214 protein-coding genes, 4 tRNA genes and 1 pseudogene are annotated in these 227,425 nt (G+C 65.8%); 89 read left to right on the plus strand and 130 right to left on the minus strand.

Translation table 11 applies throughout. From position 1 onward, the window contains the following. Positions 1-128: 128 nt before the first annotated feature. Positions 129-1,565, plus strand: coding sequence for a GH1 family beta-glucosidase (locus tag ABRP28_RS09390; protein WP_350002074.1), 1,437 nt, complete (start codon positions 129-131; stop codon positions 1,563-1,565). Between the two features lie 22 nt (positions 1,566-1,587). Here ABRP28_RS09390 and ABRP28_RS09395 read toward each other — a convergent pair whose 3' ends face one another. The 8 genes from ABRP28_RS09395 to ABRP28_RS09430 form a co-directional block, all read right to left on the minus strand. Further along, the gene (locus tag ABRP28_RS09395) at positions 1,588-1,713 is read right to left on the minus strand and encodes a hypothetical protein (RefSeq protein ID WP_350002075.1); all 126 of its coding nucleotides are present in this window, start codon (positions 1,711-1,713) and stop codon (positions 1,588-1,590) included. Positions 1,714-1,814: 101 nt separating this feature from the next. After that, the gene (tuf, locus tag ABRP28_RS09400) at positions 1,815-3,005 is read right to left on the minus strand and encodes an elongation factor Tu (RefSeq protein WP_056334246.1); all 1,191 of its coding nucleotides are present in this window, start codon (positions 3,003-3,005) and stop codon (positions 1,815-1,817) included. A gap of 264 nt (positions 3,006-3,269) precedes the next feature. Continuing rightward, a complete protein-coding gene (fusA, locus tag ABRP28_RS09405) occupies positions 3,270-5,384 on the minus strand; it encodes an elongation factor G (RefSeq protein WP_102975114.1) in 2,115 nt (704 codons plus the stop codon). Between the two features lie 68 nt (positions 5,385-5,452). Next, a complete protein-coding gene (gene rpsG / locus ABRP28_RS09410) occupies positions 5,453-5,923 on the minus strand; it encodes a 30S ribosomal protein S7 (protein WP_026531948.1) in 471 nt (156 codons plus the stop codon). Between the two features lies 1 nt (position 5,924). Then, a complete protein-coding gene (gene rpsL, locus ABRP28_RS09415; protein ID WP_009358312.1) occupies positions 5,925-6,299 on the minus strand; it encodes a 30S ribosomal protein S12 in 375 nt (124 codons plus the stop codon). Positions 6,300-6,755: 456 nt separating this feature from the next. Next, positions 6,756-10,655: a DNA-directed RNA polymerase subunit beta' gene (locus ABRP28_RS09420; protein WP_174176741.1), complete on the minus strand. Its 3,900-nt coding sequence runs from the start codon at positions 10,653-10,655 to the stop codon at positions 6,756-6,758. Positions 10,656-10,769: 114 nt separating this feature from the next. Further along, positions 10,770-14,279, minus strand: coding sequence for a DNA-directed RNA polymerase subunit beta (gene rpoB / locus ABRP28_RS09425; protein ID WP_231454775.1), 3,510 nt, complete (start codon positions 14,277-14,279; stop codon positions 10,770-10,772). A 336-nt stretch (positions 14,280-14,615) separates the two neighbouring features. Next, positions 14,616-15,089, minus strand: coding sequence for a hypothetical protein (locus ABRP28_RS09430; protein ID WP_350002078.1), 474 nt, complete (start codon positions 15,087-15,089; stop codon positions 14,616-14,618). A 269-nt stretch (positions 15,090-15,358) separates the two neighbouring features. On the opposite strand from ABRP28_RS09430, the gene ABRP28_RS09435 reads away from it, so the two are divergent. Then, on the plus strand, positions 15,359-16,558 hold the full coding sequence (locus ABRP28_RS09435) for an acetyl-CoA C-acetyltransferase (protein WP_350002144.1): 1,200 nt from the start codon (positions 15,359-15,361) through the stop codon (positions 16,556-16,558). Continuing rightward, positions 16,558-17,055, plus strand: a complete 498-nt coding sequence (locus tag ABRP28_RS09440) for a YbaK/EbsC family protein (RefSeq protein WP_350002079.1) — start codon at positions 16,558-16,560, stop codon at positions 17,053-17,055. Before ABRP28_RS09435 ends, ABRP28_RS09440 begins: the two co-directional genes overlap by 1 nt. A 133-nt stretch (positions 17,056-17,188) precedes the next feature. Here the strand turns inward: ABRP28_RS09440 and rplL are convergent, their stop codons facing one another. The 9 genes from rplL to ABRP28_RS09485 form a co-directional block, all read right to left on the minus strand. Then, a complete protein-coding gene (gene rplL, locus ABRP28_RS09445) occupies positions 17,189-17,563 on the minus strand; it encodes a 50S ribosomal protein L7/L12 (RefSeq protein WP_066277893.1) in 375 nt (124 codons plus the stop codon). A gap of 75 nt (positions 17,564-17,638) precedes the next feature. Beyond that, positions 17,639-18,229: a 50S ribosomal protein L10 gene (rplJ, locus tag ABRP28_RS09450; protein ID WP_350002081.1), complete on the minus strand. Its 591-nt coding sequence runs from the start codon at positions 18,227-18,229 to the stop codon at positions 17,639-17,641. 296 nt (positions 18,230-18,525) lie between these two features. Next, entirely contained in the window at positions 18,526-19,644 is a 1,119-nt protein-coding gene (locus ABRP28_RS09455) for a GNAT family N-acetyltransferase (RefSeq protein ID WP_231454779.1), read from the minus strand. A 7-nt stretch (positions 19,645-19,651) separates the two neighbouring features. Continuing rightward, positions 19,652-20,791, minus strand: coding sequence for a GNAT family N-acetyltransferase (locus tag ABRP28_RS09460; RefSeq protein ID WP_350002083.1), 1,140 nt, complete (start codon positions 20,789-20,791; stop codon positions 19,652-19,654). Positions 20,792-20,918: 127 nt separating this feature from the next. Next, complete coding sequence (rplA, locus tag ABRP28_RS09465; protein ID WP_163161877.1) at positions 20,919-21,626, minus strand: 50S ribosomal protein L1; 708 nt, start codon at positions 21,624-21,626, stop codon at positions 20,919-20,921. Positions 21,627-21,808: 182 nt separating this feature from the next. Next, complete coding sequence (gene rplK / locus ABRP28_RS09470; protein WP_003803853.1) at positions 21,809-22,240, minus strand: 50S ribosomal protein L11; 432 nt, start codon at positions 22,238-22,240, stop codon at positions 21,809-21,811. A gap of 128 nt (positions 22,241-22,368) precedes the next feature. Then, positions 22,369-23,172 carry a transcription termination/antitermination protein NusG gene (gene nusG / locus ABRP28_RS09475; protein WP_231454782.1) on the minus strand — a complete coding sequence of 268 codons (804 nt, stop codon included), beginning with the start codon at positions 23,170-23,172 and terminating at the stop codon, positions 22,369-22,371. 113 nt (positions 23,173-23,285) lie between these two features. Beyond that, positions 23,286-23,570 carry a preprotein translocase subunit SecE gene (gene secE, locus ABRP28_RS09480; protein WP_231454783.1) on the minus strand — a complete coding sequence of 95 codons (285 nt, stop codon included), beginning with the start codon at positions 23,568-23,570 and terminating at the stop codon, positions 23,286-23,288. An 81-nt stretch (positions 23,571-23,651) separates the two neighbouring features. Continuing rightward, a tRNA-Trp gene (locus tag ABRP28_RS09485) sits at positions 23,652-23,724 on the minus strand. A gap of 278 nt (positions 23,725-24,002) precedes the next feature. Here ABRP28_RS09485 and ABRP28_RS09490 point away from each other — a divergent pair. Continuing rightward, a complete protein-coding gene (locus tag ABRP28_RS09490) occupies positions 24,003-25,220 on the plus strand; it encodes a pyridoxal phosphate-dependent aminotransferase (RefSeq protein ID WP_350002084.1) in 1,218 nt (405 codons plus the stop codon). Positions 25,221-25,430: 210 nt separating this feature from the next. Here the strand turns inward: ABRP28_RS09490 and ABRP28_RS09495 are convergent, their stop codons facing one another. Then, on the minus strand, positions 25,431-26,114 hold the full coding sequence (locus ABRP28_RS09495) for a response regulator transcription factor (protein ID WP_350002085.1): 684 nt from the start codon (positions 26,112-26,114) through the stop codon (positions 25,431-25,433). Next, positions 26,111-27,547, minus strand: a complete 1,437-nt coding sequence (locus ABRP28_RS09500) for a PspC domain-containing protein (protein ID WP_350002088.1) — start codon at positions 27,545-27,547, stop codon at positions 26,111-26,113. Before ABRP28_RS09500 ends, ABRP28_RS09495 begins: the two co-directional genes overlap by 4 nt. 124 nt (positions 27,548-27,671) lie before the next feature. Between ABRP28_RS09500 and ABRP28_RS09505 the strand changes: the two genes are divergently transcribed. The 5 genes from ABRP28_RS09505 (at position 27,672) to ABRP28_RS09525 (ending at position 31,839) form a co-directional block, all read left to right on the plus strand. After that, complete coding sequence (locus tag ABRP28_RS09505) at positions 27,672-29,324, plus strand: PspC domain-containing protein (RefSeq protein ID WP_350002089.1); 1,653 nt, start codon at positions 27,672-27,674, stop codon at positions 29,322-29,324. 1 nt (position 29,325) lies between these two features. After that, positions 29,326-29,610 carry a hypothetical protein gene (locus ABRP28_RS09510; protein WP_350002091.1) on the plus strand — a complete coding sequence of 95 codons (285 nt, stop codon included), beginning with the start codon at positions 29,326-29,328 and terminating at the stop codon, positions 29,608-29,610. 3 nt (positions 29,611-29,613) lie between these two features. Further along, entirely contained in the window at positions 29,614-29,871 is a 258-nt protein-coding gene (locus ABRP28_RS09515) for a PspC domain-containing protein (protein ID WP_231454789.1), read from the plus strand. A gap of 150 nt (positions 29,872-30,021) precedes the next feature. After that, a complete protein-coding gene (locus tag ABRP28_RS09520) occupies positions 30,022-31,047 on the plus strand; it encodes an ATP-dependent 6-phosphofructokinase (protein ID WP_231454790.1) in 1,026 nt (341 codons plus the stop codon). A 75-nt stretch (positions 31,048-31,122) separates the two neighbouring features. Next, positions 31,123-31,839 carry a GNAT family N-acetyltransferase gene (locus ABRP28_RS09525; RefSeq protein WP_350002093.1) on the plus strand — a complete coding sequence of 239 codons (717 nt, stop codon included), beginning with the start codon at positions 31,123-31,125 and terminating at the stop codon, positions 31,837-31,839. On the opposite strand, the gene ABRP28_RS09530 is transcribed toward ABRP28_RS09525, so the two are convergent. The 5 genes from ABRP28_RS09530 to ABRP28_RS09550 all read right to left on the minus strand — a co-directional run bounded on the left by ABRP28_RS09530 (position 31,801) and on the right by ABRP28_RS09550 (position 36,512). Continuing rightward, positions 31,801-33,318, minus strand: a complete 1,518-nt coding sequence (locus ABRP28_RS09530; protein WP_350002095.1) for a DHA2 family efflux MFS transporter permease subunit — start codon at positions 33,316-33,318, stop codon at positions 31,801-31,803. The genes ABRP28_RS09525 and ABRP28_RS09530 overlap by 39 nt on opposite strands. Positions 33,319-33,377: 59 nt before the next feature. Then, positions 33,378-33,782 carry an ankyrin repeat domain-containing protein gene (locus ABRP28_RS09535; RefSeq protein ID WP_350002096.1) on the minus strand — a complete coding sequence of 135 codons (405 nt, stop codon included), beginning with the start codon at positions 33,780-33,782 and terminating at the stop codon, positions 33,378-33,380. Further along, the gene (locus ABRP28_RS09540; RefSeq protein WP_350002098.1) at positions 33,779-34,864 is read right to left on the minus strand and encodes a glycine cleavage T C-terminal barrel domain-containing protein; all 1,086 of its coding nucleotides are present in this window, start codon (positions 34,862-34,864) and stop codon (positions 33,779-33,781) included. Before ABRP28_RS09540 ends, ABRP28_RS09535 begins: the two co-directional genes overlap by 4 nt. Before the next feature lie 98 nt (positions 34,865-34,962). Then, the gene (locus ABRP28_RS09545; protein WP_104998656.1) at positions 34,963-35,571 is read right to left on the minus strand and encodes an FABP family protein; all 609 of its coding nucleotides are present in this window, start codon (positions 35,569-35,571) and stop codon (positions 34,963-34,965) included. Positions 35,572-35,744: 173 nt separating this feature from the next. Then, complete coding sequence (locus ABRP28_RS09550; protein WP_350002100.1) at positions 35,745-36,512, minus strand: permease; 768 nt, start codon at positions 36,510-36,512, stop codon at positions 35,745-35,747. Between the two features lie 338 nt (positions 36,513-36,850). Between ABRP28_RS09550 and ABRP28_RS09555 the strand changes: the two genes are divergently transcribed. From ABRP28_RS09555 to asd, 15 genes are all read left to right on the plus strand, one after another. After that, positions 36,851-37,549 carry a response regulator transcription factor gene (locus ABRP28_RS09555; RefSeq protein ID WP_066277942.1) on the plus strand — a complete coding sequence of 233 codons (699 nt, stop codon included), beginning with the start codon at positions 36,851-36,853 and terminating at the stop codon, positions 37,547-37,549. Between the two features lie 33 nt (positions 37,550-37,582). Then, on the plus strand, positions 37,583-38,554 hold the full coding sequence (gene mshD, locus ABRP28_RS09560; protein ID WP_350002102.1) for a mycothiol synthase: 972 nt from the start codon (positions 37,583-37,585) through the stop codon (positions 38,552-38,554). Between the two features lie 130 nt (positions 38,555-38,684). Further along, positions 38,685-40,934 carry an RNA degradosome polyphosphate kinase gene (locus tag ABRP28_RS09565; protein WP_231457588.1) on the plus strand — a complete coding sequence of 750 codons (2,250 nt, stop codon included), beginning with the start codon at positions 38,685-38,687 and terminating at the stop codon, positions 40,932-40,934. An 11-nt stretch (positions 40,935-40,945) separates the two neighbouring features. Next, a complete protein-coding gene (locus tag ABRP28_RS09570) occupies positions 40,946-41,914 on the plus strand; it encodes an NUDIX hydrolase (RefSeq protein ID WP_231457589.1) in 969 nt (322 codons plus the stop codon). Between the two features lie 81 nt (positions 41,915-41,995). Then, positions 41,996-43,627, plus strand: coding sequence for a hypothetical protein (locus tag ABRP28_RS09575; protein WP_374152963.1), 1,632 nt, complete (start codon positions 41,996-41,998; stop codon positions 43,625-43,627). Further along, positions 43,624-44,025: a GntR family transcriptional regulator gene (locus ABRP28_RS09580; RefSeq protein WP_350002106.1), complete on the plus strand. Its 402-nt coding sequence runs from the start codon at positions 43,624-43,626 to the stop codon at positions 44,023-44,025. The genes ABRP28_RS09575 and ABRP28_RS09580 overlap by 4 nt, the downstream gene beginning before the upstream one ends. Before the next feature lie 40 nt (positions 44,026-44,065). Then, a complete protein-coding gene (locus ABRP28_RS09585) occupies positions 44,066-44,869 on the plus strand; it encodes a thymidylate synthase (protein WP_350002108.1) in 804 nt (267 codons plus the stop codon). Continuing rightward, positions 44,866-45,450 carry a dihydrofolate reductase gene (locus tag ABRP28_RS09590; protein ID WP_350002109.1) on the plus strand — a complete coding sequence of 195 codons (585 nt, stop codon included), beginning with the start codon at positions 44,866-44,868 and terminating at the stop codon, positions 45,448-45,450. Before ABRP28_RS09585 ends, ABRP28_RS09590 begins: the two co-directional genes overlap by 4 nt. 4 nt (positions 45,451-45,454) lie before the next feature. Then, a complete protein-coding gene (locus tag ABRP28_RS09595) occupies positions 45,455-45,673 on the plus strand; it encodes an NF038396 family protein (protein WP_350002111.1) in 219 nt (72 codons plus the stop codon). Between the two features lie 116 nt (positions 45,674-45,789). Next, a complete protein-coding gene (locus ABRP28_RS09600) occupies positions 45,790-46,788 on the plus strand; it encodes a WXG100 family type VII secretion target (protein WP_350002112.1) in 999 nt (332 codons plus the stop codon). 23 nt (positions 46,789-46,811) lie between these two features. Further along, positions 46,812-47,450 carry a hypothetical protein gene (locus ABRP28_RS09605; protein WP_350002113.1) on the plus strand — a complete coding sequence of 213 codons (639 nt, stop codon included), beginning with the start codon at positions 46,812-46,814 and terminating at the stop codon, positions 47,448-47,450. A gap of 2 nt (positions 47,451-47,452) precedes the next feature. Further along, on the plus strand, positions 47,453-47,869 hold the full coding sequence (locus ABRP28_RS09610; protein WP_350002115.1) for a hypothetical protein: 417 nt from the start codon (positions 47,453-47,455) through the stop codon (positions 47,867-47,869). 99 nt (positions 47,870-47,968) lie between these two features. Beyond that, on the plus strand, positions 47,969-48,451 hold the full coding sequence (locus tag ABRP28_RS09615) for a hypothetical protein (RefSeq protein ID WP_350002117.1): 483 nt from the start codon (positions 47,969-47,971) through the stop codon (positions 48,449-48,451). Positions 48,452-48,912: 461 nt separating this feature from the next. Beyond that, positions 48,913-49,314 (plus strand): hypothetical protein, encoded by a 402-nt coding sequence (locus ABRP28_RS09620; RefSeq protein ID WP_350002120.1) that lies wholly within the window; start codon positions 48,913-48,915, stop codon positions 49,312-49,314. Positions 49,315-49,410: 96 nt separating this feature from the next. Beyond that, positions 49,411-50,553 (plus strand): aspartate-semialdehyde dehydrogenase, encoded by a 1,143-nt coding sequence (gene asd, locus ABRP28_RS09625; RefSeq protein WP_350002121.1) that lies wholly within the window; start codon positions 49,411-49,413, stop codon positions 50,551-50,553. A gap of 188 nt (positions 50,554-50,741) precedes the next feature. On the opposite strand, the gene ABRP28_RS09630 is transcribed toward asd, so the two are convergent. From ABRP28_RS09630 to ABRP28_RS09640, 3 genes are all read right to left on the minus strand, one after another. Continuing rightward, positions 50,742-51,542: an IS3 family transposase gene (locus ABRP28_RS09630; protein ID WP_374152861.1), complete on the minus strand. Its 801-nt coding sequence runs from the start codon at positions 51,540-51,542 to the stop codon at positions 50,742-50,744. 50 nt (positions 51,543-51,592) lie between these two features. Beyond that, positions 51,593-51,916 carry a helix-turn-helix domain-containing protein gene (locus ABRP28_RS09635; protein WP_374152860.1) on the minus strand — a complete coding sequence of 108 codons (324 nt, stop codon included), beginning with the start codon at positions 51,914-51,916 and terminating at the stop codon, positions 51,593-51,595. Positions 51,917-52,189: 273 nt separating this feature from the next. Beyond that, positions 52,190-53,299 carry a winged helix DNA-binding domain-containing protein gene (locus tag ABRP28_RS09640; protein WP_350006121.1) on the minus strand — a complete coding sequence of 370 codons (1,110 nt, stop codon included), beginning with the start codon at positions 53,297-53,299 and terminating at the stop codon, positions 52,190-52,192. Positions 53,300-53,354: 55 nt separating this feature from the next. Here ABRP28_RS09640 and ABRP28_RS09645 point away from each other — a divergent pair, with 55 nt between their 5' ends. Continuing rightward, positions 53,355-53,849: a hypothetical protein gene (locus ABRP28_RS09645; protein WP_350006119.1), complete on the plus strand. Its 495-nt coding sequence runs from the start codon at positions 53,355-53,357 to the stop codon at positions 53,847-53,849. Here ABRP28_RS09645 and ABRP28_RS09650 read toward each other — a convergent pair. Further along, complete coding sequence (locus ABRP28_RS09650; RefSeq protein ID WP_350006117.1) at positions 53,830-54,897, minus strand: UDP-N-acetylmuramate dehydrogenase; 1,068 nt, start codon at positions 54,895-54,897, stop codon at positions 53,830-53,832. The genes ABRP28_RS09645 and ABRP28_RS09650 overlap by 20 nt on opposite strands. 197 nt (positions 54,898-55,094) lie before the next feature. On the opposite strand from ABRP28_RS09650, the gene ABRP28_RS09655 reads away from it, so the two are divergent. Continuing rightward, positions 55,095-56,081 (plus strand): hypothetical protein, encoded by a 987-nt coding sequence (locus ABRP28_RS09655; protein WP_350006115.1) that lies wholly within the window; start codon positions 55,095-55,097, stop codon positions 56,079-56,081. A 95-nt stretch (positions 56,082-56,176) separates the two neighbouring features. On the opposite strand, the gene ABRP28_RS09660 is transcribed toward ABRP28_RS09655, so the two are convergent. Together ABRP28_RS09660 and ABRP28_RS09665 are read right to left on the minus strand one after the other, a co-directional pair. After that, the gene (locus ABRP28_RS09660; protein ID WP_350006113.1) at positions 56,177-56,614 is read right to left on the minus strand and encodes a MaoC family dehydratase; all 438 of its coding nucleotides are present in this window, start codon (positions 56,612-56,614) and stop codon (positions 56,177-56,179) included. Between the two features lie 2 nt (positions 56,615-56,616). Then, entirely contained in the window at positions 56,617-57,078 is a 462-nt protein-coding gene (locus tag ABRP28_RS09665; protein ID WP_350006111.1) for a MaoC family dehydratase N-terminal domain-containing protein, read from the minus strand. Positions 57,079-57,212: 134 nt separating this feature from the next. Between ABRP28_RS09665 and ABRP28_RS09670 the strand changes: the two genes are divergently transcribed. Both ABRP28_RS09670 and ABRP28_RS09675 read left to right on the plus strand, forming a co-directional pair. After that, positions 57,213-57,593, plus strand: a complete 381-nt coding sequence (locus ABRP28_RS09670; protein WP_350006109.1) for a metalloregulator ArsR/SmtB family transcription factor — start codon at positions 57,213-57,215, stop codon at positions 57,591-57,593. After that, the gene (locus ABRP28_RS09675) at positions 57,590-59,263 is read left to right on the plus strand and encodes a SulP family inorganic anion transporter (RefSeq protein ID WP_350006107.1); all 1,674 of its coding nucleotides are present in this window, start codon (positions 57,590-57,592) and stop codon (positions 59,261-59,263) included. The genes ABRP28_RS09670 and ABRP28_RS09675 overlap by 4 nt, the downstream gene beginning before the upstream one ends. Here ABRP28_RS09675 and ABRP28_RS09680 read toward each other — a convergent pair. The 9 genes from ABRP28_RS09680 to ABRP28_RS09720 all read right to left on the minus strand — a co-directional run bounded on the left by ABRP28_RS09680 (position 59,251) and on the right by ABRP28_RS09720 (position 69,174). After that, the gene (locus ABRP28_RS09680) at positions 59,251-59,475 is read right to left on the minus strand and encodes a DUF3188 domain-containing protein (RefSeq protein ID WP_174176805.1); all 225 of its coding nucleotides are present in this window, start codon (positions 59,473-59,475) and stop codon (positions 59,251-59,253) included. The two genes, ABRP28_RS09675 and ABRP28_RS09680, sit on opposite strands and share 13 nt — an antisense overlap. 57 nt (positions 59,476-59,532) lie before the next feature. Continuing rightward, positions 59,533-60,459: a DUF2797 domain-containing protein gene (locus ABRP28_RS09685; protein ID WP_350006125.1), complete on the minus strand. Its 927-nt coding sequence runs from the start codon at positions 60,457-60,459 to the stop codon at positions 59,533-59,535. 42 nt (positions 60,460-60,501) lie between these two features. After that, a complete protein-coding gene (locus tag ABRP28_RS09690; RefSeq protein ID WP_066278004.1) occupies positions 60,502-61,365 on the minus strand; it encodes a CoA ester lyase in 864 nt (287 codons plus the stop codon). A 166-nt stretch (positions 61,366-61,531) separates the two neighbouring features. Further along, on the minus strand, positions 61,532-62,473 hold the full coding sequence (locus ABRP28_RS09695; RefSeq protein ID WP_350006105.1) for an aldo/keto reductase: 942 nt from the start codon (positions 62,471-62,473) through the stop codon (positions 61,532-61,534). A 34-nt stretch (positions 62,474-62,507) separates the two neighbouring features. Next, entirely contained in the window at positions 62,508-64,220 is a 1,713-nt protein-coding gene (locus ABRP28_RS09700) for a glycoside hydrolase family 13 protein (RefSeq protein ID WP_350006103.1), read from the minus strand. A gap of 100 nt (positions 64,221-64,320) precedes the next feature. Then, positions 64,321-66,000: a glycoside hydrolase family 13 protein gene (locus tag ABRP28_RS09705; RefSeq protein WP_374152972.1), complete on the minus strand. Its 1,680-nt coding sequence runs from the start codon at positions 65,998-66,000 to the stop codon at positions 64,321-64,323. Between the two features lie 56 nt (positions 66,001-66,056). Beyond that, complete coding sequence (locus ABRP28_RS09710; RefSeq protein WP_350006099.1) at positions 66,057-66,968, minus strand: carbohydrate ABC transporter permease; 912 nt, start codon at positions 66,966-66,968, stop codon at positions 66,057-66,059. Then, positions 66,968-67,879, minus strand: a complete 912-nt coding sequence (locus ABRP28_RS09715) for a sugar ABC transporter permease (protein WP_350006097.1) — start codon at positions 67,877-67,879, stop codon at positions 66,968-66,970. Before ABRP28_RS09715 ends, ABRP28_RS09710 begins: the two co-directional genes overlap by 1 nt. A gap of 23 nt (positions 67,880-67,902) precedes the next feature. Then, a complete protein-coding gene (locus ABRP28_RS09720; protein ID WP_350006095.1) occupies positions 67,903-69,174 on the minus strand; it encodes an extracellular solute-binding protein in 1,272 nt (423 codons plus the stop codon). Between the two features lie 226 nt (positions 69,175-69,400). Between ABRP28_RS09720 and ABRP28_RS09725 the strand changes: the two genes are divergently transcribed. Further along, positions 69,401-70,627, plus strand: coding sequence for an ROK family protein (locus ABRP28_RS09725; RefSeq protein WP_350006093.1), 1,227 nt, complete (start codon positions 69,401-69,403; stop codon positions 70,625-70,627). A gap of 12 nt (positions 70,628-70,639) precedes the next feature. On the opposite strand, the gene ABRP28_RS09730 is transcribed toward ABRP28_RS09725, so the two are convergent. From ABRP28_RS09730 to ABRP28_RS09765, 8 genes are all read right to left on the minus strand, one after another. Next, the gene (locus ABRP28_RS09730; protein ID WP_350006091.1) at positions 70,640-71,296 is read right to left on the minus strand and encodes an SDR family oxidoreductase; all 657 of its coding nucleotides are present in this window, start codon (positions 71,294-71,296) and stop codon (positions 70,640-70,642) included. A gap of 63 nt (positions 71,297-71,359) precedes the next feature. Beyond that, a complete protein-coding gene (locus ABRP28_RS09735; protein ID WP_350006089.1) occupies positions 71,360-71,917 on the minus strand; it encodes a dihydrofolate reductase family protein in 558 nt (185 codons plus the stop codon). 29 nt (positions 71,918-71,946) lie between these two features. Next, on the minus strand, positions 71,947-73,269 hold the full coding sequence (locus tag ABRP28_RS09740) for a YjiH family protein (RefSeq protein WP_374152964.1): 1,323 nt from the start codon (positions 73,267-73,269) through the stop codon (positions 71,947-71,949). A 235-nt stretch (positions 73,270-73,504) separates the two neighbouring features. Then, positions 73,505-73,581, minus strand: a tRNA-Met gene (locus ABRP28_RS09745). Between the two features lie 61 nt (positions 73,582-73,642). Further along, a tRNA-Thr gene (locus ABRP28_RS09750) sits at positions 73,643-73,714 on the minus strand. A 284-nt stretch (positions 73,715-73,998) separates the two neighbouring features. Then, positions 73,999-75,183, minus strand: a complete 1,185-nt coding sequence (locus tag ABRP28_RS09755) for an IS30 family transposase (RefSeq protein WP_374152828.1) — start codon at positions 75,181-75,183, stop codon at positions 73,999-74,001. Between the two features lie 235 nt (positions 75,184-75,418). After that, positions 75,419-77,551: a DEAD/DEAH box helicase gene (locus ABRP28_RS09760; RefSeq protein ID WP_350005935.1), complete on the minus strand. Its 2,133-nt coding sequence runs from the start codon at positions 77,549-77,551 to the stop codon at positions 75,419-75,421. Positions 77,552-77,955: 404 nt separating this feature from the next. Next, positions 77,956-78,612 (minus strand): MOSC domain-containing protein, encoded by a 657-nt coding sequence (locus ABRP28_RS09765; protein WP_350005933.1) that lies wholly within the window; start codon positions 78,610-78,612, stop codon positions 77,956-77,958. Between the two features lie 180 nt (positions 78,613-78,792). Here ABRP28_RS09765 and ABRP28_RS09770 point away from each other — a divergent pair, with 180 nt between their 5' ends. Genes ABRP28_RS09770 through ABRP28_RS09785 form a run of 4 tightly spaced genes read left to right on the plus strand, consistent with a single transcriptional unit; the run spans position 78,793 to position 83,403 of the window. Then, positions 78,793-79,422: a Tat pathway signal protein gene (locus ABRP28_RS09770; RefSeq protein ID WP_350005931.1), complete on the plus strand. Its 630-nt coding sequence runs from the start codon at positions 78,793-78,795 to the stop codon at positions 79,420-79,422. A 2-nt stretch (positions 79,423-79,424) separates the two neighbouring features. Next, positions 79,425-80,636: a glutathionylspermidine synthase family protein gene (locus ABRP28_RS09775; protein ID WP_350005929.1), complete on the plus strand. Its 1,212-nt coding sequence runs from the start codon at positions 79,425-79,427 to the stop codon at positions 80,634-80,636. A gap of 13 nt (positions 80,637-80,649) precedes the next feature. Next, positions 80,650-82,188 (plus strand): APC family permease, encoded by a 1,539-nt coding sequence (locus ABRP28_RS09780; RefSeq protein WP_350005927.1) that lies wholly within the window; start codon positions 80,650-80,652, stop codon positions 82,186-82,188. 9 nt (positions 82,189-82,197) lie between these two features. Continuing rightward, positions 82,198-83,403: an acyl-CoA dehydrogenase family protein gene (locus ABRP28_RS09785; protein WP_350005925.1), complete on the plus strand. Its 1,206-nt coding sequence runs from the start codon at positions 82,198-82,200 to the stop codon at positions 83,401-83,403. 99 nt (positions 83,404-83,502) lie between these two features. Here the strand turns inward: ABRP28_RS09785 and ABRP28_RS09790 are convergent, their stop codons facing one another. Continuing rightward, the gene (locus ABRP28_RS09790) at positions 83,503-84,270 is read right to left on the minus strand and encodes an SDR family oxidoreductase (RefSeq protein ID WP_350005923.1); all 768 of its coding nucleotides are present in this window, start codon (positions 84,268-84,270) and stop codon (positions 83,503-83,505) included. Positions 84,271-84,322: 52 nt separating this feature from the next. Further along, positions 84,323-84,934 (minus strand): TetR/AcrR family transcriptional regulator, encoded by a 612-nt coding sequence (locus tag ABRP28_RS09795; RefSeq protein ID WP_231455141.1) that lies wholly within the window; start codon positions 84,932-84,934, stop codon positions 84,323-84,325. 146 nt (positions 84,935-85,080) lie between these two features. On the opposite strand from ABRP28_RS09795, the gene ABRP28_RS09800 reads away from it, so the two are divergent. The 3 genes from ABRP28_RS09800 to ABRP28_RS09810 are packed head-to-tail and all read left to right on the plus strand — an operon-like array spanning position 85,081 to position 88,297. Beyond that, positions 85,081-86,421: an extracellular solute-binding protein gene (locus ABRP28_RS09800; protein ID WP_350005921.1), complete on the plus strand. Its 1,341-nt coding sequence runs from the start codon at positions 85,081-85,083 to the stop codon at positions 86,419-86,421. Further along, the gene (locus ABRP28_RS09805) at positions 86,418-87,383 is read left to right on the plus strand and encodes a sugar ABC transporter permease (RefSeq protein ID WP_350005919.1); all 966 of its coding nucleotides are present in this window, start codon (positions 86,418-86,420) and stop codon (positions 87,381-87,383) included. The genes ABRP28_RS09800 and ABRP28_RS09805 overlap by 4 nt, the downstream gene beginning before the upstream one ends. Continuing rightward, on the plus strand, positions 87,380-88,297 hold the full coding sequence (locus ABRP28_RS09810; RefSeq protein WP_350005917.1) for a carbohydrate ABC transporter permease: 918 nt from the start codon (positions 87,380-87,382) through the stop codon (positions 88,295-88,297). Before ABRP28_RS09805 ends, ABRP28_RS09810 begins: the two co-directional genes overlap by 4 nt. Positions 88,298-88,382: 85 nt before the next feature. On the opposite strand, the gene ABRP28_RS09815 is transcribed toward ABRP28_RS09810, so the two are convergent. From ABRP28_RS09815 to ABRP28_RS09825, 3 genes are all read right to left on the minus strand, one after another. Next, positions 88,383-89,546 (minus strand): cystathionine gamma-synthase, encoded by a 1,164-nt coding sequence (locus ABRP28_RS09815; RefSeq protein ID WP_350005915.1) that lies wholly within the window; start codon positions 89,544-89,546, stop codon positions 88,383-88,385. A 42-nt stretch (positions 89,547-89,588) separates the two neighbouring features. Next, the gene (locus tag ABRP28_RS09820) at positions 89,589-90,974 is read right to left on the minus strand and encodes a cystathionine beta-synthase (RefSeq protein WP_231455136.1); all 1,386 of its coding nucleotides are present in this window, start codon (positions 90,972-90,974) and stop codon (positions 89,589-89,591) included. Between the two features lie 140 nt (positions 90,975-91,114). Continuing rightward, a complete protein-coding gene (locus ABRP28_RS09825) occupies positions 91,115-91,522 on the minus strand; it encodes a VOC family protein (RefSeq protein ID WP_350005913.1) in 408 nt (135 codons plus the stop codon). A gap of 242 nt (positions 91,523-91,764) precedes the next feature. On the opposite strand from ABRP28_RS09825, the gene ABRP28_RS09830 reads away from it, so the two are divergent. The 3 genes from ABRP28_RS09830 to ABRP28_RS09840 all read left to right on the plus strand — a co-directional run bounded on the left by ABRP28_RS09830 (position 91,765) and on the right by ABRP28_RS09840 (position 94,654). Further along, on the plus strand, positions 91,765-92,748 hold the full coding sequence (locus ABRP28_RS09830) for a 3-methyladenine DNA glycosylase (RefSeq protein ID WP_350005911.1): 984 nt from the start codon (positions 91,765-91,767) through the stop codon (positions 92,746-92,748). A gap of 128 nt (positions 92,749-92,876) precedes the next feature. Then, complete coding sequence (locus ABRP28_RS09835; RefSeq protein ID WP_350005909.1) at positions 92,877-93,845, plus strand: ATP-binding cassette domain-containing protein; 969 nt, start codon at positions 92,877-92,879, stop codon at positions 93,843-93,845. After that, the gene (locus ABRP28_RS09840) at positions 93,845-94,654 is read left to right on the plus strand and encodes an ABC transporter permease (protein ID WP_350005907.1); all 810 of its coding nucleotides are present in this window, start codon (positions 93,845-93,847) and stop codon (positions 94,652-94,654) included. Before ABRP28_RS09835 ends, ABRP28_RS09840 begins: the two co-directional genes overlap by 1 nt. A 15-nt stretch (positions 94,655-94,669) precedes the next feature. Here the strand turns inward: ABRP28_RS09840 and ABRP28_RS09845 are convergent, their stop codons facing one another. Next, the gene (locus tag ABRP28_RS09845; protein ID WP_350005905.1) at positions 94,670-96,361 is read right to left on the minus strand and encodes an AMP-binding protein; all 1,692 of its coding nucleotides are present in this window, start codon (positions 96,359-96,361) and stop codon (positions 94,670-94,672) included. Between the two features lie 104 nt (positions 96,362-96,465). Between ABRP28_RS09845 and ABRP28_RS09850 the strand changes: the two genes are divergently transcribed. Beyond that, the gene (locus ABRP28_RS09850) at positions 96,466-96,744 is read left to right on the plus strand and encodes an antibiotic biosynthesis monooxygenase (RefSeq protein WP_350005903.1); all 279 of its coding nucleotides are present in this window, start codon (positions 96,466-96,468) and stop codon (positions 96,742-96,744) included. An 81-nt stretch (positions 96,745-96,825) separates the two neighbouring features. Here ABRP28_RS09850 and ABRP28_RS09855 read toward each other — a convergent pair whose 3' ends face one another. After that, on the minus strand, positions 96,826-97,251 hold the full coding sequence (locus ABRP28_RS09855) for a co-chaperone YbbN (RefSeq protein ID WP_231455129.1): 426 nt from the start codon (positions 97,249-97,251) through the stop codon (positions 96,826-96,828). 157 nt (positions 97,252-97,408) lie between these two features. Here ABRP28_RS09855 and ABRP28_RS09860 point away from each other — a divergent pair, with 157 nt between their 5' ends. Together ABRP28_RS09860 and ABRP28_RS09865 are read left to right on the plus strand one after the other, a co-directional pair. After that, a complete protein-coding gene (locus tag ABRP28_RS09860) occupies positions 97,409-98,332 on the plus strand; it encodes an ABC transporter ATP-binding protein (RefSeq protein WP_350005901.1) in 924 nt (307 codons plus the stop codon). After that, positions 98,329-99,126: an ABC transporter permease subunit gene (locus ABRP28_RS09865; RefSeq protein WP_350005899.1), complete on the plus strand. Its 798-nt coding sequence runs from the start codon at positions 98,329-98,331 to the stop codon at positions 99,124-99,126. Before ABRP28_RS09860 ends, ABRP28_RS09865 begins: the two co-directional genes overlap by 4 nt. A 4-nt stretch (positions 99,127-99,130) precedes the next feature. Here ABRP28_RS09865 and ABRP28_RS09870 read toward each other — a convergent pair whose 3' ends face one another. Continuing rightward, positions 99,131-99,676 (minus strand): acyl-CoA thioesterase, encoded by a 546-nt coding sequence (locus ABRP28_RS09870; protein WP_231455126.1) that lies wholly within the window; start codon positions 99,674-99,676, stop codon positions 99,131-99,133. 60 nt (positions 99,677-99,736) lie between these two features. Here ABRP28_RS09870 and ABRP28_RS09875 point away from each other — a divergent pair, with 60 nt between their 5' ends. Together ABRP28_RS09875 and ABRP28_RS09880 are read left to right on the plus strand one after the other, a co-directional pair. Continuing rightward, complete coding sequence (locus ABRP28_RS09875; RefSeq protein WP_350005897.1) at positions 99,737-100,468, plus strand: potassium channel family protein; 732 nt, start codon at positions 99,737-99,739, stop codon at positions 100,466-100,468. Positions 100,469-100,852: 384 nt separating this feature from the next. Beyond that, positions 100,853-101,878 carry a LysM peptidoglycan-binding domain-containing protein gene (locus ABRP28_RS09880; protein ID WP_350005895.1) on the plus strand — a complete coding sequence of 342 codons (1,026 nt, stop codon included), beginning with the start codon at positions 100,853-100,855 and terminating at the stop codon, positions 101,876-101,878. A 184-nt stretch (positions 101,879-102,062) separates the two neighbouring features. Here ABRP28_RS09880 and ABRP28_RS09885 read toward each other — a convergent pair whose 3' ends face one another. The 3 genes from ABRP28_RS09885 to ABRP28_RS09895 all read right to left on the minus strand — a co-directional run bounded on the left by ABRP28_RS09885 (position 102,063) and on the right by ABRP28_RS09895 (position 103,285). Further along, positions 102,063-102,494, minus strand: coding sequence for a CBS domain-containing protein (locus ABRP28_RS09885; RefSeq protein WP_350005893.1), 432 nt, complete (start codon positions 102,492-102,494; stop codon positions 102,063-102,065). 286 nt (positions 102,495-102,780) lie between these two features. Continuing rightward, positions 102,781-102,862, minus strand: a tRNA-Tyr gene (locus tag ABRP28_RS09890). Positions 102,863-103,030: 168 nt separating this feature from the next. After that, on the minus strand, positions 103,031-103,285 hold the full coding sequence (locus ABRP28_RS09895) for a hypothetical protein (RefSeq protein WP_350005891.1): 255 nt from the start codon (positions 103,283-103,285) through the stop codon (positions 103,031-103,033). Between the two features lie 186 nt (positions 103,286-103,471). Between ABRP28_RS09895 and ABRP28_RS09900 the strand changes: the two genes are divergently transcribed. After that, on the plus strand, positions 103,472-103,963 hold the full coding sequence (locus ABRP28_RS09900; protein ID WP_050054209.1) for a YajQ family cyclic di-GMP-binding protein: 492 nt from the start codon (positions 103,472-103,474) through the stop codon (positions 103,961-103,963). A gap of 124 nt (positions 103,964-104,087) precedes the next feature. Here the strand turns inward: ABRP28_RS09900 and htpX are convergent, their stop codons facing one another. Together htpX and ABRP28_RS09910 are read right to left on the minus strand one after the other, a co-directional pair. Then, positions 104,088-104,957, minus strand: coding sequence for a zinc metalloprotease HtpX (gene htpX, locus ABRP28_RS09905; RefSeq protein ID WP_350005889.1), 870 nt, complete (start codon positions 104,955-104,957; stop codon positions 104,088-104,090). A gap of 32 nt (positions 104,958-104,989) precedes the next feature. Next, the gene (locus ABRP28_RS09910; protein ID WP_350005887.1) at positions 104,990-106,261 is read right to left on the minus strand and encodes an MFS transporter; all 1,272 of its coding nucleotides are present in this window, start codon (positions 106,259-106,261) and stop codon (positions 104,990-104,992) included. Positions 106,262-106,356: 95 nt separating this feature from the next. Here ABRP28_RS09910 and ABRP28_RS09915 point away from each other — a divergent pair, with 95 nt between their 5' ends. The 3 genes and pseudogenes from ABRP28_RS09915 to ABRP28_RS09925 all read left to right on the plus strand — a co-directional run bounded on the left by ABRP28_RS09915 (position 106,357) and on the right by ABRP28_RS09925 (position 109,194). Next, positions 106,357-106,842, plus strand: coding sequence for a Fur family transcriptional regulator (locus ABRP28_RS09915; protein WP_350005885.1), 486 nt, complete (start codon positions 106,357-106,359; stop codon positions 106,840-106,842). Between the two features lie 16 nt (positions 106,843-106,858). After that, positions 106,859-108,355 (plus strand): catalase, encoded by a 1,497-nt coding sequence (locus ABRP28_RS09920; RefSeq protein WP_350005882.1) that lies wholly within the window; start codon positions 106,859-106,861, stop codon positions 108,353-108,355. A gap of 204 nt (positions 108,356-108,559) precedes the next feature. Then, a pseudogene (locus tag ABRP28_RS09925) lies at positions 108,560-109,194 on the plus strand (DUF2461 domain-containing protein). Here the strand turns inward: ABRP28_RS09925 and ABRP28_RS09930 are convergent. The 13 genes from ABRP28_RS09930 to ABRP28_RS09990 all read right to left on the minus strand — a co-directional run bounded on the left by ABRP28_RS09930 (position 109,172) and on the right by ABRP28_RS09990 (position 123,738). Then, positions 109,172-110,035 (minus strand): ABC transporter ATP-binding protein, encoded by an 864-nt coding sequence (locus tag ABRP28_RS09930; RefSeq protein WP_350005880.1) that lies wholly within the window; start codon positions 110,033-110,035, stop codon positions 109,172-109,174. The pseudogene ABRP28_RS09925 and the gene ABRP28_RS09930 overlap by 23 nt on opposite strands. Then, a complete protein-coding gene (locus ABRP28_RS09935; RefSeq protein ID WP_350005878.1) occupies positions 110,025-110,798 on the minus strand; it encodes an ABC transporter permease in 774 nt (257 codons plus the stop codon). Before ABRP28_RS09935 ends, ABRP28_RS09930 begins: the two co-directional genes overlap by 11 nt. Next, a complete protein-coding gene (locus ABRP28_RS09940; RefSeq protein ID WP_350005876.1) occupies positions 110,795-111,637 on the minus strand; it encodes an ABC transporter permease in 843 nt (280 codons plus the stop codon). The genes ABRP28_RS09935 and ABRP28_RS09940 overlap by 4 nt, the downstream gene beginning before the upstream one ends. Next, positions 111,634-112,620, minus strand: a complete 987-nt coding sequence (locus ABRP28_RS09945) for an ABC transporter substrate-binding protein (RefSeq protein ID WP_350005874.1) — start codon at positions 112,618-112,620, stop codon at positions 111,634-111,636. Before ABRP28_RS09945 ends, ABRP28_RS09940 begins: the two co-directional genes overlap by 4 nt. A 220-nt stretch (positions 112,621-112,840) precedes the next feature. Next, on the minus strand, positions 112,841-113,446 hold the full coding sequence (locus ABRP28_RS09950) for a TetR/AcrR family transcriptional regulator (RefSeq protein ID WP_231455112.1): 606 nt from the start codon (positions 113,444-113,446) through the stop codon (positions 112,841-112,843). Positions 113,447-113,534: 88 nt separating this feature from the next. Next, positions 113,535-115,082: an amino acid permease gene (locus tag ABRP28_RS09955; RefSeq protein WP_350005872.1), complete on the minus strand. Its 1,548-nt coding sequence runs from the start codon at positions 115,080-115,082 to the stop codon at positions 113,535-113,537. A gap of 173 nt (positions 115,083-115,255) precedes the next feature. Next, positions 115,256-115,663 carry a DUF779 domain-containing protein gene (locus tag ABRP28_RS09960; RefSeq protein ID WP_350005870.1) on the minus strand — a complete coding sequence of 136 codons (408 nt, stop codon included), beginning with the start codon at positions 115,661-115,663 and terminating at the stop codon, positions 115,256-115,258. Beyond that, positions 115,663-116,685: an alcohol dehydrogenase AdhP gene (gene adhP, locus ABRP28_RS09965; protein ID WP_350005868.1), complete on the minus strand. Its 1,023-nt coding sequence runs from the start codon at positions 116,683-116,685 to the stop codon at positions 115,663-115,665. Before adhP ends, ABRP28_RS09960 begins: the two co-directional genes overlap by 1 nt. A 41-nt stretch (positions 116,686-116,726) precedes the next feature. Next, a complete protein-coding gene (locus ABRP28_RS09970) occupies positions 116,727-118,250 on the minus strand; it encodes an aldehyde dehydrogenase family protein (protein ID WP_350005866.1) in 1,524 nt (507 codons plus the stop codon). A gap of 150 nt (positions 118,251-118,400) precedes the next feature. Then, positions 118,401-119,756 (minus strand): GAF domain-containing protein, encoded by a 1,356-nt coding sequence (locus ABRP28_RS09975; RefSeq protein ID WP_350005864.1) that lies wholly within the window; start codon positions 119,754-119,756, stop codon positions 118,401-118,403. Between the two features lie 173 nt (positions 119,757-119,929). Further along, positions 119,930-121,114, minus strand: a complete 1,185-nt coding sequence (locus tag ABRP28_RS09980; RefSeq protein ID WP_374152828.1) for an IS30 family transposase — start codon at positions 121,112-121,114, stop codon at positions 119,930-119,932. A gap of 105 nt (positions 121,115-121,219) precedes the next feature. Beyond that, the gene (locus ABRP28_RS09985) at positions 121,220-122,662 is read right to left on the minus strand and encodes an FAD-dependent oxidoreductase (protein WP_350004539.1); all 1,443 of its coding nucleotides are present in this window, start codon (positions 122,660-122,662) and stop codon (positions 121,220-121,222) included. 77 nt (positions 122,663-122,739) lie between these two features. Further along, positions 122,740-123,738: a DNA topoisomerase IB gene (locus ABRP28_RS09990; RefSeq protein ID WP_350004531.1), complete on the minus strand. Its 999-nt coding sequence runs from the start codon at positions 123,736-123,738 to the stop codon at positions 122,740-122,742. Positions 123,739-123,843: 105 nt separating this feature from the next. Here ABRP28_RS09990 and rarD point away from each other — a divergent pair, with 105 nt between their 5' ends. Both rarD and ABRP28_RS10000 read left to right on the plus strand, forming a co-directional pair. Then, positions 123,844-124,875 (plus strand): EamA family transporter RarD, encoded by a 1,032-nt coding sequence (gene rarD / locus ABRP28_RS09995; RefSeq protein WP_350004529.1) that lies wholly within the window; start codon positions 123,844-123,846, stop codon positions 124,873-124,875. Next, positions 124,872-126,011: a phytase gene (locus ABRP28_RS10000; protein ID WP_350004527.1), complete on the plus strand. Its 1,140-nt coding sequence runs from the start codon at positions 124,872-124,874 to the stop codon at positions 126,009-126,011. The genes rarD and ABRP28_RS10000 overlap by 4 nt, the downstream gene beginning before the upstream one ends. Before the next feature lie 84 nt (positions 126,012-126,095). Here the strand turns inward: ABRP28_RS10000 and gabT are convergent, their stop codons facing one another. After that, positions 126,096-127,466: a 4-aminobutyrate--2-oxoglutarate transaminase gene (gabT, locus tag ABRP28_RS10005; RefSeq protein WP_350004525.1), complete on the minus strand. Its 1,371-nt coding sequence runs from the start codon at positions 127,464-127,466 to the stop codon at positions 126,096-126,098. Positions 127,467-127,508: 42 nt separating this feature from the next. Next, positions 127,509-128,939, minus strand: coding sequence for a gamma-aminobutyraldehyde dehydrogenase (locus ABRP28_RS10010; RefSeq protein WP_350004524.1), 1,431 nt, complete (start codon positions 128,937-128,939; stop codon positions 127,509-127,511). 168 nt (positions 128,940-129,107) lie between these two features. Here ABRP28_RS10010 and ABRP28_RS10015 point away from each other — a divergent pair, with 168 nt between their 5' ends. Next, on the plus strand, positions 129,108-130,544 hold the full coding sequence (locus tag ABRP28_RS10015; RefSeq protein ID WP_350004522.1) for a PucR family transcriptional regulator ligand-binding domain-containing protein: 1,437 nt from the start codon (positions 129,108-129,110) through the stop codon (positions 130,542-130,544). Between the two features lie 25 nt (positions 130,545-130,569). On the opposite strand, the gene ABRP28_RS10020 is transcribed toward ABRP28_RS10015, so the two are convergent. Then, entirely contained in the window at positions 130,570-132,252 is a 1,683-nt protein-coding gene (locus ABRP28_RS10020; RefSeq protein ID WP_350004520.1) for a CYTH and CHAD domain-containing protein, read from the minus strand. A gap of 145 nt (positions 132,253-132,397) precedes the next feature. On the opposite strand from ABRP28_RS10020, the gene ABRP28_RS10025 reads away from it, so the two are divergent. The 3 genes from ABRP28_RS10025 (at position 132,398) to ABRP28_RS10035 (ending at position 135,739) form a co-directional block, all read left to right on the plus strand. Then, positions 132,398-133,675: an MFS transporter gene (locus ABRP28_RS10025; protein WP_350004519.1), complete on the plus strand. Its 1,278-nt coding sequence runs from the start codon at positions 132,398-132,400 to the stop codon at positions 133,673-133,675. Positions 133,676-133,680: 5 nt separating this feature from the next. Further along, a complete protein-coding gene (locus ABRP28_RS10030; protein WP_350004517.1) occupies positions 133,681-134,361 on the plus strand; it encodes a FadR/GntR family transcriptional regulator in 681 nt (226 codons plus the stop codon). A 118-nt stretch (positions 134,362-134,479) separates the two neighbouring features. Next, the gene (locus tag ABRP28_RS10035; protein WP_350004515.1) at positions 134,480-135,739 is read left to right on the plus strand and encodes an AI-2E family transporter; all 1,260 of its coding nucleotides are present in this window, start codon (positions 134,480-134,482) and stop codon (positions 135,737-135,739) included. 168 nt (positions 135,740-135,907) lie between these two features. Here ABRP28_RS10035 and ABRP28_RS10040 read toward each other — a convergent pair whose 3' ends face one another. Beyond that, a complete protein-coding gene (locus tag ABRP28_RS10040) occupies positions 135,908-136,444 on the minus strand; it encodes a hypothetical protein (RefSeq protein ID WP_231456266.1) in 537 nt (178 codons plus the stop codon). Positions 136,445-136,597: 153 nt separating this feature from the next. Between ABRP28_RS10040 and ABRP28_RS10045 the strand changes: the two genes are divergently transcribed. The 3 genes from ABRP28_RS10045 to ABRP28_RS10055 are packed head-to-tail and all read left to right on the plus strand — an operon-like array spanning position 136,598 to position 138,973. After that, positions 136,598-136,888, plus strand: a complete 291-nt coding sequence (locus ABRP28_RS10045; RefSeq protein ID WP_174180091.1) for a hypothetical protein — start codon at positions 136,598-136,600, stop codon at positions 136,886-136,888. 3 nt (positions 136,889-136,891) lie between these two features. Then, the gene (locus ABRP28_RS10050; RefSeq protein ID WP_350004512.1) at positions 136,892-137,719 is read left to right on the plus strand and encodes a DUF1206 domain-containing protein; all 828 of its coding nucleotides are present in this window, start codon (positions 136,892-136,894) and stop codon (positions 137,717-137,719) included. 30 nt (positions 137,720-137,749) lie between these two features. After that, the gene (locus tag ABRP28_RS10055) at positions 137,750-138,973 is read left to right on the plus strand and encodes an SRPBCC family protein (protein WP_350004511.1); all 1,224 of its coding nucleotides are present in this window, start codon (positions 137,750-137,752) and stop codon (positions 138,971-138,973) included. A gap of 81 nt (positions 138,974-139,054) precedes the next feature. Here ABRP28_RS10055 and ABRP28_RS10060 read toward each other — a convergent pair whose 3' ends face one another. The 7 genes from ABRP28_RS10060 to ABRP28_RS10090 form a co-directional block, all read right to left on the minus strand. Then, on the minus strand, positions 139,055-140,521 hold the full coding sequence (locus ABRP28_RS10060; RefSeq protein WP_350004509.1) for an FAD-dependent oxidoreductase: 1,467 nt from the start codon (positions 140,519-140,521) through the stop codon (positions 139,055-139,057). 32 nt (positions 140,522-140,553) lie between these two features. Further along, complete coding sequence (gene cobA / locus ABRP28_RS10065; RefSeq protein WP_350004508.1) at positions 140,554-141,825, minus strand: uroporphyrinogen-III C-methyltransferase; 1,272 nt, start codon at positions 141,823-141,825, stop codon at positions 140,554-140,556. Positions 141,826-141,899: 74 nt separating this feature from the next. Continuing rightward, positions 141,900-142,376, minus strand: coding sequence for an SRPBCC family protein (locus ABRP28_RS10070; RefSeq protein WP_350004506.1), 477 nt, complete (start codon positions 142,374-142,376; stop codon positions 141,900-141,902). Positions 142,377-142,574: 198 nt separating this feature from the next. Next, complete coding sequence (locus ABRP28_RS10075) at positions 142,575-143,516, minus strand: ABC transporter permease (protein WP_350004504.1); 942 nt, start codon at positions 143,514-143,516, stop codon at positions 142,575-142,577. Then, positions 143,506-144,231, minus strand: coding sequence for an ABC transporter ATP-binding protein (locus ABRP28_RS10080; protein WP_066278184.1), 726 nt, complete (start codon positions 144,229-144,231; stop codon positions 143,506-143,508). The genes ABRP28_RS10075 and ABRP28_RS10080 overlap by 11 nt, the downstream gene beginning before the upstream one ends. Before the next feature lie 27 nt (positions 144,232-144,258). Next, positions 144,259-145,383: an ABC transporter substrate-binding protein gene (locus tag ABRP28_RS10085; protein ID WP_350004537.1), complete on the minus strand. Its 1,125-nt coding sequence runs from the start codon at positions 145,381-145,383 to the stop codon at positions 144,259-144,261. A 206-nt stretch (positions 145,384-145,589) separates the two neighbouring features. Then, on the minus strand, positions 145,590-146,756 hold the full coding sequence (locus ABRP28_RS10090; protein WP_350004502.1) for an RtcB family protein: 1,167 nt from the start codon (positions 146,754-146,756) through the stop codon (positions 145,590-145,592). Positions 146,757-146,839: 83 nt separating this feature from the next. Between ABRP28_RS10090 and ABRP28_RS10095 the strand changes: the two genes are divergently transcribed. Beyond that, complete coding sequence (locus tag ABRP28_RS10095) at positions 146,840-147,271, plus strand: SRPBCC family protein (protein WP_350004500.1); 432 nt, start codon at positions 146,840-146,842, stop codon at positions 147,269-147,271. A 27-nt stretch (positions 147,272-147,298) separates the two neighbouring features. On the opposite strand, the gene ABRP28_RS10100 is transcribed toward ABRP28_RS10095, so the two are convergent. The 6 genes from ABRP28_RS10100 to ABRP28_RS10125 form a co-directional block, all read right to left on the minus strand. After that, on the minus strand, positions 147,299-148,081 hold the full coding sequence (locus ABRP28_RS10100) for a hypothetical protein (protein WP_350004498.1): 783 nt from the start codon (positions 148,079-148,081) through the stop codon (positions 147,299-147,301). 233 nt (positions 148,082-148,314) lie between these two features. Further along, positions 148,315-149,724: a GTP-binding protein gene (locus ABRP28_RS10105; protein ID WP_350004496.1), complete on the minus strand. Its 1,410-nt coding sequence runs from the start codon at positions 149,722-149,724 to the stop codon at positions 148,315-148,317. After that, the gene (gene cysD, locus ABRP28_RS10110) at positions 149,724-150,671 is read right to left on the minus strand and encodes a sulfate adenylyltransferase subunit CysD (protein WP_350004494.1); all 948 of its coding nucleotides are present in this window, start codon (positions 150,669-150,671) and stop codon (positions 149,724-149,726) included. Before cysD ends, ABRP28_RS10105 begins: the two co-directional genes overlap by 1 nt. Continuing rightward, a complete protein-coding gene (locus ABRP28_RS10115; RefSeq protein WP_374152973.1) occupies positions 150,668-151,426 on the minus strand; it encodes a phosphoadenylyl-sulfate reductase in 759 nt (252 codons plus the stop codon). The genes cysD and ABRP28_RS10115 overlap by 4 nt, the downstream gene beginning before the upstream one ends. Positions 151,427-151,452: 26 nt before the next feature. Further along, a complete protein-coding gene (locus ABRP28_RS10120; RefSeq protein WP_350004492.1) occupies positions 151,453-153,198 on the minus strand; it encodes a nitrite/sulfite reductase in 1,746 nt (581 codons plus the stop codon). Positions 153,199-153,252: 54 nt separating this feature from the next. After that, on the minus strand, positions 153,253-154,122 hold the full coding sequence (locus ABRP28_RS10125) for a CbiX/SirB N-terminal domain-containing protein (protein ID WP_350004491.1): 870 nt from the start codon (positions 154,120-154,122) through the stop codon (positions 153,253-153,255). A gap of 61 nt (positions 154,123-154,183) precedes the next feature. Between ABRP28_RS10125 and ABRP28_RS10130 the strand changes: the two genes are divergently transcribed. Together ABRP28_RS10130 and ABRP28_RS10135 are read left to right on the plus strand one after the other, a co-directional pair. Beyond that, positions 154,184-154,840 (plus strand): trimeric intracellular cation channel family protein, encoded by a 657-nt coding sequence (locus ABRP28_RS10130; protein WP_350004489.1) that lies wholly within the window; start codon positions 154,184-154,186, stop codon positions 154,838-154,840. A gap of 62 nt (positions 154,841-154,902) precedes the next feature. After that, positions 154,903-155,328, plus strand: a complete 426-nt coding sequence (locus ABRP28_RS10135) for a hypothetical protein (RefSeq protein WP_350004487.1) — start codon at positions 154,903-154,905, stop codon at positions 155,326-155,328. A gap of 140 nt (positions 155,329-155,468) precedes the next feature. On the opposite strand, the gene ABRP28_RS10140 is transcribed toward ABRP28_RS10135, so the two are convergent. From ABRP28_RS10140 to ABRP28_RS10155, 4 genes are all read right to left on the minus strand, one after another. Continuing rightward, a complete protein-coding gene (locus tag ABRP28_RS10140; protein ID WP_374152829.1) occupies positions 155,469-155,888 on the minus strand; it encodes an endonuclease domain-containing protein in 420 nt (139 codons plus the stop codon). An 817-nt stretch (positions 155,889-156,705) separates the two neighbouring features. Further along, the gene (locus tag ABRP28_RS10145; protein ID WP_350004483.1) at positions 156,706-157,806 is read right to left on the minus strand and encodes a polyprenyl synthetase family protein; all 1,101 of its coding nucleotides are present in this window, start codon (positions 157,804-157,806) and stop codon (positions 156,706-156,708) included. Continuing rightward, the gene (locus ABRP28_RS10150; RefSeq protein ID WP_350004481.1) at positions 157,803-159,134 is read right to left on the minus strand and encodes a geranylgeranyl reductase family protein; all 1,332 of its coding nucleotides are present in this window, start codon (positions 159,132-159,134) and stop codon (positions 157,803-157,805) included. The genes ABRP28_RS10145 and ABRP28_RS10150 overlap by 4 nt, the downstream gene beginning before the upstream one ends. A gap of 3 nt (positions 159,135-159,137) precedes the next feature. Beyond that, on the minus strand, positions 159,138-159,914 hold the full coding sequence (locus tag ABRP28_RS10155; RefSeq protein WP_350004479.1) for a demethylmenaquinone methyltransferase: 777 nt from the start codon (positions 159,912-159,914) through the stop codon (positions 159,138-159,140). A 114-nt stretch (positions 159,915-160,028) separates the two neighbouring features. On the opposite strand from ABRP28_RS10155, the gene ABRP28_RS10160 reads away from it, so the two are divergent. The 5 genes from ABRP28_RS10160 (at position 160,029) to ABRP28_RS10180 (ending at position 165,730) form a co-directional block, all read left to right on the plus strand. Next, entirely contained in the window at positions 160,029-161,432 is a 1,404-nt protein-coding gene (locus ABRP28_RS10160; RefSeq protein ID WP_350004477.1) for an isochorismate synthase, read from the plus strand. Positions 161,433-161,657: 225 nt separating this feature from the next. Further along, entirely contained in the window at positions 161,658-162,458 is an 801-nt protein-coding gene (locus ABRP28_RS10165) for an ABC transporter substrate-binding protein (protein WP_350004472.1), read from the plus strand. 150 nt (positions 162,459-162,608) lie between these two features. After that, complete coding sequence (locus ABRP28_RS10170; RefSeq protein WP_104184452.1) at positions 162,609-163,400, plus strand: amino acid ABC transporter permease; 792 nt, start codon at positions 162,609-162,611, stop codon at positions 163,398-163,400. 12 nt (positions 163,401-163,412) lie between these two features. Continuing rightward, a complete protein-coding gene (locus ABRP28_RS10175; RefSeq protein ID WP_350004467.1) occupies positions 163,413-164,213 on the plus strand; it encodes an amino acid ABC transporter ATP-binding protein in 801 nt (266 codons plus the stop codon). 287 nt (positions 164,214-164,500) lie between these two features. After that, complete coding sequence (locus ABRP28_RS10180; protein ID WP_350004465.1) at positions 164,501-165,730, plus strand: aminotransferase class I/II-fold pyridoxal phosphate-dependent enzyme; 1,230 nt, start codon at positions 164,501-164,503, stop codon at positions 165,728-165,730. 60 nt (positions 165,731-165,790) lie between these two features. Here the strand turns inward: ABRP28_RS10180 and ABRP28_RS10185 are convergent, their stop codons facing one another. Then, positions 165,791-166,330: a YceI family protein gene (locus tag ABRP28_RS10185; RefSeq protein ID WP_350004463.1), complete on the minus strand. Its 540-nt coding sequence runs from the start codon at positions 166,328-166,330 to the stop codon at positions 165,791-165,793. Between the two features lie 125 nt (positions 166,331-166,455). On the opposite strand from ABRP28_RS10185, the gene ABRP28_RS10190 reads away from it, so the two are divergent. Then, positions 166,456-166,920: a MarR family transcriptional regulator gene (locus ABRP28_RS10190; protein ID WP_350004461.1), complete on the plus strand. Its 465-nt coding sequence runs from the start codon at positions 166,456-166,458 to the stop codon at positions 166,918-166,920. On the opposite strand, the gene menD is transcribed toward ABRP28_RS10190, so the two are convergent. The 3 genes from menD to ABRP28_RS10205 all read right to left on the minus strand — a co-directional run bounded on the left by menD (position 166,917) and on the right by ABRP28_RS10205 (position 172,246). After that, the gene (gene menD / locus ABRP28_RS10195) at positions 166,917-168,719 is read right to left on the minus strand and encodes a 2-succinyl-5-enolpyruvyl-6-hydroxy-3-cyclohexene-1-carboxylic-acid synthase (protein ID WP_374152830.1); all 1,803 of its coding nucleotides are present in this window, start codon (positions 168,717-168,719) and stop codon (positions 166,917-166,919) included. The genes ABRP28_RS10190 and menD overlap by 4 nt on opposite strands. Positions 168,720-168,927: 208 nt before the next feature. Beyond that, the gene (locus ABRP28_RS10200) at positions 168,928-171,003 is read right to left on the minus strand and encodes a PhoX family phosphatase (protein WP_350004459.1); all 2,076 of its coding nucleotides are present in this window, start codon (positions 171,001-171,003) and stop codon (positions 168,928-168,930) included. Positions 171,004-171,235: 232 nt separating this feature from the next. After that, a complete protein-coding gene (locus ABRP28_RS10205) occupies positions 171,236-172,246 on the minus strand; it encodes an o-succinylbenzoate synthase (protein ID WP_350004457.1) in 1,011 nt (336 codons plus the stop codon). Positions 172,247-172,321: 75 nt separating this feature from the next. Between ABRP28_RS10205 and ABRP28_RS10210 the strand changes: the two genes are divergently transcribed. Then, positions 172,322-173,227 carry a phosphatase PAP2 family protein gene (locus ABRP28_RS10210; RefSeq protein ID WP_350004455.1) on the plus strand — a complete coding sequence of 302 codons (906 nt, stop codon included), beginning with the start codon at positions 172,322-172,324 and terminating at the stop codon, positions 173,225-173,227. Positions 173,228-173,628: 401 nt separating this feature from the next. On the opposite strand, the gene ABRP28_RS10215 is transcribed toward ABRP28_RS10210, so the two are convergent. Together ABRP28_RS10215 and ABRP28_RS10220 are read right to left on the minus strand one after the other, a co-directional pair. Next, the gene (locus ABRP28_RS10215) at positions 173,629-174,321 is read right to left on the minus strand and encodes a class I SAM-dependent methyltransferase (protein WP_350004454.1); all 693 of its coding nucleotides are present in this window, start codon (positions 174,319-174,321) and stop codon (positions 173,629-173,631) included. A 5-nt stretch (positions 174,322-174,326) separates the two neighbouring features. Beyond that, positions 174,327-174,752: a DUF302 domain-containing protein gene (locus tag ABRP28_RS10220; RefSeq protein WP_350004452.1), complete on the minus strand. Its 426-nt coding sequence runs from the start codon at positions 174,750-174,752 to the stop codon at positions 174,327-174,329. 183 nt (positions 174,753-174,935) lie between these two features. Here ABRP28_RS10220 and ABRP28_RS10225 point away from each other — a divergent pair, with 183 nt between their 5' ends. The 3 genes from ABRP28_RS10225 (at position 174,936) to ABRP28_RS10235 (ending at position 177,569) form a co-directional block, all read left to right on the plus strand. After that, positions 174,936-175,391: a hypothetical protein gene (locus ABRP28_RS10225; RefSeq protein ID WP_350004450.1), complete on the plus strand. Its 456-nt coding sequence runs from the start codon at positions 174,936-174,938 to the stop codon at positions 175,389-175,391. A gap of 177 nt (positions 175,392-175,568) precedes the next feature. Then, positions 175,569-176,048, plus strand: a complete 480-nt coding sequence (locus ABRP28_RS10230) for a hypothetical protein (protein WP_350004448.1) — start codon at positions 175,569-175,571, stop codon at positions 176,046-176,048. Positions 176,049-176,150: 102 nt separating this feature from the next. Continuing rightward, positions 176,151-177,569: a fibronectin type III domain-containing protein gene (locus ABRP28_RS10235; RefSeq protein ID WP_350004446.1), complete on the plus strand. Its 1,419-nt coding sequence runs from the start codon at positions 176,151-176,153 to the stop codon at positions 177,567-177,569. Here ABRP28_RS10235 and ABRP28_RS10240 read toward each other — a convergent pair. Beyond that, positions 177,566-178,468, minus strand: a complete 903-nt coding sequence (locus tag ABRP28_RS10240) for an LssY C-terminal domain-containing protein (protein WP_350004445.1) — start codon at positions 178,466-178,468, stop codon at positions 177,566-177,568. The genes ABRP28_RS10235 and ABRP28_RS10240 overlap by 4 nt on opposite strands. Before the next feature lie 99 nt (positions 178,469-178,567). Continuing rightward, on the minus strand, positions 178,568-179,227 hold the full coding sequence (locus tag ABRP28_RS10245; RefSeq protein ID WP_350004443.1) for a TetR family transcriptional regulator: 660 nt from the start codon (positions 179,225-179,227) through the stop codon (positions 178,568-178,570). A 101-nt stretch (positions 179,228-179,328) separates the two neighbouring features. Here ABRP28_RS10245 and ABRP28_RS10250 point away from each other — a divergent pair, with 101 nt between their 5' ends. After that, positions 179,329-180,465 carry an NAD(P)-binding domain-containing protein gene (locus ABRP28_RS10250; RefSeq protein ID WP_350004442.1) on the plus strand — a complete coding sequence of 379 codons (1,137 nt, stop codon included), beginning with the start codon at positions 179,329-179,331 and terminating at the stop codon, positions 180,463-180,465. Positions 180,466-180,481: 16 nt separating this feature from the next. On the opposite strand, the gene ABRP28_RS10255 is transcribed toward ABRP28_RS10250, so the two are convergent. Continuing rightward, positions 180,482-181,186, minus strand: coding sequence for an alpha/beta hydrolase (locus tag ABRP28_RS10255; RefSeq protein ID WP_350004440.1), 705 nt, complete (start codon positions 181,184-181,186; stop codon positions 180,482-180,484). Positions 181,187-181,203: 17 nt separating this feature from the next. Beyond that, positions 181,204-182,421, minus strand: a complete 1,218-nt coding sequence (locus tag ABRP28_RS10260) for an MFS transporter (RefSeq protein ID WP_350004439.1) — start codon at positions 182,419-182,421, stop codon at positions 181,204-181,206. Positions 182,422-182,652: 231 nt separating this feature from the next. On the opposite strand from ABRP28_RS10260, the gene ABRP28_RS10265 reads away from it, so the two are divergent. Together ABRP28_RS10265 and ABRP28_RS10270 are read left to right on the plus strand one after the other, a co-directional pair. Continuing rightward, positions 182,653-182,997 carry a hypothetical protein gene (locus ABRP28_RS10265; protein ID WP_350004437.1) on the plus strand — a complete coding sequence of 115 codons (345 nt, stop codon included), beginning with the start codon at positions 182,653-182,655 and terminating at the stop codon, positions 182,995-182,997. A gap of 271 nt (positions 182,998-183,268) precedes the next feature. Then, positions 183,269-183,598 (plus strand): hypothetical protein, encoded by a 330-nt coding sequence (locus ABRP28_RS10270; protein WP_350004435.1) that lies wholly within the window; start codon positions 183,269-183,271, stop codon positions 183,596-183,598. 568 nt (positions 183,599-184,166) lie between these two features. Here the strand turns inward: ABRP28_RS10270 and ABRP28_RS10275 are convergent. From ABRP28_RS10275 to ABRP28_RS10285, 3 genes are read right to left on the minus strand one after another with little or no spacing between them, the layout of a single operon-like run. Further along, positions 184,167-184,487: a DUF2975 domain-containing protein gene (locus tag ABRP28_RS10275; RefSeq protein WP_374152974.1), complete on the minus strand. Its 321-nt coding sequence runs from the start codon at positions 184,485-184,487 to the stop codon at positions 184,167-184,169. Positions 184,488-184,545: 58 nt separating this feature from the next. After that, positions 184,546-185,736 carry a HipA domain-containing protein gene (locus ABRP28_RS10280; RefSeq protein WP_350004434.1) on the minus strand — a complete coding sequence of 397 codons (1,191 nt, stop codon included), beginning with the start codon at positions 185,734-185,736 and terminating at the stop codon, positions 184,546-184,548. Further along, a complete protein-coding gene (locus ABRP28_RS10285; protein ID WP_374152831.1) occupies positions 185,729-185,935 on the minus strand; it encodes a helix-turn-helix transcriptional regulator in 207 nt (68 codons plus the stop codon). Before ABRP28_RS10285 ends, ABRP28_RS10280 begins: the two co-directional genes overlap by 8 nt. A gap of 579 nt (positions 185,936-186,514) precedes the next feature. Between ABRP28_RS10285 and ABRP28_RS10290 the strand changes: the two genes are divergently transcribed. Beyond that, complete coding sequence (locus ABRP28_RS10290; protein ID WP_350004432.1) at positions 186,515-187,282, plus strand: NAD(P)H-binding protein; 768 nt, start codon at positions 186,515-186,517, stop codon at positions 187,280-187,282. 43 nt (positions 187,283-187,325) lie between these two features. Further along, positions 187,326-188,990, plus strand: a complete 1,665-nt coding sequence (locus ABRP28_RS10295) for an ATP-binding protein (RefSeq protein WP_350004430.1) — start codon at positions 187,326-187,328, stop codon at positions 188,988-188,990. 92 nt (positions 188,991-189,082) lie between these two features. Here the strand turns inward: ABRP28_RS10295 and ABRP28_RS10300 are convergent, their stop codons facing one another. Then, complete coding sequence (locus ABRP28_RS10300; RefSeq protein ID WP_350004429.1) at positions 189,083-189,328, minus strand: hypothetical protein; 246 nt, start codon at positions 189,326-189,328, stop codon at positions 189,083-189,085. Between the two features lie 306 nt (positions 189,329-189,634). Here ABRP28_RS10300 and ABRP28_RS10305 point away from each other — a divergent pair, with 306 nt between their 5' ends. The 3 genes from ABRP28_RS10305 (at position 189,635) to ABRP28_RS10315 (ending at position 192,065) form a co-directional block, all read left to right on the plus strand. Beyond that, on the plus strand, positions 189,635-190,891 hold the full coding sequence (locus ABRP28_RS10305) for a glycoside hydrolase family 26 protein (protein WP_374152975.1): 1,257 nt from the start codon (positions 189,635-189,637) through the stop codon (positions 190,889-190,891). A 136-nt stretch (positions 190,892-191,027) separates the two neighbouring features. Further along, the gene (locus tag ABRP28_RS10310; protein ID WP_350004426.1) at positions 191,028-191,783 is read left to right on the plus strand and encodes an ANTAR domain-containing protein; all 756 of its coding nucleotides are present in this window, start codon (positions 191,028-191,030) and stop codon (positions 191,781-191,783) included. Between the two features lie 87 nt (positions 191,784-191,870). Then, complete coding sequence (locus ABRP28_RS10315) at positions 191,871-192,065, plus strand: hypothetical protein (protein ID WP_350004424.1); 195 nt, start codon at positions 191,871-191,873, stop codon at positions 192,063-192,065. A gap of 64 nt (positions 192,066-192,129) precedes the next feature. On the opposite strand, the gene ABRP28_RS10320 is transcribed toward ABRP28_RS10315, so the two are convergent. Then, the gene (locus tag ABRP28_RS10320) at positions 192,130-193,590 is read right to left on the minus strand and encodes a S8 family peptidase (protein WP_350004422.1); all 1,461 of its coding nucleotides are present in this window, start codon (positions 193,588-193,590) and stop codon (positions 192,130-192,132) included. A 323-nt stretch (positions 193,591-193,913) separates the two neighbouring features. Here ABRP28_RS10320 and ABRP28_RS10325 point away from each other — a divergent pair, with 323 nt between their 5' ends. From ABRP28_RS10325 to ABRP28_RS10340, 4 genes are all read left to right on the plus strand, one after another. Further along, on the plus strand, positions 193,914-194,090 hold the full coding sequence (locus ABRP28_RS10325; protein WP_350004420.1) for a hypothetical protein: 177 nt from the start codon (positions 193,914-193,916) through the stop codon (positions 194,088-194,090). Then, positions 194,090-194,974: a F510_1955 family glycosylhydrolase gene (locus ABRP28_RS10330; RefSeq protein ID WP_350004419.1), complete on the plus strand. Its 885-nt coding sequence runs from the start codon at positions 194,090-194,092 to the stop codon at positions 194,972-194,974. The genes ABRP28_RS10325 and ABRP28_RS10330 overlap by 1 nt, the downstream gene beginning before the upstream one ends. A gap of 370 nt (positions 194,975-195,344) precedes the next feature. Further along, complete coding sequence (locus ABRP28_RS10335) at positions 195,345-196,901, plus strand: bifunctional diguanylate cyclase/phosphodiesterase (protein WP_350004418.1); 1,557 nt, start codon at positions 195,345-195,347, stop codon at positions 196,899-196,901. Between the two features lie 99 nt (positions 196,902-197,000). Beyond that, a complete protein-coding gene (locus ABRP28_RS10340) occupies positions 197,001-197,741 on the plus strand; it encodes a TetR/AcrR family transcriptional regulator C-terminal domain-containing protein (RefSeq protein ID WP_350004417.1) in 741 nt (246 codons plus the stop codon). Between the two features lie 180 nt (positions 197,742-197,921). Here the strand turns inward: ABRP28_RS10340 and ABRP28_RS10345 are convergent, their stop codons facing one another. From ABRP28_RS10345 to ABRP28_RS10375, 7 genes are all read right to left on the minus strand, one after another. Next, positions 197,922-199,148, minus strand: a complete 1,227-nt coding sequence (locus ABRP28_RS10345) for an acyltransferase (RefSeq protein WP_350004415.1) — start codon at positions 199,146-199,148, stop codon at positions 197,922-197,924. Positions 199,149-199,264: 116 nt separating this feature from the next. Beyond that, entirely contained in the window at positions 199,265-199,702 is a 438-nt protein-coding gene (locus tag ABRP28_RS10350) for a peptidase inhibitor family I36 protein (RefSeq protein ID WP_350004413.1), read from the minus strand. Between the two features lie 155 nt (positions 199,703-199,857). Beyond that, positions 199,858-200,457: an ANTAR domain-containing protein gene (locus ABRP28_RS10355; protein ID WP_350004412.1), complete on the minus strand. Its 600-nt coding sequence runs from the start codon at positions 200,455-200,457 to the stop codon at positions 199,858-199,860. Between the two features lie 102 nt (positions 200,458-200,559). Continuing rightward, positions 200,560-200,907: a hypothetical protein gene (locus ABRP28_RS10360; protein WP_350004410.1), complete on the minus strand. Its 348-nt coding sequence runs from the start codon at positions 200,905-200,907 to the stop codon at positions 200,560-200,562. A gap of 131 nt (positions 200,908-201,038) precedes the next feature. Then, entirely contained in the window at positions 201,039-201,971 is a 933-nt protein-coding gene (locus ABRP28_RS10365; RefSeq protein WP_350004408.1) for a lipid kinase, read from the minus strand. A gap of 128 nt (positions 201,972-202,099) precedes the next feature. Next, positions 202,100-203,209, minus strand: a complete 1,110-nt coding sequence (locus ABRP28_RS10370; RefSeq protein WP_350004406.1) for an alkaline phosphatase family protein — start codon at positions 203,207-203,209, stop codon at positions 202,100-202,102. A gap of 101 nt (positions 203,210-203,310) precedes the next feature. After that, a complete protein-coding gene (locus ABRP28_RS10375; RefSeq protein ID WP_191034820.1) occupies positions 203,311-203,448 on the minus strand; it encodes a hypothetical protein in 138 nt (45 codons plus the stop codon). A 140-nt stretch (positions 203,449-203,588) separates the two neighbouring features. Here ABRP28_RS10375 and ABRP28_RS10380 point away from each other — a divergent pair, with 140 nt between their 5' ends. The 3 genes from ABRP28_RS10380 (at position 203,589) to ABRP28_RS10390 (ending at position 204,795) form a co-directional block, all read left to right on the plus strand. Then, complete coding sequence (locus ABRP28_RS10380; protein ID WP_350004404.1) at positions 203,589-204,059, plus strand: GAF domain-containing protein; 471 nt, start codon at positions 203,589-203,591, stop codon at positions 204,057-204,059. Beyond that, the gene (locus ABRP28_RS10385; protein ID WP_350004402.1) at positions 204,052-204,327 is read left to right on the plus strand and encodes an ANTAR domain-containing protein; all 276 of its coding nucleotides are present in this window, start codon (positions 204,052-204,054) and stop codon (positions 204,325-204,327) included. Before ABRP28_RS10380 ends, ABRP28_RS10385 begins: the two co-directional genes overlap by 8 nt. A 135-nt stretch (positions 204,328-204,462) precedes the next feature. Beyond that, entirely contained in the window at positions 204,463-204,795 is a 333-nt protein-coding gene (locus tag ABRP28_RS10390) for a three-helix bundle dimerization domain-containing protein (RefSeq protein WP_350004400.1), read from the plus strand. On the opposite strand, the gene ABRP28_RS10395 is transcribed toward ABRP28_RS10390, so the two are convergent. Further along, entirely contained in the window at positions 204,761-205,576 is an 816-nt protein-coding gene (locus ABRP28_RS10395; protein ID WP_350004398.1) for an MBL fold metallo-hydrolase, read from the minus strand. The two genes, ABRP28_RS10390 and ABRP28_RS10395, sit on opposite strands and share 35 nt — an antisense overlap. A gap of 170 nt (positions 205,577-205,746) precedes the next feature. On the opposite strand from ABRP28_RS10395, the gene ABRP28_RS10400 reads away from it, so the two are divergent. The 4 genes from ABRP28_RS10400 (at position 205,747) to ABRP28_RS10415 (ending at position 208,821) form a co-directional block, all read left to right on the plus strand. Further along, positions 205,747-206,244 (plus strand): DUF2975 domain-containing protein, encoded by a 498-nt coding sequence (locus ABRP28_RS10400; RefSeq protein WP_350004396.1) that lies wholly within the window; start codon positions 205,747-205,749, stop codon positions 206,242-206,244. Continuing rightward, complete coding sequence (locus ABRP28_RS10405; protein ID WP_350004395.1) at positions 206,244-206,480, plus strand: helix-turn-helix transcriptional regulator; 237 nt, start codon at positions 206,244-206,246, stop codon at positions 206,478-206,480. Before ABRP28_RS10400 ends, ABRP28_RS10405 begins: the two co-directional genes overlap by 1 nt. After that, positions 206,477-206,671 carry a hypothetical protein gene (locus ABRP28_RS10410; protein ID WP_350004393.1) on the plus strand — a complete coding sequence of 65 codons (195 nt, stop codon included), beginning with the start codon at positions 206,477-206,479 and terminating at the stop codon, positions 206,669-206,671. The genes ABRP28_RS10405 and ABRP28_RS10410 overlap by 4 nt, the downstream gene beginning before the upstream one ends. A gap of 161 nt (positions 206,672-206,832) precedes the next feature. Beyond that, positions 206,833-208,821 (plus strand): hypothetical protein, encoded by a 1,989-nt coding sequence (locus ABRP28_RS10415; protein WP_350004391.1) that lies wholly within the window; start codon positions 206,833-206,835, stop codon positions 208,819-208,821. A gap of 413 nt (positions 208,822-209,234) precedes the next feature. Here the strand turns inward: ABRP28_RS10415 and ABRP28_RS10420 are convergent, their stop codons facing one another. The 13 genes from ABRP28_RS10420 to ABRP28_RS10480 all read right to left on the minus strand — a co-directional run bounded on the left by ABRP28_RS10420 (position 209,235) and on the right by ABRP28_RS10480 (position 227,392). Continuing rightward, entirely contained in the window at positions 209,235-209,711 is a 477-nt protein-coding gene (locus ABRP28_RS10420; protein ID WP_350004390.1) for a GtrA family protein, read from the minus strand. After that, positions 209,708-211,372 (minus strand): glycosyltransferase family 39 protein, encoded by a 1,665-nt coding sequence (locus ABRP28_RS10425; RefSeq protein WP_350004389.1) that lies wholly within the window; start codon positions 211,370-211,372, stop codon positions 209,708-209,710. Before ABRP28_RS10425 ends, ABRP28_RS10420 begins: the two co-directional genes overlap by 4 nt. Then, complete coding sequence (locus ABRP28_RS10430; protein ID WP_350004388.1) at positions 211,369-212,649, minus strand: glycosyltransferase family 2 protein; 1,281 nt, start codon at positions 212,647-212,649, stop codon at positions 211,369-211,371. The genes ABRP28_RS10425 and ABRP28_RS10430 overlap by 4 nt, the downstream gene beginning before the upstream one ends. 129 nt (positions 212,650-212,778) lie before the next feature. Further along, complete coding sequence (locus ABRP28_RS10435; RefSeq protein WP_374152832.1) at positions 212,779-213,393, minus strand: hypothetical protein; 615 nt, start codon at positions 213,391-213,393, stop codon at positions 212,779-212,781. 59 nt (positions 213,394-213,452) lie between these two features. Further along, a complete protein-coding gene (locus ABRP28_RS10440; RefSeq protein ID WP_350004386.1) occupies positions 213,453-215,960 on the minus strand; it encodes a kelch motif-containing protein in 2,508 nt (835 codons plus the stop codon). A gap of 887 nt (positions 215,961-216,847) precedes the next feature. Then, positions 216,848-218,413 carry a dihydrolipoamide acetyltransferase family protein gene (locus ABRP28_RS10445; protein WP_350004385.1) on the minus strand — a complete coding sequence of 522 codons (1,566 nt, stop codon included), beginning with the start codon at positions 218,411-218,413 and terminating at the stop codon, positions 216,848-216,850. Positions 218,414-218,415: 2 nt separating this feature from the next. Next, on the minus strand, positions 218,416-219,528 hold the full coding sequence (locus ABRP28_RS10450) for an alpha-ketoacid dehydrogenase subunit beta (RefSeq protein WP_350004384.1): 1,113 nt from the start codon (positions 219,526-219,528) through the stop codon (positions 218,416-218,418). Continuing rightward, complete coding sequence (locus tag ABRP28_RS10455) at positions 219,525-220,757, minus strand: thiamine pyrophosphate-dependent dehydrogenase E1 component subunit alpha (protein WP_350004383.1); 1,233 nt, start codon at positions 220,755-220,757, stop codon at positions 219,525-219,527. Before ABRP28_RS10455 ends, ABRP28_RS10450 begins: the two co-directional genes overlap by 4 nt. 278 nt (positions 220,758-221,035) lie before the next feature. Then, positions 221,036-221,968 (minus strand): NlpC/P60 family protein, encoded by a 933-nt coding sequence (locus tag ABRP28_RS10460; RefSeq protein WP_350004382.1) that lies wholly within the window; start codon positions 221,966-221,968, stop codon positions 221,036-221,038. A gap of 55 nt (positions 221,969-222,023) precedes the next feature. Next, complete coding sequence (locus ABRP28_RS10465; protein ID WP_374152833.1) at positions 222,024-224,171, minus strand: CapA family protein; 2,148 nt, start codon at positions 224,169-224,171, stop codon at positions 222,024-222,026. Then, positions 224,168-225,184: a poly-gamma-glutamate biosynthesis protein PgsC/CapC gene (locus tag ABRP28_RS10470; protein ID WP_350004380.1), complete on the minus strand. Its 1,017-nt coding sequence runs from the start codon at positions 225,182-225,184 to the stop codon at positions 224,168-224,170. The genes ABRP28_RS10465 and ABRP28_RS10470 overlap by 4 nt, the downstream gene beginning before the upstream one ends. Beyond that, the gene (gene pgsB, locus ABRP28_RS10475) at positions 225,177-226,511 is read right to left on the minus strand and encodes a poly-gamma-glutamate synthase PgsB (protein WP_350004379.1); all 1,335 of its coding nucleotides are present in this window, start codon (positions 226,509-226,511) and stop codon (positions 225,177-225,179) included. The genes ABRP28_RS10470 and pgsB overlap by 8 nt, the downstream gene beginning before the upstream one ends. Further along, the gene (locus tag ABRP28_RS10480) at positions 226,511-227,392 is read right to left on the minus strand and encodes a hypothetical protein (protein ID WP_350004378.1); all 882 of its coding nucleotides are present in this window, start codon (positions 227,390-227,392) and stop codon (positions 226,511-226,513) included. Before ABRP28_RS10480 ends, pgsB begins: the two co-directional genes overlap by 1 nt. Positions 227,393-227,425 lie beyond the last annotated feature (33 nt).

The following is a 227,425-nucleotide window of genomic DNA, read 5'->3' on the forward strand; positions in this document are numbered from 1 at the left end:
CGCTTGAACAACTCATCTAGTATGCCGGAATTTAGCGACAGAAGCGAATCGGTACCTCCGGCACTCCCCTGCACGCGGTCCTGCCTGGCCCCATTGCCCCGGGTGATTTCCGAATGGATGATAGGGGGATGACTTTGGAGAGCACCGATTCGGCGACCGAACTGGCGGGCCGCATGCCGCCGTCGTTCACTCTGGGGGTCGCGGCCGCGGCCTTCCAGATCGAGGGAGCACTGGCCGACGGCGGGCGCGGACCGTCAGGGTGGGACGCCTTCGCCGAGAAGCCCGGCACCATCATGGATGGCCACTCCCCCGCCGTCGCGTGCGACCACTACAACAGGCTGCCGGAGGACGTCGCGCTGCTCCGGGAGCTCGGCGTGGACTCCTACCGCTTTTCGCTGTCCTGGCCTCGGATCCAACCCGACGGGCGTGGGGCTTTCAACAAGGAGGGCCTCGATTTCTACGACCGGCTGCTGGAACAGCTGCTTGCCGCCGGGGTTTCTCCCATGGCCACTCTGTACCACTGGGACACGCCGCTGCCGCTGGAACACCGCGGCGGCTGGCTGAACCGGGAGACAGCCGAGCGCTTCGGCGACTACGCCAGCGCCGCAGGCGAGCGTTTTGGGGACCGTGTTGCCCAGTGGGTTACGCTCAACGAACCGGTCTCGGTAACCCTGAACGGGTACGCCCTCGGCGTCCACGCCCCGGGCCATGCGCTGATGTTCGATGCGCTTCCGTCCATCCATCACCAGCTGCTGGCTCATGGCCTTGGCGCGCAGGCCCTGCGCGCCGCCGGCGTCGCCGGGGGCATCGGCGTAACCAACCTGCATGCCCCAGTCCGGCCGGCAAGCCGAAAGCTCGGCGACCGGCTGGTGGCGCACCTCTACGATCTGCTCATGAACAGGATCTATGCAGATCCTGTTCTGCTGGGCCGCTATCCTGCCCTTCCGCTGTACGCCCGGCCGTGGCTCCGGTCCATCGGTAAAATTTCCGACGCCGACCTTCGCACCATCCACCAGCCCTTGGATTTCTACGGTCTCAACTACTACTTCCCGGTGAAGGTTGCCCTGGGGCGCGGCACAGCGTCAATTCCGGCGGACGTACATAAGGCCGTCGCGAGGCTGCCTTTCCACGAGGTGGGTTATCCGGAATACAGCAGCACCGGGTTCGGCTGGCCTGTGGCTCCGGATCACTTGGGGGTCCTCCTGAAGGAACTCCAGGACCGCTACGGCCAGGCCCTGCCCCCGGTCTACATCACCGAGGGAGGCGCCAGCTTCCCGGAACCGGACACGGTTTCCGGAACTTTGGCCGACGAGGAAAGGGTGAAATACCTGGCGACGCATCTGGGAGCTGCCCTCGATGCAACTGCCCCTTGCGGGATCGCAGAAGGTGTGGACCTGCGCGGATACTACGTGTGGACGCTGATGGACAACTTCGAATGGGCCGCCGGGTACTCCCAACGATTCGGATTAATCCATGTCGACTTCAAGACGCAGGAGAGAACCCCGAAAGAGTCCTTCTACTGGTACCAGTCCCTCAGCCGCGCGCGGAAAGCCCGCAACGCATAGCTCCGGTCCTGCGAGGCGCGAGCTACAGGTTCTTGTTTGCCCGGTTGATCCGCTTGGCGCGGTCGATCTCGTGGCGGAAGTGCTTCTTGGCCCAGAACACCCCTGCGACGACGGCAACTGCGATGATCAGGAAAATAAGCCAGCCCATGATGAGCTCCTTTCGGTCAAGCAACAGTATCAGGGACGGGTTAACCAAAAAGAACAGCCCCGCTGCAGTAGCAGCGGGGCTGTTCTTCAGTTCAACAAGAATTACTTGATGATCTTGGTAACGCGTCCTGAACCAACGGTGCGGCCGCCTTCGCGGATTGCGAAGCCGAGGCCCTCTTCCATTGCGATCGGCTGGATGAGCGCAACGGTCATCTCAGTGTTGTCGCCAGGCATAACCATTTCCGTGCCCTCGGGCAGGGTGATAACGCCGGTTACGTCCGTGGTACGGAAGTAGAACTGCGGGCGATAGTTGGAGTAGAACGGGTTGTGACGTCCGCCTTCGTCCTTGGAGAGGATGTAGACGTTGGCTTCGAAGTCGGTGTGCGGGGTGATGGATCCCGGCTTGACGACAACCTGGCCACGCTCGACATCGTCGCGCTTCAGACCGCGGAGCAGGAGGCCACAGTTCTCGCCGGCCCATGCTTCGTCGAGCTGCTTGTGGAACATCTCGATACCGGTAACCGTGGTCTTCTGGACCGGGCGGATGCCGACGATCTCGACCTCGGAGTTGATGGCGAGGGTGCCACGCTCGGCGCGGCCCGTAACAACGGTGCCACGGCCGGTGATGGTGAAGACGTCCTCGATGGGCATGAGGAACGGCTTGTCGCGATCACGTACGGGGTCCGGAACGGACTCGTCGACTGCGGCCATCAGGTCCTCAACGGACTTGACCCACTCGGGGTCGCCTTCCAGGGCCTTGAGGCCGGAAACGCGAACCACGGGTGCTTCGTCACCATCGAAGCCCTGCGAGCTCAGGAGCTCACGAACTTCCATTTCAACGAGGTCCAGCAGTTCCTCATCGTCAACCATGTCGGCCTTGTTCAGTGCGACCAGCAGGTAGGGAACACCAACCTGGCGGGCGAGCAGGACGTGCTCGCGGGTCTGTGCCATGGGGCCGTCAGTAGCGGCGACCACGAGGATAGCGCCGTCCATCTGGGCAGCACCGGTGATCATGTTCTTGATGTAGTCAGCGTGACCCGGGGCGTCTACGTGTGCGTAGTGGCGCTTTTCGGTCTGGTACTCCACGTGGGAGATGTTGATGGTAATGCCACGCTGACGCTCTTCGGGAGCAGAGTCGATCGACGCGAAGTCGCGCTTCTCGTTGAGATCCGGGTACTTGTCGTACAGCACCTTGGAAATGGCGGCCGTCAGCGTCGTCTTACCGTGGTCAACGTGACCGATGGTGCCGATGTTGACGTGCGGCTTAGTCCGCTCGAACTTTGCCTTTGCCACAGGTTCCTCCTAGAACGTTTTCAAATGACATACCCTTCAGCCGCGCTTGTCGCGGCGGAAACTCAGGTAAGTCTACTTGGGGGGCTTTGGATTGGTGAAATTGCAGATTCAGGAACTAATACTAGTCCCTCGAGCCTGTTCGTGCAGATGGCCGGAACCGGCTTGGCCGGATGGCTCCGGCCGGGACCCGGCCACCTGCACCGGCTGCGCTTGCCGGAATCGGAAAGCACACCCGAGGTTGTTCGCTGCGAACAGTCCGGAAGACTATTCGCCGCGGGTCTTCTGGATGATCTCGTCGGCAACTGCCTTCGGGACCTCGGCGTAGCTGTTGAACGTCATGGAGTACACAGCCCGGCCCTGGGTCTTCGAGCGCAGGTCACCGATGTAGCCGAACATGCCGGACAGCGGAACGTGCGCACGGATGACCTTGACGCCCTGTGCATCTTCCATGGACTGCATCTGGCCACGGCGGGAGTTGAGGTCACCGATAACTTCACCCATGTATTCCTCAGGGGTGCGGACCTCAACATCCATCAGCGGTTCGAGCAGGACCGGGTTTGCCTTGCGTGCAGCTTCCTTGAAAGCCATACGGCCGGCGATCTTGAAGGCCATTTCCGAGGAGTCAACATCGTGGTAGGCGCCGTCAACCAGCGTCGCCTTGATGCCGACAACCGGGTAACCGGCCAGGACGCCGTCGTTCAGTGCATCCTGGATACCCGCGTCAACCGACGGGATGTACTCGCGGGGAACGCGGCCACCAGTGACCTTGTTCTCGAACTCGTACAGCTCGCCCTCGGCAGTGTCCAGCGGCTCGATCGCGATCTGGATCTTTGCGAACTGGCCCGAACCACCGGTCTGCTTCTTGTGCGTGTAGTCGTGGCGTTCGACGGCGCGCTTGATGGTTTCGCGGTAGGCAACCTGGGGCTTGCCCACGTTTGCCTCGACCTTGAATTCGCGGCGCATGCGGTCCACCAGGATGTCCAGGTGGAGCTCGCCCATGCCGGCGATGATGGTCTGGCCGGTGTCTTCGTTGAGGGACACCTGGAAGGTGGGATCCTCAGCGGAGAGCTTCTGGATGGCCGTGGAGAGCTTCTCCTGGTCACCCTTGGTGTTCGGCTCGATGGCAACCGAGATCACGGGCTCCGGGAAGCTCATGGACTCGAGGACGATCTGGTTGGCGGAGTCGCACAGGGTGTCGCCCGTGGTGGTGTCCTTCAGACCGATGGCTGCGTAGATGTGGCCGGCGGTAGCGCCTTCAACAGGCATTTCCTTGTTGGCGTGCATCTGGAACAGCTTGCCGATGCGCTCCTTCTTGCCCTTGGTGGAGTTGACCACCTGGGCGCCTGCTTCCACGTGACCGGAGTACACGCGGATGAAGGTGAGCTGGCCGAAGAAGGGGTGCGCGGCAATCTTGAAGGCCAGTGCGGAGAACGGCTCTTCGGAAGAAGGCTTGCGGGTCAGTTCCTTCTCTTCGTCGCGAGGATCGTGGCCGACCATCGGGGGGACGTCGAGGGGGTTCGGCAGGTAGTCGACGACTGCATCGAGCATCGGCTGAACGCCACGGTTCTTGAACGCGGAGCCGCAGAAGATCGGGTAGAGCTCGGAGTTGATCGTCATCTTGCGGATGCCGGCCTTGAGCTCGTCGATCGAGATCTCTTCACCCTCGAGGTACTTCTCCATGAGTTCCTCGGAGGACTCGGCGACGGTCTCAACGAGGTTCGCGCGGTACTCCTCGGCCTTTTCCTGGAGGTCAGCCGGGATCTCGCGGATCTCGTACTTCGCACCCATGGTCACGTCGCCCTTGGCGTCGCCGGGCCACACGAGTGCACGCATGTAGAGCAGGTCCACAACGCCGATGAAGTCGTTCTCGGCGCCGATGGGGAGCTGCATGACCAGCGGCTTGGCACCGAGGCGGCTGATGATGGTGTCTACGGTGAAGTAGAAGTCAGCGCCCAGCTTGTCCATCTTGTTGACGAAGCAGATGCGGGGAACGTTGTACTTGTCAGCCTGGCGCCAAACGGTCTCGGACTGCGGCTCAACGCCTTCCTTGCCATCGAAGACGGCAACGGCACCGTCGAGGACGCGCAGGGAGCGCTCAACCTCAACGGTGAAGTCAACGTGGCCAGGGGTGTCGATGATGTTGATCTGGTTGTTTTCCCAGAAGCAGGTCACGGCGGCAGACGTGATGGTGATGCCGCGTTCCTTTTCCTGTTCCATCCAGTCAGTGGTCGAAGCGCCGTCGTGCGTTTCGCCGATCTTGTGGTTCACACCCGTGTAGAACAGGATGCGCTCGGTGGTGGTGGTCTTGCCGGCATCAATGTGGGCCATGATGCCGATGTTGCGGACCTTACTAAGGTCGGTAAGCACGTCCTGTGCCACGGGGTCTCCTTTTGGGATTGACTACGCGTTCGCCGCCGGCTCGGTTGAGCCGGCGGCGCCCGGGAGTATTACCAGCGGTAGTGTGCGAAGGCCTTGTTGGACTCGGCCATCTTGTGGGTGTCTTCGCGACGCTTCACAGCGGCACCGAGACCGTTGGATGCATCCAGGATTTCGTTCTGGAGGCGCTCGGTCATCGTCTTTTCGCGGCGGGCCTTGGAGTAGCCAACCAGCCAGCGCAGTGCGAGGGCGGTGGAGCGGCCCGGCTTGACCTCAACCGGAACCTGGTAGGTGGCGCCACCGACGCGGCGTGAGCGGACCTCAAGGGAAGGCTTGACGTTGTCCATGGCCTTCTTGAGGGCTGCGACGGGGTCGCCGCCGGACTTGGCGCGGGCGCCTTCGAGGGCACCGTAAACAATGCGCTCTGCCGTGGACTTCTTGCCGTCAACGAGCACCTTGTTGATGAGCTGGGTGACCAGCGGGGAGCCGTAAACGGGATCTAGTACGAGCGGCCGCTTGGGGGCCGGACCCTTGCGAGGCATATTACTTCTTCTCCATCTTTGCGCCGTAGCGGCTGCGTGCCTGCTTACGGTTCTTGACACCCTGGGTATCGAGGGCGCCACGGACGATCTTGTAGCGGACACCCGGAAGGTCCTTCACACGACCACCGCGGACGAGCACAATGGAGTGCTCCTGCAGGTTGTGGCCAACACCGGGGATGTAGGCGGTTACTTCCACGCCGCCGTTGAGGCGTACACGCGCCACCTTACGCAGAGCCGAGTTCGGCTTCTTCGGGGTGGTGGTGTAGACGCGGGTGCAAACACCGCGGCGCATGGGGCTGCCCTTAAGCGCGGGAGCCTTGGTCTTTGAGACCTTAGGCGTGCGGCCCTTGCGGACCAGCTGGTTAATCGTAGGCACTCTCGTGTTCTCCGTTTTATCCGGAGTGGCCGCTTCCGGCCACTCTCCTTTGCGTTGCCCCGCCGCCTGGGCCTCGAAGAAGATCTCCAAGGCGGCGAAGGCGAAGCCTTAATAGTCGGATCGCATACGCAGGGAATGACCTGACTCGCGTCTTCAACGGTCCCTAGGCATGCAAAAATGTGGCATACGTTGCACAAGAACCCTGCAAACCGGAAACGTCGCTCTGGTTCAAGCCCTAAGGCTGGAACCGGCGCACTCATCCACTGCCACAATAACAATTGGTAACAAGTCTAGCATGGACGGCCCCTGCCCCTTAATCGGAGCCGCACTCCCCATCGATTGCTCCGTAACTGTCGTTTTGACAGCCCTAAACGACAGTTACGGAGCAGCCGATGGTTAAGCAGGGATGGTCCCCCACCTTGCGGTGAAGGACCATCCCGTGGCTAAGACTGCCTGTTACCGGAAGTCGTTGCCCAGGTCGTAGTCATCCAGCGGGATGGCGTGGAACTCAGGAGCTCCGTCCCCACCCAGGGTGTCGTACGAGAAGTCACTGAATGCGCTGGGGCCGGTGAACAGGTTGGCCTTTGCTTCCTCAGTGGGCTCGACGGTGACCTCGGTGTAGCGCGGGAGGCCCGTGCCGGCCGGGATCAGCTTACCGATGATGACGTTCTCCTTGAGGCCGAGCAGCGGGTCGCTCTTGCCTTCCATGGCCGCCTGCGTCAGGACGCGGGTGGTCTCCTGGAAGGAAGCCGCGGACAGCCAGGACTCGGTGGCCAGCGACGCCTTGGTGATGCCCATGAGCTCAGGACGTCCGGAAGCCGGAGTCTTGCCCTCGGACACAACACGGCGGTTGGCGTCCTCGAAGCGGCTGCGCTCGGCGAGCTCGCCGGGCAGCAGGTCCGATTCGCCGGACTCGATGACCGTGACGCGGCGCAGCATCTGGCGGACGATAACCTCGACGTGCTTGTCGTGGATACCGATGCCCTGGCTGCGGTACACGCCCTGGACTTCGTCCACCAGGAACTTCTGTGCCGCACGCGGACCCATGATGCGCAGGACCTGCTTGGGATCCACCGGTCCGTTGATCAGCTTCTGGCCGACGGTGACGTGGTCGCCATCCTCGATCAGCAGGCGTGAACGGCGCAGGACCGGGTAGGCGATCTCTTCGGTTCCGTCATCGGGGGTGATGACCAGGCGCATCTGGCGCTCGGACTCTTCGATGGTGATGCGGCCGGCTGCTTCAGCAATCGGTGCGACACCCTTCGGAGTACGGGCTTCGAAGAGCTCCTGGATACGGGGCAGACCCTGGGTGATGTCGTCGCCGCCGCTGGCGGAAACAGCACCACCGGTGTGGAACGTACGCATGGTCAGCTGGGTACCGGGCTCACCGATGGACTGTGCGGCGATAATGCCCACGGCTTCGCCGATGTCCACGGTCTTGCCGGTGGCCAGCGAGCGGCCGTAGCAGAGTGCACAGGTGCCGACGCTGGACTCACAGGTGAGTACGGAGCGGACCTTGACCTCGGTGATGCCTGCCTTGAACAGCTCGTCGATGACCACGTCACCGCAGTCGGTGCCGGCGGCTGCGAGGACCTTGCCCTCGGAGTCCACGACGTCAACGGCGAGCGTACGTGCGTAGGCACTGTTCTCGACGTTCTCGTCCAGGACCAGCTCACCGTTGGAATCGGCGACGGCGATGGGCGTGACCAGGCCACGCTCGGTGCCGCAGTCCTCTTCGCGGACGATGACATCCTGGGAGACGTCCACCAGGCGGCGGGTCAGGTAACCCGAGTTGGCGGTACGCAGAGCGGTGTCAGCAAGACCCTTACGGGCACCGTGCGTGGCGATGAAGTATTCCAGAACCGACAGGCCCTCACGGTAGGAGGACTTGATGGGACGGGGAATAATTTCACCCTTCGGGTTGGCCACCAGGCCACGGATACCCGCGATCTGGCGGACCTGCATCCAGTTACCACGTGCACCGGAGGACACCATGCGGTTGATGGTGTTCATCGGAGACAGGCTGTCGCGCATTGCCTGGGCGATCTCGTTGGTTGCCTTGTTCCAGATCTCGATCAGTTCCTGGCGACGCTCGTCGTCGTCGATCAGGCCCTTGTCGTACTGGCCCTGGATCTTGGCGGCCCGCTCCTCGTACCCGGCAAGGATCTCCGGCTTGGCAGCCGGAACCTCGATGTCGGAGATGGCGACGGTGACGCCTGAACGGGTGGCCCAGTAGAAACCGGCATCCTTCAGGTTGTCCAGCGTTGCCGCGGTGACGACCTTCGGGTAGCGCTCGGCGAGGTCGTTGACGATGCGGGACAGTTCACCCTTGTCGGCAACAGCTTCAACCCAGGGGTAGTCCTCGGGCAGGGTCTCGTTGAAGAGGACCTGGCCCAGGGAGGTCTGGACGAGCGCGGGCTGACCCTGCTCCCAGCCTTCCGGAGCTTCCCAGCCGGCGTACGGCACGAAGCCTTCGAGGCGGATCTTGACCTGCGAGTTCAGGTGCAGCTCGCGGGCGTCGAACGCCATGATGGCTTCCGAAACCGAACCGAAGATGCGGCCTTCGCCAGCTGAACCCTTGCGCTTGGTGGTCAGGTGGTAGAGGCCGATGATCATATCCTGCGAGGGCAGGGTGACCGGACGTCCGTCAGAGGGCTTCAGGATGTTGTTCGAGGACAGCATCAGGATGCGGGCCTCAGCCTGGGCTTCGGGGCTCAGCGGCAGGTGGACTGCCATCTGGTCGCCGTCGAAGTCAGCGTTGAAGGCGCCACAAACCAGCGGGTGCAGCTGGATGGCCTTGCCTTCAACAAGCTGCGGCTCGAACGCCTGGATGCCCAGGCGGTGCAGGGTAGGTGCACGGTTGAGCAGCACCGGGTGTTCGGTGATGATCTCTTCCAGCACGTCCCAGACCTGCGGACGGTAACGCTCAACCATGCGCTTGGCCGACTTGATGTTCTGGGCGTGGTTGAGGTCAACCAGGCGCTTCATCACGAACGGCTTGAAGAGCTCCAGCGCCATCTGCTTGGGCAGGCCGCACTGGTGCAGCTTCAGCTGCGGGCCGACGACGATGACCGAACGGCCGGAGTAGTCGACGCGCTTGCCGAGGAGGTTCTGGCGGAAACGGCCCTGCTTGCCCTTGAGCATGTCGCTCAGGGACTTCAGCGGACGGTTGCCCGGTCCGGTGACCGGACGGCCGCGGCGGCCGTTGTCGAAGAGGCTGTCAACAGCTTCCTGAAGCATGCGCTTCTCGTTGTTGACGATGATCTCCGGAGCACCCAGGTCAAGCAGGCGCTTGAGGCGGTTGTTGCGGTTGATCACACGGCGGTACAGGTCGTTGAGGTCGGAGGTCGCGAAGCGGCCACCGTCCAGCTGGACCATGGGGCGCAGTTCCGGCGGGATCACCGGGACGGCGTCGAGGACCATGCCAAGCGGGCTGTTGTTGGTGGTGAGGAACGCGTTGACCACCTTCAGTCGCTTGAGGGCACGGGTCTTGCGCTGGCCCTTGCCGTTGGCGATGATGTCGCGCAGCAGGTCCGACTCGGCCTGCATGTCGAAGCTTTCAAGACGCTTCTTGATGGCCTCGGCACCCATGGAGCCTTCGAAGTACATGCCGTAACGGTCGCGCAGCTCGCGGTACAGGCCTTCGTCACCTTCGAGGTCAGCGACCTTGAGGTTCTTGAAGCGGTCCCAGACCTGCTCGAGGCGCTCGATGTCGGCGTCGGCACGCTTGCGCACGTTGGCCATCTGGCGGTCGGCGGAGTCGCGTGCCTTCTTCTTGTCGGCAGCCTTCGCGCCTTCACCCTCAAGGCGGGCAATTTCGCCCTCAAGGTCGCGGGCGATCGCAGCGATGTCGGAGTCGCGGTTGTCGATCAGCTGCTTCTTCTCGATGTCGTGCTCAACCTGCAGGTTGGGCAGTTCCTCGTGGCGGGCAGCTTCATCGACGCTGGTGATCATGTAGGCAGCGAAGTAGATGACCTTCTCGAGGTCCTTCGGTGCCAGGTCAAGGAGGTAGCCCAGGCGGGAGGGAACACCCTTGAAGTACCAGATGTGGGTAACGGGAGCGGCAAGCTCGATGTGTCCCATGCGTTCGCGGCGGACCTTTGCGCGGGTGACTTCAACGCCACAACGCTCACAGATGATGCCCTTGAAGCGCACGCGCTTGTACTTGCCGCAGTAGCATTCCCAGTCCCGGGACGGGCCGAAGATCTTCTCGCAGAAGAGGCCGTCCTTCTCGGGCTTGAGCGTGCGGTAGTTGATGGTTTCCGGCTTCTTAACCTCGCCGTAAGACCAGCCGCGGATGTCTTCCGCGGTGGCGAGGCCGATCTGCATGAGGCCGAAGGAGGATTCGCTGGACATATGGTCCCTGTTCTCTCTTGTTCTCTAAATTCTGAAGTCTTGGGTGCGGGATGAGGGAGGGAGCGTACCGGAATAAGACAGCGCGGGTGGCGCATTTCCCGGTACGCCCACCTGCTAGACCTCTTCTACGGAACTGGGCTCTGCACGGGACAGATCGATACCCAGTTCCTCCGCAGCCGTGAAGACTGCGTCATCAGAGTCACGCATTTCAATTGTGGTTCCGTCCGTGGAAAGAACTTCCACGTTCAGGCACAGCGACTGCATTTCCTTGATCAAGACCTTGAAGGACTCGGGAACACCCGGCTCCGGGATGTTCTCGCCCTTGACGATGGCTTCGTAAACCTTCACGCGGCCATGGATGTCATCAGACTTGATGGTGAGGAGTTCCTGGAGCGTGTAGGCGGCGCCGTAAGCTTCGAGCGCCCACACTTCCATTTCACCGAAGCGCTGGCCACCGAACTGTGCCTTACCACCCAGCGGCTGCTGCGTGATCATGGAGTACGGGCCGGTGGAGCGCGCGTGGATCTTGTCGTCCACCAGGTGGTGGAGCTTCAGGATGTACATGTAGCCGACCGAGATCGGATCCGGGAACGGCTCGCCGGAGCGGCCGTCAAACAGGCGGGTCTTGCCGGAGGAGTTGATCAGGCGTTCGCCGTCGCGGGTCACGTTGGTGGAGTCCAGCAGGCCCGTGATTTCCTCTTCGCGGGCGCCATCGAACACCGGCGTTGCAACAGTGGTCTGGCCACTTTCGCGCGGCAGGTTCGGCAGCTGCTTGACCCACTCCGGCTCGCCTTCGATCTTCCAGCCGGTCTTGGCAACCCAGCCGAGGTGCGTTTCGAGCACCTGGCCCACGTTCATACGGCCCGGGACACCCAGCGGGTTCAGGACGATATCAACGGGGGTGCCGTCGGCAAGGAAGGGCATGTCCTCAACGGGGAGGATCTTCGAGATAACACCCTTGTTGCCGTGGCGTCCGGCGAGCTTGTCACCGTCGGTGATCTTGCGCTTGGCAGCGACGTAGACGCGGACCAGCTGGTTGACGCCCGGGGGCAGCTCGTCGTCGTTGTCGCGGTCGAAGACGCGCACGCCGATGACGGTGCCGGACTCGCCGTGGGGAACCTTCAGGGAGGTGTCGCGCACTTCGCGGGACTTCTCACCGAAGATGGCGCGCAGCAGGCGCTCTTCCGGGGTCAGCTCGGTTTCACCCTTCGGGGTGACCTTTCCGACCAGGATGTCCCCTGCTTCAACCTCGGCACCGATGTGGATGATGCCGCGCTCGTCCAGGCCCGCTAGGACTTCCTCGGACACGTTGGGGATGTCACGGGTGATTTCCTCGGCACCAAGCTTGGTGTCGCGGGCATCGATCTCGTGCTCCTCGATGTGGATGGAGGAAAGAACGTCCTCGGCAACAATGCGCTGCGAGAGGATGATGGCGTCCTCGAAGTTGTGGCCTTCCCATGACATGAATGCCACGAGCAGGTTCTTGCCGAGGGCGAGTTCGCCCTGGTCCGTTGCCGGGCCGTCGGCGATGATGCCGCCAACTTCCAGGCGCTGGCCTTCGTTCACCAGGACACGGTGGTTGTAGCAGTTGCCCTGGTTGGACCGGGCGAACTTGTTGATGCGGTAGTTGGTCTCCGTGCCGTCGTCGTTAAGCATGATGACGAGCTCGGCGGAAACCTCGGTGACCACACCGGCCTTCTTGGCGATGACAACGTCACCGGCGTCGACGGCTGCGGCGCGCTCCATGCCGGTGCCCACGAAGGGGGCCTCGGAACGGACCAGCGGCACGGCCTGGCGCTGCATGTTGGCACCCATGAGTGCGCGGTTTGCATCGTCATGCTCAAGGAACGGGATCAGGGCGGTAGCCACGGACACCATCTGGCGCGGGGAAACGTCCATGAACTCGACGTCCTCGGCGGGCACGAGCACGGGCTCGCCTCCACCACCACGGGCACGGACCAGGACGGTCTCTTCGGCGAACTTCTTGTTCTCGTCCAGCGGCGCGTTGGCCTGGGCGATCAGCACCTCAGCCTCGTCGTCGGCCGTCAGGTACTGGACGTCGTCGGAAACGACGCCGTCCTTGACGAGGCGGTACGGCGTCTCGATGAAGCCGAACGGGTTAATGCGTCCGTAGGATGCCAGCGAACCGATCAGACCAATGTTGGGGCCTTCAGGGGTTTCGATGGGGCACATACGTCCGTAGTGGGACGGGTGCACGTCACGGACTTCCATGCCGGCGCGGTCACGGGACAGACCACCCGGGCCAAGGGCCGACAGGCGGCGCTTGTGGGTCAAACCCGAAAGCGGGTTGTTCTGGTCCATGAACTGCGACAGCTGGGAGGTTCCGAAGAACTCCTTGATCGCTGCAACCACGGGGCGGATGTTGATCAGGGTCTGCGGCGTGATGGCCTCGACGTCCTGGGTGGTCATACGCTCGCGGACAACGCGCTCCATGCGGGACAGGCCGGTACGGACCTGGTTCTCGATGAGCTCGCCGACGGCGCGGATGCGGCGGTTGCCGAAGTGGTCGATGTCGTCGATTTCGACGCGCAGGTCAACTTCCTGGCCGTCACGGGTGCCCTTGATGGTCTTCTCGCCGGCGTGCAGCGCAACGAGGAACTTGATCATGGCAACGATGTCTTCAACGTGCAGGACCGAGGCTTCCTTGTCGCCAAGGGAGCGGTCAATTCCGAGCTTGCGGTTGATCTTGTAGCGGCCAACCTTGGCCAGATCGTAGCGCTTGGAGTTGAAGTACAGGTTGTCCAGCAGAGACTGGGCAGCCTCGACGGTGGGCGGCTCGCCCGGGCGCAGCTTCCGGTAGATGTCCAGCAACGCGTCTTCGCGGGTCTCGGTGGCGTCCTTCTCCAGCGTTGCGCGCATGGAGTCGTACTGGCCGAACTCTTCGAGGATCTGGCCTTCGGTCCAGCCGAGGGCCTTCAGCAGCACGGTGACGGACTGCTTGCGCTTGCGGTCGAGGCGGACGCCGACCTGGTCGCGCTTGTCGATTTCGAGCTCGAACCAGGCGCCGCGGGACGGGATGATCTTCGCGGTGAAGATGTCCTTGTCGCTGGTCTTGTCGGCGGCGCGCTCAAAGTAGGCGCCCGGGGAACGGACCAGCTGGGAGACGACGACACGCTCCGTGCCGTTGACCACGAAGGTGCCCTTCTCGGTCATCAGCGGGAAGTCGCCCATGAACACGGTCTGCTGCTTGATTTCGCCCGTGTTGTTGTTCATGAACTCGGCCTTGACGTACAGCGGAGCGGAGTACGTAGCGTCCCGGTCCTTGCACTCGGCCATGGTGTACTTGGGATCAGCGAACTCCGGATCCGAGAAGCTCAGGGACATGGTGCCCTGGAAGTCCTCGATCGGGGAGATCTCTTCAAAGATGTCCGACAGGCCGGACGTCGTGGCGACGCTGAGATCGTTTTCTTCGACAGCCTTCGCTACGCGTGCCTGCCAGCGTTCGTTACCGACCAGCCAGTCAAAGCTGTCAGTCTGCAGGGCAAGCAGATTCGGAACGTCAAGAGGTTCGTGAATCTTTGCGAATGAGAGCCGGCGAGTGGCACCATCAGTGCTGTCGGCAGTGTTAGCGGTTTCGTTATTAGAGGTGCTCGAGGCGACCAAGAGGGATCCTTCCACAGACCTTCAGGCGTTTTCAGATCTCCCCCGCTGTGCACCCTGCGGAATGCTCCGCAGTGCTACCATCCGGTTCCGCTATATGACCCGGGGCCCGCGCTGACCATGCTGTGACGTTGTTGACGGCACGTTGATAGTCAGCTGCAAGGCAAAGCCCACCGCTATATGAAGGCTGAAGGTAAACAGGGAAGACGCAAATATCTACGATACGGCAAAATAACCTACATGTCTACCCCATGTCCGCCCGGAATGCAAGCACCGGTTTTGCGCCGATCCGGAACGCCGCTCCCGTGATCCGCTCGGGTGGGGCTGTGGGCAGCGGGACTACAGCCGCAGGGTGACTCCCGCGTCCGTGCAGGTCCCGGCGTTGGCAAAGACGGCGTCCCGGACCGCGTCCTGTGATTCCTGCGCGGGACCGCCGCCGGAACCGGCCGCACCCGAATGGTCAATGGCCAGCAGGCTCAAGGAGGCGAACAGGCCGCGCAGGTCACCGGACACCGTCTCCTTGGCCTCTTCGGCCCGCAGGTAGATGTCCTCATAGGCTTCGGAGTCGTTGGGCGGGACGGCCGCGTAGCTTTCGACCAGGGAGTTGAAGAGCTCGCACGCTACCTTGGTGCCATTGGCAGGGGACGACGACGGCGGCCCGGCGCTGCCGCCGGCGGAACCACTTGTGCGGGTGGAGCTTGGCTCCGGCTGGGTTGACACCGCGGAGGGTGCCTCCGAGGCGGGCACGGATACGGAACACGCGGTAAGCGCTGCGAGGGCCGCGGTTGCCGCCGTGGCGAGGATCTTTTTCACGCTGCTGCTCCAACCGTTCCGGGGCAGGGACCTGCTCCCCCTGCAATAATGTCCGCGGTCCAGCCTACGCACGCCGCCGTCGTCGTGCACGCTCAGAGAATGGGGACCTCTCCCCTCCCCCGCCTCTCCTGCCGTATGGCTGCCGCGGCGGGCAGGCTTCACCGTGGCGACGGAATGCACACAGCGCGCCAGGCGTTTGAATACTTAGGTGACCAGGGTCACGATAGCCTTGGTGGCACACACCGGAAAACGGAATGGAAGAGATAACCATGGGCAACTCCCGTGACAACACTGACGTTGTCATCCTCGCAGCAGTGCGCACCCCGCAGGGCCGGATCAATGGGCAGCTGGCAAGCTTCACCGCAGTGGAACTGGGTTCCCGGGCCATCAAGGGCGCCCTGGACGCCAGCGGTGTGGACGCCGGTGACGTGCAGGCTGTCATCATGGGCCAGGTTCTGCAGGCGGGTGCCGGCCAGAACCCGGCCCGGCAAAGTTCAATAGGTGCCGGTATCGGCTGGGACGTCCCCGCGATGACAATCAACAAGGTTTGCCTGTCGGGGCTTACGGCGGTGATCGATGCCGCACGGATGATCCGCGGCGGCGAAGCGGAAGTGGTGGTGGCCGGCGGCCAGGAGTCCATGACGCGGGCCCCGCATCTGCTTCCCGGCTCGCGGCAGGGCTGGACCTACGGTTCGATCCAGGCGCTGGACGCTGCGGCGCACGATGGCCTGACGGACGCCTTCGACGGCCAGTCAATGGGCCTGTCCACCGAGACCCGGAATCTTGCCCTGGGCATTGACCGCACCTCGCAGGACAACGTGGCGGCCCAGTCCCATCAGCGGGCTGCGCTGGCCGCCAAGAATGGAACGTTCGACGATGAAATCGTTCCGGTCAGCGTCAAGCAGCGCAAAGGCGATCCCATCGTGGTGTCCGCTGACGAGGGCGTGCGCCCGAACACCTCGGTGGACTCCCTGGCCGGGCTCCGTGCAGCTTTCGTGACGGACGGTACCATCACCGCCGGGAACTCCTCTCCCCTGTCGGACGGGGCCGCAGCCCTGGTGCTGGCATCCCGCGGCTACGCCGAGGAACATGGCCTGGAGTACCTGGCCGTCCTGGGAAAGCCCGGGCAGGTTGCAGGACCGGACAACTCACTGCATTCACAGCCGTCCAACGCCATCAAGAATGCCCTGGGACGGGCCGGCTGGACCGTTGCTGACCTTGATTTCATCGAAATTAACGAAGCATTCGGGTCCGTGGCCGTCCAGTCGCTCAAGGACCTGGACTACCCACTGGAAAAGTGCAACATCCACGGCGGGGCCATCGCCCTTGGCCATCCCATCGGTGCCTCGGGTGCACGGCTGGCCGTCCATGCCGCACATGAGTTGAAGCGCCGCGGAACGGGCAAAGCCGCCGTATCCTTGTGCGGTGGCGGGGGGCAGGGCGAAGCGCTCCTGCTTTACCGCGACTGATGGCCGGTTCACCTGTGAACGGGGCCGATGGCGCCGGACACGGACGCTTCCTGGCCGATGCCGAGGCCCGCGGCCTGGCGGTGGACATCGTGGAAAGGCCGGCCGCCAAAAGCCTCGAAGAAGCAGCCGGCATTCTGGGAATCAGCCCTGCAGACATCGTCAAGTCACTGGTGGTCAAGCACAAGGACGGTACGTTCCTTTTTGCACTGATCCCCGGCGACCGCCAGATTTCCTGGCCCAAGCTGCGGACCCTGGTCGGTGTCAACAAGCTGTCCCTGCCGCCCGCCGACGTGGCGCTGGAAGCGACGGGCTACGAACGCGGAACCATCACGCCGCTGGGCAGCACCAGCAGCTGGCCGGTCTACGCGGACGCCAGCATCACCGGGCGGCGGATCTCGATGGGTGCCGGTGCCCACGGGTACAGCGCCTTCGTAGACGCGGACGCCCTGACCGCTGCCCTGGACGCCGTCGTCGCGGACATCAGCGACCCCGCCTGACTTCCCACCCAACCAGGTAGCGCTAAGTGCCGTTTTGGGCCCCATAACGGCACTTAGCGACCTGCTTTCGCCGGGAACGCAAGAAGCCCCGCCCACAAAGGTGGACGGGGCTTCCTGAGGAAAAAGCGCGTTACTACTTGAGGGTAACGGTTGCGCCTGCAGCCTCGAGCTGCTCCTTGGCCTTCTCGGCAGCTTCCTTGGTTGCACCTTCGAGGACAGCCTTGGGAGCGCTGTCAACCAGGTCCTTGGCTTCCTTGAGGCCCAGGGAAGTGATGGCGCGAACTTCCTTGATCACTGCGATCTTCTTGTCGCCGGCAGCTTCGAGGACGACGTCGAAGTCAGTCTTCTCTTCAACCTCTTCAGCAGCAGCGCCGGCGGGGCCAGCAACAGCAACAGCAGCAGCGGTAACTTCGAAGGTCTCTTCGAAGAGCTTGACGAACTCGGAGAGCTCGATGATGGTCAGTTCCTTGAAAGCTTCAATGAGCTCTTCGTTGGTGAGCTTCGCCATGGTAGGCGTCCTTCCTGTTGTGGTGCTCAGCGGCACGCGGCCGTGCTTCACACCGGAGTCTGGTCTAAAAGAGAATTAGTTCTCTTCGGTGGCTGCGGCTTCGGCCGGAGCTTCGGTCTCTGCTGCTTCTGCGGCCGGAGCTTCTTCAGCGGCGGGCGCCGCGGCAGCTGCCGGTGCACCGTTCTCTTCTTCAAGCTTGAGGCGCAGGGCATCGATGATGCGTGCAGCGGCGGCAGCAGGGGCCTTGAGGACGCCTGCAACCTTGGCGAGCTGCAGCTCGCGGGACTCGAGTGCTGCCAGGGCGGCAACCTCGCTGGCGTTCAGTGCCTTGCCCTCGAAGTAACCGGTCTTGATGACCAGCTGCTTGTTGGTCTTGGCAAAATCCGTCAGGCTCTTGGCAGCGGCAACTGCGTCACCCTTGATAAACGCGATTGCAGTGGGGCCGGAGAGCTGGTCGTTGAATGCTTCAACGCCGGCTTCCTTGGCTGCAATGGCGGTCAGGGTGTTCTTGACGACCGCGAACTTGGTGTCCTGGCCGAGAGAAACACGCAGCTGCTTGAGCTGTGCAACGGTGAGCCCGCGGTATTCGGTCAGGACAGCGGCGTTCGATTCCTTGAAATCGTTGGTGATCTCAGCTACTGCTGAAACCTTGATAGGCGTTGCCATAACCCTCCTTCCGGGGATAGTGCCGGTATTCGACGGTCCCCGCTCGGATGAGCTAAAACTAAAAACGCCCCGCGCAGATGCACGGGGCTTGGCTCAACACAGGTATCCCGTGGAGCTTTGCTTCGTTCACCTGCGCCGGCCGCCCTGCGTTGAGGGTCCTTCGTCCGGAAATCCGCTTCAGTCCCCCGCGCACAACTACAGAGTTGAGCTATGTTCAAGGGAGTGGATTTCCAACAACCGACGGTCTTTGGTCATCCCAGTCTACGGGAGGTCCCGCCGCTGCGCCAAATCGGCAGTCAGCTGTTGCTGGTGCCAAGGTGCGGAAGCTCCTTTTGCCATATCCCCGTCACGCCCGCGGTCCGGAATCCCAACTGCTGGTTGACGGTCAGGAGGTACCGGTTTTCCGGGGCGTTCCAGGTGTAGATGACCCGGGCGTCCGGAAACTGCTCAGTCAGCCGCTCCATGTTCGCCACCTTGATCAGGAGCCCCAGCTTGTTCCCGCGGTGCTCCTGCAGGACCAGCGTATCGTCCTGGAAAACCACGTCCGCGCGGTGAGCAAGCACCGTGATGGTGGTCAGGCCCACCAGCGCCCCGCTGGCGAGATGCTCGACGGCGGTGACCACCGTCCGCCTGCCCTGCGCAATGGCCACATCTTCGGCCTCCCGGAGGATGGCGCCGTCGAACACCATGTCCTGCTCCACCGGCACGTGCAGTGACGGATCGACGTCGGCCCCGGCCTGGTTTTCAAGGACAGCTACGGCCTCCAGCCAGCGGTCCGGGCACCGGTCCGTCCAATGGTGCAGCCGGTACCTGCCGTTGTTTGCTTCCTCCGCTTCGGCCTGCAGGTCCGCCACCAGCTTCGAGTCCAGTGGCAGCAGGCACGAACTGAACTGCTCAATGTGCTGCAGGGTGTAGCCGGTGCGCTGGGCGAACTCCACTTCGCGGCTCTCCAGCGGCACGAAGCCCTGCCCCGATCCGGGGACCAGCTGGGCGCGCTCGAATTCGTGAAGGGATGCGCCCGGATGGTTGGTATCCACCAGGATCATGGTGCGGCCCTCATTGCGGGCCAGTTGCTCCGCTGCCTGGAGCAACCGCCTACCGACGCCCTGGCGCTGGAACTCGGGCAGGATGTCCAGCGTGAACTCCGCGAGGTCCAGGTTGTCCGTGAGGGGCAGCGCGATATCAACGGTGCCCACGATCTCCCCGTCCACCTTGGCTACGAGGATCAGCTGCCGCTCATAGGGATCCGCGAACTCAAGAAGCTTTTCCAAGGGGCCGTAGGCAAGGTCGTCGCTGCCCCAGGTCTGCATGCGGACTTTTCGTCCCACTTCGACGGCGGCAAGGAAGTCCGCTGCGTCCGGTGCCTCAAGTGAATCAGGGATCCAGAGCTGCTCGATCTTCACGTCTTGTGCCATTGGCGCATCATCCCAGCCGTTTCTGCCACTCACCTTCATAACCAGCAGGCCTGAATCCAAGGGCAACATTAATGGCCAGCATATGTTGGTTTTCACTGGCGTTCCATGTCAACACAGAATGCGCCGAAGGCCATTTGGCCTGGGCACGGCGCAGATTTGCAACCTTGATGAGCAAGCCGAGCCGGTGTCCGCGGTGTCTCGCCGTCACCAGGGTGTCCTGCTGGGCGATGGAGGCAGGCACTCCGGGCCGCCAATTGAGGACCGTGTAGGCAACCAGTTCCCCGGTAGCGCGGTGCACTGCGGCGGTCACGGCGGACTGGACGCCGCCGCGGGCCGTCGTCCGTTCCTCATCCCGCACCCGGGCAGCGTCCCAGTCCTCCCCCTCCCAGTCCATCCCGGCGATGGGGACATCCGTGCTCATCCGTGTTTTGAGAAGCGCGTACGCATCCACCAGGTCTTCAGGACAGGCGTCGTCCCATCCCGTGATGCCGTAGTCCCGCGCCCCGGCTGACGCTTCCGCTTCCAGCCGGTCCAGCAGTTCCGGCGCCACGGGAAGCTCCAGCCGGCTGGAGCGTTCCACCTGCTCCAGCTCGTAGCCGGACGCGGCAGCGAAGGCCACCGCCGGTTCAGCCAATGGAAGGCCTCCGGCACCGGACTTGGCCGGGACCAGGGCGGAGCTATCCGCGGCGGCAAGCGGAACCTCGTGGTAGCCGTAGAGGGATGTCCTGCCCCCTGACCTCGCAATGGATTCGGCATGCCACAGAAGAGTGCTGCCCAGTCCCTGGCGCCGGTAGGCCGACCCAACCAGTACGTCGATGCCGGCAGTGTGCGTGTTCTCCCGGAGCGGGAGTTCCACGGAGCACGTACCAACGGCCTTTCCGTTCAGCCTTGCCAGGTAGAGCTGGCGCGCTTCGTACTCGTTGCCCCGCCAGAACTCGGCAGCTTCCGGCAATGTGGGGCAACGGTCCAGGTTGCCCCACATCGTGAGTTCGTGCTCCACCCGCAGGGCGTGGCATTCCTCGAAGTCTGCTGTATACCCGGCAGAACCGGCGATGGTGCCGCTGCCCGGTTCATGCAGCACTTTAACGGCCGAAAGTGCTGGTGCGGCGGGGTTCGCGGGGAAGGTATCCGGCGTCGGGTCAGCCATTCCTACAGCTTAGGCAGAAGCTCCAGCCGCGGGGATAGGCCTCGGAGCTTAAACAAAACCGCCCGGCACGGGTGCCGGGCGTTTTATTGCGGCGGGAGATTCCGCTGCAGGGGCTTCAAACGAGGATTTAGGCCTCGGTGAGAACCTTGGTGACGTTCGGGTCAACGGAGATGCCGGGACCGAACGTGGTGGCAACGGTGGCCTTCTGGATGTAGCGGCCCTTCGAAGCGGACGGCTTCAGGCGAAGCACCTCTTCCAGTGCTGCTGCGTAGTTCTCCGCCAGCTTGATGGCGTCAAAGGAGACCTTGCCGATGATGAAGTGCAGGTTGGAGTGCTTGTCGACGCGGAAGTCGATCTTTCCACCCTTGATGTCGTTGACGGCCTTGGTGACGTCGGGGGTCACGGTGCCCGTCTTGGGGTTCGGCATCAGGTTACGCGGACCCAGGACCTTGCCGAGGCGGCCAACCTTGCCCATGAGGTCAGGGGTGGCGACGGCGGCATCGAAGTCGGTCCAGCCGGCGGCGATCTTTTCGATCAGGTCGTCGGAACCAACGAAGTCGGCGCCGGCAGCGATTGCTGCCTCAGCCTTGTCACCGGTGGCGAAAACCAGGACGCGGGCGGTCTTACCGGTGCCGTGGGGCAGGTTGACGGTGCCGCGGACCATCTGGTCAGCCTTGCGGGGATCGACGCCGAGGCGGAATGCAACCTCAACGGTGGCGTCGAACTTGGACGGGTTGGTGTCCTTGGCGAGGGTTACTGCCTCGAACGGCGCGTAGAACTTCTCCGCGTCGATCTTGGCGGCTGCTGCCTCATATGCTTTGCTGCGCTTTGCCATGCTGCTTATTTCTCCTTGTGCAGTTGTGGTCTGCGGACCGCGCTGGGCCCTGCCACAGTTGGTGGACGGGCTCGTTATCCGTGCCCGGTTCCCAACATCTCAGTTTTGGTGGTGCCGGTGTCCCGGCGGTGCCGCCCGTCGTCGTGATCGGTTACCCGACCCGGCGCAGGCAGCGAAGGCGATTAGCCTTCGACGGTGATGCCCATGGAGCGGGCGGTGCCGGCGATGATCTTCGCTGCGCCTTCGAGGCTGGTGGCGTTGAGGTCTTCCATCTTGGTGGAGGCGATCTCGTTGACCTGGGCCTGGGTCAGCTTCGCAACCTTGACGGTGTGCGGGGTTGCTGAACCCTTGGCGACGCCTGCAGCCTTCTTGATGAGCTCTGCAGCCGGCGGGGTCTTGGTGATGAACGTGAAGGAACGGTCCTCGTAGACCGTGATTTCCACGGGGATGACGTTTCCGCGCTGGGCTTCCGTCGCAGCGTTGTACGCCTTGCAGAATTCCATGATGTTGACACCGTGCTGGCCAAGCGCAGGACCGATCGGCGGGGCCGGGTTAGCGGCACCTGCCTGGATCTGCAGCTTGATGAGGCCGGTGACCTTCTTCTTGGGAGCCAATGTAGGGTCCTTCTCTCAATAACGTCCTGGGGCACAGGAGCGTGCCTCAGGTTTGTGGCCGCCATGGCGAGGCGGCCGGCCGTTCCGGTGCTGCTAAGCGGGCAGCCCCGGGACGAATTCTTGGGTGGTCAGATCTTGGTAACCTGGTTGAACGCCAGGGTAACCGGCGTTTCGCGCTCGAAGATGGACACCAGCACCACGAGGGTCTGGGATTCGACCTTGATCTCGGAGATGGTGGCCGGAAGGGTCTCGAACGGGCCCTCCTTGACGATGACGGACTCGCCAACTTCGAAGTCCACGTCCACGGGGGCCTGGTTCTGCTTGTTGACCGGCTTGCCCTTCTCGGCCTGCTCTTCCTCGAAGACCGGGGCGAGCATGGAGAAGACCTCGTCCAGGCGCAGCGGCACGGGGTTGTGGGCGTTGCCCACGAAGCCGGTGACACCCGGGGTGTGGCGGACGGCGCCCCACGAGGCGTCGGTCAGGTCCATGCGGACCAGTACGTAGCCGGGGATGCGGACGCGGTTGATGACCTTGCGCTGAGCGTTCTTGATCTCAACGACTTCTTCCATGGGCACCTGGATTTCGAAGATGTAATCTTCCATGTCCAGGGTCTGGATGCGGGTTTCCAGGTTGGCCTTCACGCGGTTTTCGTAACCGGCGTAGGAGTGGATGACGTACCAGTCACCTTCCTGGCGGCGCAGCTTGGCCTTGAACTCCTCTGCGGGGTCAACGTCTGCTTTGGCGGCGGCAGCGGCGAGGGCGTCAGTGGACTCCTCTTCGGAGCCGGCGTCTGCCTCTGCGTCAAAGTCGGAACCGGCGTCATCGGATTCGGGCGCGGAGGACTCAACCTCAGACTCGTCACCGGCTTCTGCCGTGACGTCCGCGGACTCTTCCAGCTCAGTCTCGGTTACCTCGAGCTCCTGCTCAGACACTTGGTCTCCTGCTTCCTCATTGCCTAACATGCCTATTTAAATGGCTCAATTCCGCACACCGGTGTTCCGTCCGGGAATCCCGGAGGAACACGCGGCCTGCGGACTGTGCAGCGTTAGCTGTCCGTGGTGCCGGTCCCGCCGAAGACCCAGCCGACGGCGGTTCCAAAACCGATGTCCAGCAGGCTGACGATGACCATCATGATGCCCACGAACACCAGCACCACGAGCGTGTAATTGATCAGTTCCTTGCGGGTGGGTGCAACAACCTTCTTCAGTTCGCCGATGATCTGGCGGATGAAGAGTGCAATGCGGGCGAAGAAGTTTGCCTTGGCGTCCTTCTTAGCTGGGCGGCCCTTGGAGCTGCTGGCAGCTGTTTCGGTCACCTGGTCCTCGCTCATCTTTGCAATGTTGGATTACCCGGCCCTGATCAGAACCATGGTTGCTGCGCTTGCCCCGGATTTTCGCCCGGGGCGCTTGCGCAGGGCAGACAGGACTCGAACCTGCAACCTGCGGTTTTGGAGACCGCTGCGCTACCAATTGCGCCACTACCCTATGGAGTGAATCCCACTTTCTGACTACGAGGCCCAGCTTGCACTGGGGCGCACGTCATCATCCGTGTTTTCAACACCGGTGAACCAGTCTACGCAACAACTTCGTGTTCGTCGAACCGGCCCGTTTCCGGCCCTCCCCTGATGGCCTGCCTGACGTTTGACCGGAACACAGTCACAAATCAAAAGCGGCAACCCGGAGGGTCCGGTGAACAGCATAGAGTAGAACTCGTCGAATCCCACATTCCAGCCGCCAGGCTGCAAGCGAAGAACGGACCTGCCATGTCTGCCGCCCGCGTTTCCCAGCGCATTTCCGCAATAGCCGAATCCGCAACCCTTGCCGTTGACGCCAAGGCGAAGGCGCTGAAGGCAGCGGGCCGGCCGGTTATTGGGTTTGGTGCCGGTGAACCGGACTTCCCCACCCCGGATTACATTGTCCAGGCTGCCATCGAGGCTGCCGGCCAGCCGAAGTACCACCGCTACTCCCCTGCGGGCGGGCTGCCGGAGCTGAAGAAGGCCATCGCGGAAAAGACGCTGCGCGACTCCGGCTATGCTGTGGACCCTTCCCAGGTGCTGGTCACCAACGGAGGCAAGCAGGCGGTCTACAACACCTTTGCCACCCTTGTTGACCCGGGCGACGAAGTCATCGTGCCCACCCCGTTCTGGACCACCTACCCGGAGGCCATCCGCCTCGCCGGCGGTGTGCCCGTCGAGGTTTTCGCCGGCCCTGAACAGGACTACCTGGTGACTGTGGAACAGCTTGAAGCAGCCGTCACGGACAAGACCAAGATCCTGCTGTTTGTCTCGCCGTCGAACCCCACCGGTTCTGTCTACTCGCCTGAGCAGGTGGCGGAGATCGGCAAATGGGCCGCGGCGAAGGGCCTGTGGGTTGTCACCGACGAGATCTATGAGCACCTGACCTACGACGGCGTTCCCTTCACCTCTATCGCCACCGCCGCACCGGAGCTGGGCGACAAAGTGGTCATCCTCAACGGCGTTGCCAAGACCTATGCCATGACCGGCTGGCGAGTGGGCTGGATGATCGGTCCGGCCGACGTCATCAAGGCCGCCACCAACCTCCAGTCGCACGCCACGTCGAACGTCTCCAACATCATGCAGATCGCTGCCCTGGCCGCTGTTTCGGGGCCGCTGACCGCCGTTGACGAGATGAAGGTCGCCTTTGACCGCCGCCGCAAGGCCATCGTCGCCGGCCTGAACGCGATTGAGGGAGTGGAATGCCCGACGCCGAAGGGCGCCTTCTACGTCTACGCGGACGTCCGCGCGCTGCTGGGCAAGGAATTCCCGACGGCGTCCGGCACCGCCACGCCGCAGACCTCTGCCGAGCTTGCGGCGTTGATCCTGGATGAGGTTGAGGTGGCAGTGGTTCCGGGCGAGGCATTCGGCCCTTCCGGCTACCTGCGCCTTTCCTACGCCCTCGGCGACGACGACCTCGCGACCGGCGTGCAGCGGCTGCAGGACTTCCTGGGCAAGGCCCAGTAGGACGCTCTCTCACTTAACGCAAGAAATTTCCGGACGCTCTATCACTTCACACCGCAAAACCGAGGACGCTCTATCACCCTGAACTGCTCCCCGGAAGTTGGACTGAGAAATTCAGTTCCGACTTCCGGGGAGCAGTTCACTCCCACCAGGAGGGTGATGGAGCGTTCCGGTTTAAGGCGCATCAAGTGATAAGCGTCGGGGGGAACCGGGCTAGAGGAGGCGGCGCTCGGCCGCCCACTTGGTAAGCTCATGCCGGCTGGAAAGCTGCAGCTTCCGCAGGACCGCTGAGACGTGGGTTTCCACCGTCTTGATGCTGATGAACAGCTGCTTGGCCACTTCCTTGTAGCTGTAGCCGCGGGCGATGAGGCGCATGACCTCGAGTTCCCGGGCGGACAGCTTGTCCAGTTCGTCGTCGGCAATGTCCGCGGGGGCGGTACCGAAAGCGTCCAGGACGAAGCCTGCCAGCCGCGGCGAGAAGACCGCGTCCCCGCCGGCAACCCGGTACACGGCGTCAGTGATTTCCGCTCCCGAGATGGTCTTGGTGACGTAGCCGCGGGCCCCCGCCCGGATCACCGCCACAACGTCATCGGCAGCGTCCGAGACACTGAGGGCCAGGAACTTGGTGCCAGGCAGCACGGCGGCGGAACCGGCAATGACCTCCCGGCCCCCGCCGCCAAGGCCGCCGGGCAGGTGAACGTCCAGCAGCACCACGTCCGGACGTTGCTGCGCAATGACGGCGATGGCCTGTTCCACGGTCGCCGCCTCACCCACCACCTGGATACTGGGGTCCAGGTCCGCTTTCAGGCCGGAGCGGAAGATCGCGTGGTCGTCCACAATGACCACCCGGGCGGACCTTGCGGCCGGAGCCGACCCCGGTCCCTGTGTTGCATTCATGGCTTGCCTTCCGTGCTGTCCTGGGTGGTGGCGGGGAAGCCCAGCCGCACCTCCGTGCCGTCGCTGCTGCTGGTGATTGCGGCCGTGCCGCCATGGCGGTTCATGCGTCCGATGATGGATTCCCTGACCCCGAGCCTGTCCTCCGGCACATGCTGCAGCTCGAATCCAGGGCCGCGGTCCTTGATGAAGACTTCGGTGCGGCCGCCGGAGACCTCCAGATAGACCGAGACCGTCCCTCCCCCGTGGCGGGACGCGTTGAGCATTGCCTCCCGGCTGGCCTGGATCAGCGCCTCATGGCCTTCCGTGACGGCTGTGTCCCCTACGCATACCACCTCGACGGCGTTGCCCAGCAGGTCCTCCACCTCGGCGGCCACGGCCTTGATCCGGTCCGACAGTTGCCCGGCGTCCTTGCCGGGATCCGCGAAAAGCCAGCCCCGCAGCTCACGTTCCTGGGCACGGGCCAGCCGGAGGACATCGTGCTCATTCGCCGCCCGCCGCTGGATCAGGGCCAGCGTCTGCAGCACCGAGTCATGGAGGTGGGCGGCGATCTCGGCCCGTTCGGTTTCCCGGATGCGGCCGGCCCGCTCGGATTCCAGGTCGCGCCAGAACTTCAGCGCCCACGGCAGCAGGACCAGCACCACCCCGCCGAGGACGGCAACCGAGGCCAGCAGCGCCAGCCAGGTCTGCTCCCAGGAACCGGAACCGGACACCATCACCAGGACGCCGGCCACCACCAGCGCCAGGCCCGCCGCAAGCCGTGCCCAGCCCCCTGCCTGGTCCGCCTTGGTTTTGTCCACCAGCCCCGCCCGCCGGGTCTCGTCCAGCTGCATCCATGCAATGGAGGCGCCGCCAAGCACTGCCGCTGCCGGTATAAGCGTCCCCAGGGGCACATTTACGCCCAGCAGTTGGGCGATCAGGATGCCCGCCACCAGCAGCAGCCCGACCCCAAGCAAAATTTCCTTGCCGTACCGCATCTCCCGGAACCGGAACCAGGGGGGCCGCACGGCCTCGAACAGGGGCTCTCCGGCGTCCGCCGGGGCGGGGTGTCCAAGGCCTCCTGGCGCCGCAGTATCTGCGCGAATGCCGCCGCCGGGAACGGCGGGCGCAACGGTCACGGACGGAGCCATGACTCCGCCGGATGGGCCCGCCGACCAGGGAACTGCGGCCGGCCCGCCCTCCCGGCTGACGGCCGGTGCAATGGGCGACGGCGGCCGGCGGGCCTGCCGCCGTTCGCTTTCGTCAGCAGTGGGAACCATGATCCACAGCCAGGCGTAGAAGACGACGCCGGCCCCGCCGGCCAGCGAGGCCAGGACCATTGCCACCCGCACGTGAACCACCGGCACCCCAAGGTGGGCAGCAAGGCCTGAGCAGACCCCCGCGATGAAGCGGTCGCTGCGGCGGACCAGCGGGAGGCGCGCGGGGACGGTTGTCATGGATCAATCCAAGCACGGATCAGGGTTCCCGAGCCCGTAATCCGGCCGGATCCGGGGTCCGCTCAGGGGCCGTTCAGGGTGTCCCCCAGTAGAGCCGAAGACCCGCAGGCGGAAGGATCGAAGCATGAACTCGCAAACCCCCACCCCTGATGACGGCCACCCCACCGAGCCCATCCCCAAGCGGGACAACGAAAACCCCACGTTGCCCCTCCTGCCGCCTGACCAGCAGGCGCCTTCCGGCTCACCGGATCCTGCATCGGTTTCGGGCCCGTCCCCCAAACAGGAACAAAAGCAGGAACAGGAAAACCGGGACGCCTTCAGCCACGGATCCACCCGGGGCCAGGGGGCGCAGGACAGCGCCGGCGCGGCGTATGCCGGACAGCCGGCCGGACACTACCCGGGCCAGGACAATCCCGCTGGCGGCAATCCTGGCCAGGGCTCCCGCAGCTACCCTCATGCCGGAGCACCCAACCAACAGTCCGACTTTTTCCGCTGGGTGCGCAGCCATGGGATCACACGCGGACAGGACCGCTGGATCGGCGGTGTCTCCAGCGGCATCGCCCAGCGCCTGGGCATCGACCCGCTGATTGTTCGCGGCGTCTTCATCGTGATGACGCTGTTCGCCGGCATTGGTGTACTTTTCTACGGCCTGGCGTGGGCCTTCCTGCCGGAACCCGATGGAAGGATCCATGTCCAGGAAGCCGGCGCAGGGCGCTGGACCAGCGGCATGACCGGTTCACTGATCGCCGTAATCCTCGGCTTCAGCGGACTGGGAGGCGATTTTTGGGGCTGGAGCAACCACGGCTTCGGCGCCTTCCTCTGGACCCTCTTCTGGGTTGGCGGTGCCATCTACCTGGTCTACTACCTCGCGCAGCGCAACAAAGCAGCGGTTGGAACACCGGCAGGCGCAGCGGCAGCCGGAACCACCCCCTATGCCGGCAACACCTATCCCGGAACCACCACGCACCAGGCCGCACCCTCTGGTGCAACCGCTCCCCCATACTCCGACGTTGCAGGGACCGGACCGTTCACTGGCAGCCCGTACGGCACCGGCGGATCCGGTGGATCCGGCAGCGGCGGATGGGACAACGGAGGTGCGGGCACCACCTGGCAGCCGCAAGGACCCCCACCGGCACCCAAGGTGCGTCCCGCAGGTCCCGGCGCTCCCGCCGTCGCGATCGCTGCCGGCAGTGCGCTGATCGTGGGCGCCGGACTAAAAGCCCTGGACGTCACCAACATCATCGATCTCGGCGACTCCACAAACGCCATCGCCTGGGCCAGCGCGGCTGCAGTCCTGGGCCTCGGAATCCTCATCCTGGGCTTCCGCGGCCGGACCTCGGGCATCCTGTCGTTCTTTGCGGTGGCAGCCCTCATCACGGGAGGAATCTTCAACGTGGTGGGCAACAACGGCGAGCGTGTCCGCTTCCAGGAAGTTGACTGGTCCCCCACCAGCATCCAGCAGGCAAGCGAGGGTCTGAACATCACGGCAGGACGCGGCACCGTTGACCTCACCGCGCTCGACCTGGACGCACCCCTTGAGTCCGAGGTGCTGGTCCCCCTTGATTTCACCGCCAGCAACGTCACGGTGGTCATCCCGGACTCCGTCCCCGTGGACATCCGGGCCGACATGACGCTGGGCAACCTCGCGGAAGGCGGGAACCAGCGCGGCGGGACAACCACACGCGAAAGCAGCTACAACACCGACAAGCCCGGAAGCCACCTGGTCATCGAGATCGACGGCACCGTCAGCAACGTCACCATTGAGGAAGGTAACTGACATGAGCAGCCAGACACCGGCACCGGACCCGTACATCCCGGGCAGCACCCCGGCCGCGCACACCGATTCCGCGCCTCCCACGGGGGCGCGGGTGGGAACCATCGTGTGGGGCCTGATCGTGGTGGCCCTCGCAGCCCTGATCATCATCGCCCAGCTCGGAATCGTCACCCTCAACGGGACCTACGTCCTGATCGGCCTCATGATCGGGGCGGGTGCGGCCCTGGTGGTCGGAGGACTCCTTTCCGCCCGGAAAGGTGACAACAGCACCGCAACACGGAAGTCTTGAACCATGGATAAATTCTTCAGCATCGTCAGGGGCCTGGGCCTGAAACGCGGACCCCAGCGCATCCTCGGAGGCGTGCTGGGAGGGATCGCAGCAAAGCTCAACGTGGACGTCGCCTACGTCCGGATTGCCTTCCTCCTCTTTGCGCTCCTCCCCGGCCCGGCCTTCGTTTTCTACCTTGTGGCCTGGGTAATCCTGCCGGACCAGCGGAACGTCATCCCGCTGCAGGCGTTCCTCGACAGACGGTCACTGAACCGCCCGTAAACACTGCCGTACAGGGCCCCGTTCCTCCGCGAAGGAACGGGGCCCTTCGTGTAACCAGTTTGTGTCGTACCGCACACACCGCACTAGACTCTATGTGAGCTCAGCGTGGCGCTCTGCCTGTAAACCCTCTCCCCAGGATTTGAGCGAGACATGAAAATTGGAATCCTTACCAGCGGTGGCGACTGCCCCGGACTGAATGCGGTTATCCGCGGTGCAGTCCTTAAAGGAATTGCCATCCACGGCCACGAGTTCGTCGGTTTCCTCGACGGCTGGCGCGGCGTTGTTGAGGGCGACATCATTGACATCCCCCGGACCATGGTCCGCGGCATTGCCAAGCAGGGCGGCACCATCCTGGGTACCTCCCGCACCAACCCGTTCGAAAACGGCGGCGGCCCCGACGTCATCAAGGCCCACATGGAGCGCCTGGGCATCGATGCCATCATCGCGATCGGTGGTGAGGGCACGCTCGCGGCGGCCAAGCGGCTCACCGACGCAGGGCTGAAAATCGTCGGTGTTCCCAAGACCGTGGACAACGACCTGGACGCCACCGACTACACCTTCGGTTTCGACACCGCCGTGCAGATTGCCACCGAGGCAATCGACAGGCTCCGGACCACCGGGGAATCGCACCACCGCTGCATGATTGCCGAAGTTATGGGCCGGCACGTCGGCTGGATCGCCCTGCACGCCGGCATGGCCGCGGGCGCCCACGCCATCCTCATTCCGGAACAGAAAGTCAGCATCGAACAGATCACCGAATGGGTGAACGAGGCCCATGCCCGCGGCCGGGCGCCCCTGGTGGTCGTGGCTGAAGGGTTCGTGCCCGAGCACATGGAAACCCCGCACTCGGAGCGCGGACTGGACACCTTCGGCCGCCCCCGCCTGGGCGGCATCGCAGACCAGCTTGCCCCGGAGCTTGAAGCCCGGACCGGCATTGAAACACGCGCCACCATCCTGGGCCACATCCAGCGCGGCGGTGTGCCGTCCGCCTTCGACCGCGTCCTGGCCACCCGGCTGGGCATGGCAGCCATCGACTCGGTGGTGGAGGGTTACTGGGGCACCATGGTGGCGCTCAAGGGAACGGACATCGAGCACGTGGGCTTCCAGGAAGCCCTGGGCAAGCTGAAGACCGTCCCCCAGAACCGCTACGACGAAGCTGCGGTCCTGTTCGGCTAAGCCGTTCCCCTGAACTGTGCTGGCCGCCGAAGTGTCCTGTCCGGCTGGACCGGCTGCCCGTCCTAGGCTGGGAGCATGACACTCGACCCCGGTTCGGCCGCCATCATCCAGCTTGCATGGGCCCGGCGCCTGGGACTGGATGATGGTGCCTTCAGTTCCGCCCTTGCCTCCGGGGAACGCATAGTCCGTGCCGACGAGTCGGCGCGGACCGTCGAGTTCGTCCGGCTGTTCGGCAGCTCGGCGCTGGTGGGTCCGCAATGGGTCATCGACGCCGCTGCTGAGCTCCCCGACGAGGAAATGGCGCAGCACGTCACCCTCCTGACGCTCACCAGGGAGCACGGCGGGCACGGCATGGGGGCGGCCGCACTCTTTTTTGCGGACGACCTTCCCCTCAGGCAGCCGCCGGAGGAAATGACGGTCTCGCATGGCAACGCCGAAGCGATCGAGCTTGAGGGCCGCTGCCCGCCGGACGACGTCAACGAGGTGGGGCTCTCAGACCTGGAGAACCGCTACACCATCGTCCATGAGCTGGAGGGACGCCGGGTGCCCCTTGCCTGCGGCGCGTATTCCGAGTGGGAAGGGCTGCTGGCTCATCTTGGCGTCCTGGTGGATCCTGATTGGCGCCGGCGCGGGCTGGGGTCCCTGGCAGCCTCGATCGCCGCCCACGAGGCCCTCGCAGCGGGCCTGACGCTCCAGTGGCGGACGGACGTCAGCAACACGGGTTCCCTGGCATTGGCCCGGAAGCTGGGCTTGTCAGCCGGCGGAATCCAGACCAGCGTCCACCTTGGCTGACCCCGGAACGCCTCCGCCCCAGCCCTGAACCGGCTGCGGCTTGGCGAAGAACAGCGCCACAACTGCGCCAACCAGGATGACCCCGGCCGGCAGCAGGATGGACTGCCCCATCGCCGTCGAAAATCCGCTGTGGAGGGCCTCAGGGAGGCTTCCGGACAGGCCCATGCCCTCACCCGCAGCCCCGCCGGGCGCACCGGACGGAAGCTCGGCGGCGAGCCGCGCCTGGATCAGCACCGCGATGGCTGCGCTGCCCAGTACGGCCCCGATCTGCCGTGTGGTGTTGTAGACGCCGGACCCTGCCCCGGCCTGCCGCGGAGGCAGGTTGCGGGTGGCGGTGGTGCTGAGCGGAGCCCAGATTCCTGCGTTGGCGAATCCCAGGATGGCGCTGGGCAGGAGGAACAGCAGGATGGGCGTGTCCGGCTGCATCAGGGCCGAGTTCCAGGCGAGGGCCACGGCCATCAGCACCAAACCGGCTGCCGTGATGAACTTGGGATTGACCTTGTCGATGATTTTCCCCACCACCGGCGCCAGGCCGCCCGAGATCAGGGCCATGGGAACCATCATCAGCGCGGACTGGGTGGGCGTAAGGCCGCGGACCAGCTGGTAGTAGAAGATCAGGGGCAGGCTGAACGCGGTCACAGTGAAGCCAACGGTGGTGATTCCGATGTTGGCCAGGGAGAAGTTCCGGTCCCGGAAAAGCGCCAAGGGCAGCAGCGGCTCGCCTTTGTTGAACCGCTGCCAGAGCACAAAGAGAGCCAACACGGCAAGCCCGGCGATGATCAGGCCCCACACCGTCACGGGTCCGGCGATGGTGCCCCAGTTGTAGGTTTCGCCTTCCTGAATGCCGAACACCAGGAGGAAAAGTCCGACGGCGCTGAGCACCACGCCGGGGATGTCGAACCGGTGCGGGTGGGTGCTGAGGGCCGGCACGTTGCGCAGGGCAAGGATGAAACCGGCAATACCGATGGGGACGTTGATGAAGAAGATCCATTCCCAGCCGAGGCCGTCCACCAGGACACCGCCCAGGATAGGGCCCACGAGGGTGGCCATTCCGGCGGTGGCGCCCCAGATGGCCATGGCTGCACCCCGCCGGTCCGGCGGGAAGATCCGGGTGATGACTGCCATGGTCTGCGGTGTCATCATGGCGGCGCCGAGGCCCTGCACCACGCGTGCCGCGATAAGCGTCTCCACATCGCCGGACAGCCCGCACCACAGCGAAGCCAGCGTAAAGACGACCAGTCCTGACAGGTAGAGCTTCTTGGGCCCGAAGCGGTCGCCCAGCCTGCCCGTGATGAGCAGCGGGACCGCGTAGGCCAAAAGGTAGGCGCTGGTGACCCAGATGACCGAATTGATGTCCGCGCCGAGGCCCTCCATGATCCGCGGGTTCGCCACGGACACGATGGTGGTGTCGATCAGGATCATGAAGAACCCGATCACCAGGGACCACAGGGCCGGCCAGGGTTTTGCTACGTTTTCCACGGTCATCCTTCGTCAGGTGGTTGCTGCCGGGCGGGACCGGGTGAACGGCTGCGTCCCGGCTACGCCAGGAGGTCCAGGATCTCCTGGCGGGCGAACATTTGGGCAGCGGCGCGGGCCGACGGCGCACCGGCATCGGGGTCGGCGCCGGCATCCAGCAGGACCCTGGCCACATCGGTGTAGCCCTTGAAGGCAGCTCCCGCGAGCGGAGTCTGGCCCCGGTCATTGGCGGTGCCGGGCTCGGCACCGTGTTCCAGGATGAGCTGCACGGTTTCCGCATGGCCGTGGTAGGCGGCCAGCATCAGGAGCGAATCCCCTGCCGAATTGGTCAGGGTGGCGGGAGCGCCCGCGTCCAGGTAGGCACGCAGCAGCGCCGTGTCCCCTTCCCTGGCAGCCTGGAAGAGCGTGTGCGCCAAAGCCAGGGCGTCGTCGTCGGGCCCTGGATGGGGCTGGACGTTGTCAGTCATGGGCGGGGCCCTTTCAGGAATCCGGTCTGGCGCCCCACCACCTGGCCGGCGTCGGGGGCGACGATGAGTTCCTGGGCGGCAGGGTACGGCTCGTCGCCGTCCAGGACCGTCAGTATTTCATCCGGCGCGACGGAACGCTTTATGACTGCCAGCGCAACCGGACCCATCTCGTAGTGCTGCGCCACGGACGTCACCGTTCCCACTTTGCGCTCCCCCGCCAGGACCGGGCTTCCTGCCTGCGGCAGGGTGTGCTGGGACCCGTCCAGCTGGAGGAAGACAAGGCGGCGGGGCGGATGGCCCAGGTTGTGCACCCGCGCTACGGTTTCTTGCCCCTTGTAGCAGCCCTTGGCCAGGTGCACCGCGGTCCGGAGCAGGTCGAGCTCGTGCGGGATGGTTTTGTCGTCGGTTTCCGCGCCGATCCTGGGACGCCAGGCCGCGACGCGCAGTGCTTCGGCTGCCAAGACGCCCGCAAGGGGCCTGCCAGCGACCTTCTCCTCCAGGCCGCCGGCGGGAATGAGGTATTCGAACCACGGTCGGTCGAGCCCCGGGTGGCTGGCCTCCGGGACCGTCGCATAGGAGTAGCCGCCGGCCCCCACATTGGGCCACGGGTCCTGCCACGACAGCAGGCCGGACCACTCCGGGACAGCCTTTGTGCTGCCCACAACGGCCCAGTCCGCGGAGACATCGGCGATGTCCACCCGCAGCATGAACTTCATCCTGTTGAGGAATCCGGCCAGCGGCGCCGCCTCGGCAGCCTCGACGATCAGCCATGTGGTGGCACCGTCGTCGATCACGCGGGCGTCGAAATCGATCCTGCCCTGCACGCTCAGGAGGAGGAGTTCGCTGGATTCGTTCGGCTGGAGGCCTGCAACCTGCTGGGAGGAAAGGGTGTTGAGCCAGCTCAGGCGGTCCGGACCGGTGACCGTAACAACACCGCGGTGGGAGAGGTCGACGACGGCGGTTCCGGCCGCGAGGGCGCGCTGCTCGCGCAGGGGCTCGCCATAGTGGGCGGCAACGCCGGCGTCCGCGCCGGCCGCCTCAACGGCGCCAGGGCGCGACAGCAGGGGGCTGGGAGTAGTCATATGTAGTAGAAGTCCTTGGGGCTCGGCGGTATTCCGGATTGCTGTGGCCGGAGTGGATCCGGGCCGCCCGCATCTATATGCCGAAGGACCGGGAGGAGTCAGGAAACCTTTTTCAGGAAGGCCGAGGCATGCGCTTCCAGGCCCTTGCCTTCCTTGCCGCCAACAGCGACATCCCAGCGCCACAGGAGGTTGCCGTCCACCAGCCCGAAGATGCGGGTGGCGGCGCTGTAGTCCTTGGAATGGCTCCCGCGCATCACCATATCCGTGGTGAGCTGGATCTGCGGACCCTTGATTTGGCCGTAGTACAGCTCGGAGATTCCGCCGGGGTGGGAGATGGACACCGAGATGTCGAACCCTCCCTCGCTGTTGCGCAGGGCCTCCACCTCGTCGGCACTCTTCAGCGCCGGAACGATGTCCGCGGGGATCAGGCCCGGGCCGCCGTCGGCATCAAGCTGTTTGCGCTCCAGCGCCCAGAAGCCGGTCTCGACGGTGAGCGGCCGCAGGCGCGTGCCGTCGTCGTCCGTCAGCCAGCTCTCCGCGCGGTACTGAAGGTACGGCAGCCCGTTGTGCGTGAAGGACACGTGCTGCAGGAAGTGCTCCGAGTCCTCGTCGCCGCTGCCGAGGCGGCCGCGGCCCTCCCATTCACCAATGAGCCAGGAAAGCGGAACGAGTTCTGGAGTCAGGTCTGTAGGAATCTCAATGGGCACAGCGACTACCTCTGGAAATCGGCAAGCTCCGGAAAAAGACGTCTACTTCTGGCCCTTGAACAGGCGGTAGACCACGAATCCGGCGAACCAGGCCATGGCGAGGCTGGCGACGCCGAGCAGGACAAGGAAGAAGATTTCAAAAGCAAGTACGGACATGATGCCATCCTAACGCGTTAGTAGATGAGTAGTTTGTCTATGAAGTAGGCGAGGGAACCCACCGCCGAGACGGGGGCAAGGCCCATGCTAAGGGCAGCGGGGACGTTCAGGGGCGCACCCCGCAGGGTGGCCAGGCGCCGGAAGCTCGCCAGCACCGCCCCTACCACGACGCCGAAGATGGCTGCCGGCAGGACGGCGATGTCCGAGAGCACCAGCCCGGCGAGCGGTCCTGCAAGGCCTGCCAGCACGATCCCCAGAGGCGCCACGACGCTGTCCGGCCAGCGGATCAGCCCGGCCAGCAGGGCAACCGCGGCGCTGATGGCTGCCACCAGGAGCATTTCGCGGACGCCGTTGAACCGTGCGCCGGCTATCCAGCCTGAGCCCAGGCAGGAGAGCAGCACGCCGGCGCAACAGCCCAGGGTGGATTCAAGCCGCTGGGCCTGTCCCGTTCCGCGGAGCAGCTGCACGATGAAGACGGCCATCATGCCTAGGGCAATAAATGCCGGGGTCCAGTCGAGGTAGCCGGGGGCAGGTGCCAGTCCGGCAGCAACTGCGGCTCCGGCACCCGGCACGGCGATGACCGCGGCGAGTGTCTTCTTGGCGGGTATGCGGAGGAAGTGCGGCCACCCGATGCCGATGGCGGCGGCCATGGCAACAGCGACGGCCACGAGCACCTCGCGGGAGGTGTAGACACCGGTGATGATCGCAGCGAGGCCGGCCATTCCCACGAGGCCGATACTCCACGAGCCCAACGACCGCGCCGGTGCCTGCAGCTCCGCCGTCATGCGGAGCCCGGCCTGGATTTAGTTTCTGCACTCACTGCGCTGCAATCCCATCCTGGCGTCGACCTGGAAGGGCGGGACCGCCCTTCGCGGAGGGCGTCGGGGCCCTGGCTCAATCCTGCCTTATGTGAACAGGATATGTCGCAAAACGTCCCCTGATCCGGGCCGGATCCATGGCTCCGGACAGGCCTGCGGGTATACTCAAAGCTCAGCTAAGCTCACTGCTGAGGTGGCAGGCCGGCCCTTTTCCGCTGGCCCAATGCCGGAGCAGGAAGCCAGTACCGGCCGGTGAAAACCCGGTTCAGTCGCCCAATGATGCGCGGACGGCCCATGGAGGAACAATGTCGCACATCCTGCTCTTGACGAACAGCACTGGCTCTTCGGTGGACATCCTGCCTGCCTTGGAGCTGCTGAACCACCGGGTCCACATTCTTCCTGCCGAGCCGACTGCCCTGCTGGAGACCGATCCCTGCGACATTGTGCTGCTGGATGCCCGGAAAGACCTGGTGGGCGCCCGTTCCCTCACCCAGCTGCTCAAAGCCACCGGCCTCAGCGCTCCCCTGGTACTGATCCTGACCGAGGGCGGCATGGCGGCCGTTTCCTCCGCCTGGGCCGTGGATGACATCGTCCTCGATTCGGCGGGCCCGGCCGAGGTGGAAGCCCGCATCAGGCTCTCAGTTGCCCGCGCCGTCCCGGACCATGAGGATGCGCCGACGGAGATCCGCGCAGCCGGCGTGGTGATCGACGAGGCGAGCTACACCGCCCGCGTGAACGGCGCACCGCTGAACCTGACCTTCAAGGAATTCGAGCTGCTGAAGTACCTGGCGCAGCACCCCGGCCGCGTCTTCACCCGGCAGCAGCTGCTCACCGAGGTGTGGGGCTACGACTACTACGGCGGCACCCGCACCGTGGACGTCCACGTCAGGCGCCTGCGGGCCAAGCTGGGCGCTGACCACGAGAACCTCATCAGCACCGTGCGCAACGTGGGATACCGCCTTACCCTGGTGCGGCAGCAGGAAGACGAGCTCACCGAGGCCTGAGCGCCCTTGCCGCTTCCCGTATAGCCTTGCCTCATGACTCCAGCGCATCCTGAGAAGTGGCCCGTCCATACGGAGCGGGGCGCGGTTGACCAGCAGCTCCTGAAGGACTGCCGGGACCTCCTGGCCGCGGCAGAAGAATCTGACGGCAACCCCTCCATATCGGAGCAGACCCTGGTGACCATGCGGACCGGCGGATCTGCCGTGCAGTCACCGTTGACCCTGGCCCTGTACGCCCCGGACGAGGACTCCGACCCCGCCAGCGGCCAGGACTTAGCAGGGTTCGCCGTCGTGGTGGAGGAACCCGATGGAACTGGCGTGCTGGAGATCGCCGTCCATCCCAGCTACCGGAACCAGGGGGTGGCAGACCGCCTGGTGGGCCAGCTCAAGGGCAGCCGCGGACTGGAGGGACTGAAGGCCTGGTCCCACGGCAACCATGAGGCCGCCGCGGACCTGGCGGCCCGCTACGGCTTCGGCCCCGTCCGTGAGCTGTGGAAAATGCGGATGACGACGGCGGGAGCGGACCTTCCCGAGGCCACGCTTCCGGAGGGCGTGACCCTCCGCACGTTCGTGCCCGGCAAGGATGAGGACGCCTGGCTGGCGGCGAACCGGGCCGCTTTCGCCCACCACCCCGAACAGGGCAGCCTCACCAGGGCCGACCTGGACGCCCGGGTGGCCGAGGACTGGTTCGACCCCTCGGGTTTCCTTCTGGCTGAGGACCGGCAGGGCCGCCTGCTGGGCTTCCACTGGACCAAGGTCCATCCGAAGCACGGCCCGCACCCGGCCATCGGAGAGGTCTACGCGGTGGGCGTGGCACCGGAAGCGCAGGGCATGGGGCTTGGCAAGGCCCTCACCGTTGCGGGCATCCGGCACCTCCAGGGCCTGGGGCTGCATGCCGTCATGCTGTATACCGATGCCGACAATGCAGCCGCTGTTTCCCTGTACCGGAGCCTGGGCTTCACGCGCTGGGATATGGACGTCATGTACGGACAGCTGGCAACCGTCTAGTCCACCCGGCTGACATACGGCCCCCGGGCTGGAAATGCACGGGCTTCGGCGCACTGAATGCTTGTAAGGTTGAGGCAGAACCCGCGCAGGCCGGAAGCGCCAGCATCAACCGCCAGGTAAAGGAGATGCCATGAACCCGGAACCTTCCGGAGCAGTCACGTCCAAGGACGTCGCAGTGCCGGTACGCGCCCGTTTCGGTTCCTCGGAGGTTCCCGCCTCGCGCGCCACCCAGGACCGCATTGACATCCCGGAGTTCGCGCCGAACCTGCAGCCCGAGGGCGATATCCGCCCGGACCGGTTCCTGGACCGTGAACTGAGCTGGCTCAGCTTCAACTCCCGCGTCCTGGAACTGGCCGAGGATCCCACGCTCCACCTGCTGGAACGTGTCAGCTTCCTATCGATCTTTGCCTCCAACCTGGACGAGTTCTTCATGGTCCGGGTGGCAGGGCTCAAACGGCGTATCGCCACCGGCCTCGCAGTCCCCTCCCCCGCAGGCCTCAGCCCTGTTGAGGTGCTGGAGAGGATCAGCGGGGAAGCCCACCGGCTCCAGCAGCGGCATGCGCAGGTCTACGCGGAGCAGATCCGCCCGGCCCTGGCCTACGAACACATCCACCTGATGCACTGGGACGAGCTGGACGACGCAGCGCAGCAGCAGCTCAGCGTGATCTTCGCCGAGAAGGTGTTCCCCATCCTCACGCCCCTCGCGGTGGACCCGGCGCACCCCTTCCCCTACATTTCAGGCCTGTCCCTCAACCTTGCCGTGGTGGTGCGCAACCCGATCAGCGATAAGGAACTCTTTGCCCGCGTCAAGGTGCCGGACCAGCTTCCGCGCCTTATTTCCATCGACGGCCCCCGTGCCGGGGCCGTGGCCGGACGGGTGGCGCGCTTCATTGCGCTGGAGGAAGTCATCGCGGTGCACCTGGACAAGCTGTTCCCCGGGATGGAGGTCCTGGAGCACCACAGTTTCCGGGTCACCCGGAACGAGGACGTGGAGGTGGAAGAGGATGACGCCGAAAACCTCCTCCAGGCCCTCGAGAAGGAACTCCTGCGCCGCCGCTTCGGCCCGCCCGTCCGGCTTGAGGTCACCAACGACATCAACCCGAACATCCGCGCGCTGCTGATCCGCGAGCTCGGCGTGGAGGAATCCGAGGTCTATTCCGTTCCTGCCCCGCTGGACCTCCGCGGACTCTCTGTGATCGCCGGCATCGACCGCGCGGACCTCCACTACCCCAAGCACGTTCCGCACACGTCCCGGTACCTGAACGAGTCAGAGACGTCCAAGGCCGCCAACGTGTTCGCCGCCATGCGCCGCCGGGACATCTTGCTCCACCACCCCTACGATTCGTTTTCCACCTCGGTGCAGGCGTTCCTGGAACAGGCCGCCGCCGACCCCAAGGTCCAGGCCATCAAGCAGACCCTGTACCGCACGTCCGGGGACTCCCCCATCGTTGACGCCCTGATCGACGCGGCCGAGGCCGGCAAGCAGGTCCTGGCCCTGGTGGAAATCAAGGCCCGGTTCGACGAGCAGGCGAACATCTCCTGGGCCCGCAAGCTGGAACAGGCCGGCGTGCACGTGGTGTACGGCATCGTTGGCCTCAAGACGCACTGCAAGCTTTCGCTGGTGGTGCGCCAGGAGGTTGACGGGCTCCGCCGCTACTGCCACATCGGCACCGGCAACTACCACCCCCGGACCGCCCGCTACTACGAGGACCTGGGTTTGCTGACCGCCAACGAGCAGGTGGGCGAGGACCTGTCCAAGCTCTTCAACCAGCTCTCCGGCTACGCGCCGAAGTCCACGTTCAAGAGGCTGCTGGTGGCGCCCCGTTCCGTCCGTTCCGGGCTGATCGACCGCATCGAGACCGAGATCCGGAACGCCCGCGCCGGAATCCCGGGCCGCGTGCAGATCAAGGTCAACTCCATGGTGGACGAGGCAATCATCGATTCCCTCTACCGCGCTTCGCAGGCCGGAGTGAAGGTTGACGTGGTGGTCCGCGGCATCTGCTCGCTCCGCCCCGGAGTCCCCGGGCTCAGCGACAACATCACCGTCCGTTCCATCCTGGGCAGGTTCCTGGAGCACTCCCGGGTGTTCGCCTTCGCCAACGGCGGGGACCCCGTGGTGTACATCGGCTCGGCGGACATGATGCACCGTAACCTTGACCGCAGGGTGGAGGCCCTGGTCCAGCTGTCCAGCACAGATGACATCAACTATGTCCTTGACCTGCTGCGGCGCTACATGGACCCGGATACCTCCAGCTGGCACCTGGACAACGAGGGAGTCTGGACCCGGCACCATCTGTCCGACGACGGCAAGCCCCTTGAGGACGTACAGTCCTGGCTGCTGGCCTCCCGCCCCCGGCAGCGCAGCCTGAGCCGGCGTTAAGGGCACCTGTTTTGTCGAGCGATGCACTCGTAGCAGACCAGACAGACCACCCGGGGGAACCAGTAGCCGTGACGGCTGCCGGTGCCGTGCCATGGCGCGTGGTCAAGGACAAGCTTGAAGTCCTGCTGATCCACCGGCCGCGCTATGACGACTGGTCCTGGCCCAAGGGCAAGATCGACGACGGCGAGACCATCCCGGAGTGCGCGGTCCGGGAGGTCCAGGAGGAAATCGGCCTCACCGCCCAGCTGGGCATCCCGCTGCCGCCCATCCACTACCACGTGGCCTCAGGCCTCAAAGTGGTCCATTACTGGGCCGTCAAGGCCAACGGGGCAAAGCTTCTTCCTGACGGCAAGGAGGTGGACAGCGTCATGTGGTGCGCCCCCGAAAAGGCCGCTGCGCTGCTGTCCAACCCCTCCGACGTCGTGCCCCTGCAGTACCTGCAGGAAGCCCACGGGCGCGGGCACCTGGACACGTGGCCTCTCGTGGTGCTCCGTCACGCCAAAGCGAAACCGCGCTCGTCCTGGAGCAAGGCCGAGGGCGAGCGGCCGCTTGCCGCCACGGGGACGCGGCAGGCGCTGGCGGTGAGCCGGCTCCTGCACGCCTGGAAGCCGCTTCGGGTGGTGACCAGCCCCTGGCTGCGGTGCGCCGCAACCGTCGCACCCTATGCCAAGGCGGCGGGTGCCAAGGTGAAGCTCGCGGAGGCGCTGACCGAGCATCGGCATGGCCGCAGCCCGAAGAAGACAGCCGCCGTCATTGAAGGCCTGTTCGATAAGCAGCGCGCGGTGGCTGTATGCACGCACCGCCCGGCCCTGCCCACCGTGTTCGGCCAGCTGGCCGAGCACATGCCGCAGCACCTGCGTGCGCTCCTGCCGGGAAAGGAGCCCTACCTCTCGCCCGGCGAACTGGTGGTGTGCCACGTGGCTCCCGGCGGAAAGCGGCGGATCGTGGCAGTGGAGCAGTTCAAGCCGTTTGACGACTAGGAACGGCTATGCCGGGGCGCTTGACCCCAGAGTTTTTGTATCAAACACTTAGTACATTGATGCACAATTCTGGGGGATGAAGTGCCGTTTACCGATGCCGCTGTTATTAGCAACGTTCCGCCCATGGCCGTTGTGTGGCCGTTCCTGCTGGCGGCGGGCAGCTACCTCCTGCTGCGCTGGGTCATCTGGGGACCGGGCGGCGGTTCCGCGGCCACTGCCTCCCAGCACGCATTCTGGGTGGGAATCATGGGGTGGCTGGCCAGTTCCCTGCAGCCGGCCGGAAACGCCGGCATCCTTTACGCCAGTCCGGATTCGCAGCCGCTCATCAGCACCGCGGCAATCGTGCCGGCCCTGGCTTGGCCGATACTCGGGTCCCTGGCCGTGCATGCCATCGGCCAAGTGAGTTATCCCGGCCCCCGCCTCCCCCGGCGCCAGGCGGACCTGGAGGTGCGGCGGGTGCGCGACTTCCTGCCCCGGCCGCTCGCCTGGACCGTCCTTGCTGTGTTTGCGGGTGCCGCCCTGCAAATCGGCTGGATGGCAACCCTTCCCGGCTACGAACCAGTCCCCTACGGGTCCCGCCCCGACCCCGCCGCGGGCTTTGTGCCGTACGGCGGCGACGGCCGGGTCCCCGGCATCGAGCTGGCTTCCTACCTCGGCCCCGCCCTCCTTGTCCTGGTAGTGGGAACCTGGCTGGTGCTGGTGCTGATCACCGTGCGCCGCCGGCTTGAGGCGTTGGACTCCGTGGAGAACAACCTCCTGAGGACCATTGCCATGAACAGGTTGCTCCGAACCGTGGCCACCATAGCCTCCGGCCTGGCGGCCATCGCGGGCAACCACGCAGCGCGGCCCGATCCGTCCTTTATTGCCGGCGGCTGGGTGAACGCTGCCGGGGCGGTAAACCTCGCGGTCCTGCTGGCCATGTGGTGGTGGGCGCCGCCCAAGCTTCCTGCTGTCCAGGCAGATGGTGACGTCCGTGGCCGCCGTGGACCGTCCGCGGCATCCCACCCCGCCACCCGGCTTTCCGTGTCTTTGGGCGCCGCCTCGGGGCTCGCCGCTTTCGTTCCAGCCATGGCGGCGGCGTTCATTCCAGGGGCCTTGGCCGGCCATCCGGCCCTTGTGGTGGCGCTGGCCGCCGCAAGCGTCCTGCTGGTCACCGCGGCGGGGGAACTGCTCATCCAGCGCAACTACGGAACCTCCGAAGCGCCGCGGGGATGGCCGCGCCAGCCGGTCAGCCCGGCAATGCTCACCACCGGCATCGCAGCCCTCGCCATCCTGGCAGCAGCCGTCATTGTGATCTCTTCCGTCCAGGCCGATCTCGGCATCCTGCCCTCGTGGTCCCCGACTCTTTGGGCGTGCGCTGCCGTGGTGCTCGTCGCGGTCCTTCCAGCGGGTGCGGCGAAGGCCCGGAAGGGCATTTCGACGGCGGTCGCCGGCCTGGACGCGGCGCTCCGCGCCATCACCGTGCACAGGGTGGTCCGGACGCTGGCGGCCTGTTTCACTGCGCAGGCCGGGGTGCTGTTGCTGGCGGTGGGGCGGGAGATACGCCGGGCACTGGAACTGGAACCTGCCCCCTGGGCCTGGGTCTGGGATGCCGCACCCTTCACCGGCGCGCTGCTGTGTGCCGCGGGGATCGTCATCGCCGTCATTCCCGTGCGCAGCTTCGCCCGCAGCACCGGCTCCGCCCGCACGCCAGCAAAGGAACCGGCCACGTGAGTGCGGGGATTACCGTGGACCTGCGTTCCGCAATACCTCCTTACGAGCAGATACGCTCCCAGATCAGCTCCCTGATCGCCTTGGGCGCACTCGACCCCGGAACCCGCCTGCCTACGGTCCGCAGCCTCGCGGCCGACCTCGGCATCGCAACGGGCACCGTCGCCCGGGCCTACAAGGAGCTGGAGGCCGCAGGGCTCGTGGATTCCCGGCGGCGGGGCGGAACGGTGGTCACCGCCCCGGCCGCCGGCACGCCGGGGGCCCGTGGAACGGTTCCCGTCCCTGCAGCGGTGCACGCCGCCGTCGACCACTACATTGCAGCCGGCCGGGCAGCTCGCCTGAGCGACGAAGTCCTGCTTGATGTGCTGCGCGCCAAACTGGCACGGGACGCATCGTCATGAGGACCCCAGCCTCCCGGCGTTGTCCCAGTAGACTTGAGCCGTGAGCATCCCAACGCCTTATGAAGACCTCCTGCGCGATGTCCTGGCTTCCGGCACGCACAAATCGGACCGCACGGGCACCGGAACCACCAGCGTTTTCGGACGCCAGATCCGCTTTGACCTGACGAAGAGCTTCCCGCTGATCACCACCAAGCGGGTCCACTTCAAGTCTGTGGCCGTGGAGCTCCTGTGGTTCCTGCGCGGTGAAACGAACGTGAAGTGGATGCAGGACCAGGGTGTCACCATCTGGAACGAGTGGGCGGACGCGGACGGCGACCTGGGGCCGGTCTACGGGGTTCAGTGGCGCAGCTGGCCCACCCCGGACGGCGGCCACATCGACCAGATCGCGGAGCTGGTGGACAACCTGAAGTCCAACCCGGACTCACGCCGGCACGTGGTCTCTGCCTGGAATGTTTCCGAACTGCAGGACATGGCCCTCCCCCCGTGCCATGCCTTCTTCCAGTTCTACGTGGCCGACGGCAAGCTGTCCTGCCAGCTGTACCAGCGCTCCGCGGACATGTTCCTGGGCGTCCCGTTCAACATTGCCTCCTACGCGCTGCTCACCTGCATGGTGGCCCAGCAGGTGGGGCTGGAGCCTGGCGAATTCGTCTGGACCGGCGGCGATGTCCACATTTACGAGAACCACATGGACCAGGTCCTCAAGCAACTGGAGCGCGAGCCCTACGAGTATCCGCAGCTGAGGATCAGCCGGAAGCCGGCGTCCATCTTCGACTACAAGCTGGAAGACTTCGAAGTCGTGGATTACAGGCACCACCCCACCATCAAGGCCCCGATCGCAGTATGAGCACCGAAAACTCCACAGACCCACAGTCCTTCACCGAAGAGCTTGCCGCCTCCATCACCGGCGTGGGCCTCATCTGGGCACAGACCCCGGACGGCGTCATCGGCAAGGACGGGGACATGCCCTGGCACCTTCCCGAGGACCTCAGGCACTTTACCCGGCTGACCACCGGGCACCCGGTCATCATGGGCCGGAAGACCTGGCTGTCCTTTCCGGACAAGTACCGCCCCCTGCCGGGGCGGACCAATATTGTGATCACCCGCCAGAAAAGCTGGGCCGATACGCCTGAGGCGGAGGGCGCCGTCGTAGTTCCCTCTTTGGACGATGCCCTGCTCGAATCGCAGTTCGTGGACGGCGGTGACACTGTCTGGATTCTGGGCGGCGGCGAGATTTTCCGCCAGTCGACCGAACTGGCGAATGTTGCGGTGGTTACCACCATTGATGTGGAGGCCGACGGCGACACCTTCGCTCCCGAGCTTGGCACCAGTTGGGAGGCGGCTGCCTCCGTCCCGCCGGACGGCTGGCTGACCGCCGCCAATGGCACACGCTACCGATTCACCAAGTGGTCAAGGACCGAGGGCTAGGAAGATGCTGAAGAAACCGGAAACCCTCTTTGTGCTGGGGTACATGCTGCTGCCGCTGCTTGCGCTGCTGTCCGCCATCGTGGGGCTGACGATGATCCTGGGCGGCAACAAGATTGCGGGCGCCATTGTGCTGGTGGTTGTCACGCAGGTCTTCGCCTTCGGCGCCTTCTTTGCGCTGCGGGCCCGGAAGGCAGCTGTAGTGGAGGAGTCCAAGCGGAGCTAGCCCCGCTGTGGTTTGGATGGGAAGCTCACCCCATCGCGACGTGGCGGGGGCCTGGCCTAGGCTGAAGCCTGCAGCGTGACGGACTGCTGTTTGGACAATATTGGGGGGGATGCCGGGTGGCAGGAATTTTGTGGGGCGCCGACGTCGAGCAGCTGCGCACCTTGGCGCGGCAGTTCAGCAAGACGGCGGACCTGCTGCAGCAGCAGTCCACGCAGCTGAGTGGTCAGATCAACAACAGCCCTGCCTGGAAAGGCCGCGACGCCGAACATTTCCGGTCCGACTGGAACGGCAACCATCGGACCCTCCTGCAGCAGACGGCTACCCGTCTTAAGCAGGAATCCAAGCTCCTGCTCGCCAACGCTGATGAACAGGACAGGGCGAGCAGCACCGGCGGTGCTGGCGGGAGCGCCGGGCCTGGCAGGGGCGGACCCGGTACGGGGGTGCCCGGCAGCCTCGGTGGCCAAGGCACGGGCCGCCCGCCATTCAACAATCCTTGGGGGCTCGACTGGCTTGCTGACCCAGACTCGCCCTTCCGGGACGGCTGGGACATCTACAACCTCACCAAGGCGTTGCCCAACCTCCGGGCTGGTCTCTTCGATCTGCCACACTTCATCAAGAGGGCAGACAGCTTCGCCGAGTTCTTCTCCAAGGACTTCCGAGACGTGGCAAAGGCATTTCAGGACACCAACATGCTGAGCCAGTATTTCAACACGTCCTCGGAGTTGTTCGACGGCAGGTGGGATACAGCCCTGAACCTCGTCGACGGCGGGAAAGCCGCCACGTTCTTCGAGTTCGGCGGCAAGGCCCTCGGAGTGGTGGGGGTTGGACTCGATACCCTCGACGCGTTTAACAACTTCACCAACGGCAACCCGGATGACAACGGCGGCGCTTGGTATTCGGCGGTTAAGGCGGGACTGGGCGTAGCAGGCTTCGTGCCGCCGCCCGTTGGAACTGCTGCAATGGTCGCATCGGGCGCGCTGGCCATCTACGACAACGTCCCCATCGTCAAGGAGACTGTCAATGCTATCGGCGAATCCATCGCTGATAGTGCCGAGGCGGCTTGGGAAAGTGCCGGGGACGCGGCCGAAAACGTCGGCGATTTCTTCGGATTCTGAGCACACAACGAGAGGTACTCACGATGACTGAAACAACATCACAATCCATCCCCGACGCCATCGGTTATGGATTTGCCGAGATGGCCGCCCTGGCGAGCTTGCGGGGCGGTGACGCAGCAGTACTCAGCGCGGAGGCCTTGCGGGTGGGCAACTACCTTGGCGATACGGACATGGTGAGCGCGGGGGCATCCTCCCTAGTTGCCCGCGGCCTGGCAACGGCCGAAAGCGACGGGCTTCTCGCGGTTGCAGGCCCCACCGCGGCAGTTGCCGCCGTCCTCTCTTCAGCCAGTCGCCGCATGGAGATCTCACTGCTCACCGTAGAAGGGAGCGACAGCGTGATCGCCATGGAAAATGAGGACATCCACTTGCTGTTCCAGCCGCGCTCCTACTTCACCTGGTGGGCCATGGCGCAGAGACCGGACGTCACAGCTGCCGAGGCCAATTTCGCGGTCATCAGGCAGCACCTGCACAATAACCCGCAGGGGGGCGCAACAATTCGTCGCCGCGAGGAGCTCACGGGGCAGACCCTTTACGTGAAAAATGGCGGAGGCGGATCATGGACCATCGGCACCGCCAACGCGCAGCAGAAGGACATTGTTGAAACCACAGGCCTTGACGACGCTGCCCTGCTTGACCAGATCCGCACCATCCGTCAGGACTGACTATGACATTCGATCGCGATCGTGAACGCCGCAACGATGATGTATATGCCGAGCACAAGGCGGCGCTCGCCCGGGGAGAGAAGCGCGTCCTACGGCGAACCGACACCGGCGAACTACACAGCTACCCTGGTGACGAAATCGGCTTTTCTCCCGGCCGAGGCCAGGTACAGGTCCGGTCCTGGTGGGGCATGGGAATTGTGTCTGCCTTTTTGGGGCTCCTGTTCCTTGGTTCTTCGGTGATGTTTCTTGCCTCGTTCGGGCAGGGCGCAGACCCGGAGTGGGGCGCACTGTTCGCCATCGTGCTGGGTGGTTTCGGCGCCTGGTACACCTTTGGCCTGGCCCGTGACGAGCACCGCGCCAATCAATTGCGCAAAGCGCGGGGTGCCCCTGAGCCTGGCGCTGGCCATGTCTCCCAGTGACACGTAAGCCTTCGTTCGCCACACAGGTTTCCGGAAGCAGACACCGTTTCGACCCAAAGAAGTAGTTCTTACTTTGCATCGACAGGACTGGCCTGGCCCATGAGAGCCACTGAGAAGACCTTCACGCCGTCGCGTCCCTACTTTTACGGATTTGGGCAGGGAGACGCCATTCATGCCTATACCCCGGAAGAGTGGGGCCTGGGAGGCTCGTCGGCGTCAAGTGCCAGCAACTCGACCCACAGCCTCGCGATTCTTATCCTTGTTGGGGCCGTCATCACCGTCCCGGCACTTCTTGCCCCGATCTGGCTGGTCATCGGGGCTATCCGGCTGAATATCGGCGTTGTCTTCCTGTGTCTGCTCTGCACCATCCTCTTCACAGGTGGCTGGTTTTTCATCCTGAAAACCATTCGGCAGGAACTTCGAGCACGGAAGCTGAGGCGGGCCCGTGGACTGCCCAAGCCCTGGTACGCGGTCACGGACGATCAGGCGCGCACTTGGTTCGAAGAACGTCCGGGAACGGTGGAGATCACCCGGGAGAACTTCCCGAACAGCAGCCATTCGTTCCCAGACGAACCATCATGATGGGAAACGGTCCCGTCATCAAACCGATCACTTCAGCTGTTCCGGCGAACGGGTCACCAACTGGCCGCAGCTTTTTTCGGCTGCGCGGTTGTACTGGGTCTGCTCATGGGCTTACTACCTAGAGGAACGCAAGCCGTGCGCCTTCGGAAAGCGAATGGAAGAACCCTTGAACTTTTGCCCGCTCGAGCAGCCAAGACTGGTATCAGATCCAACTTCCGGGCCAGCAGAAAGGAAACGAATGGTATCCCCCAACAACCCGCGATCCGGGCACGCAACTGGTGGATTGGCCACCCGTGGTCATGAGCCGTTGCGGGCTGCCCTGCTCCTGACAGCCGCCGGAATGGGAGGCGCGGTGTACGCCGTGCGGATGGCCGCAGTGGCAGCCAAGGCGAAACGTCTGCGCGCCGAACGTGGAATCCCTGAACCCAGCGCCCGTCAGCTCGACGGGGGTCAGGACCATAATGACCAGGCGTAGCCGGGACGTGCCCCAGGAGCCGGGCTACGTCCCCTCCCGGCCGCCGGAACAACCGTTGATTCACCGGCTGGCGGAGAACGGCGAAATTACTCCATACACAGACGAAGAGTATGGCGTCCGCAAGGACGGCGGCGCGGGCATCACCAAACCCGTCAATTCGTCCCGCGGCCTCCTGTTCCTCGCCATCCTGTTGACGGCCTGCGTGGGTGGGCTCGTCTATGCCTTAGTCCAGGTAGCCCTCACAGACCAGTGGCATATTCTCGGCGAAGTGTGGTGGGTGTTCCCCGCCACCTTGTTTCCTTTCCTGGCGGCCTGGGCCGGTTATGCCAAGGAACGCAAAGCCGAAAAGCTCCGCAGGACCAAGAACCTCCCGCGGCCTGTGGACTAAACGCCCCAGGTGCGTGCCGCCGTCGTACCTTCCGTAACCCGTCCAGCGTGACGTAACCGACTGCGCCCTTCCCGTCGCGCCGTCTAAAATAGTCGAATGACTACAGCAGCTACCCCTTCCGTCGGCCTGGTCGGATGGCGCGGCATGGTCGGTTCCGTCCTCATGCAGCGCATGCAGGACGAGGGCGACTTCGCCAACATCAACCCGGTATTCTTCTCCACCTCCAACGCGGGAGGTGCCGCGCCGTCCTTTGCTGGAACAGCAGGAGGCAACGCCGGCAAGCTCGAGGACGCGTTCGACGTCGACACCCTGGCGAAGCTGCCCATTATTGTCACCGCCCAGGGCGGCGACTACACCAAGCGCGTGCACACCGAGCTCCGCGGCCGCGGCTGGGACGGCCTGTGGATCGATGCCGCCTCGACTTTACGCATGAACGACGATTCGATCATCGTGCTGGATCCCATCAACAGGGACGTCATCGATAAGGGCCTGGTCAACGGAACCAAGGACTTCATCGGCGGCAACTGCACAGTCTCCTGCATGCTTATGGGTCTCGGCGGGCTGTTCAAGAACAACCTCGTGGAGTGGGGCACCTCCATGACCTACCAGGCTGCCTCGGGCGGCGGGGCACGGCACATGCGCGAGCTGCTCAGCCAGTTCGGCACGCTCAATGCCGAGGTCAGCACGGAACTGGACGATCCCGCATCGGCCATCCTGGACATCGACCGCAAGGTCCTGGCCCACCAGCGCACCGACATCGATGCCACACAGTTCGGCGTGCCGCTGGCCGGGTCCCTGATCCCCTGGATCGACGCGGACCTGGGTAACGGGCAGTCCAAGGAAGAGTGGAAGGCCGGGGTGGAGACCAACAAAATCCTGGGCACCTCCGCGGAAAACCGCGTGATCATGGACGGTCTCTGCGTCCGCATCGGTGCCATGCGCTCCCACTCCCAGGCCCTGACCCTCAAGCTTCGCGAGGACCTGTCCGTGGCCGAGATCGAGAAGCTCCTGGCCGAAGACAACCAGTGGGCCAAGGTGGTTCCCAACACCAAGGAAGCGTCCATGGCGGACCTGACCCCGGTGGCGGCCTCCGGCACGCTGGACATCCCCGTGGGCCGCATCCGCAAGATGGAGATGGGCCCGGAGTACATCAGCGCCTTCACCGTAGGTGACCAGCTCCTGTGGGGTGCTGCCGAGCCGCTGCGCCGCATGCTGAAAATCGCCACCGGGAACCTGTAACCCGCCAGCTTTCACTTCGTCGGCCCTGCCCCGCACGAACGGCCCTGCCCCGCATCGTCCATGCGGGCCGGGGCCGTTTTGCTTGGCACGGACGCTCTCTCACTTGATGCGGGTTAAACCGGGACGCTCTTTCACTTGAGCAGCGAAAGTGAACTGCTCCCCGGAAGTTGGACTGGCTAAATAGGATCCTAAGCTGCGAGGGCCTGGGCACGGTATTGGACCGGGCTCAGGCCCTTGAGCTTTGTTGAGATTCTTTTGGTGTTGTACCAGTGGATGTATTCCTCGACGGCGGCGGCCAGTGCGTCGGTGTTGAGGAATCGGACGCGGTGGAAGAGTTCTTCCTTGAGGTGGCCGAAGAAGTTTTCCATGACGGCGTTGTCGTAGCAGTTGCCCTTGCGGGACATTGACTGGACCGCACCGGCGCCCGCGATCAGGGTGCGCCAGGAGGGGTGGCGGTATTGGAAACCTTGGTCCGAATGCACCAGCGGCTGCTCGCCGGGCTGCAGGCAGGTCAGGGCCTCACGCAGGGAATCGTTGGTGAGCGCCAGGTTCGGGGATGAGCCCAGCGAGTAGGAAATGATCTGCCGGTCAAAGAGGTCCATGACCGGTGAGAGGTAAAGTTTCCGGTCCCCGACGCTGAACTCCGTCACATCGGTAACCCACTTCTGGTTCGGTGCATCGGCGTCGAACTCCCGGTTCAGCACGTTGGGCGCTACCGCGCCCTGTTCGCCCTGGTAGGAGTTGTAGCGCTTCCGGCGCCGGACTCTGCAGACCAGCCCGAGTTCCTGCATCAGCTTCAGCACAGTCTTCTTCGCGACCGTCCACCCTTGCTTGGACAGCTCAGTATGGACCCGCCGGTGCCCGTACCGGCCATGGTTCGTTTCGAAAATCTCCGTGACCGCGGCTTTGAGTTTCTCTTCCGGGTCCGGCGCCTGCAGCCGGGGCTGGTGATAGAAGAACGTCGACCTGGCCAGCCCGGCGACGTTCAACAGGACACCAAGCGGATAGTCAGCCTTGAGGGAAACGACGGCTTGAACCTTTACCGTCGTCCCTGTTCCCTCAAGGCCCGCAGTTTTCCCAGGTACGCCACCTCAGCGCGCAGCCGTTCGTTCTCCCGCCGCAACCGCTCAAGCTCGGACAAATCCGCAGGCGGCGGCGAATCGGGTTTCCGCGGCCGGCCTTTGGGCTTGGGCCGCAACCCGTCCTCGCCTTCGCGCCGGTACGCCAGGACCCACTTTTGCAGCAGCTCACGCGAGGCCAGACCTGCCTCGACTGCCAGATCCGGGCCGGACTCGCCCGCGAGGAACCGCTCGACCAGGGCACGCTTGAACTCAAACGAGTACGACCTCACCGGCCTGGCCACCAGCACTCCTTGCCCATGAATCCTCCACCGCCCATACAGCGCCCTGACCGGCACACGAGGCGCATCCAGCGACCGAGCCGCCGACCCATACCCGACACCCTTCTCAAACAACGCTACAGCCGCCTCGCGCTGCGCTTCAGACAATGAACTACGTGTATGCATAAAACTGCTCCCCGGAAGTCGGAACTGAATTTCTCAGTCCAACTTCCGGGGAGCAGTTCAAAGAGAAAGAGCGTTCGTGAAAAACCGACATTAACTGAGGGAGCGTCAATGTCAGCTCTCCAGAAAGCTGAGGTACCGGCCTGCGGCCTTCCTCAAGGCGGCCTGGGCGGCGGGGCCAAGGTGCCTGGCGGATTCAAAGAGTTCGGGCACGACGGCGGCGGGCCCGCTCCCGCGCTCGACGGCCCAGGTGCCGATCACCTCTCCCCCGGCCACCAGGGTCTTCTTGAAAACCCCGTTCCCGCCGGGCACGATCCTGTCCGAGTGCTCCAGGGGCAGCACGGCGGACCGGTCCTTGTACCCCAGCAGGAACTCATCAAACCCGGGCAGCAGCAGGACGGACCGGGCTCCAGGAACCCCGCCATCAAGCAGGGCCGCGGTCTCGGGCGACATCCAGTACCCCGCGCCGCCGAACTGGTGTTCCACAAGCCGGCCGCGGACGTTTTCGAACGCGGCCCGCACCTCCGTCAGCGGGAGCTGGGTCCACCAGGCGAAGTCCGCAAGGGTGGCCGGGCCGTGGCTGCGGAAGTACCGGAACATGAACTCCGCCAGGGCCTCCTGCCGTTCCAGGTTCCGTGACACCGGGATCCAGTCGTCAAAGGCCATCAGCAGTTGCTGGTTCTTTGCCAGCGGCCCTTGGACCAGCCACGCGTGCCGGCACAGTGTCCCCAGGATGTGGATGCCGCGCTGCCCCTGTGTCCGCTGCCCGGCGGCGTCAAACACCTCGAACAGTCCGGCACGGCTTACGGGACCGCTGGCGGCAATGTGCTCCAGCGCAATATCCCGGCACTTCTCAATGTCCGCCCACGTGATGCCGAGCTCCCGGTGCCGGGCCGCGATGCTTTTGGTGAGCCGTTCAGCCGTGAGGTCAAGCATCCAGCGCAGATCCTCAGGGGCCACCAGATGCAGCGTGCCGCGCATGGGCCACGACCGCACCACGGCACCGGTGTCAAGGGCGGAGCGGACACCGGTGAGGCCGCATCCCGGCACCCGCACGCCCACGGCCCACATCGCTGCCTGCAGGTCCTGGGCCTGCATCGCCGTCATCCAGCGCACAGCTTCCGCAACGGATCCGAAGCCGTCCGTTCCACCGGCAAGCCCTTGGGAGGCAAGCCTCAGCCTGCCCACAATCCTGCCGTCGGGACGGCCCATGCCTGCAGCCATGGCCCTATCCTAGGGCCGCCACTGCCCATCGGTCACAGACCGCTAGGGTAGAACCATGACTTTGGGGAGTTTGTGGCAGTTGCTCGCGCTTAAAACGAGGTGGTGGATGGCCGGCGGCACGGCCTGCGTCCTGGCAGGGTCGGGCCTGGGGATGCTCCAGTTCTCCAGCGTCCTCGGGGATGGCCGGTCCGATCCCCTGCTGCAGCTCCCCTCGCTCGTCCTGAGCCTCGGCGGCGGCTATGCGGTCCTTTTTCCGGGCATCAGCATCAGCCGCCAGGGAGTCAGGCTGTACCGGGACTGGCGGTACCACCCGCCCGCGGCGAAGGTCCTCTGGGTCCTGTCCCTCGCCGTCGCCCTCGGCGGGCTGGTGGCCTGCATCCTCGCAGGCCTCGCAAATCCCCTGTTGCCGGGCCAGCTGGTATGGCTTTTCACGGGAATCTACCTGGTCCTCGCCGGCTGGTCGTCCGCGCTGCTGGGCCAGGCGGCCGCCTTCCGGGCCGCCCCGGGCCTGGCGGCCGATCCCGCCGGTGCTACAGCTCCAGGCCGATAAGCAGCGGTTCCGGGTGCAGCCGGATACCAAAGCGCTGTTCGACGCCGGCGCGCACCTCGCGTGCCACCGCCGCCACGTCCTGGGCGGTGGCTGAGCCGCGGTTGGTGATGGCGAGGGTGTGCTTGGTGGACAGGGAGGCCCTTCCGCCGCTTACGCTGCCCGGTTCCAGCCCGAAACCCTTGGCAAAGCCGGCCTGGTCGATCAGCCAGGCGGCGGACAGCTTCACCAGCCCGTCCTGGCCTGCCGGGTAGCGTGGCGCACCTTCCGGCAGGGCCGCAGCCACCTCGGCCGGAACAATCGGGTTGGTGAAGAAGGATCCGGTGGAGTACGTGTCCCGGTCCTGTGGGTCCCACACCATGCCCTTCGAAGCTCGCAGCCGGAGCACCTCGCGGCGCACATCGTTCGCGTAGGCACGCTTGCCCGCCTCGACCCCGAGGGCACGGGCGAGCTCCGCATAGCGGATTGGCGCGCTCATCCGCCCCAAAGGCAGCTGGAACTCCACAGTCAGCACCACATAGCGGGGGGAGCCGTTCACGGTGGTCTGCTTCAGGATGGAGTCCCGGTAACCGAACTTCAGCTCCGAGTTGGTGAAGGTTTTGACAGCGCTGCGCTCCCGGTCCCAGGTGCGCACTGCCGCGATGGTCTGGGACACGTCGGCTCCATAGGCGCCCACGTTCTGCACCGGCGTGGCCCCGGTTGACCCTGGGATCCCGGCGAGGGCCTCCAGGCCAGACCAGGCATGGCGGACAGCGTGGTCCACCAGCCTGTCCCAGTTGTGCCCGGCCTGCACCACCACGGCCACGCCGCCGCAGGAGTCCTCCGCGTTGACCGTGAACCCCTCGGAGGCGATTCTGACAACCGTTCCCGGGAACCCGTCGTCGGAAACCAGCAGGTTGGAGCCACCGCTAATGATCAACAGTGGCTCCCCCGCCGCGTCGGCCGCCTGGACGGCGTCGATGATCTCAGTCTCGGTGCGAGCCTCGATATACGTGCCGGCGGGGCCTCCAACGGCGGCCGTGGTCAGTTCGGAAAGCATCGTGGGTGTCACCAGACCACCTTACTAGTGAAACCAGAGGGGCCCGGCGGAGCCCGCCGCCACCTGCCACTCCACCCGCATTTAACAACTTCGACAATTAAACTAACAAAATTTGTTTTAGATATTTACAAATCTGTCATACATGCGTACCTTCAACCCCAGCGGATCTCACATATGGGTCCGCTTCCCCGCAAACGCATAGGACAGCTATGACCATTTCCAGGACTCTGGCCACAAGCCTGATGAGCCTATCCACGGCCGCATTGTTCACCCTCGCCTCGGCAGGGGGATCCATGGCGGCACCGCCTGCCCCGGAGGACACGGACGTTCGCGGAGTCAGCAGCACCAGGATTTCCGGTACCGTTGACGCCGGCTACTGGACGCCGGAACGGATGCGGGCGGCCACACCCGGCGAGGTTCTGGCAAAAAAAGCACTGCAACGGCAAGCAGCCACCGCCCCGCACGCCGGGGAGGAAGCGGGCAAGGGAGCTGAAACCAGGATCAAGGGCTCGGATCCGTTCATCCAGCCGTTGGCGAATGCCAGCGAAAATCCGGTACCCCACATCGGCAAGGTGTTCTTCACCCTGGGCGGAGCGGACTATGTCTGCTCGGCGAACTCCGTCGCGTCCACCAACAGGAATACAGTTTCGACGGCAGGCCACTGCCTCAATGAAGGCCCTGGGGCGTTCGCGACCAGGTTTACCTTTGTGCCGGCCTACCTTAACGGCGCCGCACCCTATGGCAAGTGGACAGCCAAAGCGCTTTACGCCCCCACCCAGTGGAGCTCGTCAGGCAGCATGCAGTACGACACAGGATTCGCCGTCATGTCCCAGCTGAACGGCCGCAACCTGGCCGACGTCGTCGGTTCCTCCGGCGTAAGGTTCAACGCCGCCCGCGGCCTCAGCTACAAGGCATTCGGCTACCCGGCAGCTTCACCCTTCAATGGAGAATCACTCAAAAGCTGCACAGGCACAGCAACGAACGATCCCTACAACCCGCAGTTCTACAGCCAGGGAATCCCGTGCAACATGACAGGCGGTTCCTCCGGTGGCCCCTGGTTCATCGGCACTTCCTCAGGCGGGTACCAGAACTCGGTCAACAGCTACGGGTACGGAAGCAATTCCACCAAAATGTACGGCCCGTACTGGGGCTCCGTCATCCAGTCGACCTACAACGCCGCCGCTTCGTCCTACTGACCCGGCCGCAACCCACTAAGAAGGTTGAGGGAGGCTTCCCCTTGGGGCGGCCTCCCTCAACTTTCCAGGCAGCCGGGCGTGATGCCGGCGGGGCTTCAGGAAAGCCGGACGACCGCCTGGGCCTTCATCAGGACCTTCTGGCCGGCGGCCATAACGGTAAGATCCACCCGCGCAGTGTTCGCCTCGGCGTCGAGCTTTCCAACAATGCCACTGACCTCGATGGTGGCGCCGGCGCCAGGGGTGCCGGTGGTGTCGGTGACCAGGACCGGCTTGGTGAACCGGGTCTGGAAGTCGACGACGGCGGCCGGGTCGCCTACCCAGTCGGTGACCAGCTGGACGGCGGAGCCCATGGTGAACATGCCGTGGGCGATGACGCCGGGCAGCTCCACACTGGTGGCGAAGGCCTCGTTCCAGTGGATGGGGTTGAAGTCGCCGGAGGCGCCGGCGTACTTGACGAGGTCGGTGCGGGTGACCTCAATGGTGCGGCTGCCGATCTCCTGGCCGGCGCTGATGTCATGGATGCTGAGGCTCATGGTTACTGTCCCTCTCCGCGGACCAGGATGGACGACGACGTGGTGGTGACGGGCTCGCGGGAATCGTCCGCGCCGAGGGCGAAGATTTCCGAACGCGTGGTGATCATCGCACCGCCGCCCATGGCCCGGACACCGTCCACGTGCAGCTCCGCCACGAGGCGGTCTCCGGCGAAAATCGGCCGGTGGTGGGTGAAGCGCTGGTCTGCATGGACCACGCGGGAGAAGTCGATGCCGGCGTCCGGATCCTCGATGAGCTGGGCATCGGCACGCTGCGCAATGATGATGGCGAAGGTCGGCGGTGCCACCAGGTCATCGTGGCCCAGGGCCTTGGCTGCGTCGACGTCGAAGTGCGCGGGATGGGTTGCCTTCACGGCGCGGGCGAACTCGCGGATCTTCTCACGGCCAACGTCGTACACCTCTGCGGCAGGGAAGCTTCGGCCCTGCAGGTCCGGATTGATAGTCATGGCCTCAAGCCTATCCTTGCCGTACCGGCCAGGGGCTTGTGCCGCCCTGATATGATGAATTCATCAATCCATCATGCCGCTTGCCTATCACTCATCGTGCGATCGGCTACCAACGCCACTTCCAGGAGCTTTCCATGCTGCCTTCCGCCCAGGCTCCGTTGTACGAGATCAAGGCCAACCTCTTCAAGGGCCTGGCGCACCCGGCAAGGATCCGCATCCTTGAATTGCTGGCAGCGGCGCCGGAGGAAACCGCGGCTGTGAGTTACCTCCTGGCGGAGACAGGGCTTGAAGCCTCGCACCTCTCCCAGCACCTGGCCACGTTGCGCAAGCACAAAGTGGTGACCTCTGTGCGCACGGCCAATGCCGTGACCTACCGGCTGGCGCACCCCGGGATTTCCCAACTGCTTGCCATCGCGCGGACTTTCCTCCTGGACAACCTTGCCGACTCCAACGAACAGCTCCGGCTGGCCCGGCAACTGCCTGCAGGGCACCTGGCTGGCGGGACTGCCTCGTGAACACGGGCGTAACCACCCCAAGGCGGCACTTCAACAGGTTCCTGCCAACGAAACTGGACTACGCAGGGCTGGGAACGTCATGGCGGACCGACCTGCTGGCCGGCATCACGGTGGGCATTGTGGCCCTGCCGCTGGCGCTCGCATTCGGCGTCAGCTCAGGGGTTGGTGCGGAGGCCGGGCTCATCACAGCGATTGTCGCCGGCCTCGTGGCAGCTGTGATGGGCGGATCACCCGTTCAGGTGTCCGGCCCCACCGGCGCCATGGTTGTGGTCCTTGCCCCCGTGGTGGCAGTCCATGGCACCGGCAGCGTGGCCCCGTTGTCGCTGATGGCGGGGCTGCTGGTCTGCGTCCTTGGCTTCAGCGGCCTGGGCCGGGCCGTTGCGTTTATCCCGTGGCCTGTGGTGGAAGGCTTCACCCTGGGGATCGCCGCCATTATTTTCCTCCAACAGGTTCCGCTCGCCACCGGCACGTCCGGCGTCCCGGGACACAACACCCTTGTCGCTGCCGTGGAAGCTGCCTCCGCCGCAACTGTTCCGACGGCGTTGCTGACACTCGGGCTCGTGGCGGGCGTCGCCGTCGTGATGGTCCTGGTGCAGAAGCTGTTCCGGGCCCTGCCGGCCAGTCTGATCGCGGTGCTGCTCGCCGCAGCGGCCGCCGAGCTGTTCGCGCTGGACATCCCCAGGATCGGCCCCCTGCCCCATTCGCTTCCTGCCCCGGCAGTGCCGGCCTTTGACGTGGAGCTGGTGGGCAGCCTGGCCATGCCCGCCGTGGCGATCGCCTGCCTTGCAGCCATCGAGTCCTTGCTCTCTGCCCGGGTCGCGGCAGGAATGACCGGCCCCGACGGCAGGCCGGGAGGCCCGTACAGCCCGGACCGGGAACTGACGGGCCAGGGCCTGGCGTCCATCGCTGCAGGCCTGTTCGGCGGCATGCCCGCCACCGGGGCCATCGCGCGGACGGCAGTGAACGTCCGCTCGGGTGCAAAATCGCGCCTGGCTGCCGCTGTCCACGCTGTGGTGCTGCTGGCTATTGTCTACCTCGCGTCAGGGATGGTCAGCCGTATTCCGCTGGCAGCCCTCGGCGGGGTCCTGATGGTCACTGCGGTGCGGATGGTGTCCCGGCGGACCGTTGCGGCGATCCTCCGCTCCACCCGGTCCGACGCCGCCGTCTTCATCCTGACGGCGGTCATTACGGTGGCGTTCGACCTGATCGTTGCCATCCAGATCGGGCTCGCGGCCGCAGCCCTCTTTGCCCTCCGCACGTTCGCCTCGCTGAGCAGCGTACAGCGGGAGGAGATCCCCGGGCCCCGGGCCGAGGGTGACGAGCACATCGCAGTCCTCCGGCTGGACGGGGCCATGTTCTTCGGCGCCGCCGAACGGATCCTGCAGGAGATCAGCCAGGTCAAGGACGTCCAGGTGGCCATCATCAGGCTTTCCCAGCTGCGGATGCTCGACGCCACGGGCGCGCATGCACTGGTGGAGGTGGTCTCCGCCCTCGAGCTGCGGGGCATCACGGTCCTGCTCAAGGGCGTCCGGCCGGACCACCTGCAGCTGGTGACGAACGTTGGAGTGATCCGTTCCCTGCGGCACCACAAGCACCTGTTCGGGCACCTCGGTGACGCTGTGGAGCACGCCCGCAGCCACGTCCGCCGTAACGCCGCCTACCGCTTGTAGCCCTTCCGGATAGCCTGGCCGCGGACCACAATTCCGGCGATGTGCAGGACAAGGCCCAGGCCGATCACGGGAAGGGATGCAGTGGCAAGGCCGGAGTTGCCGCTGGTGTTGCCAACCAGGTTGAGGATAATCCCGACGGCGATCAGCCCCATCGCACTGAAAACCAGGACTTTATAGCGGGTCGGCGCGGTGGCCCAGAATTCGTTCAGCACCCTGCCAGTCTACCGGGGGGTGCGCCTGCAGCACGGGCCGGCTGCCGGGGCGCAGGCTCAGAACAGCGCCTCCTGGACGGCCGGGACCTCGGAAGTGAAGTGGCCCAGTTCGATGCTGCGGCCCTTGAGCTGGCCAAGATCCACCACGAACTCCAGGTCGGTGCCGTCGATGGTTGCCAGGGCGAAGCTGCCGCACAGGGAACCAAGCGTCAATCCGTGCGAGCCGGCACCGAGGGCGTGCGGATAGGGGTGCCGGGGGCTCGCAGAGCACAGCGGGCCGGCCAGTCCCGGCCTGTTCCACACTTCCTCCACCACCTGGAAGCCCCCAGCCCCGGACCGGGAGACTACTCCGCGGGCGGAAGCGGCGAGGGCCGCGTTATGCCCGCTGAGCCGGCCGGCCGGGGCCGGGGCAGCCAGCGCGGCAGCCTTGGCTGCGGACCGGACCTGCTGCGGAAGACCGGCCTCGCGCGTGACCAGGTCCTCGAGGATCCGCACCACGCGTCCGTCGGCGGCATGCGCTACGTAGCTGGCAGCCACGGCTCCCTGCTCGGCAAGCCGTTGCCATTTGCGGAGCTCCGCGGCCGTGCCCACTTTGCTGGCGCCGTTGGCGAAGGTGGCGACGTAGAGCCAGTGTGGCTGCATCAGGTAGCTGCGCAGCCCCGGCGGGACCCGGCCGTCCCGGTGGAAGTCGTGGATGAGCCGGGACTCGTCCACCACAAAGCACCGTTCGCACTGGTGTCCGCGGACTGCGGGCGCCCGCTGGGCGCAGAGGACGTGGTCCCGGTGGGCCGGACCGTGCACCACGTGGTGGCCGAGGCAGTACTTCCCCTCGGCGGCGAGCCGGAAGCCCAGGCGCGTGCCGGCGTCGAGCGTTACGTTGTGGAAGGTGCCCTCCGGCGCCTGGAGGCGGAGGAACGGGTGCGTCTGGACGTCCGCGCCAACGGTTGCATCCGGAGGCGCAGGCCAGAAGACCCCGTGGACCAGATAGCGCGTGTCACGGGGTCTCCTGAAGTGAAAGAGCGGGTGTTACAGCGCGGGCTGCACCCCAAAGGCTACCGCGAGCTTCATGATCTTCTCGGCGCGGCCCAGGCGGGGCAGGTCGGAGCCGTCGCGGATAACGCGCCCGTTGGCTTCGAAGTCCGCCATGAAGTCCGTGGCCCAGGCGACGTCCGACGGCGTGGGGCTGATGACCTCGTTGATCACAGGGGTCTGGTCGATGGCCAGGCAGAGCTTGCCGGTCATGCCCATCATCACGGTGATGCCCGTCTGCTCGCGCAGGATGGGGTGGTTGGTGCCCACAGTGGGACCGTCGATGGGGCCGGGAAGGTTGCCCACCCGGCTGGCGACGACCAGCTTGGCGCGGGGGTAAGCCATGGCCTCGGGCGTGGCAGCCATGCCGGTATCGCGGCGGAAGTCGCCGGAGCCGAATGCCAGGCGGAAGGCGCCCTGTGCCTTGGCGATGTTGTTCGCTTCCTCAATGCCCAGCGCGGACTCAACCAGCGGGATGACGGGCGTCTTGCCGTCCATGCGGTGAAAGCTCTCGGTCACCTGGTCTGCGGATTCGGTCTTGGCCAGCATGACACCCAGGAGGCCCGGGGTGCCGCGCAGGCCCGCCAGGTCGTCCGCCCAGAAGCGGCTGGTGGCATCGTTGATGCGGACCCAGGCCTTGCCGCCGGCGGTCAGCCAGTCCACAACGTTGTTCCGTGCGTGGTCCTTCTGCGACGGGTCCACGGCATCTTCAATATCCAGGATGATCGAGTCAGCGCGCGACACCGCGGACTGGTCGAACAGCTCTGTCTTCATGGCATTGACCAGAAGCCAGGACCGGGCGATTTCTGCTGGGATATTGCGTTCCGGCCTTACGGTCTCGGTGGCGATGGTAGACGTCATGTATCTACCGTATCCGCCCCGCAACCCGGACGCCGAAGAAAATGGCCTGCTTGTGGGGATCAATACGAACTAAACCCCATATGACCGGACTTGCCGGAAAGCAAGTAGCAGCAGGTGTCGTTTTGGGGGCCCAAAACGACACCTGCTGCTACCTGGTTGGGGTGGGTCAGGGGATGTTGCTGCCCCGCGCCGTCACCCAGAGTTTGTACCAGTCGGCCCGGGACATGGTGCCGGCCACGCGGGCGGCGTCGGCACAGGCACGGATTCGTTCCGAATTGACCGTCCCGATCACCGGCGCGATGCCTGCCGGGTGCTTCATCAGCCATCCCAGCAGGACGGACTCCCCGGAGCTGCCGTACTCCCCCGCCAGCCGGGCCACGAGCTCGGCGGTGGCGGCATCGGCCGATGCCGGGCCTTCCGGCTCCGCCCCCGTGTACAGGCCGCGCGCCAGCGAGCCGTAGGCCTGCAGCGTGATGGAGTTGCGCACGCAGTACTCAAGCGTGCCGTGCGGAAAGCTGTAGTCCAGGTGCTCGGCGTGGTTGACCAGCACCTGGCTCTCCAGCCACGCCCGCTTGAGCAGGCTCATCTCCAGCTGGTTGGCAACAACCGGGGTTTCCAGCCGGTCCTGCAGCGCCTCGATCTGCGCCCCGGACATGTTGGACACACCCAGCTGCCTGACTTTGCCTTCCGCCATCAGCTGCCCGACGGCGGCGGCCACCTCCGCCGGGTCCGCCAGCGGGTCCGGCCGGTGCAGCAGCAGGACGTCCACATAGTCCGTCCGCAGCCGCTTCAGGCTTCCGTTAACCCTGTCCAGGATGGCCTCGCGGCTGAGGTCGTAGTGCGTCTGCAGCCCGCGTTCGTTGAGCCGGATGCCGCATTTGGTCTGGAGCCTGATGCGGTCCCGCAGCCCCGGTTGGGCGGCCAGGACTTCACCAAACACTGCCTCGGACTTGCCGCTGCGGTAGATATCCGCGTGGTCGAACAGCGTGATCCCGGCATCCAGCGCGGCCTCGACGGCGGCGGCGGCCTGGTCCACATGTTCCGTTCCATGCGGCTCGTCAGACCAGCTGCCGCCCAGGCCCATGCACCCGTAAATAAGTTCCTGCATCAGGCTGGCCGCCCTTCCGGGACGCGTGCAGGCATCAGCGCAGCCATGCGGTGGTGCCGCCGGGCAGCTTGCCGTCTTCCAGCGCTGCGCTGCTGACCAGGACGGTCCCCGCGGGGAGTTCGACGGCGGTGTCCCCGAAGTTGGTCACGGACTGCCAGCCGCCGGGGCGGCGGAAGTGCAGGACCTCCGGGTTGGCGTTCTCCACCCATTCCAGGTCCTCATCCGCCTGCAGCTCGTGCCGCAGCTTCAGGGCGGTGCGGTACAGCTCCAGGGTGGAGCCTTCGGTGCCGTCCTGCGCCTCCACGGCGTACTTGCTGAACCAGTCCGGCTGCGGCAGGTGCGCCCCGCCGTCGCCGAAGCCGAAGGAGGTGCCTTCCACCTTCCAGGGCAAGGGCACGCGGCAGCCGTCGCGGCCGATTTCCACTCCCCTGTTCCGGAAGAAGGAGGGGTCCTGGCGTTCGGATTCAGGGATCTCCGCCACTTCCTGCAGGCCCAGTTCCTCACCCTGGTAAAGGTAGGCAGACCCCGGCACTGCCAGCATCAGCAGGGTTGCCGCGCGGGCACGGCGTTCACCCAGCTCCACATCCAGCTGGTCCTTGGGGCCGCCGGCAAGCAGCCAGTCCTTGCCGTCCTGGCCCTTGGCTCCTGCCTTGGTCTTGGAAACCTGCGGCAGCCCGTAGCGGGTGGCGTGCCGGACGACGTCGTGGTTGGAGAACACCCAGGTGGAGGAGGCCCCGGTGGCGGCGGCCTCAGCCAGGTTGCGGGTGATGATCTCGCGGAACTCGTCGGCGTCGAAATCTGCCTGCAGCAGGTCGAAGTTGAAGGCCTGGCCGAGCCCCTGCGGGCTGGCGTAGCGGGCCCGGCGGGTGGCGTGCACCCAGGCCTCGGCCACGGCGGTGCGCGGCGGGTTGTACTCGTTGAAGACCTCACGCCACTCGGCGTACACCTCGTGGACCTCGTCGCGGTCCCAGAACGGGTGGGTGCCGTCGTCGAAACCGTCCACACCGGTGTTGGCGGCGCTCAGTTCCAGCTTGGACAGCAGCGGTTCGGTGAGGTCCTTGGTGAGGGCGTGGGCCACGTCCACCCGGAAGCCGTCCACACCGCGGTCGGACCAGAAGCGCAGGGTCTTGAGGAAGTCGTCGCGGACCTCGCGGTTGGACCAGTTCAGGTCTGGCTGCTCCTTGGCGAAGATGTGCATGTACCACTGGCCGGGGGTGCCGTCCGGTTCGGTGATGCGCTCCCAGGCGGGGCCGCCGAACACGGAGTCCCAGTCCGACGGCGGGAACTCGCCGTCCGGGCCCTTGCCGTCACGGAAGATGTAGCGGTCCCTGGCGGGTGAGCCCTTGGGCGAGGCGAGTGCTTCCTTGAACCACTCGTGGCGGTTGGAGGAGTGGTTGGGGACGATGTCGGCGATGAGCTTGATGCCGGCCCCGTGCAGCGTTTTGGCCATCTCGTCGAAGTCGTCCAGGGTGCCCAGTTTGGGATCGACGTCGCGGTAGTCATCGACGTCGTAGCCGCCGTCGGCGAGCGCCGAGGGGTAGAAGGGGCTCAGCCACACGGCGTCGATACCCAGTGCCTTCAGGTACGGCACCTTGGAGGTGATGCCCTTGAGGTCGCCGATGCCGTCGCCGTTGGAGTCGGCGAAACTGCGCGGGTAGATCTGGTAGACGGCGGCCTGCCGCCACCAGTTCGGATCGGACAGTGGGCCGGAATCGGACAGGGTTGCCAGGGTGGCGGTGGTGCTCACAACACTCCTTTATTTAGTATCTAAATTTTCTTTTGACCAGTATGTTCCGGCCGGGCGCGGAAGGTCAACAGCAGGGCTGCTGCGCGCCCCGGACGCCGCTTCAGGCCTTGAGCCAGGCGGTTGATTCTCCTGGAAGCTTGCCGTCTGTGATCCCGCCGCTGGAGATCAGGACCCTGCCGGCAGGCAGTTCGACGGCGGCGGTACCGAAGTTGGCCACGACGTGCCAGCCGCCCGGGCGCACAAAGTGCAGCACCTGTTCATCTCCGCTGCCGCTCCATTCCAGGGTCTCTGCACCCTGGAGTTCGCGGCGCAGCGCCAGTGCCTGCCGGTAGAAGTTCAGGGTTGAGGTGTCGCTGGCGTCCTGGCTGCTGGCTGCGTATTCGGCGAACCAGTCGGGCTGGGGCAGGTGGGCGCCGTTGGCACCGAAGCCGAAGGATGGTCCCGAGGGATCCCAGGGCAGGGGCACGCGGCAGCCGTCCCGGCCCAGGCCGTCGTACTCCGCGCCCCGGAAGAATGACGGGTCCTGGCGCTGGTCAGCGGGGATGTCCGCCACCTCGTGCAGCCCCAGTTCCTCGCCCTGGTAGAGGTACGCGGAGCCGGGAAGGGCGAGCATGAGCAACGTGGCGGCCTTGGCGCGGCGGATGCCGCCTTCCACGTCCAGCGCTTCGCGGGGGCCGCCCGCTTTGACCCAGTCCACCCCCGGTTTTCCCGGCCGGCCGTTGAGCGGTTCCAGACCGTAGCGTGTGGCGTGGCGGGTGACGTCATGGTTGGAAAAGACCCAGGTGGTGGTGGAGCCGGTGAGGCGGGCCTGTTCTAGGTTGTCCGTGATGATGGTGCGGAACTGGGGAGCGTTGAAGTCGGCCAGGAGCAGGTCGAAGCTGAAAGCCTGGCCCAGTCCCTCAGGAGAGGCGTACTTGGCCCGCCGGGCGGCGGTCTCCACCCATGCCTCCGCCACGGCAAACCGCGGCGGGTCGTATTCGTTGAAGACCTTGCGCCATTCTGCGTAGATCTCGTGGACCTCATCACGGTCCATGAGCGGGTGCGTCCCCACGGTACGGTCCATCGCGTCCAGTTCCTGCTTGCTGGGAAGCTCGGCGGGGAGGTCCTTGACCAGAAGGTTGGCCACGTCCACGCGGAAGCCGTCCACGCCGCGGTCAGCCCAGAAGCGCAGGGTCGTGAGGAAGTCCGCACGGACCTCCGGGTTGTCCCAGTTCCAGTCCGGCTGTTCGGGAGTGAAGGTGTGCAGGTACCACTGGCCGTCGTCCACCCGGGACCAGGCGGGGCCGCCGAAAGCGGCTGTCCAGTCCGACGGCGGCAGTTCGCCGTGCTCGCCCTTGCCGTCCCTGAAGTGGTACCGCTGCCGGGCCGGTGACCCCTTGGGGGCGGCCAGGGCTTCCTGGAACCAGGCGTGCCGGTTGGAGGAGTGGTTCGGGACGATGTCCACGATTACCTTGATGCCCGCCGCATGCAGAGCCGCGGCCATGGAATCGAAATCCGCCAGGCTGCCGATCTTGGGGTCGACGTCGCGGTAGTCATCGACGTCGTAGCCGCCGTCGGCCAGGGCCGAGGGGTAAAACGGGCTCAGCCACACGGCGTCGATCCCCAGGCCCTTCAAGTACGGCACCTTCGCGGCAATGCCCTTGAGGTCCCCAATCCCGTCGCCGTTCGAGTCGGCGAAACTGCGTGGATAGATCTGGTAAACCGCGGCCTGGCGCCACCAGTTGGTGGCGTCCGCGGGACCGTTGTCGGCGTGGTGCGTCTGGCTGGCGAGGATGGACAAGCGGTTTCCCCTTTCCGGGGTGCTGGAGTTGTTGATGGCGTGCATGCTGGCGGTACTCAGCCTTTGACGGCACCCTGCGTGACGCCGGCCATGACCCACCGCTGGGTAAAGAGATAAGCCACGATAGCCGGAGCCATGGCCATCAGATAAGACGCAAAGGACACGTGGTAGTTGTTGCTGAACTGGGTCTGGAACAGGTTCTGCCGCACTGGAAGGGTTTGCAGTGCCGGGTCGGAGATGATCAGCGAAGGCATCATGAAGTCATTCCAGGCGTAGAGGAAGGCAAAAATGCCGACCGTGGCGCTCATCGGCGCCAGCAGGGGAAAGATCAGTTTCCAGAACGTCTGCCAGGTGGTGGCGCCGTCAATACGTGCGCTCTCTTCAAGCTCCATGGGGATCGACCGCAGGAACGCCGTAAACAGCAGCACGCTGAAGCTCAACTGGAACATGGTGGCGAGCAGGATCACGCCCAGCGGGTTGTCCAGGCCCAGGCGGCCGGTCATCTGGATTTGCGGCAGCGCTACGACCGGGAAAGGAATGAACATTGCCGCGAGCAGGTAGTAGAAGGAGTACCGGAACAACCTGCGTTCCCAGTTGCGCACAATCGCATACGAGGCAAATGCGGCCAGCACGATCGTCGCTACAACGGTCCCTGCCGTGACCAGCAACGACATTGCGGCGCCGACGGGAAAGTTCGTCAGCGTCCACGCCTGGACGAAGCCGTCGATGCTGAAGGGGGCAGGGAATGAGAACGCGTTGCCGTCCACAGCCTGCCCTTGGGTTTTGAAGGCCATGGACACGGTCACGTAGAGCGGAAGCAGGACCGTGACAGCGCAGAGGACCAGGATGGTGGTGCCCGGCCAGTTCACCCGCTCGACCTTCAGGCCCGGGCGTCGCCGTCCGTTCCCGGCGGGGGTTGATTCGGTGTGGTGGAGTTCCTCGGCGGTGAGGGTTGATGGAGTGGTCATTAGAGTGTGTTCCGTCCGCGAGTCAGCGACAGCTGCAGGAGAGAGATGAGGACAGCGACGACAAAGAAGATCGTCGCGTTGGCCATCTGGTAGGCATAATCGCCACCGTTGAAGCCGGCGATGACGGTCATCGCAATGCTTCTTGTTGAGGTTCCCGGGCCACCGTTCGTGAGTCCAACGATGATGTCGTAAGCGTTGAGGAAGCCCTTGAATCCGAGAATGATGTTGATCACCACGTACCCGGCCACAAGCGGAGCGGTGATCTTCAGGAGCTGCTGGAACTTGCTCGCGCCATCGATCTCCGCAGCCTCGTACACGTCCCCCGGGATCGAGACGAGGCCGGCGATGTAGATCAGCAGCGCCCCGGGCACTGCCTGCCAGGCGGTAACCACCACGATGGCAATCCACGCAAGGTCAGGATTTGCCAGGAGGCTCGTTTCCAGCCAGGAGATGCCTGCCGCCGCACCCGTGGCGGGCAGCGAGTTGGAAAACAGGAAGTTGAAAACATAGGCGATGATGATGCCGGAGACCACCATGGGGATGACGAAGATGGTCCGCAGCGCTGTCTTCATGCGGATCTGCGAAGTGAGCCCCACCGCCAGGAGGAAGGCGATGACGTTCACCACCAGCACGGTGACTATGGAGAAGCCGAAGGTGAACAGGTAGCTCTGCAGAATGGCCGGATCGCTGAAAATTGCTATGTAGTTCGTCAGGCCGGCGAACTCCCAGTCGCCGATTCCGATGGAGTCCGTGAAGCTGAAGAAGATGCCAACAATGCCGGGGACCGTGATCGCCAGGGTAAAGAGAACGAGGCTGGGCAAGAGGAAAAGGTAGAAGATCGGTTCGACCCGCCGCCTGCGGCGGCTTTCGGGGCGGGCCTGCCCCCGTCTGGTTGCTGTGGTGGTGGACATGTGTCTGGCTCCCTTGTTCTGCGCTACTGGCGGTACGCCAGCCGCGCCCAGTCTGCGTCGAGTGTGCGGAAGGTGGCTGCAGGATCTGCGCCCAACACGAGCGCCTGGGTGTAATTCATGATCGGGATGGTGCGCGGCACCAGCACCGACGGACCTTGGTACACATCGCCGTTTTCGTAGTACTCCACCATGCCCTCGATTCGCGGGTCCGGAGCCGCGGCGGCATCGATGGTGGGCGTGAAGCCCAGCTGCGACTTGTTGTACTCTTCAATGATTTCCGGCCGGTAGAGATACTCGAGGAAGTCGCGCGCAGCGTCCTTGTGCTTGGATTCCTCCGGAATCCACGCCGCGAGATCGACATTGACCCGCACGCTCAGGTCATCGGGGTTCTCCGTCACCGGCAGCGGAAAGGTTCCCAGCTGAAGATTGGGAGCGGTCTTCGCGATCTCGCTGAATGCCCACGGGCCCTGCAGGTACATGGCCGCCTTGCCCTGGGAAAAAGCGAGGTTGCCGTCGCCATAGCCCCTGCTCGCGGCGTCTTTGTTGACATAGCTGCCCGCCAGCTTCAGCATCTTTTCGACGGGCTGTTCAAAGTCCTTTTGAAACGACACCGTCGAGTCCGGTCCCACATCCGTGCCCGCCTCGGCAAGTTTGCCAAAGAAGTCGATGGTGTCCACCTGGCCGCCCACGGAGTAGTCAAACCATCCCTGGGCAACCGTCCAGTCGTCCTTCCAAGTGGCATAGAACGGCGTCACACCGGCGGCCTTGAGGGCCTCACACGCTGCGAGCAGCTCGCTCCAGGTCTTGGGCACCTCGATACCGTGGGCGGCGAAGATCTCTTTGTTGTAGATCACCGAGGACGCCATCACTGAGTACGGCAGGGCGCTGGTCCGGCCTGGATAAGAGCCGTACTGATCCATCAGCGGCTGCAGGTCCTTCCGGATGCGGGTGGCAGCCTGCGTTCCGGACAGGTCGCTCAACGCACCGCGCTGCACAAACCTTGCCGTTTCCATGTTGTAGTTCGCCAGGGCGATGTCCGGCGGATTGCCCCGCACAAAACTCGCTGAGACGACGTCGACGCCGGAGGTATCCAGGACGACCTCCGTGCTGTCCTGCGAGGCGTTGTAATCGGCCACCAGTTTCGTCATGAAGCCGATGGCCTCCCGCTTGCTGAACGTGAAGCGGATCGTCTCCTTGCCGGAGTCTCCCGTGCAGCCTGAGAGGAGGCCCGCAAGCAAGGCCAGGCATAGCCCCAGCACTGCTGTGCGTGGTGTGCGAGTCAGTTTCAAAGACACCCTCGTCCTTTCGTGGTGCGGCAGAACGCCGCATGATCACGGCGGGGACGGCTGATGCGTCACCGCGAGTTGATATAAGAGGTAAATTTAGCTCCTATCGTTAGTATGGCGGGCGGACCGCGCAGAGGTCAAGGACTGCGCAACATGTTTCCTCGGCTATATTTATGACCTAAATTTAGAAGCACCTGCGGATACATCCTGTGGCAGGCCGAATTGGGAGCGCGCGATGATGACTGATACTGCACCGTCAACACAGTTGGTGCGGCGGGTCAACGCCAGTGCGATGCTCAAGGCAATGCGCGGGGCCGGCATCATGACGGGCACGGACCTCATGGCGGCCACCGGGCTCTCCCGGGCCACGGTCATCTCGATTTGCGATGAGCTTGTCCGGCTCGGATGGCTCCAGGAACTGGAAAACCAACGGGGCGCCGAGGGATATGTCAAAGGCAGGCCGGCGCGCAGGTTCGTTTTTGACGACCGAGCGGCCAGCGTTCTCGGCATCGACATCGGGGCCAACAAAATCACGACCATCGTCGCCGACATGGCGGGCAAGGCCCTCTCCAGGGTGACCACGCCTTTCCGCGCCTACAACGTGCCCGCTGATGAGCGCGCCGACGTGCTGGACCGCATCGCCTCGGAGGCCCTGGAGAAGGCGGCGGTGTCCGCGGACTCCGTGCTGGCTGTATCCGTGGGGGTCGCCGCACCGGTAAGCCGCGACGGCGAAGTCCTCACCGTCCAGGAATTCTGGAAGTCTTTTGATGTCCGCCGGCTGGTGTCCGAGCGGCACGGCTGGCACGTGCTGCTGGAGAACGATGCCAATCTGGCCGCGCTGGCTGAACGCTGGCGGGGCATGGCCCAGGGCGTCGACAACCTCGTCGTTATGCTTGCCGGGGACCGTCTTGGCGCCGGCATCCTGGAATCCGGCCGCCTGCTGCACGGGCAGCTTGGCGGCTTCGGCGAGCTGGGCTACCTGGGCAATGTCGAAGGGGTTGGCGACACCCTCGGCATCGCGCACTACGTGGCACTGTGGGGCCAGGAAGCGCTCGCCGCCGGCGCCAAAACGCAGCTGGACAAGCTCTGCGGCGGCGCAGCGGAACGCCTCACGGCCGAAATGGTGTTTGCCGCGGCCGGGGACGGTGACGAGGTCTCCCAGGACGTCCTCAGCCGGGTGGCACACCGCATGGCCCGTGTGATCGGTTCCGTGAGCACGCTGGTAAACCCTGAACTCGTCGTCCTCGCGGGAGCCGTCGCAGCCTCTGCGCGCACCCTCATCCCCGCCATCGAAGAGCAGCTGCCGAACTTTACCTTCACTCCGCCGCGTGTGGAGGCCTCCTCCCTTGGCGACGGCATCGTTTCCATCGGGGCCATCCGCCTGGCCCTGGATTACGTCGAAGAGCACGCACTGGACCTGTATCCCGCTTCGTTCCCGAAACCCGCCCAGCCCGTTACCTAGAAGAACCTCACGTTACGCGGGCGGCTGCAGGGCGGCGGCGATAGGCAGGCTGCCGTCGCAGAACTCGATGGTCCTGCCCGCGGTCTCCGGCATTTCCAGGACGGCCACGGCCACGCTTGCGGTGTTGCTGCGGGAGGTTTCGCGGCTGCCCTCCGGGGAGGGGTCGACGTCGATCAGGCCGCTCCCCGGCTTGTCCGTCAAGGCTCCGGGGCCCAGGATGGTCCACGCGAGGCCTGTGGTGCGCAGATAGTCGTCGGCGGCGGCCTTCGCTTCGGCATACGCAAAGAAGCTGTTGCTTTCCGGCACGCCATGGTTCCTGCCGGCTCCCAGGTAGGAGACCATCACGTAGCGCCCCACGCCGGCCTCCGCTGCGGCATCCATTGACCTGATGGCAGCATCGCGGTCCACCGCGTAGGTCCGCTCCGGGTCCCCGCCGCCTGCGCCTGCGGACCAGACCAGGGCGTCGTGTCCCTTCAGCGCAGCGGCGATCTCCGCCGTCGTCGCATTCTCCACATCGAGGACCGACGGCGTTGCGCCGGTTTCCGCAACGTCGCCGGCATGGTCCGGGTTGCGGATGAACGAGGTGACGCCGTGTCCCTCGTCCGTGAGGAGGCTGGACAGGTGCAGGGCCACTTTTCCGTGGCCGCCAATGATTGCGATTCGGGTCATGGCCCTATTCTGCTCCCCCGGCCCGCCGATGCCACGCCACCGGCGCGTCGGCGGCTGCCCGTCCTAGCCGGCAATGCGGTAGCGCAGGTACATGACACCGTTTCCGAACCGGCGCTCCTCCACGAGTTCGAGCCGGAGGTTCAGGCCGTCCGGCAGAAAACGCAGGCCGCCTCCCACGGCCACCGGGTTGAGGAAGATTCGGCATTCGTCCACCAGCCCGGCCCGGAGCGCGGCGGCCGCCAGGGTGGCGCCGCCGATACCAATGCTGCCGCTCGTGTCCGCTTTCAATTCCCTGACGGCCGCTGGATCGAAGGAGCGCCGGACTGTTGTCCGTGGAGCAGGCGGGAGCTGCAGGGTTTCCGAGAAAACAATCTTGTCCGCCGCCCGCCAGATCCGGCCGTAATCCTGGATCACGGGCGGATCGTCCGGCCCTCCGAGCGTTTCCCACACGGACATGACGCCGTACATGCGCCGCCCCAGAAGGTAGGTCCCGGCGTCGCGCTCCAGGTCGTTGACGAAGGCGTGCACTTCCTCATCGGGCGCACTCCAGTCGAAGTTCCCGTTGCTGTCCGCAAGGTAGCCGTCCAGGGAGGTGATGCCGGTGTAGATGAGGTCAGCCATGCGCCCATTCTGCCTCCCCGGCCGGGTTTTTAGGAGGGAAACAGCAGGAACGCCATGGGCGTCACGAGGACCAACGTAAGGACCACGCGCTGGAACCAGATGACCACCAGCTTCCAGACCGGAATGGGGATGTCGGTGGCCATGATGCAGGGCACCAGCGCGGAGAAGAAGATGATCCCGGATACGGACACAACAGCCACAACGAACTTGACCACCGGGGCTGCCTCCGCTGCAAGGAGCGCGGGAAGGAACATCTCCGCAACACCAACGGCGCTGGCTTTGGCCACCAGCATGGGTTCGGGCAGCTGCAGCGCCCAGGTGAAGGGGTAGAAGAGGAAGCCGAGCCAGTCGAACACGGGAGTGTAAGTGGCAAGGACCAGTCCCAGCAGGCCGATGGAAAGGATGGACGGGAGAATGGCCATGGCCATCAGGACGCCGTCCCGGACGTTGGTCCACACGTTCACTGCCAGCGAGGGCGCTGCTTCCACAGTCTGCCGGGCCTCACGCCAGGCGACGGCGAGCCTGCGGCCGGTAACGTCCTCCTCCGGCTGTGGCACGGCCTCGGGGTGGTACTCGTCCGGGATGCTGTTCAAGGGCCAGATCCGGACGGTGATGGCGGTGACAACGAACGTGACCAGGAAGGTGATCCAGAAGTAGGCGGTCCACTGGCCCATCAGGTCCAGGGTTTTGGCCACGATCACCATGAACGTGGCGGAAACGGTCGAAAACCCGGTGGCAATGATGGCCGACTCGCGGGCGGTGTATTTGCCTTCCTTGTAGACGCGGTTGGTGATGAGCAGGCCAAGGGAGTAGCTGCCCACGAAGGAGGCGACGGCGTCGATCGCGGACCGGCCGGGAGTTCGCCAGATGGGGCGCATGACGCGCTGGACCATGACTCCGATGAATTCCAGCAGGCCGTAGCTGACCAGGAGCGCCAGGAAAACCGCGCCAATGGGGACAAGCAGCCCCACGGGAATGACGAGCTTTTCGAACAGGAACGGCCCCATGCCCGGTTCAAACAGCCATGCGGGACCTACCTTGAAAACCATCATGAAGCCCACCACCATCCCCACGACTTTCAGCAGGGAGAAGACCACCTCAACCGCGGACCTTTTCCAGGTGCCCGCAACGAAGGGGTACCCGGCACCGGCAATAATCACGGCGAGAGCATAGAAGGGCAGGACCGGACCGATGTTCGCCTGGAGGAACGAGACGATGTGGTCCAGCATGATGGTGTTTTTGCCCGCTATCGTTACCGGCACGAAGAACATGAATGCACCGATGCCGCTGTAAACAAACAACTTCCACATGTGGCGCGACGCTGTGCGCGGGGCTTGCGAGGTGATGGCCAAGGTCTGTCTCCTGACTGCGGCCGGTCCGTGCGGGCCGGCGTTTTGTGAACAGATCCATCGCACCGTGAATCACGGGCAGGAACAATGGACTGCACGCCACAGCAGTCTCGGATAGGAGACTCAGGGTGGATGCTGCCTGGGGGCGCCATCCTGTAATCGAGCGCGCCGGCTTGCCTGGACCCAGGAAGTTAAAGCTAAAGACCCCCGGAATCACAGGGATTTCGGGGGTCTTACTTGGTAGCGGTGGGGAGGCTCGATCTCCCGACCTCACGATTATGAGTCGTGCGCTCTAACCAACTGAGCTACACCGCCACGAATGAGAAAAACCTGCGTCAAGCCGGTCAAAACCGCCTTGACACAGGCCCTCATCCAGAGCCCCCCACCGGAATCGATCCGGTGACCTCGTTCTTACCAAGAACGCGCTCTACCACTGAGCTAGGGGGGCAACGAGTAAATACTCTACCGGAAGATTTACCCACCAACAAATCGGCGTCCAGGCAGGCGTGGAGGGGCTGGAACAGCCTCCGACAAGTGCTCTACCCGCCCGAAAAGGCCGGAAACTCAAGGGAAATCCAACCCCTTTAGCCCTTTCAGGCGGACCGGGCCAGGGCCTTCTCCGAAGGACCCGCGCCAAGGATGTGTCGATCCCCACACTCCCCGTCGAGTTTTTGTCCAGATATGCAGGCTTCGAGGCAGGCAATGTCAAGTGGTGGGAGCAACGCGGGGTGGTTAGGCCGCTTGCAGCAGCTGGTTTAGCCGGTTGGCTGGGGTATCGAGGTTGAGGGTCGGTCGGGGGCGGCGGTTGAGCTTTGCCGCGATGCGGTTGAGGTCCTCAGGGGTATGGGCCGAGAGGTCGGAGCCTTTTTCGAACCAGAACCGCAGGAGCCGGTTGGTGTTTTCATTGGTGCCGCGCTGCCAGGGCGAGTGCGGGTCGCAGAAATAGAGCGTGGTTTCCAGCGCGGTCTGGATCTTCGCGTAGCCGGCGAGTTCTGTGCCGCGGTCCCAGGTGATCGAGCGGCGCAGGTGCTCCGGGAGGTTCGCCATTTCCCGGATCATCGCGGCGGCGACGGTTTCGGCGGTATGGTCCCCGGGCAGGTGCAGCAGGATCGTGAACCGGGTTGAGCGCTCCACGAGAGTGCCGATCGCGGTCCCGTCAGAACCGATGATCAAGTCACCTTCCCAGTGCCCGGGGACCGCCCGGTCCTGGACCTCGGCGGGGCGTTCGCTGATCTTGAACGCCTCCTTGTAGGGGCTGCTCTTGAGCCGGTCGGCGGTGTGGGGGATGCGTTGTTTACGTTTCAGGCTGAGGTTTTCGGCCAGGTCTTTCCGCAGGCTTCCGCGGGTTTGGACATACAGGGCCTGGTAGATCGTCTCGTGGCTCACCTGCATAGTCTGGTCACCGGCAAAGTAAAACGCCAGCATCGACGAGATCAGCTTCGGACTCCACCCATCGTCCATCCACACCGCGATCAGCCGGCACAAATCCTCGTCCTCGATGAGCTTGAAGGGCTTGGGCCGGCGGCGTGCCTGATGGGCTCTGGTGTGCGCGACTTTAGCGTTGTACCTGCCCTCGGCGTCACAGTTGCGGTTGACCTCCCGCCAGATGACGGACTTGTCCCGTCCGATGGCCGCACCGATCTTCGCGTAGCTCATCCCGGCTTGCCGGCCCATCTGGATCATCCCCCTCTCGGCTTCGCTTAGTGCCCGCCCGCAGGAGACCTCCACGGACGGGGCAGGATCTGCCAGGCCGCCATGGGCCGAGATGCTCAGCGTCATCTGACCAGACTCGGCCCACCACTTCTTCCCGGTCCCGCGCGAGGCTCCGACACGCCGTGCAGCCTCACTGACGGACGCGCCGGAGCACACCAAATCAAGAAAATCATCACGAACATGGACAGGAAACAACTTCGGCATCAAACGCTCCATCAATCAGAACGTTGCAACCACCATATGAATCTGCCGCACCTGAAGTCTGCATATCTAGACAAAAACTCACAGGACGGAGCAGGCAGGGGGGGGCGGGCCGGAGGTTCCAGAGACTCCCCCGCCGCCGGCCGCCGTCGGACGTTCACTGAAAGCACGCCTTAAACGCCGGTGGGCCGGCTCGAAAGCCGGCCCACCAGGGGAACGTGTCAGCTAGCTGACGGGTTTACCACTTGCCCTTGCGGTTGAAGTCCCGCTGGCCGCCCTCGTTGCCGTGGCGGGGCTTGCGGGAGCCGTCTCCGTGGCCGCCGAAGCGGGAGTCGCTGGCCTGGCCGCGGTTGGCACCGCTGTCGGCGCTGAAGGAACGCTCGCTGTAGGAGCGGCCGCCGCGGTCAGCGGAGGAGCGCTCGCCGTCGTTCTTGCGGAATTCCTTCTTGAACCCGCCGTTGCCCTTGAAGTTGCCTCCCCGGTCACCGCCGCGGTTGCCCTGGTAGGAGCCGCGGTCGCCGGACGGCTTGCGGCCGTTGTCCAGCTCGAGGTGGATCAGCTCGCCGCCGATCCGGGTGCGGGACAGGGCGCGCAGCTGCTCGGGGCTCAGGTCCGCCGGGAGCTCCACCAGGGAGTGGTCCGAACGGATGTCGATGCCGCCGATCTGGGCCGAGGAAATACCGCCCTCGTTGGCAATGGCACCCACGATGGAACCCGGCATGACGCGCTGGCGGCGTCCGACTGCGATCCGGTAGGTAGCGTTGCCCTCGGTGAGCGCACGGGTGGGGCCACGGGAGCCGAAGCCGTCCTTGGAGCGCTCGCGCTTCTGGAACTCGGGAGCTGCAGGCAGTTCCTTCACCAGCAGCGGCTGCCCGCCCTGCGCCATCACGGCAAGGGCTGCGGCGATCTCCGCCGCCGGCACGTTGTGCTCTTCCTCGTAGGAGGCGATCAGGTCGCGGAACGGGGCAACGTCCTCGGAGGCCAGGGTCTCGGTGATCTTCTCGGCGAACTTGCCCAGGCGCAGCGTGTTTACGGTCTCGGCCGTGGGCAGGTGCATCTGCTCCACCGGCTGGCGGGTGGCCTTCTCGATGGAACGCAGCAGGTACTTCTCGCGCGGCGTCATGAACAGGATGGCGTCGCCCGAGCGGCCTGCACGGCCGGTGCGGCCGATGCGGTGCACGTAGGACTCGGTGTCGTGCGGGATGTCGTAGTTGATGACGTGGCTGATGCGCTCCACGTCAAGGCCACGGGCCGCGACGTCGGTGGCCACGAGGATGTCGATGCGGCCTTCCTTCAGCGCGTCCACAGTGCGCTCACGCTGCTGCTGCGGGATGTCACCGTTGATGGCGGCGGCCTGGAAGCCGCGGGACTTCAGCTTGTCAGCCAGGTCCTCGGTGGCCATCTTGGTGCGCACGAAGGCAATGACGCCGTCGAACTCTTCAACCTCGAGGATGCGGGTCATGGCATCGAGCTTGTGCGGGCCCATGACCTGCAGGTACCGCTGGCGGGTGTTGGCGCCGGTGGTGGTCTTGGACTTGACGGAGATCTCGGCCGGGTTGTTCAGGTACTGCTTGGACATGCGGCGGATCTGGCTCGGCATGGTGGCGGAGAAAAGCGCGACCTGGCGGTCCGACGGGGTCTGCTGGAAGATCTGCTCCACGTCTTCGGCGAAGCCCATGCGCAGCATCTCGTCGGCCTCGTCCAGCACCAGGTACTGGAGCTCGGACAGGTCCAGGGAACCCTTGGAGATGTGGTCGATCACGCGGCCGGGGGTACCGACGACAACCTGGGCTCCGCGGCGCAGGCCGGCGAGCTGGGGGCCGTAAGCGGAGCCGCCGTAGACGGGCAGGACCGTGAAGTCGTCGATGTGCTTGGCGTACGAGGTGAAGGCCTCGGCAACCTGGAGTGCCAGCTCGCGGGTGGGAGCCAGAACCAGGGCCTGGGTCTTGCGGGAGGGGCCATTGAGGTCGTGGAGCTCGGCCAGGCGGGACAATGCCGGTACTGCGAATGCTGCAGTCTTACCGGTGCCGGTCTGGGCGAGGCCCACGACGTCGCGGCCTTCGAGCAGCAGCGGGATGGTTGCTGCCTGGATGGGGGAAGGCTTTTCATAGCCGACATCCTGCAGGGCGGCGAGGACGCGGCCGTCGATGCCGAGATCGGCGAACTTGATGCCTTCTTCTTCGTCTTCCTCAGCCTTGGCGGCGGGAGCGGCAGGCGCTTCCTCAGCCGTGGTGGCGGGCGCTTCGTCGGCCTTGGCTTCAGGAGCTTCGGCGGGTGCCGGTGCGGCCTCGGCTGCGGGGGCAGCGGGCTCGGTGAACTCGATGCTGGCAGTTGCTGCTTCAGCGTTGGCGTCGTTGTGATTTTCGGGCATAGGGAAGTATTCCTCATCCATAGGGGGCCAGGCGGCACTACCCGAGGTGAGCGGAGCCGCAGTACGTGTGCCGTGGGTGCCGGGCAAACATTGACCGGCCGGTCACAGAAGTCCGGCGCTTTCGCAATCCCGTGGCAGGACTTCCCGCTGCATCTCTTGGCTGCTATCCCAGCAGTCTGTACAGCGTTTTCTTTAGCCGGCTCTCCCTATGAAAATGCCCGCATCGCTTGTGCGGGCCCCAACACTTGCCAGTCCTGCCTCAAAAATTGGGCAGGAATAAGGGATTTCCGGAGTGGGGGATGTTTCAAGTGTAAGGTACGCACCTGCCGCAGCGGAAATTGAACGTACGACGACGGCGGTGAGCTTGCGCACACCACTCCCCTTCCAGCCGCTTCAGCCTGCAGCTACCGGCCCAGTTGCCGTTCCAGCGCCTCGAACTTCTGCTTGAACTCGGGCTGCTGCAGGCGGATCTCGCCGTCGGCGTCCGCGTCCCGCAACGCCTCCATCGACTCCCGGTCCGGTTCGCTGAACCACCTGCCCACGGTAACGCCGTGCGTCGGAACGTAGATCCGGTGGATATGGTCCCCGGCCTGGACGCTGCCGGTTTTGATGACGCGCAGGTACGTGCCCACGCGGCCCTCCGCCGTGAACCTCTTGACGAAGTGCGGCTCCTGCATCCGGCGCTGGAAGGTGGCGCAGGGCGTTCGCGGCGAGGTGACTTCGACTTCCAGGTTGAGGCCGATCTTCCACCGTTCGCCAATCACCGCTTCCGTGGCGTCGATGCCGGCCACCCGCAGGTTCTCGCCAAAGATTCCCGGCGGCAGGTCCCGCTGCAGCTCGCCGGCCCAGTACTCCGCGTCCTCCTGCGAATAGGCATACAGGGCCTGGTCCGGACCGCCGTGGTGTACCCGGTTCGCCTGGATGTCGCCCTGGAGTCCCAGGCGGTGAACCTTGACGGGGCCCTCTGCCGGCCGTTTGTCGATGGCCGTCACGCCCACGTTGGACGCATCCGGCAGGAGCTGGTGGACGCGGCAGACGGCAACAACGGAGGCGGTTTCCATGGCACCAGTGTAGGGGCCCCGATCCCCCGCAGGCGGCGGTTCCAGGCATGGGGACTTCTCCCAATTCCCTATCCCCTGCGGTACTCGCAGCCGGCCCTGCCAGGCACTACGCTGAGTTCAGGATTGCAATTGGGGGTGCAGCGCTGTGCCCAATTCACGTGGACTACTGAAGGGGACGCCATGGACCCGAACCAAGACCCAAATAACGGGCGGGCAAGCGGCAACCAGCCAGGCGGTGACGGTACTGCCGGGGACACCGGCCGGAATGCCGGCGGCGGGGCCGGCGCCAAGCCCCCTCCCTGGCAGGTGCCCAAACCGGAGCTGCGCCCTGAACTCCTCAACGAGCCCGTCACCCCGGTGGACCCGTTTGCCCGCGACCGGGAGAGGCAGCTCAACGAGGCGGCGGCCAAGAAGAAACGCTCGCAGCGGCGCACCGTGGTGGTGGGCCTCGGTGTGACGGCGCTGCTCGCCGGCACCATCACGGCCGTGGTGGCCAGCAACCAGGATGACCCCGAGTACGCCCAGGTGTGCTTCAACGACGAAACCGGCGAACGGGTGGAGGACACCAATTGCAACAGTTCCGCCGGCCGTAGCGGCGGCATCTACGCCTGGTACTTCTTCTCCCGCGGCGCGTTCGTCCCCGCCGTCGGGCAGAACCGGTCAACCGCCCCCAACTACACCAGGACCGTGCCCAGCGGGGCAAAAGCCTCCACCGGGTACAGCACCAAGGGCGGCACCGTCAGCCGCGGCGGCTTCGGTACCACCGCGAAGAGCGGCACAAGCGGCGGCGGCAGCAAAGTGGGGGGCTGAGCGTGAAGCGGCTGTTGTCTGAGCCCAGGCCCGACTGGAAGCAGAAAATCCAGGAACAGGGCCTGGTCTTTTCCACCACCACCATGGACGACGGGCGGCGGATCGAGTACTGGAACGAGTCCGCGTACTACGAATTCACCGCTGACGAGGTGGAAGTTCTCGAGCTGGCAGCCGAGGACATGCACCGGATGTGCCTGGAAGCGGCCAAGTTTCTTGCCACCGGCGCCATGGGAGACATTGGCATCGGTCCGCAGGCTTTGGAGCTCGCCGCGGAGTCCCTGCAGGCCGGGGACGTGGAGGTCTACGGCCGCTTCGACTTCATCTATGACGGGCAGGGCGGTCCCGCCAAGATGCTCGAATACAACGCGGACACCCCCACCGGACTCATCGAGGCGGCCGTGGCGCAGTGGTTCTGGCTGCAGGACGTCTTCCCGGAAAAGGACCAGTGGAACGGAATCCATGAGGCCCTGATCCGGCAGTGGAAAAAGGTGCAGTACCGCACCGGCATGAGCACCCTTCACGTGGCGCACTCGGAGGTGGAGGAATCCGGCGAGGACTGGATGACGGCCGCGTACATGCGGGATGTGGCGGGCCAGGCAGGCTGGACCACCATCGGCATCAACATGTCGGACATAGGTTGGGACCCCAACCTCAACCGGTTTGTGGACCTGGACAACTTCATGATCAGCACCATCTTCAAGCTCTACCCCTGGGAGCTGATGATGAAGGAACCCTTCGGGCACCGGCTCCTGGAACGCGCCCACAATCCGCGCTGGGTTGAACCGGCCTGGAAAATGCTCCTCTCCAACAAGGCGCTCCTCGCCGCACTCTGGCACCTGTACCCGCAGCATCCCAACCTGCTGCCGGCCTACCTCAACGAGCCGGGCCCCCTCAAGGAGTGGGTGGCCAAGCCGCTGCACGGCCGCGAGGGCGACAACATCAAAATCCATGCCCAGGGCATCAGCCTTGAGCAACCCGGCGGGTACGGCCGCGAGGGCTGGTGCTACCAGCAGTACCAGGAACTGCCCGACTTCGACGGCAACCATCCCGTCCTGGGCCTGTGGGTGGTGGACGGTGAGTCTGTCGGCTGCGGCATCCGGGAATCGGATGGTCCGGTGACGGACTACTTCTGCCGGTTTGTGCCCAACACTATTGACGCGCCGGCGCCGCTCTCGGCTGAGGCCTCCTCCAACAAAGCAGGTATTGCAGTATGAACCCGGTGACAGCATGAGCACAGGAACCACGACGACGGGCGGCCCGGGCGGCGCGCCGGGCACCACCGTCCCGGCCAAGGGGCTCCGGGCCGGGATCCTGGACCTCGGAGACTCCGTGATGCTGGGGCTGGCCTCCACGGCGCCAGTGTATTCGCTGGCTGCGACCCTGGGCCTCATTGTGGCCGTGAACGGCAACTACACTCCCCTGGTCCTGCTGCTCGGCTTCATCCCCGTGCTGTTCATCGCGTACGCGTTCCGCGAGCTGAACAGCGCCATTCCTGACTGCGGCACCACCTTCACCTGGTCCCGCCGGGCGTTCGGGCCCTGGGCGGGCTGGCTGGGAGGCTGGGGCGTGGCGCTCGCCGGCATCGTGGTGCTCGCCAATCTGGCGCAGGTGGCAGGCCAGTACCTGTGGCTCCTGGCGGGCGACGGCTCCCTGGCGGAAAACAAGGCCGTGGTCACCGCCACGGGCGTGCTGTTCATAGCCGTCATGACACTGGTCAACTACCGGGGCATCCGGTTGGGTGAACACGTCCAGCGGGTGCTGACGTACGTGCAGTACATCGCCCTGGGCGTCTTTGCCCTGGCGATCGTGGTCCGGATCGTTGCAGGTGCCGCCGCCGGAGACACAACCATCCAGGCTTTCTCATTCGAGTGGTTCAACCCGGTGGGTGCCTTTGCGGATCCCGGGGCCGTGGTGCACGGCGCGCTCCTGGCACTCTTCATCTACTGGGGCTGGGACACGTGCCTGGCAGTCAACGAGGAAACGGAGAACCCCTCAACCACTCCCGGCCGCGGCGCGGTGATCTCCGCCTTCATCCTGGTGGCCATCTACGTCTCCGTGGCGCTGCTGGTGATGATGTATGCCACCGTGGGCACGGAAGGCATCGGCCTGGGCAACGAGGCCAACCAGGACGACGTCTTCCTGGCCATGCGGGACGTGGTGCTGGGCCCCTGGGGCTGGCTGATCGTCGTCGCGGTCCTCGCGTCCGTCCTGTCCTCCACCCAGACCACCATCCTCCCCACGGCACGCGGCACCCTGTCCATGGGCGTCCATGGCGCCCTGCCGCCGAAGTTCGGGCAGGTGCACCCGAAGAACCAGACCCCCGGGTTCTCCACCCAGGTCATGGGCGCGGCGGCAATTGCCTATTACGTGGCCATGAGCTTCCTGAGCGAGAACCTGCTCTCCGATTCCATCAGCGCCATCAGCCTGTTCATCGCCTTCTACTACGCGCTCACCGGCTTCGCGTGCTTCTGGTTCTTCCGCGGCACCCTGCGGGATTCGGCACGGGACCTGTGGTTCCGGGGCATCCTGCCGCTCGTGGGCGCCCTCCTGCTGACAGCCGCCTTCTTCATCTCGGCGGTGCAGATGTGGGACCCGGCCTACGGCGACACCCAGATCTTCGGGATCGGCGGGGCATTTGTCAGCGGCGTGCTGCTGCTGGCCCTGGGTGTGGTGCTGGCTGTGGTTTGCCGGTTCCTGCCGGCAACCTCCGGCTACTTCACCGGCCGGCAGCCTGCGCACCCGGCAGCCCCGGGAACGTCCAGCTAGGGTTCTGCCATGACCAACGCGCCTGTTACAGCGGCTGAATTCCCGGCCGACCCCTCCGACATCCTGGCCTTGGACAGCCTCCTGGGCGCGGAAGAACTGAGGATCCGGCAGCGCGTCCGCGATTTCACGGACCAGCGGATCAAACCGGACATTGCGCGCTGGTACGACCAAGCTGTCTTTCCCCTGGAGCTCGCGCAGGAACTGGGTGAACTGGGGGTGCTCGGCATGCACCTGGAGGGCTACGGCTGCCCCGGCCGCACCGCCGTCGAATATGGCCTGGCTGCAATGGAACTTGAGGCCGGCGATTCCGGGATCCGCACGTTTGTTTCGGTGCAGGGCTCGCTGGCCATGACCGCCATCCACAAGTGGGGCTCCGAGGACCAGAAGCAGGAGTGGCTGCCCCGGATGGCGGCCGGTGAAGTCATTGGCTGTTTCGCCCTGACCGAGCCGACTGCAGGGTCCGACCCCGCGGCCATGACCACCTTTGCCCGCCGCGACGGCCCAGGAGATGACGCCGGCTGGGTGCTCAACGGTGCCAAGCGCTGGATTGGCCTCGCTTCGGCGGCCGGGGTGATGGTGGTGTGGGCCATGACCGACGACGGCGTGCACGGGTTCCTGGTGCCGGCGGGGACCCCCGGCGTCACTGCCGTCCCCATCACGCAGAAACTGTCGATGCGTGCGTCCATCCAGTGCGACGTGGTGTTCGACGACGTCAGGCTGGGACCCGAGGCGCTGTTGCCGGCGGCGCGCGGCCTGCGCGGCCCGTTTACCTGCCTGAACGAGGCCCGGTACGGCATTGCCTGGGGAGCCATGGGCGCAGCCCGGGATTCGTACCAGGCGGCGCTGTCCTACTCGCAGGAGCGGCTGCAGTTCGGCAAACCGCTGGCCGGATACCAGCTGACCCAGGAGAAGCTGGTCAACATGCTGGTGGAAATCCAGAAGGGCACGCTCCTGGCGCTGCACCTGGGACGGCTCAAGGACGCCGGCAGGCTGCGGCCGGAACAGATTTCCCTGGGCAAGCTGAACAACGTGCGCGAGGCCATCGCCGTGGCCCGGGAGGCACGCTCCATCCTCGGCGGAAACGGCATCACCCTGGACTACTCCCCGCTGCGCCACGCGGCCAACCTGGAATCGGTGCGCACCTATGAGGGCACAGACGAAGTCCACACCCTGGTCCTCGGCCAGCACATCACCGGCATCAACGCGTTCCGCTGACCCTGGCTTCCCCTCCCAACTGGGTAGCAGTTGATGTCGTTTTGGCGGCTCATAACAGCATCTGCTGCTATCTAGTTGGGCTGGGGGCGCTGAGGTGGGCTACGCCGAGAAGCCGCCGTCGGACTTGATGAGCTGGCCGGAGACCCAGCGGCCTGCGGGCGAGAGCAGGAACGCCACAGTCCCGGCGACATCGGCCGGTGTTCCCAGCCGGCCGGTAGGCTGTTGGGCCGTCAGCGCTTCCCGGATTTCATCGTCCATCCAGCCCGTGTCCACCGGGCCCGGGTTCAGCACGTTCGCCGAGATGCCCTGCGGTCCGAGCTCCCGCGCGGCGGCAATCACGATCCTGTCCAGCGCGCCCTTCGAGGCGCCATAAGGAAGGTTGAACGCTGTGTGGTCACTGGTCAGCGCAACGATTGCGCCGCCGTCGTCCGTTGCCTGCCGCGCGAACGCGGCAATCAGCTGCCAGCTGGCCCGCGTATTCACGGCAAAGTGCCGCTCAAAGGATTCCACGCTGGTGTCCAGGATGCCCGAGTCCACAGACTCGGCATGGCTCAGGACCAGGCCCTGCAGCGGGCCGGCCAGCCGCATGGACTCCGCCACCAGCTGGCCCGGCACGGCGGGGTCCTGCAGGTCCGCGGACAGCACGTGGACCTGGGCGCCGATGGCCTCGAGCTCGGCAGTAAGGCGTACGACGTCGTCCGGTTCAGTCCCCCACGGCATCCGGGCGTCGTAGTCCTGCCAGTAGGCCAGCACCAGGTCCCAGCCCTCGGCGGCGAGTTGCCGGGCAATGCCGGCGCCGATGGAGGCCAGCCTGCCGGCGCCTGTGATGAGGGCGACGGGGCGGACGGCTGCTTGGGGAGATTCCATGGAGTCAGCCTAGTAGCGCACGCACCCCTTCCGCGAAACCCCCAGCCCCCCGTTAGTCGGGAAGCAGGATCAGCTCCAGGTACCCGCGCAGGCACCCGGCCATGTCCACCTTGTCCGGCGCCAGGAGCCACTGGGTCTGGATCCCGTCCCACAGCCCGATCAAGGACGCTGCGGCGACCTCCGGGTCCACGCCCGGGCGCAGCCGCCCTTCCCCCGCAAGCTCCCGTAACTGCCGGGTGTAGCTGCGGCGCAGCTCTTCAAACCTGTTGGTGAAGTACGGGCGCCCGGGATGCCCCTCCGTGACTGCTTCCCCGCACAGCACGGTGTAGAGCTCCAGGACTCCCGGCACGTCCTCATTGAATCGCGCCTGGCGGAGGACGGCATCAACAAGCGATTCCTCCGGGTCCGGCGGCGCGGTACCGTCTCCAGTAATGGAGTCGCGCCAGTTAAGCACCGCCAGCAGCAGTTGGCTTTTGGACGGAAAGTAATGCAGGAGGCTCGTCTGGCTCATGCCGGCGCGGTCGGCAACGTCCTGCAGCGAGCCCCCGCGGTATCCGCGGGCGGCGAAGACGGCGTGGGCTGCGGTCAGGATGGCCTGGCGGCGCTCAGCGGACTTCGCGTAGGGTCCCCGGCGGGAAGCCTGGGGCCCCTCCTTGGTGCTCATGGCAAGCCAGTGTACCCGCCGTATTACCCGGGGAATCAAAACTCGAGTGCTCACTCGACTTTTCGTGTTAGCCTGTCTCGAACCGAACAAAAAGTGCCATGCTTCACACTTTTAGGCACATAACCGACACAACGAGGTGAAGGCAAATGTCCCAATTCACGCGAAGACAACTCCTGGGTGCCGGCCTGGGCACCGCAGCGATGGGTCTCCTGTCCGGCTGCTCCACCCCGGGCACGCGCTCCGTCAACACTGCACCGGTGCTCGCCCCAGCCGCCAGCGGGGAAAAAGTCACCCTCACGTACTGGTGCTGGCTCAAGGACGCCCAGAAGGTAGCGGACATCTGGAACGCCTCCCACCCCCAGGTGCAGGTGGAGGTGGTATGGATCCCCGGCGGCAATTCAGGGGGTTACCAGAAGCTCTACTCAGCCCTGGCAGCGGGCGGCGGACCTGACCTCGCCCAGGTGGAGATGCGTTCGCTTCCGGAATTCATGCTGGTGAACGGGCTTGTCGACGTAGCCCGCTATGGTGCCCAGGACTACGCCCACCTCTACGATCAGACCCTGTGGGGCCAGGTCAGCTTCTCCGGCGGCGTCTACGGAATTCCGCAGGATTCCGGGCCTATGGCGATGTTCTACCAGCCGGCCATCCTCGACCAGGTGGGAGGCACCAGCCCCGGCACCTGGGACGACTGGGCAGCGCTGGCCCGTGAGCTCCGCCGCAAGGATGTCTACCTGGACTGCTTCCCGCTGGCTGACGCGTCCGTGTTCACTGCTTTCGCCACGCAGGCAGGTGCGCGGTGGCTGCACCCGGAGGAGGACGGCTGGGTCATCAACATGACTGACGACGCCACCCTGAAGGTGGCCCGCTTCTTTGACCAGGCCATCAACGAGGACCTTGTCCAGACTGCCTTTGGCGCCTACTCCCCCGGCTGGTTCGCGGCTGCTGCGAAAGGGTCGATCGCTTCGGTCGTTACGGGCAGCTGGGGTGATGCCCTGATCGAAGGGGTCAGCGGCGGCAGCGGCAAATGGCGGGTGGCACCCATGCCCACGTGGGGCGGCACCGGGTTCGGGTCAAGCTACCTTGGCGGCTCCACCGCGGCGGTACTGGCCAACAGTAGGCACCCCCGCGAAGCACTCGAGTTCGCGGTGTGGATGACCACGTCCAGGGAAGGCATCGACGCCGAAATCACCAACAGCGGCATCGGCTGGTCCCCCACGCCGGACTTCATCGGAACCTCGCGGCAGGCGCCCTCGGACTTCTTCAGCGGCCAGAGCTACCACCAGGAGATCTTCGTGCCGGCGGCACAGCAGCAGAACAAGGACTGGTCCTGGTGGCCCGTCACCCAGCAGTCCTTCAACATCCTGAGCGATGGCTTCCGGAGGAAGGCCTCGGGAACGAGCCTGGTGGATTCGGTGGCGACGGCGGAACAACAGATTATGACCGTCTTCAGGAACAAGGGCCTCAGCATTCGAAAGGAAGCGTCATGACAACGCCGTCACGAACAGTCCCAAGCGGTCCGCCGGCACCCGCCCGCGAGGACACCGGCCCCCGTAAGGCCGGCGGCCGAACGGGAGCCGCGGCACGCGCCCCCTGGATCCTGCTGGCTCCTTTCCTGGCGCTGTTTATCCTCACGTTCATCCTGCCGATCTTCGTTGCGGTTGGATCGAGCTTTACCAAAGTGACCCGGCGCGGGCTCTTCGGGGAGGCCGGGGTTACCAGCGAATTCGCCGGGTTCAGCAATTACGCCCAGGCGCTGGCAGACGGGAGTTTCGTTGCCTCGATCGGGCGGATGCTGCTGTTCGGCATAGTGCAGGTGCCCCTGATGATCGCCCTCTGCACGGTGCTGGCACTGATGCTGGAATCAGCGTCGGCCAAGTGGCCGGGTTTCTTCCGGGCCGCTTACTTCCTCCCCTACGGCGTGCCCGGCGTCATTGCCACCATCCTGTGGTCGTTCCTGTACGTCCCCGGGCTGAGTCCCCTGTTCGACGTCGCGGCGCTGGTGGGATTGACCCCTGATTTCCTGGGCGCCAACACCGTCCTGTGGTCAATTGCGAACATCGTCACCTGGAGCTACACCGGCTACAACATGCTGATCATCGTGGCCCAGCTGAAGGCCATCCCCGGGGAACTGTACGAGGCGGCAAAGGTGGATGGCGCCTCCACCTGGCGGGTGGCCCTCAGCATCCAGCTCCCGCTGATCCGGCCCGCCCTTGTCCTTACAACGGTGTTCTCTATCATCGGCACCCTGCAGCTCTTCGCCGAAGCCCAGGTCCTGAAGACTGTCGCCCCCGCCATCGACAGCCAGTACACCCCCAACCTCAGCGCCTATACCACCGCGTTCGCCTACAACGACTACAACGTGGCCGCTGCCCAGGCTGTGCTGATCGCTGTGGCCGCCTTCGTCCTGTCCTTCGCCTTCCTCAAATTCACGAACAGGAAGTCATCATGACCGCAACCGTGACACCGCCGTCGACATCAGCTACCGCGCCCCGCTCTTCCGCAGCCGCGTCCAGGCGTCCGGGCGGCAAGAGCGGCCCGTCCACCATCATCGTCACCGCGCTGCTGGTGGTGGTGGCCCTGTACTTCCTTATTCCCGTCTACTGGGTTGTTGTCGCTGCCACCAAGTCGACGGAGGACCTGTTTTCCACCAACGGATTCTGGTTTGCCCCCACGGTGGCACTGTGGGACAACCTTGCCCAGGTCCTCAGCTACGACGACGGCATCTTCATCAGGTGGTTCCTGAACTCGGTGCTGTACGCCGGCGTCGGCGCCCTCGTGGCCACCTACTTTGCGGCGGCAGGCGGCTATGCCCTGGCCAAGTACGAATTCCGCGGCCGGAACCTGGTGTTCGGGACCATCCTGGGCGGGGTGCTGGTGCCCGGCACGGCCACAGCCCTGCCGCTCTTCCTGCTCTTCAGCCAGCTCGGCCTGGCCAACACCTACTGGAGCGTCCTGCTGCCGTCCCTGGTGTCGCCGTTTGGTTTGTTCCTGTGCCGGATCTATTCGCAGGCCACGGTGGACAGCTCACTCATTGAGGCTGCCCGGCTGGACGGCGCCGGCGAACTGAGGATCTTCCACACCATCGGGCTGCGCGTCCTCACCCCGGCCCTGGTCACCGTGTTCCTCTTCCAGCTGGTGGGGATCTGGAACAATTACTTCCTGCCGCTCGTGATGCTGTCCGACTCCGGGCTGTACCCGATCACGCTCGGCCTGAACAACTGGCTGAGCCAGGTGGACCGGCTGCCCGAGTTCTACGAGCTGACCACCGGCGGCGTGCTGCTGTCGATCATCCCGCTCAGCATCGCGATGGTGGTCCTGCAGCGCTTCTGGCGCGGCGGCCTCACCGAGGGTTCCGTGAAGTAGGGAACTTCCCAAAACGGAACGGCACGTCGCGGCAACCCCGCCCCGGGGACTGCCGTGACGTGCCGTCCCCGGTTTAACGGCCGGGCTACGGGATGGAGGCGAACGCCTGGTCCAGGTCCGCCAGCAGGTCCTCCACGTCCTCGATGCCGCAGGAGAGGCGGAGGAGGTTGACCGGGACCGCCAGTTCGGTGCCCTTGACCGAGGCATGCGTCATCTCCGAGGGGTAGTTCATCAGCGATTCGATGCCGCCAAGGGATTCCGCCAGCGTGAACACGGAGGTTGATTCGGCCACCTTCCGGGCAGCAGCCTCGCCGCCCTTGAACTGCACCGAAACCATGCCGCCGAAGCTCCGCATCTGCTTTTTCGCCAGCTCGTGGCCCGGATGGGACGGCAGGCCCGGATACAGGACGGCCTCCACCTCGGGGCGTGCCAGGAGCCACTCCGCCACGGCCTGGCCGTTGACGCTGTGCCGGTCCATGCGGACGCCCAGGGTCTTCAGGCCGCGGGTGGTGAGGAAAGCGTCCATGGGACCGGAGACGGCGCCCACGGCGAACTGTACAAAGCCGATCTTCTCCGCGAGTTCCGCGTCATTGACCACCACGGCGCCGCCCACCACATCCGAATGCCCGCCGATGTACTTCGTCGTGGAGTGGACCACGACGTCGGCACCCAGGGCGAGCGGGTTCTGCAGGTAGGGGGACGCGAAGGTGTTGTCCACCACCAGGAGGGCACCGGCGTCGTGCGCTATTCCTGCGAGCGCCGCGATGTCGGTGATCTTCATCAGCGGGTTGGACGGAGTCTCCACCCAGACGAAGCGCGTCCTGCTGGCGGCCACCGCGGCCCGGACGGCGTCGAGGTCGGCCATGTCCACCGGCGTGTTGCCGATCCCCCACCCGCCGAGGACCCGGCTGATCAGCCGGTAGGTGCCGCCGTAGGCGTCGTTGCCCAGCACGATGTGGTCGCCCGGGCGGGTCAGTGCCCGGATGAGCGAATCCTCGGCGGCCAGCCCGGAGCTGAAGCTGTAGGCGTGGGTGCCGCCTTCCAGCGCGGCGAGCTGTTCCTGCAGGGCGTCCCGGGTGGGGTTGCCGCCGCGGCCGTACTCATAACCGCTGCGGAGCCCGCCGATGCCGTCCTGGGCGTAGGTGGAACTGAAGTGCAGCGGCGGGACCACCGCGCCGGTGCGGGGCTCGAAGGCCTGTCCGGCGTGGACGGCGCGGGTGTTGAAACCTTGGTTTTCGGGGACAGTCATGATGCTCCTTGTCTGGGTGAAGCCGTATCAGGGTGAAGCAGGTCAGTTGCTGAGGTAGGCCAGGAGGTCGTGCCGAGTGAGGATGCCCACCGGCGCGCCGACGAACGTGACCATGACCGTGTCCACGTCCGAGAGCAGTTCCCTGGCCGCCGAAATGGTTTCCAGCGATCCGATGACGGGCAGTTTGGGGCCCATGTGCTCGGAGATCTTGTCCGTCAGTTTGGCTTCGCCGCGGAACAGCTTGGCGGTGAGGGTGCGTTCGTCCACGGCACCGAGCACCTCGCCCATCACCACCGGCGGCTCCTGGGACAGGACCGGGATATGGCTGACGCCGAACTCGTTCATGATGTTGATGACGTCGCGCACGGACTCGTTCGGGTGGATGTGCACCAGGTCCGGCAGTTCGCCGTTCTTGGAGCTGATGACTTCCCCCACGGAGGTTTCCTCGCCGCCGGAGAGGAAACCGTAGGAGCGCATCCACTGGTCGTTGAAGATTTTCGCCAGGTAACCCCGGCCGGAGTCCGGCAGGATCACGACGACGACGGCGGACTCGGGCAGGTCCCGCGCCGCCTTCAGGGCAGCCACCACGGCCATGCCGGAGGATCCCCCCACCAGGAGGCCCTCCTCGCGGGCCAGGCGCCTGGTCATGGCGAAGGAGTCGGCGTCGCTCACCGCGATCACCTGGTCCGGGATGGACTTGTCATAGTTCCCTGGCCACATGTCCTCCCCCACGCCCTCCACGAAGTAGGGGCGTCCGGTGCCGCCGGAGTAGACCGAACCTTCCGGGTCCGCGCCGATGATCCGGACCACGCCGCCGTCGGACTCCGGCCGGTGCGCCGATGCTTCCTTCAGGTAGCGGCCGGTGCCGGTGATGGTGCCGCCCGTGCCCGCGCCGATGACGCAATGGGTGATCCTGCCGTCCGTATCGCGCCAGATCTCCGGGCCGGTCGTCTGGTAGTGGCTGCCGGGTGCCGCGGGGTTGGAGAACTGGTCCGGCTTGTACGCGCCGGGGGTCTCCCGGACAATCCGGTCCGAGACGCCGTAGTAGCTTTGCGGGCTGTCCGGCGGCACGGCGGTGGGCGTCACCACCACCTCAGCCCCGTACGCCTGGAGGACGGCGCGCTTGTCCTCCCCCACCTTGTCCGGAACCACGAAGACGCACTTGTAGCCCTTTTGCTGGGCCACCAGGGCCAGGCCAACCCCGGTGTTGCCGGACGTGGGCTCAACAATGGTCCCGCCGGGCTGCAGCTTGCCGTCCCGCTCGGCGTCCTCGATCATCTTCACCGCAATGCGGTCCTTGATGGACCCGCCGGGGTTCAGGTACTCCAGCTTGACCAGGACGGTGGCTTTGATGCCCTCCGTCACGTGGTTGAGTTTGATGAGCGGGGTATTGCCAATGAGGTCCAGGATGGACTGGGCGTACTTCATGGATACAAAGCTACCGCTTCACCGCCATGGGCACCGGATCTCCAATGGAGCGGCATTGCCCTGGCCGGGCTGCTGGTGGCAGCCCTGACCGTCCCCCTCGCTGTTGTGGCTCTGTGGCCGGCGTCCGGAATGCCGTGATGCTACCCGGCGGACTGGGCCTGCTGGTCCGCGGGAAGGTTCTCCCACAGTCCCATGATGTTGTTTTCAGGATCCTTGAAGTAGGCGAAGTAGCCCATCCCGGGAATCTCGTTCTTGGGCATAACAACAGAACCGCCCAGTTCCTCTATGGTCTTCAGCGTGGCATCAATGTCCGGCACGTCCACCGTGATGACGGGGTTGGTGATCTGGTCCTCCCGGGCCATCATGCCGCCGTTGATGGCACCCGCGGTTGTGGGCTGGCCGGTGGCCTCATCCATGGGCGTGGTGATCACCATGTTGTAGTCCATTCCAGGGACAGGTTCTATCCGCCAGCCGAGGGCCTGCTGGTAAAAGTTCCTGGCCCGCTCCTGATCGTCCGCGGGGATTTCGAAATGTACTAATCCACCCATTGCGCTCACCTGGAATCTCTGGAATCTCGAAGGGAACAGCGCGGACGCCCCGCGCCACACCTGGGAGTCTAGTCCTCTCTCCGCTGCCCGGTAAGAGCCACGAACGAGCCGGAGTTTTGGTCCAGATCTGGAGACTTCCGAGCCGCGCAACCCGCCATACGTGGACAAAAACTCCGGCTCCCGAAACCGGCACGGGCGGACCCGGCGGGCGGACTGTCGGGGCACCGTGGGACGATGGTGGCATGACGATCGCAGAGGTTCCCGCACGGCTGGCAGCCGCCGCGGACGCCTCCCTCCGCTGGTGTCCGGGCGGCCCCTACGACCTTGCGCGGACTCTCCGGCCCCTCCTGCGCGGCAACAGCGATCCGTCCTTCGTGGCCGAAGGCGGCGTCGTCTGGAACGCGTTCACAACAGCGGAAGGCCCCGCGACTCTCCGGCTAAGCCCGGCCGGCAGCCCGGAGATGGAGCACCGGGTGGACGTCCAGGCCTGGGGTCCGGGCGCCGCGGCGGCGGTAGCGGCAGTTCCGCGCCTCCTGGGGGCGCACGACGATTGGTCGGGATTCGACGAGCCGGCGTTCCATGCCACCCTCCCCCGCATGGTCAGGGAAGCGCGGCGGCGCAGCCTGGCCGTCCGGCTTCCCTCCAGCGGCCGCATGGTGGACCAGCTGGTGCCCATCATCCTGGAACAGAAGGTCACGGTCATCGAGGCCCGCCGCGGCTACCGGTACCTCCTCCACCGCTACGGTTCCCCCGCACCGATGGCTGGCACGTTGGCTCCCGCCGGTTTGGTGCTGCCGCCCACGGCGGCGCAGTGGCTGCAGGTTCCCAGTTGGGAGTGGCACAAGGCCGGAGTGGGCCCGCAGCGCTCCGCGACGGTGATGCGGGCGCTGCGTTCCGCCGTCGCGCTTGAACGGCTGGCGGCGCTTCCGGCGCTGGAGGCGGCAGCAAAACTGCAGACGATCCCCGGCATCGGCATCTGGACGGTCGCCGAGGTAGTGCAGCGCACGCACGGTTGCCCTGACTCGATCTCGGTGGGCGACTACCACCTTGCCGCCTACGTCGGGGCCGCGCTGACCGGCCGGCGGACCGATGACGCCGGCATGCTCCGGCTGCTGGAGCCTTGGCAGGGACACCGCCAGCGCGTGGTGCGGATGATCCAAAGCAGCGGCTTCCGCAAACCCACGTTCGGCCCGCGGATGACCATCCAGGACCACCGCCGGCACTGACGCCCGCCGGGCACACGGCCCGGCGCCCGTGCACGATCTTTCCGTGGACTCGTGCCGGGGATGGGTATAGCGTGGCGCCAGGGAGCCCGTTCCAGAGCCCCGGCCCGCCGCATCCTCTGGAGTCACCCATGATCCACACGGACAGCCTGACCAAGACGTTCACGGTGAAAAAAGAAACAGTGGAAGCCGTGAAGGGCGTCGACATCGACGTTGCGCCCGGCGAGCTCGTGGCCTTCCTTGGCCCGAACGGGGCCGGCAAGTCCACCACCTTGCGGATGCTCACCACCCTGCTGACACCCACCTCGGGGACAGCCAGGGTTGCCGGCGTGGACGTCACCGCGGATCCGGCCGGCGTGCGGGCAAGGATTGGCTACATCGGCCAGGGCAACGGCGGCGGCCACAGTTTCCGCGTGATCGATGAGCTGGTCATGCAGGGCCGCTTTTACGGCATGAACTCCGCGGACGCCCTTGCCCGGGCCGGGGAACTCCTGGAATCCCTGGACCTCACGGACCTCGCCAAGCGGACAGTCATCAAGCTCTCCGGCGGGCAACGGCGGCGGATGGACGTGGCGCTGGGACTGATGCACTCGCCGCGGCTGCTCTTCCTGGACGAGCCGTCCACCGGGATGGATCCCCAAAATCGGGCCAACCTGTGGGAGCACATCATGCGGATGCGCGAGGAACACGGCACCACCATTGTGCTGACCACGCATTACATGGACGAGGCGGACTCCATGTCCGAACGGGTCATCATCATCGACCACGGCAGGATCATCGCCGATGACACCGCCGCGCGGCTGAAGTCGAACCTTGCCGGCGACCTGCTGGCCGTCGAAGTGGCGGCGGCCTCCGCGGCCGGGGTGCGGGGGCTGTTAGGGCGCGCCGCGGCGGGCGGGGAGGTCAGCGAGAATGCGTACGACGGCGTTGTGCGCTTCCGCCTCCGGCTCCCCGAAGGTGCACGGCTGGCGCCTGCGCTGCTGCTGGAGATGCACAACGCCGGCGCTCCCGCCCAGTCCCTGGAGTTGAAGCCGCCCACCCTGGACGATGTGTTCCTGGAACTGACCGGGCGCAACCTGCGGGAAGGGGCGAACCGCTGATGGCCACCCACAGCACCGCTGCCGGCACCCGGGAGAAGCCCGGGCTGGCCAGGATCCTGCATGACACGCGGTACGTGTTCTGGCGGGAAATGCTGCTGCCGCTTCGGGACCCGTTCTCGCTGGTTTTCTCGCTGCTCCAGCCCCTCGTCTTCCTGGGACTGTTCGGCCCGTTGCTGGGCGCGGCCGTGGGCGCGCCGGCGTTCGGCGGGCAGTCCACGCTCCAATGGTTCCTCCCGGGCGTGGTGGTGATGATCGCGCTCTTCGGAACGTCCATGACCGGCTCAAACCTGCAGTACGAGCTCATGACGGGCTCGTACGAGCGCATCCTGGCAACGCCGCTGTCCCGGTCCTCGCTGATGATCGGGCGGGCCTTGAAGGAGTGGGCGCCACTGGTGGTCCAGGGGCTTCTCATCGCACTGGTCTGCATCCCGTTCGGCTTCGTGTTCTATCCCCTGCACGTGCTGTTCGGGCTGGTCATCCTGGGGATCTTCGGGATAGGACTCGGAGCCCTGTCGTATGCGCTGGCGCTGGTTTCCCAGAGCAAGGAGTGGATCTTCTGGGGTGTCCAGCAGACGTTGCTGTTCCCACTGATGATCCTCTCCGGCATCATGCTTCCCATCGAGGCCGGACCCAGCTGGATGCGGACGGCCAGCCTGTTCAACCCCCTGACCTACCTGGTGAACGCCGAGCGCGAACTGTTCGCCGGCAGCGTCGGGACTGACACCCTCCTGGGCCTGGCCGCCGCCCTGGTGACAGCCGTCGTCGGCCTTGCTGTGGGGGTGAAGGCCATCAGCCGTAACATCCGCTAGGTACGGCTGCTGGCTTCACAGCCCCAGCCTGGCCACGGCTTCCTGGCGCATCTCCACCTTGCGGACCTTCCCGGACACGGTCATGGGGAACCGCTCCCGGACCTCGACGTAGCGGGGAATCTTGTAGTGGGCCAGCTTCCCCCGGCAGAACTCGGCAAGCGAGCCGGCGTCCAGCGGCTGGGCACCGGGCTTGAGGATGATGCACGCCATCAGCTCCTCGCCGTACCTGGCATCCGGCACCCCGATGACCTGTACGTCCTGGATGGACGGGTGGCCGAAGAGGAACTCCTCGATTTCCCGCGGATAGATGTTTTCGCCGCCCCTGATCACCATGTCCTTGATCCGGCCCTCGATGACGACATAGCCGTCGTTGTCCATGCGGGCCAGGTCCCCGGTATGCATCCAGCCGTCGGCGTCGACCGCTTCAGCCGTCTTGTCCGGCTGGTTCCAGTACCCCTCCATCACGGCATATCCCCGGGTGCACAACTCCCCGATCTGCCCCTGCTCCAGGACGTCCCCTGATCCGGGATCAACGATCTTGCTTTCCAGGTGCAGCATGGTGCGCCCCACCGTCTCCGTGCGCTGCTGCAGGGTGTCGCCCTGCCGGGTCATGGTGGACACCGGCGAGGTTTCGGTCATGCCGTAGCAGATGGCCACGTCCGACATGTTCATCTCCGATATCACCCGCTTCATCACCTCGACGGGACACAGCGAACCGGCCATGACCCCCGTGCGCAGGGTGGACAGGTCGTAGGAGGCAAAGTCCGGCAGCGCCAGCTCGGCGATGAACATGGTGGGCACGCCGTACAGGGAGGTCCCGCCGAAATCCTGGACGGCCTCCAGGGCTGCAGCCGGGCTGAACCCGCGGCCGGGGATGATGGTGGCTGCGCCGTGGCTGAGGGCATTCAGGTTGCCGATCACCATGCCGAAGCAGTGGTAGAACGGCACCGGGATCACCACCCTGTCGTGCTCTGTGTATCCGAGCAGTCCGCCGATCGAGAACCCGTTGTTCAGGATGTTGTGGTGGGTCAGCGTGGCCCCTTTGGGGAATCCCGTGGTCCCGGAGGTGTACTGCAGGTTGATGGGATCGTGCGGGCTGAGTTCCGCCATGCGGGCCTGCAGTCCGGAATGTCCGACGTCGTCCGCCCGCCGAAGCAGCTCGGCGTACGTCAGCTCCGCATCACCGAGGGGAACGCCGGCGTCGAACCCGTCCTCGCCGGACCCCTCGCCGCCGGGCGCGGGAAGGAAGACCAGCTCGCGCAGGTCCGGGCACTCCGCGAGCGCCTTCCGTGCCATCCCCACGTAGTCGCTGTTGGTGTCCGACGGTGCGGTAACCAGCGTCCGCATGCCGTTTTGCTTCACCACGAATTCCAGTTCGTGGCTGCGGTAGGCGGGGTTGACGTTGACCAGGATGGCCCCGGCCTTGGCGGTTGCGTACTGGAGAAGGGTCCACTCGGCGCAGTTGGGACTCCAGATTCCCACCCTGTCCCCCTTGGCAACCCCCAGGGCGAGGAGCGCACGCGCCAGCCTGTCGACGTCGTCGTTCATCTTGGTGTAACTCCAGCGGCGGGCGTCGGCGCCCGGAACAGGCGCGGCCTCGATCAGCGCGTCGTGGAAGGGAAACCGGGCCGCCATCCGCTCAAAGTTCCGGCCGATGGTTTCATGGAGCAGCGGGACGTCAGTGTCCCCGGCTGTGTAGGCGCGCATGCTGGCACGCTACCAAGTGGCTTCCGGCAATGAAAGCACCACCGTAAGCGGTGTCCGGCCCGACAGAACGCAAGCCGTCCGCAAGTGCCGGTATTGTGAAATCCATGACTTCACCCATTGACCTGCAGGCAACGTTCATCCCCAACGACGGCGAGTTTCACCGCGTCAAGCTGGCCCTCGAAATCGCCATCGACGAGGTGGTGAACGAACCCGGCTGCATCCGGTACGAGCTGACGGAAGCCAGCGAAGAGAAGCTGGTCCTGACGGAGCAGTGGGCGTCGGAGGAGGACTTGGCCAAGCATTCCAAGGGCATCGCAGTGCAGGACCTCAACGAGTCACTGAGCGCGCTGCTGGCTGAGCCCGTTAAGGTGGAACGGATCTGACTGCCTGACTAAAAGGCGCGGAAACAGAAAATGCGGGACCTCCCAGTGGGAGGTCCCGCCTTTTTGTTGATTTCCTGAGCCTTAGGCGTCCGGGATCTGCGTGCCGTCCTGGGGGCCGGCCGGCTTGCCCGTGGCTGCGGCGGCCTCTTCCCGCTGGCGCGCCACGTGGGCGTGGACTTCTTCCATGTCCAGCGCCTTCACGGCGTCCACCACCTGTTCGAGCTGCTGGGCGTTCAGCGCGCCGGGCTGGGAGAACACCAGCACCTTTTCGCGGAAGGCCATCAGGGTGGGGATGGACGAGATGCCGGCCTCAGCGGCGAGCTGCTGCTCCGCCTCGGTGTCCACCTTGGTGAAGAGGACATCCGGGTGCTTCTCCGATACGGCCGAGTACGTGGGGCCGAACTGCTTGCAGGGGCCGCACCATTCCGCCCAGAAATCCACCAGGACAATGTCGTTGCCTTCGATGGTGGATGCGAACTGTTCACCTGTGATGTCTAGGGTAGCCATGTGTCAACGGTACGCGGCGCTCCCCCGGCCTGTCCTGCCCGGGCCGCTTTGTTCGCTCCGCGCGTCATCGGGAATATCACGGGCAGGCGCGATGTACAGCGCGGCCGGCGGCACCTAGTCTGGGGTCATCGCCCCGCGTGCGCATCCAGGAGGTCTTATGGCAGCCGCTATCTCAGCGAAGTCCCTGACCAAGGAATTCGGGCGCCGCGAGGTGCTGCACGGCGTCGATTTCGAGGTGGAAACCGGCTCCGTGTTTGGGGTGATCGGCCCGAACGGTGCGGGAAAGACCACCACCATGCGCTGCCTGCTGGACATCATCCGCCCCACCAGCGGGACCATCCGGGTGCTGGGTACGGATCCCCGGGCGGGCGGTCCGGAACTCCGGCGCCGCATCGGCTACCTTCCCGGGGAGCTGTTCCTGGCGGGCCGGGTCACGGGCCGCACCCTGCTGGCCCACTATGAGGCCATCAGCGGGCCGGTGCCGCCGGGCCGGGTGGACCAGCTGGCGGAGCGCCTGGGACTGGACCTCACCCGCCACATCAGGAAACTGTCCAAGGGCAACAAACAGAAACTGGGGCTGGTGCAGGCGTTTATGCACCAGCCCGAACTGCTGGTCCTCGATGAGCCCACCAGCGGCCTGGACCCGCTGGTCCAGCAGGAGTTCCACGCCATGGTGCGGGAGGCGAAGCACCGCGGGCAGACGATCTTCCTCAGCTCGCACGTCCTGAGCGAGGTCCAGCAGACAGCGGACACGGTGGCCATCCTCCGCGACGGCAGGATCATCGCCGTCGAATCCGTCAGCGGCCTCCGCGAAGGTGCCGTGCGCCGCGTCCGCTTCACCACCTCCGGCATTGCAGTGCACGACGCCGTTGCGCGGCTCACTGGCGTGCCCGGCGTCGGACACGTGGAGGTACTGGAGGCCGACGGCACGGCAACGCTGTCCGCCACCATTGGCGGGGACATCCAGCCGCTGGTCCGCATGCTGGCTTCCCTCCGGCTGACCGACCTCGTCCTGGAAGAGCCGGACCTGGAGGAAGCAGTGCTGACGATGTACGCCGCCCCGCAGGAGGAGGCACGGTGACGGCCCTGCCGCTGTTCCGCCGGGCGTTCTTTGACACGTGGCGGTCCACCGTGGGCTGGGCGCTGGGACTGGCCGCGGCGATCTTCCTCTACCTGCCGCTGTACCCGTCCATTGGGGGCAGCGCGCAGATGCAGGACATGATCGACGCCCTCCCCCCGGAGATGACCAAGGCACTGAACTATGACCAGATAGCCACCGGCCCGGGCTATACGCAGGCAACGCTGTTCGGGCTCCTCGGCTTCCTCCTGATGACCATCGCGTCTGTTTCCTGGGGCGCCGCTGCCGTGGGCGGAGACGAGGAATCGGGCCAGCTTGAGCTGACCCTCGCGCACGGGGTGCGCCGGGTGCAGGTGGTGCTGGACCGGGCCCTTGCCCTGCTGCTGCGCGTGGTGCTGCTGGCCGCCGTGGTGTGCGTCCTGGTGTGGCTGCTGAACGGTCCTGCCCAGCTGGGCATCGAGCTGGGCAACCTGCTGGGCGCCACGGTGCTGTTCGCCGGACTGGCACTGCTCAGCGGAACGGCGGCCCTCTGCGTCGGTGCTGTCACCGGCCGCCGCACGTACGGACTGGCCGCCGGCGCCGCCGTCGCCGTCCTCGGGTACGTGTTCAACGCGGTGGGCCGGCAGAGCAAGGATGTGGAGTGGCTGCTGGCTGTGAGCCCCTACCACTGGGCGTATGGAAACTCGCCGGTGGCGAACGGGGCGGACTGGCCGGCAGCGGCGTGGCTGTGGGCCATCTCGGCCGCGCTGGTGGTGCTCGCCGCCGTCGCCCTGGAACGGCGGGACGTGGGCGCTTAGGCCGCTACGCCCAACTGTGCGGCGCCGGGGTCCGGCTCCCGGGGAGGGTGCTGGACGCCCGCCACTCGTGGATCCAGTCGGGAAGCACCAGGTCAGCCGGCGGTTCGCCGAACTCCTTCAGGATGTCCGCCTGGCTGACCGGGCGTCCTTTGCTGACCAGCCGGGTGGCGATGTACGCGCGGGCGTACACCTCGCCGTCGGCCACCATACGCTGCTCAAAGAAGATGGCTTTAGCGTCCAGCCCAATGATGCGGGTCTCGATGGTGTAGTGCTGCCACAGCTGGAGGGACTTCCGGAAAGCAACCGTCTCCGCTGCCACCACAGGGCCCCAGCCCCGCCGGCGCATCCGCTTCCAAACGCCGCTGCGCACCATCAGGTCGAACCGGCCCAGGTCCATGAGGGACAGGTACATTCCGTTGTTGACGTGCATGGCGATGTCGATGTCCGTGGGCAGGACCCGCAGCGGGAGCGAGGAGCTGTCCCAGACGGTCAGGGGCGGGCGGCGCGACGAACGGACCAGCATAAGGAGGGTTCTCAGGAGCAGGTGCATCCCCCCATGCTACCCGTCAGTAACATTGGGGTCCCTGGCGCTGACAGTAGGATTTCCTGCATGACCCAACAACGCTACCGGGACCTGGCCGACTGGCCGCTGACGGTGACGGCACTCGTCTTCCTGGGAGCCTACGCATGGCAGGTCGTCGGCCGGATCGAGGGCAGCGCAGCCCTCCCGCTCGAGGCTGTCATGTGGGCAACCTGGGGCATCTTTGCCGTGGATTACCTGGCCAATCTGTGGCTGGCCGACAGCCGGGGCAGCTGGTTCGTCCGGAACCTGCACGAGCTGGTGATTGTGGCGCTGCCGTTCTTCCGGCCGCTGCGCCTCCTGCGGCTCGTGACGCTGTTGTCCGTGCTGCACCGGACGCTCGGCGATACCTTGAGGGGCCGGGTGGTCACCTATGTTGCGGGGTCAGCCACCATGCTGGTGTTTGTGGGCGCCCTGGCGGTCCTGGACGTGGAGCAGTCGGCCCCGGACGCGAAAATCGTCACTTTCGGCGATGCCTTGTGGTGGGCCATGACCACCATCACCACCGTGGGTTACGGCGACATGTACCCGGTGACGCCGATCGGGCGGATGGTTGCGGCCGCCCTGATGATGAGCGGCATCGCCGTCCTGGGTGTGGTCACGGCCTCCATCGCCTCGTGGCTGGTCCAGCGGGTGGAGGATACCGCCGAGGCCGTGTCCGAGGCCGAGGAGCCGGTCCGCGCTGAAGTGGCGGACCTCGCAGCAGAAATTGCCTCCCTGCGGCGTGAAATCGCTGTGCTCCAGGACCGGCGAACGCCCTAGCCGGACACCCGTTCACGGGCTGCCCAAAAAGCGTTGCCTGCGGGCAAGTACCGGGCCACCGTCGTTTGAGTAGCCTGCTCCGCGCTCGCCAAGTACCGCACTCAAATATTCGGGTAATTCCTACTGGTGCCGCCTGCCGTGCGCCCTTCCTAGACTCGGGATTCCTAGGACCGAACATATGTGCCGGCGGTCCCCCGGGGGTTGCTTCCCGGGGTCCCGTCCCTCGCGGAGCCTCCGTATCTTCTGGGTATGCGGATGCCTCCATCCCGCGCCTTTCCTGCGGCCCCGCATTAGCGGAGGCGCATGGCGCGTTCCCCTCGATCCGTCCCGCCCGCCGGAGCATACTGCATCGGCCTGGCTGGACCGAGCCTGGACGGGCTACCCATGAACCAGCCATACCTTTCCATCCCCGAAGGCCCCAGCAGGAGCTTCGCCACGGATGAACCCCGCACCGAGATCACCACTGGACGGCCGGTTATCAGCAACAGGCTGTGGGCCGGCATGGCAACGGCCGCCGTGGTGGCGGCGGTTGGCGTCGGCGCCCTGGCGGGGCCTCCCGCGTCAGTGGACCAGGGCACGACGACGGTGGGGCAGGTTGCCGCCGCAGCGTTGCCGGAGGTGCCGAACGCCGCAGCAGGCACCGACGCGCAGCCTGCTGCCGAGGCCGCTTCCGGAGCAGGACTGCCTGCTGCCCAGGCTGTTTCCGAGGCCCCGGCAGCACCCGCGGCCGAAGCGGCGCCACCAGCTGCACCCGAACCAGCGCCTGCACCTGAGCCGGCACCGGCTCCGGCCCCGGCTCCGGCGGGCGACCCGAACCTGTACACCGTGGTTCCGGGCGATACAGTCGGGGCAATCGCTGCCAGCCACGGTGTGGACATGAACGCCATGCTCGCGGCGAACGGCCTGGGCCACTACAGCATCATCGTTCCGGGCCAGACGCTGGTCCTCACGGGACCACCGGTGGCGGTAGCTTCCGCTGAACCGGCACCGGCACCCGCACCGGCCTTTGCTCCAGCGCCGGCCGCCCCCGCACCGGCCGCGGCTCCGGCGCCCGCCCCCGCCTTTGTCCCTGCCGCCCCGGCCATCCGCACCATCTACGTGGCGGGCGCCGGCGGGCAGTCCATGGTGGACGCCTGCATCGGGCCCATCCACTACACCCCCAACGATGGCTACTCGCTGTTTATCACCGAGCACGATTTCTGCGGCGGCTGGGCCCGGTTCTCCGGTATAGGGGTGGGGGAAACAGTCAGCATCCCGGGCTACGGAACCTACACGGTCTCAGCACGGGGGCAGGTGCCCAACCCGGGAACCACCAACGACGTCATCGCTGTCTTCGGCGGGTTCCCCCGCGCGATCCTCCAGACCTGCATCCCCGGCACCAGCCAGATGCTCCTGATTGCGCTGAACTGACCGGCACTCTTGGTGGCCCCTGGCTGGTGCGGTTCAGGGGGCGCCCAGGTTTCCCAAGCTTGTCCGCGGTTCCTAGCCTTGATGGCGGGGAGCCGCGGACAAGGCCATGACCGCCAGACAAAGAAACGCCACGGAGGGGACCCCGTGGCGTTGATGGCGGGAGCTCCCTGGCAGGGAAACCCACCTATGCGTTCATCGGTTTGCGTTCCGAGATGTGCTCCACGAGCTCTCCCACGCGCTGCTCGGAGTAGTTCCGGGCAATATCGCCTTGGCTGATGATGCCCACCAGCTTGTGGTCGGCGATCACCGGGAGCCGGCGGACCTGGTGGGCTTCCATCATCTCGATCGCCGCGTCAACGTTTGCGTCCGCGTCGATCCAGTGCGGCTTGCCCGAGGCGAGGTCGCGGGCCATCATGTCGCGGGGATCGCGTCCCGCGGCCACACACTTGAGCACAATGTCACGGTCGGTGATCATGCCCTTCAGCTTGCCGTCGTCACCGCAGATGGGCAGCGACCCACAGTCCAGGTCCATCATCATCCGGGCGGCATCCACCAGGGACTGGTCTTCCTTAATGCACTGCGCGTCCGTCGTCATGAATTCACGTACGGCACTCATTGATCCTCCTTCATCGATGGGGATATCGACGCAGGGTACCGGGGCACATGCGCCGATGCTGCCAGCCTACGCCGGGCTCCTGCTGATGTCGACGACGGTTTTCCACGGCTTCAGGGAGGGCTTCCGGCCCGCGTGCCGGCCCGCTTTCCGGCACTCCTGGCCTTCTTCGCGGCTCAGAACCATCAAGGGCCGGATCTGCGAACAAGCCCCTGACGGGACGGCAGCATCCGGCGCAGGGCACAAAAAAGCCTCCGGAACCATTTGGTTCCGGAGGCTTTTCCTTGGGTGGCAGATGAGGGATTCGAACCCCCGTAGGCGTTGCCAGCTGATTTACAGTCAGCCCCCTTTGGCCGCTCGGGTAATCTGCCGAACTTCAAAAGAAGTACCCGCCGATGCAGTCTGCGAACCGTCCGTTTCCGGGCCGTTCCGCTTCCAGTAACCGCGGGCAAGACAACTTTACAGAACTTCCGCCGAAGAATCGAATCGGGCCGCGGACGCAGCCAAAACCCCCGCAATTGCAGGGAAAACTAACGGAATCAGGCGCCGCCGAGGATCCTGCCGGCGAGCCGTTCTTCGAACTTCGAAGCCTGCTCCTCCGTGATCTGGTTCAGCTGGACGGCCCGAAGCAGGTCCTCGTGGACACCTTCCATCCGTGCTGAGGCCTCCGGCACGGGACTGAAGACGATGGCCGCTGCAACGGCCGCGGCGGCGACGGAGCTGGCGGCGCCCGCAACCGCGCCGGCTGCTGCAGTGGTGGTCCGTGTGGCGTACCGGACGGCCTTGCGGTGCATGGTGTTCCCTTCGTGCAGTTTCCCAACCGTTCCAACTCTGCGGCGGCCTCCTTCGTTCCCTCCGGGTGTCCGCTGAGAGGGAACTGTGAAACCCGGCTCCCCCACCAGCACCGGCATCCGTATTAGGCTTTTAGGCAGCGATCAAGCCCTGTTCCCGCACAGGGTCCCACCGGCATAAGGAGAGTCATGGCAGGCGAGTCAACGTTCGACGTCGTAAGCAAAGTGGACAAGCAGGAAGTGGCCAACGCGCTGAACCAGGCGCAGAAGGAACTGGCGCAGCGTTACGACTTCAAAGGCGTGGGAGCCGAGGTGGACTTCAGCGGCGAAAAAATCCTCATGAAGGCGAACTCGGAGGAACGCGTCCTGGCGGTGCTGGATGTCCTGCAGTCCAAGCTGATCCGCCGCGGCATCTCGCTGAAGTCCCTGGACACCGGCGAGCCGTACGCCTCCGGCAAGGAGTTCCGGCTCGAGGCCTCCATCAAGGAGGGAATCGCGCAGGACCTGGCGAAGAAGATCAACAAGCTCATCCGTGACGAAGCTCCCAAGTCCGTCAAGTCCCAGATCCAGGGCGACGAACTGCGCGTGACCTCCAAGTCCCGTGATGACCTGCAGGCCACCATGGCCCTGCTGAAGGACTTCGACGAAGCCGACCTGCAGTTCGTGAACTTCCGCAGCTAGCCCTTCCCGTCGTCTGGCGACGCGCAGCAACTATGCCGCCACGCAAATAAGCCGGCGCGGCCCGGATATGGACCGCGCCAGCTTAATTGCGGATCACAGGGCAATGTGCGCGCGGGCGTCCTTACTACGCCGGCGGCCGGCCGGCCATCCGCTCCAGCCGCGCAATCCGGTCCCGCATGGGCGGATGCGTGGCGAACAGCTTGTTCATGGCGCCGCCGCGGAACGGGTTGGCGATCATCAGGTGCGAGGCGTTCACCAGGCGCTGGTCCTGAGGCAGCGGAGCTAAGCTGACGCCGCGCTCAATCTTGGCCAAAGCTGAGGCGAGCGCCAGCGGATCGCCCGTCAGCTGCGAACCGTCCTCGTCGGCGTCGTACTCCCGCGTCCGCGAAATGGCGAGCTGGATCAGGGACGCCGCGAAGGGGGCGAGCAGCGCCATGGCGATCATGGCCAGCGGATTGGAGTTGCGGCGGTCCCCGCCGGCGAAGAACAGCAGCATCTGCCCCACCGAGGTGATCACGCCTGCGACGGCGGCGGCCACTGACGAGGTGAGGATGTCCCGGTTATAGACGTGCATCAGTTCGTGCCCCAGGACGCCGCGAAGCTCACGCGCGTCCAGCAGCTGCAGGATGCCCTGGGTTACGCACACGGCGGCGTTGCGGGGATTGCGGCCAGTGGCAAAGGCATTCGGGTTCAGGGTGGGCGAAAGGTAGATGCGCGGCATGGGCTGGTTGGCCCGGGTGGAGAGCTCGCGGACCATCTGGTAGAGCTGCGGCGCCTGCGCCTCGGCCACGGGAATTGCCTGCATTGAGCGGATGGCGATCTTGTCGCTGTTCCAATATCCGTAGGCGGTGGTGAACACCCCCACCAGGGCCATGATCCAGATGGGTGCGGAGCTGCGGGTACTGGTTCCGATCAGCGCCCCGAGTCCAAGGAGCACCGCCCACAGCACACCGAAGAGCGCCGCCGTCTTGAGGCCGTTGTAGTGTCTGTGCACGCTTCCTCCTTACCCACTATGGGAACGGCTGTCTAGGGAACAGGGTTCCGCGCGTCGTATTCCCTGAAGCCGGGCTGCAGCTTTGCGGCCGCCCATGCGCCGGCGACACAGAGGAAGCCGCCGATCAGCAGGACCCATCCCTCGGCCACGATTTTGGTGGCACCGCCGGCCAGCAGGTCGCCGACCCTGGGGCCTCCCGCCACCACCACAATGAACACCCCCTGGAGGCGCCCGCGGAGATGGTCGGGCGTTGCTGCCTGCAGGATGGTGTGGCGGAAGACGCCGCTGATGGAATCGGCAATCCCGGCCAGCGCGCAGCACAGTGCCGCAGGAAGCAGCCAGGGCGTCACCGCCCCGTCCGGGGCGCGCCCTGCCAGGAGCACCACCAGCCCGAACCCGGCGATGGACGCTCCCCACCCCATCACCGAGAAGACCACGGCGCTCCCCTGCCGGCGGACATTGCCGAGCGGGCCGGAGAACAGCCCGGCCAGGAAGGCGCCTATGGCTGTGGAAGCCAGCAGTACGCCAACGGTGGCCTCGCCGCCGCCGATCATGACCGCGCCAATGGCCGGCATCAGCGCCCGCGGCTGCGCAAGGATCATGGCGATGAGGTCAATGATGAACGTCATCCGCAGGTTGGGCCGGGTGCCCAGGAAGCGGAAGCCCTCGACGACGGAGCGGAGTCCGGGCCGGCGGGGGGTTCCCGACGGCGGCAGTGGCGGCAGCCGGTAGACGGCCCACAGGACAAAGCCGAAACTCGCGAAATCGAGCGTGTAGGTCCAGGCGAATCCCACCCAGGCCACCAGTACCCCGGCTAGCAAGGGTCCTGCGGTCATGGCAAGGCCGAAGGACATCATGCTGAGGGCATTGGCAGCGGGCAGGAGTTCCGTGCGTACCAGCATGGGAAGGATGGCGCTGCGGGCCGGCTGGTTGATCGCCTGCGCCCCGCTTTGTGCAGCCACGAGAAGGTACAGGACCCAGACGTTGCCCAGCTGGAGCCAGGACTGCAGGGCTATCGCGCCGGTGGTCAGCCACAGGACAGAGGTGGCGAGCAGCGCCACCAGGCGGCGGTCGTGGGCGTCGGCGATGGACCCGCCCAGCAGCCCGCCGATCACCAGCGGCACCAGGGCGAAGACCGCCAGCAGGCCCACGTAGAAGCTGTCCTGGGTCAGGCGGTAGACCTCCAGGCTCACGGCCACCAGGGTGAGCTGGCTTCCGACGGCGGACACGGCGGAGCCCAGCCAGAGCCTGCGAAATGCGGGACTCTCCCGGAGCGGCGTGATATCAGCGAGCAGTTTCCCCACCCTGCCACCCTAGTGGTGCGGATGAGGCTGCTGGTTCCGGAGAGGTTAGCCCAGCCTTATTGTGAGATGTTCATAATAAGTGTTTCAATGGTGTCATGACGGAACACCTTGACGGCCACGAAGCATGGGCTGCCGCCCTGCGCGCCCACGGCCGCAGGGTGACCAAACAGCGGCTGGCGGTCCTGGCCGCCGTCGAACGCCACCCCCACTCCCCCGCCGAAAGCATCCTGAGCGCAGCCCGCGCCGAGCTGCCCGAGCTGACGGCCCAGTCCGTGTATGTGGTGCTGGGCGATCTGACGGACCTGCATATGCTGCGCCGGTTTGAACCCCCGCACTCCCCGGCCCTGTACGAAACACGGGTGGGAGACAACCACCACCACGCCATCTGCATCAGCTGCGGCCGCGTGGAGGACGTCGACTGCGCAGTGGGCCATGCCCCCTGCCTCACTCCCCACTGGGATGAGAACGCCAAGCCGATGACCATCCAGATCGCCGACGTTATGTACCAGGGCATCTGCCAGGACTGCCAGCAGTCCCAACAACTTCCTTCCAATCGTCCCTCTGAAGAAACACAGAAATAAAAGAAATAGGAGAACAATGACTGCCATTTCAACAACCCAGTCAGGTGCCCCCGTCACGTCCGATGCGCACTCCAAGTCCGTTGGCGCCGACGGTGCCATCATCCTGACTGACCACTACCTGGTGGAAAAGCTCGCCCAGTTCAACCGCGAGCGGGTTCCGGAGCGCGTAGTGCACGCCAAGGGCGGCGGCGCATTCGGCACGTTCAAGGCCACCGAGGACGTGTCCAGGTACACCAAGGCAGCCTTCCTCCAGCCCGGCGTCGAAACCGACATGCTGATCCGCTTCTCCTCCGTGGCCGGCGAAAACGGCTCCCCGGACACCTGGCGCGATCCCCGCGGCTTCGCCGTGAAGTTCTACACTTCCGAGGGCAACTACGACCTCGTGGGCAACAACACCCCCGTCTTCTTCATCCGCGACGGCATCAAGTTCCCGGACTTCATCCACTCCCAGAAGCGCCTCCCAGGCACGCACCTGCGTGACGCCGACATGCAGTGGGACTTCTGGACCCTGTCCCCCGAATCCGCCCACCAGGTCACGTGGCTGATGGGTGACCGCGGCCTGCCCGCCTCCTGGCGTGAAATGCAGGGCTACGGCTCGCACACCTACCAGTGGATCAACGCCGAGGGCGAGCGCTTCTGGGTCAAGTACCACTTCAAGTCCAACCAGGGCGTGAACTCCATGAGCAGCGAGCAGGCCGAGCAGCTGGCAGGCTCGGACGCGGACTACTACATCCGCGACCTGTCCGAGAACATCGAAGCCGGCAACTTCCCGTCCTGGGACCTGCACGTCCAGGTCATGCCGTACGAGGACGCCAAGACCTACCGCTTCAACCCGTTCGACCTGACCAAGGTGTGGCCGCACGGCGATTACCCGCTGATCAAGGTGGGCACCATGGAGCTGAACCGGAACCCGGAGAACTACTTCGCGCAGATCGAGCAGGCCACCTTCGCGCCGTCGAACTTCGTGCCCGGCATCGCCGCTTCCCCGGACAAGATGCTGCAGGCACGCATCTTCTCCTACGCCGACGCACACCGCTACCGCGTGGGCACCAACCACGCCCAGATCCCGGTGAACCAGCCCAAGAACCAGGTCAACAACTACAGCCAGGACGGCGCCGGGCGTTACCACTTCAACGCTCCGTCCGTTCCGGTGTACGCCCCCAACACCTTCGGCGGTCCGGCTGCGCTTGAGCCGCAGAACCCGGCCGGCGGCTGGGAAAACGACGGCGAGCTGACCCTCGCCGCGCACTCCCTCCACCCCGAGGACAGCGACTTTGTCCAGGCCGGAGCCCTGTACCGCGAGGTTTACGACGAAGCGGCCAAGGCACGCTTCCTGGAGACCATCACCGGCGCCGTGGGCGGCGTCAAGCGCTCCGACATCAAGGAACGCGCCATCCAGTACTGGACCAACGTCGACGCCGACCTCGGCGCCAAGCTGCGCGCCAACCTCGGTACCGCTGACGCACCGTCCGCTCCGACTTCGGACGCTGAATCGGCCAACAAGATCGGCTGATCCAGCCTTTCCTGGGGCTTGCCCCAAAGAACCACCCCGTCACGGTTTCCGTGGCGGGGTGGTTCTTTTTCCGTACAGGTTTCCTCTCCGCGTCCCCGCAGAGGGGACTTTGTGCATCCAAGGACTCTTTGCACATAGAGGACTGTTTGCACATAGGGCGTGCAGGCACTGTCCCCCATTGCGGGCCGCCCCTAGGCTCACACCATGACGACTTTCCAGGGCATCCCGGCCGGCGCATTCGGGTTCTACGAAGAGCTTCGGGACAACAACAACCGGCAGTGGTGGCAGGAGCACAAGGCCGGGTACCAGTCGCTGGTCAAGGAACCCCTGGCATCGCTGCTCGCAGAGCTGGAGCCCCGGTTCGGACCGGCGAAGCTCTTCCGGCCCAACAGGGACATCCGGTTTTCCGAGGACAAGTCCCCGTACAAGACGGCCCAGGGTGCGGTGGCATCCGTCCAGGAGGGCGTTGGCTACTACCTGCAGATCAGCGCCGACGGCCTGCTGGTGGGGGCGGCTGCCACTCGCACACCCCGGCGCAGCTGGCCCGCTACCGCAACTCGGTGGATGCTTCAGGCACCGGCGAGGCACTGCGCCACATTGTGGAGAATGTGGCCGCTGCCGGCTTTTCCGTGGAGGGCGAGAAACTGAAGACAGTGCCGCGGGGGTATGACCGCGGGCATCCGCGGGCAGAACTCCTGAAGCACAAATCCCTCTCAGCCGGCGTCCACCTGGGCCGGCCGGGGTGGCTTTCCACCGCCGGCGCGGCCCACGAAATCGCGGAGCTGTGGGAGGACTTGCGCCCCTTGGTGGACTGGGTCAGCCGGCATGCTGCCCCTTGAGCGGCGTTTCCTCCCCCGATGATGCGGCAGCCGGCCGGTGCCCCTTCTTGGCCAGCTGGATCTGTTCGTAGACGTGGTGGCGCAGCTCGGTGAAGCGCGGCAGGGAACGGGTGTTCAGCTGGTCGCGGTCCGCCGGGAGGTCAATCCGGATATCTTCCTGGATCACCGTCGGAGAGCTCGAAAGGATAATGACCCGCTCGCCAAGGTAGACGGATTCGTCAATGTCGTGGGTGACGAACAGCACCGTCACGCCGAGCTTCTTCCAGACAACCCGGATGAGGTCCTCAAGATCGGCTCTGGTCTGCGCATCCACCGCGGCAAAGGGCTCATCCATCAGGAGGACCTCAGGCTGGTAGGCGATGGCCCGGGCGATTGCGACGCGCTGCTGCATACCGCCGGAAAGCTGCCAGGGGTAGGACCGCGGGACGTGGGAGAGGCCTACCGCTTCGAGGGCGTCGTCCACCAGACGGTCGCGTTCACCCTTGGGGACACCCTGGTTCTTCAGCGGCAGTTCCACGTTGTCCCGCACCCGCATCCACGGGAACAGCGAACGCCCGTATTCCTGGAATACCACCGCCATCTTCTTGGGCGGACCGGTCACGCGCTTGCCGTCAAGGAGCACCTCGCCCTCGGTGGGCGCCATCAGCCCGGAGATGCATTTGAGCAGCGTGGTCTTGCCTGACCCCGAGGGCCCCACGAGGCAGGCCAGCTCTCCTGCGCGCAGGTCGAAGGTGAGGTTGCGGACAGCCTCGACGTCGCCGCCGTCGGTCTGGTAGACCTTCTTCAGCGCCCTTACGGAGAGTGTTGCCTCCGTGTCTGCCTGGGTTGGGTCAGGCTGCATTTTCTACCTCTTTCTGGCCGTGGTACCAGCGCAGGATGTTCCGCTCGGCCCACTGGAAGATGAAGGACATGGCCACGCCCACCAGGCCCAGGACCACGATGCCGGACCACATCTCGGGGATGGCAAAGGACCGCTGGAACTGGACGATCGTGAAGCCCAGCCCGGAGGACGAGGCGAACATTTCGGAGATCACCATCAGGATCAGCCCGAGGGACAGCGACTGGCGGACGCCGGCCATGATCTGCGGGCTTGCGGAGGGAAGCACCAGGTACCGGACGCGTGCCCAGCCGCCGATGCCGTACGTGTGGGCGGAGTCGGAAAGGACAGGGTCCACGGCGCGGACGCCTTCGATGGTGTTCAGCAGTACCGGCCAGACGCAGCCGGAAATGATCACCATCACCTTCATGGAATCGGTGATGCCCATGAGCAGCATCAGGACCGGCACCAGGACCGGTGGCGGGATGGCGCGGAAAAACTCGAGCGTCGGTTCCAGGAGGGCCCGCAGCCAGCGGACGGACCCGATCAGGATTCCGCCGATCACCCCGATGATGATGGCGACGGCAACGCCCACCACCAGGCGGCCCAGGCTGGGCAGGACATCGGAAAAGAAGCGGTCACCGAACCAGACCTCACCGAATGTCTCCACGAGGTCGGCCGGCTTGGGGACAAAAAAGTTGACTGAGCCCAAGGTGGAGAACCACCAGACCAGGACCAGCAGCACGGGCAGTCCCAGGATGTAGCCGATGTTCCTGAGCGTCCTCACACGATCACCTCCGAGCGGATGGACGAGTGCCAGCCCAGGATCCTTTTTTCGATCTGGCGCATCAGCATGTTGATCAGGACGCCGATCAGGCCTGTGGCCAGCACCAGGGCGTACATGCCGGAGATGGCGCCGCCGGACTGTGCCAGGGCGATTTCCCTGCCGAGTCCCGGGGATCCGATGACGAGTTCCGCGGTGATGGCCAGGACCAGCGCCACGGCGGCTGCCAGCCGCACGCCCGTCATCAGGTAGGGCAGTGCGGTGGGAAAAACGACGTAGCGGATCCGGGCCATCCTGCCCAGGCCGTAGGTCTTGGCGGTGTTGTTGGCAACCATGTCGACGTCCGCCACCCCGTACAGCACCTGGATCAGGACCTGCCAGAAGGACGCGTACACAATCAGGAGCAGGGACGACTCGATTTTCACGCCGAAAAGCAGCACGGCCAGCGGGATGAGGGCCACCGACGGGATGGGGCGGAGGAACTCAATGGTGGAGTTGGTGGCCTTCCGCAGGAAATCGCTGGAGCCGATAATGAAGCCCAGCAGGACGGCTGCCGCCACTGCCATCAGCAGCCCCAGGAACCACGCCTTCATGGTCTCGCCCACCGCAACCCAGAAGGCCGTCAGCCCGAAGTCGACAACCAGCGCCGCTATGACCTCGCTGGCGGGCGGAAGGAACCGTTCGTCAATCAGGCCGAGCCGGGGAATGAGCTCCCACGTCGCCAGGAATCCGATGATGCCCAGAATCCCCAGCAGCTGTTTCGCTGCCCCCTTGCCCGCCTTCCGGCGCTGCCGCCCCTTAGCTGGAGCGGCACCGCCGGCGGCCAGGGTTCCTGGACTCACGGGAGGAGGTCGTCCGCACTGGGGGCTTTGGAGAGGGTGCCGTACTTGGCTGCCGCGTCGCCCAGCGTCTTGAACGCGTCCTCGTCGAACTCAACCCGGTACCGCGGGAGGATCATCTTCGCCCGCGTTGCCTCATCGATCTTGGTGTACGTGCCCACGATCTCGCGGACTTCGTCCGGGTGCTCCTGGGCGTATTCCAGCGACTTGTTCATGGCGCGGGTGAACTTCTCCGTGAGGTCGGCTTTGCCGCTGATGGTGTCGCCCTTGGTGAAGTAGCCGGCAATATCGAGTTCCGGGCTCATCTCCACGAAGTTCGACGACACCACCGTTCCACCTTCATCCACGGCCTTGGACAGGAACGGCTCCAGGATCCATGCGGCATCCACCTGCTTGTTGGCCAGCGCCGCGGGGGCGTCCGGGAAGGCGACTTCCACGAACTTCACGCCGTTGGGATCGCCGCCATCCTTCTCGATGACAGATTTGATGGTGGTGTCGCCGATGTTGGAGAGGTTGTTCACGGAAACGGTCTTGCCCGCGAGGTCCTTGGCGGACTGGATGTCTGATCCGGCTGGGACAACCACACCGCCGATGTCCTTGCCCTCTTCACCCGTAGTGGAGGCGCCGTTGGCCACGAACTTCAGGTCCAGTCCCTTGTCCTTGGCCACCATGACAGAGATCAGGTTGGAGAAGGCGAAGTCAAAGCTGCCGCTCACCACGCCGGGGACAATCGCCGCGCCGCCGGTGGCCGTCTGGATATCCAGCTCAAGGCCCTCTTCCTTGAAGAAGCCTTGCTTGTCGCCGAGGTAAATGGGCGCGCAGTCGACAATCGGGATGACGCCCACGCTGACCTTGGTCAAACCTGCTTCCCCGCCCCCGGTGGCGGGTGCGGTTCCGCCTCCCGTGGAACTGGGCGAGCCGCTTCCGCATGCCGCCAGCCCAAGGATGGACGCTGCTGCCAGGACGGAAATAAGACGACGTTTCATGATCACTCCTTCGTGCCCATGACCGGGGACAACTTCGTCCCCAAGCCTAGTGTTCGCCATTCGAACAAGCGTTCGATTACTCTGATTCAACCATGGTACGGCGGTCAGGCCATCCATATACGGCTCATTGTTACAGCTCTGAGACGGCGGCGTAAGGGATGCCCCAGGGGAGCACGCTGCAGCCGGCGCGGGACCAGCGAGCCCGGCGGGGCCGAGCGGCTCAGCCGCTGTGGCCGTTGGCTGCCAGCCGCGTCTCGAGGTTGTTGAAGAAAACCGCCAGCATCAGCTCGAAGGCTTTCGTGGCCGCCTCCGGCTCGTTCATGACCACGAAGTCGAACTGGAGTCCGTAGAAGGTGGAGGTGAAGAGCCGCGCGTCGGTATCGGCGAATTCCTCCTGTATCCCCTGGACCATCAGCCAGTCGCGGGTCTTGTGGTGGAGCATCCGGAAGTGCTCCTGCGACGTTCCCCGCGGCTCGGCGGCAACGATGTCCTGCGCCGTGGCTTCAAATTCGAGCCGGGTCAGGTGCCGGTTGCGCTGCGCCATGGTCCACTGCCAGGAGTCCAGCAGGAACTCCCGCCAGGCGGCACGGTCGATGTCCCGCACGTCGGTGTTGCGCATCCGGTCCAGCCGGGATTCGATGGAAACAACGATGTCGTTGATCAGCTGGTCGCGGCTCCCGAAGTGGTACACCAGCACGTAGGCGCTCATCCCCAGGCCCTCGGCCAGGCTCCGGAAGGTGAGCTCGGCCAGCGTCTTGTCCATCAGATAGTCAAGGATGGCGGCGAGGAGCTCGGCCTTGCGTTCGTCTCGAGTGGGGCGGGCCATAAGTCCAATCCTAAGTGGGGGCTCCATCCTGGCAGCCGGGCATGCGAATGCCCGCCCGGGCAGGCCTGGGCGGGCATTCGGTGAATGGTCAGACGCGGGTGAGCTCGTCCCCGCCGTCGCGCACCTGGCTGGACGCCGTTCCGTTGACCTCGGTGCTGGCGTCGCCGAACCGCTCGTTGAGGCGGGAGTGGCGCTGGCCGTAGGCGAAGTAGATCGCCAGGCCGATTGCCAGCCAGATGGCGAAGAAGATCCACGTCTCCACCGCAAGGTTGGTCATGAGGTAGAGGCACAGCACTGCGGAAACGATGGGCAGGACCTTCCCGAACGGAACGCGGAAGGCGGGCTTAAGGTCAGGACGCTTCTTGCGGAGCACCAAAATGCCGAGGCTTACCACCACGAACGCGGACAGGGTTCCGATGTTGATCATTTCTTCCAGCAGGTCCACGTTGGTCAGCCCGGCCACCAGCGCGACCGCGGCTCCGCAGATGACCTGGAGGCGCACCGGCGTCGAACGCTTCTCGCTGGTCCGCGACAACGCCCGGGGCAGGAGGCCGTCGCGGCTCATGGCGAGAACCACGCGGGACAGGCCCATGAGGAGCACCATGATCACGGTGGTCAGGCCCACCAGTGAACCGAAGGCGATGACCTTGGCCGCTGAAGTGTCGCCCACGGCCTCGAAGGCGGTGGTGAGGGTGGGGTTTTCCGCCTCGGCCAGCTGTGTGTAGGACACCATGCCGGTCAGGGCCAGTGAGACCAGGATGTAGAGCAGGGTCACCAGGGCAAGTCCGCCGAAGATCCCGCGCGGCAGGGTCTTCTGCGGGTTCTTCACTTCTTCGGCAGAGGTGGCCACCACGTCAAAACCGATGAACGCGAAGAACACCAGCGCGGCGCCGGCAAAGATGCCCAGGGTGCCGTACTGGGCCGGGGCGGCGCCGGTGAGGAAGCCGAAGAACGACTGCTTGAGGACGTCTGCGGTGCCGGTGCCGCCGGTGGGCTCAGCGGCGGGGATGAACGGGGCGTAGTTTTCGAACTTCACGTAGGTGAAGCCCACCACGATGACAAAGAGGACGACGCCGATCTTGATCAGGGTGAAGATGTTGCCTACGCGGGCGGACAGTTTGGTGCCAAGCACCAGCAGCACGGTGAAGACGGCGACGATCAGGAAGGCTCCCCAGTAAAGGTCAACCCCGCCCAGGGAGACCGCAGCCGGAATGTCGGCACCCATGAGTGCAAACACCTTGCTGAGGTAGATGCCCCAGTACTTGGCGATGACGGCTGCCGCGGTGAAAAGTTCCAGGATCAGGTTCCAGCCGATAATCCAGGCGAGGAGTTCGCCCATGGTGGCGTAGGTGAAGACGTAGGCGGAGCCTGCCACCGGGATCGCGGTGGCGAACTCGGCGTAGCACATGATGGCCAGCGCGCAGGTGACCGCGGCGACGGCGAAGGAGAGGGTCACTGCCGGTCCCGAGAAGTTGGCTGCCGCTTTGGCACCCACGGAGAAGATGCCGGCGCCGACAGCCACGGCGACGCCCATGATCATCAGGTCCCAGGTGCTGAGGGAACGCTTGAGCTTGCGTCCGGGCTCATCGGCGTCGGCGATCGACTGCTCGATGGATTTGGTCCGGAGGAGGTTCATGGGGATCACAATCCTGGTTTGCGAAGGAAACAGACCAGTTAACGCTAGTGTCCATCCACTGGACGGGCCGAACTGTCCCGAATGGTGAGACGGGCCCTGCACCAAACTTTGTTCCTTCAAACGCACTTAGGACCCTCCGGATGGAGGGCCCTAAGTGCGTTTGAGCCGAATTACTAGGCAGGCCAGTCCATGAGGGTGGAGCGGATCAGGAACCGTTTGCCCTCCGGCGCCTCCACGGAAAACCCGCTCCCCCGCCCTTGCACGACGTCCACTGTCAGGTGGGTGTGGCTCCAGTAGCTGAACTGTTCCCGGGACATCCAGAATTCCAGCGCCTGGGGCTCAATGCCCTCGGCCAGGTCGAACAGGCCCAGCAGGACGTCTGCCTCCCCGGTGATGAAGTCGCCCGCCGGATAGCACATGGGCGAGGACCCGTCGCAGCAGCCGCCTGACTGGTGGAACATCAACGGCCCGTGCTGGAGCCACAGCTTCCGCAGCAGCTGCACGGCGGCCGGGGTGAGCGCCACCCGGGAAAATTCTTCCCCGGGCAGCGTCACCGCGGCGTCCAGCCGGTCCACGGCCATCAGAACCTCAGGACCACGCGGCCGTCGATCTTGGCGTGCTTCATCTCATCGAGCACCGCGTTGATCTCGGAAAGCTCACGGACAGAGACGGTGGGATGGATCTTGCCCTGCGCGTAGAAGTCCAGCGCTTCCTCCATGTCCTGCCGGGTCCCCACGATGGAACCCCGGACCGTCAGGCCCTTGAGCACAATTTCGAAGATCGGTGCCGGAAAGTCGCCGGGCGGCAGCCCGTTGAACACGATCGTCCCGCCACGGCGTGCCATGCCGATCGCCTGGCCGAAAGCTGACGGGTGCACGGCCGTGACCAGGACTCCATGGCAACCTCCGGTTTCACGCTGGATGACTTCCACCGGGTCCTCGTGCAGGGCGTTGACCGTCAGCTCCGCGCCGTGTGCCTTCGCGAGGGCGAGCTTGTCGTCGGCGATGTCCACCGCCGCCACCCGGAGGCCCATGGCCACCGCGTACTGGACGGCGATGTGTCCCAGGCCGCCTATGCCGGAGATGGTGACCCACTGGCCGGGCTTGGCCTCGGTCATCTTCAGGCCCTTGTAGACGGTGACGCCGGCGCACAGCACCGGCGCCACCTCGACGGGGTCGGATCCCGCCGGTATGCGGGCAGCGAACCGCGAGTCCACCAGCATGTATTCGCCGAACGAGCCGTCCACGCTGTAGCCGGCGTTCTTCTGCACCTCGCACAAGGTCTCCCAGCCGGTGCGGCAGTACTGGCAGTCGCCGCAAGCAGACCAGAGCCAGGCGTTGCCCACCAGGTCACCGACGGCAAGGTCGGTGACGCCCTCGCCGAGGGCCACCACTTCCCCCACGCCCTCGTGGCCGGGTATAAAGGGCGGTGAGGGCTTGACGGGCCAGTCGCCTTCTGCCGCGTGGAGGTCGGTGTGGCAGACCCCGGTGGTCAGCACCTTGACCAGGGCCTGCCCCGGGCCTGGGGTAGGAATGTCGAGGTCCTGGAGCTGGAGGTCCTTGCCGAATTCGGTTACTACTGCTGCGTGCATTGTCGTCGTCATTGGCGAAATCCTTGCGTCGTTGTAGCGGAGGTGGTGCGGGATTAGAAGAAGCCGAGCTTGTTTTCGTTGTAGCTGACCAGCAGGTTCTTGGTCTGCTGGTAGTGGTCCAGCATCATGGCGTGGTTCTCACGCCCGATGCCTGAGGACTTGTAGCCGCCAAACGCGGCCCCGGCCGGGTAGGCGTGGTAGTTGTTCACCCAGACACGGCCGGCCTGGATTTCCCGGCCCGCCCGGTACGCGACGTTGCCGTTGCGCGACCAGACGCCGGCGCCGAGGCCGTACAGGGTGTCGTTGGCCAGGCCCATGGCGTCGTTGTAGTCGCTGAACTTCGTCACGGCCACTACGGGGCCGAAGATCTCCTCCTGGAAGATCCGCATTTTGTTGTGGCCTTCGAAGACCGTGGGCTGGACGTAGAAGCCGCCGGCAAGGTCGCCGGGCAGTTCGGCGCGGGCGCCGCCGGTGAGGACCTTGGCACCTTCCTGCTTTCCGATGTCGATGTAGGAGAGGATCTTCTCGAGCTGGTCGTTGGAGGCCTGGGCTCCCACCTGCGTCTCGGTGTCCAGCGGGTTGCCCTGCACCATCTTCTCCACCCGGGCAACGGCGTCGGCCATGAAGGACTCATAGATGTCTTCCTGGACCAGTGCGCGGGACGGGCAGGTGCACACCTCGCCCTGGTTGAAGGCGAACAGCGCGAAGCCTTCCTGCGCCTTGTCGTAGAAGGCGTCGTTTTCCTGGGCGACGTCGTTGAAGAAGATGTTGGGGCTCTTGCCGCCGAGTTCCAGGGTGACGGGAATGAGGTTCTGGCTGGCGTACTGGCTGATCAGCCGGCCCGTGGTGGTTTCGCCCGTGAAGGCGATCTTCCGGATCCGGGGGCTGGACGCGAGCGGCTTTCCGGCCTCGACGCCGAAGCCGTTCACCACATTCAGGACGCCTGCGGGGAGCAGGTCGCCGATGAGCTCCATCAGGACCAGGATGGACGACGGCGTCTGCTCGGCGGGCTTGAGCACCACGGCGTTGCCGGCGGCAAGCGCGGGCGCGAGCTTCCAGACGGCCATCAGGATGGGGAAGTTCCAGGGGATGATCTGGCCGACCACGCCGAGCGGCTCGTGGTAGTGGTAGGCGGTGGTGTCGTCATCGAGCTGCGAGAGCCGGCCTTCCTGGGCGCGGACGGCCGAAGCGAAGTACCGGAAGTGGTCCGCAGCAAGCGGCATGTCGGCGTTGAGGGTTTCGCGGATCGGTTTGCCGTTGTCCCAGGACTCGGCGACGGCCAGCATTTCCAGGTTCTCATCGATCCGGTCAGCGATCTTGTTCAGGATCGCGGCGCGCTCGGCCACGGAGGTCTTGCCCCAGGACGGCGCAACCTTGTGCGCGGCGTCGAGCGCCAGTTCAATGTCCTCGGCCGTCCCGCGGGCCACCTCGCAGAAGGCCTTGCCCGTGACGGGGGTGACGTTTTCGAAGTACTGGCCCTTGACGGGGGCCACCCACTCGCCGCCGATCCAGTTCTCGTAGCGGTCCTTGAAGGTGACCTTCGAACCCTCGGTACCGGGCTGGGCGTAAACAGTCATTGCTAGCTCCTTTGCTGTGCATGGGGCGGGGGCCGGTTCATGGCCTCCGCCGTTGCTCCCAGCGTAGGAGGGCAAAGGTTGCAGTCAGGTTGCACAGGAGTGGTCCAGCTCATAGCAGAGGTAGCCGGACGGAACGACGGCGCCACATGGCTAGGCGCTGAGTTCGGCTTCCAGCCGCTCGAGGTCGGCCACGACGGCGGCCCGCTTGGGCGAGCGGGCAGGCAGCAGCTTCAGGGCGGCACGGCGGACCCCGACGTCGTCCCTCGCCTCCGGCAGCTCCGCGTACTTGAGCAGTGTTTCGGCGCTGCCGTCGGTGAGGACGGCTTCCCGCATCAGGGACGAGACCCTGTCCCGGAGCTCGATGATGCCGGGCGCCTCGGACTTCGGCAGTACGGCGCCGCGGTAGATCTCGAGTGCGATCCGGTGGGCGCCGCGCTGCAGGCAGTTCAGGACCTGGCCGCTGTCCGGAACAAGGTCCATGGTGAGCTTGTAGGGCCGGGACTCCGGAACGGCGGACGGGTTGAGCTGCTGCAGGACCTTGCGCAGCCTGACCATTTCGGCGCGGAGGGTCATGGTGGAGCCATCGCCCGGGTACAGGAGGACGCTGAGTTCCTCGGCGCTCAGCCCGTCCGGATGCGAGCCCAGCAGGGCGAGGATCTCGCTGTGCCGGGCGGACAGCACCACGCTCTTGCCTTCGAGGCTGAGCAGGGCCTGGTCACGGCCCAACAGCTGGAGGCTGTTGCGGTACAGGCTGCCTTCCTTCGCCCCCACCCTCGGTGACCGGGAAGCGCTGCCCGCGCTCCGCCGTCGTGCGGGCCTGCTGGCCAGCGACGCCGCCAGCTGGAGGCGCTCAACGCGAAGCTGCGCCTGCGCGGCGGCCACGGTGGCCTCGACGAGCGACAACGTGTGGGGCGCTACCGCCGTGGCCGTGCCGGTAATGTCCACCACGCCCAGGACGGCACCGGAATCCGGATCATGGAAGGGAACGGCGGTGCAGCTCCAGGGGTGGACCGTCCGCTGGTAGTGCTCCGCGCCGGAAATCTGGATGCCGCGGCCCAGGGCCAGGGCGGTTCCGGGCGCGCTGGTGCCAACGGTGGCTTCGGACCAGTCAGCGCCGGGGACGAACATCATGCCCTCGGCACGGCGCTGAAGGGCGGGGTCCCCGTCAACCCAGAGCAGTCTGCCCACTTCGTCGCCCACCGCCACCAGCAGGCCGCTGTCGTGGCTGGGCTGCACCAGGAGCTTGTTGATCACCGGCATGATGGCGGCCAGCGGGTGCTGCCTGCGGTAGTCCTCCAGCTCATCCAGGTCCATGGCCAGCGGGGCCGCGGGGTTGTCCGGGTTCGCCTTGAAGCCTGCCGACCGCTGCCAGGATTCGCGGATCAGCGCACGCAGGCCGGGCAGCTCCGGCGCATCCGCCAACGTGCCGCCGTCGAGCTCTTCATGTGCTGCCAGGGCGCGGAGCTGCAGCGCCGCGCCGGCGCCGGGCTGGGTCAGGTTCGTCATCGAACTCCTGGTGGCTGCACTACGTCTGCAAGGGCATGGCCGCATGCTGCCGGCCAAGGGGTGGACGCCATTGTAGCGCGGCTCCCCTCGCCCACCTACGCTCTGGAGTTTTTTGTCCACTTATGCAGGGTTCAAGGGCGGCAATGTCAAGTGGTGGGAGCAACGCGGGGTGGTTAGGCCGCTTGCAGCAGCTGGTTTAGCCGGTTGGCTGGGGTATCGAGGTTGAGGGTCGGTCGGGGGCGGCGGTTGAGCTTTGCCGCGATGCGGTTGAGGTCCTCAGGGGTATGGGCCGAGAGGTCGGAGCCTTTTTCGAACCAGAACCGCAGGAGCCGGTTGGTGTTTTCATTGGTGCCGCGCTGCCAGGGCGAGTGCGGGTCGCAGAAATAGAGCGTGGTTTCCAGCGCGGTCTGGATCTTCGCGTAGCCGGCGAGTTCTGTGCCGCGGTCCCAGGTGATCGAGCGGCGCAGGTGCTCCGGGAGGTTCGCCATTTCCCGGATCATCGCGGCGGCGACGGTTTCGGCGGTATGGTCCCCGGGCAGGTGCAGCAGGATCGTGAACCGGGTTGAGCGCTCCACGAGAGTGCCGATCGCGGTCCCGTCAGAACCGATGATCAAGTCACCTTCCCAGTGCCCGGGGACCGCCCGGTCCTGGACCTCGGCGGGGCGTTCGCTGATCTTGAACGCCTCCTTGTAGGGGCTGCTCTTGAGCCGGTCGGCGGTGTGGGGGATGCGTTGTTTACGTTTCAGGCTGAGGTTTTCGGCCAGGTCTTTCCGCAGGCTTCCGCGGGTTTGGACATACAGGGCCTGGTAGATCGTCTCGTGGCTCACCTGCATAGTCTGGTCACCGGCAAAGTAAAACGCCAGCATCGACGAGATCAGCTTCGGACTCCACCCATCGTCCATCCACACCGCGATCAGCCGGCACAAATCCTCGTCCTCGATGAGCTTGAAGGGCTTGGGCCGGCGGCGTGCCTGATGGGCTCTGGTGTGCGCGACTTTAGCGTTGTACCTGCCCTCGGCGTCACAGTTGCGGTTGACCTCCCGCCAGATGACGGACTTGTCCCGTCCGATGGCCGCACCGATCTTCGCGTAGCTCATCCCGGCTTGCCGGCCCATCTGGATCATCCCCCTCTCGGCTTCGCTTAGTGCCCGCCCGCAGGAGACCTCCACGGACGGGGCAGGATCTGCCAGGCCGCCATGGGCCGAGATGCTCAGCGTCATCTGACCAGACTCGGCCCACCACTTCTTCCCGGTCCCGCGCGAGGCTCCGACACGCCGTGCAGCCTCACTGACGGACGCGCCGGAGCACACCAAATCAAGAAAATCATCACGAACATGGACAGGAAACAACTTCGGCATCAAACGCTCCATCAATCAGAACGTTGCAACCACCATATGAATCTGCCGCCGCTGAAACCTGCATATCTGGACAAAAACTCCGGGGCGGGAGCGGGGCGGGACGGGTCAGCCGCGGGAGATGCGGATCATCTCCTCGCGCGGCACCACCTTGATGCGTTCGCGGACCACGTGGTCCAGGCCCTCGGGACCGGTCCAGGCCGCCCCGAGCTGTGCCTCGTGGGCGTCCAGCCGGTTCCAGCCCTCCCACGTGGTGTATTCGATGCCGCGCTCTTTCAAAAGGTCGATGATGGCCTGGGGATCGGGATTCTGGGCCGGCGGCAGGGAAAGCCTGTCCTCAAGCAGGAACCCGATGGTCTCCAGGGCGTCGCCCTTGGTATGGCCAATCAGGCCAACAGGGCCGCGCTTTATCCAGCCGGTGGCGTAGATGCCCGGAACGGGATTGCCTCCGGCGTCGAGCACGCGGCCGCCCTCGTTCGGAATAACGCCGCGCTTGGCGTCGTACTCCAGCTCGTCCAGCGCGGAGCCATGGTAGCCAATGGCCCGGTAGACCGCCTGGACCGGGTACTCAACGAACTCCCCCGTGCCTTTCACGTTGCCGGTGCCGTCAAGCTGCATGCGCTCAAACTTGATCCCGGCCACCTTGCCGGTGCCGCCTTCGCCGCCGTCGGCAAGTACTTCCACCGGGCTGTGCAGGAAATGCAGGTGCAGCCGCCGGGATGAGGGGTTTTCCGATTCAGTGTGTTCCTCCACCAGCCAGTTGGTGAGGGTATTGACCATGGTCTTGGTCTGGTTGTTGCTGCGGATCGCCTCATCGGAGGCCTCATCGAATTCGAAGTCCTCCGGGTAGAGGACAATGTCGACGTCGTTCATGTGGCTCAGTTCGCGTAGCTCCAGCGGCGTGAACTTCACCTGGGCGGGGCCCCGCCGGCCGAACACGTGCACGTCCGTGACGGGGGAGGACTTCAGGCCGGCGTACACGTTGTCCGGGATCTCGGTGCTCAGCAGCTCCTCGGGGTGCTTGACCAGCATCCGCGCCACGTCCAGTGCCACGTTGCCGTTGCCGATCACGGCGATTTCCTTCGCGTCCAGCGGCCATTCGCGGGGAACGTCCGGGTGGCCGTCATACCAGGACACAAAGTCCGCGCCGCCGAACGAGCCCTGCAGGTCGATGCCGGGGATCTCCAGGTCCGCGTCCTTGACGGCCCCGGTGGAGAAGATCACGGCGTCGTAGAAGGCGCGGAAGTCGTGGAGCGTGAGGTCCCGGCCGTAGGTCACGTTGCCCAGGAACCGGATGTCGCCGCGGTCCAGGACCTTGTGGAGCGCGTTGACGATGCCCTTGATGCGCGGATGGTCCGGTGCAACGCCGTAGCGGATCAGGCCATAGGGTGCCGGGTAGGCCTCGAACAGGTCGATGCTGACCTCGAAGTCGCCGTCCTTGACCCCGCTGGACTTGGTCAGGATGTCCGCAGCGTAGACGCCCGCCGGTCCCGCGCCCACAATGGCGACGCGGAGGGGACGGGAGGAAATGGTTTCGCTGTGGTTGGACACCGCAAGCCCTTCTGAACTGATCATCTGATGCATGACGTCGCGCCGTACAGGTAGCGCACAGTCCCCTATTCTAGGCCTCAGCCGCTCTTCGCCAGCGGAACCACGTCGCCCTCCCGGTACAGCAGCGCCCGCAGCTCGGCTTCGGCTGAGTCCGGCCGTTTGGGGTCGATGGTTTCGCCTTCGTGGTAATGGTCCAGCACGCGCGGGTCCACGTAGCTCTTGCGTGCGATGGACGGGGTGTTGCCCAGCACATCGGAGGCATCCATCATGGCCCGGCTGATGGCGCGCTTGCGTTTGGCGGCAGTCCGCTGCGGGCCGGTCCGGGCCAGGCTGGCGGCAGCAGCCGCGGTTCCGCGCAGGGTCCGGAAGTCCTTGGCCGTGAAGTCGGAGCCGGTCCGCTCCTTCACGTAGGCGTTGATGTCCGCGCTGGTGACGGGACGCCAGCGCCGGCCCTCCTTGTACGCCAGGAGCCTGGCATTCCCGCCGCGGCGTTTGAGCTGGCGCAGCAGGGCGGCGAGGTCGGCGTCGCGGATTTCCGATTCCCAGTCCTTGCCGCTCTTGGCCGGAAACCTCAGGTGGATCCGGTCCTTGCGCACCTGCACGTGGGCGCACAGCAAGGTTGCAAGCCCGTGGCTGCCGTTTTCGTTCGTGTACCGTTCGGACCCCACCCTCAGCGACCCGCTGTCCAGCATCCGGAAGGCGCCGGCCAGGACGCGATCCCGCGTGAACCCTTCCCCGCGCAGGTCCATGGTGACCCGGCGCCGTGCGGCGGGCAGTGACTCGGCCAGCTGCAGGGCACGGTCGAACTTGACCCGGTCCTTCCGTTGGCGCCATTCCGGATGGTAGATGTACTGCCGCCGGCCTACGGCGTCCAGCCCGGTTGCCTGGATGTGCCCGTTCTCGAACGGGGCAATCCAGACGTCTGTCCAGGCAGGGGGAATGCCAATGCTCTCCAGCCTGTCCCGGATGGGGCCGGGTGGCAGGGTTGAACCATCAAGGTCGCGGTAGCTGAAGCCCGTGCCGGCGGCCACACGGCGGTAGCCCCGGCCCGAGGCGTTGCTGCGACGGAGCCTCACAGGGCCGTGCCCGGCCGCTTCGCGAATGTCATGAAAGCAAGCCTACTGACTATTTCCCGGATTGCATGTCCTGCCCGCTGGAATACCTGCCCCGGAGGTGGTGTTATGGGTTTCGTGCCCTCTCCCCACGGATCCTCCCCCCTTACCGCCCCGGCTGCCGCCGGTTCCTCCGCAGTCTCTTCCCCGGCAGCGGGGCCCAAGGCAGGGGGCCCCAAAGCGGTAGACAAGGAGACGACGGCGGGAGTCCTCTTTGGCATCGCCGCGTACGGGCTGTGGGGGCTGCTCCCCCTGTACTTCTTTGTGCTCATGCCGGCCGGCGCCGTCGAAATCGTGGCCAACCGGGTGGTGTGGTCGCTGCTGTTCTGTGCACTCCTCATTACGGTCACCCGAGCCTGGTCCGCCCTGGCCCGGGCGCTCCGCAACCGCGCCGTGTTCGGCTCCCTGGCTCTGGCTGCCTTGCTGATCGCGGTCAACTGGCTCACCTACACCTATGGAGTCACCACCGGGCAGGCCGTTGAAGCATCCCTTGGCTACTTCATCAACCCGCTGGTGTCCGTGCTGCTGGGCGTGTTTGTCCTGAAGGAGAAGCTGCGGCCGCTGCAGTGGGCCGCCGTCGGCATCGGGTTTGTTGCGGTAGGCGTCCTGACCTACTCCTACGGCAAGCTCCCCTGGATCGCCCTCACCCTGGCGTTCAGCTTTGGCCTGTACGGCTTCGTCAAGAAGCGGGTGGGGCCCAGGGTGGACGCGGTCACGAGCCTCAGTGTGGAAACCATGGTGCTGGCCCCGTTCGCCGCTGCCACCATGATCTTCCTGGCCGCGACCGGAACCGATACCCTCACCACGCAGGGTCCGGGCCATTTCTGGCTCCTGGTGGCGTCCGGGGTGATCACCGCGGTTCCGCTGCTGTTCTTCGGCGCTTCGGCCCGCAGGCTGCCCATGACCACCATCGGCCTGCTCCAGTACTGTGCTCCCGTCCTGCAGTTCATCCTTGCCCTCGTGGTGTTCAGGGAAGCGATGACCGTGGAACGCTGGATCGGGTTCGGCGTGGTGTGGCTGGCCCTTGTTGTCCTCACCGTGGACATGCTGGGGACGGCGCGCAGGAACTCGGTGGCCAAACGCGCAAAGCGGGGCACATGACATCACCTTTCCCGGGAAACACCAGGCGTGCCCGCATCCGTATCGCCCTCGCCGCCTTCCTTGCGCTTGCTGTCCTGGGGGCGCTGGTGCTGGTCACAAACCTCCCGGCCGGGGACCAGGTGCCCGGACCTGCCAGCCCTGAACCGTCCTTGCCCACCACATCGGCACCGGCGGCCAAGGGACCCGCGGTGGAGACGTCCAGCTTTTCGGGATCCGGCGACGTGGCGGACGACGCTGCCATCTGGGTGGACCCTGCCAACCCGGCCAACAGCGTGGTGATCGCGGGCAACAAGGCGGACAAAGGCGGGGGCATCGGCGTCTTTGGGATGGACGGGAAACTGGTCCAGTTCCGCCCGGACGGAAAGATCGGCAACGTGGACCTGAGGACGGGGTTCCCGCTGTCCGGCAAGCCGGCCGTACTGGTGGGCGGCAACAACCGGACGGATGACACCCTTGCCCTGTGGACCCTGGACCCCAGGACCAGGACCCTCGCCCCCGTGGCCGCGGGCAGCATCAAGACGTTCGCACCCAACTACGGCTTCTGCATGTACCGCAGCAGCGCCAGCGGCAAGTTCTACGCCTTTGTCACCCCGAACGAGGAAGGGGCCATCCAACAGTTCGAGCTGGTTGACGACGGCGAAGGCCGGGTGGAGGCGGAGCTTGTCAGGGAGCTTCCCATCGGCAGCATCACGGAAGGCTGCGTCGCGGACGACGAACTGGGGCACCTCTATGTTGCACAGGAGGACGTCGGCGTGTGGAAGTACAACGCAGAACCCGATGCCGGAACGGAACGGGCCGCCATGGACAAAACCGGCGCAGGGCGCCTTGTGGCGGACGTGGAGGGAATGGGCATCACCTACGGCCCCGGCGGCTCAGGCCATTTGTTCGTGTCCAGCCAGGGAGACTCCACCATCGCCGTCTATGACCGCTCCGGCGACAACGCCTTCATCAGGAAGTTCGCGGTGGGCGGGAACGGGAATATCGACGGCGTGTCCGGAACCGACGGCCTGGACGTGACAGCTCTGAACGCCGGGCCGCAGTTTGAGCAAGGACTCCTGGTGGTCCACGACGAAGAGAACAAGGGCGGGGCAACGTCCAACCTGAAGTACATTCCGCTTGCATCAGTTTTGGAGTAACAAACCCCAGGCCCCGGAAGCGTTGCTTCCGGGGCCTGGGGTTTGTTGCGCCGTTGCGAGGGGGCGCTGGCTCTCTGCGGGGTGTTACGCGTTGGCCCTGATGGCAGCCGCCAGGACGTCCAGGCCATCGTTGAGCAGGTCATCGGTGATGACCAGCGGCGGCAGCAGGCGGATCACGTTGCCGTAGGTTCCGCAGGTCAGGATGATGACGCCTTCCTTCAGGCAGGCAGCGGCAACGGCCTTGGTCAGTTCCGGGTTGGGTTCCTTGGAGCCGTCCTGGACCAGTTCAATGGCCAGCATGGCGCCGCGGCCGCGGATATCCCCGATCACGGCAGTCCCGGCACCGGCCAGCTCGGCCTGGAGCTCGCGGAGCCGGCCGGTGGCAAGTTCCTCAATGTGGCGGGCACGCCCGTTGAGGTTGTACTCCTCCATGGATCCGATGGAGGCAAGGGCAGCGGCGCAGGCAACCGGGTTGCCGCCGTAGGTGCCGCCCAGGCCGCCCGGGTGGACCGCATCCAGCAGGTCTGCCCGGCCGGTGATGGCGGACAGCGGCATGCCGCCGGCGATGCCCTTGGCCATGGTCAGGATGTCCGGGACAACACCTTCATGGTTGACGGCGAACCATTCACCGGTGCGGCAGAAGCCGGACTGGACCTCGTCAGCGATGAAGACGATGCCCTTGTCCTTGGCCCATGCGGCCAGTGCAGGGAGGAAGCCCTCGGCCGGGACAATGAAGCCGCCCTCGCCCTGGATGGGTTCGATGATGATCGCGGCAACCTGGTCCCCGCCGATCTGCTTTTCGATCATGGTGATGGCGCGCTTGGCGGCCTCGGCACCGGTGATCTCCGGGTTTTCCTCGCGGTAGGGGTAGCTCATGGGCATGCGGTAGACCTCGGGCGCGAACGGGCCGAAGTTGGTCTTGTACGGCATGGCCTTCGCGGTGAGCGCCATGGTGAGGTTGGTCCGGCCGTGGTAGGCGTGGTCGAAGGCCACGACGGCGTCGCGTCCGGTGGCGAGGCGGGCCACCTTGACGGCGTTCTCCACGGCCTCGGCGCCGGAGTTGAAGAGGACGGTGCGCTTCTCGTGGTCGCCCGGGGTGAGGCGGTTCAGCTGCTCGGCCACGGCCACGTAGCCTTCGTAGGGGGTCACCATGAAGCAGGTGTGGGTGAAGTGCTCCACGGCTTCCTTGACGGCACCGACGACGGCGGGATCGGACGCGCCGACGCTCGTCACGGCGATGCCCGAGCCGAGGTCGATGAAGGAGTTGCCATCGACGTCGTGGATGATCCCGCCGTCGGCGTCCGCAACGTAGACGGGGACGCTGGAGGCGACGCCGGCAGCGACGACTGCCTTGCGGCGCTCGGTCAGGGCTACGGACTTGGGGCCGGGGAAGTCAGCCTGGACCCGGCGCTTCTGCTCCAGGCGGAAGGTGATATCTGATGCTGTGGTGGTCATGGGAAGGCCTTTCTTTGAAGCCTGGGGTTGGTGCGGTGGGGATTAAGAGTCGAGTGCGGACATGACGTGCTTGATCCGCGTGTAGTCCTCCACGCCGTACATGGAGAGGTCCTTGCCGTAGCCGGACTGCTTGAAACCGCCGTGGGGCATTTCGGCGGTGAGCAGGATGTGGGTGTTGATCCAGACGGCACCGAAATCGAGGTCCCGGCTGAGCCGCATGGCCGTTCCGTGGTTGGACGTCCAGACGCTTGAGGCGAGGGCGTAGTCCACGTCGTTCGCCAGCTCAACAGCCTCTTCCTCGGTGCTGAACTTCTGCACCGTGATAACGGGTCCAAAGGTTTCCTTCTGGACAATGTCGTCGGTCTGCCTGGCGCCGGTAACGATGGTGGGCTCGAAGAAGTAGCCCTTCTCCCCTGCGCGGTGGCCGCCAGTGACAATCTTGCAGTTGTCCGGCAGGTTTTCCACCACCGAGCTGACGGCGTTGAAGTGGTTGACGTTGTTGAGCGGGCCGAAATAGTTGTCCTCGTCGTTCTGTGAGCCCGTGCGCAGGGTCCTGGTGTGCTCCACCATGGCGGCCACGACGTCGTCGTGCACGGAGTCCTCCACCAGCACCCGCGTGATGGCCGTGCAGTCCTGCCCCGCGTTGAAGAACGCGAACTCGGCAATCGCCGCTGCACTCTTCTTGATGTCGGCGTCCTTGAAGACAATCGCCGGTGCCTTGCCGCCAAGCTCCAGGTGCGCACGCTTGAGGCCCTTGGCCGCACCCGAGGCTACGGCGATGCCGGCGCGGACGGAGCCGGTGATGGACACCAGGCCGGGGACCTTGTGGTCCACCATCATGGCGCCGGTCTCGCCGGTGCCCAGCACCACGTTCAGTACGCCGGCCGGGAAGATCTCGCCGGCCAGGCGGGCCAGGACCAGGGTGGATTCCGGCGTGGTGTCCGAGGGCTTCAGCACCACGGTGTTGCCGGCGGCCAGAGCGGGGCCGATCTTCCAGATGGCCATCAGGAACGGGTAGTTCCAGGGTGCCACCTGCGCCACGACGCCGATAGGCTCGCGGCGGACATAGGAGGTGTGCCCCTCGAAGTATTCACCGGCGGACTTGCCTTCAAGGATGCGGGCGGCACCGGCAAAGAAGCGGAGCTGGTCGGCGCCGGCAGCCACTTCCTCCGACGCGATCAGGGAACGCACTTGGCCGGTGTTGCGGTGCTGTGCCTCCACGAGTTCATCGCTGTTGGCCTCGACGGCGTCAGCGAGCTTGAGGAGCATGAGCTGGCGCTGGCCCGGGGTGACGTGCTTCCAGGTCTTGAAGGCGTCCTTCGCCGCGGTCATGGCAGCATCCACATCGGCCTGCACCGAGACGGGCGACTGCGCCACAACCTCGCCGTTGGTGGGGTTCACAATGTCCAGCAGGGCGGTGCCGGCAGGAGTGACGAACTTTCCGTTGATGAAGTTCTGCAAGGTTTGGACCACGGTGTGCAACCTCTTTCGTAGGGGCCGTCCGCGCCCGGGCGGAGTTCAGGGCGGAGGGATGGAACTGCCTTGAGCCTATGCCAGCACCCCTGCCCAGTGAATAGCCACCTGCACACCCTTCCTGAGCCTGTTTAGTGCGGTTGCCCAGCACCCCTTTATCCTTGATCCATGGCCATTTCCCTTGCCGCCCTCCTGGGTGTGAACTCCCTGAAGCTGACCAAAGCCGGGCTCGCGGAAACCACCTGGCACCAGGACATCAACTGGGTGGCAGTGACCGAACTGGAGGATCCCCACCGCTTCATCAACGGCGGCGAACTGATCCTCACCACGGGCCTGCGGCTGCGGTCCGCACCGGAGCAGCGGCGCTTTGTCCGGCAGGTGCAGCGGGCCGGCGCCGTGGGGATCGGCTTCGGCGTGGGGCTCTCCCACGAGACGGTCCCCCCGGCCCTGCTGGCGGAAGCCAACCGCTGGGGGCTGCCCGTGGTGGAGGTCCCCTACGAGACGCCCTTCATCGCCATCGGCAAGCTGGTGGCCGATGCCCAGTCCGCGGACCACTACGCAAAACTTGAGCGGCTGATCGCCGGGCACCAGGTGCTGGCACGGGCACTGCTCACCGGGGGCGGGCTTGCCGAACTCCTCAAGCACCTGGGGGGCATGCTGCGCACCGATGTTGCCCTGAGCCAGTTCACGGCCCAGCTCTACAACAGCAGCAGCGAATCCCCCACGGCGGATACCTGGTCCTCCTACCCCGTCCCCACCGGCCGGCGGGACGCCTGCACCCTGTGGGTCCGGCAGCCCTTCGAGGACTCAGGCATTATCGGCTACGCCCAGAACCTGATCAGCGTGGAGCTGAACAACATGGTCAAGCAGCGCCAGGCACAGCGGGCGCTGTGCGGCCAGGTCCTCGAGGACGTGATCCACGGCGCCCTGGAAACCAGCGAGGCCCAGCGGCGGCTGGCGGGCGTGGGCGTCAACAGCACCCGGAAGAACGTGGTGCTGCTGGCTGTCTCCGCCGCGCACAACAAGGCGCTGGTGAGCACCTCGGTGCCGCGCGAGCTGGAGAACGCGGTGGCCGCCGTCGTGGGGAAGGACCTGGTCCTGGTGATAAATGACGACGGCGCAGGCGCACCTGCGCTAGCCCGTAAACTGAGCGACCACCTGGCCGAGGCGGGGCTGCACGCGACCATCGGCATCGGCGGGGCGTACACCAAGCCCAACGGCCTGCGGTGGAGCTACTTCGAGGCCCGGGACGCCGCCAGCCACGGCCTGCCCGTCAATGAACCGGAGCGGCTGAGCCTGACGTCGCTGCTGCTGGCCAGCGAGGACGTGCCGCTGGCGGACATGGCCAATGAATCCCTGAACCCGCTGCGGACCTTCGACGCCGCCCACGGTTCGGAACTGATGGCCACCCTGGAGAGCTACCTCAACAACAACGGCTCGGTGGCAGCCGTGGCGGAGGAACTCACGCTGCACCGCAACACGGTCCGCTACCGGCTGGCGCAGATCACCGAGCTGACCGGGTACGACCCCGCCGTCACCACGGACCGCGTCCAGCTCTGGCTGGCCCTGGCCGTGGCCCGGCTGGGCGCGCGGCAGGGCAAGTAACCCCAGCGCCGGGATTGCCCGGGCCCTAGAGAACCCCGCGGCGGAGCAGCCCGCGGGATTTCCTGCGGGCTTTGCCGTACTTGGCCTCGGCTGCACCCATCTCTTCGGCCTGGCGCGTGCGCAGCGCGGTCAGCGCCGCCGCCTCGGGGGCGGCCATTTCCGTGTCCGAACTTACGGCGCCCAACAGGTCGCGGGCTATCACTGCGTCGTGGAAATTGCCCAGGATTTTCTGCTGCCGCTGCGCCGCCTTGGCCACTTTCCGGGCGCGCTTGCCGCGCACCAGGGCCGCCGTTTCCGCCACATGGCGGAGCCGCTTGGCATCCTTGCGTACCTGGTGGAGGGCGATTTCGTGGTCCGTCCCACGCCTGGCACGCGTTGCCGCCCTGTGCGAGCGCTGCAGGCGCCTGGCCGACTTGTCCACTGCCTTTGCGGACACCCGGCGGCCGCGGGCCACCGCTTGCGCCCGCACCGGCGGGGTGTCCCGGAAGGCTTCCAGTTCGTCCAGCAGGCGGAAGTAGCGGTCCGAGCGCAGCGCCTCCTGCAGGTGCCGGTACCCTTCATCGAACGCGCCGCCCACTTTGCCCTCCACCAGGTCCGTGGCGGCGTCAACCCCTTCGCCCGGCGGCAGTTCGGCCAGGTGTCCGCGCAGCCTGTCCAGCAGGACCTCGGCATCCCGGGGTCCGCCCAGTAACTGGCCCAGCCACTTCAGCTCGTCCCGCAGATGCCGCACGGGCCGGGCGGCATAGAGCTTGCGGTAGGCCGCGAGCGCGGAACGGATGCGGCGCACGGCCGACCTCATGTTGTGCACGGACTCGGGTTCCTCCAGCCGGACCTTGGGGTCCTGGGCCAGGATCTCCTGGATCTGCACGGCGAGGTACGCGCTGACGACGGCTGCCGCGGGCGCTTTCTTGCCGCCGGCAAGGTACGGGGTGCTTCCGTCCCGGGTGCTTTGGGCCTGAATGCTTCCGTCCCGGGTGCTTCCGTCCGTGGACGGGCCGGCGTCCGCCGAAGGGCTGCCGGCCACGCCGCCCGGTTGGCTACCCGGCTCGCCGCCTTCTGTGCCGCCCTCTTTACCGCCCAACGCGCGCGCCAGCTTGGATGCGTGGCCCGCGGGTCGTGCACCGGCCTCCACCAGCAGTTCCTCAGCCGGGGGGAAGATCCCGGGCCCGCCATGGACAAGTTCCAGTTCCCACTCACGCCACTGCTGCCGCCCGGCGGAGCCTTCCCTCCCTCCCGGGTGTAGGCGCTCCGCCGTCACCCGGTCGTCGGCCAGGTCCGCCAGGTGCACGCCGTCCTCCCCATAAAGGGCGTGCGTGGTGCGCCGGGTTTCGAGCCGGACCACCGGCGCCACGGGCTCTCCGCGAAGATAGGCCTGGATGTGGTCGAGCAGGCTGTCCGGCACCACGCCGGGCTGCCCCAGCGGTGCGTGCAATTCCCGCCGCTGCTGGGGTTCTGCGGCGGTGGCCCCGACTTCCAGCGGCGGCAGCTTCAGGTGCCAGCCTGCGTCGGTCCCGCCTGTCCGCCGGCGAAGGGTGATCCGGCGGGACGCGAGGATGTGCCGGTCGGTGTCGAAATAGACGGCCTCCAGGACATCGGTATGGGGAGCTGCAACCCTGGCCACGCCGGGAAGCCTGTCCAGCGCGGGCACGGCGACGTCATTGCCGACGTCGTACTTCTTTTCGATCTCAAGTCCCTGCGAAGCCTTCACAAGCTGTCCCTCCCGCATCCGCGCGTCCAGGGTCCGGACCAAGGCGTCCGGGCTCCCGCTGGCAGTCTATTGCCCCGGCCGGGGTGCCGGGAGAGCTTGGCCACAGAACCACAGACATCAAACGTCTAACCTTTAGAGTGGAGGGATGTCCGCCCCGAATCCTCCCGCCACCCAAGCGCCGGCCGCTGCTCCGGCGGCCGCAGCACCATTCCCGGCCCCCACCCCGGCAACGGGGAATGCCAAGCCGCGCTCCGCCGTCGTGTTCGGCGTTATTGCTCTGGTGCTGATCGGGCTAAACCTGCGGGCGGGCATCACCGGAGCGTCCGCGCTGCTGCACGACCTCCAAGCGGTGCTGGGCTACGGGGCGCTGGTGGCTGCCATCATCCCGTCCATTCCCACGCTGTGCTTCGCGCTTGCAGGGGCAGGCACGTCCTGGCTGACGGGGCGGCTCGGCGTGGAGAAGGCGATCCTGGTGGCCCTGGCCATGCTGGCCGGCGGGCTCCTCCTGCGCGGCATTCCCGCCACCGGGATGCTGGTGGCGGGCAGCGTCCTGGGGATGTCCGGCCTGGCCGTCTGCAACGTGGCCATGCCCTCCTTCATCCGGGAACACTTTGCCCAGCGGACGTCCCTGATGACCGCCGTCTACACGGTGACCATGACCACCGGCGCCACCGTCACCGCCGTCGCGGTGGTTCCGCTGGCGCAGGCACTCGGCTCGCCCTCGGCCGCCGTCGGCGCCATCGGCATCACCGCCGTGGCGGCGCTCCTGGGATTCCTTCCCGTGGCGCTGCATGCGCACCGGAACAGTCCCCGGGCGGCCGGCGGGCGGATCTCCCCCTGGCCGCTGCTGCGGACCCGCAAAGGGTTGCTCCTCACCGCGATTTTCACGCTCCAGGCCCTGCTCGCCTATGCCCTGCTGAGCTGGTTCCCGTACATGCTGACCACCATGGGACTGGGCGCGGCGGACAGCGGACTGATGTTCGGGCTGATGCAGCTTGTCTCCGTTCCGGCCGGCATGGTGCTGATTGCCGTCGGTTCCCGTCCGCGGATGCTGCGGCCCGCGTTCTACCTGGTCAGCATCACCATGGTGGCGGGCCTGGTTTCGCTGCTTGTCCTGCCGGTGGGGCTGGCCGCTGTCCCGGCGGCGCTGCTGGGGTTCGGCCTGGGCATCTTCCCGCTGGTGATGGTGATGATCAGCCGCAGCGGTGTGAGCACGGCCGAGACCACGGCCCTGTCCACGCTGGCGCAGTCCACGGGCTACCTGCTGGCTACGGCGGGACCGTTCGGAATGGGGCTGCTTCACAGCGCCACTGGCGGCTGGACCCTGCCCCTCCTGCTCCTCCTTGCCCTGGCGCTGGCCCAGATCGTGGTGGCGCACCTGATCACGGGCAAGGCCATGACCAGCGCCGTGGGAAGGAAGTAACAGCCATGGCCCTGAGTCCTTCGGCCCGCCCGCCGCTCGCCGACGAGGTCACTGCCAAACTGCGCGCCATGGTGCAGTCCGGCGAATGGCCCCTCCACCAGCGCATCCCCTCCGAACCGGAACTGATGGCCGGCCTGGGGGTTTCGCGCGGCACCCTCCGCGAGGGCATCAAGGCCCTCGCCCATAGCGGAATGCTGGAGGTGCGGCGCGGCGACGGCACCTATGTCCGCGCCACCAGCGAACTTTCCGGCGCCGCCCGGCGCATGTACCAGGACCATACCGAGCAGCACATCCTTGAAGTCCGGCTGGGCCTGGACACCCAGGCTGCCCGCCTGGCGGCCCGCAATGCAACGGCCGACGACGTTACGGCCCTGCGTGCGCTGCTCACCGCCCGCGACCAGGCCTGGAGCCGCGGAGACTACGAGGCCTGGGCCAGGGCGGACTGGGGGTTCCACGAACGGGTGGCGCAGGCCTCCGGCAATCCCCTGCTGCACGAGCTGTACCTCAGTTTCGGCAGCGCCTTCCACCAGGACCTCCTCAAGCAGCAGCGCCGGCCCGGGTTCGACGGCCGACCCCGCGAAGGCCACGACCTCCTGGCGGACGCCATTGAAGCGGGGGACGAGGACGCCGCGGCCGCCACCGTTGACCGGAACCTGAACTCCTGCGCGGAGTGGCTGGCAGGATAGTGCAGCATCCGGGGTTTCGTCAGGGCTTAATCGGTCAGTAGGCTTACTATCTGAAGAAGGTAGTCCCGTCCGCCGTCTATTCCGGCGCGGCGGGCTCCGCTGACGATGAGGAGTTTCCATGGCGCGATCATCACGCCTGACCGAGCATGAGCTGGGCAAAGAGCCCTCGCAACCGGCAGGGACCGATTCAACCGGGACGGAGTTAACCGGGACGGACTTGTCAGGGACGGACTTGTCGGGGACGCCGCAAGCGCGTCCGGCGGCCCGGATTCCCAGGGAAATAAAGTCCCCCTCCCAGCTGTGGGGTGACGGCCTGGGCCGGGTGGGCATCAGGTCGGCCCAGATACTGCTGATCCTTACTGTCGCGGTGGTGTCCGTCTACGCGCTGATGCAGATCAAGCTCCTGGTGATTCCCATCCTGATTGCGCTGATCCTGGCCGCCGCCATCGGCCCGTTCGTGAACATGCTCCGGCGCCGGGGAATGCGCGGCGGACTGGCCACAGGCATCGCGTTCATCGCGCTGCTGCTGCTCCTCGGCGGGGTTGGCACGGTGATCTACTTCTCGGTCCGCAGCCAGTGGGGCGAACTGGCGGCCCAGGCGTCCTCAGGCCTGGACGAGCTGGAGCAGTTCCTGCTGACAGGTCCAATTCCGCTCGACCAGGATCAGCTCGACCAGGCGCGGCAGGGAATCATTGACTTTGCCGCCAGCAGCCAGGTGCGTTCCGGCGCCATCACCGGGCTCTCGGTGGTTACCGAATTCCTTGCCGGGGCCGCCCTGATGATTGTGATCCTGTTCTTCTTCCTCAAGGACGGCGCCAAGATCTGGAACTTCTTCCTCCGCCCCTTCAGCGGCACCCGCGAGGCGAAGCTGCGCCGGGTAGGCAGCCGCACCCTGGAGGTACTCGGCGGCTACGTCCGCGGCACCGCGATCGTGGCGCTGGTGGATACCGTAGCCATCGGGGCCGCGCTGCTCATCCTGCAGGTTCCCTTGGCTGTTCCGTTGGCCATCATTGTGTTCATTGGCGCTTTCGTCCCCCTGGTGGGCGCCACTGTGGCCGGCATCCTTGCGGCCCTCGTAGCCCTGGTGGCGAACGGCCCGGTGGTTGCCCTGATCGTGGTGGCCGTGGTGATCGCGGTCAACCAGCTCGAAGGCGACCTCCTGCAGCCGATCGTCATGGGCAAATCGCTCCAGCTCCACGCCCTGGTAATCCTGATGGCATTGACAGCCGGCACCATCCTGGCGGGCATCGTGGGCGCGGTCCTGTCCGTTCCGTTGGCGGCCGTCACCTGGGCCATCATCCAGGTCTGGACGGCTGAGGACCCGCACCTCGAAGACATGAACCCGGACCTCCCCCCGGCCGGCACCAAACCGATCTAACCTCCGGAGTTTTTGTCCAGATCTGCAGGCTTCCAAGGCCTGAAACCCGCCATATCTGGACAAAAACTCCTTTAAGGGGAGGGGACGCACGACGACGGCCCGGCACCTGGGTGCGGGGCCGTCGTCGTGCGTTGCCGCCTTGGCGCCTGCAGGCAGGCACCGGACCGTCTAGGAGCGAAGCCCCGCAAACACGTTCTTGGGACGCTGCATCTCGCCGTGCTTGGCGCCCAGGACCACGACCGCTCCGGCGAAAGCCGGGATAACCCACTGCAGCATCTTCAGCTGCTGCTGGGCGGCCTTCAGCTCGTCGGAGGCATCCGGGCGAGGTTCCGTGGCACCCTCGGCGCCTTCGGCAGCGAGCTTCTCCACCTTCTTCCCCAGGATGCCTGAGTACAGTGTCACTGCAGCGCCCACCACGGTGACCGCGGTCTTGATGACAGTGTCCCTCGCCACGCCTTCCTGCTTGGCGATGCGGCCCTTGTTCTCCCAGGCGATGGCGAGGTCCGCCACCAGGTGGGAGGCGAACGCTGCCGTCTGGAACGGCGCCCACTTCATCCAGCCGGCGCTGGAGAGCCGCGTCCGCTCGGACGGGTCCTTCGCCTCCGCCGCCGCCCCGTTCAGGCCGATGGCGCCCATAAGCGAACCGCCAAACCAGGCCGCGGCCGTGAGATCGTGAACTGAACGGGCAATAAGATTTCCTGCCATGGTGTGCATTCCTATCGTTGAGGTGCCTAAGATGCCGCGCCTGCGGACTTCAGTTGCCGTGTCCCATCAAGGTCATGGTCCGCCCATGGTAAGCACACTTACTAATGTTACGAAAGCCCGTCTTCAACGGGCGGAACGCGTAATATCGTGGCCATGGGAAACACAGGGACGCTGTTCGGCTGGGCATTTGGTGACCCGGCGCGGGAACAAGAAGACGCATACGTAGGAAACCTGCAGGACGAGGCCCTGGCCAACGCCCGGGAAACCGCCAAGGCCAAGGGGGTGTCCGTCGTGGCGGACTCCCAGGTGTTCACGGTCCTCAGTGCGGACGATTCACTTGTGGAGCTGGACAATGCACCGGGCAAGCTTGTGGTCCGCTGCACCGTGCACGTGGAGGGACCGGGTGCCGAAAAGCTGCGCGCCGAAGGGCCGATGAACGGCTGACCGATGTCGGACGGGGATTCCACCATCAGCCAGGCCGCCGATGCCGTCGAGCAGGTGTCCAACACCAAAACCCTGGATGTCCTGGCCCGGGCCGGCTTCGCCGTCATGGCCCTGCTGCACGTCATCATCGGCGCCATTGCCATCGCTGTGGCCTTCGGGCAGCCCGGCGAGGCGGAACCCACGGGCGCCATTGAGCAGCTGGCCGCGAACCCCTGGGGCACGGCAGTTATGTGGTCCTGCGTGCTGGCGTGCTTCGGCCTGGGGTTGTGGCAGGCGAGCGAGGCGACCCTGCGGGCCCGCCCGCTGCCGCGGAAGGAGCGGCTCTCCAAGCTCATCTCCTCGGGCTTCCTGGCCATCGCCTACACCAGCGTGGGGCTCAGCTTCGCGGGCTTCGCCGTGGGCATGCGGGGGGACTCCAGCGAAAGCACCCGGGATTTCAGTGCCTCCTTGATGGCCACGCCCGCGGGACTGTGGGCGCTGGTGGCCCTGGGCCTGACAATCATCGGGATCGGGATCTACTTTGTGGCCAAGGGTGTGCGGCGAGGGTTCAAGGAGGAGCTCTTCCACTTTGACGGCACCCGGCGCGGCCGGCTGATCGACACGCTTGGGGTTGCCGGGCACATCGCCAAAGGGATAGCGCTGTTCCTCACCGGGCTGCTTTTCGTGATCGCCGCCGCCAAGCACAACGCCGAGGAGTCCACCGGACTGGACGGCAGCCTCAAAGCCCTCCGGGACCACCCGTTCGGACCAACCCTGCTGGTGGCCATCGGCGCCGGATTCATCGCCTACGGGTTTTTTGCCCTGGTCCGGTCACGGTTCGGCCGGATGTAGTTCCAGCCTGTTTCGGGGTACGGAGGAACCATGAAGCATTCCGCAGCCATAGACCAAACCCCCGGCGCCGGCCCTGCCGCACCCGGGGATGTGACCCCCGCCGTCACGGAGACGGCAGGCCGCGCCTTCGCCGGCCTGTTCCGAATGCTGAAGCTGGCCAGGCCGGACCGGCCCATCCACCCGGAGGGCATCGGCCTGGCAGGACGGCTGACGCGGACCGGCAGTTCCGGGGCAACCAGCGGGGTGGAGTGGCTCGATACTCCGGGCATTGACTCCGTCAAAGCCCGGTTCTCGCGATCGGTAGGGCTGCCCCAGCAGCTTCCGGACATCCTGGGCCTGGCCCTCCGCATCACGCCATCCTCCGGCGGCATCACGGACGTGCTGTTCGCCTCCACCGGCTGGCGGCTTCCCGGCAGGTTCCTGCTCCAGCCGAAACTGGACGTTGCCAGCGCCGCCTTCACAACACTCATGCCGTACCGGGGCGCGAAAGGGCCGGTGTTGCTGGGGCTGCGGACCAGCGAGCTGCCGGCCGGGCCGCTGGCCTCCGGGGAATGGGTACTCAACTTTTACTGGGCCAAACCCGCGGGGCCCTGGCGCGAATGCGGCGAGCTCCGCCTGCGGGCGGAACCGGCACCGGCTGACACTCCCCTGCGCTTCAATCCCCTGGAGAACCAGCCGCCCGGAGCCCAGGCTTACGCCTGGACCCGCAGGCTGAGGGAACACTCCTACCGGGCGGCGCAGCGGCCCGCACCAGCCGCCGTCGCAACCTCCGCCCCTGCTTCAGCCGCACCCGCCGCTACAGAAAGGAACACCATGTCCACCGTGTCGCAGCTGTTCAACTCCCCCGCCGCCGACGTGTGGCGGGTCATCGCCGACGGATGGCTCTACTCCGGCTGGGTGGTGGGAACCTCCCGGATCCGGGCTGTGGACGACCAATGGCCTGCAGAAGGCGCCCGGCTCCACCACTCCGTGGGCGGCTGGCCGCTGGTGATCGATGACAGCACGCAGGTGACAACCGTCGAGCCGGGCCGCCGGCTGGAAGTCACCGCCCGCGGCTGGCCCATGGGTGAAGCCAAAGTGGTGATCACGCTGGAAGACCAGGACGGGCAATGCCGGGTCACCATCTCCGAGGACGCCGTCCGCGGGCCGGGGAAGATGATCCCCAAATTCCTGCGCGACCCCCTGATCGCTGTCCGGAACCGGGAAACGCTCCGGCGGCTCGAGCTGATGGCCGCAGGCGGGGCCGGGAAGTAGCGCGGCCGGGTTAACGCAGGAAAGCCGGCAGCGGGAATGATCCCACGCTGCCGGCTTTCCTGACGCCTGAACCCTTGTCCGTCAGACCTGTGCTGCCACGCCGTCGCGGGAGATGTTCACCATGTCCTCGCGCGGCACCACCTTGATGCGCTCACGCTTGACCTCCACACCATGCGATCCGCCGGCTTCGGTGGCCGCTGCGCCGAGGGCCAGTTCGTGGGCGTCCAGGGCCAGCCAGCCTTCCCAGCTGGTGAACTGCACGCCGCGGGCATCCAGGAGTTCAACGACGGCTTCTTCCTGGGGTGCCTGCGCCACGGGGAGGTTTTCGCGGTCTTCCAGCAGGTAGGTCACGGTCTCCAGGGCATCGCCCTTGGTGTGGCCGATCAGGCCGACCGGTCCGCGCTTGATCCAGCCCGTGGCGTAGATGCCCGGCACGTGGGTGCCGGCGGCATCCAGGACGCGGCCGCCGTCGTTTGGGATGACGCCCTTGGTGTGGTCGAACTCGATCTCCGGCAGGGCGGAACCGAAGTAGCCGATCGCGCGGTACACGGCCTGGACCGGGTAGTCCACGAACTCCCCGGTTCCGCGGGCGTTGCCCGTGCCGTCCAGCTCGGTGCGCTCGAACCGCATGCCGGCAACCTTGCCCGGCGTCTCGGCGTCGTCGTAGATCTCCACCGGGCTGTGCAGGAAGTGCAGGTGCAGGCGGCGGGAAGCCTTAAGCTCGGAAAGGTCCTCGGGCTGCTCGGCGATCCAGTTGGTGAGCGTGCCCACCATGGTCTTGGTCTGGTTGTTGGTCTGGATTTGGCGGTCCGATTCCTCGTCGAACTCGAAGTCCTCCGGGTACAGGATGATGTCAACGTCCTTGGAGTGGGACAGCTCGCGCAGCTCCAGCGGTGTGAACTTCACTTGGGCGGGGCCGCGGCGGCCGAACACGTGGACGTCGGTGACCGGGGAGTTTTTCAGGCCGGCGTAGACGTTGTCGGGGATCTCGGAAACCAGGAGGTCGTCCGCGTGCTTGGACAGGACGCGGGCCACGTCCAGTGCCACGTTGCCGTTGCCGATCACGGCGATTTCCTTGGCGTCCAGCGGCCATTCGCGCGGCACGTCGGGGTGGCCGTCGTACCAGGAGACGAAGTCCGCGCCGCCGAACGAGCCTTCCAGCTCGACGCCGGGGATGTTCAGGTCCGCGTCCTTGATGGCACCGGTGGCGAAGATGACGGCGTCGTAGTGGGTGCGGAGGTCCTCGATGGTGAGGTCGGTGCCGTAGTCCACGTTGCCGAAGAAGCGGATGTCGCCGCGGTCCAGGACCTTGTGCAGGGCGTTGACGATGCCCTTGATGCGGGGGTGGTCCGGGGCAACGCCGTAGCGGATCAGGCCGTAGGGTGCCGGGTAGCGGTCAAAGAGGTCGATGCTCACGGTCAGCTCGCCGCTCTTGACGGCTTCGCTCTTGGTGAGGATGTCCGCGGCGTAGACGCCTGCCGGGCCGGAGCCCACGACGGCGACGCGCAGCGGACGTTCGGCAGAACCTACGGTGGTGCTTGATGACACGGCTGTGTTCCTTTTTCTTCGGTCCAGCGGGGCTAGGTGGTGAGGACTCGGGGCTTGCTGGTGCGGGGGCTGTTCGGGGTGGTGGTGCTGTAGTCAGCGGTTTTGAAGTGCGACGGCGCGAAGGGGCTCACGCGCACAACGTCGCCGATGACAATTACTGCGGGATTTGCGACGCCGGCGGCTTCCGCCTGGTCTGCAATGGAACCGAGCGTGCCAATCGTCACGCGCTGGTCCGGCAAGTAGCCGTTTTCCACGATACCAACTGGCGTACCGGATGGCAGGCCGGCTTTGCCCAGGGCGGACGCGGATTCGCGCAGCTGGCCAACACCCATCAGCAGGACAATGGTGTGGTCGGCCCGGGCCGGGACTTCGGAGAGTTCCTCGTGTCCGGTGACCACGCTGAAGCCCTTCGCCAGGCCGCGGTGCGTTACGGGAATACCTGCGGCGGCTGGAACGGAGATCGCAGACGTGACGCCGGAAACCACTTCAACCTCGACGCCGTGCTGCCTGCAGTATTCGGCCTCTTCGCCGCCGCGGCCCAGCACGTACGGGTCCCCGCCTTTGAGCCGGACCACGCGGTGGCCGTTCTGGGCTTCCTCGACGAGGATGCGGTTGATGTCGGTCTGGGGCACCGGGTGGTGGCCCGGGGTTTTGCCCACTTCGATGATACGGACGTCCGGAGCCAGTTCGTTGAGGAGTTCGCGGGGCCCCAGGCGGTCTGCCACCACGACGTCGGCCTGGCCCAGGAGGCGGCGGCCGCGGACGGTGATGAGGCCGGTGTCGCCGGGTCCGCCGCCAACCAGTGCCACGGAACCACGGTGCGCGCGGCGGCGGCGCAGCGGAAGGTCGCCGGTTTCCAGGGCGGTGGCGACGGCGTCGCGGACGGCCATGGCGCGCCGCGGGTCTCCCCCGGCGTTCACGGCGATCTTGACGTCGTCCACTTCGGCAACAGCCGGGGTCCAGGCTGCGGAGGCTTCATGGTCGGAGGCGTTGACGCACCAGACGCGCTGCGCCTCGGCGTCGGCCGACACCTGCGCATCCACGGCGGAATCGCCGGTGGCGGTCTGGACGAACCACACGCCGTCGACATCTTCGGAAAGGTAAGGGCGCGGCTCCCAGGTGAGGAGGCCGGCGTCGGCCAGTTCCTTGAGCGCGGCGGAGGCAACGGGGGCCACGACGGTGACCCGTGCACCGGCGTCCAGCAGCCCCTTGGCGCGGCGGGCCGCAACGGGGCCGCCGCCGACCACCAGCACGGGGCGGCCAAGGAGGCGGAGCGCCGTGGGGTAGATATCCTGAATTGCCATGAATCAACGGTAGGGCGGCGTCACAGATGCCAACAAAGGGGCAGCAACACCAGTTCACGTGAGGTAACGCTGCGTCACAAAGCCTGCCGCCCGCCGTCGTGCTCCCTTGCGGGGCCAGCCAGGAAGTCTCCGCGGTCCGTGATGAGCCGCTGCAGGTACGGGCGCAGGACCAGCCGCTCCACCACGCGCCCCAGCGGGCCGAACGGCGCCGTGAACTCCACCCGGTCCGTCATGATGCAGCCGCCGCGGGTGGGCTCGAATTCGTGGATGTGGCGGAAGGACCTGAATGGGCCTTTCACTTGTTCGTCCGTAAAGCTGCGGGGGAAGTCGAACGCGGTGACGCGGCTGGTCATGGTCAGCGGAATTCCGAAGTGCCGGGCCCGCCAGGTGACCTCCTGCCCCGCACCGATCAGCCCGGACGTCACCCCTGCCACCGCCCGCTCGCCCGAGCCCCTCTGGGACTCCACATGGGCGTCAACGCTGCGGGCCAGGTCGAACAGCCGCTCCGGGGGCAAGGCTGACGCGGTTCGGCACACAAAACTGGCGGTCATGGGGCCAGTCTGCCACTCCGGGGCCTGAGCCCGGCACGGTCGTGGGGCACTATGGTCCCGGTCTGGCACCAGGCGGTCGGGTTTGCCGGCGTGTCCGTGTCAATGTGCCCCAGTTGCGCCAGCAAGACGCAGAAAAGCAGAGAGCCCGACGGCGGGAGGTCGCCGTCGGGCTCTGCGGGTTACGGAAAGCGGGGGTGCTTAGCGGGTGCTGCCGGCCAGGAGCCCGCGGCTGCGGAGGAGCCGCTTCTCGATGGGCCCGAAGACCAGCAGTTCGATCAGGATGCCGACGGCGAGGATCAGCAGGATTGCCGACATCACCACGGCCATGTCGGAAAGCTGCCGGCCCTGGTCCAGCAGCGAGCCCAGGCCGAAGCCGATGGTGCCGCCCACCGCGATGATTTCCGCGGCCATGAGTGAACGCCAGGAGAAGGCCCAGCCCTGCTTCAGCCCGCCAAGGTACCCGGGCAGGGCTGCCGGGAGGATGATCTGCAGTGCCATCTCCAGCCGGGATGCGCCCAGGACGGTGCCCACGCGCCGGTACTGCGGCGGGATCTGGTCCACGCCTGAGATCAGCCCGTTGATGATGGACGGAATGGCGCCCATGAACACCACGAAGTACACGGTGGCGTCGGTGAGGCCGAACCAGATGATCGCGGCCGGCACCCAGGCCACCGAGGGCAGGACTTGAAGGCCCGAAATGAGCGGCCCGAACGCGCGGCGCAGCGGCGCCACCTGGGCCAGCAGGAGGCCAACCGGAGTGGCGATGGCCACCGAAATGACGAAGCCCACCAGCCCGCGCTGCAGGGAGGTCCACACGGACTCCTGCACTTTGCCCTCACTCCAGAGGACACCCATCTGGCCCAGAACATCCAGCGGCCCGGGGACTTGGTCGCGGCGCTTGAAGCCCAGCGAAACATAGAACTGCCAAATCAGTACCAGCACCACCAGAGCTGCGATGGGCAGCAGGATGCGGCTCCAGTCGATGCGGTTCTTGCGCGCGGCGTCGGACTGCAGGGAGTCGAGCCCGGATTCGAGTTCCCGCAGGTCCTCGTTGCCGGTGGAGGTCCGGGTGAGTGCGGCATGGATGTGCGGGGCTTCGCTGGCCGCCGGCGCGGAGCCGGACAGGGACTTATTTGGCATGGCGGCGGATCTCCTCCCTGAGCCGGGCGGTGATGACCCCGGTCAGCTGGCCGGCAAGTCCGGCGTCGGTGCGGTGTTCCTCGGTGACGGCCCATTCCTGGACCACGCGGCCGGGGCGGGAGGACAGCAGCAGGACGCGCTGGCCCAGCCGCACGGCCTCGCGGACGTTGTGGGTCACAAAGACGATGGTCCGCCCGGTTTCCTTCCAGATGCGCTCCAGCTCGTCGTGCAGCAGGTCGCGGGTGATCGCATCGAGCGCGGCGAACGGCTCGTCCATGAGCAGCAGCTGGCGGTCCTGCGCCAGGGACCTCGCCAGGGACACGCGCTGGCGCATGCCGCCGGAGAGCTCGTGCGGGCGCTTGTCCCCCGCCGCGCCCAGGTGCACCAGTTCCAGGAGCTCCTGGGCCTTGGCCTTGCGCTCGGCCTTGCCCACGCCGCGGAGTTTCAGGGCGAGCTCGATGTTTTCCCGGGCGGTCAGCCAGGGGAACAGCGCGGCGTCCTGGAACATGAAGGCGGCACCGTCGCTGGGCACTTCCAGGGCGCCCGACGACGGCGGTTCCAGTCCCGCGATGATGTTCAGCAGGGTGGATTTGCCGCAGCCGGAGGCACCGAGGAGGGCAACGAACTCGCCCTTCCCGATGGTGGCGTTGACGTCGTCCAGTACCGGGGCGCCGTCGCCGAAGCGCTTGCCCAGGTGTTCCAGTACGACTGGCATGGTGCCGTCCTTAGGTAGGGGGGTGGATCAGTCCCGGCCGAGGCCGGCTGCTGAAATCTTGGTTGCTGCGGCTCCATTGAGCGGGCGGAGGTCGAAAAGGCCGGTGATGTCCGCCTGCTTGGTGGTGCCGGCCTCTACGCCGTCCTCCAGGAGCCGCGGGTAGCTTCCGGCGAGGGGGTCCAGGGTGAAGGTGATGTTGGCCAGGGACCGGGCCAGGACGTCGTCGGCGAGGGCTGCCCCTGCCGATTCCTGCAGGGCGGAGTTGATGACGGTGGCCTTTTCCGCCGCAGGGGCCTCGTTGAGCCAGGCCACCGACTCCGCGTGGCCGGCCAGGAGTGCCTTGACGGTCTCCGGATGGTCGGCGGCAAACTTCTGGTTGACGATCAGGACGGTGGTGGGGAACTCGCCGGGTTTGCCCGTGCCGGCCCCGTCCCAGAGGTCCTTTTCGTCCACCAGGACCTCCGCTCCGGCCTGGAGCACCAGCCGCGAGGCCCACGGCTCAGGCAACCACGCGCCGTCGAGCTTTCCGTCCTGGAACAGCTTGAGTATCTGGGCGTTCTCTGTGGGGTTGATGGCAACGTCGCCGCTGCCGTCCACGTTGGTCTGGTATCCCTCGGACGCAAGCCATGCGCGGAGGGCGACGTCCTGGGTGCCGCCGAGCTGCGGGGAGGCAAGCGTCTTGCCCTCAAGGTCCGCGGCGGAGTTGATCTCCGGCTTGACCACCAGCTGCGCACCGCCGGCGGCGGCACCGGCGATGATCCGCACGGACTGGCCCTGGCTCTTGACGAAGGAATTAATGGCCGGGTTGGGGCCGATGTAGGCGGCGTCGATAGCACCGGCGTTCAGCGCTTCGATAGCCGCGGGCCCGGCGTTGAATGTTTCGCTGCTGAGCGCGGTGCTGCCCAGGGCCTCTGACAGGAAGCCTTGCTTGATGCCCACCAGCGCGGGTGCGTGGGTGACGTTGCCGAAGTACCCCAGTTTGAGCTCAGCGGCGGGCGTGGGTTCAGCGGCCTGCGCCTCCGTGTTGCGTGAAACAGTCGAGGCCACCACGGCGCCAACGGCGATCAGCAGGACCAGCCCGATGGCCAGGGCAGCCTCAATGGCACGCTTGCGCTTGGGTACCGCGCTCTCGCCTGCCACGATGCGGGTCATCCCGGGCTTGGAACTAGTCATTGTTTCACCATAGGGAGTGCCCCAAACCCGTTCAATGACGCGGAAACGGGGGGTCACGCGGGTTCATCTAGCGTCATATTCGGACGCTGTCCGCCGGATCGCCGGAACGGTACCCGCTCGCCGTTCCGCTCCGGCGCGGTGGCAGCGTTCCGGCGAACGTGCGGCGCCCCTTAGCCCTTGACCGCTCAGTTTCCTTTGACGTTGACCAGCTGCCGCAGCTTGTGCCGGACGGTGACCAGGTCCGCGGCGTCCTGCATGACGACGTCGATGGGCTTGTAAGCGGCGGGTATCTCATCGATGAACGCCTCCGAGGCCCGGAACTCGATGCCCCGCATGGCCTTCTTCAGCTCCTCCAGGGAGAACGTTTTGCGGGCGGCGTTGCGTGAGTATTCCCGGCCCGCCCCGTGCGGCGAGGAGTTCAGCGACGCCACGTTGCCGAGGCCCTCCACCACGTACGACGACGTCCCCATGGACCCCGGGATAAGTCCAGGATCGCCGGGAGCGGCTTTGATGGCGCCCTTGCGTGACACCCAGACGGACTTGCCGTAGTGGACCTCTTGCTGGGTGAAGTTGTGGTGGCAGTTGACCCGCTCGAGTTCCGTGACGGGCCCGCCCACCCACCGGCCGAACTGTGCGCTGACCCGGTCCATCATTTCTTCGCGGTTCAGGAGCGCGAAGTGCTGGGCCCAGCGCAGCTCGGCGATGTACCGGTCGAACTGCGGTGTGCCCTCCTCCAGGTAGGCGAGGTCCGGGTCCGGCAGGTAGATTTTGCTTTTTGTCACCACGCGCTGGGCGACGCCGATGTGGTGCTGGGCGATCTTGTTGCCGATGCCGCGCGAACCGGAGTGCAGGAACAGCCAGACGGCGTCGGACTCGTCAGCGCACACTTCAATGAAGTGGTTGCCGGAGCCCAGGGATCCCAGCTGGAGGTCCCACTTCTCCACGTACTGGCCGGGGTTGAAACCTGCTTCAGCGGCCAGTCTCTTCAGCTCTGCGATGCGTGGTTCCGCGGTGGCCTGCACTTTTCTGTTGTTGTGCCCTGCGGACAGTGGAATGGCCCGTTCGATGTCCTCGCGCAGTTTCTTCCTGTCCCTGGGAAGGTCCTGCAGGGAGTACTGGGTCCGGACGGCGATCATGCCGCAGCCAATATCCACCCCCACGGCCGCCGGCATGATCGCGTGCAGGGTAGGGATGACCGAGCCGACGGTAGCGCCCTTGCCCAGGTGCGCGTCGGGCATCAAGGCAAGGTGCGGATAGATGAACGGCAACTGCGAGGCCTGCACCGCCTGCTCACGGGTCTTGTCATCCAGTATGGACGCCCAGTTCAGGAGCTTCGGATTGATCGTTTCCATGCTTCGCCTCCAGCCGCGCCAAGACTAACGTGGTTCCTAGGCTAACCCCCGGCGATACAACAGCACCCCTAAGGAGACGCATCATGGTGGACGTCCAGACTGACATCCTCATCAACCGCCCCCGCACAGAGGTGGCCGAGTACGCAGCCAACCCGGACAACGCGCCCAAATGGTACGTGAACATCCATAAGTCGCAGCGCCTGACCACCGGGCCGCTGGGCACTGGCACCAAGGTTGCCTTCATGGCCAGGTTTTTGGGCCGCGAGCTCAACTACACCTATGAGTTTGTCGACTATGCCCCCGGCGAGCGGCTTGTGATGCGGACGGCCCAGGGTCCGTTCCCCATGCAGACCACCTACACGTGGACGGACGACGACGGCGGGACCCGGATGACGCTCGGCAACACCGGGAGCCCCTCAGGTTTCTCCAAGCTGGCAGGGCTGTTCATGGCACCGATGATCCGCCGCCAAACCAGCAAGGACCTGCAGAAACTCAAAGCGGTCCTGGAAAGCTAACGCCGGACGCTGGGGCGGGCTTGGAGCCTACGCCGTCCTGCGGTGCAGGCCCCGGGGCTGCTGCCTCAGGCCCGGCCCCGGCTGCGGCTCGCGCAGCAGGCGCAGGTTGAACCAGCAGAACATGGCCAGCGCGAAGTACAGGCACAGCTCCATCGCCTCGGCATACTCGGAGATAACGAAGGTGGGCTCCGGCCAGATCAGCAGGCGGAACAGGCGGTAGCCGGCGGCCAGCGCGAAGGCCGGCACCAGGCACAGCGGCGGGACCAGCAGGCGCCTGGATTTCAGGTTCTCCCACCGTTTTCCGATGCCTGCCCATACCAGCGGGGCACAGGCGCCATAGAGGCTCGCAAGGAGCATGGCCGCCGGGACCAGTTCCTGCACGCCGCGGATGTTGTGCACCGTGGTCTCGCCCTGGCGGTTGACCTCGTTCAGGGATTCGGGCGTGGCCCAGCCGAAGATGCGCTGGCCCCAGGAGATCTCCTCACCCGTGAGGAACCAGACCCCCAGTGCCACAACCCCGTAGAGCGCGGCAATGCCCCAGCGTTTGGCCCGGACCAGGTACACGGTGATAAGGGGCAGGAAGATGCTGGCCGCCAGCAGGCAGGCAAACTGGAGCCATTCGATCAGGGAGTCCTCGTTGACCAGCCAGAGGTAGAAGTCCTTGAACGGGAGGGCTGCCGCGGCAACCACGGCGATGATGAAGGGGATCAGTATGAACAGCCGCTCGTGGCGGGGGGAGATTTTCCAGTCCTCGGAGTCCCGCCGCAGGTGCCCTGCCGCCAGGGTTTTCCACTCTTGGATGGCCGGCATGGTGCCTCCTCAGCTGTTGCGTCCACGTCCCTAAGGAAGCTCGTGCCCCCGCTGACCATTAAGTCTTGGTGTTGCAGCACCCCGCACGAGTAGCCAGTACTTGGATTTGAACAGGGCAGCACTGATGGCTGCTTCCGGTACTCACCGCCGGGGACAACAAAACCGCGGCTTGTTCACGGATCCGGACCATCAAGGCCAGGCTTCGCGAACAAGCCGCGGTTTCGAAGGAAAGATCAAATGCTGTAGCGCTCGTCCTCGTGGTCGCCCGGGTGGTCCTTGACCAGGCCGGCAGCAAGGGTGTTGCCGTCCAGCGGGTCGATCACCAGGAACGCGCCGGTGCGGCGATGGTGCAGGTAGTTCTCGAGCGGCAGCGGTGCGGCCAGCCGGAGCTGGGCGTTGCCGATGTCGTTGAGTTCCAGGGTGGACGCCGGCTCCAGCTTGAAGGAGGCGAGGTCCAGCTTGCCGCCGACGTTGCGGACCAGGGCCTGCACTGTTCGGGTGCCGTGTTTAACCAGCACCTTCTGGCCCTCGCGCAGCGGCTTCGGGGACAGCCAGCACAGCGAGGCGTACAGGTCGGCGGAGGCTTCACGGACGGTGCCGGCAGCAGCAATGGTGTCACCACGGGCGACGTCGAATTCCTCCGCCAGGCGGATGGCCACGGACTGCGGGGCGGCGGCTTCCTCCAGCGAGGCGCCAGCGAAGTCGATGCCAACCACAGTGGTGGTGCGCGGGTCCTGGCCGGGCGTCAGGACGGAGACCTTGTCCCCCACCTTGACCGAGCCTTCGGTGATCTGGCCGGCATACGCGCGGTAGTCGCGGTAGGCCTCCACGTCCAGGCCGGCGGCCACGGCGTCGGGAGCCAGCGCACCCTGGGGACGGATGACCAGCTGCACCGGGAACCGGAAGCTCTCCAGGTGGCTTTCCAGCTCGTCGGCGGCGGGCAGGGTCTCGAGCACCTCGAGCAGCGCCGGACCGGTGTACCAGGGGGTCCGCTCGGAGCGCTCCACCACGTTGTCACCGTCCAGGGCGGACACGGGGACCACCAGCAGGTCGGTTATCCCATCGGAACCCAGGCCCAGCTCGCGGCCCACCTGCTGCACGTCGGCTTCGATCTCGCGGAACACGGACTCGCTGAAGTCCACCAGGTCGATCTTGTTCACGGCCACGATCACGTGCGCCACGCGCAGCAACTGCAGCACGGACAGGTGCCGGCGGGTCTGCTCCAGCACACCCTTGCGGGCGTCAATGAGTACGACGACGGCATCCGCAGTGGATGCGCCGGTCACCGTGTTCTTGGTGTACTGCACATGCCCGGGGCAGTCGGCCAGGATGAAGCTGCGCCGGTCGGTTGCAAAGTAGCGGTAGGCAACGTCGATGGTGATGCCCTGCTCGCGCTCGGCACGCAGGCCGTCCGTCAGCAGCGCCAGATCGATACCGCCAGCAGCGCCGCCGAAGCCGCGGTCCGCGGAGGTGCGGGCAACGGCGTCGAGCGTGTCAGCCAGGATGGCCTTGGAATCGTGAAGGAGGCGGCCCACCAAAGTGGACTTGCCGTCGTCGACCGATCCTGCGGTGGCGAACCGGAAAAGGGTTGTGGGCAGGCCTTCGGTGAGTGAGCCTGTCGAAATCTCGGAAATCGTGCTCATTAGAAATACCCGTCCTTCTTGCGGTCTTCCATGGCTGCCTCGGAGATGCGGTCATCTGCGCGGGTGGCGCCACGTTCGGTGAGGGTGGAGGCGGCGACTTCGACCACAACGTCGGACACCGTGTAGGCGTCGGACTCGACGGCGCCTGTGCAGGACATGTCCCCCACCGTGCGGTAGCGGACGGTCTTGGTGATGACTTCCTCGTGCGGCAGCGGCTGGGACACCTCGCCCACTGCGCGCCACATGCCGTCGCGGGCGAACACCTCGCGCTCGTGGGCGTAGTACAGGCCGGGCAGCTCGATGTTCTCGCGCTCGATATAGCGCCAGATGTCCAGCTCGGTCCAGTTGCTGATGGGGAACGCGCGGACGTGCTGGCCCACGGTGTGGCGGCCGTTGTAGAGGTTCCACAGCTCGGGGCGCTGGTTGCGCGGGTCCCACTGGCCGAACTCGTCGCGGAGGCTCAGGATGCGCTCCTTGGCGCGGGCCTTGTCCTCGTCGCGGCGGCCACCGCCGAACACGGCGTCGAACTTGTTCTGCTGGATGGCGTCCAGCAGCGGGACGGTCTGCAGCGGGTTGCGGGTGCCGTCGGCACGCTCGGCCAGCTCGCCGCGGTCGATGAACTCCTGCACGGAGCCCACCACGAGCTTCAGGCCCAGGCGCTCCACGGTGCGGTCGCGGAAGTCGATGACCTCGGGAAAGTTATGGCCGGTGTCCACGTGCAGCACGGGGAACGGAACCTTGCCCGGCCAAAAGGCCTTGGTGGCCAGGTGCAGCATCACCACGGAATCCTTGCCGCCGGAGAACAGCAGGGCGGGCTTCTCGAACTCGGCAACAACCTCGCGGATGATATGGATCGCCTCGGATTCGAGGGTGTCCAGGCTGGAGAGGCGCGTGGAAACGGCGGCGTCAGTCACCTGGGGGGTCTCCTCGGTCAGTGAAGTGCTCATACGTGTAGTCCGCATTCTGTCTTGTCGGTCCCTGCCCAGCGGCCGGCGCGGGGGTCGTCGCCCGGCGCCACCTTCCGGGTGCAGGGCTGGCAGCCAATGGAGGGGTAACCCTGGGAAAGCAGCGGGTTGACGGGCAGGAGGTTGTCGTCCGAGTACTGGACCAGCTGGTCGAAGGTCCACGCAGCCACCGGATTCACCTTGACCAGGCCGTTGGCCTCGTCCCAGGTGACCAGCGGGGTGTTGGTCCGGGTGGGGGCTTCATCGCGGCGGACGCCGGTGAACCAGAGTTCATAGCCGGAGAGGGTACGCCGCAGCGGGGCCACCTTGCGGAGCGCGCAGCACTGGGCGGCGTCGCGGGCAAACAGGTCCTTGCCCAGGAGGCGGTCCTGCTGCTCCACGGTGTTCTCCGGGAGCACGTCCACCACGTTGACGCGGAGGTTAGCGGCCACTTCGTCGCGCGTGGCGTAGGTTTCCGGGAAGTGGTAGCCGGTCTCCAGGAACAGCACGTCAACGCCGGGCATCTGGTCCGCGACCAGGGCCGGGAGGACGGCGTCTGCCATGGAGCAGGCGACGGCGACGGCGGGCAGCTCGAAGTTCCGCTCCACCCAGGCGATGACGTCCCGGGCGGGGGCGTCCCAGCCGAGCTCGGCGGCGCCGGCTTCGGCGATTGCCTTCAGTTCTTCGTGGGAGCGGAGCCTGGGGGCGGTTGCCACCACAGCCTCAACCTGGGCTGAGGCCTCAGCCGGGGCAGCCACCGGATCCACTCCAAGTGCGTGCTTACTCACTGGAGTGCCTCCTCGTCTGCCGCGTGGGCCCACTCGGCGAACGTCTGGCCCTCGGCGCGCTGGGCCACGAAGGTGCGCACAACGCGCTCCACGTAGTCGGGCAGGTCATCGACGTACACCTTGAGGCCGCGGACGGTGCGTCCCAGGCCTGCTTCCTCGCGCTCGTTGGAAGCCAGCCCGCCGCCCAGGTGGACCTGGAAACCCGGGGAGGGGTCGCCGTCGGGCGTTGGAAGCATCATGCCCTTGAGGCCGATGTCCGCGGTCTGGATGCGGGCGCAGGAGTTGGGGCAGCCGTTGATGTGCAGGGACAGCGCGTGCGGCAGCTCGCCGGAGGCGGCGAGGTCGGCCAGGCGGCGCTCCAGCTCGGCAACTGCGGTGGCGGCCGTGTACTTGGTCTCCACGATGGCCAGCTTGCAGTACTCGATGCCGGTGCACGCGATGGTGCCGCGGCGGAACACGGACGGACGGGCGGACAGGCCCAGCGCGTCCAGCTCTGCCACGAAGGGCTCCACCTGGTCCTTCTCGACGTCCAGGACAACGAGCTTCTGGTGCGGGGTTGTGCGCAGCCGGTAGGAGCCGCGGGCCTCGAGGGTGTCGGCGAGCTTGACCAGCGCGGCGCCGGAGAGCCTGCCGGCCAGCGGGGTGGCGCCGATGAAGAACTTGCCGTCCTTCTGTTCGTGCACGCCGATGTGGTCGCCGGGGGTGTTGGGCTTGGGCGCGGCCGGACCGTCAGCCAGCTTGTAGCCCAGGTATTCGTCCTCCAGGATCTGGCGGAACTTCTCCGGACCCCAGTCCGCCATCAGGAACTTCAGGCGGGCCTTGGTGCGCATGCGCCGGTAGCCGTAGTCACGGAAGATGCTGGTGACGCCGAGCCACACGTCGGCAGCCTGCTCAGGCGTCACGAACGCGCCCAGGCGCTTGCCGAGCATCGGGTTGGTGGACAGCGCACCGCCGGCCCAGAGGTCATAGCCAACCCCGAGTTCGGGGTGGCGCACGCCCACCAGGGCGAAGTCGTTGATCTCGTGGACCACGTCCTGGCTGGGGTGGCCGGTGATGGCGGTCTTGTACTTGCGCGGCAGGTTGGACAGCAGCGGGTTGCCGATGAACCGCTCCCCCAGCTCCTCGATGAGCGGGGTGGGGTCGATGATCTCGTCCTTGGCGATGCCGGCCACGGGCGAACCCAGGATCACGCGGGGAACGTCGCCGCAGGCTTCGGTGGTGGACAGGCCAACACCCTCCAGGCGGGTCCAGATCTCCGGGATGTCCTCCACGCGGATCCAGTGCAGCTGGATGTTCTGGCGGTCGGTGAGGTCGGCGGAATCGCGGGCGAAGTCCACGGAGATCTGGCCGATGACGCGCAGCTGCTCGGTGGTGAGGGCACCGCCGTCGATCCGGACCCGGAGCATGAAGTACTTGTCCTCGAGCTCGTGCGGCTCAAGGGTTGCGGTCTTGCCGCCGTCGATCCCGGGCTTCCGCTGGGTGTAGAGGCCCCACCAGCGGAACCGGCCGTGCAGGTCCTGGCCGGGGATGGCGTCAAAGCCCTCTTTGGAGTAGATGGTCTCGATACGCTCGCGCACGTTCAGGCCGTCGTCTTCCTGTTTCCAGGTTTCGTTGGCGTTCAGGGGCGTTTTGCCGTCCACTTTCCACTGCCCGTGCGGCTTCGCGGCGGGACGGGACGGGCGGGCCGGGCGCTTCGCGGCAGCGGAATCGGCCGTTGCTCCGGCTAGAGCTGTATCAGTCATGCATCGACTGTAGGTCCCGCCCGAAGAGCGTCACAAAGGCCTGGAAACGCTAAGTCACCTAGGGAAATATTTCGTCACGAAACGCCGGACAGCCTTGAACAAGCCACCCTGCTGTGCATTTGCGGCCGGTTCCACAGGGGCCTTTTGGGGGGCCTGCGCTGTTGGTTCGGCCGGCGGGTGGGCGGCGGCTTCACGGGCCTTTTCGACGGCGGCGTCATACCTGTCGAGGGCGATCTCGGCCAGCACCGGGGACGGCAGCAGGGGTTCGGTCACGACGTCAGCCCCGGCCTTGGCGAGCTGGTCGTGGAAGAAGCCCGGCGCCAGGAGGTAGGAGGCAATCACCACGCGCCCGCCGACGTCGACCGCTCCCGCGGACTCCCCCGCCCCGGCACCGCCTTCCAGCTCCTCGCGAAGCATCGCGACGGCGTCGGGCACGGAAGGCTTTGCGGAGGCACCGTAGGCGGCCACTATCCGGTTGGACCGCAGACCCCGGAGCTGGCCCAGCAGTTCCTCGACGCTGACGGCGGCGTTGGGGTTGGAGGAACCCGCCGCGGCCAGGACGATCACATCGTTGTCCGTCACGCCGGCCTCGCGCAGCCGCTGGTCCAGCAGCGCGGCCAGGCGCGGATCGGGCCCCAGGGGCGCGGCCGCGGCACTGCCCGGCCTGCTCTTCACCGCCCGCGCAATGTCCACTTTCACGTGGTAGCCCACGCTGAGCAGCAGCGGAACCACGACGGCGGCCTCCCCCTCGGGCAGGCCAGCCACCACGTCCACCAGGTCCGGCTGCTGGACGTCCACATAAGCCTCGCGGACGTCAAGGCCGGGGCGCAGTCCGGCGATGGCGGCGCGCAGGGCGTTGACCTCGGCGGCTCCCTGCGTGCTGGACGTCCCATGGGCGCAAGCGATCATGATGGGGCTGTTCATACCGGCTAGCGTAACGTTGGAGCCGCCCTGTCCGCCCTCTTTTGAATTGCCGGGACGCTCCATGACATTCGCCTTTGACAACTCGCCGGTGTGGCTGGATCTGCTGGGCGTCTTCTTCTTCGCGGTGTCGGGATCCCTGCTGGCGGCGCGGAAGCACATCGATATTGTGGGCTCCCTGCTGCTGGCTTCCCTGGTGGGACTCGGCGGCGGCGTAATCCGGGACATCATCCTGAACAGCGGGCCGCCGGCGGCGTTCACCAACCCGGCCTACCTGGTGCCGCCGCTGCTGGCCACCGCCCTGGTGTATTTCCTGTTTCCCAGCGTCCAGCGCTATACGTCCCTGCTGACGCTGTTTGACGCCGGCGGCCTTGCCCTCTTCTGCATGACCGGCACGCTCAAGGCCCTGGCTGCGGGGATGAACCCGGTGGCGTCGGTGCTGCTGGGAGTCACGACGGCGGTGGGCGGCGGGCTGCTGCGCGACATCACTGCCAACGAAGTTCCGGAACTTTTCAACCCCAAGGACATTTACGCGCTGCCGGCATTCGTGGGGGCCGCGATGACCGCCGGGCTGTGGGTTCTGGGGGTCTTCAACGTCCTGACGGGATCGGCCATCGCGGCGGTGGTTTTCACTTTCCGCATCCTGGCATGGCGGCGCTCCTGGCAGGCGCCGCTCGCCGTCCACGGGTGGCACCGGCGGGGCAGCGACTCCGGGGTTTGAAGCTGTTCCCGCGGTGCTCCGCTGTCACTTTGCAGGGGCCGGGATTGGCTAGGATATGAAGCATGACTGACATGTTCCTCGAGAAATTCCGTGCGCTTGTTCCGAAGTATCTCGAAGACGAATGGCAGGCAGAAGACGGGCTCACCGCGGAGGAGCTGGACAAGGCGCTGGCCGACCACCAGTTCCAGATCCCCCTGGTACTCCGCGAGTTCTACTTGGCCGTCGGTGGCTGCGAGGACCTGATGGAGGCGTACCACTACTTCTGGGATCCCGACGAGCTCGAGGTCGACGACGAAGGCTTCCTGATGTTCCTTGAGGACGAGGAAGAGGAATACACCTGGGGCTTCCGGGTGGGCGACCTCAGCGTCCCGGACCCCATTGTGTACCGGCGCAACAACGCCCGCGGCCAGTGGAAGTCCGAGGAAGGCACCTTCTCGGAGTTCGTGTTCGACATGTTCGAGTGGGCCTTCGAGGACGACGACAACTAGGGCTTCCCTCTCTTCCGTTTCAGCGTGGCTTCGAGATCCTCCGGCGCCCGCTGAGTTTCCTCACCTTTTGGGGTGCGCGGCGGCGTGTCCCCCTCTGATGACGGCGTTTCCCCCGGTTCGCCAGCAAAACCTTGCGAATCTCAGCGGATAACCCGGCCCCGGAGGACCTGCCACACCTCGGCCATGATTCTTTCCGGGTGATGAACCACGTCGGCGTACCCGTAACGTAGTACCGCATATCCGGTGAGGGTGCTGGCGTTGTTCCTGGCACGGTCCTTCTTTACCTGCCGGGGCTCAAGGTGGGTGGCGCCGTCGAGCTCGACGATCAGGAATCCTTCCAACAGGAAGTCCACGATGCCGATGCCGGGGAGCTCCACCTGTGTCTCCGTGAAAATGCCCGCCGCGCGGAAAAGAATCCGGGCAACCACCTCGATGGGCGAATCTGCGGTACCGTCAACGAGCTCGAGCACGCGCCTGGCTGCACCGTTCCGCTTACCGGGCAGCCGCCCCCGCAGGTAGCCGAGGGTGGTAAGACCCTGCCGCGCTGCACTCTCCACCATGACGGCAGCTTCCATAGCCGGAAGGCAGCGCAGGCTGTGAATCAACACGTCAGCGGTGCTCGCCACCGGTTTTGGTGAATCCGGAGGAATCAGGGACCCGCGGTGCACGATGGCGTCCGCCGGCCCACGGTGCCGGCAGAGGAGGTGAACCCTTGACGGTTCCCTCAACAGCCAAAGTCGGCGATGTACTGCGGCAGAAGCACAGGTCAGCAGGCCATTGCCCAGGACAGCCGCAGTCATGTCCGCCGGGGCCCCGGGCAGTGCCACCACCCCGTGCCGGAGACGGCGGATGTCGCCCAGCGCCACCGCATTGCGAATGCTCCGGTCGGTGAAACCAGCCTGCAGAAGTGTGGATGTGCGGGCAACTGAGCCTGCGCCCATGAGAAATCGGGTGAGGTCCATGGAGCCAGCAGACCCAATCTTCGACGGGAAATGCAGTTCCGGGGAGGCCTATGTGGACAAAACTCCTGCTGAATTTCCCCGGCTTTCGAGCTGCCTGTCGGCGGGTCCCGGCAACTCGCCGGGTTTCCTGCCAGTTCGGGGGAGAAAGGTGGGGAAACTCAGCGCCGACAAGTCCGTGACACCAGTAGTAAATTAGTAGTTGCATCTTGTGACAAAGCTGTCATAGACTGTTCACGGATCCGCTAAACGCCTCCGGCGGGTCTGATGCGAACGGAGAGATAGCCTCGGTTCAAAGCAACGTATGACTCGTATCGTTGCTGCGGACCGGGGCTATCCCGTTTTAAACGCATGTTGCCCCTGCGCAGCGCACCAAGAAGCCCGGCCCCTTACGGAACCGGGCTTCATGAAAGCTTGTCTAGCTGGCGCGGTCCACCACGGCCAGCGCGAAGCTGGACAGCGAGTCCTTGACTACGCCTTCGGGGAGCGGCGCCAGGGCGTCGATCGCCTCGTTGGCCCACTGGCGTGCCACAACCCAGGACTCGGCAGTAACGGTATGCTCGCGCAGGCCGGCCACGGCCTCCGCAAGGGCTTCGTCCGAGGTGAGGTCGCCGTCAATCAGCCGGAGAAGTTCGACGGCGGACTGGTCACCGTCCGCGGCGGCCCTGCGCAGGAGCAGCACCGGCAGGGTGGGAACCCCTTCGCGCAGGTCCGTGCCCGGTGACTTGCCGGACTTGACCTTGATGCCCGTGACATCGATGACGTCGTCCGCAAGCTGGAAGGCCACGCCCACCTTCTCGCCGTACTCCACCAGGACGGATTCGTAGGCGGGATCGGCTCCGGCGAAGATAGCGCCGAGTTGGCCGGAAGCAGCCACCAGCGAGCCGGTCTTGTCCGCGATCACCGACAGGTAGTGCTCCACGGGATCCTCGTCCGGACGAGGCCCCACGGTTTCGTGCAGCTGGCCCAGGCACAGCCGCTCGAAGGTACGGGCCTGGATGCCGAGCGCCCGGGAACCGAGTTCGGATACCAGGATTGAGGCGCGGGCGAAAATCAGGTCGCCGGTGAGGACCGCCACGGAGTTGCCCCAGACCTCGTGGGCGGTGGGTGCACCGCGGCGGAACGGGGCCGAGTCCATGACGTCGTCGTGATAGAGGGTGGCGAGGTGCGTCAGTTCCACCACGACGGCGGCCTGCACCACGGCAGGCAGCGATGCGTCGCCGAGGTGTGCACACAGCAGGGTCAGCAGCGGACGGATGCGCTTGCCGCCGGCTTCCACCAGATGGCGCGACGTGGCGTCAGCAAGCGGATCGGAGTTGGCGATGGCTTCGCGGAGCTTCTTCTCCACCTTGGCCAGGTTGTTGGTGATGGCCGGCCCCAGCTCAGCGTCTCCGGCGATGGCGGCGAAACCGGCGGGCAGCTGGAGGCCGGTGGCAATGGCGCTGGTGTTGAGCGAAGGTTCAGCGGCGGTCACGCCGTGTCCGGCGCGGGTCCAGCTGTGGTCTGCGGGGTTGGTCACGGGTTAACCCTAACTTTTTGTTGCGGATACCGCTGATTCGGGGCCGGCGGCGTATTGGATGTGGCCGGAACCAGCGATTCCAGTACGCGGATCACCCGGTCCTCAAAGCCCTTCGCGGACGGGTCCGTGAGGTTTGCCAGGAGCCGGACCACGAACCGCATCAGCACCGGGATGGGCATGCCGGTCCGGAGTGCGAGCTTCATGACCGCAGGCTTGCCAATCAAAGCAGCGAACGCCCGGCCCAGGGTGAAGTGGGACCCCCACTGGTCCCGCACATAGTCCGCGTACCGCGAAAGGTGCGCATCGGCGTCGTACGTTCCGCCCGCTGCCGACGAGCGCGAGGAGGCGTCAATGATGAACTCCGCGGCAAACCTGGCGGACTCCATGGCGTAGGAGATGCCCTCGCCGTTGAACGGGGACACCATGCCTCCGGCGTCGCCCAGCAGCAGCAGCCCCGGCGAGTAGTGCGGTGTGCGGTTGAAGCCCATGGGCAGCGCGGCGCCGCGGATCTCGCCCACTTGGTTCTCCGGCGTGAAGCCCCACTCTGCGGGCATCCCGGCGGTCCATTCGCGCAGGACCTGCTTGTAATCGAGCTTGCCGAATTCCTTGGACGAGTTCAGGATGCCCAGGCCCACGTTGGAGGTACCGTCGCCCACACCGAACACCCAGCCGTAGCCGGGGAGCAGTTTTCCGTCGCGGCCGGGGAGCTCCAGCCAGCCTTCCATCCAGTCGTCGTCCGTCCGCGGGGACGTGAAGTAGGTGCGCACGGCCACGCCGAGGGGGCGGTCGTCGCGCTTCTGGATGCCGAGGGACACGGCGGTGCGGGTAGAGTTGCCGTCGGCGGCGAGGACGACGTCGGCGCTGAACCCGCGTTCCTCCCCCGTCTTGCGTCCGGACTCGTCAAGGAGCGCTGCGCGGACGCCGTTGACGCGGCCGGCGTCGTTACGGATGGCCTCGGTGACGCTGTGCCGCTCAAGGATGGTGGCACCCGCGGATTCGGCGTGGCGGGCGAGCTCCTCGTCGAAACCAAGCCGGGTACGGATCAGCCCGTACTGGGGGAAGTCCGAAACCTCGGGCCACGGCAGCTCGATGGTGCGCCCGCCGGCTATCAGGCGCAGGCCCTTGTTCCGCCGCCAGCCGTCGCCCTCGGGGTGGGGCAGGCCCAGCTTCTGGATTTCCCGGACCGCGCGGGGTGTCAGGCCGTCGCCGCAGACCTTTTCGCGCGGGAAGCTCGTCTTCTCCAGGACGGTGACGTCCAGGCCTGCCTTGGCAAGGTAGTACGCAGCGGTGGAACCGGCCGGCCCTGCGCCGACTATCAGTACTTTCACAGGTCAGCGGGTGATGTTGCGGCGCAGCTTGGCCACGGGGCCCTTGTGCGCGGCGATGGCGGCAGCAGCGTTGTCCGGCGTTGATTCTGCGGCTTTGAACGCGCGGTGCACCGCGACGATTCCGCCGGTGAGGTTGCGGTAGGTGACCTTCTCCCACCCGGATTCCTGCAGCCAGGCGGCCAGGTGGTCCTGGTCCGGCCAGGCGCGGATGGACTCGGCAAGGTAGACGTACGCGTCCGGGTTGGATGCGACCTTGGTGGCAATGGCCGGCAGCGCCCGCATGAGGTATTCGGTGTACATGGTGCGCCAGAGCGGCACCACGGGCTGGGAGAACTCGGCTATAACCAGCCGGCCCCCGGGCTTGGTGACGCGAAGCATCTCCAGCAGCGCCTTCTTGGGCTCGTTGACGTTGCGCAGGCCAAAGGAGATGGTGGTGGCGTCGAAGGAGTTGTCAGCGAACGGCAGGTTGGTGGCGTCACCGGCAACAAAATTGATGTCGGGGCGGCGGCGTTTGCCAACCTTGAGCATTCCAAGGGAGAAGTCGCAGGCCACAACGTCTATGCCTGCATCGGCATACGGCTCGCTGGACGTTCCGGTGCCGGCCGCCAGGTCCAGCACGCGCTGGCCCTTGGAGACTTCCATGGCTTCCACCACAACCTTGCGCCAGCGGCGCGTCTGTCCCATTGACAGGACATCGTTGACGACGTCGTATTTCGGTGCGACATCGTCAAACATGGTGGCTACTTCGTCCGGACGCTTATCCAAGGATGCTCGGTTCACCATGTCATTGTCTCAAATGTTCCCGGCGGTGCTGACCAGCCGCGATTCGTCGCATTCCGGCTCCACCCGGGCCGGGGAAGGCCATCGGGTACGCGGGAGTAGTGTTGTCTCATCATGACGAGCACGTTCCGCACCCTGACAGTCCCCCTGGATGGAAATGATTTCCCCGGGGGGCTTCCTGCGTTTCTGGTCCGGGACGACGTCCTCTGCTGGACCCGGCGGGAAGCCGGGCTGGCGGGCTTCGGTGAGATTGCGCGTTTCACAGCCACCGGTCCGGAGCGGTTCCTTGAGGCGGACATCTGGTGGCGGCACCTTGTCCTTGAGGCCGACGTCGCCGATTCCGTTGAGCTCCCCGGCACCGGCCCCGTGGCTTTTGGCTCCTTCGCGTTTTCCAAGACCTCCGCCCACGAGTCCCGGCTGATCGTCCCGGAGATCGTGGTGGGCGTGCGGGACGGGCAGGTCTGGCTGACACAGTTGACGTTCGACGACGGCCCCCTGACCGAGGACACGGCAGTCGCCGCACTGGACCGCTGGCTCCGGAGCGCTGCGGTTCCGGCGGCAGAGCCTTCAGAAAGTACGACGGCGGCAGGGGACCCTGCCGGGGACCGCACCTTGGCTGCCGTCCCCGCCAAGGGGGGTGGCGCCGTCGTGCGTCCCCTCCCGCTCGCCGCCGGTGCAACCCTGCACACGGGCTCCCTGAGCGAAGAAGCCTGGATGGCGGCCGTGGAGGCGGGCGTGGCCGAGATCCGGACCGGGGCGCTGGAGAAGCTGGTCCTGGCGCGGGACGTGGTGGCCACCATCCCGTCGGGGGTGCACGCGGCCACGGTGCTGCGCGAACTCGCCGCACGCTACCGCGAGTGCTGGACGTACGGGGTGGACGGGCTGGTGGGGGCTACGCCGGAGATGCTGATCCAGGTGGAAGGACGCACGGCCCAGGCGCGGGTGCTGGCGGGAACACTGGACCGCCGCGACGCGCACGGCGAGGACGGCCTCCCGATGGATTACGCCACCCGGGTGCTGGCCGGGTCCGAAAAGCAGCGGCACGAGCACGAGATCGCCATCCAGTCATTGACCACGCAGCTGGCGCCGTTCTCCGAGGCGATGAATGCGCATGACGAGCCTTTTATCCTGGAGCTGCCCAACGTGTGGCACCTGGCATCGGACGTTAAGGCCGAGCTGGCCGAGATCGAGGGCCACGTTCCCACTTGCCTGGCACTCATCAATGCGCTGCACCCTACGGCCGCGGTCTGTGGAACACCCACGCAGGTTGCCGGTGCACTGATCCGGAAGCTGGAGCACCTGGACCGAGGGCCGTATGCCGGGCCCGTGGGCTGGCTCGATGCGGCGGGCAACGGCGAGTGGGGCATCGCCCTGCGCGGAGCTGTGATCGAGTCTCCGGACACGGTCCGGTTGTATGCCGGCTGCGGAATAGTGGACGGGTCGCAGCCCGAAGCCGAGCTGGCGGAGACCTGGGCCAAGTTCCGGCCGATGCTGGAGTCGCTGGGCATCGCCAACTAGGTGGCAGCTGATGTCGTTGTGAAGCGCCAGAAGAGCATCTGCTGCTACTCAGTTGGGCACCAGTCCGGGATGGGAGACAGGTTGTGCGCCTGCGGGCTTGCTTTCGCCTGTGATTTAGTTATCCAATAGTGAAACTTAGTTTCCTGTGATGCACATCTCATAATCGGCGCTACACTATGAACCGATTTAGTACCGCATACTCCCCGCAACAAAAGGTAAGAAAACATGCAGCTCAAGTCCCTGGCTACGGCCAAAATGACCGCCAAGGCAGCAGCAGTCTTCGCCGCCGGCGCCCTCACCCTCACGGCGTGCGGCGGCAGTTCCACCCCTGCAGCCTCCGAAGGCGGCATCCAGCTCATCAACGCCGGCAAGCTCACGGTCTGCTCGGACATCCCCTACGAGCCGTTCGAGTTCGAGAAGGACGGCGAGACCGTCGGCTTCGACGTGGACATCGCCAAGGAGCTCGCCAAGGACTTCGGCGCCGAACTGAGCATCGTGGACAGCTCCTTCGAGGCAATCGAGACCGGCACCGCGCTGACCCAGTGCGACCTGGGCATCTCCTCGATCTCCATCACCGACACCCGCAAGTCCGTCATGGACTTCTCCACCCCGTACCTTGATGACGATCTGGCCCTGGTGGCCAGCGAGGACTCCGGCATCAGCGGCCTGGAAGACGCCAAGGGCAAGAAGGTTGGCGTGCAGCAGGCCACCACCGGCGCCGACTACGCCGAGGAACAGGGCATCGACGCTCAGCAGTTCGAGGACACGGGCCTCCTGGTACAGGCTCTTGAGGCCGGTACCATCGACGCCGCCCTGGGCAACCAGTCAGTGCTGGGCTACGCCATCAAGGACCAGCCCAAGTTCAAGAGCGTTGAGGACTTCGCAACCGGCGAGCAGCTGGGCATCTCCATCAAGAAGGGCAACACCGCAATGCTGGAGAAGGTCAACGGCACGCTTGAGCGCCTGACCGAGGACGGCTCCCTGGAGAAGTTCAAGACCACCTGGTTCGGCGAGACCGCCAAGTAGCCAACCACCGCCAAGTAGTCGCCGCGCAGGCCTGGGGCTCCCCCGCCCCGGCCGTGTCACGGCCCTGAGAACTACGCAGCCGGGGCCCCGGACGAGCTGTACCGCAGTCCGTCCGGGGCCTCTGCCACGCACAACGAATGTGAGCAACCCATGGCAATGACCGCACGTCAGCGAGCCAGAGTAAGCCTGTACGTCCAGGCCGGAATCTTCGTGGTGGCCATCGCCGCGCTGATCCTCGCCACCGACTGGGAGACCATCGGCAACAGCGTCTTCAACTTCGGCAAAATCGGGCCCATGTTCCCGGGCATCTTCGTCACCGGGCTGACGAACACCCTGATCTACACGTTCCTCGGCTTCATAGTGGGCCTCTCCGGCGGCCTGCTGCTTGCCCTCATGAAGCTTTCCAGCTTCCCCCTGTACCGCTGGATCGCCTCTGGTTACATCGAGTTCTTCCGCGGGATCCCGGCGCTGCTGGTGTTCATCGCCTTCGGCTACGGCGTGCCCCTGGCCTTCGGCGTTTCCTGGAACATCACAGTGATCGTCATGGTTTCGCTGGGCATGGTGGCCTCGGCCTACATCGCCGAAACCCTCCGCGCCGGCCTGCAGGCGGTACCGAAGGGCCAGCTGGAAGCCGCCCGGTCGCTGGGCATGCCGCAGTGGCGGGCCATGATCACCATCGTCATCCCGCAGGCCTTCAAGATCGTGCTGCCGCCGCTGACCAACGAGGTCATCCTGCTGACCAAGGATTCCTCGCTGATCTACGTCCTGGGCCTCACGGCCTCGCAGTACGAGCTCACAAAGTTCGGCCGCGACGGCATTTCCAGCCTGGGCGCAGGCCTCACGCCGCTTCTGGTGGCCGGTGCCTTCTACCTGGTGATCACCATTCCCCTGAGCTTCCTGGCCCGGAAGTTCGAAAGCCGCACCGCGCGGAACAATCGATAGGCAGGGAAGACCATGAACGACGTCGTAAATTCCTCCGGCAGCACCAGCACCATCCACGCGGCCGGCGTAGCCATCAAGGACCTGCGCAAGTCCTACGGTTCCAACGAGGTCCTCAAGGGCATCAGCCTGGACGTGGCTCCCGGCGAAGTGGTGTGCCTGATCGGCCCTTCCGGCTCCGGCAAGTCCACCCTGCTGCGCTGCGTCAACCTGCTGGAGCAGCCCAACGAGGGCAGCATCCACGTGGGCGGCTTCGAGGCCACGGACCCCGATGTGGACATCGACAAGATGCGCCGCAAGGTGGGCATGGTGTTCCAGCAGTTCAACCTGTTCCCCCACCTGGACGCCAAGCGCAACTGCTCCATCGCCCAGACCAAGGTCCTCAAGCGTTCCCAGGCCGAGGCGGACAAAGTGTCCATGCACAACCTGGAGCGCGTGGGCCTCGGGCATCTCGCGGACCGTTTCCCGGACCAGCTCTCCGGCGGCCAGCAGCAGCGCGTGGCCATCGCCCGCGCGCTGAGCATGGACCCGGAGCTGATGCTCTTCGACGAGCCCACCTCCGCGCTTGACCCCGAGACCGTGGGCGACGTGCTCTCCGTCATGCGGAACCTCGCCAAGGAAGGCATGACCATGCTGGTGGTCACCCACGAGATGGGCTTCGCCCGTGAAGTGGCCGACCGCGTTGTGTTCATGGACGGCGGCGTTGTGGTGGAAGAGGGCGTGGCCGAGCAGGTCATCTCCTCCCCCACGCAGCCCCGCACCAAGGAGTTCCTGCGCCGCGTCCTTGACCCGACGCACATCGACATCGAGGAGTAGGCCCTTCTTCGACCCGCTGGTTCGTTTTCGACCCACATATGCCCTGGCGCTGCTGGTATTCCAGTAGCGCCAGGGCATTTCCGCGTCGGCAGGTGATTAGCGCGTCGAAATCAGACAAGACGCGTACGACGGCGGGGCGCCGGCTGATGCACGTTCGTTGCGGCGAGCCCTTTACATCGCCGCATGGTGGAGCCGACAATGGGTCCTTCTACAGCCTCCACTGGCTCAGCAGCGCGCTGGCAAATCCGCCTGCCGCCACAACCGGCGGCCGCTAGAGGAGCGCTGGCATGACAGATTCTGCCACCCCGTCCCGGGCCCCCGCCGCAGTATCGGATCGCGCTGCCCGGCTGGCGTCCATCCCCTCCTTCCAGCGGGTCGATGCCTACATCACGGCGGCGAACGTGCGCCGGAAGGGCCAGTTGGCGGAAGTCTGTGATTTCACGTTCGGCAACCCGCATCAAATGCCGGCCGAGCGCTACGTCAACACGCTGCGGGATGCCCTCACTCCGCAGCACGATCAGTGGTTCGCTTATCAGACGAACGGCGAGGCTGCCCGGCAGGCGGCGGCGGAGTCCCTCGAGCAGCTGCTGGGCCTGCCATTCCGGGCAGAGGATATCTACCTCACTACCGGGGGCTTCGCCGCAATAGCGTTGGCGCTTAAGACGGTCGCCGATCCGGGCGATGAAGTCATCTTCAGTTTGCCGCCATGGTTTCTGTATGAGCCCCTCATCCTTGAAGCCGGTCTGGTTCCGGTGAAGGTGAAAGTCAACACCACCACGTTCGATCTGGATCTCGGCGCGATTGAGGCTGGCATTACGGACCGGACCCGGGTTGTGATCGTAAATTCGCCCAACAACCCCACCGGACGGGTCTATCCCCCCGAGCTGCTGCGTCGGCTGTCGGAGCTGCTGGAGGCTGCCTCCGCAAGGATAGGCCGGCGGATCTACCTGGTGTCGGACGAGGCCTACAACCGGATAGTGTTCGACGGCCTCCGCTTCCACAGTCCTGTGGAGTTTTATGCCCACACCCTGCTGGCGTACTCCTACGGTAAAACCCACCTTTCCCCCGGCCAGAGGGTGGGCTACCTCGCGCTGCCGCCCACGATGCCGCACCGGGAGGAGATGCGCCCCGCAATTATCGGCCTGCAGGTGGCCATGGGCTGGGTGTATCCCAACGCCCTGCTGCAGCATGCGCTGCCTGAACTGGAGAAGTTCACCATCGACGTTGGCCAGCTGCAGCGGCGCCGGGACCGGCTCGTGGATGCCCTCAGCGGCATGGGTTACCACCTCCACCGGCCGGAGGGCACGTTCTACCTGTATGTAACTTCCCCCGTTGGGGACGACGAGGCGTTCACAGAGTCCCTTGCCCGCCGGAATGTCTTTGTTTTCCCTGGTGTGCTGTTTGAGACGCCTGGATTCTTCCGGATCTCCCTGACGGCCAACGATGACATGATCGAACGCAGCCTGCCTGCGTTCGAAGCGGCGATGAAGGAAAGCAGGAACAGGACCGGGGCATGAACCAACGGACCTACCCGCAGGGTGTCCCGTGCTGGATCGACGCGCAGCAGCGCGGCGGGCTTATCTTCCGGTGCGTACTGCAACCACCTGGAAGGCGAGGTCGAAGTAGCGGCCCACGAAGCCCCTTGCACCCGTGATCCCGAACAAATAACGGTCCAGATGGTTGGCCCGCGCCGTAACGCGGATTTGGCCGGGAGCCGGGGACTCCCAGCACAGGGCCGTCACTTCCACGGCAGCTTCCACTCCGTGCATGGCCACAATGCCGGCAAGTATGGCACCTCCATCCTCGCGAATCCCCGTTGACGAGAACGCGATGGTCGGAAAGGCGGCCACATCGAGCAGGCCCCGGCCTTTGACGTCGCGGTCCCGCCGCTGATTGGCGGAGTCGAAACTGGCCGCGTCGATGGTGGCACTGGCGCTGCTCCCTGCCAATGTTGAGGAGATGTTCAGTAGCCCGGAGGAGATGGTGAAGTTGCCGCGGACCCTTCCCAGGCCGAACATGTGCCGGCAGGCGTAGGTGACGCTGGAGCGTTGGGGGTCAACCCGGTACGTGCCGGCGTCCGGCAGCGTGGGGACGTCTGTGGCTGATTGCGTGGTCATGGCGTTGTTCCTTAGGGCTTGGCCCGCTTCCCCCGCGCCGGGAAATTGCTGATGTGTCAACAACACTGCCCCTGTTATGCTGACGTGTCAACAACTATATGGTTCCTCCAGGAATAGGATGCACGTTGCCTGAGTATCGCCGCCTGACCCGGGACGAAGAGGAAGTGTGGTTTGCCTACATCCTCTTCAGCCGGCAACTGGCAGCCGGGATGGAAAGGCAGTTGGCCGGAAGCGGCGTATCAGGCGCCGACTACCAGATGCTCGCTCCCCTTGCCGCGGCCGGCGCCGGCGGAATGCGGGCCCGGGACCTCGGCCGCAGTGCCGGCTGGGACCGCAGCCGGCTTGCGCATCAATTGCGACGGATGGAAGAACGTGGGCTTATCAGCCGGGAACCGGCGCACGATGATGCCCGCGGCATTCTGGTTCATATAAAGCAGGCAGGCCGGGCAGCCCTGCGTGCAGCAGGTCCCGGGCACATCGAGTGGGTCAGGGAGAACTTCCTTGAGGTGATGACTCCTGAGGAGCGGCGCATGCTGGTCGAGCTGTCCTCCCGTGTCATGGCGAAACTTGAGCCGGACTCCCCCTCTTAGCGCGCCAATACTCCCCCGACTGCGGCGGCGACGGCCTCTTTGATCCTGGCGTGCAGGGCCCTGAGCCCCTGCCGGTCAGTGCGGACTTCCACGATGCTGCGGCCCTCAACTGGCCGTGCGAGGGCCTCGGCGAGTGCCGCCGTCGTACTCACCGAGCAATGCCCGACGCCGTACGCTGCGGCGAGTGCCGCGATGTCCACTGTGTGGGGGGTGCCAAAGAGGCGTTCGACGGCGTCGCCGTACGTTCCGGCCTCACGCACCGCACCGTGTTCCAGGAGATCGAAGATGGCGCCCCCGGAGTCGTTGAGGACAACGATCCGCAGCGAAGGCTGCTCCTCCCCGGCGCCGAGGAGCAGGCCGCCGACGTCGTGCAGGAACGTGACGTCACCGAGCAGGACGGTGGTTTCCTGCCGGCCCCCGATGGCGATGCCGGTGGCGGTGGAGAGGGTGCCGTCGATCCCAGCCAGGCCCCGGTTGGCGTACACCGTGGCAGCGGGCTCGGGGGCGGGCAGGCCAGCGAGGTCAACGTCGCGGATGCCGTTGGAGGAACCCAGGAGGAGCTGGCCACGGGTGTTCTTCCACACCAGCGAGCCCACTGCCGGGCCACTCGCGGGAGCTTCGGCCGAAAGTATGCCATCCAGGGCATGCTGGGCGGCCGAGCCCGCGAGCAGCCAGGTATCCAACCAGTCTGCCGCCCCGCGGCCGGCGAAGTCTGCAAGGTCAGCGAGGCTTTCCAGCGGCAGCTCGGTGCGCCGGCCGGGCTCATACCAGGCCACCGGAACGGGCTGGTAAAGGGCTGTCTGAACGTCGGCCCTGGCCAGAAGTGCTGCCACCGGGCGGGAGAGCGTGGGCCGGCCGAACAGGACCACACGTTCAATGGGCGTTGCCGCGCCTGGGCCGAAGTGCTCCAGCAGCAGCCGGTAGGGCCCTACCGCATTCGGCCCGAACCGGGCGTTGGAGGACGGTTCTGCCAGCAGCGGCAGGCCATGGGCGCGGGCAAACGCCTCGGCGACGGGCCCGGCGTCGTGCCCGGCAAGGACTACGGTGCGCCGCTCGGGCAGGTCGGCTGAAGCCGCTGGCAGGTTCATGATGAGCGGCTCAGTGCCGATCCGATAGCGCGGCCGCTCCGTTGCAGGCGGCAGCTCCTCCCCCGCCGACGGAACCAGCGGATCCCGGAACGCCAGGTTCAGCTGAACGGGCCCCGGCGGAAGGTCCGGGAACGCGCCGGTGGCGGCGGAAAGCCCCGTTTGGATGGCGCGCCGGGGGTCGGTACCGGCGGCTATGTCCGCGGCGAACCGCACCTGCTCGCCGAAAAGGTCAGGCTGGACGGTGGTCTGATTGGCGCCGGTTCCGCGCAGCTCGTCCGGCCGGTCGGCGGACAGCACCACCAGGGGAACAGCGGCATGATTGGCCTCCATCACCGCAGGCATCAGGTTCCCCACGGCTGTCCCGGACGTTGTCAGCACGGCCGCAGGAGATCCCGTGGCCAGGGCCAGTCCCAGCGCCGTGTACCCGGCCGAACGCTCATCGATCCTGACAAGCAGCTCCACCCTGCCCTCGGCCGAAGCCTCGGCAAGGGCGTACGCCATGGGGGCCGAGCGGGACCCAGGCGACACCACCACGTGCTGCACGCCGCCGTCGACCAACACCCCGACGGCAATCCGCGCCGCCGCCAACGCGCTCAGCTGGGTTCCGGCACCGGGCGTGCCGTCAGGTGCGTCCTCAGAAGAGGTGTCAGTCGCGGTATCAGAAGCGGGGTCAGGCGTGGTGTCCGGGGAAGGTTCGTTCAGCGAAGTCACCAAACCAGTCTGCCACCCCGGACGCTCTCTCATTTGATGCGGGTTTTACCGGAACGCTCTATCACCTGATGCGGGGTTAACCGGAACGCTCTATCACCTGATGCGGGGTTAACCGGAACGCTCTATCACCTGCCGCCCAAGGCCGGACGGCAGGTGATAGAGCGTCGCCAGAAAACCGCTGTTAAGTGATAGAGCGTCGCAGTGGGGCTTAGGCGTCCGTGCGGAACACCTGGATCACGGACGGACGGGGTGCGCGCGCCTGGCCGGGTGCCGGCGTCGTGCCCTCCGCGACGTAGTCCGGGAAGAAGGAAACCTGAGCGTCAAAGGTGCCGTCCTCGCCCGGGTGCTGCACCGCGACGAACACGGTGCGCTCCTCGTCGTGGATGATGGGGCCGCAGGTTTCGCCGTCGCGGGGAACGGCGAGGAACTGCTCCACCTTGCCGCGCTCGGCGCCGTCCAGGGTGACCTTGAACAGGCCGTCGGCGCGGCCAATGCCGGAGGGTGCGCCGTCCGTGGAGATCCAGAGGTTGCCCACGGAGTCGAATGCGAGGTTGTCCGGGCAGGAGATGGGCGAAACCTTGTCCACCGGGAAGCCGGAGAAGTAGGTGACGTCGCCCTGGGCCGGATCGCCGCAGACCATGAGCAGGTTCCAGCTGAAGGTGGTGGAGGTTTGGCCGCCGGTCTCGGTGATCTCCACGATGTGGCCGTCGCGGTTCTGGTTGCGCGGGTTGACCTCGGTGGCGGCCTCGTTCGAACCGACACCGCGGTTGGAGTTGTTGGTGCAGGCCACGTAGACCTTGCCGGTGTGCAGGCTGGGCTCCACGTCCTCGCAGCGGTCCATCTTGGTGGGGCCAACCTTGTCGGCGGCCAGGCGGGTGTACACCAGGACCTCCTCGACGGTCATGCCCGGAACAGCGGAAGCCCCGTCCACCACCAGCGGCAGCCACTCGCCGATGCCGTCGAAGGCTCCGTCGGCGGGGACAGCCCCGGTTCCGGTGATTTCGGCGGCCGGCGAGTTGCCCGTGAACCTGGCGACGTAGAGGTTGCCCTCGGACAGGAGGGTCATGTTGTGCTTGCGGTCGCCCTCGCGGTACTTGCCCTTCGAGACGAACTTGTACAGGTAGTCGAAGCGCTCGTCGTCGCCGGAGTAGGCCACAACGTGCCCGGACTCGGCAATGATTACGTTGGCGCCCTCGTGCTTGAAGCGGCCCAGCGAGGAGTGCTTCTTGGGCGTGGAGGTGGGGTCGAACGGGTCAACTTCCACGATCCAGCCGAAGCGGTTCGCCTCGTTCTCGTAGCCGGGGTTGCGGGTGTCCCAGCGCGGTTCGTCCAGCTCCCACTGGCGGGCAGTCGGCTTGCTGGTGATGCCGTACCGCTTGTCCCCTGCGGAAGTTCCCGATGCAACGAAGTAGCTCTGGAAGTTCTCCTCGCCGGACAGGATGGTGCCCCACGGGGTGGTGCCGCCCGCGCAGTTGCCCAGCGTGCCCTTGATGAAGCGGCCGGCAGGATCCTCAACCGTTTTGAGAAGCGACGAGCCGGCGGCCGGGCCGGTCAGTTCGTAGACCGTGTTGTTGAGGAAGCGGCGGTTGAGCGGCGCACCCTTGACGTACGTCCACGGCTTGTTCTTGTTTTTGCGCTCCAGCTCCACCACGGACAGCCCGTGTGCGGCCGCCCCCACAGCGCGCATCTGGTCCGCGGACATGGTGGCCGGGAACATGATGTTCTCGTTGGTGTACTCGTGGTTGGCGAAGAGCACAGCGCGGCGGCCCTTGCTGCCCGGGATCTCCAGTATGTCCGTGTAGTCGTTGTTGTAGCCGAACTGCTTTTCCTGCGCGGCGGCCGTCTGGTTGTTCAGGTCGAACTCCGGCGCACCGTTGAAAATGGGGTCACCCCAGCGGATGACCGGCTGCCAGGTGAAGCCCTCCGGGACGGTGACGGCGTCAACCATGGCGTCGATGGACGGGATGGCGGTGAACTGCAGCTTGGACTTGCCGAAGCCTTCCTTCGCAGCCTTGGACAGGCCGGCGGCGTGTGCTGAGTCAGGGGAGGTTGCGGCAGAGCCGAGGACGACGGCGAGCGCACCGGCGGCCCCGAAGCCCAGGGCGGCGCGGCGGGACATGGTGGTGGAGGCGATGTCACGGAAGTAGCTGTTGGAGCTGGTGTTGCAGACGTCGCCGGCGCAGGCGTTGTCGCACTTCAGCGCGCAGGTGACGGCGCTGCGCTTGCCCTTGGTATGGCCGAGCATCGGCAGCAGGGTGAACTTGCGGGCAGTCGTTTCAGACATGGGGGCCTTCCAGGGAAAATCGATGCGGTTCACTCACCTTGTCAAGCGGTTTCTACGCGGAGTCATCCAGAAAGTGAAGTTCCGGTGAACCGAATATGACCTGCAGAAATGTGTCACGCGCGTCGTCATTACCGTCGTACGTGAGAGAGCGTGCCAGGAAAACCCGCATCAACTGAGAGAGGGTCCCGGGAAAGGCGACGTTAAGTGAGAGAGGGTCCCGGGAAAGGCGACGTTAAGTGAGAGAGGGTTCCAGGAGTGCGTGGACGCGGCGCAGGCGTGCCAGCCACCAGTCCCGGCGTTCCCCGGATGCCGCATACCGCTCAAGCAGCCCGGCGTCGGCGGAAACGTCGCGGAGGCGGATGGCGCCGTCGTCGGCCACCAGCGGATCCGTGGTGACGTCCGATTCAAACAGGGACACCGTCCCCAGCCCGCACGCATACGGCAACTCGGGCAGGGCGGCCGCCAGGGCAAGGCCGGCGCGGATGCCCACCGAGGTGTCCAGCGCGGAGCTGACGACGGCGGGCAGCCCGGCCTGTGCCACGATGTCCAGCGCGCGCCGCACTCCCCCGAGCGGTGCCACCTTGACCACCAGGAGGTCGGCCGCACCGGCACGCGCCACCCGCAGGGGGTCGGTTTCCTTGCGGACACTTTCGTCGGCAGCGATCAGCACCGGGGTGCCCGCGGCCCGCAGCCGGCGGCGCACCTCAGCGAGTCCGGCAATGGTGGGCACGGGCTGCTCGGCGTATTCAAGCCCGACGCCGGCAAGTAGGGTAAGTGCCTCGACCGCCCCGGGCACGTCCCAGCCCCCGTTGGCATCCACGCGGATGGCGGCGTCCGGCAGCGCCGCGCGCACGGCGGCAACCCTGGCGACGTCATCGTCGAGGGTCTGGCCGGACTCGGCAACCTTGATCTTCACGGCGTCCACGCGGCCGAAGCGCGCCAGTACGTTGGAAACGCGGTCCGCGGGCACGGCGGGGACCGTCGCGTTGACCGGGATAGCGGAACGCAGCGGCGCGGGGAACCCCTCCCAGGCGGCCTCGATGGCGGCGGCCAGCCAGCGGGACGCCTCGGCATCGCCGTATTCCGGGAACGGGCAGAACTCGCCCCAGCCTGCCGGGCCCCGCAGCAGCAGCGATTCCCGCTCCATGATGCCGCGGAACTTGACCCGCATAGGCAGGCTGACCACGTGCGCGCCGGCCAGGAGCTCCTCGAGCGCGGGCAGGTGCGGCGGGGAGGCAGGCATGGATCCAACTGTACAAGCGTGCGGCAATGCGTGACTTTCGGCGGGATCCCAGCTTTCTGTGACACCCTTAACCCGATGACTCTTCAACGCCAGGCAACGAGCAGGACCGCAGCCCAACCCGCAACGGGTTCGGGTTTCCTGTTCATGCTCGCCACGCTGGCGTGTGTGGCCGGACTGGTGGCCACCTACTACTACTTTGTCCAGACCACCACGGGCCAGTTCATTGATGAATCCGCGCTGGTGGAAGCCGTGGAGCTGCACGGGCCGGCGGGCAAGGCGACCACCAAGTTCCTGGACCTGCTGCCTACGGTCTCCCTGGTGATGGCCGCCGTCGTGGTCCTGTTTGTGACCGTGATCCGGAAGCACTGGGCGGAGGCCGGGATTGCCGTGGCAGCCTGCATCGGGGCCAACATAGCAACGCAGGTGCTGAAGGACCTCCTGCCGGCCCGCCCGGACAAGGGCGTGGTCACCCTGGCATTCAACTCGCTGCCGTCCGGGCACACCACGCTGGCGGCGTCGGCGGCGGCTGCGGTGTTCCTCATGGCCTCGCCACGGTGGCGTCCGATGGCCGGATTCGTCGGCGGCACATTCGCCATCGCATCAGGGGTGTCCACGCTGATCAACCAGTGGCACCGGCCCGCGGACGTGGTGGCGGCGTTCCTGCTGGTGGGCGCCTTCATGATTCCTGCCGGCTGGCTCATCGTCCGGCGCGGGACGTGGAATGCCTGGGACGGCTTTGGCGGGCACATAGGGTCGGCCCGGGTCTGGCTGACGTTGCCGGTTTTCATCGGGCTGGCGTCCGCTGCGGTGGCGCTGTACTCGCTGGCGCGCATTGCCCCAAGCCCCTGGCAGGAGACCAGCACCACCCACTATTTCTGGGCCGGAATCTCACTCATTGTGATCGCCGGGTATTTGGCCACGGTGGCCACAACGTCCCTGTTCGCGTACGCAGCACGACGACGGGTCCCGGCAAGGCGCTGACCGTCACCTGTCCCGGGGAAGACGGGATATTCCCCGCCGCCTACACGGGCCTGGGCGGGGCCGACCAGGCTCTCAGAACCCCACGAAACCTTGACCGAACCTTGACGTATTACTGGTGAGTATTTTGATGGGCCCGGTAGATAGTAGTGGCTATCAGGAGACGGGCGGCAGCAGCAGCCAGGCGGCAGGCCATCCAGCCGGATGGTTCCGCAGCCCATCACTCTCCTGGCGGAGTTTTGAAGTGGGCCCCGCCAGGTATCAGCAGCCTTCCGCCCGGCTCCTGGCAGCCGTGAGACGGCGAGCGCGTTGGTCCCCCTGCAACCGGACCGCGCGCTCCTAAAGCGTCCCGGCGTCGCCCTTCCCCCCAATGGCGGCGCCGGGATTTCCACGCTTGTGCCGGGTCAGTCCCCGGCAGGGTGCCCGGGATTGACGGCCGTGCCCAGCACGTGGGCCCAGGCGGGCGACAAGGGGCCTACGGCGAAATTGAAGCGCCGGCTGCTTAACGCCGCAAAGCCAGCGTCCCCAATGGCAGCCACGGTGTCCCGGTTGGGATGGCATCCGCCGGCGAACCGCTGCCAGGCAGGCGTCAGCAGGTCTTCCACCGCCGCGATCAGCCTGTTATCCGAGCGGACGTGTTCGTAGAAGGCAAGGGTTCCGCCGGGACGCAAGATGCGCCGGATCTCGGCCAGCACCGGGGCCTGCTGGCTGACGCTGCACAGGACCAGGCTGGACACCACGGCATCCACGCTGGCATCCGCTGCCGGTATGTGCTCGGCCGCTCCGGCGCGGACCGTCACGGGCACCGCGGCGGAAGCTGCCTTGGCGGCGGCGACACTCCTGAGGTAGTCGTCCGGCTCGATGGCCAGCACGTGGGTTACGGCCGGCGGGTAGAGCGCGAAACCGGACCCGTCGCCCGCACCGATTTCCACGACGGAACCGCGCAGCCCGGCCAGCAGCTCACGGCGGTGTCCGGTAGCGCCGCGTCGGTTCATCTCCCCGACCACCCGGGCGTAGGCCCGGGCGAAGCGGGGATGCTGCAGTTCCGCCGGCCCGCGCTCCCCCGCGGGATCCATTCCCTGGCTGCCGCCGGTCATGCTGCTTAGTTCGCCGGGCCGGCGCTGCCACTAAGGCTGGCGAGGGCCGCGCGAAGGCGCGTGTCGGCGTCGTCCGCTACTTCCTTGACCGCAGGGTTGTCGCTCAACTGCACCATGGTCTGCGGGTCGATTGCCTGGATAGTAGTTTCCCCGGCGTCGGTGCCGCGGCGGACCACCACGTTGCAGGGCAGCAGGGCACCCATGTCCGGATCGGCACCGAGGGCCCGGCTGGCAAGATTCGGGTTGCAGGCGCCGAGGATGACGTAGTCGCCAAGGGATGCGGCGGCTTCAGCCCCCAGTTTGGCCTCGAAGGTGGCGCGGACGTTGATCTCCGAAAGGATGCCGAAACCCTGCTCGGCCAGGGCGTCCTTCGCATGCTGCAGCGCCTCGTCCCAGGCAAGCGGGACAGTGATGGTGTGCGTGTAGCTCATGTTGCCTCCTTAGGCGGTTGCTCCGACTGATGGGTACGCCCCATCGTATACCCCCGGGGGTGTTTATGGCTATGGGGGGCTACGAACCGCCAGCACTCGTAGCGTCAGTTGTCAGCTGCGGGGCACCCACAATGCCTACGGACATGGACGGTAGCATGAGGGCATCGGATCAAAGGAGATGTCGTGGCAGACCAGGAACCCCAGTTCAACATTCCAGAACCGGTGCGGGCGGCGACCCCGGACGCGGTGCAGACGCACCTTGACCACGAAATCGAAGAGCACATCAAGTCCTACGAAGCACGGTCAAAGTCAGAGATTTCGGCGCGCATCCGGGAGCTTGACAGCGAGTGGGACATCGAGCGCCTGCTGGAGCTCAACGCCTCTTCCCTTGCCCTTACCGGCACCGTGCTGGCTGCGGCAGTCAACAAGAAATGGCTGGCACTGCCGGCTGTTGTCCTCACCTTCCTTGTCCAGCACGCCATTCAGGGCTGGTGCCCGCCCATCCCCCTTTTCCGGCGGATGGGAGTCCGCAGCCGCAAGGAAATCGACCTGGAGAAGTACGCCCTCAAAGTCCTCAGGGGCGACTTTGGCAACGCCAGGTCTGACGCCGATGACGCCCTGGACAGCGCCGGAAGCTAGCAGGCCACCACGGCACTATATGCTCCTGACCTGCGGAAACGCCTAAAAACTCTTGACTCAACCTTGAGGAATTACTCGGGTGTAAGTTGAGCCTGCCCCGCGAAAGTATTCCTATCGGAGCCGCTCAGGGCTCACAAGGTCTCTGCGTACACCGCACACATTTTCAAGGGGATTCACATGGCCAAGGTGGCTGGACGTAAAAAACGCATCATCGGAACCACTGTGGCATTGGTCGCCATCGGCGGCGGCGCCGCCTTCGCATACTGGACAGCCGCTGGCACCGGGAGTGCCACCACCACGGCGGGGCAATCGAAAAGCTTCACCATTGAGTCAACCGGAGTGATCGGGGATGCCCTTTCCCCCAACGGTCCCACGCAGACTTTCAACTTCAAGGTCACGAACCCCGCCGACGCCGGCGTTCAAAAGGTCACCGCAGTGAACGTCAAAGTCGCTGACAGTGCCGGCAACACTTGGAGCCTTCCTGCCGGCTGCTCAGCGGACGACTTCGTCGTCGGCGACCCGGTCTTCGAAGAGGCTGAACTTGCCCCCGGGGCATTCGCCACAGGCACCGTGACCCTGCAAATGATTGACCGACCAGGCATTAACCAGAATGGCTGCAAGGGCGTCTCTGTTCCCCTGTACTTCTCCGCCAGCTGAAGAGGGCACGGACTGTCATTCCTGACACAGACCGTCAGCATCCTGGCCCGTTGGTGAACAAGCCCGCCTAACTGCTCCCGAAGACGACGTCCGGAAGGTCCCATGCCTGCCCCCGCCAGCTCCCCCGAAGCCCGCCCCCGGCTTCGGCGGGAGCTGGTGGCGTTTCAACGTGCGGTATGCTCCGCGGCGGTGATCGCCGCCGTTGTCATCATGGGCGCTCTCCTGGGCGCAGCCCCCTCCGCCGCGTACTGGGGATCCTCCGGGACGGGAAGCACGACGGCGCCAGTCGCCACACTGCTTCCGCCCACCAACGTAACGGTGCCAGCAAGCAGTAACTCCAACGTAACTGTCAGCTGGACCCCTTCGTCAGGTGCGCTCACCCCGACCGGCTACGTCGTCACCCGGCTGTCCGGTACTGATGCCTTCGCAGCCTGCGGTTCCAGCTATGCTGCACCCATCGCCGCCAGCACTTGCACGGACACCTCCGTCCCGGAAGGCACGCACCAGTACAGGGTCACCGCCGTCTACCGCTCGTGGACCGCGGCCGGTGCCGTCAGCGGGACCGTGGCCGTAGCCAGCTTGCGGGACCTCACCTTCAGCTCACAGCCGTCCGCCGCGGTGACAGCCGGGTCACCCATCGCCGCCTTCCAAGTCCAGCTGCGGACCATCTTCGGGTTTGAAGTGTGGGAAGCCGGAGTGCCCGTCACCATCAGCATCGGCTCCAATCCCGGGAGTGGAACGCTTTCGGGAACAGCCACGGCCAGGACCGACTGGTCCGGCACTGCAACTTTCAGCGGACTCTCTATCAACAAGGCCGGAGCCGGTTACACTCTCATCGCTTCCAGCGCCGGCTATGCCGGTGCGGTCAGCAGCAATTTCACCGTCATCCCTGCGGCTGCTGACAAACTTGTACTCACAGCAGGGAGCCATCTCTCAGGGCCGGCGTCCTCCGCCGCCCTCCTCGGCCCTGTCACGGTGGAACGCCAGGACGCCTACGGCAACGCCGTCACAGCCGGGACCACTCCGGTAAGCCTGTCATCCAGCGCGGCAGAGACAGGCGTCTTTGCCGCCACTGCCAACGGCACACCCGCCGGCATGGTGACCATCCCGGCGGGTTCAGCGTCGGCGTCGTTCTTCTACGGCGACACCAAAGCCGGCATGCCAAGCCTCAGCGTTTCCGCGCCGGGGCTGGCAGCTCCGGAACCAGTGACGGCAACCATTACCGCAGCGGCGCCAGCGAAACTATTCTTCGCGGCCGTCAGCCAGGACGTTGAAAAGAACAGACCCATCACTCCTGCAGTGACAGTGCACGTCCTGGACGCCTTTGGTAACGCAACTGATGCCCTTGTCCAGGTCGCGCTGGCGTCAAACTGCAGCATCAAGGGCACAGCCCCGGCGGCATCCCCTGGTGCTGTTTCGTTTCCCGACCTTGAAGTTGCAGGAAAAGCCAACGGCTGCACACTGACCGCCACGAGCGGAACACTGGTCCCAGCAACCAGCAACGCCTTCAACGCACACTAGGACGCCACCACGCCCGGCCGCCCCGGCTCATAGAGATCAATGATGGGCAGGTGCCCGTCGGTACGGATCGCATCTCCGCCGCCGTTGCGGTGGTGGTAGCCGCTGGAGTAGTTGAGGATGACGTGGACGGACTCCACCGCGTCGGCAGCCTCCAGCGTGGCGATGATGAAGTCCCGCTCCTCGTCGGTGCGGTCGGCGATCTTGTGCGTGATCTGGAACGTGAACAGGGACAGGCCCACGCTGCGGTCGTACGTACCCGCGCCTACCCAGTCCACAGACAGGCCGCCGGGCAGCATCCATCCGGGCGGACACTTCCAGAAGCGGACATGGTGCCGCTTCCGCGGGTTCCCGTCGATCTCCCGCTGGAACGCCAGGTCCTGACGGTTGCCGAACACATAGAGCGAGCTGACGGGCGCGGCCGGGTAGCTGCGGCCCAGGACCGTGGAGGTGAGGGTGTGCCAGGCGGTGGCCGGGGTAATGGGATGGGCCTCCACCCAGCCGGCGGTGCGCATGGCCCGCCGCAGCTCCTCCTCCGTCCCCACCACGGCGAGGTTCACCGGATCGCCCAGGACGCCGTCGCCCGTCCTGGCCCTGCCAATAAAGTAGTCCGGGATGTAGAGGCTGCTCAGGATCTTATGGACGCGCGGCAGCAGCGCATACGCCAGGACCAGCCAGACGGGCAGGAATACCCACGCCTGCTCGGGCCCGCGCGAAAGCCGCGATAACAGGAAAAACCACACAGCCCAGCCGACGGCGACAGTCACCGCCAGGTACAGCACCCGCTGCAGCACCGCCAGGACCGTGGCCCACCTGCTTTGCCGCCGTTCCACCTGACTCTCGATGCGCGAATGGTCCGGCTCCTGGGGAACGGCCTGGTTCCCGTCCACGCCAGATGTCATGCCCACGTCCTCCCGGCCCTTGCATTTTCACTGCCTACATCAGTACCGGCCCATAATACGTTCCCCGGCCACGGCGAATCCTGGCGGCGCCGGCGGTCCTCACCTGCCGCCGTCGGCAAGCAGGAGCCTGCACCACGCATCGGTGAGCCAGCCGGCGAACTGCTCCGGCGTCCAGCCGCGCTGGTCCACCAGCAGCACCCAGTACTCAGGGCCGTTCATGCTCCACACCGCGTCCGCCAATTCCGCGGAGGGCCGGTCCGTGCGCAGCTCGCCGGTCAAAGAAAGGTCCTCAATAAATTTCCGCATGTTCGCGGCCCGCCTGTTGGAGATTTGTTCCCATAGCTCGGCACAGCCACGGTCCGTGCCGGCAGCATCCCGTAAGGCAACATAAACCGGCGCCAGCCGCGGCTGGATCAGGGCCAGGGCATGGGCATAGATGCTGATTTTCTCCCTGGCCATCTTTGCCTCACGCACGCGGAAGACATAGTCGCGCTGCTCAGCGGGGACCGCCTGCCCGGTACCGGAGATGGCACTTTCAACAACCTCACGCAACAGGTCCGGCTTCCGCCCGATGGCGGCATAGACGGTATCGACGGCGACTCCCGCACGCCGGGCGATGGCATTCACGGTGGTGGAACGGTACCCGTCCCCCACAAACAGCTCCCGGGCTGCGGCCAGTACTGCGCCGCGGGTGGCAGACGCCTGCTCCTTCCTGCGAAGGGAGTTGTAGCGGCGGGAAGAGGCATTGACTTCACTCATAGCCGGTCCTACCCTTTATTCATCCGAAGCCGTTTCGGATGAATTGTAGCAGGACGCCGGGAGCGGCGGTGCGGCAGCTCAAGGCAGGAAGACAGGGCATCATGCTGGCCGAAAGCTTCGACACTGTTGTAATTGGTGGCGGACAGGCGGGCCTGGCTATGGGCTACCACCTGGCAAGGCTTGAGCGACCGTTCGTCATCCTGGACGCAAACCCGCGCACGGGCGACAGCTGGCGCAACAGGTGGGACTCGCTCCGGCTGTTCACGCCAGCCCGGTACGATGCCCTGCCCGGCAGCCGCTACCCTGCCACACCCTGGTCCTTCCCGGGCAGGGAGGACTTCTCCCAGTACCTCAGCGACTATGCGGCTGAATTTTCCCTGCCCGTACGGAACGCCGTGCGCGTCACCGGGCTGCGCCATAATGGCCAGCGCTTCGTGATCGAGGCAGATGGCCAGCGCCTCGAGGCCTCCAACGTGGTGGTCGCCACCGGCTGGGACCTGGAGCCGAAAGTTCCGTCCTTCGCCGCCGGGCTCAGCCCTGACATCCGGCAGGTGCATGCAGGCCAGTACAAAAACCCTGCGCAGCTCTCCCCCGGCGCCGTCCTGGTAGTCGGAGCCGGCAATTCCGGCGCGGACATCGCACTTGAAGTCTCCCGAACCCACCAGACGTACCTCTCCGGCAGGCACCCCGGCGAGCTTCCCTGGCGGATCGACGCTCCGGCTTCCAGGCCGCTGACCCTCGCCGTCTTCTTCGCTTTCCGCCATCTCCTGACGAGGCGCACTCCTGTGGGGCGCAAAGCGCGGCCGCAGGTGCTGGCCCACAGCGGCCCGCTGATCCGCGTGAAGGACCGCGACCTCACGGCGGCCGGCGTCCGGCGGGTCCCCAGGACGGAGGGGACGCGGAACGGCCAGCCGCAACTGGCCGACGGACAGACCCTCGCCGTATCCAACGTGGTGTGGTGCACCGGCTTCCGCCCGGAGACTGCCTGGATCCACCTTCCGGTCTTTGATGCGGGCGGCGAACCGGAGCAGGACCGCGGCGTAGCCCGCAACCAGCCGGGGTTGTACTTCCTGGGATCACTCTTCCAGCACTCGCTGGCATCCTCGATGATCCACGGAGTAGGCCGGGACGCGGCCTATGTTGCCCGGTATATTGCCGCCCGCAGACCGGCCGCCCCGGAGACGTCAGCGGAAACAGCCCCCGGCAGTGCGGCGCCACGGGAGTCCGCGCCCAGCTGAGCCGCTCTCAACCGGGTCACGGCTCGTCAAGGTTCAGCTGCTCAACGATGATCCGCGCCGTCTCAGAATCACCCAGAATCCTGAAGTGGCCTGCGGTAGGCAGTTCGATGTTGGTGGCGCCGGGAAGGACGCTGCCCTCGGGAATGTGCGGATCAAACGGCCCGTAGATGGAGGTGATGCGGCTGTTGATGGTCTCCTCGCGGGCCAGCTCAAGGGTCAGCGCGTTGCGCGGCGAAAAAATCCGCAGGGTGGGCAGCAGCATGTACCTGGCGTAGCGCGAGCCGGAGAACGGCGTGCATACCGTGACCATCCGCGAAATCCGGTGCTCGGGGTCAAGGTTGAGCATGGCGTACTTGCCGATCAGCCCGCCCTTGCTGTGCGCCACGATCGCCGCGTCCCGCAGCCCGGCTTCTTCAAGGTGCTGCGCCACCATCCGCGCCGCCACGGGAACGTCCAGTTTGTTCCGCTGCAGCACGGTGACCACATGGACAGGATGGCCTTCGTCGTGGATCGCCCTGATGAGCGGCATCATGAACTGCCAGTTTTCGTACACACCGGGAATGATGAGCACCGGGGTGCGGTGGCCCTGGTGGAAGGAGCCCGGCTGTACCCGCGACACCAGGCCTTGGATTTGGCAGACCGCGGCGTAGGCATAGTCCTGCGCCCACCACACGGCTTTCTGCAGCGGACTGATCCGAGTGCTCACGTCCCGTTCACCCATCTGTCGAGGATAGCGCGTCAGTAGTTCCGGCGGTGCTTCAGCCGTGGAATAACGACGGCGAACACGGCTGCCGCCGCGAAGCCCAGGATGCCCGTGGCTGAGACCCCCGCGCCCAGGGTGGCAAGGGCCGTCACCCCGGAGAGGAGCACGGGACCGCCGGTGGATCCGGCGTCCGCCATGAACCTCCACAACCCCAGGAACTGCCCGCGGCCACGGTCCGGCGAGAAGTCCGCCCCCAGGGTCATCACCAGCCCGGAGCTGATCCCGTTGCCGAACCCGATCAGCAGTGCCGCCAGCAGCAGCCCCGTAAAGGAGCCGGTCAGCGGGATCAGCAGCAGGGCCGTCCCCATGATCAGCGTGGAGGGGACGGCCACGAACTGCCGGCCTTTCCGGTCCATGAGTTTGCCCGCGGGATAAAACACCAGCATGTCTATGGCCCCGGACAGCCCGTAAATCAGCGAAGCCGAGGTGGCGTCCATGCCCAGGTGGTCCGCCCACAGCGGGATGACCACCTGCCGGGACGAGCGGAGCGCGCTGAGCAGGAGGATCCCCATGCCCAGCGAAAGGAACACGCCCGCATGGGATACCGCGACGCTCCGCAGCGTGGGCTCCGGACCCTTGTGCCCGCCGTCGGGCGCTGGAGCAACGGCCAGGTCCGGAATGGTGAGCGACAGCAGCGCGGCGGCCGCCATGGCCACCACCCCCACCCAGTAGGCGCCGCTGATGCCGGCGAACTGCATCACCGCCGCGCCCAGGAACGGGCCGATGAACACACCGATCCGGTTCACCCCGCCCAGAGTGGACAGCGCGCGGGCGCGGAATTCCACAGGGACGGCCTCGGTGAGGTACTTCTGCCGCGCCAGGCCAAACACGGCACCGGACATTCCGACGACGGCCATCGCCGCAGCGAGCAGCCACAGCCCCTCGGGAACCAGCGACGTCAGGCCGGCGGCGGCGAGCGCCAGTCCGGCTGCGACGGCGGCGCCCACGATTGACCAGCGCTCACCGAATTTGAGGGTCACCAGGGAGGCCGGCAGGTTGAAGAACCACGATCCCAGCCCGATCAGGGTGACAATCAGGGCAGCCACGGCCACCGACGCACCCAGATCGCGGGCAGTCAGGGCCACCACCGGCAGGATGGCGCCCGTTCCTATCCCGTACAGCAGCGTCGGCCCGAACGCGGCCACAGCTATGCCGCGCAGGCTGAAGGGCTCGGGATCATCGGGGGAAGTCATCAGATTTATTTTATGGGTGAGGATGGCCAGGTTTAGCCGCGCACCCGGTGTGGTTCCGCGCACCCAATACGGACCCTGGCACCCTCGGACCCGGGCGCGCGAGTCCGAACCGGGCGCGCTTCTAAATCCTTGTACTCCACGTAAATCCGGGGGTCACAAACGCCCCGCGGAGGAGTAGCGTTCGCCTTATGGGGCGCTGATCCGCGCCCGTACCAAAGGGGAGGTCATTCGATGGGTGAAGTGTGGATCCGAACGCTCGGCAACGGGCTGGTCCGGGCAGACAGGGTCACCGAAATTTCATCCACCCGGGGGTCCCTCCAGGAGGACCAGGGCTATTCGCTGAAGGTCATCGTGGACGGCAAGGGCCACGTGCTGATTGACGACGCCGAACTGCAGGGCTCGCTGGCCGACCGGCTGGAGTATGCGCGGCATGTGGAGGATGCCCTGCTGCTTGCCATGGACGAGGCCAAGGACAGCGAAACCGCCGTGGTCATCTCCTATGAGCCCGAGCGTGAGCGCTGGTCTGCCGCGCCGGTCACGGTGTTAGCCGGAAGGCTCTCCGAATCCGTGGGGTGAGACGGCCGCCGTTCGCGGGATACGGCGGCGGACGGCGGCTTAAGTACGACGGCGGCACGCACCGTAGTGCCGCAGCTGCAGTTCCTGCAGGGCCGCCCGAGGGTGCAGCCCGGTTGTTCCGGTGCGCATGAACCACAAAGCCCAAACGTTGTAATAAATGGCCTTATGTTGCGTGGATCACATTCAGTCCCTACTCTGGATGAGGCTGATGCAAACGGCCACAAGCAAGAAGCTGCAGCGTCGCAGCCAATGCCGGGGAAGGCTTTACATTTTGAACTCTAAGCTCAACGTTGTTGTCCGTGTAGATCTCGACCACGCCAGGGCCCAGGTGATTGCAAAGGGGCATATCACCGTCCACAGCGTCAATGCACTGTATGTAGTAGTCAAGCGTGCCAACTCCTTACGCGAAGGCTTAGGCGTGGAACTGGATATCTCCCATGCCCGGGTGGATCAGGAAGCGCTGGAAATGCTCCATGCGTCCTCCGAAACACACCACCTGCCCGCCAGGATTGATCCGCAGCAGGCGCCGTGCACCATCAGCGTCCTCGCTCCGCGCTCTGCGGCCCGCAGGACCCACGCGCCGGCACTGATCGCCGCATAGGCACCCAGGCAACGGCACCCGAAGAGCCCAATTGTCGGGCCAGGGTGCCAGCCGCAAACTTTCTTCTTTCAGACGTCCAGTGACTGCGAGTGCAGCTGTATCCGAATAGACGGGTAGCTGCCCTCCCAGTTTGCTGGAACCCTTTGACCCGCCGCCGGGGAGCACAGCTTTTCCCGCGGCCAGCGGCAGGCGGCGAACCCTGCGTCAGTACTTTGGCCAGTAGTCCGGATTGAAGCCACTGGGGCTCGGAGGCCTGGACGGGTTCTCCCATGGGCCGGAAGGAGCTCCGGGCTCCTGAGCGCTTTCAGGCCCGGGCTCCTGCCCGCTTTCGGGCCCGTTTACAGTCCCGGACTCCTGCTGCGGAGGCTCGTCCTGCCCAGGCTCGGGCTGCTGGGGTTCTTCGGATTCGATCTTGTTGTGCGCCATGTCGCTCCCACAAGGACCGGATGGCCCACTACCAGACCACTTCCAGCGTAGGATCCCGGACGCACGCCATGTCAAGGTGTCCAACTCCCCTACTTGGCAGCCCGTCCGCGCCGCGGCCCGTATAGGGGATGCGTACTTTCCCCTATTCCTCCACGAACTCCAGCAGGTCGCCGGGCTGGCACTTCAGCACCCGGCACATGGCTTCCAGAGTGCTGAAGCGCACAGCCTTGGCTCGGCCGTTCTGCACCACCACCACCAGGCCCAGGGCGGCCCCGGCCACGAGGACCAGGAACAACAGGAGCGGCAGCCCGGGATCGTCCGCACTAAGGACGACGACGGCGGAGAGCGCCGCGAGCATCGTCCAGCCGGCGGCGATGGCCCAGACAATGGCATCCACCCACACCAGGGCTCCGTTGCTGAAAATGCGGTCGCGGTGACTGCCAAACGGGTGATTTTCATATATCGAGCTTCACTACTAGCTATCGAAAGTCAATCGATACGTGCTGATAATTGCGCAACCGTCAGGAGGCCAGCTGGTCCCGGCGGAACCGAAGCTCCCTGCGGGCGCCGTTGAGGGGCGATCCGCTGAAGGGCAGGGCGTCCAGATGGATGTCCGCTGCCGCCTTGAGGGCCAGGGCGTTGGCGGCTGCTGCGGCCCGAACTGGCAGTCCAATGGCAGCCGCGAACTCCTGCCAGTGCCTGGCCTTGAGTCCCTTGACCTTGCCGGCGAGGGGAAGCGCCATGCTGTCGTCACCGTAGAGCAGCGTGCATGGGATGTCGTACATGGGGGACACTGCCCAACTGCCGTTCCTGCCCGCGAGGACGGCGGCGTTCTTGGCGTGCAGGTCCCCGTTTCCGGTGAGCCAGGCAAAGACGAACTGCAGGTAGAGGTTGCGGACGGCCACGGCCTTGGCCTTGCACAGTCCGGCCAGCGCCAGGACCAGCTGCTCGGAGGTGACTGCATATTTGGACGCCGGCGGCAGGTTCATCACCTGCGCCCCGTCCTCCAGTGCCAGGCGCACCAGGCCATCGGAATGGGCACGGTCGAACCGCTCCACCAGCAGCCCGGGCATGCCGCGCCTGTCAGTGACCACGCTGTGCCTGGCCACAGGAATCTTCAGGGCTTTGGCTGCGGTGAGATGGGCTGCCTCGTTCAGGACCAGATGCGGATAGCTGGGGGGATCCAGCTTGAGCAGGTAGCGGCGGTTGGCGAGTGCCAGCGGGGTGGTCATCATGGAGGCGCTTGCCTTGTGTTGCACGCCGGGCAGCCCATGCGGGTCCACTGCGTCCGCCAGGTATGCGAAGTCCAGGTCCTCCGGGCGGGATGTGTCCGCCAGCGGCCGCTGTTCCACCAGCGGTTCGTCGGCCGGGACAACCTGCACGTCACCCGGCATGTCTGCGCCTACGGCCAGGAGGAGGCTTAACTCGTCGCCCAGGCTGGTTTTAACGGCATCCTTGAGCACGGTCAGCCGGTGGCCTTCCGGCAAGAGCCCGGAGAAGAAGGCCGGCAGCGCACCGCTGGGCGATTCCACCGGCTCGCTGGAAAGAGGCAGTGTTGTTGCCACGGGACGGGCACCGGCAGCAAGGTATTCGCCAGTGTAGGAAAAGGCCACACTGCCGCGGTCCGTGCGCGAAAGGTGCCCGGCCCGTGCGCCAGCTTTGTAGACGTCGGCGCCGCGGACGAACTTCAGGCGCTGCAGGTCTTCAGTCATCAGCGGCCCGGAGGTGGAGCCCCACCGCGTTGGCGGCCGCGGCCACAGTGCCCAGTGACGGATTTCCCGTTCCCGTTTCAATGGCGTGGATGGTTCGGGCGGACGTGCCTACCAGATCGGCCAGCGTTCCCTGGGTTATACCGGCTTCCCTGCGTGCACTCCGGATGCTGGCTCCAATGGCCTGAACGTCTTCCATCATTGCCTTTCCGCAGAATATTGCTGATTAGCAGCCCACCACCTATGAGGATCCCCCACCAGCGGCGAAACCGCAATATATTGCGGAAAAGCGGTCATCATCCTGATTGCCGGCACAGGCGGCCCTATATCGGAAGTATCTTTCCGAATTCTCGGCCTCCAGGCCAAATGAGGGGGCTGCCCCTAGGGGAACTACCGGTGGGTCCAGCCGGTCCTTGGCTGATCTTGAGGCAATCCTCACCGGTCCTTGATCCCTCCACCGCACACTGGTGTAGAGGGGCCTGAGGCATAAGGCAACAGCAGCTGGGATCTGGGCCCGGCAACAGGCCAGGGCCGGCGGCGGAGGCGGCGGAACAGCGTGGTTCCGCAAATAGTCGCCGGCCCTCCCCCTCGCTCCGGCCACCAGCCCGGCCGCTTGGCAAGGGGCCTCGGCACCGGCAGCGACACAGGTATCGGCATAGACATAGGCACAGGTATTCGGCATTGGAAAGCAAGAGGCCGACGGCCACCCCTGGTGCACTTTAGGCATTGCATCCACCCAGCCGCTGACACACGGGCCCCTGCCGGGCATAAGATTTGCTGCATGAGGATTGCCGTCGCAGGGGGAACCGGTACTGTTGGCCGCCACGTGGTGGAGGTGGCACAGGCACGCGGTCACGAGGTCTCGAGCATGAGCCGGGCCGACGGCGTGGACCTGGTGAACGGTCGCGGCCTTACCCAGGCCCTCCAGGGGGGCGTGGAGGCAGTCATCGACGTCTCCGGCATCCAGACCACGTCCACCAAAAAGGCCGTGGATTTCTTCACCAACGCCACCCAGAACCTGCTGGCAGCAGAAAAGCAGGCCGGGGTGAAGCACCACGTTGCCCTCTCCATTGTGGGGATCGACGGCTCGACCTCCGGCCTCTACGCCGGGAAGCTGGTGCAGGAGGACGAGGTCCGGCACGGCGGTATCCCGTGGACTCTGCTGCGTTCCACGCAGTTCCATGAGTTCGTGCCGCTGGCGGTGAAGATCGGGGCCGTGGGTCCGCTGGTGAACGTTCCCAAGATGTTTACCCAGCCCGTGGCTGCCAGGGAGGTGGCGGAGGCCCTGGTGGCGGCCGCAGAGGCAGGACCCCAGGGAAGCGTCACAGACCTGGGCGGGCCGCGGACCGAACGACTCGCGGACCTGGTCCGCGCCTATCTGGCCAGGACTGGCCAGCGCAAGAGGATCCTTGAGGCAGTGCTGCCAGGCTCCATGGGCAAGGCAATGCGCAGCGGCGCCCTGATCCCGGCGCCGGGGGCCGCCGTCGGACGCCAGACGTTCAGCGAATGGCTGGAAACACGTGATGCCGGCGGCGGCCGGAATCAGTAACGGGGATTCACGCGCCAAACTGGCCAGTGGTTTAGGGGGAACCATGCTTTTCGAATCGACAGACCGGTATTTCCGGACCTTGGGGTCCCGCGGCCGGACAGTGCTGTTCCAGCTTCCGCTGTCCGTCACCGTGCTGCTCGTGACGGTCCTGGTGGCACTCCTGCACCCCGGGTTCGAGTGGTCGGAGCCGTTCCTGTACAGCTTGGCGGCACACCTGATGTTGCTTGCGGCCAGTGCCGTGGTGCCATGGGAACGCCTTCCAGCCTGGGCCGTCTTCCTGATTCCGTTCCTGGACTGCCTGGCCATCGGGTTGTCCCGCGAATCAGGCGGGCAACACCTCACAGCCCTGAGCTTCCTGCTCGTATTTCCGGTCGTCTGGATGGCCGTGGGCCTGCGCCACGCCGGTGTTGCTTTGGCGATCCTGGCCACCATCCTCAGCGTGGCACTTCCGCCGGTAATCCTGGGCACCGGTTTTACCAGTGCCTCCCTCATCCGGATGGTGCTCCTGCCTGTCATCCTGGGGGCCGTCGCGCTCACGGCCTACGGGGTTGCCAACGGCATCACCATGCAGCGGCGCCTCCTGGCCAAACAGGAAGCCGACCTTCGGGACCTGCTGGCGGCCAGCGAGGACCGCGAACAGCTGCTGAACACTGTGATGGACACGGTCAGCGTGGGTGTCTGCGCCCTCGACAGCCAGGGCCAGGCTGTACTGGTGAACCGGCATCTTGGCAGCCGCCTCGAGGACGCCATCGGCGCTGAAGCGACGTCCGGCAACGTGACGGACATGCCCATCTACGGTGTGGACAGGAAACACCGGCTTCCCCCTGAACGGCATCCCCGCACACGCGCTGCCCGCGGTGAATCCTTCACCGACGAACTGGTCTGGGTTGGCAGCGGAACCGCCCAGCGCGCCTACTCCGTGACCTGCCGGCTCATCAGGACTTCCACCGGAGGGCGTTCAGGGGCGGTCCTGGCCTTCACGGATGTCACAGCCCTGGTGACGGCGCTTTCCGCCAAGGACGAATTCCTGGCCAGCGTCTCCCACGAGCTGAGGACGCCGCTGACGTCCATCCTGGGTTACCTGGATCTGGCCCTGGACGAAGAGGACCTTGAACCCGGCCTGGAAGAATGCCTCAAGGTTGCCAAACGCAATGCCGGGCGGCTGCTGACCCTCGTAGGTGACCTGCTGACCATCGCGTCCGGATCGTTGACCATCGCACCCCGGCCGGCGGACCTTAACGACGTTGCCGCCACCAGCATCCAGGCTGCAGAGCCGCACGCCGTGGCCGCCGGCATCACCCTCGAACTGGAGTCGGCAGGTCCTGCCACCGGACGGTTCGATCCTGACCGCCTTGGCCAGGCCATCGACAACCTGGTGTCGAACGCCATCAAGTACACGCCGGAGGGCGGAAGGGTCACCGTCCGGGTCAGCGCCGCGGGACAGAACCTCAGGTGTGAAGTCACCGACACCGGGATCGGTATGACCGGCGATGAGCTGGGCCAGGCGTATACCCGTTTCTTTCGGGCAGCCAATGCACACTCCTCCGCCATTCCCGGAGCAGGGCTGGGGTTGGCAATCACCAAATCGATTATGGAAAACCACCGCGGAACCATCAGCCTGGCCAGCAGCCCCGGAAAAGGAACCACCGCAGTCCTGACCCTTCCGGAGGCGGACGCTTCCCTTCCCTCCTTCGCCGTCGCCCAATAGCACGGAGCTCGCAGCACGCAGCACGCAGCACGCGCACGGCGCCGGGTGCCGCCGTCGGACGCATGACGTCCGGTGGCCGTGGCGGGGACAGGCTACCCGCGAAGCTTCCTGATGCCCCTGTGCCGTCCGGCCGGGGCGCTGCCGGTGAGCGGATGAGCCAGGCGCCAGTGCTTGCGGGCATGGCTGCCGGCGCGGCTGGCTGCAGGCGCGGGGCTGGCGGTGGCCACCAGCGACGATCCCCTCCGTCGGCGGCGCAACCGGAGGAGGAAAAATACCGTTAACCCCAGCCAGATAAAGGCGACACCGAAGACCAGGACCAGTGACGGTATCGCATCCATGGTCAAGCTTAAACGGGGAACCGCCGGCGCATGCTACCTGTTTTCCGGGCCGGAGACTACGCGCCCGGCAGCTCCCTCCTTGCGTACTGCACAGTGGGCCAGGCGCACCGGCAGAGGCCGTGCCTTGTGCCAATGCTCGGCCAAAACTAGGCGGATCCTGAGCCGGAATCTCCGCTGCACCGCCCTGGCAGCCCCCAGACTTGGAAAGGGGGGATCGCTCCGGTCTCCTCCCCTTAGCGTGCCCGCCCCCGCCGTCGCTCTTTTCATCCAGGATGCGGCCGCACATCACCTGGAGGTCCAGTGAAGCTGTTCAGATACATCCTGTGTTTCGCCGTGCTGCTTGCCTGGGCAGTGCCTGCCGGCGCGGCCCCGGCGCACGCCGCGATGGCCGCCATCACCCTGAGCCAGGCCACCGGCCCTGCCGGCACCTCCGTTACGGTGACTGGGACGGGGTTCCCCAAGAAGACCTCGGGCACGCTCAGCGCGGGAACCAACAGCGTCCCTTTCAAAACCAGCGCTTCCGGCTACTTCACCACCGAGCTGGTCATGCCCGAATCAGCCGACCCCACCGTCACCGTCCGGGCCGTAGCGGCGACGGCGGGCGCCACCGCAACATTCACCCTCACCTACAGCTCCCCCTCGACCGCCGAGGAAGATCCGGCCGAGCCCGCGCCGGCTCCCGCGCCTGCCACCCCGGCGGCGCCGGCCCCCGCAACACTGCGCTTCGGCGTCGGCACCCCCGGCGGCCCGCTCGCAGCGGCCGAACTGGACGAGGTCACCGCCCTCGCCGGCGAGGCGCCGTCCATCATCCTGTCCTACAAGGACTTCAACCAGGCTCCGCCCATCACGGAGCTGGAGGCTGTCCGCGCCCGCGGCGCGCTCACCCTGCTGACCTGGGAACCGTGGGCGTGGGGCGGCGGGACAGCGCAGCCCGCGTACTCCCTGGACCGGATCACCGCCGGGGACTTTGATCCCTACCTGAGCCAGTGGGGCGAGTCGCTGGCCGCATGGGGCCACCCGGTGATGCTGCGGTTCGGGCACGAGATGAACGGCAACTGGTACCCGTGGTCGGAGCAGCTCAACGGCAACGGCTCCGGTGACTACGTGGCCGCGTGGCAGCACGTGCACGCCGTAGTGACGGCGGCGGGCGCCACCAACGTCACCTGGGTGTGGAACCCCAACGTGCCGTACTGGGGATCGGTGCCGCTGGCCGGCCTGTACCCCGGGGCAGCGTACGTGGACGCCGTGGCGCTGGACGGCTACAACTGGGGCACGTCCGCGTCCTGGAGCTCCTGGGTGTCCCCGTCGCAGCTCTTCGGCGACGGCCTGTCCCAGCTCCGGACACTCGCCCCGGGCAAGCAGATCCTGATCGCCGAAACGTCCTCAGCGGAACAGGGCGGCAACAAGGCAGACTGGATCACTTCCCTGTTCAGCTACCTTGCCGCCCAGCCGGACATCACCGCCGTGACCTGGTTCCACTACAACAAGGAAACCGACTGGCGGATCAACAGCAGCACCTCCTCCGCCGGCGCCTTCAAGCAGGCACTGGCCGCCCGCAGGTAACCAAAAACAAGTGGTCCCCGCCCCGCGCCGGAAAAGTAGAGTACCGGCTACTCGTGCCCTCCGCGGGCTGTACTCGTAGATTCGGGGAAAGCCCGCGAGGGTGCGGGGCGGGACTGAGGCTTATGGGGGCAGAAGCGTGGCAGTACAACCGGCGGACGGAACCATGCGGACAGAACGCCCGGGGTTCCTGCTGGACCTCATCACGGGCGCGGAGACTGACCAGGGCCTGGTGCAGCGGCTGGCGGAGGCAGGCGCGCTGGCCCTCGCAGGCTCCGCGGACTGCGCTGCGCTGCTGATGCGGGCAGGCGGCCCTCCCGTCACGGCCGGAAACAGCCCGGCTGCCGCAGCCCTGGCCTCCTCCGAGGACCGGAACGGCGGAGGACCCCTGGCCCATGCCATGAGCGCGGCGGAGCTGCTGAAGGTTGACCGCACGGCGCCCACCAGGTGGCAGGCATACCGACGGCGGCTCTCGGCTTCCGGATTCGGCGCAGCGCTGGCTGTCCCGCTGGGGATGGCGGACAGAACGTCCTGCGCGCTGCTGTTCCTTGTCCGCGGCAGCACCGGACTGACGCCGGACCTGGTGGCGGAGGCCCGGTGGTTCGCGGAAGTGGCGGCCCAGAGCCTCCGGCTGGCGCTTGAGGTGCGCAGCGTCCGGTCCGCCGGGGACAACCTGAAGAACGTGCTGGAGGGCCGCACATCCATCGATGTGGCCTGCGGAGTGATCATGGCGCAGAACAGCTGCACTTATGCCGAGGCGTTCAGCAAGCTGGCGGGCGCCTCACGCCAGCGGAACCTGAAGGTGCGCAGCGTTGCCGAGAACGTGGTCAAGTCGGTGGCCGCCGGCAGCCCTGGAACAAGGCCCGATTCGCCGGGCCATCCGCAGCCACTATGAACCCGTACTGGCACACATTCCCTGCGGGCACCCACATATTTCCCGCGTTTGCCTCCATAGCGGAGCGCCGCTCCATAGGATGCCTGCATGTGGACTAAACAGAGCCAGGGCTTTTGCCCCGCGTGCGGCAGGACCACCAACCATGTGACGCACTTTCACAAGGACGACGCCGGCACGCTGGTTGCCAGCGCACGCTGCGCCGAGTGCCCTCCCCCGGAAGTTGCTGCCGAGCACCACAGGTGCGCCCCGCACTGGCCTTCCCGCGGCGTCCCGGCAGTCTGACAGGTGCTGGTCCACGCCGTGCAGGTCACCGGCGTCGTGTCATCCAGTCCGCCCCGGCGTGGTCCTAGTCCTTATCGCCGAAGTCCAGTGCCTTGGCGGCGTCCACCAGTCCGTGGCCGCAGTCCTCGGAGCAGTCAATGGGGAGCGGCCGGGCCGTTGACTCCAGGCGTTCCTCCACCATCTTGGGCGTGTAGCTGCTGCCCTTTTCGGACATCAGCAGGGCGGCGATTCCAGCCACATGGGGGGTTGCCATGGACGTGCCCTGCATGAAGGCGTAGGCCTCCAGCCCGGGAGTCGTGGCGCCGAAGTTCGAGGTGGAGAGGATGCCCTCGGTGAACTGGCTGGTGATGTCGCCGCCCGGTGCGGTCACGTCCACGTCAAAGCCGTAGTTTGAGTAGGACGCGCGAGCACCGGTGGGTCCGGCAGCAGCCACCGTGATCACCTTCCTGCAGTTTGCCGGGCTCATGCCGGAGGCAGGGCGGTTCGCATTGCCGGCAGCAACCACCACTGCGGCACCGGCCTTGTTGGCGGCATTGATGGCGTTCTGCATCCTGGCGGAGCAGGGCCCGTCACCGCCAACGCTGAGGTTGATGACGCGGGCGGGGTTGGGGTTGACCGGCAGCCCGGCCACCTGCCCGCCTGCGGCCCAGACAATGGAGTCTGCCACGTCGGACTCGTAGCCGCCGCAGGCGCCGAGGGCGCGAACGGGAAGCAGCCGGGCTTCGGGCGCCACTCCCGCGATCCCGTCATTGTTGTTGGCCACCGCGGCGATGGTTCCCGCCACGTGGGTTCCGTGCCAGGAGGACATCCCGTCCTCTCCGCCCATTCCGCACAGTTCCGCGGTAAACCAGTCCCCTTCGTCCTGCGGATTGGCGTCGCGCCCGTCGCCGTCCCGGGCTGAGGCGGCGTCAATGATCATGTCGTAGCCCGGCAGCACCCGGGAGTCCAGCTCAGAGTGGCTGGTGATTCCGGTGTCCACCACCGCCACCACGGCCCCCTCACCGCGGTTTACCTTCCAGGCGCCGGAGATCCGGAGGCCGGCGGTGCTGTCCCACAGGTTCCACTGGGCCGGGTAGCCGGGATCGTTGGGAGCGTCGGCGTGGCTGGGAAGCTCGGAGGCCGGGTACATTCTGATGTCCGGCTCGGCGTAGGCCACGCCCGGTGCTGCCCGGAGTGCGGCCAGGAACGCCTCGGCTTCGGCACCGGGAAGGGGCCGACTGGTCTTCACCACCTGCGCTCCGGCAGCAGTGCCTTTGACGTTTTGCGCAGCGATGCCCACGCTGCCTGCGGCCATCCGCGCGGCCTGGGAGGTCGCAGCCGCCTCGGACGCGATGCCCGGGCCGCCCTGGATCCCCACTATGAACTGGTCGGTGGCGGGGGCCGCCGCGGGCGCCGCCTGCGGCGGGGTTGGCCGGATGTTGTCCAGTCCGCCGTCGGCCCGGGCCGGAAGGGCCAGGGTTGTATTGGCCAGGACGGCAGCCAATGCGATGGCGACGGCGGTGCGGGGGCTGAAGCGGTGGGTCATTGGCGGACATCCTTCAAGGACAGGCGCCAAGCGCTGGGTGCCGGCGCGCGGACAGACTCACCCCCGCCCCGATTCTAGCTACCGGCGGTAAGGGGACGATAGGGGGCAACGGCAAATATCCCCGCCAGTGGCCGCTGGCGGGGGGTGACCAGGGCTGATGTCCTCGGACGGCGGCGGCAAGCGCCCGCCATTTCCGCGGCTCCACACGGGTGCCGTAACCTTGAAGGGATTCCTGCTTCGCTGGCGGACTGACACCTGGGAGGGTTCCGTCCGGGCACCAGGGCAGGCATCCGTTTCCCATCGGTCTCACATAAGGCGCAGTCGTGAACACTACTCTTCCCCAGGGGAGCAACCTTGGCCCGCTCGAGGACCTGGGCTGGACCGCTCTCTCCGTCAGCGTGGCCCTGGTCCTGCTGCCCGCGATCGGCCTGAAAGCACTGGGCCGGTCCTTCTTCCCGAAGACTCCCAAAGCTGAAGAACGCCACTACCTGATCCAGTAGTGCGCCGTAAACCCGCCGGCAGGACCGGATATTTTGCAGTGCTCCCCGCCGCGGCGGCCGCCCTGCTTGCCCTTGCAGGCTGCGCCCCCGCGGCAACGCCGGCACCGGGCACGGCAAGCACCGCCAGCGCCGGGGACACCCTGCCCGGTTCCCACGTGCACGGAATCGCCGTCAGCGGCGAGACCAGCCAGGTACTCCTGGCCACCCATGAGGGCCTGTTCGACGCCACCACCAGCCCGGCCACCAAAATCGGCGGAACCAACGACCTCATGGGGTTCACCCCCGGCCCCACCGACGGCGTCTTCTACGCCTCTGGCCACCCGGGCCCCGGCTCGGACCTGCCCAACCCGCTGGGCCTGCTGAGATCGTCCGACGGCGGCAAGACCTGGGAGCAGCTCTCGCGCCAGGGCGAATCCGACTTCCACGCGCTGACCGCCACGCAGGCGGGAATCGTGGCCTTCGACGGCGTATTGCGAACCAGCCCGGACGGCAAGGCATGGAACACCGTGGCCGCAGATTTCGCCCCGGCCGCCCTGGCCGGCCACCCGCACAGCACCACCGTCCTGGCCACCACGCAGGACGGGATCCAGCGGTCCACGGACGCCGGCAGCACCTGGAAGCCGCTGGATGACGGCCCGGTAATCCAGTTCGCGGCGTTCGCCCACCCGGCAGAAGCCGTGGGCGTGGAACCGGACGGCACTGTCCATTACTCCGCAGATGCCGGCGAAACGTGGACCGAAAAGGGCCGCATCGATGCCGAGGTCATGGCCATCGCCGCGCTAAAGGGCGAGGACGGCCGGCCGTGGATCTGGGCCGCCACCGCGGACGGGGTCATCGTGTCCACGGACGGCGGCACGAACTTCCGCCCTTCAGCTGCGGACTAGCGCACCGCGCCGGGCTGCCCGCCTAGTGGCGGGCCCTGAACCGGATCAGTCCTGCCGCCAGGAGGCCCACTCCGCCTAGTGAGGCCAGCATCCCGCCAAGGGCTGCAACGTATTCGGTGATGGTCATTGTCTCCACTCCCTTCCCTACTGCCTGGCTGCCAAAGCTACGCCCGCAGGCTCAGGATTCCGCGAAGGATCGCCCGCGTGTTTGGTCAAGATCTGTGCAGGGTCCCGGCCACGGGGGCGTCAGGCGGGAATGCACGACGGCGGGGGCGCTCCGTCGTCGTAATCTCGCCTGGCGTTCACCTTCCGTTCGTTTCCGCCTGCTAAGCAGGACCGGTGGCCCCCGGCCCTCCGTCCCGTCCGCGCTGTGAAGCCGTCCGCGCCCACGCTGGGTGACCTCGGGTTCGAGGCCATGGTCCTGAGCGGCTGCACGCCCTCGCGACAGATTGAAGCGCTGTTCCGGGAAGACCGCGGGCTCCGGGCAGTGGTTGTTGAGGTCCGGGGAGACTTGTGCCTGCTGACCCGGGACCAGCTGGACCACAAGATGACAGGGCGGCTGGGCTACGGGCGGGCGCTGAACGCCCGGGTGACCGCGGAGGCGCTGGTGCCGTGCAGCACCTTCAGCCTGCCGCCGTCGCTGGATCTTCGATCGGCCGCAGCCGCGCTGCTGGGCCGGCCCGAGGAGAGCAGGTACCAAGATGTCTTGGTGGTGCCCGCCTTGGGGGCACCACGCGTGGTTCCCGTCTCGCAGGTCCTCGAGGGCCTGTCCGACGTGTTCCGGCATGCCGCCCTCCATGATCCGCTGACCGGCCTGGCCAACAGGCTGGGGCTGGAAGAGTCCGGGCACGCCCTGCTGGCCGGCACCACGTCCGCCCGGACGGCGGCACTCTATGTGGACCTGGACGATTTCAAGGTCATCAACAACACCTTTGGGCACAGGGCCGGTGACAAGGTACTCACCGCCTTCGCGGCGCGGCTCGAGGCCTGCACCAGGCCTGCTGCGCCAGGCGGATGCGGCCATGCTGCAGGCCAACACGAAGGCAAAAGCAGGCTGGGCCGGATCGATCCTTCCCAGCCGGCCAGCCGGTTCGCCCGCCAGGCCCTCATCCGCCGCCGCCTGCCGCAGGCACTCGCCAGCAAAGCGTTCAGCCTCCACTACCAGCCGCTGATGGACATTCCCACTGGTGCGTGCGCCGCGGTGGAGGCGCTACTGCGCTGGCAGGACCCCGAGCTGGGCGCCGTCTCACCCAGCGAATTCATTCACATGGCAGAACACACCGGCCTGATCCACGCTGTGGGCCGGTGGGTCATCGACCAAGCGTGCGCGCAGGCCCGGCTCTGGGCGGAAGCCGGCACGCCACGGGCCGTTTCGGTCAACATTTCGCCCCTGCAGCTGGCGGCCGGAAACCTGGTAACGGTCATTCATGAATCACTGCAGCGGCACGGGCTGCCTCCTTCCCTGCTGAACATCGAGATCACCGAGAGCGCCGCCATCACGGACCTGCCCTCCGCCGTGGCCCAGCTGCGCACACTGATCGGCTCCGGCATCGGGGTGGCCCTGGATGACTACGGGACCGCGTATTCGTCCCTTTCCCTCCTGCGCGAGCTTCCCCTCACAGGGCTGAAGCTGGACAAGTCCTTCATCGACACCATCGACACGGACCCCAAATCTGCCGTGCTGGTGGCGAGCGTCATGGCCTCCGCCAGGGCCCTGGGCCTGCGAACCACGGCCGAGGGCGTGGAGCGGGAAACCCAACAGGAGGTCCTGCGGGACCTGGGCTGCGATACCGCCCAGGGCTATCTCATCGCGCGGCCGCTGCCTCCGGCCGAGCTCCCTGATGCCTGGCCGGTGGGTACAACGGCGGGAAGTGCGGCCGGAACGACGGCGGACACGGCGGCGGTCGCACAGGATCCGGGCCGCTGAGATTGTCTACATTGTAGACCTTGGACGTAGACTGACTACTAAGCAAGCTGAGGAACCACCCATCCAGGGACGCCCGGCGTTCAACAGGATGGATTCCCCGTGGCCTCACCCGAAAATACCGGCAGCAGGACACGCCGCCGGAAGGCGCCGCTTAGCCAGGAGCTCGTGCTCTCCACCGCGCTTGCCCTGGTGGACGCTGAAGGACTGGACGCCCTGACCATGCGGCGCCTGGGGCAGGAACTGGACCGGGATCCGATGAGCCTGTACCGCTACGCGGCCAACCGGGCAGCCCTGCTGGACGGCGTGTCCGAGCTGGTCCTGGACGAACTGGCAATCTTCCCCGACGATCCGGACTGGCAGGCGCAGCTCCGCAAAATCGCCCATGACCTGCGGCTCCTGGCCCTGCGGCATCCCAACGTGGTGCCCCTGCTGGTCACCCGCCCGCTCTCCACTCCCCTGGGCCTGCGGCCGCTGGGAACCCTCCGCCCGCTGGAGCAGATCCTTGCCCTGCTGATAGAGGCAGGATTCGCGCCGGCCGCGGCCCTGCACGTTTACCGCGCCTACTACGGCTTCCTGTACGGCCACATCCTGAACGAACTGCAGGAGTACATCGTGGACCCGGACGAAAACGAGGCCATCCTCCGCCTTGGCCTCCACCGCCTGCCCGCGAAAAGCTTTCCGCACCTCCGGGCACTCGGCCCGGTCCTGGCCGACTACGACGGCGCCGCCGAGCTTGACCAGGGGCTCAGCATCCTACTCTCCGGCCTGGCCGGCCAGCTCTCCTCCGGGCAGCTCTCCTCTGGGCAGCTCTCCGCCGGGCAAAGGGAAAGCCCCTCCTAGGAGGGGCCTTCAACGTAGTGGTCAATTGTCTTTCGGTCTAGGTCAGCGGTGATGCACTCCCCCTTCCCGGATGCCCCCTGGCATCCATCCGGACTATGACAAGAACCGACTTTAGTAACAGGTTCCCGTCAAGTAAAGGGGTCTGGGACAAAGAATTTTCTTCCGCCCCATCGCTCCCGGTCAGGCGGCCGGCGCGCGCCCGGCCGCCACGAATTCACGCCCGGATTCTGCGGAATGCCCCGGGGAAGAAGGCACGACGCCGGGCTCCAGCCGTGCGTTGGCCCAGCGGCGGACAGGCGTTTCCACCAGGCGGTGGGACGCGCAGGCCAGCAGCACCGTCAGGGCCGCGGCCAGCCCCACGCGGAGCCACAGATCGGGTACGAGCGGCATCAGCAGCAGGTAGACCGGCAGGTGCCAGAGATACATGGCGTAGGACAGGTCCCGGCCGGGTCCGGCAAGCCACGGGTGGCTGAGGAGCCGTCCCGCAAAGCCGGCCGGCTGCAGGACCAGCGATCCGATCAGCACGGCAGACAACAGCGACAGCATCGTGGGCCCGGCCGTCCAGAAGGCGCTGAACCACAGGCCTGGGGTGTCCGGTTCCTTCAGCAGGAACATGGCGGCCAGCAGCGCGGTCCCGGCAAGCGGCCCGGCCCAGCGCGCGGCGTTCCGAAAGGCGGCGTGGGACCGGGATCCCGGGGTGACTGTGGTGAAGATGAGGGCCAGGGTGCAGCCGATCAGCAGCTCGTCGGCCCGCGTGTCCGGGCCGTTGTAAAGGCGGTTCAACGGAGCGCCGACCAGCACCAGGAGGAACCGTTCCAGCAGGAATGCCACCGCCAGCCCTCCGGTAATCCAGGCCACCGTGCGCACCCTCCAGAAGCGCAGCAGGACCAGCAGGAGCAGCGGCCACACCAGGTAGAACTGCTCCTCCACGGCCAGGGTCCAGGCGGGGCCAAGCGTTTCACCGGGTATGGATTCGCCAAGCACCCCGATCCGCGCCAGGTTCATCACGTAGCCTGCGGCCGGCAGGACAAAATCTTCCTGGCCGGCCCACTTGGACGCGGGGAACACCACGCCCACCGTGACGATCACGCCGCACAGTGCCAGCAGGGCGGGCCACAGCCTGGCCAGCCGCTTGGCGTAGAAGATCCCCAGCCGCAGCCGGCCCGTGGCCAAGTACTCCTTCATGATCAGGAGGGTGATCACAAAGCCGCTGAGGGTAAAGAAGACGTCCACGCCGATCGATCCGCCCGGGACCAGTTCAGTGACGGTATGGAAGAGGAAGACCCCCGCCACGGCGATGGTCCGGAGCCCGTCCAGGGCGTGCTTCCGTCCGGAGATGAGCCCGCCGACCGGCTGCGCCGGACATTCCGGAGCCGGCGAATTTCCACTGCTTGACCTGCAAACCACCTGTCAAGCATATATAACGTTTCGGTAACTGCGCTGGAAGGAAGCTGGACGCAGGCTCCACGCACCCAACGTAAAAGCGTACGACGGCGGCACGCGCCGCCGTCGTACGCCTCACCTTAGGCCCAGCTCTGGTCCCTGTAGATGCACTCGGAACCCGCCACCTGGAGCGAGGACACCTGGTTCTTCATGCCGAAGGCGGCCAGGTTCCAGCGCTCGCCCGGGTAGATGATGAACCCCGTGCCTGAGCAGTCGTTGTTGTAGTACACCGCAACATTCTTTCCGGTGTGGTTGATGGCAGAAGCCGCATTGTTGTTCACCTGGACACCCCACCCGGACCGGCCCTGCGGACCGTCCGTGAAGAGCTCGTTGCCCAGGCCCGCATCACTGTGCGCATAGTCGGCACGCGCCCCGCCGAAGTCGCTGTTGAAGTACAGGCAGAACCTGTCCGTCGGACAGGCCGTCCCGGTTCCGGCCGCACTGGCCGCAGGAACACCGGCAAACAAAGACCCCGCCACTGCAAGCACGGCGCCCAGTCCTGCTGTTGCTCGCGACATTTTCATAATTCCCCCGAATCAATTGGTTGTAGCCGGAGACCCCGGCCGGCAGCACGGGCATTGTGCGGCCACTGCGAATCCTTCCAAAAGAACGGGGTACGGGCGATGGGGTGAACTCCCCGTGTGGATCCCTGGGGGTAAGCCGCCGGTTGACGTCAGCGGTGTGTGGCACGTTCCACGATCTCGTGGGCGATCGCGTAAACCTTCCTGTTGGTGTCCTGGCTCTGCTGGCTCATCAGTTCGTAAGCCTCGTCTGCGGTGATGCCGGTGCGTCCCATCAGGACGCCCTTGGCCTGTTCGATGACGGCCCGGTTGCGGGCGGACGCAGCCACGGCCTCGGTGGCCAGCTGGTGGCGGTCGGAATGGATGGACTGGGTGAGGTCAACCACCACACCCCACACTCCAACAGGAACACCGCCCTCAAGGATGTAGTCAGCGGAGTAAAGCAGTTTGTGCTGACGGTCCTTCCGGTCGCGGATGGACACGTAGATGGACGACGGGCCTCCAACCGATGACACACGCTCCCAGTAGGCCTGCACCACGGGACGGTCGGCAGGCTCAATGTGGGCGAGGGCCATATCCATGGAAGGGACCACATCGCCGCGTTCGTATCCGTACATGCGGTACAGCCCTTCCGACCAGTGGAAGACGCCTTCTTCGAAGTAGAACTCGACAAGTCCCGTGGGGCAGTCGAGAAAGTCCTTGTGCGGGAACGCAGCTGAGTCAGGTGCTGGAAAGTTGTTGCTGGATGTCACGGAGGGCCATTCGATGTGCTCTGTCCTGGCTTCCCCCAGCCGGGATTCTTTAAGGATGAGAACATCGTAAACGAGCCAGCACGCCGCCCCGCACCGTGTCAGCTACCGGTTGACGTACTCGCCGTCGCAGGCTGCCTCCTCGGCGTCGCTGCCGAGCACGTAGATGCCGTTGTTGTCCCCGGGGACGCCCTGGTGGACCAGCACATGGAGCGGATGCGTCCTGCCGTCTGTTTGCGGGATGTCCGCGGCGTGCGGGTTGTGGTCGAAGACGGCGACGGGAAGCTCCACCTCTTCCTCCCCCGCGCCTTCCGCGATCACCACGCAGTTGCCGTTGCCCACCACCTTGACGTGGGTGTGGTCAGCTGCTGCAGGGCCGGAGGCAGCCAGCAGCAGCAGTGCTGTTGCTGCAGAGGCGGCTGCGCCGGCACCGAGTGCTTTTGTGGTTTTCATGACTGGCCCTTTCGATGATGTCAACGGGAATATCATCGTGGCCAGAAGAGCACGTCCAGTCAATGGGCAGTCCGGGCATCAGCCGAGGTCAGAGCCTTCTACCCGCCCGCGCTGGCGCCTTAAGCGGAAAACTACCCGTCAAACCGCGCAGCGGTGCTGCCGTGCGGCACCACCACGTGCACGGCATTGCGATCAATGGTGAAGTCGGCGGGCGTGGTTGTGGCGATCTCGCCATCGAGGTTCACCGGCATGGGCGGCTCGGTGACCAGCCGGACACGCTGGCAGGTCAAGTGGTACACGCCGTCCCGCTCCACGAAGCTGCCGTCCTTGAGCATCCGTGCGATCCTGACGTGCTCCCGGAGCGGCGCCCCCGGGATGGCATAGACATCAAGCAGGTGGTCATCAATGCCCGCCGTGGGCGAGACAGCATTGCCGCCGCCGTAATGCCGGCCGTTGCCAACAGCCACCTGCAGCAGGTTTTCAAGCTCCAGCGTTTCGTGGTCCCCGTCCGGGAACTCGAGGCGGGCCCGGAAGGGCTGGTGCCTGGCATAGGCGCGCACGGCGGCAACACCGTAGGCCAGCGGCCCGAGATACTTTTTCAGGCGGGGGCTGAGGGTTTCGGTGACACCCACCGAGAGGCCTACGGACGCAACGTTCAGGAACGGCTGGCCGTTGGCGCGCCCCAGGTCGATGTCCACCACTTTCCCGCCGGCGAGCGCGGCGCAGGCCCCGGCAAGGTCGCTTGGAATTTCCAGCGTGCGGGCAAGGTCGTTGGCCGTTCCCAGCGGAAGGACTCCCAGCACGGTTCCGGTCCCGGCCAGGCGTCCGGCGGCGAAGGACACCGTCCCGTCACCGCCGCCAACAACCACGAGGTCGTGCCCGCCGGCTACCACCCGGTCCAGGACCCCGGCCAGCTCGGCCCCGGAGAGCACATGGTGCACGCTTGAGATGGACAGGCCCGCACTTCGCAGTTGGTCCACCGCCAGCGCCGGCCCCGCAGCTCCGAGGCGTGCCCCGGCGTTGATCACCACGGCAGCGGACTTCGCCTCTTGGGCAACCTTCATGGGGACCATCCTAGGCCCCGCGCGCTGGGAACTCCCTGGGTAGTCCCCCTCGGCCCGCTCGGAGGAACGGAAGGCGTACGACGGCGGTGCGCGGCCGCCGTCGTAATGGCCGCTTTGGTGCCGGGCCGTCAGGAACGGTTGGTGTAGACATCGTTGCTGAAGCGGTTCAGCCCCGGCGCGGCGGCGTAGCCGAGGTAGGGCAGCCCGAAGATGTCCTCGATGCTTCCCAGCAGGCTGTAGTGGTTGTAGGCCCTCTCTGTTGCTGTGCCGCCTTTGATGTGCGGGGACAGGACCAGTGCCCCCACGCGGCCGCCCCCGGCTCCTCCCGGGAGCGAGGAAGCGGCGCTTTCCTTGCCTTTGGCCTCGTCGAAGGTGATGACCAGGATCCCGTCCTTCTTGAACGCCGCGGAGGCCAGGATGTCCGGGACGTGCTTCTTCAGCCATGCATCGGCCCTGGGCAGGCCGCCCTTTGAGCCGTCGTGGCAGGGGTCGTCATGGCCGTCGTTGCACAGGTTGGGGCTGATGTAGGACAGGTTGGGAGTGGTGTCCAGGGACGTGAGGTCGGCGTCCAGGTTGCTGAAATCCACCACGTTGTCCTGGCATTCGGGCGAGGATGTGATGGCCGAGAAGTACACAAACGGGTTGTGCCTGGTGGCGTACTGGCTATCGGCGCTGGCGTTCTGGTTGGTGTCCTTCGCGCCGACTTCCGGGTGCCGGCACGGTGTCCCCATGTCCTCCATGTAGCCCTTCCAGGACTTCCCCGCCGCGCTGAGCTGGCCAGCCAGGGTGGGCACCGAATCGGGGTAGACGCAGCCGCTGCCCGTCACTTGGCCCGGTACGGCCGTCCCGGTGACGGTGAAGGCCTCGTACGTGTGGCAGTCGCTGCTGGTCATGGGGTTGGGGCCCTGCCCGGAGAGCTGCGCAATGTAGTTGGGCAGCGATGCGTGCCCGATCGCGTAGTACTCCGTCAGCAGCACGCCCTGGGCCCGCAGGGTCTTGGAGAGGTACGGCGCCGGCGAGTCGGCGCCCCACACCTTGGCGTACGACTTGTTCTCAAGGTTGATCACAAACACGTGCCCCAGTTTTCCTTCCGCGCCGCCGGAGGACGCCGGGCCGGGCGCCGGGCCTGGAGCGGCCTGGCACCCTGCAAGGACAACCGCCGCGATGCAGGCCAGCACAAAGGAAACGCGCCGGCGCCCGCCATTGCGGGGCCGTTTCCGGGGATTGTCAGCCGCCATCAATTCCTGCCTCCGGGGAGGACGGACTCAGTACCGTCCACCTGGGAGTTATCCTGCCACTGCGGCGCTGGCAACAGCATGGGCACAAAGCCCCGTTCCGCCTACCCTGCGAGGGCGAAGGCTGCGATGACCAGGCCGATCACCAGGACAACGTTGAGGATCACGTACGGCTGGATGCCGCGCTTGGTTTCGGTGGGCATCCTGCGGCGCCCGTGCTTGCGGTTGACTACTTCTGCCATGCATCGAACCTATGCAGCCTTGGCCGCCGGCACCCGGGTAATGCCTACTCGATTTACTAAACCCCACCACTGGGATGCGCGGTCCGGCGGAGGGAGCAGGGTTCATTGCTTCCACCGTTCCCCGTCCCTATGGTGTACCCATGGCGTTCCACCAGGTTCAGAGCGATTACGATCAACTCCAGGGCCTCCTGTCCAAGGTTGGGGATCTTAAGAGCTTCCTGAACGGCCTGACCGGCCTCGCCTCCGAGGTAATGACGGAAGCGGCGGGGGCAAACGTCGAGTGTGCTGTCACCCTCCTCAGGCAAAAACGCCCGGTCACCATTGCAGGCAGCAGCGAGCTGGCCGTTCGCCTGGACGAGATCGAGCAGGCTGTTGGCGGCGGTCCGTGTACCGAGGCCCTGAGGATCGGCAGGCCGGTGCTGCTGGAGGATGTCTCCACCGACACCCGCTGGCCCACGTACTGCACCGCCCTGGCTGCGGCCGGATGCGGCAGCTGCCTGGGTGTCCCGCTGGATCCCGGAGAAAACGCGGCGGCGGCACTGAACTTCTTTGCCTCCCCCGCCGGCCCCCCTTACGGAACCGATGGTCGCCAGGGCCACATCGTTGGCTGAAGCAGCAGGCCAGGCCATGGCTTTGGCGGTGAGGATGGCGGCCAAGGACGAGCTCACCAGCGACCTGCGGGCGGCCATGGAAAAGCGGACAGTCATCGACCTGGCCACGGGCATCATCATGGGGCAAAACCGGTGCACGCAGGATGAGGCCTTCAAGATCCTGATGAAGGTTTCCAGCAACCGCAACGTGAAACTGGCTGCTGTTGCCGAGGAAGTGGTGGGGCGCGTGTCTGGCAGCCGGGATGTGCAGACGCACTTCGATGATTGAAGGCGCCCTGCGGATTTCCGCAGACTTCCAGCGTTACCCTTCCCCCGACCACGCGCGGTGGTGATGATTCAAGGATGCAGACCGGCTCAGGAACGTCCAGGTGGTCATTGCCCCGCTCTTCAGGCAGGAGCGGCAGTGGCAAAGAAATCTGAAGCCCAGGCGGTGGCGGCCGTGGTGGACCGGCTCGCCGAGCGTTTCCCGGCGGTGGAGCGCTCCGTCATCGAGGACATGGTTGCCCACGAACATAGCCTGTTCGCTCACGGCCGGGTGCGGGACTACATCCCCATCCTGGTTGAGAGGGCCGCGAAACTCCGGCTTTCCGGACGGCATCCGCAGCCCGCCGGGCCTCCGCAACCTGCCAGCGCCGCGCAACCCGCCCCTGCCAGCCCCGCGCAGCCTGCCCCTGCCAGGCCCATGCAGCTGGCCAACGCCGTTAGTGCTCCCGGCGGGTCTCCTGGAGCCGCTTGATGAACCAGCGGGACTGTTCCGGCCCGTAGGGCAGCACCGGGATGGCCTTGGTGGCATCGTTCGGGGTGTCCCGGATGGACTGGCGGGCCTGGCGGACCGCGGTGGTCATGGTGTCCGCCATGGTCCGGACGAACTGGTCGCTGCACGGCTTGCCGTGCCCGGGAACCAGGAACTCGTAGCGGTGGCGCAGCGCTGAGATGTGCCGGAGCGCGTCCGCCCACTCTTCCGGGTAGGAGTCCTCGAAGGAAGGGTGCGCGCCCTGCTCCACGAGGTCGCCCACGAACAAGGTGGTGGGGGTGCCCACCAGGAGGTCGCCGTCGGTGTGGCCCCGGCCCAGGTAGAACAGGGTGGCGGTCAGCCCGCCGAGATTGACCAGGACGGGCTGGTCCCCCACCACGGCGTTGGGCACCACGAGTTCCACATTCGCGCCCTCGCCGGTGGACATTTCCGGTTCCAGCGTCCCCACGAACCGGCGCTGCAGGTCCCCGCGCTCATCGATTTCGGTGGCGCAGTTCTGGTGCGCCCAGAATTCGGTGACGCCGGCTTCCGCGAACACGGCGTTGCCAAAGAAGTGGTCGTAATGGGCGTGGGTGTTCACCACCACCAGCGGCAGCTGGGTTTTCTCCCGGACCGCGTCCAGGATTTCCCGGGCCTGCCGGGGGCCGCAGCCGGTGTCGATCACCATGGCCCGTTCGGAGCCGACAATCAGCCCGGTGTTGAGCAGCGATCCTTCGGTGACCAGCACATAGTTGTCCGCGCCGACTTCGAGCCATTCCCGCATTGTTTCTCCGTACCTCCGGCAAAAGCAGTGTTCGTTCGTCTAGGCGTCGATTGTACCCACGGGGCCTTGGATATCCCGGGAGGCGGCCGGGCACGAGGGCGGCACGCGGCTGGTGTCATGCGGGCCAGAAAGCAATTGACTTTCGATAGAAAGACCTGAACTATTAGTGCATGTCTATCGTAAGTCGATTGGTCCTGCCCCTTCGGGTCCTCCTGGTACTGGTGTTCCTCGGATTGCTGGTTGCCCAAGTGATGTCCTTTCCCGGCGAATTTCTCTTCGAGACCGGGGACGGGCCGGTGATGGACCCTTGGAGTTGGCCTTTGCTGCTGTTCGCCGAGTTGGAAGCCCTGTGCCTGCAGGTTGTCATTGTCTGCATCTGGCGGCTGCTGACCCTGGTCCAGCGCGACCGGATCTTCACCACGGCTTCACTGCGCTGGGTGGACGTGATCGTGTGGGCCTTCGTGGTGGCGTGGCTGCTGCTGGCGGTGATGGCCGGTTCAATCATCGCCTACATCTATTTCACCCCGGAGCTGCGTGACCCCGGGACCCCTGCACTGCTTGTCGGTATCACGCTGATCGGCGCGGTGCTGGTCCTGCTGATTGTAGTGATGCGGGACCTGTTGCGGCAGGCAACGTCACTGCGGGCCGATATGGACGGGGTGATCTGATGGCGATCGTGGTGCGGATCGATGTTGAACTGGCCAAGCGCAAGATGAGCGTTGGGGAGTTCGCCGAGCGGGTGGGGATTACCCCTGCCAATGTGGCGGTGTTGAAGAACGGCCGGGCCAAAGCGGTCCGCTTCAGTACCCTGGACGCCATGTGCCGGGTGCTGGACTGCCAGGTAGGCGACCTTCTCGAGTGGGTCGACGACGCCGCTGAGGACGAAGGGACCGAAAACCCGTGAGGTGGCTGGTGACGGTCCTCGGCATGGCGTTCGGAGCGGCCATCTTCGTCCTCGGCGGAGCCGATGATTCCCCCGGTCTCCAGGGCATCGGAGTGTTGCTCGCGGCTGCCGCCGTCACCTTCCACGTCAGGGCTGAAAGCAGGGACCGGCGCGTCGGGAACGTCCATGCCCGTCGAAAACGACTGGGGTGAGCGGGCGCAGAGGGAAGCCCACGCACGGCGGCGGCGCGCGGCCGCCGTCGTACGCGTTCCCTTCCCGGCATGGAAGCAAACGGCGACGGTAACGCCTCAGTAACGCGCAGCGGGGTCCACTGGGTCTGCCGGTACAGCTTTCGAGGGAGTGGAGCGCAGACATGGGATGGAGCGGCTGGTTCAATCTGGGTGGGCCTGCGGGCGGGTTCAACGGTGGCCCGGCCACCATCTCCCGCAACAAGGACGTCTGCAACATCTACGTCCGCGGGAATGACAACGCACTGTGGCAGCGCGCCTGGTTCTCCAACAGCTGGCACCCATGGGGCCGGCACAACGACGGCGGCGTCCTGGCCTCTGAGCCCGCGCTGGGATCGATGGGACCGGACCATGAGCACGTTTTTGTGCGCGGAACGGACGGGAACGTCTGGCAGAAATACTGGACGCGGAGCGGCGGGTGGAGCGGCTGGTTCAACATCGGCGCCCCCGCCGGCGGCTTCAGCAACGGGCCCGCCACCATTTCGCGGAACAAGGACGTCTGCAACGTCTACGTCCGCGGCAACGACGGCGCCCTGTGGCAGCGCGCCTACTACGCCAACAGCTGGCACCCCTGGGGAAGGCACAACGACGGCGGCGTCCTGGCGTCGGAGCCTGCGCTCGGGTCCATGGGGCCGGACCATGAACACATCTTTGTGCGCGGCACGGACGGGAGCGTCTGGCAGAAGTACTGGACGCAGGCCGGCGGGTGGAAGGGCTGGTTCAACATCGGCGCGCCGGCCGGCGGCTTCAACGCAGGGCCCGCCACCATCTCCCGGAACAGGGACGTCTGCAACGTCTACGTCCGCGGGAATGACAACGCGCTGTGGCAGCGTGCGTACTACGCCAACAGCTGGCACCCCTGGGGAAGGCATAACGACGGCGGCGTCCTGGCCTCCGAGCCTGCGCTCGGCTCCATGGGGCCCAACCATGAACACGTCTTCGTCCGCGGCACGGACAGCAACGTGTGGCAGAAATACTGGGTCCATGAGGTGGAGCCGGCAGGCGAGGTGTCCTTCGGGGTGAGCGAGTGCGTCTACAGCTGGACGGCGGCCTACCACCAGTCCGGAACCCGGGTCACCGTGCGGATCCAGCTGAACCCGGACGCCGGCATCAGCGACGCCACCATGAACACCCTGCGGACCACGTGGCGGAACGGCATCATCAACACGTGGTCGGACCGCTTCAGCTGCCTGGCCCCCAACGGCGGCCGCCAGTCCGTCACCTTCGATGTGCAGTGGGTCAGCTCCGGAGCCCACCACGTGGTGCGCGTCCAGCCGGGGCCCGCCCGGTCCAACATGCGGCTGTGGGACACCAGCGATACCGGCGATGTGGCCGCCCACGAGTTCGGGCACATGCTGGGGCATCCCGATGAATACGCGGACGCCGCCTGCCCCGCCAGGAGCCCGGTGAACACCGGCACCGTCATGGCGGACAACACCGAGAGCGTGGCCCGCCACTACAATCGGATCACCGGATTCCACGGCTCCGGCCACTCCCCCACAGCCGGAGCATCCGAGCCGCCCGAGGTTTCAGAAGAGGCCGCCATGACGCTGAAAAACATTGACAACCTGAGGCCGGAACCGCGCACCGCCGTCCTGCAAAGGCTGCGCGGCATGGCCGGCGCCGGCGCAGTCCCGGAGCGCGCGGAGGACGCCGAGGTCTCGTTTGAGGTCAGCGGCGGCGCACCGGGCGAACGCTACTTGTACCGGCTGGGCGTCCACGGGGACGGGGCCGCCCAGCGCAGCGTGGTGGACGAGATGCAGCAGGGCGGCGATGAGGAGACATCCCACGGGGTGGACCGTCAGCTGGCGGGCCGGGTGTTCCAGGCGGCGGCCGACGCCGGCCTGCTCAATGACGGTGCCCCATCCGTGCCCCAGCAGCAGCTTGAGGGTGAAGTCCTGCCGGACAGCATGGTTGCCGTCCTCACCGTCCGGGACGGCGACGCCATTCGCCGTATCGCTTTCCCGGCGGACGAACCCGCCAACGCCGCGGCGAGCCTTCCCGGCGAGCCCGCGGACATCCCGCTGCGGACCCAGGTCCAGCTGCCTGCCGAATCGGTCACGGCCCTGCGCCCGGTCCTGGACGCGCTGGGAGCGGTTGAGGCGGCGCTTTAGGGCCCGGCAGGTCACTGTCGGCGGGCTCCCGGCAGCGAAGGACAGCGCACGACGGCGGCGCGCGGCCGCCGTCGTACTTCTCAGCTCCCGCTCCCCCAGGGTGAGTTTTTGTCCAGATATGCAGGGTTGTGCGCGGTTTATCTCCGCATATCTGGACAAAAATTCCCGGTTGGGGGCGACGCGCATCCTCGCCCTCGACGCGCAAAGACGATGGCGCGGCCCATATGCGGGTAGCGTCACCGTCTTTGCGTGTCAGGAATACTTATGGGCGTCGAAAACGACTGCGAGAGGGTTCGGGTTTGAACCCACATCAAGTGATAGAGGGTTGGGGCATGGGACCCGTCTCGATCCGGGTATTCGGGTGGCGTGAGGTTGTGCAACGTACGACGGCGGCACGCGGCCGCCGCCGTACGTCACTCCCTGTCCGGCCCCGGCTCCGGGAGGAGAACAGAGGGCCTGTCGCCGGGAACCGGTGGGAAGTTGTCCTGCTGGGCGTAGATGATCTTCAGGTGGTAGGCATAGCGGATAAAGAACGACGCGCAGAGCGTCCCGACCTGTGCCACCAGGCTGGGCAGGTGGACATACTCAACCAACGCCCATAGGAGAGGAACCCTGGCCATCGCCTCGAGGGTATTGAAGGTGAACGCATGGAGGAACCGGTGGAGGAACGGCCTTCGCCGGTTTCCCAGGTCACCAAAGGCCAGCTTCTCCTGCAGCAGGAAGTTGGTGATGATGGTGGTTTCGCCGGCGATGATTGCGGCACTGATGTAGTCAATACCAACAGCGGTCAGGGCCATCATAATGAGGATGTTCAGCACGGTGCCGAATGCCCCGATCAGGGCAAAACGGGAAATTCTGGCGCCCAGAATGAGTTGAACCAGATAGGTCATTTTTGGTCCTCGGTGGAAGTGGACGGCACCGGCGCTTTGAGTACTTTCCGCACCTTCCAGTCCCCAAATGACGCAACTACGCTTGAGTTCTCCAAGGCCCGGCCCGCGTTGTCCAGTCCAAGGTTGGTGATGTTGCGTTTCGTAGGCGGGCCTTCAACGATCCAGTCGATGCTCCGCCACCCTTCCGGGTGCCGCACAGCGAAATCGGAGTCCAAATCCATTTTTTCCAGGGCTATCACTTTCCATGGATCATGCCGCCCGTCAGCGTTAAGGTCATGCCACATGGAGTAGGGAACCAGGGCCACGTCATTCTTGGGCAGGTTGTCCTTGGACCACCGCAGGGCCTCGTTCCAGTCAGCATTGTCATTACTCACCATCAATTTGTGGTTCATCGATATCCAGGGCGGTACTACCACCGCGGCCAGGCCGAAGATCACGGCAGTGCCTGATACGGCCAAAGCGATGCGGCGCGCACCCGGCGCCGTCAGTGCCGCTTTTGATGCCAGCCCTTTCCCGAAAGGTCTAAGCCTGAACAGCCTTGGCAGGGTGCGCCCGGTGAGATCGGCGGCAACGGCGATGGCCAGCACCAGGAACGGGATGGCGCCGATGACGTACATGGCGGGCAAATAGCCCTGGCCAATCATCACGGGTGCCGCGAACAGCAGCAAAGCCACGGGAATCCAGCGTGACTCGCGAAGCGCCAGGCACACCAATGCTGCCGCAAGGCCGAGAAGGATCAAGCGACTGTCGTAGTACGCCCAGCCCATGACGAGTTCATGCCTGCCGGAGGCTGGGTCCAGGAAGGTGCCGGATCCCGGCCGGGAAAGGAACTGGTACGTCAGGGCATCCTGCAAGGACACGTGGCCCGGGCCCGCTATGAGCTCCCCTTGCAGGATTGCCAGCAGCGGGAAGAAACCGAGTACCAAACCTCCCACGGAGAGGAACCCGACGAGCGAAAACAACCGCGTCTCCCAAGAGGGGCGGTGTAAAAGGGCCAACAGCAGGGCCGGTCCGAAGATGGCCAGCGTTTCCTTGGACAGCACGGCGACGGCGAAACAGACGCCTGCACCGACGTGATCCCACAGCTTCAATTTCGGTGACAGCACCAGGTAGAACGCCATCAACAGCCAAGGCAGGCCCACGTTGTCGATGAACACCTGCCTGCCCAGCACCAGGGACAGCGGTGACGTGCAGTAGAGGAGCGCTGCCAGCACCGCGAACGGCAAGCGGAGCTGGAGCCGCCGCGCGATAAGGAACACCAATACTGTGCTGGCCACGAAGAACACAGCAACCACATAGCGCATTTGCCCTACATAGACTTCGCCTCCCTGGCCGATCAGCCCGGGGAGCCAGGACAGGACGCCCAGCTGCAGCCACCCCAGCGGCGGGTGATCGTACCAATAGGTATATGGCGCCAAGCTTCCGTGAAGCGAGGACAGCGCTTGGGCCGTATAGGTGCCTTCATCATCCTGGTATCCGGGGGCGCCGAGAATATTCCAGCAGGCGAGGACGGCCCCAACCAAGGCAACAAGGAACCCTGTTTTCTGGTCCACAGTACGGCGCAGGAACATTCGGCTGGCCGCGCGGAGGAAGCCTCCGGCACCGGTAACAGGGGCAGGCGGGAACCAGCGCTTACGTACAGGTTGAAGCAGGGTAATCATGGCTGCGCCGCCAGGTAACCAAGATGTGCCCCTGAGTGCATTGTCTTTTCCCAGGCGAAGTCGCCCTGCCGGAACTTAGCGAGGGCACGAAGGGCGGAATATGCGAGCAGGACCTGGTAAAACGGGGTCCCCAAGACGAGCCTGACGTGGTCATAGATCCGGATTTTGTACCCGTGGTCCCGGCCGAATTCGCGCAGCATGCAGACGTCGAAAGCGACGGCGGCAACGGCCGGAACCAACGGAACGAATGTCAGCAGGGCTACAGGGACGGGAAATTTCCCAAAGAGCGCGGTGAGTATGGACAGTGGGATGCAAAGTCCTGCAAACGCCATGAAGTGCTGTTGCATCAGCGTCCACCATGCGACGCTCCGCTGTCTCAAGGTGGGGAGTGCCCGCCAGTCCCGCTTGGCAATGACCTGCATGAAGCCGAGGGACCACCTCGTCCGCTGTTTGATCAGGGCACGGATCGAATCCGGGGTTTCTTCCTTGGTGACCAAGTGGGGTGCGTAGGCGATAACAATTTTGCGGTTCAGTACCGACAGTCGAACCCCAAGATCGCAGTCTTCCGCAAGGCAGTTGCCGTCCCAGCCGTTTATGGAGCTGAGTACATCACGCCTGACGAATACGGTGTTGCCGCCGAGCGGGATGAATCCCTGTTTCGCGTAGGCGTGGAGCCGGGAGCGGAACCACATGAAGTATTCGAGGCAATTCCGGAGGGCGTACCAGGAGTCCCGGTAGTTGACCAGCTGGACTGCTCCCTGGACGACGTCGGCGTTCCGGGCAACGAAGCAGGTGTCCACGTGCAGGAGCAGGTCAGGGGCGGCGATCGACTCCGCGTCGAAGATCCCCACAACGTCTTTCCGGCACATCGCCAGTGCCGTGTTGAGTTGCCTGGGTTTGTTCTTGACGGCCCCTTCGTCCACACTGACACGCACCAGCCCTGGACGCTCCGCGGCCAGTTTCCGGGCCACCGCTAGGGTGTGCGGGTCGTCGTCGCCCACGGAGATGACCACTTCGATATCTGGATGGTTCTGGTTGCACAGGTGGTCCAGGGTGGAGCGCATGACCATTTCGCTTTCATGCCGGCACGGCATGATGAGGGAAAACGAGACTCCTGGCGTGGGAAGCAGCGGCCTGTAAGACGTCGCCGCCTTGGTTCTGGGGTCCCACCAGGCGTGGGTGGAGACGTAGAGCGTGGATAAGGCGATGACAAACAGTACGGCCGATATTCCAGTGATGAGCACACCGAGAAGAACGGGGAGGACTTCAGTAAGCATTGTGAGCCTGTTCAGTAGCAGGTGGCTGACGCCTTGTGCCGGCACCAGTTTTTGGGCGAGCTGAAGTAGGGCCGCTGGGTCGCGGCCTTTTTGTGTTCCTGCGGGGAGTACGGGATTCGCGCTTATGGCTCAGCCGTCTCCGGCGGCGCAGGCCTTTCCATCGCTGTTTGTATCCAGGTTTTGGGGATCGTTTCCTGCCTGGCGCACTGCCAGCCCGTCCTTGAAGTATTTGCGGACTTCGCTGCAGGACCAGCTGTGCTTCATGGCGTTCGGGTCCTTGCCGGCCGCTTTCATCTCATGCACATGCTGGGAGAGGCTGGGAGGAATCACCGGCAAACATTGGCCGTCGTCGCCATATGCCTTAAGGCACCCGCCGCCGCCCGCCGTTGCTCCTTTGAACACCTGGGACGGTAAGGTCTTTTCCCGGAGCTGTGGCGGTGGCCCCTGCGGGGCGGAGCCCGTGCCTATCGGATGCTCCCGTGCCGCAGCCGATTCCAGGGAAGTCTGCTGCCTGTTGGCCGGATCAGCTGCATCCGCCGGTCCCGGCTGTACCCTGCCGCCGTTCGCGGCGGGCGGCAGGCCTGGTGCGGAGGGCCTTGCACCCGCGTCTGCAGGTATCTGCGCGCCTGCCAGCTCGGCCCCGGTATGGCTGTGGTTGCTGGTTTGGGCCGAAGCAGCGCCTACGACTGCACCGTTTGCCGAGTGGTAGGACAGTGCCAGCAGTGCCGTTAGGCCCAGTGTCACGATGCAGTTGCGCACCCATCTAGCTGCTCGGCCGCGCGGGCTCCTGTTCCGGTATTCAGTCACGATATCCACACCCATTTCGCAATGCTTGGAAGGTTATTGGTGTCAAGGACGGTCAGCAGGTAAGGCCCTGGCGGCAGCAAATTCGGGTTGGCGGGGACCGTCGCGCTTACCGTGTCGCCACTGGTGGTCAGCGGCAGGTCCACCAGGCGGGCGTTGGTGTCTGTTTGGTGTGTGGCCGACATGGGGGACATCAGTTGGGCTGCCTTGATGGTGCCCGTGGTCTGCAGGGTGATCTGTTGTCCACGCGTCGCGGCAGTGGGCGCTGCCGTGATGGCGGGCCGTGTCCCGTTGAACATGTATTTGGGGGAGTAGATGGAGATGCGGGTGTCGTACGAGTTGTCCAGCGGGTTTGATCCCAAGACCGCCACCCTGCCATCCGGGAGGAGGATGGCTGAGGAATGGTAGTTGCGGCCTACCGGATCGGCGCCGATGTCCATCCACGAATTGGTGGCGGGCTGGTAGATGGCCGCCGTCATGACGTCGTCCGAACGGTTATGCCGGGCACCATTGGCGGCAAGCACCGTCCTGTCAGGGAGGTTCAGGAGGTTGACGTAGCTTTTCCCTGGGCCCGGGAGATCGGGGCCCGGCACATATAACGGGTTCGGTTGCTTCAGATCGATGATGTCCACCAGGTTGATGGCTGGAGTATTTGCGTCGGTGTTTCCGCCGCCAACAATCATGACCTTCTGATCCTGTGCCGGGCCCAGCAGCACGGATCCGGCTTGGTCCCGCATGTCCTTTTGCCGCAAGCCTGGAACGTCCCAGATTTCCGCTGCTTTCCAGTCGTACAGCGACGCTCCGGTCCCGGGCAGCCCGTTGCCGAAAGTGTGGCCCCCGGAGTAGAACATCCGCCCGTCCTGCAGCAGGTACATGTGCGGGTACGTGCCCCAGAAGCTCCAGGTTTGTGGAACGTTGCCCGATGGGAGCCAACTCAGCGTTGAGGATTGGAACATCTCTGTCAGGACTGTTCCTTCGGCCTTATCGTCCAGGCCGCCGGCCGCCCACACATCGCCGTTTCCGAGTTTTGTCATGGTCGGGTACCAGTGGCCGCCCGCCATATCGCCAAGGGGGTGGAATGCGTTGTCAACAGGGTCGAAGTAGTAGCTTTTCCGGGAGCCCTTAAAGGTTGTGGGCCCCTCCTCCGTCGTGGGGTATGACAACGTTCCGCCGCCAATGAGGACCTTCCCGTCAGGCAGCGTCACATGCCCGGCGCAGAACATGTCATACGGGACGGGTACATCGGTGAACGTGTTGGTGGCCGGGTTCCACACGGAGCCCTTGAAGGAGCCCGCATCAAATGAGCTGCCCTCATTTCCGGAGCCGGCGATCAGCAGCACCCTGCCATCACTCAGCAGGGTGGAGTGGATGGAACGCAGCGGCAACGGAGCTTCCAGCACTTCCCAGGACCCGGCGCTTGCGGGTGTCGCGGCTGGGGGTGGCGGCGGTGCCACGACCTCCTTGAGCGAGTAGTTGGTGGTTTTCAAGGTGCCGTTCGCCGATATGGACATTCCGAACGAGATGGCGTCCACTCCGTCCGGAACAGCAGGGGTTGTGGCCACAGCAAGGGCCCAGGTGGAGGTCGCGGCGGGCTGGGCGAGGTCTGTCCAGTAATTCCATCCTGCCGCTGTATGGGCAAAAACAGTGATGGAGTTGCGGGAAGACGTGGATGTGTAGTCGACAGAGAGGTTGTACTTGCTGCCGGCTTTCACTCCCGGGGCGCAGGCGGGCGTTCCGGAGGGTAGGAGTTTCGCGTCACCGCTGACGTAGTTGCTGACGGTGATGGACCATGAGCGCGACCCTGCAGGAGCCGTAGTGGGTGTGTCAGGCGATAGGGTCTGCGAGATGTCCCGTGTACCCCAGCCCGCAGCTGCGAAGCAGGTTGGCAGCGGACTGCCGGCAGCAAGGGTCCCGTTGACCACGAGTTCACCGCCGGCAGGCGGCGGCGTTGGGATGGTGGTGGACGTTGCAAACAGCGAGTAATCGTCAGTGGTGAGCGTTCCGTCGGCGCTGATGGAAAGCCCAAAAGCGATCTGATCCGTCCCTGCCGGGACTGGCGGTGACGTTACCTTCGCTTCGGCCCAGTCGGCGGACGCGGGGGCCAGGCCCAGGTCACCCCAGTACGTCCAGCCGCCGGCAGTGTGCCTGAAAGTGGTGATGGATACCTGAAGCGTCGACTGGTACCAGATGCCCAAGTTGTAGGCTTCCCCGGGGCTGACTTTGGGCGCGCAGGCCTCGGACTCTTTCTGGATGGCCTTCCTGTCACCGGTGGTATGGCCGCTGACGGTCACGCTGAGCGCCCGCCCCCCTGTTCTCCCGGGCGAATAGTTCCACTCTCCAGGGGTACCCCAGCCGGAAGCCTGGAAGCAGTCAGGAAATGCTGCACCGGCTTCCAAGGAGGGATTGAGGACCAGATTTGGGCCCACACTCTCTGCCGCCGAGGTGGGGACGCTGGCAGAGACCAGGCCCCCCATAACGAGGCCGGCCAGCAGGACGCTGGCAGCCACCCGAAGCAGCTTGGGACGGAGGCGGTTCTTACGCCTGACGGAACCCGGCAAACGACCGGTGTATAAATCCAGTGGAAATGGGATCAGCTGCACTTGGGCACCAGTCCTTCGTCGTTGTTCCGTCATCCAGTGGTCACAGGCAGCGGGATGCCGCCGTCCCGCGCGGACGAAGGCCGTTCCCTGCCCCATCACCTGCAGAAATCACTGGAATTGCGGAATGAGCCGCCACAGGTCCCGGATCTCAGCAGGATCAATGTATGTGGCTGCCCATGGGGAAAAGCCGGGATATTGATACAACGACTATAAAAAGCGGATTTAGCTTAAACCCGAGTAAGTAGTACTCGAAAAGTAATTGCAGGGTTACCTTTAAATTGCGCGAGACGTGCGGGGGAATATAAGTAAGTAGATTCCAGGTAAATAAGAAATGTCCCGGACGCTAACAATAATTGAAAGCTATATTCTTGCATCAAACCTGCATTATAAGGATGCTTTTTGCGCCGGCCACGCTATCAACACGCCAGCATCCTTTGTTTAGGCTTTGCCGCATTGACGCGTCTTAAAGGAGTGCGACGGCGGCACGCGGCCGCCGTCGCACTAGCCACCCTCCGGGAACGCGCGCATCCTCGCCTCCGACACGCAAAAAGGATGGCGCTGCCCATATCCGGGTGGCGCCATCCTCTTTGAGTGTCAGGAAATCTTATGCACGTCGAAAACGATCGATAGAGGGTTCCAGAGAAACCCCACATCAAGCGATAGAGGGTTCCAGGTAGGCCCACATCGAGTGAGCGAGGGTTTAAGGAAAATCGACGTTAAGTGAGAGAGGGTTCCAGGGAAACCGACGTTAAGTGAGAGAGCGTCGGTTGGGGGTGGGGGTGGGGGGGTTTGGGTTAGAGGTCGGCGAGGAGGGCTTTTGGGTTTTCTATTGCGTCGGCTACGAAGCGGAGGAAGCCTGCTGCGGTGCCGCCGTCGCAGACCCGGTGGTCGAAGGTCAGGGTGAGCTCGGTGACCTTGCGGACGGCCAACTCTCCGTTCACCACCCACGGCTTGTCGATGATCCGGCCCACGCCCAGGATGGCCACCTCGGGGTGGTTGATGATCGCCGCGGATCCGTCCACGCCGAACACCCCATAGTTGTTGAGCGTGAACGTGCCGCTGCCCAGTTCCGTGGGGGTCGCCTTGCCCTGGCGTGCGACGTCGGTGAGCCGGCGGATCTCGGCGTCCAGTTCGCGGGCGGTCAGCTTTTCGGCGGCGCGGACGGACGGGACCACCAGGCCGCGGTCGGTCTGGGCGGCAATGCCGAGGTTGACCCCGCTAAATGAGACGATCTCCTGCGAGCCGTCCTCCGCGGTTTCGATGCGGGTGTTCAACTCCGGGTATTTTTTTAGCCCGGCTGTGACAAAACGTGCGATGAACGCGAGCAGGCCGGGCACCTGGTCACTGCCGGACTTGAGTCCTTCACGCAGCTCCATCAGCCCGGTGGCGTCCACATCGACCCAGACGGTCGCCTCGGGGATCTCGGAGCGGCTGCGGGCCATGTTGGTGGCCACAACCTTGCGGACGCCCTTGACCGGGGTCCGTGCGGAGATCGGCAATCCCGTCCGGGCGTCGACGCCATGGGCTTCAGACGGACGGGGTTCGGCGGGGGCAGCCACCGGGGCAGGCTCAGCAACCGGCCGGGGCTTAGCAACGGCGCGTTCCTCCACCTGCGGCGTGCTGATGGCCTTTTCCACGTCCCGGCGCATGATCAGGCCGCCCTCGCCGGAGCCGGGAAGTTCGCCGAGGTCCACGCCGTGCTCGCGGGCCATGCGCCGGACCAGCGGGGAGATCACCGCGCCGAGCTTGCCGGGGACCCTGGTGCGCAGGAGCGAAAGGTCCACATCGGCACTTTCTGCGGGACCGCCGTCGGCCGCTCCATCCTCCAACGGAAGGGTGCTGACAGACCCGGAACCGGAGGCCGCAGGAGCCTTCCGCGCGCGGGTGCGCCGGGCAACACCGTGGCCGCCCGGGGTTCCGTAGCCGATCAGCACGTTGCCGGACCCGGCTTTTTCTTCTTCCCGATAGGTTTCGGCTGCCGCCTCTGCGACTGTCGACGCGGATGATGCCGCCCCGGGAGTGGCATCGGGCCTGTCGGAGCCGGACGACATGCTGCTTGCAGCATTGTTGTCCGGCGAAGGGGCGGGGGCGGCAGCATCCACGGCCCCGACAGCAGAAACAGGCGTCACCGAGATCAGCGGCTTCCCCACGTCCAGGGTCTCCCCCGGCTGCCCGTGCAGCTCAGCAACAACCCCGGCATAGGGAGAAGGCACCTCCACGGTGGACTTGGCGGTCTCCACCTCGGCGATGGGCTGGTCCACGGTAATGGTGTCCCCCACGGCAACGTGCCAGGACACCAGTTCGGCTTCGGTGAGGCCTTCGCCCAGGTCCGGCAACAAGAACACGCGTGTCTCACTCATGGTCAGTTCTCCCACTGAAGGTCGTCAACGGCGTCGAGGATGCGGTCCACGCCGGGCAGGTAGTACTTCTCAAGCTTCGGCGCCGGGTACGGGATGTCGAACCCGGTGACGCGGCGGATGGGGGCGGCCAGGTGGTGGAAGCAGCGCTCCTGCACCCGGGCCACGATCTCGGAGGACACGGACGCGAAGCCGTGGGCTTCGGCGATCACCACGGCCCGGCCGGTCTTCCGCACCGACTCGCACACCGTCGCGTCGTCGAACGGCACGAGGGTGCGCACGTCGATGACTTCCAGCGAGCGCCCCTCCAGCGCGGCGGCCTCGGCGGCGGCGAGCGCGGTGGGGACGGACGGGCCGTAGGCGATCAGCGTGGCGTCGGTTCCGGGGCGGGCGACGGCGGCGCGCCCCTCAGAGGATTCCCCCGCCTGGGCAGCAGCGGAGTGGGCGGACCGCAGCTCGGCAAGGTCCACCAGGTCCTTGGACCAGTAGAGCTTCTTGGGCTCCATGAAGATGACGGGATCGTCCGAGTCGATGGCTTCGCGGAGCATCCGGTACCCGTCCGCCACGGTGGCGGGGGTGAACACCTTCAGGCCGGCGGTGTGGGCGTAGTAGGACTCGGAGGAGTCGCAGTGGTGCTCCACTCCCCCGATGCCGCCGCCGTAGGGAACCCGGATGACCATGGGCAGCTTCACAGCACCCTTGGTGCGGTTGTGCATCTTGGCCACGTGGCTGACGATCTGCTCGAACGCCGGGTAGGCGAACGCGTCGAACTGCATCTCGATCACCGGACGCATGCCGTTGATGGCCATGCCCACGGCCATGCCCACAATGCCGGACTCGGCCAGCGGGGTGTCAAAGCAGCGCTGCTCCCCGAACGTGGCGGTGAGCCCGTCGGTGATGCGGAAGACGCCGCCCAGGAGCCCCACGTCCTCACCGAACACCAGGACGGAGGGGTCGGCGTGCATCGCGTCGGCCAGGGCCGTGTTCAGCGCCTTGGCCATGGTGACCGGCTGCGGGCCGGACGCCTCGGACAAAGCGGCGGCCGAGGCGGCCGCCCGGGCAGTGGCAGCAGAAACGTTGCCGTTGGCCTCGGAGGAAGTGGTGATGGTGGGGCTCACTTGCCGGCCTCCTTCGAATCAGACGTGGATGCTGCGTCGCGCGCGAGTTCGTCGGCGAGCAGGGCGGACTGTTCCTGAAGCTGCGGCGTCGTCTTTTCAAAGACGTGGCGGAAGAGCTCCTGCGGGTCCACGGGCACGTCCTCGCTGAGGCCGTCGCGCAGCTGCGTGGCAACCGCTTCCGCCTTCTCGCGGATCCGTGCCTCGCCGTCGTCGTCCAATAAACCGCGGTCCGTGAGGTAGGTGCGCATCCGGTTCACGGGGTCCTTGGCCCTCCACTCCGCAACCTCGGAGCTTTCCCGGTAGCGGGTGTCGTCGTCGGCGTTGGTGTGGGCCTGCATGCGGTAGGTGTTGGCTTCCACCAGCAGGGGGCCGGAGCCGCCGCGGCACAGCGCAACGGCGCGGTCCAGGACGGCGAGGAGCGCCACCACGTCGTTGCCGTCCACGCGTTCGCCGGCCATGCCGTAGCCCACGGCCTTGTGCGCGAGCGACGGCGCCACGGACTGGTGTGCCAGCGGCACGGAGATGGCGTACTTATTGTTCTGGACGAAGAAGATGACGGGCAGGTGGAAGACGGCGGCGAAGTTCAGGGCCTCGTGGAAGTCGCCTTCACTGGTGGCGCCGTCGCCGCACATGGCCAGCACCACGGTGTCCTCGCCGCGGAGCTTGGCGGCGTGGGCCACGCCCACGGCGTGCAGCAGCTGGGTGGTGAGCGGGGTGCACTGGATGCCCACCTTGTGCTTGAGCGGATCGAACCCGCCGTGCCAGTCGCCGCGGAAAATGGTCATCACCTGGACCGGGTCCACGCCGCGGGTCATCACGGCGACGGCGTCGCGGTAGGTGGGGAACATCCAGTCGCCCTTGGAGAGGCAGAGGGCGGCGGCCACCTGGCAGGCCTCCTGGCCGTGGCTGGACGGGTAGACGGCCATGCGGCCCTGCCGGACGAGGGCGGAGTTCTGGTCATTGACGCGGCGTCCGACGACGAGCTGCTCGTACGCTGCCAGCAGTTCCTCATCGCCGGGCAAAGGGTATTCGTGGCCGGGTTCGGTGCCCTGCTCACCCTGGGGCTTCAGCCTTCCGTCCGGGTCCACCATCTCGATCTGGTGCCGGGCGGGGAGCATGTAGTCCTCAGCCGTTATGCCGAACTTCTTGGCGGCCTCGGAGAGGGCGTCCTCGGCGGGCGCCTGGCTGGATGTGTCCGGGTGCGCGGTGTGGTCTGCGGAGATCGTCATTGTTCCGTCCTTCTGTTGCCACTATTCCTTCCCAGTATCGTCCTGCGGGCGGTTTCGTATCCAGCACCTGACGGAATCGTGGAGAAGCTGCTCAATAACGTCGCTTTTGGAAGACGATTTGGCAGTGTGAGCCAGGTTACGGACAGGGCGCGTGGACAAATTGCAGGCAGAGAAGCCGGGACGGCCGGATGTCGGTCATCCAGGTGCCATCTTCGATGCAGTCTTGCCGCATAGCCGCGGGCTGGGCCTTCCAGCCCGCGGCACGGCGGAAGCCCGTTTTACAGGCGGCGCACACCCCGGAAAGCCTTGGCGTAGTAGCCCGTGCCGTCGAGGACGGAGCGTGCAGCAACGTCCCCCAGGGTGGGCCCGTTGGAAGATTTCCGGCTGGAGATAAAACGATACTTTCCGTTGGTGTCGGTGCCCAGGAATATGCCTACGTGGTCAATCTGTCCGGCGCTGTCCGCTTCCGCGTCAAAGAACACCAGGTCTCCGGGCTGCATCCCGTCGAACGTTTTCACCTGGGCCGTGCTCTTGCTTACCACCACGCCGGGGGCATCCTCGAACATCTGGAAGGAGCGCCGTGGCAACAGCCCGGGTGCCGGGTTGAGCGTCATGGGCATGCCGGCACGGTAGCCAAACAGCATCCGGATATACCCGGAGCAGTCCAGGGCCTTCAGCTCGCTGGTTTCCGGGGCGTCCGACTTTCCGGCGTAGTCCCACCTGATACCCAGATAGTCGTTGAAGTCGGCGCCTTCCTGGAGTGTTCCGTCAGCTGATGCCGCGCCGTATCCGGCGTCGCCCGCAATTCGAAGCCCTGCCGGGTCATACAGTGCTGGCGCCCCGGTAGTGTACTGCATCGCCATGTCCAGCAGATCCGGAGACGTATCGGCAGCGGCGGAACGCAGCCATGACTGGTCAACCGTGCCCGCGAACGGCTGGGGCAGCAGTCTGACATGAACCGTGGAGACCACGGCCGCGCTGGCGGAGGGCTCGGAGAAGGTCCGCTGTGGGCCGGCGAGCGCCACGGTCCGCGCACCGTTGGTGAAGGTGGCTAACCATCCCCCGGTGTTGTCGTATACCTCCGTTTTGTTTGTTCCGGATTTCTCTGTGACGACGAACTCCTCGGATGACGTGAAAAAGGACGTGGTTGTTGGGATCAGCAGTCCGAAGACTGCCAGGGCGCCCCCCAGGCGCGCGAAGATATGCAACATGACCTGAAGATACCGAACAGGCTTCCGTTCGGCGGGCGGACATGCGGCCTGCGGATCAGCGGATTGCAGGCAGCGGTCCGGGCGCGTCGGGTCCCGCTTCCGGATCCAGCGTGAATTCAGCTGAAACGTCGGGTCCCCCTTCCACTGAGTCGTAAAGCCGGCCGGCCGCGCCTGGGGCTGCCCATTCAATCAGCCGGATGTTGTCCACGTAGAGGCTGGATGAGAGCGTCTGGCTGGTTGGCGGCGCCAGCCGCACATAGGGCTGCGCTGCGGTGATGCCCGGCGGGGCCACGGCGTCGATCCGCACCAGCTGGCACGTTGAGTCCGCCGGTGATTCGGGAATGGGCACTTGGACGCCTCCTGCGCTCGGTCCCTTGTTTCCCTCATACCAGCTGAGTTCTATGCTGCCGCCCTTGGAGGCGCCGCGGACTTCGGCCAGCAGGGTGAGGCTGCTCCCGGGGGTGATCTGCTGCCGGTGGCTGGTGCTGACGTACACGTCCTCGAGGCTGACGGGGCTGCGCAGCAGCTGCAGTCCCAAGCCGTCGCCGCAGGCTCCGGCCGAGGAGATCTTGGCGAACTGGCCGAGGGTCCACAGTGCTGAGGGCTGGGCCACCATGGGCGCGTCCCGGTCCGTGAAGCTGCCGGTTCCCCAGAGCAGGTCCTGGCCCACGCGGACCTGCTGCCCTGGCCCGGAAACCCACCATCCCGGCGCGATCCGCTGAACCCCGGCGGGCACCGGATGCGTGGACGCCATTCCCGGTCCAGGAGTGCCCGGACTTACGGTGGCGCCGTGCTGCCCCAGCTGGGCTGACCCCTGCACGGTTCCGGCAGCGATCCGTGCGCTGGAATCCGCCAGGTCCCCTACAGCCGGCAGGGGAATGAAATCCTGCAGGGACAGGGCGTCGGTGCTGGCCACGGGTGTGCCGTCCGGTGTGATCTCCACACGCAGCAGGTAGCTCAGCAGGGTGGACCACAGTGTCTGGTCGAACAGCAGGTTTCCCATACTTTCGGCGGCAAGCCCGTCCTGGGTTGATGCCAGGCCGCCCACCACGTGGGGATGCCCGTTGACCACCACCCGGGCGCCGGCGTCCTGGGCAGCTTGGGTGAGTTTCCGGATGACGGGCGACTGGGCGCGCTGGTACTCCACGTCGCCGTGCATCATGACGGTCACCACGTCAGCGGACGCTTTCGCGTCGCGGACGGCGGCCTGCAGCCTCTTGGTGGAGCATTCGGCTGCGCCGGGGGTGTCAGGTCCGGCCACGTACGGAATCTGTCCGGGCTTGCCGTCCACGGTGGTGCAGCTGATGAAGGCAAGGGAGCGTCCGCGGACCGTGATGACCGCCGGCTTCCAGGCCTCGTCCTCCGTCAGTCCGGCGCCGGTGTGCAGGACGCCCGCCTCGTCCAGCGCCTGCATGGTACTGGTGATGCCGGGCCCCAGGGCGTCTGCCGCATGGTTGTTCCCAAGCGTCACCAGGTCCACACCGGACCGCTTCAGCGCTTCGGCTGATTCCAGGGCGCTGGCGAAGGCGATGTCCTTGGTGGGATGGAATTCGGCCGGCCGTTCGGTGCCGCTGAAATAGGGGTTTTGGACCAGGGGGGATTCGAGGTTCACGATGGCGATGTCGCTGTCGCTCAGCAGCGGGGACACCCCGGCCAGCAGGCGGGTGTGGTCTTTGACGGATGCGCCGGGGTTCAGGTGCGGGTCCTGTCCCGGAGGTGCCTCGTAAAAGCGGCGCCCGAACATGGCGTCACCGCCGAAGCGCAGGGAGACTGCCCCTTCTTCCGCGCGCAGCACCAGCCGGAGCGGAGCACCGGCGGTCCCGGCGGCGGCGCGGCTCAGGTGTCCGGCCTTCCTGGCCGTGTACACGGCGGTCCGGTCCACGGGAAACGTTCCGTCCGCGCCCGTCCGGACTGTCTCCCCGGCGGCGCTGGCCACCTCGGCGCCGGCGATCGGCTGCCCGGTTTCATCCGTCACCAGGCCCGTCCCCTGCACCGGGCCTGCCGTCCCGCCCTGTGGCTGTCCGGCCGGGAGTTGTCCGGCCGAGAGTTGTCCGGCGACATAGGAGGTGAGCGGAATGGCCGCGCCCAGCAGGACGGCCGCAACAGCGGCGGCCATGAGCATGGGCAGGGTGCCGGGCCGGCGCCGTGGCGCGGTGCCCCGTTCAAGTGAGGGACGACGTCGGCCTGGCCCCGCGGGCGTCACTGGAACCATCCCAGCAGGACGGCCGCGGCGGCGGCCAGGTTGGTCAGTCCGTAGGCGCCCACGCCGGCAAGCGCCGAGCCCCAGAGGGTTTTTTCCCATCCCTGCCGCTGGGCGTCGTTGGCGAGGAGCGCCGGAACCATCAGGGTGACCACTGTCAGTCCCCGCCAAGGGACGAAGGACTCGTCCGTCAGGTGCATGACGGCCACTTCACCGGACCAGGTCACCAGGGCAGCAACCAGGATCATGGTGGCCAGTTTGCGCCGGCCGAAGAGCAGGAGCCTGGGCATGAGCAGGTGCACCACAATGACGTAGGTGAGCAGCGCGCTGGCAAGGGCGAACGCCAGCTCGGTCCACCGCGGGCCCACCAGGGCGAGGTACCCGCCGGTGACGAAACCGCCGGACCGCAGGTCCAGTTTCTCGAAGATGAGCATGCCCAGGGCAACGCTGGCCATCACTCCCACAATGATGAATTCGCGGGGGTACCCCAGCACGGAGGCGAGCTGGGCGGAGTCGCCCTGCGGGACGGCGTCAATGAGCAGGAGGACTTCCTCCATGACGTAGACAATGAGGGCAAGGATGGCGGTGGTGGCGGCGATGGCCTGGAGGGTCCGTTTGGGGCCCTGCCTGCCCATGTCGTGGGCGATGATTCCCGGGATCAGGAAGCCGATTCCGGAGAGGGACAGCAGCATGGGCGAGAAACTTCCCAGCATCCCGGCCGCCAGGGTCCCGATCCCCACAAAGCCCAGGCCCACCAGCAGTTCGACGTCGAATTTGCGGCGGCCGTACAGGATCTTGCGTTTGGGAAGCCACACGTGGGTGACGCACCAGGCTGCCAGCCCTGCGGCCACGGTGGAGATGATGAGCAGCGGGTGCGGCAGCGAGATGGCCAGGTACGCCGGGACGATGGCCCCGCCCGTGGTCAGCTGGACCTTCTCGTAGAAGATCATGCTGACCACCACGCCCAGGACAATCGCCAGCCGGATCAGTTCGGGCGAATGCAGGTACTCACGCAACGTTGCGGCTCCTGGGCGCCGCCGAGGCAATGGCGTGCTGCGCGGCCCGCAGCCGGAGCATCGCCAGCGGTGCCCGGTGGGGCTCCCGCGAGGCGGCAAGCTCGTCGACGCCGTCGTCGCCATCGCATTCGCTGAAGTAGTGGATCAGCATTTCCGCCTGCTCGGTGTGGATGTTGACCATTCCGATCAGCACCCCGTGCTCGCCTTCCACCAGTCCTGCGATCGCTTCCAGCATCTGGTCCAGGCTGGGGCGGACGGTGTCGCCGAGGTTGAGGATCCGTTCACGGGGGAACCCGCCGGCGGTCATCATGGACGTGACGGCGTCCTCGTAGGCGCCCATGGTCACCACTTTGTCCAGGTAGCCGCTGAGGTCGTTGGGGACCATGGCCCCGAAGAGTTCCGCGCGCCTGCCCCGGTCCTGGCGGTTGTTGAGGATGCCAATCACGGAGGACGACTCGGCATGGGTGGTCTGGAGCTGTTTCAGGGCGAGGATGACGCTTTCGCGGTCGTTGGCGGCAAACATCGGCACCCAGGTGATTTTCTTTCCCAGGACGTCGTAGGTCTTCAGCCGTACCACGCCGACGTCGGGGACGGTTTTCCACATGCCGGTGATGGCTTTGTCGCGGCTGATGCCCAGGTATTCGGCAACGGCGAGGCCCACGGCAACATTGGACTTGAACTCGATGTGCCCGAACCCGCGCATGTCCTCGTCCCGCACAATGGAGGCGTCCGCATAGAGCGTTGAGCTGCCGCGCTCCTCGGCTGTCCGGCGAAGCCTTTCGCGGATCCCGTCCCTGTCCTCGGCCGTGATGAGGACGCCGTTGGACGGAATGGTCCGGGCCATGGAGTCGGCGATCTCCTCGAGGGTTTCGCCCATCTCCTCCTGGTGGTCTTCACGGACGTTGGTGATGATGGTGATGTCTGAGCGCACCATGTAGTCCTGGGCGTACTGCTGGTACTGGGGCCGCACGGCCATGCACTCGATCACCAGGGCTTCCACGCCGTGCCGGACGTGGTCGCGGACAATGTCCACCTGTTCGATGATGGTGGCGGCGCCGAGGCGCCGGATGGGCGTCTCCTCACCGGTGGTTCCGATGACCCGTGCGGCGGATCCGGTGGTTTTGGCCACGGTAATGAATCCGCCTTCGCGGAGGACCCCTGCCACCAGCCGGGTGACGGAGGATTTGCCGCGGATGCCGTTGACGTGGATGCGAACGTCCAGCTGTTCCAGCCTGCGGTGGTGGACTGACGCCGTGTACTTCCAGTAGATGATGAGGGCAAGGGTGACGGCGGCAAGGACCAGCAGCCCCACTTCGCTGGCCGACATCAGGCTGCTGTCCTGGCCGGAACTGCGGAACGACGGCGGGCGGCGTCGTCCAGCCGCAGGCCGGGGACGCTGAAGAGTGACTCCGCCTTCGCCGGGGATTCCGTGAGGACAACAATGTTGCCTTCGAGGCGCAGGGCAGTTGACGCCAGGGGGCGGGTGCCGGCCGCGCGGTCCGCATAGGTGGCCCCGGCCATGGCCGCTACAACCGCCTGTTCGAAGTGGAGGACAGTGGATGGATCTCCGCCGGGCACCACCATGGCCAGCAGATTGTCGGCCAGGAGCACAGGGTGCATCCGTCCGGCAGCGGAGGCTTCGAAGGTCCTTGCCGCAGCACGGAAAGCGTGGGCGGCCTGTTTAGGGGCGACGCCCTCCCGGACCGTCACGTGGACCGTGACAAGGGCAAGGTGCTCGCCGGTCCTGCGGGCATGCTCAGCTTCCATGTCCAGGAGGGCCCGGCCTTCGGCGGCTGACAGCAGCCCCTGGGACGCGCCGGCTCCCGCCGCCGCGGGCTGCTGGGACCCGGCCGCCTGCTGGCGGCGCAGGTAGGCGGCAGTGAGTCCAAACAGCCACCCGTAGGTGATGAAGGCGCAGACCGCCACGACGGCGAACGCCGTACTGCCACGGCCCCAGTCGCCGTCCACGCTGTGGAGTCCGATGTGCGCCGCCGCTCCTGCCAGGCCCACCACCAGGCCGCCTGCTGCACCCGCCCGCAGGGATGCCGCCAGCACAAAAGCCACCACCAGGAGCTCCGCCCACACCAGGCGGGAACCGTCCATAACGGCAACAACCGAGATGGCCGCGGTGAGGACCGCCATCAGGAGGATTGTTGTGAGTCCGTCAGTCCAGGCCCGTTTCGTCCCGTTGTTGTTCTCCAGGGTCATGCTTTTTGCGTCCGATCCATCGGAAATGTGCGA

It is taken from the genome of Pseudarthrobacter sp. WHRI 8279, assembly GCF_040224115.2.
Taxonomy (GTDB): Bacteria; Actinomycetota; Actinomycetes; order Actinomycetales; family Micrococcaceae; genus Arthrobacter.

Coding starts and splice junctions, on each gene's coding strand:
- ABRP28_RS09805 (WP_350005919.1), top strand. CDS start 86,418: ATGACAACGCCGTCACGAACAGTCCCAAGCGGTCCGCCGGCACCCGCC.
- pgsB (WP_350004379.1), bottom strand. CDS start 226,511: ATGTCGGCCAGCGAAGTGGGGCTGCTGGTCCTTGCCGCCGTCACCCTT.
- ABRP28_RS09915 (WP_350005885.1), top strand. CDS start 106,357: ATGACGGAACACCTTGACGGCCACGAAGCATGGGCTGCCGCCCTGCGC.
- ABRP28_RS09565 (WP_231457588.1), top strand. CDS start 38,685: ATGAACCCGGAACCTTCCGGAGCAGTCACGTCCAAGGACGTCGCAGTG.
- ABRP28_RS10140 (WP_374152829.1), bottom strand. CDS start 155,888: ATGGTGGAGAGTGCAGCGCGGCAGGGTCTTACCACCCTCGGCTACCTG.
- ABRP28_RS09735 (WP_350006089.1), bottom strand. CDS start 71,917: ATGGCTGACCTCATCTACACCGGCATCACCTCCCTGGACGGCTACCTT.
- rplL (WP_066277893.1), bottom strand. CDS start 17,563: ATGGCGAAGCTCACCAACGAAGAGCTCATTGAAGCTTTCAAGGAACTG.
- ABRP28_RS09670 (WP_350006109.1), top strand. CDS start 57,213: ATGCTGCCTTCCGCCCAGGCTCCGTTGTACGAGATCAAGGCCAACCTC.
- ABRP28_RS10395 (WP_350004398.1), bottom strand. CDS start 205,576: ATGCGGGAATGGCTCGAAGTCGGCGCGGACAACTATGTGCTGGTCACC.
- ABRP28_RS10070 (WP_350004506.1), bottom strand. CDS start 142,376: ATGACCGCCAGTTTTGTGTGCCGAACCGCGTCAGCCTTGCCCCCGGAG.
- ABRP28_RS10050 (WP_350004512.1), top strand. CDS start 136,892: ATGTCGGACGGGGATTCCACCATCAGCCAGGCCGCCGATGCCGTCGAG.
- ABRP28_RS10000 (WP_350004527.1), top strand. CDS start 124,872: ATGACATCACCTTTCCCGGGAAACACCAGGCGTGCCCGCATCCGTATC.
- ABRP28_RS09510 (WP_350002091.1), top strand. CDS start 29,326: ATGAGCAGCCAGACACCGGCACCGGACCCGTACATCCCGGGCAGCACC.
- ABRP28_RS09500 (WP_350002088.1), bottom strand. CDS start 27,547: ATGACAACCGTCCCCGCGCGCCTCCCGCTGGTCCGCCGCAGCGACCGC.
- ABRP28_RS10370 (WP_350004406.1), bottom strand. CDS start 203,209: ATGGCGGCTGACAATCCCCGGAAACGGCCCCGCAATGGCGGGCGCCGG.
- ABRP28_RS09515 (WP_231454789.1), top strand. CDS start 29,614: ATGGATAAATTCTTCAGCATCGTCAGGGGCCTGGGCCTGAAACGCGGA.
- ABRP28_RS09840 (WP_350005907.1), top strand. CDS start 93,845: ATGGCCACCCACAGCACCGCTGCCGGCACCCGGGAGAAGCCCGGGCTG.
- ABRP28_RS10170 (WP_104184452.1), top strand. CDS start 162,609: ATGGCAATGACCGCACGTCAGCGAGCCAGAGTAAGCCTGTACGTCCAG.
- rarD (WP_350004529.1), top strand. CDS start 123,844: ATGGGTTTCGTGCCCTCTCCCCACGGATCCTCCCCCCTTACCGCCCCG.
- rplA (WP_163161877.1), bottom strand. CDS start 21,626: ATGGCAAAGCGCAGCAAAGCATATGAGGCAGCAGCCGCCAAGATCGAC.
- ABRP28_RS10215 (WP_350004454.1), bottom strand. CDS start 174,321: ATGACCGGCGGCAGCCAGGGAATGGATCCCGCGGGGGAGCGCGGGCCG.
- ABRP28_RS10175 (WP_350004467.1), top strand. CDS start 163,413: ATGAACGACGTCGTAAATTCCTCCGGCAGCACCAGCACCATCCACGCG.
- ABRP28_RS09710 (WP_350006099.1), bottom strand. CDS start 66,968: ATGACCACTCCATCAACCCTCACCGCCGAGGAACTCCACCACACCGAA.
- ABRP28_RS09975 (WP_350005864.1), bottom strand. CDS start 119,756: ATGACGAACCTGACCCAGCCCGGCGCCGGCGCGGCGCTGCAGCTCCGC.
- ABRP28_RS10015 (WP_350004522.1), top strand. CDS start 129,108: ATGGCCATTTCCCTTGCCGCCCTCCTGGGTGTGAACTCCCTGAAGCTG.
- ABRP28_RS10120 (WP_350004492.1), bottom strand. CDS start 153,198: ATGACTGATACAGCTCTAGCCGGAGCAACGGCCGATTCCGCTGCCGCG.
- ABRP28_RS10290 (WP_350004432.1), top strand. CDS start 186,515: ATGAGGATTGCCGTCGCAGGGGGAACCGGTACTGTTGGCCGCCACGTG.
- cobA (WP_350004508.1), bottom strand. CDS start 141,825: ATGGCAATTCAGGATATCTACCCCACGGCGCTCCGCCTCCTTGGCCGC.
- ABRP28_RS10090 (WP_350004502.1), bottom strand. CDS start 146,756: ATGGAAACGATCAATCCGAAGCTCCTGAACTGGGCGTCCATACTGGAT.
- ABRP28_RS09555 (WP_066277942.1), top strand. CDS start 36,851: ATGTCGCACATCCTGCTCTTGACGAACAGCACTGGCTCTTCGGTGGAC.
- rpsG (WP_026531948.1), bottom strand. CDS start 5,923: ATGCCTCGCAAGGGTCCGGCCCCCAAGCGGCCGCTCGTACTAGATCCC.
- ABRP28_RS09895 (WP_350005891.1), bottom strand. CDS start 103,285: ATGCACCGCAAGGCCGTCCGGTACGCCACACGGACCACCACTGCAGCA.
- ABRP28_RS10280 (WP_350004434.1), bottom strand. CDS start 185,736: ATGACTGAAGACCTGCAGCGCCTGAAGTTCGTCCGCGGCGCCGACGTC.
- ABRP28_RS10160 (WP_350004477.1), top strand. CDS start 160,029: ATGACGAGCACGTTCCGCACCCTGACAGTCCCCCTGGATGGAAATGAT.
- ABRP28_RS10185 (WP_350004463.1), bottom strand. CDS start 166,330: ATGACCACGCAATCAGCCACAGACGTCCCCACGCTGCCGGACGCCGGC.
- ABRP28_RS09595 (WP_350002111.1), top strand. CDS start 45,455: ATGCTGAAGAAACCGGAAACCCTCTTTGTGCTGGGGTACATGCTGCTG.
- ABRP28_RS09395 (WP_350002075.1), bottom strand. CDS start 1,713: ATGGGCTGGCTTATTTTCCTGATCATCGCAGTTGCCGTCGTCGCAGGG.
- ABRP28_RS10200 (WP_350004459.1), bottom strand. CDS start 171,003: ATGTCTGAAACGACTGCCCGCAAGTTCACCCTGCTGCCGATGCTCGGC.
- ABRP28_RS09825 (WP_350005913.1), bottom strand. CDS start 91,522: ATGGGTGGATTAGTACATTTCGAAATCCCCGCGGACGATCAGGAGCGG.
- ABRP28_RS09855 (WP_231455129.1), bottom strand. CDS start 97,251: ATGGCTACCCTAGACATCACAGGTGAACAGTTCGCATCCACCATCGAA.
- ABRP28_RS09770 (WP_350005931.1), top strand. CDS start 78,793: ATGGACCCGAACCAAGACCCAAATAACGGGCGGGCAAGCGGCAACCAG.
- ABRP28_RS09930 (WP_350005880.1), bottom strand. CDS start 110,035: ATGCAGCCTGACCCAACCCAGGCAGACACGGAGGCAACACTCTCCGTA.
- ABRP28_RS10240 (WP_350004445.1), bottom strand. CDS start 178,468: ATGACATCTGGCGTGGACGGGAACCAGGCCGTTCCCCAGGAGCCGGAC.
- ABRP28_RS10085 (WP_350004537.1), bottom strand. CDS start 145,383: ATGACCCGCATCGTGGCAGGCGAGAGCGCGGTACCCAAGCGCAAGCGT.
- ABRP28_RS10350 (WP_350004413.1), bottom strand. CDS start 199,702: ATGTCGCGAGCAACAGCAGGACTGGGCGCCGTGCTTGCAGTGGCGGGG.
- cysD (WP_350004494.1), bottom strand. CDS start 150,671: ATGAGCACTTCACTGACCGAGGAGACCCCCCAGGTGACTGACGCCGCC.
- ABRP28_RS10250 (WP_350004442.1), top strand. CDS start 179,329: ATGCTGGCCGAAAGCTTCGACACTGTTGTAATTGGTGGCGGACAGGCG.
- ABRP28_RS10365 (WP_350004408.1), bottom strand. CDS start 201,971: ATGAAGGTTGCCCAAGAGGCGAAGTCCGCTGCCGTGGTGATCAACGCC.
- ABRP28_RS09420 (WP_174176741.1), bottom strand. CDS start 10,655: ATGTCCAGCGAATCCTCCTTCGGCCTCATGCAGATCGGCCTCGCCACC.
- ABRP28_RS09875 (WP_350005897.1), top strand. CDS start 99,737: ATGACCCAACAACGCTACCGGGACCTGGCCGACTGGCCGCTGACGGTG.
- ABRP28_RS09810 (WP_350005917.1), top strand. CDS start 87,380: ATGACCGCAACCGTGACACCGCCGTCGACATCAGCTACCGCGCCCCGC.
- ABRP28_RS09730 (WP_350006091.1), bottom strand. CDS start 71,296: ATGACCCGAATCGCAATCATTGGCGGCCACGGAAAAGTGGCCCTGCAC.
- ABRP28_RS09970 (WP_350005866.1), bottom strand. CDS start 118,250: ATGACTGTTTACGCCCAGCCCGGTACCGAGGGTTCGAAGGTCACCTTC.
- ABRP28_RS09640 (WP_350006121.1), bottom strand. CDS start 53,299: ATGGCTGCAGGCATGGGCCGTCCCGACGGCAGGATTGTGGGCAGGCTG.
- ABRP28_RS10035 (WP_350004515.1), top strand. CDS start 134,480: ATGGCGCGATCATCACGCCTGACCGAGCATGAGCTGGGCAAAGAGCCC.
- ABRP28_RS09820 (WP_231455136.1), bottom strand. CDS start 90,974: ATGAAGTACGCCCAGTCCATCCTGGACCTCATTGGCAATACCCCGCTC.
- ABRP28_RS09760 (WP_350005935.1), bottom strand. CDS start 77,551: ATGCCCGAAAATCACAACGACGCCAACGCTGAAGCAGCAACTGCCAGC.
- ABRP28_RS10455 (WP_350004383.1), bottom strand. CDS start 220,757: ATGACGATCTCCGCAGACCACACCGCGCACCCGGACACATCCAGCCAG.
- ABRP28_RS10040 (WP_231456266.1), bottom strand. CDS start 136,444: ATGGCAGGAAATCTTATTGCCCGTTCAGTTCACGATCTCACGGCCGCG.
- ABRP28_RS10285 (WP_374152831.1), bottom strand. CDS start 185,935: ATGATGGAAGACGTTCAGGCCATTGGAGCCAGCATCCGGAGTGCACGC.
- ABRP28_RS09620 (WP_350002120.1), top strand. CDS start 48,913: ATGACCAGGCGTAGCCGGGACGTGCCCCAGGAGCCGGGCTACGTCCCC.
- ABRP28_RS09665 (WP_350006111.1), bottom strand. CDS start 57,078: ATGACTATCAATCCGGACCTGCAGGGCCGAAGCTTCCCTGCCGCAGAG.
- ABRP28_RS09535 (WP_350002096.1), bottom strand. CDS start 33,782: ATGACTGACAACGTCCAGCCCCATCCAGGGCCCGACGACGACGCCCTG.
- ABRP28_RS10095 (WP_350004500.1), top strand. CDS start 146,840: ATGGTGGACGTCCAGACTGACATCCTCATCAACCGCCCCCGCACAGAG.
- ABRP28_RS10030 (WP_350004517.1), top strand. CDS start 133,681: ATGGCCCTGAGTCCTTCGGCCCGCCCGCCGCTCGCCGACGAGGTCACT.
- ABRP28_RS09835 (WP_350005909.1), top strand. CDS start 92,877: ATGATCCACACGGACAGCCTGACCAAGACGTTCACGGTGAAAAAAGAA.
- ABRP28_RS10130 (WP_350004489.1), top strand. CDS start 154,184: ATGACATTCGCCTTTGACAACTCGCCGGTGTGGCTGGATCTGCTGGGC.
- gabT (WP_350004525.1), bottom strand. CDS start 127,466: ATGACCACCACAGCATCAGATATCACCTTCCGCCTGGAGCAGAAGCGC.
- ABRP28_RS10135 (WP_350004487.1), top strand. CDS start 154,903: ATGACTGACATGTTCCTCGAGAAATTCCGTGCGCTTGTTCCGAAGTAT.
- ABRP28_RS10405 (WP_350004395.1), top strand. CDS start 206,244: ATGGCGATCGTGGTGCGGATCGATGTTGAACTGGCCAAGCGCAAGATG.
- ABRP28_RS09755 (WP_374152828.1), bottom strand. CDS start 75,183: ATGCCGAAGTTGTTTCCTGTCCATGTTCGTGATGATTTTCTTGATTTG.
- ABRP28_RS10380 (WP_350004404.1), top strand. CDS start 203,589: ATGGCGTTCCACCAGGTTCAGAGCGATTACGATCAACTCCAGGGCCTC.
- ABRP28_RS09815 (WP_350005915.1), bottom strand. CDS start 89,546: ATGACTGTCCCCGAAAACCAAGGTTTCAACACCCGCGCCGTCCACGCC.
- ABRP28_RS09715 (WP_350006097.1), bottom strand. CDS start 67,879: ATGTCCACCACCACAGCAACCAGACGGGGGCAGGCCCGCCCCGAAAGC.
- ABRP28_RS10080 (WP_066278184.1), bottom strand. CDS start 144,231: ATGCCAGTCGTACTGGAACACCTGGGCAAGCGCTTCGGCGACGGCGCC.
- ABRP28_RS10230 (WP_350004448.1), top strand. CDS start 175,569: ATGGCCAAGGTGGCTGGACGTAAAAAACGCATCATCGGAACCACTGTG.
- mshD (WP_350002102.1), top strand. CDS start 37,583: ATGACTCCAGCGCATCCTGAGAAGTGGCCCGTCCATACGGAGCGGGGC.
- ABRP28_RS09765 (WP_350005933.1), bottom strand. CDS start 78,612: ATGGAAACCGCCTCCGTTGTTGCCGTCTGCCGCGTCCACCAGCTCCTG.
- ABRP28_RS09780 (WP_350005927.1), top strand. CDS start 80,650: ATGAGCACAGGAACCACGACGACGGGCGGCCCGGGCGGCGCGCCGGGC.
- ABRP28_RS09520 (WP_231454790.1), top strand. CDS start 30,022: ATGAAAATTGGAATCCTTACCAGCGGTGGCGACTGCCCCGGACTGAAT.
- ABRP28_RS09455 (WP_231454779.1), bottom strand. CDS start 19,644: ATGGCACAAGACGTGAAGATCGAGCAGCTCTGGATCCCTGATTCACTT.
- ABRP28_RS09610 (WP_350002115.1), top strand. CDS start 47,453: ATGACATTCGATCGCGATCGTGAACGCCGCAACGATGATGTATATGCC.
- ABRP28_RS09860 (WP_350005901.1), top strand. CDS start 97,409: ATGGCAGCCGCTATCTCAGCGAAGTCCCTGACCAAGGAATTCGGGCGC.
- ABRP28_RS10025 (WP_350004519.1), top strand. CDS start 132,398: ATGTCCGCCCCGAATCCTCCCGCCACCCAAGCGCCGGCCGCTGCTCCG.
- ABRP28_RS10125 (WP_350004491.1), bottom strand. CDS start 154,122: ATGAACAGCCCCATCATGATCGCTTGCGCCCATGGGACGTCCAGCACG.
- ABRP28_RS09795 (WP_231455141.1), bottom strand. CDS start 84,934: ATGAGCACCAAGGAGGGGCCCCAGGCTTCCCGCCGGGGACCCTACGCG.
- rplJ (WP_350002081.1), bottom strand. CDS start 18,229: ATGGCAACGCCTATCAAGGTTTCAGCAGTAGCTGAGATCACCAACGAT.
- ABRP28_RS09880 (WP_350005895.1), top strand. CDS start 100,853: ATGAACCAGCCATACCTTTCCATCCCCGAAGGCCCCAGCAGGAGCTTC.
- ABRP28_RS10265 (WP_350004437.1), top strand. CDS start 182,653: ATGGGTGAAGTGTGGATCCGAACGCTCGGCAACGGGCTGGTCCGGGCA.
- ABRP28_RS09870 (WP_231455126.1), bottom strand. CDS start 99,676: ATGCACCTGCTCCTGAGAACCCTCCTTATGCTGGTCCGTTCGTCGCGC.
- ABRP28_RS10300 (WP_350004429.1), bottom strand. CDS start 189,328: ATGGATGCGATACCGTCACTGGTCCTGGTCTTCGGTGTCGCCTTTATC.
- ABRP28_RS10245 (WP_350004443.1), bottom strand. CDS start 179,227: ATGAGTGAAGTCAATGCCTCTTCCCGCCGCTACAACTCCCTTCGCAGG.
- ABRP28_RS10220 (WP_350004452.1), bottom strand. CDS start 174,752: ATGAGCTACACGCACACCATCACTGTCCCGCTTGCCTGGGACGAGGCG.
- ABRP28_RS09540 (WP_350002098.1), bottom strand. CDS start 34,864: ATGACTACTCCCAGCCCCCTGCTGTCGCGCCCTGGCGCCGTTGAGGCG.
- ABRP28_RS09725 (WP_350006093.1), top strand. CDS start 69,401: ATGATGACTGATACTGCACCGTCAACACAGTTGGTGCGGCGGGTCAAC.
- ABRP28_RS09690 (WP_066278004.1), bottom strand. CDS start 61,365: ATGACGTCTACCATCGCCACCGAGACCGTAAGGCCGGAACGCAATATC.
- ABRP28_RS10045 (WP_174180091.1), top strand. CDS start 136,598: ATGGGAAACACAGGGACGCTGTTCGGCTGGGCATTTGGTGACCCGGCG.
- ABRP28_RS10415 (WP_350004391.1), top strand. CDS start 206,833: ATGGGATGGAGCGGCTGGTTCAATCTGGGTGGGCCTGCGGGCGGGTTC.
- ABRP28_RS09490 (WP_350002084.1), top strand. CDS start 24,003: ATGTCTGCCGCCCGCGTTTCCCAGCGCATTTCCGCAATAGCCGAATCC.
- ABRP28_RS10320 (WP_350004422.1), bottom strand. CDS start 193,590: ATGACCCACCGCTTCAGCCCCCGCACCGCCGTCGCCATCGCATTGGCT.
- ABRP28_RS10445 (WP_350004385.1), bottom strand. CDS start 218,413: ATGAGTGAGACACGCGTGTTCTTGTTGCCGGACCTGGGCGAAGGCCTC.
- ABRP28_RS10480 (WP_350004378.1), bottom strand. CDS start 227,392: ATGACCCTGGAGAACAACAACGGGACGAAACGGGCCTGGACTGACGGA.
- ABRP28_RS09460 (WP_350002083.1), bottom strand. CDS start 20,791: ATGGCTGACCCGACGCCGGATACCTTCCCCGCGAACCCCGCCGCACCA.
- ABRP28_RS10315 (WP_350004424.1), top strand. CDS start 191,871: ATGTGGACTAAACAGAGCCAGGGCTTTTGCCCCGCGTGCGGCAGGACC.
- ABRP28_RS10295 (WP_350004430.1), top strand. CDS start 187,326: ATGCTTTTCGAATCGACAGACCGGTATTTCCGGACCTTGGGGTCCCGC.
- ABRP28_RS09495 (WP_350002085.1), bottom strand. CDS start 26,114: ATGAATGCAACACAGGGACCGGGGTCGGCTCCGGCCGCAAGGTCCGCC.
- ABRP28_RS09960 (WP_350005870.1), bottom strand. CDS start 115,663: ATGGCCGTGGACCGGCTGGACGCCGCGGTGACGCTGCCCGGGGAAGAA.
- ABRP28_RS10360 (WP_350004410.1), bottom strand. CDS start 200,907: ATGAAAACCACAAAAGCACTCGGTGCCGGCGCAGCCGCCTCTGCAGCA.
- ABRP28_RS10430 (WP_350004388.1), bottom strand. CDS start 212,649: ATGCTTACTGAAGTCCTCCCCGTTCTTCTCGGTGTGCTCATCACTGGA.
- ABRP28_RS10205 (WP_350004457.1), bottom strand. CDS start 172,246: ATGCCTGCCTCCCCGCCGCACCTGCCCGCGCTCGAGGAGCTCCTGGCC.
- ABRP28_RS09645 (WP_350006119.1), top strand. CDS start 53,355: ATGACTTTGGGGAGTTTGTGGCAGTTGCTCGCGCTTAAAACGAGGTGG.
- ABRP28_RS10235 (WP_350004446.1), top strand. CDS start 176,151: ATGCCTGCCCCCGCCAGCTCCCCCGAAGCCCGCCCCCGGCTTCGGCGG.
- asd (WP_350002121.1), top strand. CDS start 49,411: ATGACTACAGCAGCTACCCCTTCCGTCGGCCTGGTCGGATGGCGCGGC.
- ABRP28_RS10375 (WP_191034820.1), bottom strand. CDS start 203,448: ATGGCAGAAGTAGTCAACCGCAAGCACGGGCGCCGCAGGATGCCCACC.
- ABRP28_RS09950 (WP_231455112.1), bottom strand. CDS start 113,446: ATGGCCCGCCCCACTCGAGACGAACGCAAGGCCGAGCTCCTCGCCGCC.
- secE (WP_231454783.1), bottom strand. CDS start 23,570: ATGAGCGAGGACCAGGTGACCGAAACAGCTGCCAGCAGCTCCAAGGGC.
- ABRP28_RS09900 (WP_050054209.1), top strand. CDS start 103,472: ATGGCAGGCGAGTCAACGTTCGACGTCGTAAGCAAAGTGGACAAGCAG.
- ABRP28_RS09695 (WP_350006105.1), bottom strand. CDS start 62,473: ATGCAGGAACTTATTTACGGGTGCATGGGCCTGGGCGGCAGCTGGTCT.
- ABRP28_RS09505 (WP_350002089.1), top strand. CDS start 27,672: ATGAACTCGCAAACCCCCACCCCTGATGACGGCCACCCCACCGAGCCC.
- ABRP28_RS09920 (WP_350005882.1), top strand. CDS start 106,859: ATGACTGCCATTTCAACAACCCAGTCAGGTGCCCCCGTCACGTCCGAT.
- ABRP28_RS09785 (WP_350005925.1), top strand. CDS start 82,198: ATGACCAACGCGCCTGTTACAGCGGCTGAATTCCCGGCCGACCCCTCC.
- ABRP28_RS09390 (WP_350002074.1), top strand. CDS start 129: ATGACTTTGGAGAGCACCGATTCGGCGACCGAACTGGCGGGCCGCATG.
- ABRP28_RS10055 (WP_350004511.1), top strand. CDS start 137,750: ATGAAGCATTCCGCAGCCATAGACCAAACCCCCGGCGCCGGCCCTGCC.
- ABRP28_RS10165 (WP_350004472.1), top strand. CDS start 161,658: ATGCAGCTCAAGTCCCTGGCTACGGCCAAAATGACCGCCAAGGCAGCA.
- ABRP28_RS10260 (WP_350004439.1), bottom strand. CDS start 182,421: ATGACTTCCCCCGATGATCCCGAGCCCTTCAGCCTGCGCGGCATAGCT.
- ABRP28_RS09525 (WP_350002093.1), top strand. CDS start 31,123: ATGACACTCGACCCCGGTTCGGCCGCCATCATCCAGCTTGCATGGGCC.
- ABRP28_RS09435 (WP_350002144.1), top strand. CDS start 15,359: ATGGGCAACTCCCGTGACAACACTGACGTTGTCATCCTCGCAGCAGTG.
- ABRP28_RS09590 (WP_350002109.1), top strand. CDS start 44,866: ATGAGCACCGAAAACTCCACAGACCCACAGTCCTTCACCGAAGAGCTT.
- ABRP28_RS09800 (WP_350005921.1), top strand. CDS start 85,081: ATGTCCCAATTCACGCGAAGACAACTCCTGGGTGCCGGCCTGGGCACC.
- ABRP28_RS10105 (WP_350004496.1), bottom strand. CDS start 149,724: ATGAGCACGATTTCCGAGATTTCGACAGGCTCACTCACCGAAGGCCTG.
- ABRP28_RS09605 (WP_350002113.1), top strand. CDS start 46,812: ATGACTGAAACAACATCACAATCCATCCCCGACGCCATCGGTTATGGA.
- ABRP28_RS10420 (WP_350004390.1), bottom strand. CDS start 209,711: ATGACCTATCTGGTTCAACTCATTCTGGGCGCCAGAATTTCCCGTTTT.
- ABRP28_RS09790 (WP_350005923.1), bottom strand. CDS start 84,270: ATGGAATCTCCCCAAGCAGCCGTCCGCCCCGTCGCCCTCATCACAGGC.
- ABRP28_RS09945 (WP_350005874.1), bottom strand. CDS start 112,620: ATGAAACGTCGTCTTATTTCCGTCCTGGCAGCAGCGTCCATCCTTGGG.
- adhP (WP_350005868.1), bottom strand. CDS start 116,685: ATGACGACGACAATGCACGCAGCAGTAGTAACCGAATTCGGCAAGGAC.
- ABRP28_RS09550 (WP_350002100.1), bottom strand. CDS start 36,512: ATGACGGCGGAGCTGCAGGCACCGGCGCGGTCGTTGGGCTCGTGGAGT.
- ABRP28_RS10255 (WP_350004440.1), bottom strand. CDS start 181,186: ATGGGTGAACGGGACGTGAGCACTCGGATCAGTCCGCTGCAGAAAGCC.
- ABRP28_RS09615 (WP_350002117.1), top strand. CDS start 47,969: ATGAGAGCCACTGAGAAGACCTTCACGCCGTCGCGTCCCTACTTTTAC.
- ABRP28_RS10075 (WP_350004504.1), bottom strand. CDS start 143,516: ATGCCAAATAAGTCCCTGTCCGGCTCCGCGCCGGCGGCCAGCGAAGCC.
- ABRP28_RS09955 (WP_350005872.1), bottom strand. CDS start 115,082: ATGAACCTCCTCCGGACCAAATCCATCGAGCAGTCGATCGCCGACGCC.
- ABRP28_RS10100 (WP_350004498.1), bottom strand. CDS start 148,081: ATGCCGGCCATCCAAGAGTGGAAAACCCTGGCGGCAGGGCACCTGCGG.
- ABRP28_RS09885 (WP_350005893.1), bottom strand. CDS start 102,494: ATGAGTGCCGTACGTGAATTCATGACGACGGACGCGCAGTGCATTAAG.
- ABRP28_RS09850 (WP_350005903.1), top strand. CDS start 96,466: ATGACTTCACCCATTGACCTGCAGGCAACGTTCATCCCCAACGACGGC.
- ABRP28_RS10425 (WP_350004389.1), bottom strand. CDS start 211,372: ATGATTACCCTGCTTCAACCTGTACGTAAGCGCTGGTTCCCGCCTGCC.
- ABRP28_RS10400 (WP_350004396.1), top strand. CDS start 205,747: ATGTCTATCGTAAGTCGATTGGTCCTGCCCCTTCGGGTCCTCCTGGTA.
- ABRP28_RS10210 (WP_350004455.1), top strand. CDS start 172,322: ATGACTCTTCAACGCCAGGCAACGAGCAGGACCGCAGCCCAACCCGCA.
- ABRP28_RS09655 (WP_350006115.1), top strand. CDS start 55,095: ATGACCATTTCCAGGACTCTGGCCACAAGCCTGATGAGCCTATCCACG.
- ABRP28_RS09440 (WP_350002079.1), top strand. CDS start 16,558: ATGGCCGGTTCACCTGTGAACGGGGCCGATGGCGCCGGACACGGACGC.
- ABRP28_RS09830 (WP_350005911.1), top strand. CDS start 91,765: ATGACGATCGCAGAGGTTCCCGCACGGCTGGCAGCCGCCGCGGACGCC.
- ABRP28_RS10460 (WP_350004382.1), bottom strand. CDS start 221,968: ATGTTGCATATCTTCGCGCGCCTGGGGGGCGCCCTGGCAGTCTTCGGA.
- ABRP28_RS10180 (WP_350004465.1), top strand. CDS start 164,501: ATGACAGATTCTGCCACCCCGTCCCGGGCCCCCGCCGCAGTATCGGAT.
- ABRP28_RS09660 (WP_350006113.1), bottom strand. CDS start 56,614: ATGAGCCTCAGCATCCATGACATCAGCGCCGGCCAGGAGATCGGCAGC.
- ABRP28_RS09980 (WP_374152828.1), bottom strand. CDS start 121,114: ATGCCGAAGTTGTTTCCTGTCCATGTTCGTGATGATTTTCTTGATTTG.
- ABRP28_RS09845 (WP_350005905.1), bottom strand. CDS start 96,361: ATGCGCGCCTACACAGCCGGGGACACTGACGTCCCGCTGCTCCATGAA.